The sequence below is a fragment of the Streptomyces sp. NPDC017993 genome (genome assembly GCF_044328065.1).
Lineage (GTDB): Bacteria > Actinomycetota > Actinomycetes > Streptomycetales > Streptomycetaceae > Streptomyces.
In genome coordinates, this window is the sequence record NZ_JBIRGO010000014.1 from 1 (window position 1) to 227188 (window position 227188).

The following is a 227188-nucleotide window of genomic DNA, read 5'->3' on the forward strand; positions in this document are numbered from 1 at the left end:
GGCGCCCTGCCCGGCCCCGAGGCCGCCGCCGAGCTCACCCGCCGCACCGAGGAACTCAACGCGCTGACCACCTCCGCCTTCCGCCGCAGCGCCGACGAGCTGGAGCGGATGCGGCTGCAGGGCACCCCGGACGAGGGCCGTGCCGCGGCCGTGGCCGATGCCGTCACCGCTTGGGAGGACGCCTACTGGGCCTCCTTCCCGCAGTGGGAGCACCGCATCATCACCACCGCCCGGCCGGCGATCTTCACCTGCTTCAACCAGGCCGACGTCCTGATCAGTGACGTCTCCAGCGTCGTGTCGGACTACCTCAGCAGCGAAAAGCCCTACGCCGTGGCCAACACCACCGGCATGAGCGAGGACGACTTCCGCGCGCACTTCCCCACCGTCCGCGCGGCCACCATCCTCAGCCCCGAAGCCGACGGCGTCACCGACCTCCTCGACGCCGTCCGCCACCCCGACAACGACACCCTCGCCCCCGCCCGGGCCGCACTCAAAACCCACCTCCTGGGCCCCTCCGACCCACCCTCCCCCGTCCGCTTCAACCAAGCCGCCCTCGACCTCGCCGCCCAAGCCGACGAACGCCGCACCCGCATGGAAACCCGCCTCAACGGCATCCCCGGACAACGCTCCCAGGACACGCACGAAACCCTGACGCGAACGCCGTAGAGATCGAGGTCCCCGCAGCAAGCGGGGGCTGCTCCGAGTCGTCCTGCCCCGGAGGCGGCCTGCCCCGAGCTGCGCTGTTCCTGCCGCGCTGTTCAGGGGTGCATCCGCGCGCCCTTGAGGACCTTGTCCACCGCATTGCGCGGCCCGTGGACGGCCATGCCCACCAGATCGAGTTGGTCCTTGCCCACGGCTTCCACCGCCGCCCGGTTGTCCCGGTCATTGCCCGTGCCGAAGAGATCCGACGTGAACACGGCGCACTGCAGTGAGCGGGAGAGCGCCCGGCTGTGCGAGGTGGTGATCGTCTCCTTCGCTCCCTCGAAGATCAGTACGGGCTGGCGGAACATCGGCAGGTACGAGGTGCCGTCGGCGTCCCGGTACGGCTCGCCGATGACCTCGGGTGCCGCCGTGCCGAGCCCGCTGACCAGGAAGGAGGTCACGTTCAGTCGCTGCCAGGACGCAAGGTCGTCGCGCAGCAGAACGGCGATCTTGGAGTCGAAGCGCACTGGGGCGTTCGCCTCCTCTGTACCGGTGCCGGTCTTCACATCTGCTCCGGCGTCAGCTTCGGCTTCGTTCTCGGTTCTCATGCTTCGAGACTGCGCGATGCACCTCTGCCGCGTCTTGTACGTTCTTTGCGTGAAGCCCCGGCAGGAGATCTCCGCCTGGCGCCCGGAGGTCGCGGGTGTCGTGGAGGTGTTCCACGCCCGTTTCACCGAGCACGCGTACCCCATGCACGTCCACGACGCGTGGACCCTGCTGATCGTGGACGACGGTGCGGTCCGCTACGACCTGGACCGGCACGAGCGCGCCACACCGAACGACACCGTGAGCCTGCTCCCGCCGCATGTCCCGCACAACGGCTCACCTGCCACTCCGGGCGGCTTCCGCAAGCGTGTCGTCTACCTCGACATGACGCAGCTGGAGGAGCGCTTCATCGGGCCGTCGGTGGACAGCCCGGACATCATCGACCCCCTCCTTCGCAGACGCGTCGGGCAACTGCACACGGCCCTCGCGCACCAGGGCGACGAATTCGAGTCGGAGAGCCGCCTGGCCCTGATCGGTGAGCGACTGCGCGAGCATCTGCGCCCCGGGCCGGCCGTCGGCAGCGCGGTGCCCGACCGGGGCATCGCCCACAGCCTGCGGGGTCTCCTCGACGAACGGCTGAGGGAAGGCGTCGCCCTGGACGAGGCCGCACACCTGCTCCACGCCCACCCCGCGCATCTCGTACGCGCCTTCAGCGGTGTCTTCGGTATCGCCCCGCACCAGTACGTCGTATCCCGCCGCGTCGACCTGGCTCGCCGTCTGCTGCTCGACGGACAGCCGCCGCGCGAGGTGGCGACCGCCGCGGGCTTCTACGACCAGTCCCATCTCAACCGGCATTTCAAGCGGGTTGTGGGCACCACCCCGGGCCGGTACACCTCGCGCGGTACATCGCGCTGACCACGCGGCTGTTCTGTGGGACACCCACCGTCTTCGGTTCGGTGAACGGCCTTCGGTTCACCGAACCGGCCTCGACCCACCGCAAAGAGGAAAGCGCCCGATCGCTGGCGACGGGGGATGCACCAGCGATCGGGCTCCGAGCAAGGCTAACAAGGTTGCTGATGCAAAACGAGTCAACTGCCTTATTGCGGCGGGAAGTTGTGACCGGGATCACGCTCTCGACGGGGCCGCCGAGGGCGGCGACGGCGAGCTGCGGGCGCTGCTGAGCGTGTCCTGGTTCGCGTCCCGGCTCCGTTCTCCGAGGCCGACCGGCTAATCGTCGCACGGAGGTGCGTACGAGAGGCGGGGCAGATACTCGTGCCATTTCTCCGGCGTCAGAACGCCCCGAGTGGCCGAGCAGATGCGGCGAATCGCCTCCTCGGTGTCCAGGCTCCACAGCCGGACGCTGTCTGCTCCGCTCGACACTCCGAGCATGTGGCTCTTGGGGCTGAACGACAGGAAATTCCCTGTCTTGGCGTTGGGGCTCATCGATTGACCGATGGGTGTGGCACCGGAGGGCCGGGTGACGTCCCAGAGCCGCACCATGTCGTCGTTGCCGCCGCTCGCCAGGGTGCGGCCGTCCTGGCTGAAGGTCAGCGACACGATCGCCTCGGTGTGGCCCGTGAGGGTGGAGAGCCGGGTCGTCCTGAGGGGGTCGGTGACATTCCAGAGCCGGACCGTGTTGTCGTCGCTGCCGCTGGCCAAGGTATGGCCGTCCGGGCTGTAGACGAGCATGTTGACCGGCCCCAGGTGCCCCTTGAGAGGCGCGCCGAGGCGGGTGACGTGACGCGGATCGGCCACTTTCCAGAGGCGGACGGTGCCGTCGGCGCTGCCGCTGGCGAGAGTTCGGCGGTCCGGGCTGAAGATGAGGGAGTTGACGTAGCCCTTGTGGCCGGTGAGCGGCGCGCCGAGCCGGCGAAGGTGGGACGGGTCGCCGACGTTCCACAGCTGGATGGTGCGGTCGTCGTAGGCGGTTGCCAGGGTCTTCCCGTCCGGGCTGAACGCCAGTGCGTCGGGGCCCGCGTATCGCGTCTTCAGCGCGACGGGCGGTCCGAAGGGAACAGGCCGGGTCGGGTTCGTGACGTTCCACAGCTGCACCGCGCGGCTTCCCGTCAGCACCGCGAGGGTGCGGCCGTCGGGGGAGAACGTCAGCGACCGCGCGTCCCCTTCCCCGGGCGTGAACGGTTTGCCCAGCAACACGGGCCGGTGGGAAGCCTTCACGTTCCACAACCGAACCTTCTCGTCGCGCGCGGCCGTGGCGAGCACCCGCCCGTCCGGACGGAACGCTCCGATGCGGCCGATCATGTCCGATGCCGGGATCGACCACAGGCGGACCTTGCTGTCGCCGCTCCCGGTGGCGAGGGTCCGCCCGTCGGGGCTGAAGCCCACGGCGTACATCTCGCCGCTGCTGCCGGCGAGAGGCTCGCCGACCTGTGAGGGGTAGGCCGGATTGCGGACGTTCCACATGCTCGCCGTGCTGTCCGCGCTGCCGGCGGCGAGCATCGTCCCGTCGGGGCTGAAGGCCACCGACCACACGGGACCGGTGTGGCCGGTGAGCGGCCCGCCGAGCGGTGCCGCGTGACGTGGGGTGGCGACGTTCCAGAGCCGGATGGTGTCGTCGGCGCTGCCGCTGGCGAGGGTGTGGCCGTCGGGGCTGAAGGCGACCGAGTGCACTGTGCTCTTGTGGCCGGTCAGCGTTGTGTCGATCGGCGTCGGATGACGTGGATCGGCCGTGCCCCACAGCCTGATCGTGCCGTCATCGGACCCGGCCGCCAGTGTTCGTCCGTCGGGGCTGAAGGCCACGGAGCGCACGGCGGCGGTATGCCCGGGAAGGACACCGAGCGCCCGCGGCCGGCCCGGGTCGTCCACGTTCCACAGGCGGACCTTGTGATCTTCGCCGGCGGAGGCCAGAGTGCGACCGTCCGGGCTGAAGGCGAGCAGGTAGACCGTGCCGTCGTGGCTGGTCAAGGGCGCGCCGATCGGGTGCGGGTGGTTCGGGTCCCGTACGTCCCACATCCGGATCGTGCCGTCGTCCGAAGCGCTGGCGAGGGTGCGTCCGTCCGGGCTGAAGACCGCGGTGCTCACCCAGCTCCTGTGGCCGGTGAGGGGCTTGCCCAGGGGCTTCGGGCGAGCCGGGTCCGCTACGTCCCACAGCCGAACGGTGCGGTCGTAGCTCGCGGTGGCCAGGACGCGTCCGCTCGGGCTGAAGGAGGTGAGGTAGACGGCGCCGGTGTGGCCGAGGAGCGGCGTGGCCAGCGGGGCGTTCACCGTGGAGATCAAGCGGTTGTTCGTGCCCTCGTCGTCCGGTCGCAGGCGGTGTGCCACCAGATCGAGCTGAGCGGACAGCGACGGATCCGTGTACTGGACGCGGTCGGCTTCGGCGAGCACCTGCTCGAACACCGCGTCGTCCCGCTGCTGCCACGCGACCACCGCGGAACCGGCCGCCAGGAGCGCCAGGGCGGCCAGCGCCGCCACCGCGCCACGCCTGACCCGGACGCTGCGCTTGCGCAGCTTGACCGAAGCGGCCAGGAATTGCACCGCGCCGCGGGTCAGGAAGGTGTCGTCGGCAGACGCTGCCCAGCTGCGGGCCTGTTCCAGCCGCGAACCCCGGTAGAGCAGTGACGTGTCACGGTTGGAGTCCTCCCAGGCCCTGCCGTCCTCCTCCAGCCGCTGGCGCAGCAGGTTGCCGTTCCGGTCCTCGTCGATCCAGTCGCGCAGGCGTGGCCAGGCGTGCAGCAGCGCCTCGTGGGTGATCTCCACAGCGTCCGCGTCGAGTGTCACCAATCGAGCGTGAACCAGCGCTTCGAGGGATTCCTCCGTCTTGTTGGGGTCCCTCGACTCCTCCGCCAGTTGGCGTCGCGTCCCCCGCCTACGGGTGGCATGGGTGTCCTCGCCCAGCCGCACGAGCCTGAGGAGGAGCAACCGCGCGGCCGTGCGTGCTGCCGGGTCGAGGCCGGTCCAGGCCCGCTCCGCGGTCGCCGCCACCGCTCCCTGGATGCCGCCTGCCGCGCGGTAGCCGGCCAGCGTCAGCCGTCCCGCCTTCCGCCGCTGCCAGGTGGCGAGCAGGGCGTGGGAGAGCAGCGGCAGCACCCCCGAGTCGTGGGCCCCGCCGGGGCCGTCGGCGCTCACCTCCCGGACGATCAGCTCCGCCAGCCCCGGTTCGAGTTCCAGACCGACGGCCTTGGCCGGGCCGGTCACCGCTTCGCGCAGTTCCGCGGTGGTCAGCGGCCCGAGCACCATGTGGCGGTGTTGCAGCGCGTCGGCCAGTTCGGGATAGACCAGGCATTGCTCGTAGAAGTCGGCGCGTATGCCGAGGATGACGAGCACCGGGGCCGGATCACCCGAGGATGGGGGTCCCTCCTGCTCGAACGCAGTCGAGAGCTTGGGGGCCGGCGTGCACGCGGCGTGGAGGAGCTGGAGGAAAGTGCGCCGGTTCGTCTCGTCGGAGCAGAGCGTGAATGCCTCCTCGAACTGGTCCACGACGATGACCGGACGGGAGGGGGAGGGCGTCTCGCGTCGCGCCCACGCCGTGACGGCCTCCCGCACCGCGTGCGCGAATTGCGGAGTGCCGGGCTCCGTCGCCGCGGTTTTCTGATCGGCGAAGAGGACGGGTGCGAGGTCGGGGATCCGGCGGGTCAGCTCCTGGAGAGGATCGCCTCCCGGCACGAGCTGCACCACCTCCCGCTCCTGACCGTCCTCGTCGCCCAGTGCGCCGTTCTGCAATGCGGGCACCAAGCCGGCGTTCAGCAGGGAGGATTTTCCTGCCCCCGAGGCGCCCACGAGCATGACCAGGCCGCCGGTCTCCTCCACTGCGCGGAGCTGGGCGACGAGAGCATCCCTGCAACGCTCGCGGCCGAAGAACCACCGGGCGTCCTGGTGGCGATACGAAGCGAGCCCACGGTAGGGGCACACACCGGAGACGGCCGACGCCTCGGCCTCGGGGCGCTCCTCCTCTTCCGCGGAGGTCGCGGCACGTCCGCCGACCGGGTCGGCGACCGCGCGCTCCCACAGGCGCTGCCACTGGGGCAGGTCGTACAGGCCCGGGGAGACCGGGGCGGGCCGCGCGCGTCGCGCCTGGGGGATCAGAATGTGCAGCACCGCTGCCAGGGCGGCGAACTGGGCCGGTACATTCTTGGCCCGTCGCCAGTCGCTGATCCGCTGCACGGACACCCGCACGGGCCGTCCTCGTTCGTCGACCCGCTGAAGCCGGACGACCGCCTCGGCCACCTTTTTGAGGGGAGGGTTGCCGGCCTCCCTGTACAGCAGTGCGAGACGTTCCGCGAAGGCTGTGCGTGCCCCTGAGTCGGAACTCAAGGTGTCCACCCCTTACTTCCCCCGCACCTGGACATCCGGACCGGAAAACTCACCCTATCTGGCTGACCTGCGGTTAAGCCGTTCTCTCGATGCCGGAACCTCCTCTACGGGGGCCTTGGCTGGCAGGATCACGACGCAACAGCGCATCAACCGAGGCATCGTCCGGACAGGCCACCAGCTCAGTGCTCGGATTGGCCAGTCATGACGCAGCACTTTCTCGGCCAACTTCCGTCGCCGTGACGAGACGGCGGCGACGGTCCCGTCGCCTGAGCCAGAAGCCCCGTGGAGCCGGCCCATCCGGACCGTTACCGCGGCGACCGATGATTCAGTCCCCGATCCGCGCCGGTGCGGTGCGGATCGACACAGACCGCGCCGTTCGGTACCGGTCCCCACGAGGGGAGGGACCGGTACCGATGGCGCGGAGCGGGGAGCCTGCGGGCCGGCACGTGGCCGTCCCGCGGAGGACCTGCGGAGCGACGAGGCATCTGCAAACGAGCCCGCACCGGCACTCTCCGGCCCGCCGTCATGCGTGGGTGTCGCGCTGCTCGCCACGAGCCGGCGGAAGCAGCAGATCTCGCTCAGGGTGCCGCTCACCGCGCACGCCGCCCTGGACGCCGAGGTCTCGTCTGGCGGCTTCGTGGAAGGCGTTGATCGAGGCGAAGACCGCACGATTGCGTCCGCGCCACTCATCCAGTGTTCCGGTCACCTTGCCGGTGGCGTGCCAGTCGACCTCCGCCGCCACCGCGTTCAGCTCGTGAGCTGCCTCGACCACATGGTCCCCGCCGAGGAGCATGATCCGCTCGAACGCCCGCCCTCGCAGTCGCCCGGCTTCCGCGACCTCGGCCAGCAGTTCGGCCTCGGGCTTGTCGCTCGACCGGAGCCCCTCCCTGCTCTCGTAGAGCTGGACGGCCAGGAAGATGCACGCCCGCAGCCGGTCCACATAGGACTCGTAGGCGCTTAGCTTTGCGTCGTCCCACCGCGTTTGCAGCTGGTAGCGGTTGCGACTGCGCTCCATCACGTAATTCGCCCCGAACGACGTCAGCGCACCCAGCAACACGGCTGCGATCGTCACGAGCTGCTCGGTGGTACCCAAGCCGTTCCCCCAGACAACTGAACTCATCCTGATGTCCCGGGAAGCTTAGGAGTCCCCTTCGCCTCCGGGCACCTCCCGGCCGGGACGGAGCGCGATGTCGGCCGGCTTCGTACGCCCCCCGCTCGGATCAGCAGGCATGGCCCCGTACCGGTCCGACGCCCGACGGCCGCTGTGGCGAACGCCTTGCCCCCTCAACGCGCGCTCTGTACCGTCAAAGAATCTGACGGATCGTCAGATCTGTCCGCAGGTGAATCCGTGGAGAGGCCCCCATGACTGGCGAGACGAACGGCACGACCGAGATCCCCCGGGTCATCAGCGTGGACGACCACGTGATCGAGCCGGCACACCTCTTCGAGACGTGGCTACCGGCGAAATTCCGGGACCGGGGCCCCCAACCGCTGACGGCCGGCATCGGCGAACTGGCCTACGTGGGCGGCAAGTACAAGTTCACGACGGACCCGGAGGGCCAGCAGACGGACTGGTGGCAGTACGAGGGCGACCTCTTCCCGTACAAGCGCATCATCGCCGCCGTCGGCTTTTCACGAGACGAGATGACCCTCGACGGGATCACCCGCGAGCAGATGCGTCGTGGCTGCTGGGACCCCAAGGCGCGCCTCGCGGACATGGACGTCAACCACGTCGAGGCATCGCTCTGCTTCCCGACGTTCCCCCGGTTCTGCGGCCAGACGTTCGCCGAGGCGCGCGACAAGGAGGTGGGCCTGGCCTGCGTGCGCGCGTACAACGACTGGATGGTGGAGGAGTGGTGCGGCGACAGCGGCGGGCGGCTCATCCCGCTCTGCCTCATCCCCCTCTGGGATGTGGACCTGGCGGTTAAGGAGATCCGGCGGAACGCGGCGCGCGGGGTGCGTGCCGTGACGTTCAGCGAGATCCCCACGTATCTCGGCCTACCGTCCATCCACAGCGGCTACTGGGACCCCTTCTTCGCGGAGTGTGAGGCCACCGGAACGGTGGTCTGCATGCACATCGGGTCCAGTTCGCAGATGCCGGCCGCGTCCCCCGACGCCCCGCCGGCCGTCCAGGCGTCGCTGAGCTTCAACAACGCCATGGCCTCGATGATGGACTTCCTCTTCAGCGGCGTGCTGGTGAAATTCCCGCGCCTCAAGCTCGCGTACGCCGAAGGCCAGATGGGGTGGATCCCCTACGCCCTGGAGCGCGCGGACGACGTCTGGGAGGAGCACCGCGCCTGGGGCGGGGTGCGCGACCTGATCCCGGAGCCCCCGTCGACGTACTACTACCGGCAGATCTTCTGCTGCTTCTTCCGGGACAAGCACGGCGTGGACGCCATCGATGTGGTCGGTGTCGACAACGCGACCTTCGAGACCGACTACCCGCACGTCGATTCCACCTGGCCGCACACCAAGAAGGTCGCGGCGGAACACGTCGCCGGCCTCTCCCCGGAGGTGACGTACAAGCTGCTGCGCGGCAACGCGATCCGCATGCTCGATCTGGACTTCGACAAGGCACGCTGACGTCGAGGGCCGTACCGCCCGATGTCGGTACGGCCCTTCTGCGGGCGCCTGCGCGCGCCCTCGCGGCCCCTGGGGCCTACTGCGCGATTTCGTACGAGGTTCCGATCGATCACCCGTAGGCTGGAGGCGGGGCGACATCGGTTCGACGTCCGGGAGCTGCCGTGTCCAACGCCGCCAGGGAGATCGCCCTCGATCTCACCCGTTGGTATGTCCGTTACGGCCCCGGGGCCGTCGGCAAGGCAGCGGTCGTCGAGAACTTCCTCAACGCCGGCCTGCGAGACCACCCTCGGTTACGCCGGGCCCGGACCCGGTTCGGCGCGACGTTCCTGACGGACACGCAGGACCTGATCCAGCGCTACCTCTACGAGTTCGGTGTCTGGGAGCCGCATCTGACGCACTGGCTGGAGCAACGGCTCAAGCCCGGGGATGTGTTCATCGATGTCGGGGCGAACATCGGGTACTACAGCGTGCTGGCGTCGAAGCTCGTCGGCACGGCCGGCGGGGTGGTTGCCATCGAGGCGTCGTCGCCCTTCCACCGGCGGCTGACCACGCACGCGCGCATGAACGACTGCACCAACGTCCGTGCCGTACGCGCTGCCGTCTCGGACCGGGAGAGGAAGGTCAGGTTCGTCCTGGCCAGCTCACGCAACATGGGTGCCAACAGTCTCGTCCCGTACGACGGAGCGGCGGAATCCACGTTCGAGACGGTCGCTCTGCCCTTGCCGGAAGTCGTCACGGCGGAGGAGATCGCCCGTGCGCGCGTGATCAAAATCGACGTGGAAGGCGCGGAGGGGGCCGTCCTCCGGGGCCTGGCCCCGATGATCGGTCGACTCCGGCCGGATGCGGAGCTGGCCGTCGAGGTCACCCCGCAGAGGATGCGGGAGCTGGGCGACTCCGTCGATGAGCTGCTGGAGACGCTCAAGTCGCACGGCTTCCACACCTACCGGCTGCCCAACGATTACACGGCCCGCAACTACCCCGCCTCCCGAACCGGGGCGGCTCAGGTGGCAGCTCGCTGCCGGCAGCCCATCGTCGAGGAGAGCGAACTCATCTTTTCCCGTACGGACGCGGAGACCCTCCCCTGAGGTGAATCCCCAAGGGGCGGGCCCGCCTCCACGGGACCGACCGGGCCCGCGGGACCTACGCTCCGCCGAAGAGCCGGCCTTCCAGCGAAGCCAAGATCCGCGCACGAGCCGCGATCACCGAGAACCGCGCCTCCCGCTCGACCTCGTCCGCATGCGCCGGCTGGCTGGTCACCTGTCCCGGCCACTTCCGGTAGAGCAGCCCGGTCTCGGCCGAGAACCAGCCGCGGCTGACCGCGCCCAGGGCCAGGAGGAGGCCGGTGTCCTCGGAAGCCGGCAGGGCCATCCAGCCGCCGAGGGCCAGGAGCAGGTCACGGCGTACGCAGAGCGTGGCCGGGTGGACCTGGGCGCGGTAGTTGTGGTCCTGCCAGTGCTGGAGGACGGCGCCGCGTTCGATCGGGCCCTGGGGCGGGTCCTGGTTGAAGCCGACGGTGGAACCGTCAGGCAGGTAGTCCAGGACGCGGGACGTCGCCCACCCGACCGCCGGATCGTCCGTCAGGGCCGCGATGTCCCGGGCGAGCGCACCGGGCGTCAGCATGTCGTCCGCGTCGAGCACCTTGACGTACTCACCCTCGGCCCGTGAGAGGCCGATCGTGCGCGCCATCGCCGCGCGGCCCTGGCGGCCCTGGCCGAAGCTGATCCGCGGATCATCAGGCACGTGCGGCGAGACCTCTTCCGTCTCGCCGTCCTCCTGGATGACCCACTGCCAGTCCCAGCCGGCCGGCAACTCCTGCTGCAGGAGCGACTTGTAGGCGTCCGCGAGGTAGGGCGCGGACGGTGGATGGACGGCCGTCATCACGGTGATGAGGTTCGTCATCGTCACCACCTGGCCAACGGGGTCGTGAAGACGAGTTCGGTGCGGTCACCTGGGATCACCAGGTCCGATACCTCCACCACCCGTCCGGTGGTTCCGACGGAGAGCTTTCGGAGTTGGATCACGGAGACGCCCTTCTGGAGTCCGAGTTCCTCGGCCTCCTCTGCGGTGGGAGGCCGGGCCGTTATGCGCTCGACGATGCGGTCCAACTCGATGCCCACCGTGAGCAGCTGGCTCTGTGTGCCGCCCGGCCAGGGCTCCTTGCTCGCGTCGAGGAGATCCGGGTTGGGCGCGATCACGTCGTGGACCAGATGCGACGTGATGAGGTTGAACGGCGCGCCCTCGTCACGGTGGAAGGTGCGGTAGCTGCGCCGGAGCAGCGCCGTGCCCACGGCCACGGCGAAGGCCGCTGCCAGGCCCTCGTCGGCCTTCGCCGTGCGATATTCGGCCCTGAAGGCGAGGTCGGAGGGGGTCAGCCCGGTGTCGTGCTCGGTGGATCCGGTCTTCAGGCGCTCGGTCACCACGAGGCGCGCACGGTCCTTCTCCCACTGATGGCGCTCGTTCGAGCGCTCCACCCGCTGCCGCTGCTCGCGGACGAAGTTGCCGACACCGTGCCGTTTGTCGATGAGCCCCTCGGCGAGCAGCTCGGCGAGCGCGTCGCGCATCGTCGGCACGCTGGTCCTGTACTGCTGCGCGAGAGCCGTCTCAGCCGGCAGGCGCTCGCCCGGCTTCAGACGGCCTGCGCGGATGGCCTGGCGCAGCGCGTCAGCGATCCGCTCGTACTTCTTGGCCATGCGGTGCTCACCGTCCCCTGCTCGTCGGACGGCTTCAGCATAAGTCCTCAAGAGGAGTTTACGACATCGGGCGCCACGACAGGCGAAGCTGTCACGCCGCGGGAGCGGCCTGCCCTCGTCGGCGTGCGGCGCCGAGGGGCGAAGAGCCGCATGGGTGGCGTGGTCAGCCAATAGCTGTGTCGGCGGTGCCCAATGGCACCGCCGACACAGCCTGCTTTCCCTTTTATGCCTGCCTTTTACTCGCCGCCCGCCAGGAAGGGGCGGCGGCTCGCAGGGATCGGAAACCCTGACGCGTGACGCCAAGGAAGTTACCGCTCCGCACCTTCTTGAGTGCCCTTGCCGCGACCGCCCGGCACCTTGTTGATGCCGAAGGCATACATTCCTGCAAGGGCGAACGTCGCCAGATACTGAGCCCAAGTAACGTCATCGAGTGCCCTGTTCACTGCGATGAGCAGGCCGGCCCAGAGAAGAGTGAATACGATCTTGGCCATCAGAATTTCCTAAGCCCTTAGGCGAGCGAGGCGAGGCAGCCGGTGGCGCCGGCGACGACGGTCTTGCTCGCGATGTCCTTGGCCACGTCCTTGCTGACGTACCGGCCGACGATCAGCGCTCCGGCCCCACCGATTGCCCCCTTGATCAGACAGTTCTTCACCATCTTGAGCATCTTGGTGTTGTGCATCAGGTAGGCGCAGTCGTCCTTGCTCTTGGACATGGTGCACATCGAACGAGCTTCTTCGATGGGGTTCACCATGGGCGACTCGGCAGTGGGTCGCGTGCTCGAATCAGCGTTCGCCACGCCGGCGCCGCTGCCGAGAACGATGCCTCCCAGCATGACGGCGGACATCGCACCCGAGACAATGCGCTTCATTGAATTTTCCCCCAATTCAACTCTTTATTCAGGGCGGTATTGGTCAGATACCGCAGCGGTATGGGTCAGATACCGCGCCCCTTTGACGTCCACAAACGTACTAGGTGGTAGTCGTCATGTGAACCCGAGTTGAGCGGACTTTGAGCTTGGCGTTCCGTGAAACGCGCGCGTGGTAGCCAATGTTGGCGTTTCGGTTGACTGATATCTCAATGTCCGACATCAATAGGCGTCGGTAGGCCGTGAATCGGGGAGTGGCGCTACCAACTCCCTGTGCAATGCGCATAGTTCACTTGGGCGCAGAGCGCCGGCGGGCGCGTGGGTCATCCTGCCGCCATGGCCGGCAGACACAGCAAGGGCCTGACCCTCGATGAGGATCAGGCCCTTGACCTGGATGCCGAGGCGGTTTGGCTTGGTACGCCGTTGTTGTAGCGCAGTTGGACGCTCACCCTGACCGCGAGAAGCCAGGGCTCAGGTGTACTGAACTCCCATGACGATCGCGACGAGAATCGCGATGAGGGCCAGGCGCACCGTAGCCGGCGCAAGCTCTTGAGGGTTCCCGATGACGCACAGGGTGAGCGTTGCGGGCAGGGGCCCCAGCGCTGACACCTCCTGATCCAAGAGGCGAGCGGCTGCCGCGCGCACGCGGCCCTCCGGAGCGGACCCGCCAGGGGTAACGTGGTGCTGGTTCATCTTGTCTCCAGACGCGATGGAACAGAGCCCCCTGTTGCAGCAGGGGGTTTCTTCGTGACTTCAGCTTGGAGCCATCGCGGCTTCCGCGAAGTCAACAAAATGCTGACGTCGCTCAGGCACAGTGCTGCTATGAATGCGACGTCTTACGAAGAGCGCATGCGAAACCTGCTTGTTGCTCGCTCCGCAGCCGCGTTGCGCCTGGCCTCCACCTTCGGGGGTCTCGCTGAACCCACGACCGAGGCCGCCAACAGCCCCCGTCTCTGGCCTTCGATCAGGGGTGAGATTGCGTCCTTGGAACGGCTGAACTGCGCGGTACACAGGCAAGGGGGCGTGTCCTGGGACGCTCTTGCCAGCTTCTACGGCGTCTCGAAGCAGTCCGTGCACCGCCGGCTGTCCAAAGACGTGGACAGCCACATCGAGTACGCGCAGAGGTATATCGAGCTGTATGAGGCGGACGTGCACAGTGGGATCCGTTACTTACGCGTTGCAGCGAACATCACCGCCGACCAAGTTCTGGTGGGAGCGGACCGGCAGGCACGCATCTGGAGCCAACGGCGACGGGTGCCGACTTGGTGGTGGCGCGACAATTCCTGAATGTGCCCGAGCGCAGTTGGCATCTGTGAGGACCGGATCGTAGAAGTTGCCTCCGGCGGGCCTGCTGCCCCCTGTGGGCGGGGCGATAAGGGGGCGGGAGGTCCACGGCGCCGGGGCGAACGCCCAGGAGTGCCCGCGTGAGCTACGCCACAGCTTCGGCTCGCCGCTGTCGGTCAGTGGTGTCCGCTCGAAGGGGTCTCGCTCCTGGTCGGGCACTCCGGGACGGCGGTCACCGAGGAGGTCTGCCCGAAGCAGGTCCGGCCCGTGATCCAGGCAGGGCCGGGCACCATGGGCGGCACCTTCAAGGTGAATCCGAAGCGATAGGCCCGCAGTTAGTCACTCACAACGCAGGAGAGCCACCTACTGAAACCAGTAGGTGGCTCTGACCTGTGTTCCTTCAGTCGGGGTGGCGGGATTTGAACCCACGACCTCTTCGTCCCGAACGAAGCGCGCTGCCAAGCTGCGCTACACCCCGAAGCAACGAGCTCTACTTTAGCGGACTGATCCCCGTAGGCGAAATCCGGTTTCGGTGGAGCCGCGGAGACGGCCTGACCTGGTCGATCGCGATGGTGATCAGTGGCAGGAGGCAGGCGGTCAGGGCGATGGCGAGGGCGTGGGGCGGCGGGCTGGGGAGGAAGGTGAAGGCGAGGTACAGGAGCGGGTAGGCCGACCACTGCCAGGCGTAGGAGCGGCGGAAGCCGCCGGGTGCGGTCAGCAGGAGCCAGTCGGCGAGGGCGGCGAGCGGGGTGACCGTGTGCAGGAGTGGGCCCGCGATGGAGAGGGCGCCGGCTGGTCCGGTGGGGGCTCCGGGGAGGGCGAAGCCGCCGGTGTCGCCGGACGGGGCCGCGTGGACAAGCAGGGCGGCGAGGGTGATGAAGAAGAGGGCTGCCCCCGTGAGGAGTGGGTGCGCGGGGCGGCGTCCGGTCCAGGCCCGGTGGGAGGACCAGATGAAGACGAGCGCCACGGCGATGTTCGCCTGCACTGTGAAGTTGCCCAGGAGCAGGGGGAGATCAGGCGTGAGGTCGGCCTCTGTGGCGAGTCCGGTGAGGGCGGCCGTGGCGATCAAGGCGCGGACGGCGGCGGCGAGGGGGCGTCGGACGGCGGGGGCGACGGCTGTTGCCGGGGTGCGGTCGGCTGCGCGGGCGGCGCCCGTCGCGTGGCGCGTGGACTGCGAGGTCCGGGTGGGGTCGGACATTTCTCCACGGTAGAGGCCAGGGCTGCGTGGAGAGGGGTGGCGGGGCGGGTGGATCGGGCGCTGGTCGGGAACGTTTCCGGCCCGCCGCAGCGCTCCGTAAGCCTTGGGCCAGCGGTTCGTGGGTGCGGGCCGCCCGCCGTTCCCGAGGGCCCCGGGCGGTCGGGTTTGGTTTCGCGATGACGTGGGCTACCCGGGCACCAGGCCGGAGCCGACGGGGCGGCCCCGGCCTGAGCCGGAGCCGCTCGGCCTCAGAAGTCGATCTCCGTCTCCGTACAGCCGCCGCGGAATCGCCCTGCCTACGCCTTCGCCGTCAGCGTCAGGAGGGTCGCCTCCGGGGGGCAGGCGAAGCGGACCGGGGTGTACCGGTTGGTGCCGCAGCCCGCGGAGACGTGGAGATAGGAGGTGTTGCCGCCCGCGGTGTGGGTGGAGAGGCCCTTGACGCGGTTGGTGTCGATGTCGCAGTTGGTGACCAGCGCGCCGTAGAAGGGAATGCAGAGCTGGCCACCGTGGGTGTGGCCGGCCAGGACCAGGGGATAGCCGTCGGCGGTGAAGGCGTCCAGGGAGCGCAGATACGGGGCGTGTACGACGGCCAGCGAGAGGTCGGCGCCGGATTCCGGGCCGCCGGCCACCTCGGCGTAGCGGTCGCGCTTGATGTGCGGGTCGTCCAGGCCGGTCAGGGCGATCTCGAAGCCCTCCAGCTTGAGGCGGCCGCGGGTGTTGGACAGGCCGACCCAACCGGCCGTGTCGAACGCGTCGCGCAGCTCTTCCCAGGGGTTGTGGACGACGCCGACGGCCGGTGCGTTGCCGTTGAGGCCGTGTCGCCCCTGGACCTTCTCGATCAGATAGCGGGCGGGGTTGCGCAGCTTCGGGCCGTAGTAGTCGTTGGACCCGAAGACGTATGCGCCGGGGAACTCCATCAGCGGGCCGAGGGCGTCCAGCGCCTCGGGGACGCCCTCGGGGTCGGAGAGGTTGTCGCCCGTGTTGATGACGAAGTCGGGACGGAGTCCGGCGAGTGACTGCAGCCAGCGCTGCTTCTTGCGCTGGCCGCGGACCATGTGGATGTCGGAGACCTGCAGGACGCGCAACGGACGCATGCCACGGGGCAGTACGGGCACCGTGACGCGCCGGAGGCGGAAGGATCGGACTTCGAAGCCGGCGGCGTAGGCCACGCCGGCGGCGCCGACTGCGGTCAGGGACAGGGGTACTCCGTATCGCGCGCGCATGAACCCCATGGTCGCAGAGTGGCGCGGAAAGACGCAGCGGGAGGACCGGGGAAGGAGAGGGGGAAGGGGAGGGGGAGACGGGCCCGGGGAAGCCGAGGGGCGGGTGGGCCTTGCGGTGGCCGGGCGCCAGGGGGTGCGGTCGTGAACGCGAGGCGCCGGTCACATGCGGCCGGCGACCGACGGCAGACGGCGGAAGGCGACAGGGGGTGCCAGACCATGGGCCGCGGGGAAAAGTCGCGCCGATCGGCGCTGGGTACGGGCATACTCGTCGTCATGACCACGCTCAAGTCCAAGCTGCACGACGACCTCACCCTCGCGATCAAGGCGCGGGACGAGCTGCGTTCCTCCACCCTTCGCCTCACGCTGACCGCGATCCAGAAGGAGGAGGTCGCGGGGACCGAGGCGCGCGAGCTGTCCGACAGCGATGTCGAGAAGATCATCGCGCGCGAGGCGAAGAAGCGCCGCGAGGCCGCCGAGGCGTTCGACAAGGGCGGCCGCAGCGAATCGGCGGAGCGTGAGCGCGCCGAGGGCGAGCTGCTGGCGGACTATCTGCCCAAGCAGCTGACCGATGAGGAGCTGGAGGGCCTGGTCGCGGCCGCCGTGGCTGAGGCCAAGGGTGCCGGGGCCGAGGGGCCGCGGGCGATGGGCGCCGTCATGAAGATCGTGAACCCGCAGGTGGCGGGCCGTGCCGAGGGCGGCCGGGTGGCTGCGGTGGTGAAGAAGCTGCTCGCCGGCTGACGTCGCGGGCAGGCAGCCCGATCAACGGACTACAGAAGGGGCGCCCCCCTGGGAGGGCGCCCCTTCTGCGTGCCGTCACGGCGTGCGCGCTGTCATCGCCTGCGTGCCGTCACGGCCCGTGAACCGTCATCGTCGGCAACGCGCTGGTCACCAGCGACCGTTACCGCCGCCCAGAATGTCGGGGAAGTCGGGAAGGTGCCAGCCGTCACCCGGCTTGTTGTCGCCCCCGTTGCCGGGCTTGTGCCTGCCCTTGCCGTCCTCGCCGGCCGGGGGCTTGCCCTTGTCCTTGTGCGGGTCCTCTATCGGGACGGTGGGCAGGGAGGGTGCGGGGCGGCCGGTCAGGGCGCCGGACATCGCGTCGCGCCAGATGGGCCCCGGAGTGTCGGCGCCGTAGACCTTGTCGTGGTAGGCGCCGCCGATGGAGATGTCGAACATCTTGCGCTTGTGCTGCGGGTCCCCCACCCAGACCGCGCCCGCCGCGTTCGGGGTGTAGCCGACGAACCAGGCGGCGTAGCGGCTGTCGCTGGTGCCGGTCTTGCCGGCGCTGTCCCGGCCGCGGAGACCGGCCTCCTTACCGGTGCCGTCCTCGACGACGCCCTTGAGGAGGGCGTTGATCGTCTTTGCGGTCTTCTGCGACATCGCACGGCGGCAGCTGCTCCGCGGGACGTTCATCTTCTTGCCCTGCGGGTCGGTGATCGACTGGATCGCGACGGGGGAGCAGTACTCGCCGCCGTTGGCGAAGGCCGCGTAGCCCCCGGCCATCGTCAGCGGCGACATCTCCTGCACGCCGAGCGTCATCGAGGGGACCTCTTGCAGCTTCTTGCCGTCCGCCCGCTCGATGCCCATGCTCTGCGCCATCTTGACCGCGGGGCAGATGCCGATGTCGCTGATCAGCTGGACGAAGTAGGTGTTGACCGACTTAGCGGTCGCCTCCTTCATGCCGTACGGACCGACCTCTTTCTCGTTCTCGTTCTGGGTCGTCTCCGTGCCCTGCCACGGGCCCTTGCAGGTCTGCACCGGGCTCGGGTACCGCATGCGGTAGGGCGAGGAGTACTCCTGTTGCGGGCTCTTGCCCCGCTCCAGCGCGGCCGCCGCGATCACCGGCTTGAAGGTCGAGCCGGGCTGATAGCCGGCGCCGCCGCCCATGCTGTGGTCCACCGAGAGGTTGATCTGGGTCTGGTTCTCGCCGAAGCCGTAGGGGCGGGACTGGCCCATGCCGAGGATCTTGCCCGTCCCCGGTTCGACGATGGTCGCCGCGCTGGCCACCGGGTCGTCCTTGTAGACGTGATCGCTTATCGACGCCTGGATCGACTTCTGCGTCTGCGCGTCCATGGTGGTGCGGATCGTCATGCCGCCCTGGTTCCAGAGCCGGGAGCGGACCTTCCGGGTCTTGCCGAACGTCTTGTCGTTGAGGAACACCTCGCGGACGTAGTCGCAGAAGAAGCCCGCGCCGTGGGTGGCGGTGATGCAGCCGTTCTCGGGGCGGCTGACCGACAGCTGGATCGGCTTCTTGGACGCCTCGTCGGCCTGGGCCTGGGTGATGTCCTTGAGGTCGGCCATCCGCTGCAGGACGGTGTTGCGCCGAAGGGTCGCTTCCTTGGGGTCGTTGACCGGGTCGTAGCGGCTCGGCGACTGGACGATGCCGGCCAGCAGGGCCGCCTGCTCCAGCTTCAGGTCCTTGGCGGACGTGCTGAAGTAGCGCTGGGCGGCGGCCTCGACGCCGTACGCCTGCTGCCCGAAGAAGGTGATGTTCAGGTAGTTCTGAAGGATCTTGCGCTTGCCGAGTTCCTTCTCCACCTGGATCGCGTACTTGAGTTCCTTGACCTTCCGGCCGATCGTCTGCTGGGTGGCCTGCGCGACCTTGTTGGGGTCGTCACCTGCCTCCTCGATGAAGACGTTCTTCACGTACTGCTGGGTCAGCGTCGAGGCGCCTTCGGAGACGCCGCCCGCGCGGGCGTTCTTGTTGAGCGCGCGCAGGATGCCCTTCAGGTCGACCGCGCCGTGCTCGTAGAAGCGCGCGTCCTCGATCGCGACGATCGCCTGCCGGATGTACGGCGACATGTCCTTGAGGCCGACGACCGTGCGGTCGCGGGAGTAGACCTTCGCGATCTCGCCGCCGTCGGCGTCGAGGATCGTGGTCCGCTGGCTGAGCGGCGGTGTCTTGAGGTTTGCCGGGATGTCGTCGAAACCCTCGACCGAACCCTTAGCCACCAGGCCGAGCGCTCCGGCTGCGGGCAGCGCGAGGCCCGCGAGCACGGCTCCGGCGAGGACGCTGACACCGAGGAACTTGGCGGCCCGCTGGGTCTTGGTCAGACCCCCGCCGTCGCGCTTCTTAGCCATGAGGGCACCCTACGTTCTCAATCGCCGGACAGGGGCGCACCTGTTCGCTTAGCCTGTTCACACCTGCCGAAGCGGATGGTTACGCGCCAGTTCGTCAAGCCCCTCTCCCCCGGGGATCGCGCCTCGACCTACCCGCCGGCACCGCCGGAAAGCCCGCGTGACCAGGTGAACTGCCCCGCTTGCGGGGATAGTCACGTATGCCCTTCGGTCACTCCGTTGGGTGATCTGCCGCATACGCATAGTCCGTTCGGGCCATTCAAGATTGGGCCCGAAGGGGGTGTTGCGCCCTGCCTGCCTTCCGTAACGTCCTCAACTGGCAACGGTGAATATGCCGCTTGCCGCCGTGGGGGAGCCTCGATTCGGGAGAGGACGGCGCCAGCATGAGCTGGGTAACCGACTGGAGTGCACAGGCAGCCTGCCGCACTACCGATCCGGATGAATTGTTCGTGCAAGGGGCGGCGCAGAACCGCGCCAAGGCGGTGTGCACCGGATGTCCGGTACGCACGGAGTGCCTGGCCGATGCCCTGGACAACCGGGTGGAGTTCGGCGTGTGGGGCGGAATGACCGAACGCGAGCGGAGGGCGCTGCTGCGCCGTCGCCCGACCGTGACGTCATGGCGTCGCCTGTTGGAGACAGCGCGTACGGAATATGAGCACAGCACGGGCACGCTGCCCTTGGACTGTGAGGAAGAGGTCTTCGACGAGTTCGCCGCGGTCGGCTAGCGGGCCGGGCGGAACTTCAGCTTCCGCCTATTGCGTGGTCAGGCCGTCGAGGGCTGATGTCTGAGCGGTGCGCCGGGTTTCGAGGGTGCGCGGTTCAGGCGGTGACGGGCAGGTACCGTGCCGGGATTGGCCGGTCGCGCCGTCAACGACTTCGGCGCGCCCGCGGGTTGGGGCTGCCTGCGGGCCGGGGGTACGCATGGGCCGGGTGCCGTGAGTGCGTCATGGGCCATGTCGTGCGTCATGCCATCGCGTCTCGCCCTCGGAGGGGCAGGGCGAGACCACTGGTGAGGCGGTGGCGCGGCGCACGTGTGCCGGCTGGATGCCGAGCCGTTTGTGCGGGCAGGGCGAGCCGTGATTCCGGCGTGGCCGGGGACTGTCCGGGGCCCGGTGTGCCGGCCTGCCGGAGTTCGACCGTCAGCTGTCGGTGTCGCTGTCGGCGGGGCCGAGCGCCAGGCGGTCGCCGATCGCGCGCAGCCCCGCGAGGTCATGGACGTCGCCCGGCAGCGCGGCGACCTCCGTCACCGGGACCTCGGGGTGGAGCGTGGTGAAGCGGTCCCGCGTGCGTCGTTCGCGCGCGAGGACCTGCATGCGTTCGGCGTGCAGTCGGAGCAGCCCGGCAGCGAGGTGTGCCGCCGAGGCGGAGGTGCGTGTCGTAGGGCGCGCCGCGGCACCGGGGGAGTGGTCACCGGCGGCACGTGATCCAGCATTCCCGCCGTCGAGATCCACAATGCCGGTCGGTTCAAGATTTTCCGCGCCGTCGGCGCCGTCGGTGTCATCCGGGCCGCCACCGCCGTCGGAGTAGCCCCTGGGGGCCGTCTCGGTCTCATGCTGATCGTCGGGCGCCGCGCCGCGATCGGTGTCCGCGCCGGTGTCCTCGGCGGTGTGGTCGGTCAGGGTCTCGACGGCCGCCAGCGCCCGCTCCGCGCTCAGCTGCGCGGCGCCGCTGCCGTGCACACGATTGAGGACCAGGCCGGCCAATGGCATCTGCTCAGCGGCCAGCCGCTCGACGAAGTACGCCGCCTCGCGCAGCGCGTCCCGCTCGGGGGCGGCCACCACGAGAAATGCTGTGCCGGGTGCCTGAAGCAGCCGGTAGGTGGCGTCGGCGCGGGTGCGGAAGCCGCCGAACATGGTGTCCATCGCGGCCACGAACGTCTGCACGTCGCGCAGCAGTTGGCCGCCCATCAGCTTGCTGAGGGTGCCCGTCATCATCGACATGCCGACATTCAGGAACTTCATGCCGGCGCGTCCGCCGACCTTCGCCGGCGCCATCAGGACCCGGATGAACTTGCCGTCGAGGAACGAGCCGAGACGCTTGGGCGCGTCGAGGAAGTCCAGCGCGGAACGGCTGGGCGGGGTGTCGACGATGATCAGGTCCCACTCGTCGGTCGCGCGCAGCTGGCCGAGCTTCTCCATGGCCATGTACTCCTGCGTGCCCGCGAAGCCGGCCGACAGGGACTCGTAGAAAGGATTCTCCAGGATCGCGCGGGCCCGGTCGGCGTCCGCATGCCCTTCGACGATCTCGTCGAAGGTGCGCTTCATGTCCAGCATCATCGCGTGCAGTTCGCCGCCCGCCGCCTCGTCGACGCCCTTGACCTGCCGGGGGACGTTGTCGAGCTCGGAGATGCCCATCGACTGCGCCAGCCGCCGGGCCGGGTCGATGGTCAGCACGACGACCTTGCGGCCGCGCTCGGCGGCGCGGACGCCCAGTGCCGCGGCGGTCGTGGTCTTTCCCACGCCGCCGGAGCCGCAGCACACCACGATGCGGGTGCGCGGGTCGTCGATCAGCGCGTCGACCCCGAGCCACGGGGTCGAGGCGTCCAGCGTGGTGTCCTCCGACGTCATATGGGCCCCTGTTTCCGCAGGTCTCTCGCCAGGCGGTAGAGCCCGGCGAGGTCCACTCCCTCAGGGAGCAGCTCCAACTCGTAGGTGGGCAGCCCGATGCCGGTCAGTTCGGCATGCTCGGCGCGCTCCAGATCGACCCGCTCGGCGTGTTCGCGGGCCTGCTCCAGCAGGGGGTCGATCAGCCGGTCCGCCAGGCCGCCGCGGCGGGCGCCGCCCAGGCCGGCCTGGGAGAGCGCCTTGGCGATGCCCGTACGGGCCCCGCGGGTGGCGATGTCGAGGTCGTCGGTGTCCAGCACGGCGGGACGGACCATGTTGATGACGATGCCGCCCACGGGCAGGCCGGCGGCGCGCAGTTCCGCGACGCCGTCCGCGGTCTCCTGGACCGGCATCTCCTCCAGGAGGGTGACCAGATGCACCGCCGTCTCGGGCGACTTCAGGACCCGCATCACGGCCTGCGCCTGATTGTGGATCGGGCCGATCTTCGCCAGCCCGGCCACCTCGTCGTTGACGTTCAGGAAGCGGGTGATGCGGCCGGTCGGCGGGGCGTCCATCACGATCGCGTCGTAGACGAACTTCCCGCTCTTGTCCTTGCGGCGGACCGCCTCGCACGCCTTACCGGTCAGCAGGACGTCCCGCAGGCCAGGTGCGATGGTCGTGGCGAAGTCGATGGCGCCGAGTTTCTTCAGCGCCCGGCCCGCACTGCCGAGCTTGTAGAACATCTGGAGGTAGTCCAGGAGGGCGCGCTCGGCGTCGATGGCCAGGGCGTGCACCTCGCCGCCACCCGGGGCCACGGCGATCTTGCGTTCCTCGTAGGGAAGCGCTTCGGTTTCGAACAGTTGGGCAATGCCCTGACGGCCCTCGACCTCGACCAGGAGGGTACGGCGTCCCTCGGTGGCCAGGGCGAGGGCGAGGGCAGCGGCGACCGTGGTCTTGCCGGTGCCGCCCTTGCCGCTGACGACATGGAGCCTGCTCACGTCAAGGAGCCTAACCAGTCCGCGTCCGGAGTACGCACGGGACGGGCCTGTGATGCCCCTGGGATCTGTGCGCGATGTCCTCGGGGGCGCGCAGGGGATGTGCCCTAGGGGCCCTGACGCCGCCTCTGGTGGACGCCGTCCGGGGCGGGTGCGCGCGGCTGTGGTGGGCGCCGTCCACCGCGGCTGTGGACAGGCATTACGCTCGGCCCATGACCAAGTGGGAATACGCAACCGTGCCGCTGCTCGTTCACGCGACGAAGCAGATCCTGGACACCTGGGGCGAGGACGGCTGGGAGCTCGTCCAGGTCGTGCCGGGTCCGAACAACCCCGAGCAGCTGGTGGCCTACCTGAAGCGGGAGAAGCAGGCGTGAGCGCGGTCGAGGACAAGATCGCCGAGCTGGGCCTGAAGCTGCCCCAGGTGGTGCCTCCGCTGGCCGCCTACCAGCCCGCGGTGCGCTCCGGCGGATATGTCTTCACCTCCGGCCAGCTGCCGATGGTGGACGGCGCGCTGCCGGCCACCGGCAAGGTCGGTGCCGAGGTCAGCGCCGAGCAGGCCAAGGAACTCGCCGCGACCTGCGCGCTCAACGCGCTGGCCGCAGTGAAGTCGGTGATCGGCGACCTGGACAAGATCCAGCGGGTCGTGAAGGTCGTCGGATTCGTGGCCTCCGCGCCGGACTTCACCGGCCAGCCCGGCGTCCTCAACGGCGCCAGCGAGCTGCTCGGCGAGATCCTGGGCGACAAGGGCGTGCACGCCCGGTCCGCGGTGGGCGTGGCGGTCCTGCCGATCGACGCGCCGGTCGAGGTCGAGATCCAGGTCGAGGTCGCGGAGTAGCGCACTCGTCCGCAGCCGGTTTCGCGCGCGGCGGAGGGGCCCGGGGCGTTCGCGCCCTTCCGGGGCCCCTCGCCCCGCGACGCAGTCCGGTACCGGAGGGCCCCTCGAACATCCACGCGTGAGCGCATAGCATCCGGCCATGTCGTCGACGACCAATGGCCAGTGGTATCCGCCGGAGTGGCCGGCCCGTATCCGGGCGCTCGCGAACGGCGAGCTGACCCCGGTCGCGCCCCGGCGGGCCGCGACCGTCCTGCTGTTGCGGGACGCGCCCCTCGGTTCCGCCGGTTCCTCCGGGCCGGATGTCCACATGCTGCGCAGACGCACCTCCATGGCCTTCGCGGGCGGCGCGTACGCCTACCCGGGTGGCTCCGTCGACCCGCGTGACGAGGCGCCGGTCGCCTGGGCGGGCCCGTCGCGGACCCAGTGGGCCGTACGGATGGGCGTCGACCCGGCGACCGCGCAGGCCATCGTCTGCGCCGCGGTGCGCGAGACCTTCGAAGAGGCCGGCGTGCTGCTCGCCGGGACCTCGGCCGACACGGTCGTCGAGGACACCACGGGCGAGGACTGGGAGGCGGACCGTGCGGCACTGGTCGCGCACGAGCTGTCCTTCGCCGAGTTCCTGGGCCGGCGCGGTCTGCTGCTGCGCTCCGACCTGCTCGGCGCCTGGGCCCGCTGGATCACCCCGGAGTTCGAACCGCGCCGGTACGACACCTGGTTCTTCGTCGCCGCGCTGCCCGCGGGCCAGCGCACCCGCAATGCCTCGTCGGAGGCGGACCGGACGGTGTGGATCCGCCCGGCGGAGGCCGCCGCCGGCTACGACCGGGGCGAGCTGCTGATGATGCCGCCCACCATCGCGACGCTGCGCGGCCTCCAGTCCTACGGCACCGCCGGCGAGGCGCTGGGCGCCGCGGAGGCCCAGGATCTGACCCCGGTCCTGGCCCGCGCGGAATTGGTGGACGGCGAGATCCTCCTGAGCTGGCCGGGCCATGACGAGTTCACCAAGCACCTCACGCCGAAGGACGACGGTGCACGACCCGGCGCCTCCGACGGCCCCCCGGACACCCCCAGCCCCTCGGGAGGGACCCCCGTATGACCGAAGCAGCGGCTCTCCCCGGGCAGCCCCGAGGCGGCGTCATCCAGGGTCAGGCCACCGCACGCGCCCACTGCGTGCTGGCCCCCAACGCGTCGCCGATGACCCTGGACGGCACCAATACCTGGATCGTCGCCGAGCCGGACTCCGACCTCGCGGTCGTCATCGACCCGGGGCCGCTCGACGAGGGGCATCTCCAGGCCGTCGTCGACACCGTCGAGCGGGCCGGGAAGCGCATCGCCCTGACCCTCCTGACGCATGGCCACCCGGACCACGCCGAGGGCGCCGGACGCTTCGCCGAACTGACGCGTACGGCCGTGCGTGCCCTGGATCCGGCGCTGCGTCTAGGCGGTGAAGGGCTAGAAGCGGGCGATGTGATCACCACCGGCGGCCTGGAGCTGCGGGTGGTGCCGACCCCGGGCCACACCGCGGACTCCCTGTCCTTCCACCTCCCCGCCGATGGCGCGGTACTCACGGGCGACACGATCCTGGGCCGTGGCACCACCGTGGTCGCGCACCCGGACGGCCGGCTGGGCGACTATCTGGACACGCTGCGCCGGCTGCGGTCCCTCACGGTCGACGACGGCGTGTCGACGGTACTTCCGGGCCACGGACCGGTGCTGAACGACGCCCAAGGAGCGGTGGAGTTCTACCTGGCGCACCGGGCCAACCGGCTCGCGCAGGTCGAGACGGCCGTCGAGTCGGGCCATCGCACGCCGGCCGAGGTCGTCGCCAGCGTCTATGCCGACGTCGACCGCTCCCTGTGGCCGGCCGCCGAGCTATCGGTGCGGGCACAGCTCGACTACCTGGGCGAACACGGGCTGATCTGACAGAAGAGGCCGGATCCGGCCGCGCCGGCAGCCGTCGCCCGTCACGGCTCCTGGGGCGGGGCCTTCGGGCCGTGGACGGCCAGGTACTCATCCGCCAGCCAGGGGGCGAGGCAGTTGAGCAGGTCGTCGAGCAGCTCGGGGTCGGCGCCGGGCTTGCGCGCCGCGCGTGCCGCCGCGCGCATGTGGGCGGCGTGCGCCGGATAGTAGTGGCTGAATACCTCGGCGGACTCGGTGAGATCGCTGGTCCAGCCGCCCCAGCGTGGCATGACCAGCGTGAACCCCGTCCGTACGAGCTTGCGTGCCACCACCCGGGTCAACCGGGTGCGCTCGGCGTCGGTGCGGGCCGCGGCGGCCTTCTCCTGAAGGCCGGGCAGCCGCTCGGAGAGGTCGCCGTTGGTCTCCCGGGCCAGCAGCGAGGTGGGGCGGTAGCGGGGCAGCCCCGATGTGACGTCTTCACCCATGAGTGGCGTGCACAGGCAGGCGGCGAACCACCCGAGGTCGTACCGTTCCGGCTCGCTCAGCAGCTGCTCGACGCCGCACAGCAGGATCCCCGCGCCGTCGATCTGCGGGAAGGCGGCGTCCAGCTCCGCCTCGACGGCACGGGCGTCGGCGTGGTCGGCCGCGGTGGGTCCGGTGCTCAGGGCAAGCAGTACGTCGAGGTCGGAGCGACCAGGGACGGCTGTGCCGCGCGGGACGCTGCCGTACAGGTACGCGCAGGTGAGGCGGGAAGGGCCGAAGCGTTCGGCCAGCCGGTCGCGCAGGGCCGCGACGACGGGCGCGAAGGGGGCGGACACGCGGTCCAGGGACCCTTCGCGGAGGAAGTAGCCCTCCCGGTCCAGTCCGGTGCCGCTGTCGCGCACGCCGTGCACGCCGTCGCTCACCCGACAGTGCACGCGCTCAGCCGTGCCGTCCTGCCCGGTGTCACTCATGCCGCCACTATGGCGAGCGGGCCTTCCCGCCCGCGACTGCTTTCCTGCGGTCTCTCGCCGCCTCTCCGGGGCTTCCCGGCTCCTGCGGGTCCCCGCGTGCGCGGTGACCGGGAGACAGGGGCACGGGGATCTACGAGGGCGGGGAGCTGGAAACGCACGAAGGACCCCGCCGGGAGCGGGGTCCTTCCGAGGTGTGTGCCGACGCGCGCCGGCGGACGTCCGGATCAGCGCGAGCGCTTGGCCAGCCGCTCGACATCCAGCAGGATCACGGCGCGGGCCTCCAGACGCAGCCAGCCGCGGCCGGCGAAGTCCGCGAGTGCCTTGTTGACCGTCTCGCGAGAGGCGCCCACCAGCTGGGCCAGCTCCTCCTGCGTCAGGTCGTGCACGACGTGGATGCCTTCCTCGGACTGCACGCCGAAGCGGCGCGACAGGTCCAGCAGAGCGCGCGCCACGCGGCCCGGGACGTCCGAGAAGACCAGGTCGGACATCTGGTCGTTGGTCTTGCGCAGGCGGCGTGCGACTGCGCGCAGCAGGGCCGTGGCCACCTCGGGGCGGGCGTTCAGCCAGGGCTGAAGGTCGCCGTGGCCGAGGCCGAGGAGCTTGACCTCGGTGAGGGCGGAGGCGGTGGCCGTGCGCGGGCCCGGGTCGAAGAGCGAGAGCTCACCGATGAGCTCTCCGGGGCCGAGGACGGCGAGCATGTTCTCCCGGCCGTCCGGGGAAGTGCGGTGCAGCTTCACCTTGCCCTCGGTGACCACGTACAGGCGGTCGCCGGGGTCCCCTTCGTGGAACAGGGCGTCGCCGCGGGCGAGCGTGACCTCTCCCATTGAGGCGCGCAAGTCGGCCGCCTGCTCGTCATCGAGCGCCGCGAAGAGCGGTGCGCGCCGCAGAACGTCGTCCACGAGATCTCTCCTTGTCGACATGCTCCGGGGGACTGTGGGTCCCCATCATGCCGGAATGCAAAACAGTGCGATCAATCACAAGTTTGCCGGACCCATGGCCCGAGCCATACGGCAGGGGGCCGATTGGGGTCAGGAATCACAGTGATCGGGTCGGTTGTCAGTGGGTGGCCTTAGTCTGGCCGAGTGTCCAATACGCCGGTGGGAGCACAGGACTGGGGGCTGAGTGAGTGAGCGCAGGGCCCGATTCCGCTGTGGGCGAACAGCCATCCAGTAGTGCCTCGAATTCGGATAAAGGTAACAAATCGTCCTCCAGGGTGAGGACCGCCCGGACGGCGACGGCGGGACAGTCCGGCGCGTCGCGAGCGGCAGCGCAGGACGTGATCGTCAAGGACGCTACCCCGAAGATCTCCGCGAGGGGCATCTCGGAGGGTGAGAACTCGGTACGCAAGAGCTCGGCAGGGAAGAAGGCCGCCGTGAAGGAAACCCCCGCGAAGCCGGCGGCGGCCGCGCAGGCCGCCGCGGATCAGGCCGCCCCGAAGCGCGCCGCAGCAAAGAAGAAGACGGTCGCCAAGAAGGCCGTGACCACCAAGGACGCGGCGACGAAGAAGGCAGCCGTGGCCCGGGCACCCGCACAGAAGGCCGCCACGAAGACGGCGGAGAAGGCCGCAGTGAAGAAGGCCGCAGTGAAGAAGACCGCCCCGAAGCAGGCCACCACCACGGAGACCCCGGCGAAGCAGGCGCCCGCGAAGGCGGCCGCCAAGAAGCCCGCGGCGACGGCGACAGCTGCGAAGAAGGCCGCCGCCGGGAAGAAGGCGACTCCCGCAAAGGCCGCCGCGAAGAAGGCCGCCGCCTCGGCCGGGAGTGCCGCCGCGCCCGCCAGGAAGGCCCCGGCGGGCAAGCCGGAGTCCCGGGTGGCCATGGTCCGCCGGGCCCGCCGGATGAACCGCGAGCTGGCCGATCTGTATCCGTACGCCCATCCGGAGCTGGACTTCACCAACCCCTTCGAGCTGCTGGTCGCGACGGTGCTGTCCGCGCAGACCACCGACCTGCGGGTCAACCAGACCACCCCCGGCCTCTTCGCCGTCTGCCCGACGCCCGAGGACATGGCGGCGATGGACCCGGAGCGGCTGGAGGAGCTGATCCGGCCCACCGGTTTCTTCCGCGCCAAGACCAAGTCGCTGATCGGCCTGTCGACCGCGCTGCGCGACCGCTTCGGCGGCGAGGTGCCGGGCCGGCTGGAGGATCTCGTCACGCTCCCGGGCGTCGGCCGCAAGACCGCCAATGTGGTGCTGGGCAACGCCTTCGGCGTCCCCGGCATCACCGTCGACACGCACTTCGGCCGCCTGGTGCGCCGCTTCGGCTGGACCACCCAGGAGGACCCCGAGAAGGTCGAGGCGGAGGTGGCCGAGATCTTCCCCAAGAGCGAGTGGACGATGCTCTCCCACCGCGTCGTCTTCCACGGCCGCCGCGTCTGCCACTCCCGCAAGCCCGCCTGCGGCGCCTGCGGCATCGCCCCCCTCTGCCCCTCGTACGGCGAGGGCGAGACGGACCCGGAGAAGGCGAAGAAGCTGTTGAAGTACGAGCTGGGCGGCCGCCCGGGGCAGCGGCTGAAGCCGCCGGCGGACTATCCGGGGCAGCCCGCGCCCCCGATGGCGGCCCCATGACGGCTGCGGCGCCGCGGGCAGGAGTGCCCCCGAGGGGAACCAACCATCGAAGCCAGGGCCTGAGGGGGCGCGGATGACGAGAGCACGGGAGCAGTACGGCGAGGACACCGGCACCCGCGAGGCGTCGTCCGGCCGGGACGTTCCGGTCACGGCCGACGGGCTGCCCGAGTGGCTGGCGCCGGTGGCCCGCGCGGCAGGCACCATCGAGCCGCGCCAGCTCAGCCGCTTCCTGCCGCCCGAGAGCGGCGGTCGGCAGTCGGCGGTGCTGATCCTCTTCGGCCACGGACCGCGCGGCCCGGAGCTGCTGCTGATGGAGCGCGCCGGCACCCTGCGCTCGCATGCCGGCCAGCCCTCCTTCCCCGGAGGCGCGCTCGACCCGGAGGACGGTGATCCCGAGGGGCGCGGCCCGGTGCGTGCGGCACTGCGGGAGGCCCAGGAGGAGACCGGCCTCGACCCGTCCGGCGTCCAGGTCTTCGGTGTGCTGCCGCGGCTCTACATCCCCGTCAGCGGCTTCGTGGTGACACCCGTCCTGGGGTGGTGGCGGGAGCCGAGTCCGGTCGGCGCAGTCGATCAGGCCGAGACCGCCCGGGTGTTCACGGTGCCCGTGGCGGATCTCACGGACCCCGGTCACCGCGTGACGTCACGTCACCCCAGTGGCCACATCGGCCCCGCGTTTCTTGTCGAGAATGCGCTGGTATGGGGGTTTACGGCCGGGGTGATCGACCGAATCCTGCATTACGCCGGCTGGGAGATTCCGTGGGACCGTGACAAGCAGGTCCCGCTCGACTGGCGCTCGTGAGACGGTGTCCGGCGTGAACGTCCTGGACATCTTGCTGCTGGTCGCGGCCGTGTGGTTCGCGATCATCGGCTATCGGCAAGGCTTTGTCGTCGGCATCCTGTCCGTGATCGGCTTCCTCGGAGGCGGTCTGATCGCGGTCTATCTGCTGCCCGTGATCTGGAACGAGATCACCGACGACGCGACACCCGGCACCTTCGCGGCCATCGCGGCGGTTGCTGTCGTGATCGTGTGCGCATCCGTGGGCCAGGCGCTCACCACCCATCTGGGTAACAAGCTGCGCCGCTACATCACCTGGTCACCGGCGCGTGCGCTGGACGCCACCGGCGGCGCGCTGGTCAACGTCCTGGCGATGCTGCTGGTCGCCTGGTTGATCGGATCGGCCCTGGCCGGCACCTCCTTGCCGACGCTCGGCAAGGAGGTCCGTAACTCCAAGGTGCTGCTCGGCGTGTCCCGGGTGATGCCTCCGGAGGCCAACAGCTGGTTCGCGGACTTCTCCTCGGTCCTGACGCAGAACGGCTTCCCCCAGGTCTTCACGCCGTTCGCCAACGAGCCGATCACCTCCGTGCCCGCGCCCGACCCCCGGCTGGCCAGCAGCCCGGTGGCCGAGCAGGCCAAGCGCAGCATCGTCAAGGTCGTCGGGACGGCGCCCGGGTGCGGCAAGGTGCTCGAAGGCAGCGGCTTCGTCTTCGGACGGCACCGCGTGATGACCAACGCCCATGTGGTCGGAGGCGTCGACGAGCCCACCGTGCAGGTCGGTGGCGAGGGCCGTCGCTACGACGCCACGGTCGTGCTCTACGACTGGCAGCGCGACATCGCGGTGCTGGACGTCCCGTCGCTGAATGCCCCGGCACTCCGGTTCGCCCCGGCCGACGCGGACAGCGGCAACAACGCCATCGTCGCCGGGTTCCCGGAGAACGGCGGCTACGACGTCCGCGCGGCCCGTATCCGCGGCCGTATCCAGGCCAACGGCCCGGACATCTACCACCGCGGCACGGTCGGCCGCGACGTCTACTCCCTCTACGCCACGGTCCGCCAAGGCAACTCCGGCGGCCCGCTGCTCACACCGCGCGGCGAGGTCTACGGCGTCGTCTTCGCGAAGTCGCTGGACGACTCCCGCACCGGCTATGCGCTGACCGCCGACGAGGTCCGAGAGGACATCACCAAGGGGCGTACGGCCCAGCGGCAGGTCGACAGCCAGGGCTGCGCGATCTGAGGTGGGTCAGGGCGCAGGCGCGGGGACGTAAGGTTCCCCGCGCTGTGCGCCGGAGGAAGGAGACCTGCGCCGCGCGGCTCAGCCGCGGGGATGGCGCAGGCGCGCGCTCACCCAGCGCGCTCTGCGGCGCAGGATGAGGGGAATGCCCATCGGGTGGGCGGGATCGGGGGAGTCGGCGGACCTGAGGTCCGGCGTGCCCCTCTCCCGAGTGCCCACTGCAGCGGCACTGCTGCGGCGGTTGCGTGCCACGTCACGGTAGTCGTGCGTCCAGCCCATACACACGACTCTGCCCTTGCCTCAAGGTCCGTAATCGCTCCGGCAGCCGCCAATTGGCCTATGCGCCGGGCAATTGGCTGTTCGTCAGACGAACGTTCGCACCGATCGGCCGAACGGCCCTGCCGCCCAGGGCCGGGCGGTCACCCCGCGCTGGGCTCCGCCGTGCCTCAGCGGTCCGGCTCGGGGTCCTTCAGCCAGTTGATCAGCTCGGTCGAGAACGCCACCGGGTCCTCCTCGTGCGGGAAGTGGCCCAGGCCGTCGAACAGCCGCCAGCGGTAGGGGGCCTCGACGTACTGCCCGGAGCCGGCGGCACTGCGGGTGCGCATCACCGGGTCGAGCGATCCGTGCAGATGCAGCGTCGGGACCCGTACCGGCTTCTTCATCCGCCGGTTGAACTGGATGCCGTCCGGACGGGCCATCGACCGCACCATCCAGCGGTACGGCTCGATCGAGCAGTGCGCCGTGGAGGGAATGCTCATCGCCCGCTGGTAGATGTCGACCGCGTCGTCGTCCGGCATCCGGGGCCCGGACCAGTCGCGGATCATCCGGCCGACCAGCGCCGCGTCGTCGGCGGTCAGCCGGCGCTCGGGCAGCCAGGGGCGCTGGAAGTTCCAGATGTGCGAACTCTGCGTGCTCTGCTTGACGTCGGCGAGCATCGCGGAGCGCCAGCGCCGTGGATGCGGCATCGAGGACACCGCGAGCCGGCGCACCAGCTTGGGCCGCATCACCGCAGCCGTCCACGCGAGGTAGCCGCCCAGGTCGTGGCCGACGAGTGCGGCGTCCGGCTCGCCCAGGGACCGGATGACCCCGGTGATGTCGAGGGCGAGGTTCGCCGGGTCGTAGCCGCGGGGCGTGCGGTCGCTGCCGCCGACGCCCCGCAGGTCCATCGCGACCGCGCGGAAGCCCGCGTCGGCGAGTGCGGGGAGTTGGTGTCGCCAGGTCCACCAGAACTGCGGGAAGCCGTGCAGCAGCAGCACCAGGGGGCCGTCGCCCATCTCGGCGATGTGGAAGCGCGCGCCGTTCGCCGCGACGTCGCGGTGCGACCAGGGGCCGTCGAGCCGGGCGACCGAGGTGGTGCTGTCGGGGGCAGTCATACCGATGAGCGTGTCACAGACTCCAGGACCGGGTGCTCCACGGGCGCCGGACGCGGGTGCGGCTTGGCCTTCTGCAGCACGGCCGCCGTTTCCTTGGCCGAGGTGATGGACTTCTCCGGCTTCTTGATCTTCTTGAGCTTGGCCATCGCGATGAGGACCAACAGCCCGGCGACCACCAGGAAGGCACCACCCACGATCAGGAAGGACCAGGCGAGCCCGAGGCCGAGGTTGTGGATGCCGTAGGCAGCGGCGAAACTCAGCACCGGCAGCGCGAACAGCGCCAGTACCCCGGCCACTCCGAACGCGGCACCGCCGATGCCCGCGCGCTTGGCGTCCTGCCGCAGCTCTGCCTTGGCCAGCGCGATCTCGTCGTGGACCAGTGCGGACATCTCGGCGGTGGCCGTGGCCACCAGCTGCCCGAGGCTGCGGTCCCCGTCGTCGGCAGTGCTCATCGCCGTCTCCCTCATCTCGTCACCGGAAAAATCAAGCCTCTCAGATCATGCCGGACCATCGTCCCCGGTGCGTGCGTCGGCGGCCACTTCGGCAAGGCGCCGGTGTTCCGCGGCCTTCGCTTCGTGGATCGCGGCCATCCGCAAGTGGTACTCGGGCTTGTCCTGTTCATAGATGTCGGGGATGCCGTCCTGGTCCTCGTCGCGCTCCTCTTCCTCCCACAGGCTCCGGTACTTGTTGTTACGGAGCTTGAGGAGGATGCCCGCGTAGACCGCGGCCAGGAGTGAGCCGATCAGCACCGATGCCTTGATCTCATCGGCCAGTGTCAGGTCCTCGGTGAAGGCGAGTTCGCCGATGAGCAGCGAGACGGTGAAGCCGATGCCGGCCAGCGAGGCCACCGCGAAGACATCCGGCCACTTCAGGTCCGGATTGAGCTCCGCCTTGGTGAAGCGGGCGGTGACCCACGTACCGCCGAAGATGCCGAACGCCTTGCCGACTATCAGGCCGAGGACGACGCCGAGCGTCTCCGGCCGGGTGAAGACCTCGTGGACCGCTCCGCCGGAGATGGACACGCCCGCGGAGAAGAGGGCGAAGAGCGGCACGGCGAAGCCGGCCGAGAGGGGGCGGACGAGGTGTTCGATGTGCTCGCCGGGGGAGTGCTCCTCGCCGTCGCGGCGGGTGCAGCGCAGCATCAGGCCCATGGCGACGCCCGCGATCGTGGCGTGCACCCCGCTGTTCTCCATCAGGGCCCAGATGACCAGCGCGAGCGGGAGGTAGATGTACCAGCCGCGGACGCCCTTGCGCAGCAGCAGATAGAAGACCCCGAGGCCGACGAAGGCGAAGCCGAGGGCCAGGAAGTTGATCTGCGAGGTGAAGAAGACCGCGATGATCAGGATCGCGAAGAGGTCGTCGACGACCGCGAGGGTGAGCAGGAAGGCGCGCAGGGCGGACGGCAGGGACGTGCCGATGACGGCGAGCACGGCGAGCGCGAAGGCGATGTCGGTGGCGGTGGGGACCGCCCAGCCTTCCATCGAGCCGCCGCCGATGGCGTTGACGACGACGTAGACGAGCGCGGGCATCGCCATGCCGCAGATCGCGGCGATCACCGGGAGGGCGGCGGCCTTGGGGTCCCGCAGTTCACCGGCGACCAGTTCGCGTTTGAGTTCGATGCCTGCGACGAAGAAGAAGACAGCGAGCAGGCCGTTGGCGGCCCAGTGCTGGATGGAGAGGTCCAGGCCCAGCGAGGCGGGGCCTAGGTGGAAGTCGCGGACGGATTCGTAGCTGCCGCTCAGGGTGTTGGCCCAGACGAGAGCCACCACGGAAGCGGCGAGGAGGAGGACGCCGCCGACGGTCTCGGCGCGCAGAGTGTCCGCGATAAAGTTCCGCTCGGGCAGCGGCATGCGTCCGAGGAAGGTGGAACGACGGTTCTGGGGGGCGCTCACGCGGTGACCTCCGGCCATTTCGGCAGCTGTGTACGGCTGTTGCAGTTGCCGACCAGACTTCCCGGCGCACCCAGAGTTCTTAGCGTGTCATTGACGCGGTTCCTACCCTACCCGGCGCGGGCGAGCGGCGATCTGACAATAAGGAGTTTACGGGCATTTTGGGCGCCCGGTCGGCGGCGCGCCACGCCGTCGGAGCGTCAGCCCGGGCGCGTCGGGCGCGCGCCGCAAGCCGGTCCTCTCCGGAACGAACGGCTGGGGCACACCCGCCGGGAACGGCGGAGGGGCACCGCCCGAAATGGCCGGTGCCCCCCCGCTCGTGCGGTCGATCGCTCAGTCCTCGCTGGCCGCGCTCGGCAGCTTCGTCTGGATCAGATCCATGACGGACGAGTCGGTGAGCGTGCTGACGTCACCGAGGTCGCGGTTCTCGGCCACGTCGCGCAGCAGGCGCCGCATGATCTTGCCGGAGCGAGTCTTGGGCAGCTCCGCCACGGGCAGGATCCGCTTGGGCTTGGCGATCGGGCCGAGCTGCTGCGCGACATGCGCCCGCAGTTCGTCCACGAGGCCCTCGTCCTCGTCGGTGGCGCCGCCGCGCAGGATGACGAAGGCGCAGATGGCCTGGGTGGTCTGCGGGTCCGTCGCGCCGACGACCGCCGCCTCGGCCACCTTCGGGTGCGAGACCAGCGCCGACTCCACCTCGGTGGTGGAGATGTTGTGGCCGGACACCAGCATGACGTCGTCCACCCGGCCGAGCAGCCAGATGTCGCCGTCGGTGTCCTTCTTTGCGCCGTCACCGGCGAAGTACTTGCCCTCGAAGCGGGACCAGTAGGTGTCGAGGTAGCGCTGGTCGTCGCCCCAGATGGTGCGGAGCATGGCGGGCCACGGCTCGGTCAGCACGAGATAGCCGCCGGCGCCGTCAGGCACCTCGTTGGCCGCGTCGTCGACGACGGTCGCGGCGATACCGGGCAGCGGCAGCTGGGCGGAGCCCGGCTTGGTGGCCGTAACGCCCGGCAGCGGGCTGAGCATCATCCCGCCGGTCTCGGTCTGCCACCAGGTGTCGACGATCGGCGTGGTGCCCGCCCCGATGTGCTTGCGGTACCACATCCATGCCTCGGGGTTGATGGGCTCGCCCACCGATCCCAGGACACGCAGCGAGGACAGGTCGAACTTCGCGGGGATGTCGTCGCCCCACTTCATGCAGGCGCGGATCGCGGTCGGCGCGGTGTAGAGGATCGTGACGCCGTACTTCTGCACGATCTCCCACCAGCGGCCCTGGTGCGGGGTGTCGGGCGTGCCTTCGTAGAGCACTTCGGTCGCGCCGTTGGAGAGCGGGCCGTAGGTGATGTACGAGTGGCCGGTCACCCAGCCGACGTCGGCGGTGCACCAGAAGACATCGGTCTCCGGCTTGAGGTCGAAGACGGCGTGGTGGGTGTACGACACCTGGGTGAGGTAGCCGCCGGTGGTGTGCAGGATGCCCTTGGGCTTACCCGTCGTCCCGGAGGTGTAGAGGATGAACAGCGGGTGCTCGGCGTCGAACGCCTCGGGCGTGTGCTGGTCGCTCTGCCGGTCGACGATCTCGTGCCACCACACGTCCCGGCCCTCGGTCCAGGCGACATCCTCCTGGCCGGTGCGGCGCACGACGAGCACGCTGCGGACGTTCTCCGTACCGGGCTTGGTCAGCGCGTCGTCCACCGCGGGCTTGAGGGCGGACGGCTTGCCGCGGCGGTAGCCGCCGTCGGCGGTGATCACGACGCGGGCGTCGGCGTCGTTGATGCGGGTCGCCAGGGCGTCCGCGGAGAAGCCGCCGAAGACCACGGAGTGCGGGGCGCCCAGGCGGGCGCATGCCAGCATGGCGATGACCGCCTCCGGGATCATCGGCAGGTAGATGGCGACCCGGTCGCCGGCCCGCACCCCCAGCTCGATCAACGCGTTGGCTGCCTTGGAGACCTCACGCTGCAGTTCGGCGTAGGTGATCGCGCGGGTGTCGCCAGGCTCGCCCTCGAAGTGGAGGGCGACCCGGTCGCCCAGGCCGTTCTCCACATGACGGTCCACGCAGTTGTAGGCGACGTTGAGCTTGCCGTCGGCGAACCACTTCGCGAAGGGCGCGTTGGACCAGTCGAGCGTCTGGGTGGGGGTGGTCTCCCAGGACAGGCGTTTGGCTTGTTCCGCCCAGAAGCCGAGGCGGTCCGACGCGGCCTGTTCGTACGCGGCTGCCGTGACGTTGGCGTTCGCGGCCAGTTCGGCAGGCGGTGTGAACCGCCGTTCCTCCTTGAGCAGGTTGGCCAGGCTTTCGTTGCTCACGACATCTCCCATTCCCAGGGCGTCCGATGTGTCCCAGGCCATAGCTCATCAGCCCGTGGCCACCCCTGACAAGGCCCGCCGGGGTAAATTGGTGTAGACCTGTCGTTTCCTCCTCTCTTCACGGGCGCTTTCCCAGGTCAGACCGTGACCGGAGCCGCTTCGGCACGCACCGCGCAGAATCGCCCGCTGGCTTCGTCCAGGACGTATGCCTGGGCCTCGGCGACGTGGAAATACATGCCGTGCAGAGCGAGCGAGCCCTCGGCTACCCGGCGGGCCACGCAGGGGTGCGCCATCAGGTGGTCGAGCTGCTGCATGACGTTGACCAGTGCCAGCCGCTCCTGATCGTCAGCCACCGGCCGCTCGGAGAGCGCCACTTCGCCCCTGCCGAGCCGCCCGATCCGCTCCATGCGCGCCAGACTCGGCCGGCCGTGCCGCAGCCAACGGGTGAGCAGGGTCGCGTCGTCGGACTGCGAACCGCCCGGCGCATCGGCTGCCGTGGAGGTGAGCAGCGCTGCCATGGCGCCGCATCCGGAATGGCCGCAGACCGTGATGGAGCCGACCTTGAGCACGTCGACGGCGTACTCGATCGCCGCCCCCACGGAGTCGCAGGAGCTGTCCGAGCCGGGCGGCGGCATCAGGTTGCCGACATTGCGGACGGTGAACAGGTCCCCCGGGCCACTTGATGTGATCATGCTCGTGACCAGCCGGGAGTCCGCGCAGGTCAGAAAGAGCTGAGTGGGTCGCTGGCCCTCGCGCGCCAGCCGGGCCAGCTCCTCGCGCACCAGGGGAGCGGTGTGACGCTGGAACGCGCTCACGCCGCCCATCAGCTGGCTGCCACTGGACTCCGGTACGGATTCGCGGGCCGGGACCGGGCGGGTGCAGTGGTGATTGCGCCATGGCGTCCACGGCCGGCAGGCATGCGCACTGGCGGGCTCGGCGATCGGCCGGCCGGAGCGGCCGCCGAGGGTCACCCAGCCGCCGTGCGCCTGATGGGCGGTGGACCAGGTCTGCAGCGCTTCGTAGGCGGCGTGGTCCATGAACGAGCCGCACAGCTCGACCACGACATTGGCCTGCGGGGGCACCAGGGCGAGTGTCCGGGTCAGCCGCGGCACTGCCAGGAACGTCAACTGGCCGGTGACGCGTACCCGGTGACTGTCGGGCTCCTCGGTCACCGTGATGCGGGTGTGCGTCAGCCGCCGAAGTGCGAGGAAGACCGCGACGGCGATGCCCGTCGCCACGCCCTGCAACACGCCGAGGACGACCACCGCGCCCAAGGTGGCGGCGTACACCGGAAATTCGCGGTGCCGCTGCACATGCCGGATGTGCGCGAAGCTCACCATCCGGATGCCGACGACCATGACCAGCGCGGCGAGCGCGGCCAGCGGGATCTGCTCCAGGGCCCCGGCCAGCAGACCCGCACACACCAGCACCCACACGCCGTGCAGCACGGTGGCCCGGCGGCTGACCGCACCGGCCTTCACATTGGCCGAGCCGCGCATCGCGCCCCCGGAGATCGGAAAGCCCCCCAGCAGTCCGGACAGGGCATTGGACACGCCCTGACCGGCCAGTTCGCGGTTGAGGTGCGCCCGCCCCGCGGGAGCGCCCGGCTGCTCGGCCGCGAGTCGGTCCACCGCCACGGCGGACAGCAACGACTCCATGCTGGCGACGAGGGTGACGGTCAGCACCGCGGCGGCGATGGCCGGGATGGAAGCGTCCGGCAGCGCGGGCAGCTCGGGCATCTGCCAGGACGGCAGATCGACCCTGGGAACGGCCAGCCCCGCGCTGGCGGCTGTCGCGGCGAGGACCGCGGCCAGCGGGGCGGGCACGATCCGCGCCCAGCGGCCGGCGCGGCCCGGCAGCCGGCCCCAGCCCACCAGTACGGTGACGGTGATGGCGCCGATCAGCAGCGCGGCGACATGCGGATGCTCCAGCTGGCCGGGCAGCGCGGCGGCGTTTTCGAGCGCCGAGCTGTCGGGGCTGCCGCCGAGCACCACGTGGAGCTGTCCGATCGCGATCGTGACGCCGATGCCGGCCAGCATGCCGTGCACGATCGCCGGGCTGATGGCCAGCGCCGCGCGCGCTACGCGGGCCGCCCCGAGGGCGAGTTGCGCGAGGCCCGCGAGGACGGTGATCGCGCAGGTGGCGCGCCAGCCGTAGCGCTGGACGAGGTCGGCGGTGACCACCAGCAGGCCGGTGGCCGCGCCGCTGATCTGGAGCGGCGCGCCGCCGAGAAGTCCGGCGACGATGCCGCCGACGACCGCGGCCACCAGGCCGGCCTGGGGCGGTGCGCCGGTGGCGAGGGCGATGCCGAGTGACAGGGGGACGGCCAGCAGAAAGACGACGATCGAGGCGGAGAGGTCCCGGCGGGCCGCCGTGCGGCGGGCCCCCTTCTCGTGGGGTTCGGGCCGTGGCTTTCGGGGGGACTCGGGGGGCAGCTCCGAGTGGTGCGACATGTGCTGCGGCTGCGGCCGCGACTTCTCGATCTGGAACATTCCCGTCTCCTCCGGGGCGACGCGGTCGCGCGGGGCGCGATCGTGGGCGGCGGTGTACTGCGGCGGGACGCGAGCTGACCGGGTGGGTCGTCGCGGTGCGTGATGGTCTGGTGACTCTCAAGCTTCGGTAAATGAATCGTAATGCTACGTAAAGCCCCAGAGAAGTCTTTTCGGGCATACGAGCCAGTCGTTCCACCTATCGGGTGAATATGATGACTAACGGCTTGTCGTTTTAATCCCTCTTCTTGGTGTATGCGATCTTGTGGGCAGTTTTTCCGATTTATTCCTCGGAAGGTGCGCACAGCGCCAGGAATGAGGTGGCTGATGGCAGCCGCATCAAAAGTCACGGCGGGGCTCGCGGCGGCGGTGGCGATGGCTGCCGTCGCCGGCTGCTCCGCCTCGTTGCAGAGCGGGTCGCCGCCGAACACGGAGAAGGGGCGCGCGGCGCTCAAGGGGCAGACGATCAGACTCATCGGAGACGGCTCCACGGCCTACACCGGCGCGCAGCCGAACCAGCCCAAATCCAAGCGACTCAAGCGGGGACAACGGCCACCGCAGTTCGTGGTGTTCTCCTGGGACGGAGCAGGCGAGGACAACCAGAGGCTGTTCTCCCACTTCCGTGCCGTCGGCAAGAAGTACGACGCGACCATGACGTTCTTCCTCAGCGGCGTGTACATGCTCCCCGGCTCCGCCAAGGAGCTGTACAACCCGCCCAAGCACAGCGCCGGGGCCTCTGACATCGGCTTCAACGACGTCAACGGGATCAAGGCCACCGTGGCGCAGATGCGCGGCGCCTGGCTGGAAGGTCACGAGATCGGCACCCACTTCAACGGCCACTTCTGCGGCTCCAACGGCGGCGTCGGCACCTGGTCGCCGGAGGAGTGGAAGAGCGAGATCCAGCAAGCCGAGACGTTCGTGAAGAGCTGGAAGACCAACGCGCAGCTCAAGGGTGAGGAGCCGCTGCCGTTCGACTACTCCAAGGAGCTGGTCGGCGGCCGTGCGCCGTGCCTGGAAGGCCAGCGCAATCTCCTTCCCGCCGCGAAGGAGATGGGCTTCCGCTACGACGCGAGTTCGGTGGGCGGCCGGCAGACCTGGCCCCAGCAGATCGACGGCATCTGGGACTTCCCGCTCCAGCAGGTCCCTGTTCCGGGCCGCAACTTCGAGACCCTGTCCATGGACTACAACTTCCTGGCCAACCAGTCCGGGACCACCAAGGGCGACCCCGCGATGCACGCCGCCTGGGGCACTCAGATGCGGGACGGCCTGGTGAGCGCCTTTCAGCGCGCCTACCAGGGGAACCGGGCGCCGCTGTTCATCGGCAACCACTTCGAGTCCTGGAACGGCGGCACCTACATGAAGGCCGTCGAGGACACCATCAAGACGGTCTGCCCCCGAAGGGGCGTCCGGTGCGTCAGCTTCAAGCAGCTGACCGACTGGCTGGACGCGCAGGACCCGAAGGTGCTCGACAAGCTGCGCGCCCTGCCCGTGGGCCAGGCCCCGAAGGGAGACTGGTCGGGGTACCTGACCGACTCGCCCTCCTCTTCGGCACCGTCCCGACCGGCGGGGCCGTCGCTGCCCGCGCGGTCGGCCGTGCCGGCGGAGCCGGCCCATGCGGAGGTCAGGCAGGCTGAGGAGTAACCGCACCCTCGGAGAGCACGAAGGCGGGGTCGACCTGGGCTGCCAGGTCGGCCCCCGTCTTTGCGTTGCCCCAGCTCTCCGCGTTCTTCAGATGGAAGTGGACCATCTGCCGGGTGTAGCGCTCCCAGTCGCGGTGTGCGTACGCCGCGTCGGCCGTGGCGTGGAGCGTCCCGAGGGCCCGCCTGTTGTGCTCCTCCAGCTGCGTGAAGTGTGCGGGCCGGCCCTTCTCCATCGCCCGCACCCAGTCGGAGTGGCCGACGGTCACCAGCAGGTCGTCGCCCACTTCCGAGTGCAGGTAGGCGAGGTCGTCGGCGCCCTGGATCTTGTTGCCGACGACCTTCAGCGGAACGCCGAAGTCTCTGGCGTACTCCTTGTACTGGCGGTAGACGGCGATGCCCTTACGCGTCGGCTCGGCGACCAGGAAGGTCATGTCGAAGCGGGTGAACATCCCGGAGGCGAAGGAGTCCGAGCCCGCCGTCATGTCCACGACGACGTACTCCTCGCGGCCGTCCACGAGGTGGTTCAGGCACAGCTCGACCGCCCCCACCTTGGAGTGATAGCAGGCCACCCCGAGATCCGATTCGGTGAACGGGCCTGTCGCCATCAGACGTACGGAGGTCTCGTCGAGCCGCACGGACCTGGCGCAGGCGTCGAAGACGGGGTTCTCCTCGCACACCCGGAGCAGCTGCGAGCCCTCACCGGGCGGCGTGGTCTTGATCATCGTCTCGGCGGAGGCGATCCGGGGGTTGCTGCCGCGCAGGTAGTCCTTGATCAAGGGGAGATGGGCGCCCATCGCGGGGAGTGCGGCCGCCTCTGACTCGTCAAGACCGAGGGCCGGGCCGAGGTGCTGGTTGATGTCGGCGTCCACTGCGATGACCGGGTGTCCGGCCGCGGCGAGATGACGGATGAACAGGGAGGACAGGGTGGTCTTGCCGCTGCCGCCCTTGCCTACGAAAGCGATCTTCATGTTCACCAAGGGTAATCGTAGTATCGCTTTGAGTGAGAGGTTTGCGTGAAGAAGACCACTCCTTCGAGGGGTGTGGCCCCGTGGTGCGTAGGGTCGTACCCATGGCAGCAAACCCGCGGGGGACGACCCCCGAACCCCCGGCCGCGAGCGCCGATCCGCTCGCCACCCTCGCGTCACTCCCGGGCGTGGCGGATGCCGTGGACTCCGTGCGCAAGGGCGTCGACCGGGTCTACGGGCACCGGATCATGCGGCGCCGCAGCAGCGAGGTCACCTCGGAGGCCGCCCTGCGTGGAGCGCGTGCTTCCGCCGCGCTCTCCGGGGCGGACTGGGAGCTCGAAGAGGTCAGGCGGCGCACCGACTTCGGAGTCGACGGCGAGCCGCGGACGGTCGGCGCGGCGCTGCGGTTGACCGCCGAGGCTGGGCAGTTGTTGAGCGTGTGGCGGCAGTCGCCGCTGCGGGTGCTCGCGCGGCTCCACTTGGTGGCCGCCGGTGGCGGCGCGTCGGACGACGCCGTGGGGCGGCCGCGGCTGGCCGGAGAGCCTGTGGCCGAGGAACAACTGGTGGAGCTGACGCTGCCGGAGGCCGACGAGGTCGCCGGCCGGTTGGACGGTCTGGCGCGGATGCTGCTCGCGGGCAGCGAGGCGCCTGCCCTGGTGACGGCCGCGGTGGTGCACGGCGAGCTGCTGGCGCTGCGGCCATTCGGTTCGCACAACGGGCTGGTCGCGCGGGCCGCGGAGCGGATCGTGCTGGTCGGCAGCGGACTGGACCCCAAGTCGATCTGCCCGGCGGAGGTCGGGCACGCCGAGCAGGGGCGGGCCGACTACGCCGCCGCGCTGGAGGCTTACGCCTCGGGTACTCCGGAAGGGGTCGCGGCGTGGATCGCGCACTGCGGGCGCGCGGTCGAGCTGGGCTCCCGGGAGAGCACCGCGGTGTGCGAGGCGCTGCAGCGCGGCGCCGCATAGGTGAGGGAATAGGCGCAGTTCAGGGCCGGTTGCGGCAGCCCGGTCGCGGAAGGCTTTCGCCGGGCGTGTCGCCCGGCCTCCGTCCGAGTGGCCCTGAACAGGGTTGCGGCGGTACCCGTTGCTGGTGGGTACCGCCGCTGGCATGTCCGCCGGGTTACCATGCGTGCTCGGATTTTGCCGATCAGGTCGGAATCTTCGTCCGGTTACCTGGTGCGGCTGGCCCGTAATCGACGGGTCGGCGTCGCGTGGGTGCCTGGCATTCATGCATCGGTCCGTGGGGCCTTGATGCGTTAAAGGTAGTCCTCTCGGATGTCCTTGGTCTCGCGGGCCGTTAATTCCTTTGTACTACTGATACGGGGGAAGCGGAACCCTGTGTCGCAGATCTTTACTCTGCGCGTCAAATGCGTTGAATACGGGCCAGGCTTTCCCGCGCCGTCCGTCGCCTGGTCGAGTACCAGACCAGTCCCGCCGTTGCCGCGGCCGCGGTCAGTGCGGCAGCGGCGAGAACCGGCCGCGAGGGCATCGACAGCGACGGCAGTCGTTGCTTGAGCGGAACGGGGCGGGTGAAGGAGAGAACCGGCCAGCCTCGGGCGGCCGCCTCGCGGCGCAGCGCCCGGTCCGGGTTGACCGCGTAGGGGTGGCCGACCGCCTCGAGCATCGGGACGTCTGTCGCGGAGTCGCTGTACGCGTAGCAGCGGTCCAGGTCGTACCCCTCGGACGCGGCCAGTTCGCGGACTGCCTGGGCTTTGGTCGGCCCGTAGGCGTAGTACTCCACCTCTCCGGTGAAGCGGCCGTCCCCGCCGACGACCATGCGCGTGGCCACCACCCGGTCCGCGCCGAGGAGTTCACCGATCGGCTCGACGACTTCGGCACCGGAAGTGGAAACGATCACGACATCGCGGCCGGCGGCGTGGTGTTCCTCGATGAGAGCGGCCGCCTCGTCGTAAATGATCGGGTCGATCAGATCATGCAGGGTCTCGGCGACGATTTCCTTGACCTGGGCGACATCCCATCCACGGCAGAGGGCGGACAGATACTCACGCATACGCTCCATCTGGCCGTGATCGGCGCCGCCCACGAGGAACACGAACTGCGTGTATGCGGTACGCAGAGCAGCCCGCCGATTGATCAGGCCGCCTTGGTAGAACGACTTGCTGAAGGTCAGCGTGCTCGACTTTGCAATGACGGTCTTGTCCAAGTCGAAGAACGCGGCAGTACGGGGAGTCGAGTGAGGCACGGAGTGGTTTTCCACGGGGCGAGCATATGCGCCCACCATTCGGCGTAAGGTGCGGCGCGTGGGTTTGCCTGAGAAGGCCCTCGGGTACACCATGGAAGTCACGGATCGTTCGCGACCGTGCTAACCCGGTCCGGCTCCTCCCCCCCCGAGTCGGCCGTGGGGACGACCCCCGCTCTCCCCCCCGGCGGGGGTCGTCGCATGTCCGGACGCATTTTGAGCCTTCGGGCACGGCTCCGCCTCCCCTTCTCCGCCTTGTGGCGCCGGCGCTGACGCCGACCTTCCATCGTCACTCATAGTAGTCATTTCGCTGCTCTGTGGAAGCCTCTCTGCGGTCGAAACTGCCGTTCCCACCGAATAGGTGACGGAGTTATTCACAGGCGCGGAGTTGTCCACAGATTTGGGTCAAGATCCGCGGGATTTTCCCGATCGCTGCACCGTAAAAACCCCGCGGAACTTCGCGGGGATGTGAGTTCTGTAGCGATAGGGGAACGCAGCGTGTCCGGAACCTTGGCGTCCGATCAATCGGTTCACGTCGGCGAAGAGCGGAGGGGGCCGCTCCTCATCACCGAGGACGAACAACTCCTCGACGATCTCCTGCGGCTGTGCGCGGCGGCCGGTGCGCTGCCCGAGGCGGTCCACGGCCCGCCGGACCGCAAAGGCGACTGGGAATCAGCGCCGCTGGTCATCGTCGGCGAAGACTGCGCGCCCCGCCTGCGGGACGCGGGCAGGCGGCCGGGGGTCCTCTTGGTCGGCAGGGACGCGGACGACTCGGCTGTCTGGCGGCTGGCCGTCGCCATCGGTGCGGAACGCGTCCTGACCCTCCCGGACGGCGAGCGCTGGCTGGTGGACCGGATCGCCGACGCGGTCGAGGATGTCGGCGATCCGGCCGTGACGGTCGGAGTGATCGGCGGCCGCGGTGGGGCCGGTGCGAGTTCCGTGGCCTGCGCGCTGGCCGTCACGGCCGCCCGTTCGGGGCGGCGCACCGTGCTCGTGGACGGCGATCCCCTGGGTGGCGGGCTCGATGTCCTGTTGGGGGGTGAGAAGGAGAAGGGCCTGCGCTGGCCGGCCTTCTGCGAATCGCGCGGCCGGGTGGCGTGCGGGGCCCTGGAGGAATCGCTGCCGCGACTGCACTCCCTGCGGGTGCTCAGCTGGGACCGTGGAGCCGAGGTCACGATCCCTCCCGCGGCCATACGAGCGGTCATGGCAGCGGCCCGCCGCCGTGGCGGAGTTGTGGTGGTGGACCTGCCCCGCCGGGTGGACGAAGCGGCGGCGGCGGTGCTCGCCCAGATCGATGTAGGACTTCTGCTCGTCCCCATGGAGTTGCGAGCGGTCGCGGCGGCCAAGCGTGTGATAGCCGGTGCGCAGCGGATGGTGCGTGATCTGCGCGTGGTGGCGTGCGGCGGCCCGGATCCGCACATGGGCCTTGACCCGGAGGAGACCGCCCGGCTCTTGGAGCTGCCGCTTGCGGGCGAAGTGGCTTGGGAGAAGGGCCTGTTGGACGGACTGTCCCGCGGCGTTCCCCCGGGATCGAACGTGCGCGGGCCTCTGGCGCGGTTCTGTGCGGGCTTCTGGGGCCGGGCGCTGGCTGAGGGCGATGGGGCGGGTCCGGCTTCTGCGAGGAAGGCGGCCTGGGGCGGGACGGGGTTCGGCGACGTAAGGGGAGGTGTGCCGGGGTGAGGCTGGGGAGTGGGCCGGGCGTGGCGCGGTGGTGGAGGGGCGCGACGGCTATCGACGCGCCGTCGCCCGGAAGCCGGGCCAGGGCGGCGAGGGCTGGTGCGCGGATCGGGAGTGTCGCTGCCGGGACGGACGCTGCTTGTGGGGCCGGATGTTCGGGCCGTACCGACGGGGTTCGGGGTGGTGGCTTCGAGTGGGCTCCGCGGTGGTGGTGGCGGGACGGCTTCCGTTGCGTCGCCGGGTGGTGGGCCGGTGCGAGGCAGGGGACGGCCCCGTGGCCGCGGACACGCAGCGCAGAACCGAGGTCAGGAGGAAGGCAGGGGCCGGGAACGGGGAGCTTGCCGGGCTGGTGGGGGCAGCTGCCGCCGCGCGGCGGAGGAATGGCCTTCCCAGCGGCCTGGGCTGGTGGTCGTGCGTGAGCCGGGAACTGCTGGACGTCGTGCGCAGCAGGCTGGCTGAGGCCGGGGCGGAGCCCACACCCGCTCGGGTGGCGGTGGCGCTGCGGGCGGAGGGACGACTCCTCGGGGACGCCGAGGTGCTGAGCGTGGTGGCCGCGTTGCGGTCCGAGATGGTGGGCAGCGGTCCGCTGGAACCGCTGCTGGCCGCGCCGGATGTGACGGACGTACTCGTCACCGCGCCGGACGAGGTCTGGGTGGATCGGGGCGGCGGCCTGGAGCGCACGGACGTCCGCTTCCGCGACGCGGCGGAGGTGCGCAGGCTCGCCCAGCGGCTCGCGGCGGTGGCCGGCCGGCGGCTGGACGACGCCCGGCCGTGGGTGGATGCCAGATTGCCGGACGGCACGCGGCTGCACGCCGTACTCCCACCGGTCGCGGTCGCCGGCACCTGTCTGTCCTTACGGGTGCTCAGACCACGCGCCTTCGGGCTCGCGGAACTGGTCGCGGCCGGCACGGTGCCGCCCGGCGGGGACCGGTTGCTCAGGGCGGTCCTGGCTGCCCGGCTGTCATTCCTGATCAGCGGGGGTACGGGCTCAGGGAAGACCACGCTGCTCAGCACCCTGCTGGGGCTGGTCAGCCCCGCCGAACGGATCGTGCTGGCCGAGGACTCGGCGGAACTGCGTCCGGACCACCCCCATGTGGTGCGGCTGGAGACGCGGCCGGCGAATCAGGAGGGTGCCGGCCGCGTGACGCTCCGGGACCTCGTCCGGCAGGCGCTGCGCATGCGACCGGACAGGCTGGTGGTGGGCGAGGTGCGCGGCGCCGAGGTCACGCACCTCCTGGCGGCTCTCAACACGGGCCACGAGGGCGGCTGCGGCACCGTGCATGCCAATGCCGCATGTGACGTCCCCGCCCGCCTGGAGGCGCTCGGCTCGACCGCGGGGCTGGATCGCGCCGCGCTGCACAGCCAGCTCGCGGCCGCCCTCTCGGTCGTACTGCACCTGGTACGCGACCGGCACGGCCGACGGCGTATCGCCCAGGTGCATGTCCTGGAGCGGGATCGCAACGGCTTCGTGGTGACAGTGCCCGCGGCGGTATGGGCCGCGGACGGCTTCCAAGAGGCGCGTGGATGGGGGCGGTTGATGCGGTTGTGTGAGCGAGGAGGAGGCGAGCTCTGAGCTTGGAGGAAGGGAGCCGGGCACCGGTGGACCGGTGGACCAGTGGGCCCTTGGGACTTCTGCGCTGACGGGTTCGCCGGGCGCTGGGAGGGGTGGACCGGCCGGGCCTTTGGCGCCGGGCGCGGTGAGGGGCGAGTGAGGACGAACGGGGTGGGGGCGTGGTGTTGGGGTCGGTGGCGTCGAGCATCGGGCTGTCGGTGCCGGCCGGGATGGCAGTCATCTGTGCCGGGGCCGCGGGCTGGTTGGCCTGTGGTGGGTGGGACGACACGGGACGACGGGCTCGGGCGTTGCTCGCTGGTGGCTCGGACGGGGTGGTAAGTGAGGCGGGTGGTGCGAGTGGTGCAAGAGGCGGGGCGTCGAGGCTCTCGGCAGTGGTGCGAGAGATGGCCGGGGAACGGGACTGGGGCCTCAGGTCGGGCGCTGCGGTGCGGAGATGGCTCGCAGGGCGTGTGGTGGAGGCGCCGGGCTCAGCGCGGCGGCTGCGACTGGGGCGGAGGGTGGCCGTGGGCCGGGAGGCGTGGTGCCTTCCGGCGGGGATCGGCCTCGGCGTGCTGGGCAAGTCGGTGCTGCCCGCAGTGGCCTCGGTGGTGGCGGCGTTCCTTATCCGCCGTTGGCTGACCGCTCGCGACATGGAGCGCGCACGTGACCGGCGGGCGGCCGAGGTGATCAGCCTGTGCGCGACGGTGGCCGGCGAGTTGCGGACAGGACGCCAGCCTGCTCAGGCGCTGCTCGCGGTCCGGGCTCCCTGCCTGGGCGCAGCGGGCTCGGTGGTTCTGGCGGCAGCGCGTTACGGCGGTGACGTGCCTCAGGCGCTGCGAGACGCTGCGCGGCTGCCCGGAGCCGACGGTCTGACGGGCGTTGCCGCGTGCTGGCAGGTCGCGGTGGAGGGCGGCGCCGGACTGGCTGCAGGGCTGGAACGCATCGCGGACGGGCTCCGATCACAACGCGTGCAACGTGACGAGCTGCGTGCCCAGTTGGCGGGCCCACGCGCAACGGCCTTGATGCTCGCACTGTTGCCGGTCTGCGGACTCCTGATGGGCAGTGCACTCGGCGCGGACCCGTTGCGGGTGCTGCTGCACACCCCTGTCGGCTGGGGGTGCCTGGTGATCGGCGGGCTGCTGGAGTGGGTCGGCGTGGCGTGGACGGCACGCATCGTCGCCGATGCGATGCCGCCGATACCGCGTGCCGCCGAGGTACGCATCAATGCCGGCACCGGAAGTGATCGGCTGCGAGGAGAGGCGAAGGCGGGGTGGAGGCTGTGAGCGAGGAAGTTGTCCACAGGGTGGGGATGGTGATTGCGGCCATCGGAGGCGTGCTGTGCGCGGTGGCCATGGCACGCGGGGTATGCCGGCGACGGGCCGTGCGGAAGCGGGCGTCGGTTGTCTTCGGGGGGCGTCCGGACCGGTGTGACCCCGGGCGGAGCGGCGGCGCCCGGAGGCTGTGGCACCGGATCGCACGGGCCGGGCATCGGGATACGGGGCGTCGTGGCGCGAAGGGCGGCGGTCGTCGAGGTCGTGGGCTGACGGAGTGGGTGGGACCGCTCGGCGCGGGCGGGTTCATGGTCATCCTCGTGGGAGGGGCACCCGGATTGTTGATGGGCATCGCCGTCGGCTTCGGGGCTCGCAGCTGGCTCGCGCGTCAACGTGTCGGGCAGAGTGCGCGGTTGGCGAAGGCCCGCGTGGAAGAGGACCTTGCACCGGTCGGCGATCTTCTGGCCGCGTGTCTCGCGGCGGGCGCAGGACCGCGGGAGGCCGCCGAGGCGGTGGGGCGCTCGCTCGACGGGCCGGTTGCCGTGCGGCTGCGTCACGTGGCGGCGGAGCTGAGGCTCGGCGGCGAACCGGCCACCGTATGGGGACGGTTGGCAGACCTCCCCGGGGCCGAGACGTTGGCGCGCTGCATGGAGCGTGCCGGGATATCCGGGGTGCCGGCCGTCGAGGCGGTGTCGCGCATTGCCGCGGAGCTCCGGGCGGAACGGGGCAGGGCGGCGGCCCAGCGAGCGCGCCGGGCCGGTGTGCTGGTCACTTTGCCGCTCTCGGCGTGTTTCCTGCCGGCGTTTCTGACGCTCGGAGTGGCACCGGTGCTGATCGGTCTGGCCGGCGGGCTCTTGGGACGTAACTGATCTGTTGGTGAGGCCGATTTCAAGGGGGTTGGAGATGTTTCGACGGTGGCGCGCGGAGTTGCGCGCGGCGGGCAAGGACCGGGGAATGGCAACGGCGGAGTACGCCGTGGGAACCCTTGCGGCATGCGCCTTCGCGGCGGTGCTCTACAAGGTCGTGACGAGCGAAGCGGTGCAGGCGATGCTGCGGTCGGTGATCCAGAGGGCCGTCGATGTCCAGTTCTGAGGGCAGGGCGACGGCTGGGGAGCGCAGGACGCGCGGGGAGCAAGGTCAAGGTGAGGGGGCGTGCGGTGTTTTAGGGCCTGCGCGGATGGTTGAGCCGCTGGGGGCACGCGGGTGGCTTGGGGCGCGTGGTCCGGCCGCTACCCGTGAACTCTTGTCGGCCAGTCAGAGGGCCGGGGGAGCGGGTGTGGCCTGTGGAGCGGCGGACACGGGGAGGGCCAAGGCCCTGGGCGTCGCCAGGGCGGCTTCCTCTGGTAGATCCAGTTCCCCGCGCATCGGAGGGCCCGCCGGCACTCCCGTCGGCAAACCGCGGCGACCTGGCACACCCGGAGGAGCAGCGGGCCCGACCGTCGGCTGGGCTTGCGACGGCAGTGCCGGGGCCAACGTCGGCAGCGCCGCCGATATAGGCGCCGGGGCGGCCAGAGACTCGGACGTCGGCGGCGCTGCCGATGCCGAAGGACCTGCCGTACGTCATGCGGCCTTCGCCAGTAGGGCGCCGGGTCCCCGGCGGAAGGGGAGAGCTGCGTCCGCGGGCGGGAGTTGGAGGGGGCCGGGCGGCGTGAGGCGACGTAGGGCCCGATGCAGGCGGGGCTGGGCGGACGCCGCCGCGTCCTGCAGGGGGCGGCCTGCCAGAGGCGCCGGCCATGGCGCCAGGCGGGCGCCTCGTGACGCCGGATTCGTGACAGCGGAAACGGCCCTGGTGATGCCGGTGCTGGTGGCTGTCGCGGGGGCTCTGATCTGGGGCCTCATGGCGGTCTGTGCCCGCATCGAGTGCGTCGACGCGGCGCGGGCCGGGGCGAGAGCGGCTGCGCGTTCCGAAGCCCGGGGGGCCGTGCTCAAGGCGGCACGCGACGCGGCGCCACGCGGAGCGCGGGTCGGCCTGGCCAGGGAGGGCGACCTGGTGCGCGTACGGGTCGTGGCGGATCTGCCGGGGATGGGACGTCTCGCGGTGAAGGTCGAGGGGGAGGCGGTGGCTCTTGCGGAGGAGACGGTGGGGCGATGAGGGCTCGGCGACGGTATGGACGGTCTTCGCTGCGGCGGCGTTGTGTGCGGTTTTCACGGCGTTGATCGGGCTGGGGCAGGCCGTCACGGCCCGGCACCGGGCCGGCGGCGCGGCGGACCTGGCGGCGTTGGCAGCGGCGGATCGCGCCATGGAGGGCCGGGCCGTGGCCTGCGCGGCAGCCCGCCGGGTGGCAGCGGCCCAGCACAGCCGCCTCGTGCGCTGCTCTGTGGCTGCCGCGATCGCCGACGTATCAGCCGAGGCAGGAAGTCACCCCTTCACGTCCCGGGTACGGGCCCGAGCGGGGCCGCCGCTCGCCCCGTCGCCCCGCCCCGGGGCGGAAGGGCGTCCCTGAGGATGTGGCCGGGGCGGAAGCTGGGCCGGTGGGCCGCGGCTCCCAACACCGAGGTCAGGACCCCACCTGGGCCCCAGTTGCGGCCCCAGCTGGGCACCCGGCTCAGCGGCCCTCCCCTCTGGGCCCACACCTCAGCTTCAGCCCGCCCCTCCAGCAGCCCCAGCAGCCCCAGGGCGCACGATCGCCCCCGCCGCGCCCCTACGCCCTAAGCCCCTAAGCTCCTACGCCCCGGGAGCGTCCCCCGGCTCCTTCGGCGCCTCCGCATCGTCCGGCGCCTTGGGTGCCTCCGCAGCTCCTCGAAGCAGTTCGCCGAGGAGCCGGATCGCCCCTCGCTTGTGGAGGGGGTCGTTGCCGTTGCCGCACTTGGGGGACTGGATGCAGGAGGGGCATCCGGCGTCGCATTCGCAGGAGGCGATCGCCTGGCGGGTGGCGGTCAGCCAGTCGGCGGCCGTGTGGAAGGCGCGTTCGGCGAAGCCGGCGCCGCCCGGGTGGCCGTCGTAGACGAAGACGGTCGGAAGGAGAGTGTCCGGGTGCAGGGGGACGGAGACGCCGCCGATGTCCCAGCGGTCACAGGTGGCGAAGAGCGGCAGCATGCCGATGGAGGCGTGCTCGGCGGCGTGCAGGGCGCCGCCCAACTGCTCCGGGTTGACCCGGGCGGCGTCGAGTTGGTCCTCGGTGACCGTCCACCACACCGCCCGGGTGCGCAGCGTCCGCGGGGGCAGGTCCAGCTTGGTCTCGCCCAGGACCTCGCCGGTGATCAGCTTGCGGCGAAGGAAGGAGACGACCTGATTGGTGACCTCGACGGAGCCGAAACACAGCCGGGCGTCTCCCCAGGGGATCTCGGTGTCGGTTTCGAGGATGGAGATGGCGGTGGTGTCGCGCGCGGTCGTCGAATAGGGCGGGTTGGCCTCCTCGACGAGGGCGACATCGTCCTCCAGGTCGAGGTGCTTGACGACGTACGTACGGCCCTGGTGGAGGTGGACGGCGCCGTCGTGGACGGTGGTGTGCGCCGCGCCGGCGTCCACGGTGCCCAGCAGCCGCCCGGTACCGGCTTCGACGATCTGCACCGGCGAGCCGCCCTGACCGCGGATGTCGGCCAGGTCGGCGGCCCGCTCGCGGCGGGTCCAGTGCCAGGCCCTGGCGCGCCGGCGCAGCAGGCCGGCGGCCTCCAGCTGCGGCATCAGCCCGGCGGTCGCGGGCCCGAAGAGCGGGAAGTCGGCTTCGGTGAGCGGGATTTCCGCCGCCGCCGCGCACAGGTGCGGTGCGAGCACGTAGGGGTTGTCCGGGTCCAGGACGGTGGATTCGACGGGCTGGTCGAAGAGCGCCTCGGGGTGGTGAACGAGAAAGGTGTCCAGCGGGTCGTCACGGGCCACCAGGATGGCGAGCGCCCCCTGCCCGGAGCGGCCCGCCCGCCCGGCCTGCTGCCACAGCGAGGCGCGGGTTCCGGGGTAGCCGGCGATGACCACGGCGTCGAGGCCGGAGACGTCCACGCCCAGTTCGAGTGCTGTGGTGGCGGCCAGGCCGAGGAGATCACCGTTGTGCAACGCGCGTTCGAGGGCGCGCCGCTCCTCGGGCAGGTAGCCGCCGCGGTAGGCGGCGACCCGGGCCGGCAGCGAACGGTCCACCTCCGCGAGCCGTTCCTGCGAGATCAGGGCGATCAGTTCCGCACCGCGACGGGAGCGTACGAAGGCGACAGTGCGGACGCCCTGGACGGCGAGGTCGGTGAGAAGGTCCGCGGTCTCCGCGGTGGCGGTGCGGCGGACAGGCGCGCCCTGTTCGCCGTGCAGCTCGGTCAGCGGAGGCTCCCACAGCGCGAAGACCAACTCGCCGCGCGGCGAGGTGTCCTCCGTGATTTCCACCACGGGCAGGCCGGTGAGCCGGGTGGCCGCCTCGGCCGGTTCCGCTGCGGTGGCGGAGGCGAGAAGGAAGACCGGGTCGGAGCCGTAGCGGGCGCAGATTCGGCGCAGCCGGCGGATGACCTGCGCGACGTGGGAGCCGAAGACGCCGCGGTAGGAATGGCATTCGTCGATGACGACGTAGCGCAGCGCCCGCAGGAAGGACGACCAGCGGTGGTGGGCCGGAAGGATGCCGCGGTGCAGCATGTCGGGGTTGGTCAGCACGTAGTTGCCGTACTGGCGGACCCATTCGCGTTCCTCGACGGGGGTGTCGCCGTCGTAGACCGCCGGTCGGATGGCCGAGCCGAGCGGAGCCGCGATATCCCGGACGGCGCGCCTCTGGTCGGCGGCCAGCGCCTTGGTGGGGGCGAGGTACAGGGCGGTGGCGCCGCGCCCGTTCGGCGCTTCGGAGCCGTCCAGGAGCGTCGAGAGGACCGGCGCGAGGTAGGCCAGGGACTTGCCCGAGGCGGTGCCGGTGGCGACGACGACCGACTCGCCGCGCAGTGCGTGTTCGGATGTCCGTGCCTGGTGAGCCCACGGACGCTCGATTCCGGCCGAATGAATGGCGGCGATCACTTCCGGCCGGATCTGTTCGGGCCAGTCGGCATGGCTGCCGATGCGCGGGGGCAAGTGCTCCGTATGAGTGATGCGTTCAGCGCGGGTCGCTCCCCGGGCGAGACGGTCGAGAATCATGCCCGGGGTGGGTCTCGTGCCCGCATCCGGCGGGAGTCGATTGGAGGCCATCGGCACCGAGTGTGTCACCGGAGTGACGGACAATGCTCACAAGGCGTCGTGCGCGCCTGCTGGTAAGTGATTGAATGCCATCGCGGCTGCCGATCCGCCCCCACCATGGTGGGGAGGCCCCAGGGGGGCGACCGCTCGATAGCAAGGTGCTGGAGGATCCGTGGACCTGTCCCTGTCGACCCGGACCGTTGGCGACCGTACGGTCGTCGAGGTCGGTGGCGAGATTGATGTATACACCGCGCCCAAGCTGCGTGAGCAGCTGGTCGAGCTTGTGAACGACGGAAGCTACCACCTCGTGGTGGACATGGAACGTGTCGACTTCCTCGACTCCACTGGGCTCGGCGTTCTGGTCGGTGGACTGAAGCGTGTGCGTGCCCATGAGGGCTCGCTGCGCCTGGTCTGCAACCAGGAGCGCATTCTCAAGATCTTCCGTATTACCGGTCTGACCAAGGTGTTCCCGATTCACACCTCGGTCGACGAAGCCGTCGCAGCCACTGACTGACGACTTCGCGGTACCCCGCGCCGCTCGGCGCGGGGATGGAAGTAGTGGGGGGTTCCGGACGTAGCGGTCCGGCCCCCTGCGTTGCACGCCCGCATATCGAGGGGGATGGCATGGCCACCGTCGAACTACGCTTCAGCGCCCTTCCCGAGCACGTCCGGACCGCTCGTCTGGTCGCGGCTGCCGTGGCGAGGCGGGCCGGTGTGGACGAGGCCGTGCTCGACGAGGTGCGCCTCGCCGTCGGTGAGGCGTGCAGCCGGGCTGTGGGGCTGCACTCCAGCAACGACATCGGCGATCCCGTGTGGGTTCTGTTGATCGAGGACGAGAAGAAGTTCTCGATCGAGGTGGGCGACGGCGTGCCCGGCGGCTCCGGCGCGGCCGGAGCGGGCGGGGACGGCGCCGACTATGAGGGCGCCGGCGAGAGCGATGCCGAAGGCGAGGACGAGATGGGCCTCGCGGTCATCAGCGGCCTGGTCGACGACGTCGAGGTCACCTCCGGTGAAAGCGGCGGAGTGATCCGGATGAGCTGGCCCACGGCGGCGGCCCCCGCGCTGCCCTAGCTCCCGCGGGAGCGGATCCGGTTACGGGCCTCGGCCGGCCGCGGGCCCCGGTTCTTGGGCCGCCGTACGCCACGGCAGGCGGCCCCGCGACGAACGACCATGCCCCGTAAGCCGCGGCCCCGTACCTTCGCCCAGGGGCCCAGCCGGCCCCCTCAGCCCTCCCGTCGGCGATGACAGCAGCCCTTAGATCCGGCAACCCTTAACGCCGGCAACCCGTAATGCCGCAGGCAACCCTCAATGCCGACGCCCCTGTCCTCCCCGCGCTGACCACGCACGCGCCGAGCGGAGACGGGCCGTTCGCCGATTTCATGGGCCGGATGGCTCACCGGCCGCCGTGCCACGACGGCCAGTGAGCCATCCGGCCGAGCCCACGCGCAGTCCTCCCCTCGCCCCAGGCGGCACGCCTCGCAGCCCGGCAGCCCGGCAGCCCGGCAGCCCGGCAGCGCGTCCCCCGGCACCCAGCACCCAGCACCCAGCACCCGGCAGCCGGCACCCAGCACCGGGCACCCGGCACCGGAGCTCCAGGGCGATCCCCACGTTCCGATCAGGACTCGATCTGACGCGTGCTCAGCATCTGCCGGGAGCCCCGCTTGCGAGCCGGTCACCCGTTCGGCGGTAGCGGGCCGGACCAGTTCTCCGGGGCGCCGCGCCGGGCAGCGGAGCGTTCGGTTCCTCGTGTGACGGCTTTGAGCAGCGACGATCAGTAGGACATGGAGATCATCAGTCCGTGGTCAGCGCATTTGCTGCTTTCCGTCGTCCGGGCGAATTCTGCGGCCGTCATCCTTTTGATCTTCCCGGCTGCGGGCGAATTCCCTTTGACGCGTACTGTTTTGATCTCGTGCAGCTCCCTACAATCCGTCCACATCTTGCTCAGGACGCCTGAGCGTGCTTCCGCGCGCCCATGTGCCAAACGTCAAGGAGGACGAATGGCGGGGCCTTATACCCCTCAGTTGCTCGACACCCCCTCTCTTCTGGCCGGACCGTCGCTGACGTCGGGCAACCGCACACTGGTCGTGGTGATCGCCGTCGTCGCCCTGGCGGCACTGGCCGTCGCGGCCGTGCTGTTGCGCCAAGTGCTCGCGTACGGCGAGGGAACCGACAGTATGAAGAAGATCGCTGCGGCGGTGCAGGAAGGCGCAAATGCCTACCTGACGCGGCAGTTGCGGACTCTCGGCGTATTCGCCGTCCTGGTGTTCTTCCTGCTCATGCTGCTGCCCGCGGACGATTGGACGCAGCGCGCGGGTCGCAGTGTCTTTTTCTTGATCGGCGCCGGATTCTCGGCGGGCACCGGCTATATCGGCATGTGGCTCGCCGTGCGCAGCAATGTGCGCGTGGCGGCGGCGGCCCGGGAGGCCACGCCGGCCGAGGGCGATACCGGGAAAAGGGATCTCACCGCCGTCTCGCACACGGCGATGAAGATCGCTTTTCGCACCGGCGGCGTCGTCGGCATGTTCACGGTGGGGCTCGGCCTGCTGGGCGCCTCGTGCGTGGTGCTCGTCTACGCGGTCGACGCGCCCAAGGTGCTGGAGGGCTTCGGTCTCGGCGCCGCGCTGATCGCGATGTTCATGAGGGTCGGCGGCGGCATCTTCACCAAGGCCGCGGACGTCGGCGCCGACCTCGTCGGCAAGGTCGAACAGGGCATCCCCGAGGACGACCCGCGCAATGCCGCGACCATCGCGGACAACGTGGGCGACAACGTCGGCGACTGTGCCGGTATGGCCGCGGACCTCTTCGAGTCGTACGCCGTGACGCTGGTCGCCGCGCTGATTCTGGGCACGGCGGCCTTCGGTGACGCCGGTCTGGCCTTCCCGCTGCTGGTTCCGGCGATCGGCGTGCTCACGGCGATGATCGGCATCTTCGTCGTGGCGCCCCGGCGCTCCGACCGCAGCGGAATGACCGCCATCAACCGCGGCTTCTTCATCTCGGCGGCCATCTCGCTGGTCCTGGTGGCCATCGCGGTGTACGTCTACCTGCCGTCCAGCTACGCGGACCTGTCCGGCGTCACCGACACGGAGATCCTGGACCACAGCGGGGATCCGCGGATCCTCGCCGTGGTGGCGGTCGCCATCGGCATCGTGCTTGCCGCGCTGATCCAGCAGCTGACCGGCTACTTCACCGAGACCAGCCGGCGGCCCGTCCAGGACATCGGAAAGACCTCGCTGACCGGCCCGGCCACCGTCGTCCTGTCCGGCATCTCGATCGGTCTGGAGTCGGCGGTCTACTCGGCTGTGCTGATCGCCCTGGCCGTCTACGGGGCGTTCCTGCTGGGCGGCGCGTCCATCATGCTGGCGCTGTTCGCGGTGGCGCTGGCCGGAACCGGTCTGCTCACCACCGTTGGCGTGATCGTGGCGATGGACACCTTCGGTCCGGTCTCCGACAACGCCCAGGGCATCGCAGAGATGTCCGGCGATGTCACCGGTGACGGCGCCCAGGTCCTCACCGACCTGGACGCGGTCGGCAACACCACCAAGGCCATCACCAAGGGCATCGCCATCGCGACGGCGGTGCTGGCGGCCGCGGCGCTGTTCGGCTCGTACCGCGACGCGATCGCGACGGCCGTGAAGGAGGTGGGCGACGCCGCGACCGGGATGGGGCTGAGCCTGGACATCTCACAGCCCAACAACCTGGTCGGGCTGATCCTCGGCGCCTCGGTCGTCTTCCTCTTCTCGGGGCTGGCGATCAACGCGGTGTCGCGGTCGGCGGGTGCGGTGGTCTTCGAGGTCCGCCGGCAGTTCCGGGAGCGTCCCGGGATCATGGACTACTCCGAGCAGCCGGAGTACGGGCGCGTCGTCGACATCTGCACCAAGGACGCGCTGCGCGAGCTCACGACCCCGGGTCTGCTCGCCGTGCTCACCCCGATCGCGGTCGGCTTCTCGCTCGGTGTCGGGGCGCTCGCCTCGTTCCTGGCGGGCGCGATCGGCGCCGGCACCCTGATGGCGGTCTTCCTCGCCAACTCCGGTGGCGCGTGGGACAACGCCAAGAAGCTGGTCGAGGACGGCCACCACGGCGGCAAGGGCAGCGAGGCGCACGCCGCGACGGTCATCGGCGACACGGTGGGCGACCCGTTCAAGGACACCGCGGGGCCGGCCATCAACCCGCTGCTGAAGGTGATGAACCTGGTGGCGCTGCTGATCGCCCCGGCCGTGGTCAAGTTCAGCTACGGCGAGGACAAGAGCGTCGGCGTACGGGTCGTGGTCTCGGTGCTCGCGATCGGGGTCATCGTCGGTGCGGTGTACGTCTCCAAGCGGCGCGGAATCGCCATGGGTGACGAAGACAACTCCGACGCCGCCGACAAGGCGACCAAGTCGGCGGAGACGGCCGTGGCGTCCTAGTCGAGGAACGCTCACGAACCGCTCAACGGGCGGGTGGACGGCGCATTTTGCGGGCGCCGGCCACCCGCCTTCGTCGTGCTCGGGTGGCCCTGTACTCCTTGGTGCAAATGGCTGCAATGAGGGGCGGGCGGGCTGCCCGACCCATGGCCCAGGCCCTTTCGGCGTGTATGTTCCGGGGCCGAGAGCCATGGAAGGGACCAATCCGGTGAACAAGAAGCTTGTGGCTGCACTGTCCGGCGGTGCGGCACTGGTGCTCGCGCTGACCGGCTGCAGCGACGACAGCAACAAAGAGCTCGACGACTGGGCAAAGTCGTTCTGCGACCCTGCGCAGGCCCAGTTCAAGCAGATCCAGGATGCCAACGGCGCCATGCAGACGGCCGATGACGGCAACACGGACTCCAAGAAGGTCCAGCAGACGGACTCAGCGGCCTTCCAGAAGATCTCCGACGCCTACGCCTCGCTGGCCAAGTCCCTCGAGAAGGCGGGACCCCCGCCCAGCGAGGGGGGCGAACAGGCCCAGAAGAACGCGGTCAACGAACTCAACTCTCTCTCCAAGGGATACGCGGACCTCAAGAAGCAGGTCGACTCCCTGAACACCTCGGACAAGCTCAAGTTCGCGGACGGCCTGCGGAGCCTCTCCAACGGCATCAACAAGCTCAACCAGCAGAGCGAGGAAGCCTTCAAGAACCTCGAAGCCGGCGACGTCGGCAAGTCGATGGCCAACCAGGAGGGCTGCCAGAACCAGGCCGCCACAGGTAACCCGTCCGCCTCGTCGTCCAAGGGGTCGTAACGGAAGGGGCAGTCCCCAGCTGACGCACGGCCCGGCCGCCACGCCCGAGAGGGCCGTGGCACCGGGCCGTCGCGGATTGTCAGCGGTTGGGCTGACAATGGGGGTGTGAGTACGCACCTCCCCACCGCAGATGCCCAGGACCCCGAGAGCAGCGCCCGCACCGCCCGGCTGCGCGAGGCGCTGCTGGCCGCCGCCTTCACGGCCGACGGTCTGCTCGACCTGCTCGGCGCGCCCGCCTACGCCGCGCTGGCCCGCAGTGAGACCGTCCCCGCGCTGCGTCGGACGCGCGGCGACGGGCCACTGGAGACCCTGGTGCGGCTGTTTCTGTTGCAGCGTCCGGTGGAGCTGCGCCGCGCCCGGGCCGCGCTCCCCGTGGACGACTGCCTCGCCGACGGCTGGCTGCTGCAGGACGGCGACGAGGTGCGCGCAGCCGTCGACGTCCGCCCCTACGGCGGCCCCGAGGGCCAGGACTGGTGGATCGTCTCCGACCTCGGCTGTGCGGTCGGCGGTGCGGGCGGCATCCAGGGCGCCGGCGGGGTGGACCGCTCGCAGCTGGTGCTCGGGGTGGGCGGTGCGTCGACGACCCTCGCCGGCATCACGGTGCGCAAGCCCGTCGCCAAGGCGCTCGACCTCGGCACCGGCTCCGGCATCCAGGCGCTGCACGCCGCGCAGCACGCCACCGGCGTCACGGCCACCGACCTCAACCCCCGTGCCCTGCGCATCGCCGCGCTGACGCTTGCGCTCTCCGGGGCGCAACCGGCCGACCTGCGGGAGGGCTCGCTGTTCGAGCCGGTCGACGGGGAGAAGTTCGACCTGATCGTGTCCAACCCGCCCTTCGTCATCTCGCCCGGCGCCCGGCTCACCTACCGGGACGGCGGGATGGGCGGTGACGACCTCTGCCGCACCCTGGTCCAGCAGTCGGCGGCGTATCTGAACGACGGCGGCTACTGCCAGCTGCTCGCCAACTGGCAGCACGTCGAGGGCGAGGACTGGCACGACCGGCTGCGGTCGTGGGTGCCGAGCGGCTGCGACGCGTGGATCGTGCAGCGCGAGGTGCAGGACGTCACCCAGTACGCCGAGCTGTGGCTGCGGGACGGCGGCGACCACCGCGCCGCGGACGACGCCTACGCCGCGCGGTACGGCGCCTGGCTCGACGAATTCGAGGCGCGCAAGACCAAGGCCGTCGGCTTCGGCTGGATCACGCTGCGCAAATCCGGTTCGGACACCCCGTCCGTCACGGTCGAGGAATGGCCGCATCCGGTCGAACAGCCGCTGGGAGAGCGCGTCGTGGGGCATTTCGACCGCCAGGACTTCCTGCGGTCGACGGATGACGCGGCGCTCCTGGCCGGGCACTTCCGGCTCGCCGGCGAAGTGGTGCAGGAGCAGGTCGGCCTGCCCGGGGCGGAGGACCCCGAGCATGTGGTGCTGCGTCAGAACCGCGGTATGCGGCGGGCGACCAAGGTGGACACCGTCGGCGCGGGCTTCGCCGGGGTGTGTGACGGCTCGCTGCCGGCCGGCCGGATCCTGGACGCCATCGCCCAACTCGTCGGCGAGGACCCGGTCCTGCTGCGGGACCGTACGCCGGAGGCGATCCGGATGCTGGTCGAGCAGGGGTTCCTGGAGCCGGTGGACCAGACGGGCTGAGGGGCCGTACGGGGGACGTTCACCCGGCGTTGGCCCGGACGCCGTCCAGGGGTGCCACGCTGCCCGCATGGAGAGTGGACCCGAAGCCTTCGCCGGTGCGGCCTTCGCCCTGTTCGGCGCGGCACTGCTGCTGTGGACGGGCGTCAGCGCACGCATCGGCTCACCGGTCGCCGAGGGCGTCAGCCGGCCGGTGGGCGCCGTGATCGCGGTGCTGTTCGGCGCGCTGTTCACGGCCACGGGATGCTGGCTGCTGCTGTCGCTGTAGGGGCGCAGGGCGGAAGGCGGGCGGCGACGGGCGAGGGGCCCTGGGCGCGTCCGGTCCGAGGCCGTGGCGGTTCACTTCCGGCCAGTTCTCACCCGAGTGGCCTGCATACGAGGGCACGGAGGAACCTTCGTGCGGCATCAGCCGTGTTCCTCACTGAAGGCCACAACATGCCCATCAGTGAGGATCTCCGTATGAACCGTGCACTGCGCTACGTCGCCGTCGGCGCGATCACCCTCTCCCTGCTCGGGGGAGGGGTGGCCGTCGCCTTCGCCGCACCCGCCGACCTCCACTCGCCGACGCCGATCACCGCCACCGCGCCCGCCGCCGCCTCGCTGACGGCCAAGGCGAGCGCGACCACGGTCAACGCCTGGCAGGAGTTCCGGATCTCCGGCATCGCCAAGGGCATCGCCGCCGGCTCGAAGGTCACGGTGCAGCAGAAGCAGGGCGCCAAGTGGGTCGCCCTGCCGGCGCAGACCCCGGTCAACGCCACCGGTGCGTACGCGGTGCGCGTGAAGCTCGGCCTCAAGGGCGTCAACCAGCTGCGTATCGCCGGCGGCAATGCCGTCTCACCGGTGGTTTCGGTCACCGTCCGCTGACGACCGGCCTGGCCGGGCGGCGGGCTGTCCCCTGGGGTGGCCCACCGCCCGGCCGGGACCTGCTCGCCCGGGGCGCCCGGGACCTGCTCGCCCGGGGCGTCGCGATACGAGCGAGCACCCGGGCGGGCAGGGCGCCGCGGCTCCCGGTGCCGTCAGCCGACGAGGTTGCGGGCGACCATCCACACCGCGGCGACGCCCAGCACCGCCGCGTTGCCACGGGCGGTCAGCCGTGGCCGGAACTGCCTCCCGCGGAGCCCGGCGCCGAGCCATCGGACGAGGACATAACCGGCGGCCGGCACGCCGAGGGCGAGCACCACGGCGTTGTCGTGGAAGGCCGCCAGGACATCGCCGTGCATCAGGTCGTAGGCCATGCGGGTGCCGCCGCACGCCGGGCACAGCAGCCCCGTCGCCCATTTGAAGGGGCAGGGGAGCAGCAGCTGCCCGGGTTGGTGCGGATTGGTGTGCCAGAGATAGACGGCGCCCAGCGCGCCGACGCCGAGCGCGACCGACGCGCGGCGCAGGGTGCGCGTCCGGATCGTCGCGGCGCTGGGCCCCACCGGCTCGGCGGGGCCCAGGGGGCCGCCGGGGCTCATGGGATCGCTGGGACTCACACGCTCAATGACCTGGCGTAGTTGACCTGATTGAGCACGAACATGACCTGCTCACGCGACTGCACGGGGATCATCGTGGAGTGGTGACGGCCACCGCTGTTCACCGTCACCTGCACGAACCCGGTCGTGACGCGCTCCTTCATCAGCAGGAAGAGCAGCCCGAGCAGACAGAAGAGGAAGAAGACGATGGCGAGTACGACCGCGTGCGCCGGAATCTTCTCCTCGGTCCGCGACATGTCGGTCGCCGTCCATATGGCGCCCTTGAGCGGCATCGGACCGGCCGGCGTCATGATCGTGTCGCCCGTCACCGCGATGTCGCCGAGGGACAGCGACATCCCCATGGCGCCCCCTGCGGGCTGCTGACCGGAGAAGTCGCCCGGGCCCGGCTGCGGCGCGGCGTTCGGCGGAAAGCCGGGCGCGGGCGGCTGCGGCGCGCCGCCCGGGTAGCCGTAGCCGGGTTGCGGCTGCGGGGCGGCCTGTGGGTAGCCGTATCCGGGCTCTCCGGGGACGCCGCCCTGCGGGTAGCCGTAACCGGCGTCGGCGGGCTGACCACCCGGCGGCTTGGTGTACGGATTCTGGTCGGGCTGTTCCTGCGGCGGGCCGGGGTACTGGTTCGCCATGAGTGATCTGACCCCCGAGAGTGCGTGATGACGGCAGTCCTCGGCTCCAGAGATGAGCCGTGCCGCGACCATCCTGCCAGCCGCCTTCCGGGCGATACCAAGGCAACGGCAGGATCCGGCGCAGCCTTGTGACAGTCGGTGCGCCCGCGGTGACCCCGGCGCCGGCGGCCGGTCGTGGTGGGCACCGTCACTGTGAGAGATCACCGACAGGCCGGGGAAGGGGGCGCACGCGGGCGGGCAGGCGGCCGCCGGTCCGGCGACGGAAGATCGCCAAGGGCCCGCGCCGAGCGCTCAGCGCGGTCCGGGCGGCATGAAGGCATGTAGTCGGGTTACCGTTCGAGTGGCGTTGCGGGGTTTTTCCGTTTGACACGGGGGCGGGAGGTACCGTCACACTCCGCAGCGTCAAGCGTCACCGCAGTGCGCCCCGGGCGTCCGGCCCGGGGGTACCCACAAGCGTCGACCGGAGAGAAGAGCGAAGTTGTCCCCGACCAGCGAGACCGCAAGCGGCGGCCGCCGCCGACTCGTCATCGTCGAGTCGCCTGCCAAGGCGAAGACGATCAAGGGCTATCTCGGCCCGGGCTACGTGGTCGAGGCCAGCGTCGGGCACATCCGCGACCTTCCCAACGGCGCGGCAGAGGTCCCGGCGAAGTACAAGGGCGAGCCGTGGGCCCGCCTCGGGGTGAACGTCGACTCCGAGTTCCAGCCGATCTACGTCGTCAACAGCGATAAGAAGGACCAGGTCAAGAAGCTCAAGGAGCTGCTTGCCGAGTCCGACGAACTCTTCCTCGCCACAGATGAGGACCGCGAGGGCGAAGCCATCGCGTGGCACCTCCAGGAGATCCTCAAGCCCAAGGTCCCGGTCCACCGGATGGTCTTCCACGAGATCACCAAGGACGCGATCCGCGAGGCCGTCGAGAATCCGCGCGAGCTGAACCAGAAGCTGGTCGACGCCCAGGAGACCCGCCGTATCCTCGACCGCCTCTACGGCTACGAGGTCTCGCCGGTCCTGTGGAAGAAGGTCATGCCCCGGCTGTCGGCCGGCCGGGTGCAGTCCGTCGCGACCCGCCTCGTCGTCGAGCGGGAGCGCGAGCGCATCGCCTTCCGCTCCGCCGAGTACTGGGACCTCACCGGTACCTTCGCGACCGGCCGCGCGGGCGACACCAGCGACCCGTCCACGCTCAACGCCCGGCTGAGCACCGTCGACGGCCGCCGTGTCGCGCAGGGCCGCGACTTCGGCTCCAACGGGCAGCTCAAGAACGACGTGCTCCATCTGGACGAGGCGAACGCCCGCGCGCTTGCCACCGCCCTGGAGAACACCGACTTCGCGGTGCGCTCGGTCGAGTCCAAGCCCTACCGCCGCTCGCCGTACGCGCCGTTCCGTACGACGACGCTCCAGCAGGAGGCCAGCCGCAAGCTGGGCTTCGGCGCGAAGTCCACGATGCAGGTGGCGCAGAAGCTGTACGAGAACGGCTTCATCACCTATATGCGTACGGATTCCACCACGCTCTCGGACACCGCGGTCGCCGCGGCGCGGGCGCAGGTCACGCAGCTCTACGGCAGCGACTACCTGCCGGACAAGCCGCGTACGTACGCCGGCAAGGTGAAGAACGCGCAGGAGGCGCACGAGGCGATCCGCCCCTCCGGCGACCGCTTCCGCACCCCGGCCGAGACCGGTCTGAGCGGCGACCAGTTCCGTCTGTACGAGCTGATCTGGAAGCGGACCGTCGCCTCCCAGATGAAGGACGCGACCGGTAACTCCGTCACCGTCAAGATCGCCGGCCGCGCCGAGGGCGGCCAGTGGGCCGGCCGGGACGTCGAATTCAGCGCGTCCGGCAAGACCATCACCTTCCACGGCTTCATGAAGGCCTACGTGGAAGGCGCCGACGACCCGAACGCCGAGCTGGACGACCGCGAGCGGCGGCTGCCGCAGGTCGCCGAGGGCGACGCGCTCTCCGCGCAGGAGATCACCGCCGACGGGCACGCCACCAAGCCCCCGGCCCGTTACACCGAGGCCACGCTCGTCAAGGAGCTGGAAGAGCGCGAGATCGGCCGCCCGTCGACGTACGCGTCGATCATCGGCACGATCCTCGACCGCGGCTATGTCTTCAAGAAGGGCACCGCGCTCGTCCCGTCGTTCCTGTCGTTCGCCGTGGTCAACCTGCTGGAGAAGCACTTCGGCCGGCTCGTCGACTACGACTTCACCGCCAAGATGGAGGACGACCTCGACCGCATCGCGCGGGGCGAGGCGCAGTCCGTGCCGTGGCTGCGGCGCTTCTACTTCGGCACCGGCGGCGAGGACACCGTCGCGGCCGGCGCCGCCGATGCCGGCAACGGCGACGGCGACCACCTCGGCGGGCTGAAGGAACTGGTCACCGACCTGGGCGCGATCGACGCCCGGGAGATCTCCTCCTTCGCGGTCAGCGACGACGTCAAGCTGCGCGTCGGCCGCTACGGCCCGTACGTCGAGCGCGGCGAGAAGGACTCCGAAGGCCACCAGCGCGCCGACGTCCCCGACGACCTCGCGCCGGACGAGCTGACCGCGGAGTACGCGGAGGAGCTGCTGGCGAAGCCGAGCGGCGACTTCGAGCTGGGCATGGACCCGGAGAGCGGCCACCAGATCGTGGCGAAGGACGGCCGCTACGGCCCCTACGTCACCGAGATCCTGCCCGAGGGCACCCCGAAGACCGGGAAGAACGCGGTCAAGCCGCGGACCGCCTCGCTCTTCAAGTCGATGTCCCTGGACACCGTCACCCTGGCGGACGCGCTCAAGCTGATGTCGCTGCCCCGGGTCGTGGGCAAGGACCCCGAGGGCGTGGAGATCACCGCGCAGAACGGCCGCTACGGCCCGTACCTCAAGAAGGGCACCGACTCGCGCTCCCTGGAGACCGAGGAGCAGCTCTTCAACATCACCGTCGACGAGGCGCTGGCGATCTACGCGCAGCCCAAGCAGCGCGGGCGGGCCGCCGCCAAGCCGCCGCTGAAGGAGCTGGGCACCGACCCGGTCAGCGGGAAGCCGGTGGTGGTCAAGGACGGCCGCTTCGGCGCGTACGTCACCGACGGCGAGACCAACGCCACGCTGCGGCGGGACGACGAGGTCGAGACGATCACCGCGGAGCGCGGGTACGAACTGCTCGCGGAGAAGCGCGCCAAGGGGCCGGCGAAGAAGACCGCCAAGAAGGCGCCGGCCAAGAAGGCCGCGGCGAAGAAGACCACGGCCAAGAAGACCACCGCGAAGAAGACGACCGCGGCGAAGAAGACCACGGCCAAGAAGACGACCACCAAGAAGGCCACCGCCAAGACGGCGGCGGCGAAGAAGACGGCGGCCGCCGAGGACTGAGCCGCGCCGCCGTCGCCGGCCTCGTCGGCGGCAACGGTGCGGGACAAGGGCGGGCAAGGCGGACAGTGTTCCGTCGGGCCCGCCCGTTTGTTCGGGTGGGCCCCCGGGGGTGCGCGCCCTCCCGATAGGCTGGCCAGATGACGCGTGCCGAGCAGCCAACGGTCGTGACCCCCACTTCTGGCGCCCTAGCCGCGGATTCCCGCGAGCGCGCCGTGCGAGCCCTGCTCCGCTTCCCCCCACTGAAGCGGCTCTGGAGCGCCCAGTTTGTCGGGGGCATCGGCGATGCCCTGTCCATGCTTGTCCTGGTACTGCTCGCCCTTCAGGCGGCGCTGTACCAACCGCTGGGAGCCGAGGCCGCCTTCGGTGGTGGCTATCGGGGCGCAGCCCTCGCGGTCACGGTGGTCTTCGCGGCCCGGATGCTGGCGACGCTCCTCTTCGGGGCCGTCCTCCTGGGCCCGCTCTCCGCGCTCACGGCGCCGTCCGGGCCGCTGGACCGGCGCTGGACCATGATCGCCGCGGACGGTGTCCGGCTGGCGCTGTTGGTCGTCGCGCCCCTGTGGATCGACTGGACCCCGGGCGACGCGCTGGCCTGGTTGCTGGTCACGGTCTTCGTGGTCGGCGTCGCCGAACGCTTCTGGACGGTCGCACGCGAGAGCGCGGCGCCCGGACTGCTGCCCACGCCGCCCCCTGAGGGCGCCGCCGTGCGACCGCTGCCGGACAACATGGACGCGCTGCGCCGGCTGTCCCTGCGCACCAGCTTCGTGTCCCTGCCCATCGCGGCCGCCGCGCTGGTCGTCGTCACTCTGGTCGGGAAGCTGCTGGGCCTCGGCATCGACTGGTTCGACGCCCACCAGGCCGCCCTCGGGTCGTACGTCTCGGCCGGCCTGTTCGCCGCCTCGGTGTCGATCCTCTACTTCATCGAATTCCCCGGTGTGCAGACACCGCGCCCGCGCTCCCCTCTGGAGGGCCTGCGCCGGCCGAGGATCGACAAGACCGTCGACAAGGGCCGCACGGGCGCGATCCCGCTGCTGGTCCTCGCCTGCGCCGCGGTGGCCGCCGCGATCGCCGCGGCCGTCTCGCTAGCCGTCCTGCACGCCTACGACCTGACCGGCGGGCCTGTCAGCTTCGCGCTGCTGGTGCTCGCCCTGACCGGCGGAACGGTCGCCGGGATCCGTGGCGCCCACAAGGTGCTGCCCGCGCTCTCCCGGCGCCGGCTGCTGGCCATGGCGGTCGCCGTCACCGGCCTCGCGCTGCTGACCATGGGGCTCGTCCCGGACCGGACGACGGTGCTGCTGCTCGCGCTGCTGGCCGGAGTCGGCGCCGGTATCGCGGCCAACACCGGCCACATCCTGCTGGAGCAGGAGGCCGAGGAGGCCCGTGGCGCCCGCATCACCGCCCATCTGCACGCGGTCGTACGGCTCGCCGTCGCGCTGGCCGCTGTCGTCGCGCCGCTGCTCGCCGCCATCATCGGGCCGCACCGCATCGGCAGTGAGACCTTCGGGTTCGTGCACGGAGGCGCCGCCTTCACCCTGATGCTGGTCGGCGCCCTGCTGCTGCCGGTCGCCGCCTGGGTGCTGGGCAAGACCGACGACCGGCAGGGCGTGACGCTGCGTCGCGATCTGCGGGAGGCGCTGCGCGGCGGCGACCCGAACCAGGCGCCCGCCGCCACCGGCTTCTTCATCGCCCTGGAGGGCGGCGACGGCGCCGGGAAGTCCACCCAGGTCGAGGCGCTCGCGGAATGGATCCGCAACAAGGGCCACGAGGTCGTGGTGACCCGCGAGCCGGGCGCCACCGCCATCGGCAAGCGACTGCGCTCGATCATCCTGGACGTCTCGACGTCCGGTCTGTCCGACCGGGCGGAGGCGCTGATGTTCGCCGCCGACCGTGCCGAGCACGTCGACAGCGTCATCCGGCCCGCCCTGGAGCGCGGCGCGATCGTCATCACCGACCGCTACATCGACTCCTCGGTCGCCTACCAGGGCGCCGGGCGCAACCTCGCGCCCACGGAGATCGCCCGGATCTCGCGCTGGGCGACCGACGGCCTCGTCCCGCATCTGACGGTGCTGCTGGACGTCTCGCCGGAGACCGCACGGGAACGCTTCACCGAGGCACCGGACCGGATGGAGTCCGAGCCCGCCGAGTTCCACGAGCGGGTACGGGCCGGCTTCCTGACCCTTGCCGCCGCCGACCCCGCGCGCTATCTGGTCGTGGACGCCGGGCAGGAGCCGGAGGCCGTCACGACCGCCGTACGGCACCGTCTCGACCAGGTGCTGCCGCTGTCCGAGAACGAACTCACGGCACAGGCCGAGGCCCGTAAGGCCGCCGAGGAGGAAGCCCGCCGCAGGGCCGAGGAAGAGGCCGCGCGCAAGGCGGAGGAAGAGCGGCAGGAGCGCGAGCGCCAGGAGCAACTCGCCAGGCTGCGGGCCGAGGACGAGGAGCGCCGGCGCCGCGAGCTGGAGGAGGCCAAGGCACGGGAGGCCGCCCGCCAGGCCGAGGAGGCACGGCTGCGCGCCGAGGAGGCCCGGGAGGCTGCGGAGGCGGAGCGCCGGCGGCGCGAGGCCGAGGAGCAGGCCCGCCAGGCCGAACAGGCGCGGCTGCGGAAGCAGGCCGAGGAAGAGGCGCGCCTGCGCCGGGAGGCCGAGGAACGCCGCCTGGAGAAGCAGCGCAAGGCGGAGGCGGCGCTCCTGCGCGCCGAGCAGGCCCGGGTGGCCGCGGCCGAGGCCGCCGCCGCTGCGGAAGCCGAGGCGGCTGCTGAAGCGGCTGCCGAGGCCGAGGCGGCCGATGCGCCCACCACGGAGACGCCGATCCCGGATCTGCACAAGCGGACGGACCGGACGGACGGCGGCGAGGGGCACTCGGGCGGTACGCCCACCAGCTTCGCCGCGGACTCCGGCAACGACAACGAGCGGACGGAGTCGCTGCCCCGCCCCGAGGCGCCCGGCACGGCGGACGACACCACCGTGCTGCCGCCGGTCCGCGACACCCGCGGCGCCGGCCCGGCCGCCGACGAGACCGCTGTCCTCCCGCAGCCCGGCGCCGCTCCGGACGCCGAGGAGACCAGCGTGCTGCCGCCCGTACGGGGCGGTGGCGAGGAGCACGGCTACGGACGCGGCCACGCACAGGGGACGCACCAGGAGCCGCAGCACGCCGACCCGGCGGACCGGGTGCCGTCGTGGATGTTCCGGGCGGACGACACCCACGACGCAGCGGGGCGGCAGCAGACCGGCGCTGCCGAGTCGGGCGTGGAGCGGACCCGTGAACTCCCGCAGATCGACCCGGCCACGGGCCGCCCTGTGGAGCAGCCGCAGCGCGGCCGCCGCCGCCCCGAGTGGGCGGAGGAGACCCCGTTGGACGACCTGCCCACGCTCGCCGACGAACTCCTCGGCCCGCGGGGCGACGAGGACGCGGACGGCGGTGCGGGCGGCGACGACCCGCGGCGCGGTCGCGGCGGGCGACGCGGCTAGCGAACGCCCCGTGACACCACCGGCCGTGGCCGCAGCGGAAATGCTGCGGCCACGGCCTTTCGGGTTGTCGGCAGGGCACGGCGGGGCCGCGGACCGGCGCCCGGGATTCGTTTGTCAGTGGGTTGCACCAGAATGGGTCGCACGCGGAGCACCGCGAGGCGTTCGGGCAGGCCGGCGGGCACGGCCGGCCCTCGTGGGCAGCGGCGTGACGCGGCGCACGACGTACAGCACGCACCACGCGCAGGACATGCCGTACGCCATACGGGCGGCATGGAGCGACACGGACAGGACGGCGGCAGCGATGGCGGTATGGGACGACGTGGTCGGGCAGGACCAGGTGACCGATCGGCTTGCCGCGGCCGCGCGCGACGCCGACGCCATCGTGTCCACCGACAGCGCGGCGGCCGCCGCACCGCGCGGTACCCAGGCGCCGGACGAGCCATCGGGCGCGTCGCAGATGACCCACGCCTGGCTGTTCACGGGGCCACCCGGATCCGGCAGGTCCACCGCCGCCCGCGCCTTCGCCGCCGCGCTGCAGTGCGTCAGCCCGGACCGCGCGCTCGGCGGGGCCCCCGGCTGCGGCTTCTGCGACGGCTGCCACACCGCCCTGGTCGGCACCCATGCCGATGTCGAGATCGTCCGGACGGACCTGCTGTCCATCGGCGTCAAGGAAACCCGTGATCTGGTCCGCCGCTCCTCCCTCTCCCCGGCCGGCGGCCGCTGGCAGGTGATCGTCCTGGAGGACGCCGACCGCCTCACCGAGGGCGCGGGCAACGTCCTCCTCAAGGCCATCGAGGAGCCCGCTCCCCGTACGGTCTGGCTGCTGTGCGCTCCCTCCATCGAGGACGTCCTGCCCACCATCCGCTCCCGCTGCCGCCTGCTGACCCTGCGCACCCCGCCGGTCAGCGCGGTCGCCGACGTCCTGGTCCGCCGGGACGGCATCCCGCCGGAGGCCGCCGCCCTCGCCGCGCGCGCCACCCAGGGGCACATCGGCCGGGCCCGCCGGCTCGCCACGGACGAACGTGCCCGTAGCCGCCGCGCTGCGGTGCTCAAGCTGCCCCTCCGCATCGACGACATCGGCGGCTGCCTCAAGGCCGCCCAGGAGCTGATCGACGCCGCGGGGGAGGACGCCAAGCAGGTCGCCGAGGAGGTCGACACCAAGGAGACCGAGGAGCTGCGCGCCGCGCTCGGCGCCGCCTCCGGGACGGGCGGCCGGATGCCGCGCGGCACGGCAGGTGTCATGAAGGAGCTCCAGGACAAGCAGAAGCGCCGCTCCACCCGCACCCAGCGCGACAGCCTCGACCTGGCCCTGATCGACCTCACCGGCTTCTACCGCGATGTGCTCGCTCTCCAGATGGGCGCCTCCGTGCCGCTCGCCAACGGCGAGGTCCGCGACAGCATCCAGCGCGTCGCCGGCAGCTCGACCCCGGAGTGCACGCTGCGCCGGATAGAAGCCGTGATCGCCTGCCGCGGTGCCCTGGATCGCAACGTGGCGCCGCTGCTCGCGGTCGAAGCGATGACCGCCGCCCTTCGCGCCGGCTGACCGTCCTTCCCGGCCGGCCCGCTCCGCCGCATATCCTCCAACGCCTCTCCATCGCCTCCCTGTCGCCATCTCCGATGCCATCGCCGCCGAAGCCGAACCAGGTACCGAGACCGAGGGACCGCCCATGGCCACCAGCCGCCCGCTCTGCACCATCGCCGCCGTCCTCGCGGCGACCGCCCTGCTGATCTCCGGCTGCTCGTCGGGGAGTTCCTCCGACACGGAAGCGTCGCCCGGCCGCGGGTCGGAGGCCGGTGCGGGCCGATCCGGCGGCGCGTCCGGCACTCTCGCGCCCCTCCCCACCGCCACCCCGGCCGGCCTCCGCCCGTACTACGACCAGAAGCTGAGCTGGCACGAATGCGGCGTCTCCGGCTTCGAGTGCGCCACGATGAAGGTGCCCTTGGACTACGGCGCGCCCAGCGCGGACACCGACCTCAAGGTCGCGGTGGCCCGTAAGAAGGCCACCGGCCCGGGGAAGCGCATCGGCTCACTGATGGTGAACCCCGGCGGCCCCGGCGGCTCGGCGATCGACTACCTCCAGCAGTACGCACCCCAGCCCGCGGCGGTCCGCGCGCGCTACGACATGGTGGCGATGGACCCGCGCGGCGTGGCCCGCAGCGAACCCGTCGAGTGCCTGTCCGACAAGCAGATGGACAGCTACACCCAGACCGACCAGACCCCCGATTCGCAGGCCGAGGTCGGCAAGCTCACCCGCGCCTACCGCGACTTCGCCAAGGGCTGCCAATCCCGCTCCGGCAAGGTGCTCGGGCATGTCTCCACCGTCGAGGTGGCCCGCGACACGGACGTGCTGCGCGCGATCCTCGGCGACAAGAAGCTCAACTACGTCGGCGCCTCCTACGGCACCTTCCTCGGGGCGACGTACGCCGGTCTCTTCCCCTCCCGGTCCGGCCGCCTCGTCCTCGACGGCGCGATGAACCCTGCGCTGGACGCCCGCACCAACAACGCCGACCAGACCGCCGGCTTCAACACGGCCTTCACCGCGTTCGCCAAGGACTGCGTGAAACGGAGCGACTGCCCGCTCGGCACCAAGAGCGCCGAGGACGCCGGCAAGCAGCTCTCCGCCCTCTTCAAGGAGCTGGACGCGCATCCGGTCGAAACCGGCGAGGCCCGCCCGCTCACCGAGTCCCTCGCCACGACCGGCGTGATCGCCGCGATGTACGACGAAGGGGCCTGGCCCGTCCTGCGCGAATACCTCGCCCAGGCCAAGGGCGGCGACGGCCGCGGCCTGCTCATGCTGTCCGACAGCTACTACGAGCGCGATCAGGACGGCACCTACGCCAACCAGATGTACGCCAACGCCGCCGTGAACTGCCTCGACCTGCCGCCGGCCTTCACCACGACCCAGCAGGCCCGTGCGGCCATCCCCACCTTCCGCAAGACCTCCCCGGTCTTCGGAGACAACTTCGCCTGGGCCGCCCTGAACTGCACCTACTGGCCGGTCAAGGCCACCGGCAAGCCCCACCGCATCGAGGCCAAGGGCGCCGACCCGATCGTCGTCGTCGGCACCACCCGCGACCCGGCCACCCCGTACGCCTGGGCCGAGGGCCTGGCCGACCAGCTGGCCAGCGCCACCCTCCTGACCTACGACGGCGACGGCCATACCGCCTACGGCCGCGGCAGCGACTGCATCGACACCGCGATCAACACCTACCTCCTCGAAGGCACCGCCCCACCCAAGAACAAGCACTGCAAGTGACCCGCACCACACCCACCCGCCGCAGGCCCCGCCCACCCCTGACCAGCCCTTAAACCGGTGTCAAAGCACCCCCTGCCGATGTGTAGACTAGGCCGCGCACCACGCCGCCTTAGCTCAGTTGGCCAGAGCAACGCACTCGTAATGCGTAGGTCTCGGGTTCGAATCCCGAAGGCGGCTCTGTGGAAGCCTCAGGACTCACTCGCCGTGACCTGGGGCTTTTGCTTTTACCGGATGCGGCGACGTAGCCGGGTCCGGGCCGCGCGGCGGTCTTCAGTCTCAGTTCTAGTCTCAGTTTCGGGTGTGGGCTCGGGGCGAGGCAGGAACGCGTCCCCCATCCGACGCATCGCATCCTTCGAGAGGTGCGATCGCCCCTTCACGTAGCGACGCGTCTGGCTGATCTGCGTGTGCCGAAGAATCTCCATGATGGTCGGCATGTCCACGCCCAGCTCGTTCAGGATCGTGCCCGCCGTGTGGCGGCTCCCGTCGTAGAGGCGGCGGTCGTCGATCCCGGCTTCAGTGAGCAGCCCCTTGAACTCCTCGTAGTCGGCGCGAGGGTCGAGGGGGCGTCCGTCCGGCCGCGAGAACAGCACGTGGTGTTCCTCCCACAGCTCCCCGGCGGTGGCACGCATCTCCCCCTGTTGCGCCTTGTGGGCGCGCAGGAACGGGATAAAGACGGGCGGGACCGGGACGGCGTTCCGGCTCTTCTTGGTCTTGGGCCGGGTGAAGGTGAGGGTGAGTCCGCCCTCCTTGCGCTGCGAGCATGTGCTCGCGTGCTTGCGCACGTCTTGGGACAGGGCTTCGGGCAGCCCCGCTTGTAGTTCCGATGCGTGGTGCAGTCGGGAGGGCACGGCTCGAAGCGGTGGAGGCGGGCGCCGCAGGAGTTGCCAATCCGGGCGGAACAATTCCGCGTCCGGGTCGACGTACGGCCACCGCAGCCCGAGCGCCTCTCGCCGCGGAGCCAGACTCATGCCGGACGGCTCGCTTCAGCACAACACGCTCGGCGACCCCGAAGCTGGCCTGCTCGCCCGAGGCGACCTGAATGCCTCTTGGACAACCACTCACCCACCCCAGGTTCACCCCGCGACGCTCTGCGTCGAGAAGGACTGATCGCGGAAGCAGGCGGATGGATGGCCCTCGCCGCGTCCGAGGGCACCGCCCTCCTGATGGCCCTCGATGTAATGGCTAACGGCTGGTTCATCGGTGAGACCGGTCTCCAGTACCGCAAACACCAGGGACAGACGACCGCACACCCTGACCATCGCTCGGGTGCGGAGTGGGAAGCCCGGATGGCAGCGATCCGCAAGCATGCGGAAGTCCTTGCACGGCGGCACCTCATCACCTGAGAGCCAGGCCCCCTGCTCAGGAACCTGACTCCAGTGGCCGAAGAGGGGGTCTGGACGCCCGAAGAAACTCGGTGAGCCTTGGGATGCCTCTGAGACGCACGGACTCAGAAACCCCGGCTGGCCCGAGGCTTCTGATGCAGACCAATCTCCTGGCAGAGGTAGAGCAGATCGCTCGGGGCAAATAGCACGCCCCGACGGCTTCGAGGTGCGTCGTCACTGCGCGGCTCGCACGCTGGATGCCTGACACCAACCCGACGGAACTCCTTACCGCGCGGTGTCTGCGGTCCTGTGCTTCTCTGGGAGGGCCGAAGCCAGTGCCACGGCCGCATGCCTTTATCGATAGGCCCATGACCTGCCAGCCGGTACTCCGTCGGGCACTCCGTTGCTATGCCGCAGTCAACTCGGTCATTGCATAACCGAGTTGACGCCCGCACATGAACAGGAGCCTCGTGATGACCCAACCGACCCAAGCGTGCAACTTCACCGTCAGCCGCCCGACGCTCAAACGTGGTTCGTCGGGGGAGGCGGTCAAGCAGGCGCAGTGCTACCTCAATCTGTCGATGCGGGGGGACCGGCTGCTCGAGGACGGATCATTCGGTCCGGCCACCGATGCCGCGACCAAGAGATTCCAGAAGTGCGCCGCGATCACGGTCGACGGCGTTATCGGCGCGCAGACCTGGTCTTTCCTTACCTTCTGGGCCAACTCGCCTGACTGTGTCTGCTGAAGCGTCTACGCGCCCTGAAAGCGTGAGCAGACGGCGGCGGTTGAGCTGCGACCGCCGCCGAGGCTCACGTCAGGCCGCCATCGGTGCCGATTTGGCGACGATCAGTCGGCGCTCGATCTGGTTTCGTCCGCCAGGGTTTCGACGATCAGTTCCTGCCCGACTTCGATGTGGTTCCTGTCGGGAATGCCGTTCCACTCAACGAGCTGGTCGACCGTCGTCGTAAAACTGGCAGCTATGGCGGTGAGTGTGTCACCGGACTTGACCGTGTAGTACGTGTGTGCCGTGTTTGTCGTCATATCTCCACGCTAGTCCGGATGGATGGACTTCGCTCGGGAGCGCGTCGTTCAGGCAATCCAGGGCCCGCCACACCAGGAGCATTGAGGGCCCGGTAGCCGGGCTCCGAATGGTTACGCGCCAATGCTGAGGCACTGTCACCGCGACACGAATCGTGTAGAGCAATGGCGATGCCGGCGATGCCCCCTGACGGCGCTGGAGGTTCTGGGCCGTGGTCACGGTGACCCTACGCGCGCACGATCTTCGGCCGTTTCGTGCGTGGCCGGCGGGCAGGACCCGCCCCCTTCGTCCGGCTCGCCCTCCTGGCGGTCATCTCACGCTCTGGGCCATAGACAGCGTGCGCGTGACCTGGGGCCTTTGCTTTTACCGGATGCGGCGCCGGGAGCGCGCCGCCTTGCTGCCCATGGTGCGCCGCGGGGATCTCCGTGATCGTGGGCATGTCCACGATGGCACCATCCAAGGTCCCGGTTTCCGTCACGATGCCCTCGCCCTGGCCCTCGTCGCGCGCGTCGATGCCGTACTCCTCCGCCCACGGATCCTGGCGGCAGGCGACCCCCGGCCAGCCGGAAATGGTGGCACCGCGCGCGGACCCTCCGCTACGGTATTGGGCATCCGTAATCGACACAGAGGAAGTGACGAGTAGCAAAGACGAACCACGAAGGACCGTGATCAGCACATGTGCTGGCGTCTGATCAACGGTTGAGAGGGCCGGAAAGGCCGGAGTCGGACGAGATCCGACCACCCCATCTCCGCTGCTGATGACAGGCAGCGTTCTTCATCGACTTCGTTTGCGTACTCCCACTTCGAGCGGTGCCCCTCTCACGGCATTGCTCCGCGATTACGAGGATTCTCATGGCTTCCCCTTCAGCCGAGCCTGCCATCGGCGCCCCCACCACATCGGCTTCGTCGGCCAGGACCAATGCGCTGGTCCTCACCCTCATGGTGGCGGTCTTTCTCTCCCTGCTCGACTCCCAGATCGTCGCCACCGCACTGCCCCGCGTCGTCGGTGACCTGGGTGGACTCGACGAGTTCGGCTGGGTCACCACGGGCTATCTCATCGGAGGCAGTGCAGCCGTCCCGGTCTACGGCAAGCTCGGTGATCTGTTCGGACGCAAGCGCGTCTTCGTGGCCTCGATCGCCGTCTTCCTCGTCGGATCGGTGCTCTGCGGCCTCGCCCGGACGATGAGTCAGCTCATCGCCTTTCGTGTGATCCAGGGAGTGGGCAGCGGCGGCCTGTTCATCTGTGTCCTCGTCCTCATCGGTGAGATGTTCTCCCCACGTGAGGGCGCGCGCTATTACGGCTGGTTCTCCCTCACGTTCGGCGCCGCCGCGCTCGCCGGTCCCACCCTCGGCGGTGTGCTGACCGAACTCGCCGGCTGGCGCTGGGTGTTCTTCGTCAACCTGCCCCTCGGCGCCGTGGTGCTGGTCATCGTCGCCTCGATGCTGCGCCTTCCCGCCCAGGCCAGGAAGAAGGCCGACATCGACTACGCCGGCGTCTTCCTCCTCGTCGTCGCGATCGTCGGCCTGAACCTCCTCACCGGCTGGGCAGGCGTCAAGTACCCCTGGAACTCGCCGGTCATCCTCGGCCTTGCCGTCGGATCGGTCCTCGCGGTGGCGCTGTTCGTCCTGTCGCAGCGCCGCGCGGTGGACCCCGTCATCCCGCTGCGGCTCTTCGCCGACCAGACCTTCACCCTCGTCGTCATCCTCGGCTTCATCGCCGGCTTCGTCGGCCTGGGCCTGATCAACTACCTCGTCCTGTGGCTGCAGAACGTCCTCGGCCTCGATGCGCAGAAGTCCGGCTACATCCTCACCGCCATGATGCTCGGCGTCGTGGTGACCTCGTGGGTCAGCGCCAAGGTCATCGGGCGCACCGCCTCCTACCGCTGGTTCCCGGTGCTCAGCATGGTGGTGTTCGCCGTCGCCGCCGCGCTGTTCTCCACGGCCGGACCCGAGACGGGCGTCGCCCTCGCGATCGTCTACGTCCTGCTCTTCGGGATCGCCGGCGGTCTCAACTCCCAGGCACTGAGCCTCGCCGCCCGCAACACCGCGAGCATGCAGGACATCGGATCCGTGCAGGGCACCGCCACCCTCATGCGGCAACTGGGCACCGGGCTCGGTGTCTCGTTCTTCGCCGCTTTGATGAACGCGCGTCTGGGCAACGGACTCAAGGGGCGCCTCGGCGGCGAATCCGGCGTCCACCTCGACAAGGACGGCTCGCTCGCGCCCGAGGTGCTCGGCCGCCTCTCCGAGCCCGTCCGCCGCGAAGTCGCGGAGATCTACGCGGACTCGCTCCGTCCCGTCTTCCACGCGGTGATCCCGATCGTCCTCGCCGGATTGGTGGCGGCGCTCTTCCTCAAGGACGTCAAGCTCTCCGGCGGTCACGGTCACGGTCATGGCGATGCCGAGCCGGAGCAGCTCGGGGACGACGCCCTCGGCGAGGCGTCCTCCGCCGCTCGTAGCGAATCCTGACGCATCCCTTTCACCCAGCGGACTTCCCGGCACGACGTCCGCCGTGCCGCCCATCCCAAGGAGATCCACGCATGATTCTGGTAACCGGCGCCACCGGCAATGTCGGCAGCGAACTCGTCGCCCGGCTCGCCGCCGACGGCGTACCCGTGCGGGCCATGACCCGTTCGCCCGAGAAGGCCGAGTTCCCCGCCGGCGCCGAGGCGATCGCCGGCGACTTCGACAAGCCCGAGACGTTGCCCGCGGCCCTGGCCGGCGTCGACCGCGTCTTCGTCGTCCCGCCGGGCTACGGCCCCGAGGGCCCGGTCCAGGAACGCACCCTCGTCGCCGCTGCCCGCGAGGCCGGCGTCAAGCACCTGGTCAAGCTCTCCACCAGCGGCGTCGGCTTCGGCGCCACCGACCCGCTGACCTCCGGCCACCGCCAGGGCGAGCAGGTCGTCCAGGAGTCCGGTCTGGAGTGGACCATCCTGCGCCCCGGCACGTTCATGGTCTACCTCTACGGCTACGCCGGCACGATCGGCAAGGAGCGGACCATGTACGTGACCGAGGGCGACCCGGTCTCCGCCATGATCCATCCGCGTGACATCGCCTCCGTCGCCGCCAAGGTCCTCACCACCTCCGGTCACGGGGGCCGGGCCTACACCCTCACCGGTGGCGAGGCTCTCAGCCCGCAGCGCCAGGGCGAGATCGTCGGCGAGGCCCTGGGCCAAGCGGTCGAGGTCGTCGAGCGCAGCAAGGCAGCGACGCAGGCGGAGTTCGACCGGCTGGGTTGGGGCGGGCCCCGCCTGGAGGCCCTGCTGGAGCTCAAGCGCCAGTCGGTCGCGTGGGATGGGGAGATCTCCGATGCCGTCGAGAAGATCACTGGAAGGCCGCCGCTGACCCTGCGCAATTGGGTCGAGGAGAACATTCACATCTTCGGCTGAGCCGACCCGCACACCGCGTGGGTCGGCTCGGGGCCCGGAGCCGTTGGCTGCCGCTTGCGTTCGCCGCGCCCAAGCGTCCCGAGGGCTCCGGGCGGCCCCCATCGCCACTCCACGCGCGGAGACCGTGGAGTGGAACGCGAAATTCTTACTGAGGGGTAGGCCCGCCCGGGGCGCTTGTTATACGGTCCGTCTAACAAGAGGGGGCGGGTGGTTGGCCTCTCAGTGATCCACCGGAGGTGTCGATCATGGCGGTCACGAAGACGCCTGCGCTGACCTGCAGGGTTACTGCGGATGAGGATGTTCCGCCACGTCTGTACGCGTCACCCGTGAGTCCCTGTACGCCCTGACCGTGGCCTGACGTCGCCCTGCGTCGTGGTGCTCGGCCGGCGTCGATCCGGTCGGGCGGGCACGAAAACCTGACGGCCGCGGCCACGGGCCGAGCACCTCCCGGGCAGTGGCCGCCGGGCGCCCCAACGCACCCCACCTAACACACCCCCACGCAACAGCGCGCTGCATCAGAGCACCAGCAAGAGCACACCGCAACAGCGAACAGGATCACCCCACTCGATTCGAGGAGCCGCATCATGGCAAGCAGCCCCGTTCGGCCGGAGACGCAGGACCGGCTTCACGAGCACGTCGTAGCCCAGCGGTTGCTCGACTCGGCCGCGACGCTGTCGTACGACCCGGCCACGGAGGTGGACTGGGAGACGCCGCTGGACAAGAATTTCCACGGTGCGAGCCCGGAGTGGAGCACGCTCTACGGCACGGCGTACTGGGGTGAGCTGACCGAGGCGCAGCGCAAGGAGTTGACGCGGCACGAGGCCGCGTCGGTGGCCAGCACCGGCATCTGGTTCGAGATGATCCTGCAGCAGATGGTGCTGCGTGACATCTACGCGAAGGATCCGACCGACGCCGAGTTCCAGTGGGCGCTCACGGAGGTCGCCGAGGAGTGCCGGCACTCGATCATGTTCGCCCGGGGTGCCCAGAAGCTCGGCGCGCCGGCCTACCGGCCGCACCGGTTCGCGATCGAACTCGGCCGTGCGTTCAAGACAGTTGCGTTCGGCGAGGCCGCGTACGCGGCGATCCTGGTCGCCGAGGAAGTCCTCGACGTCATGCAGCGCGACTGGATGCGTGACGACCGGGTGGTGCCCTTCGTCCGCACCATCAACAACATTCATGTCGTCGAGGAGTCCCGGCACATGAAGTTCGCCCGGGACGAGACGCTCAAGCGGCTCAAGAAGGTGGGCTGGGTACGCCGCCAGATCCACGCCTTCGTGATCGCGATCGCGTCCTACGTCATCGTCACCAGCATGGTGAACAGGGGCGTCTACGCCAACGCCGGGCTCGACAGGAAGCGCGCCCTCGGCGAGGCGCGGGCCAACGAGCACCACAAGTCGATGATGCGGTCGAGCTGTTCGGGCCTGATGGACTTCCTGGCCTCGGCCCGCCTGCTGACCAAGCCCGCGCTGATCTTCTACAAGCGCGCGAACCTGATCTGAGCCGAGGCCATGACCTACGCCATCACCCAGACCTGCTGCAGCGACGCCACCTGCGTCGCCGTATGCCCGGTGAACTGCATCCACCCGACGCCGCAGGAGCGGGCGTTCGGCAGTACGGAGATGCTGTACATCGACCCGAAGACCTGCATCGACTGCGGTGCCTGCGCGGACGCCTGCCCGGTGGACGCGATCTTCCCGGTCGACAGTCTGTTCGGCGCGCAGAAGGAGTACGCCGGGATCAACGCGGCGTATTTCGACGACGAGGATCCCGAGCCGGTCGACGACAGCCCGAACTTCCACGCCTGGGGCGAGCCGGCTTTCGAGCGCAGCCTGCCGTCCGACTTCGCGCCGATCAGGGTCGCGGTGGTCGGTACCGGCCCGGCCGGCATGTACGCGGCCGAGGACCTGCTGCTGCACACCAACGCCGAGGTCACGCTGGTCGACCGGCTGCCGGTGGCGGGCGGTCTCGTACGGTACGGCGTGGCGCCGGATCACCCGGCGACCAAGAAGGTCGGCGACACCTTCGCGCGGTTCCACACACATCCCCGGGTGCGTATGCACCTGGGGCTCGAAGTGGGCCGGGACATCACCACGGAGGAGCTTTCCGCGCATCACGACGCGGTCATCTACGCCGTGGGTGCCTCCGCCGACCGCCGCCTCGGCATACCGGGCGAGGACCGGTCCGGCAGCATCTCGGCGACCACGTTCGTCTCCTGGTACAACGCCCACCCGGAGGTCGCGCCGGACACGATCGACCTGTCCGCGGAGCGGGTGGTCGTGGTCGGCAACGGCAATGTCGCCCTCGATGTCGCCCGCATCCTGGTCTCGGACCCGGAGGCCCTGGCCGGCACCGACATCGCCGACCACGCGCTGGCGGCCCTGCGCGCGAGCAAGGTGCGCGAGGTGGTGTTGCTCGGCAGGCGCGGTCCCGAGGACGCGGCGTACACCAGGTCCGAGCTGCTCGCACTCAAGCACCTGGCCGGCGTGCAGCTGGTCGTGGACGACCACGACCCGCGGATCGGCGTCACCATCGACGCGGCCGGGCCGAAGGACAAAGCCGCGGTCCTGCAGGGTGTGACGCGCGCCGAGGCGGACTGTTCGGTCGCGCCGGCGCCGGGTCGACGCATCGTGCTCCGCTTCCATTCCACGCCTGTGGAGGTGCTCGGCGGGGGATCCGTGAGTGCCGTACGCATCACGGGGGCCTCGGGGGAGGTGGAGGTGCCGGCCGGGCTGCTGCTGCGGGCGATCGGATATCGCGGCGCGCCGGTCGCCGGGCTGCCGTTCGACGAGGCCACGGGCACCGTTCCGCACGAGCGGGGCCGCGTGTCGGGCCGCCCGGGGACGTACGTCGTGGGCTGGATCAAACGCGGCCCCTCGGGCGGCATCGGTGCCAACCGCACCTGCGCCGCGGAGACGGTCGGCACGTTGCTCGACGACGCCGTCGCGGGCTCGCTGCCCGCGCCGACGGGCGCGGCGAACGCGTTCCGCCGGCTCGCGCGGCGCCGCAACCGCCATGTCGTCGACGCCCGTGGCCTGGCCGCGATCAACCGGGCCGAGGTGGCCCGAGGACGCAGCGACGGCCGCCCCCGGGTCAAACTGGCCACGGTCCGTCAGCTGGTGTCGACGGCGAGAGGCAACCGCTGGCGGGTGCCGCGCTGAGCCGAAAGGGTGGGCGGTCCCGGCCGGACGTTCACTTGAGGCCGCTGAGCATGACCCCGCGGATGTAGTGCTTCTGCAGCAGCAGGAAGAGCATCAGGATCGGCAGGATGCTCAGTACGAGCCCGGCCATCATGACCGGCACCATGCGATCGGGGTCGAGGTAGCTCTGCAGCATCTGGATGCCGACGGGCAGCGTCATCAGCTGTGGGTTCGCGGTGGAGACCAGGAGCGCCCAGATGTATTCGTTCCAGGCGTTGACGAAGGTGAGCAGGGCGAGGGTGACCGCGACCGGTTTGGTCTGCGGGGCGACGATCCGCCACCACACGGCGAATTCCCCGGCGCCGTCGATCCGTGCCGCCTCCAGCATCTCGTCCGGAATGGAGATCATGAACTGCCGCATCAGGAAGATCCCGAATCCGGAGACCAGAAAGGGCATGACGAGTGCGGCGAGGCTGACGGTGAGGCCCGCGCCACCGCGGCCGAGGACATCGTTCCCGCCGGCTCCCGGCCAGTGCACCAGGATCAGGAAGTGCGGGATGAAGAAGATGAACGGCGGGAACATCATCGTCGACAGGACCAGCCGGAAGATCAGCTCACGACCCGGAAAGCGCAGCTTGGCCAGGGCGTATCCGGCGAGTGAGGAGGTCATGAGGATGGAGCCGGTGATCAGCGCGGTGGCGATGACGCTGTTGCGGAACAGCAGCGGCAGGTTCAATTGCCGCATGGCGGCCTGATAGTTCGAGAATTCGAAGGCTTCGGGGAGGAATCGGTAGGGCAGTCTGCCGTATTCTCCCGGGCCTTTGAACGAGGTCAGCAGCATGTCCAGGAACGGCACGATGGTCAGGACGGCGCCGACGGCCACCAGCGTGTAGGACGCCCAGGGGAAGCGCACGCGGCTCGTGGCCCGCGCCGTTCGCGGGCTCACGCGTCCGCCCCTTTCCGGCGGAACAGCCACAGTTGCGCCACGGTGCTGACCGCGATCACCAGGAACAGGACGAAGGCCGCGGCCCCGGCCAGTCCCCAGTCGCCGTACTGGAATGCCTGCTGGTACATCTCCAGGGCCGCGACGTTGGTGGCGTCCCCCGGCCCGCCGTCGCCGGTCATGACGTTGATCAGGGCGAACGACTGCAATCCGGTGATGAATTGGGTGATGCACACGAACAGCAGGGAGGGACGGAGCAGCGGCAGCGTGATCCGCCGGAAGAGCGTGAACTTGTCCGCGCCGTCCAGCTCCGCGGCCTCGTAATAGACCTCGGGAATCGACTTCAGGCCCGCGGTGAGAATGAGGATCGCGGTGCCGATGGACGCCCATGCCTGGACCACGACGACGGACGGCAGCGCCGTGTCGGGGTCCTGGAGAAAGGCGAAGGACGGCATGCCGAGGCCGTTGAGTACGCCGTTGATCAGTCCGCCGGGTTCGTACATGTACTTCCAGACGTTTCCGACGGCGACCACGGTCGTCACGATCGGCAGGAAATACAGGGTGCGCCACAGCCCTTGGAAGCGCAGGTTGTTGATGCAGTTGGCGACCACGAGTGAGCCGGAGAGGGCGATCGTCACGGTGCCGATCGCGTACAGCAGGGTGTTGGTCAGGATGGGCGTCAGGAAGGTCGAGCCGCGGGCGAAGAGGTCGGTGAAGTTGTCCAGGCCGACGGGGTCGATGTCGGTGAGGTCGAACCCGGCCCACCGCGACTGCGAGAGCAGGACGGCGAACAGCAGCGGCAGGGCGAGGAAGACCATGAAGAACAGCAGGGTGGGGGTCAGGAAAAGGTAGGCGACGACGGTCTGCCGCCGCCGTGCCGCCTGGACCGGACCGCCTTCGGCGGAAGCCATACGGCATCACCTCTCTGGAGCATCGGTGTTCGCGGGTGGTGTGGTGGTCGGTTCCGGGCGGCGGTGACGGTCCCCTCAGCCGGGCCGGGAAAGCTCCTGGTCGACCTGCCGGGAGGTGATCCGCAGGGCCTCGTCGACGGACCGGTGGCCCGTCCAGACCGCCTCGATGTTCTTCCGCAGCAGCGATTTCGCCTTCTGCGCGCGGGGGCCGTTCGGCTCCGGGACGGCGTAGTGCAGCGCGTCCAGGAACGGCCCGAGGTTCGGGTCGCTGCCGCTGCCCTTCCCCAGCAGGGCCTGCATGTCGTCGGCACGGCCGGTCATCGAGCCCACCGACACCTGGAGCGCGCTCATCCGGGTCACCGCGACCCGCTTGGTCGTGCCGCTGCCGGCCCGGGTGGGCACCGTGCCGGTGTTGAGCCAGCGCAGGAATTCCCAGGCTTCGTCCGGGTGCCTGCTCCGGGCGTTCACGCCGAGCAGGAAGCCGGTGGCGAGGGTGCCGCGGGCGGCCGGGGTGAGGCCCGGTACCGGGGCCGTCCCGATGTCGCGGTAGCCCTCGCCCATCACGCTGCGCAGGCTGCCCGTCCACCAGCCCCCGTTGATCGCCATCGCCACCTGCCCGGAGGGGAACGCCTTGAAGAGCGCGATGGCGGAGTCGCTTGCCCGGCGGGCGATCAGCCGCCGCTCCAGGTCGAGCACGTCCCGCCCGACCGCGGAGCCGATGGCGGCCCGTCGGCCGTCCGGGGTGAGGAAGGTGCCCCCGCGGGCGGCCAGCAGCGCCAGCGTCTGCCCCACGACCGTCGAATCGTCGGCCCGGGACAGCCCGTAGCCCTGCACCAGGGTGTTGCCGTGGCGGTCCCGCCGGGCCGTGCGGTACGCCATCTCCTCAAGCTCCCGCACGGTGCGCGGCGGCCCGTGCAGACCGGCCTTCCGCAGCAGGCGCTTGTTGTAGTAGAGCGCGTACGTCTGCACCTCTGTGGGGTAGCCGTAGACCGTGCCGTTCACGGAGGACGCCGTGACGGCCGCGGGGGAGAACTCCTGGCGGATCTGCCGCGCGGCGTCCGCAGGCGCCGGCCGCAGTACCCGTGCCTGCGCCAACTGCCCCGTCCACAGGCAGTACGGATGGAGGATGTCGGCTCCCTGGCCCGCGGCCTGACGGACCATGTACGTGGTCAGCAGGTCGGTGAATTTGACCGCGGTGGTCCGTACCTTCACCCGGTCGTGCGTGGCGTTCCACGCGTCGACGGCGCCTTGCAGGGCCGACTTCAGCGGATCGCTCGCGTAGTGCGACAGGACGGTCAGCACGATCGGATCGCCGGATCGGCCGCGCGCGGCACGCCCGAATCCGCCGCCGGCGCCGGACGCGTCGTCGTCCGACGCACCGCAACCGGCCGCGGCCAGCAGCCCGCCCGCGGCGCCCACGGCGAACGCCCGGCGCCTCATCGCGCCGCCCGCCGTGCCCCGCCGGTCGTCCGGGGCCCCGTCCTGGTCGCGGGGTGCCTCATGGGTCTCATGTGGTCTCACGCCTCATCACCTCGAACGTGCGCGTCGTGCGGAATCCGGCCGCGCGGTAGAGGTGGCCCGCGGGAGTCTGCTCGCCGGTCCACAGAAACCACGCCCCGTGGGCGCCGTGCGCCCGCATCCGCTCCAGCGTCCGGTGCAGCAGTACCTTGCCCAGTCCCGTACCGCGCTGCTCCGGCCGTACGCCGAACGGCCCGAACCGCTCGGCCAGCGCGTCGTACGCGCCGTGCATGGCCCAGCCCGCCACCTGGCCGCCGGGCTCGCGCGCGATGACCACGTGATCCAGCGGCGTGCCGGTGGACAGGCACCGGCGGATCGTGCGCGCCCAGTCCGGGTTGAACTCGGTGGCCGCCAGACGGACCAGGTCCACCAGGTCGTCGTCGGACGGCGTGCCGAAGCGGTAGCCCTGCGCCACCAGACCCTCCTCGTGCCGCCGCACCTCCTCCGGGACGGAGTAGCCGACCAGGGTGCGGTCCATGGCGGCCGCCTCGTAGCGGACCCGGAAGCCGAGGCTCTCCAGGAGGCCGGCGGCCTGCGGGTACGTCTCGCGGTCCAGGCCGGGCAGCACGTAATGGGGGGCGTACGCGGCGAAGTCGACGCGGCGGCGGCCGTGTCCGTGCAGCCAGTCGAGGGCGTCGGTGAGCAGCCGGCGGCCGACGCCGTGGCGTCGCACGGACGGGTCCACGAAGAAGAAGGGGAGCCAGCCCTGGTCCGGCTCCAGGTCGGTGCCCGCCATCGGGACGAGGCGGCGGACGGCGTAGGCCGCGCCCACCACCCGCCCGTCAAGGACGGCGACCCGCAGCCCCTCCGGGTCGAAATTGGGGTCGAGCAGCACCTGGGCGCGGAAGCGGGCCGCGGTGATCGGATCGCCCGGGGCGCTGCGGCACCAGGCGGCCAGCAGCGAGGGTCCGTCACCGGGGCGGAAGGGGCGTACGGAAGGACGGACCATCGGCTCTCCTGGCATGGCCGTGCGTCACCGGCGAAGGGGCGACCGGTCCTCGCCGGTGACGCAGCGATAGCGACAATTTACCGACAGTGTCCGCCCGTGCGCGGTCGCGACGCCCGGACACGGCGCACTCGGATGGGCGGCACTCACCGCCGTCGCCGTCCGGCCTCGCTGACCTGCGAAGACGCGGCAAACGAGGCGCGCGGTGCGGAGTTGGGCGGGGCGTGTCCGCGTGGCGGGGGCGGCTGGATGGAGGCATCGTGAGCGGACAAGCGCATTCCTGGACGGGAAGGGCCTGAGGGGACGTACGGGACGCAGGCCCTCGCGTCTGCGGAGGAGCGACCAGGAGGCCGCCGCATGGTTCGAGGGTCGATGCGGTTCGCCGCCGCGGGGGTCGCGTTCCTCGTCGCCGCCGCGGTGCCCTCCTCGGCCGTCGCGGCGGCCGAGGACGGCGCGTTCGCCGGCGTGATGAGCGGTGAGGGATACCGTCCGGCGGTGGGGGCGCCCCGAATGATCGCGCACCGCGGCGCGTCCCGGTACGCGCCGGAGAACACCCTCGCCGCGGTCGACGCGGCGCATGAACGCAAACTCCTCTGGGTCGAGAACGACGTGCAGCGCACCAAGGACGGCGAACTGGTCGTGATGCACGACGCCACGCTGGCGCGGACCACGAACGCCGAAAAGGTGTTCCCCCGCCGGGCACCCTGGCGGGTGGCGGACTTCACGGCCGCGGAGGTCGCCCGGCTGGACGCGGGAAGCTGGTTCGGGAAGCGGTTCACGGGGGAGCGGGTGCCGACGCTTACGGCTTTTTTGCGCCGGATGGATCACAACCGGCAGCGGTTGTTGCTGGAACTGAAAGCGCCCCGCCGGTACCCGGGAATGGAGGCCCAGGTCGTCCGTGAACTGCGGCGGGCCGGGTGGCTCGATCGGGCGCATGTGAGAAACCGGCTGGTCGTCCAGAGCTTCTGCGTGCGCTGCGTGGAAACCGTGCACAGGCTGGCGCCGCAGGTCCGTACCGGGATTCTGGGCGCGCCCGCAGTGGACCGCCTGCGTCGCTACGCGCGGTTCGCCGACCAGATCAACCCCCCGCTGTCCCAGGTGAGTTCGCGCTGGATCGCGGCCGTGCACCGGCTGCGGGGACCACACGGCAGGCCGTTGGAGGTCTACGCCTGGGCCGTCGGGAACGGCGCCGGCACGCGGTTGGCGTTGGGGCGCGGTATCGAAGGACTTATTGTCTAGATCTCGCGGGTCACCTGTTTCGGACAGGCATATTGACCCGTACTTCGTTTCCGGGACGCGCTGCGTGAAGGATGTGTGTGCGCCACACGGGTGGCGTGTGGGCTCCGCCGGGCGGGGATTTACGGGATTCCCGTGGCGGGGCTAAGGTGCCTGAGATGTTCGACGCCGCCACACTCCCCGTAGAAGAACTAAGACGCAGGATTTGGCTTTTGGGTTCCGTTTTGAGGCCCGGTGCGGGCCCGCGTTCAGCTCCTCCCCTGGGTTCGTTCCGGGAGGGCCCTTGAAGAACGACTTTCCGGCGTACGGCGAGCGGCGGGTGCCCCTTCCCCCGCCGCGGCAAGTACCGCATGACGCATTGAATCCTTCGGGCGCGATGCCTGGCGCGCAGCAGTCGGCAGCACCGTCCGGAGCGACCGCGACGGCCACGATGACCGCGGTGCCCGCAGGCGTCACCACGACCAACCGGCCGCCGGCGCAGGCGAACCGGGGCGCCGCGTCCCATGCCAAGCCCAAGGGCCACGGCCGGGGACGCGCCAAGGCGCCCGCGGGGACCGATGCCAAGGCGAAGCCGCGCGACGCGTTCTTCGACAACGCGAAGTACCTGGCCATCGTGCTGGTGGCGATGGGGCACAGCTGGGAGCCGCTGCGCGACGGCAGCCGGTCGGCGGCGGCGCTCTACATCACCGTCTACGCCTTCCATATGCCGGCGTTCATCATCATCTCCGGTTATTTCTCGCGCAGTTTCGATATGCGCAAGGACCGGTTGCAGCGTCTGGTCACCGGCGTCGCCGTCCCGTACGTCCTCTTCGAGGTGGCCTACACGCTCTTCAAGAGGTGGGCGGACGACGATCCGGGCTATCCCATCAGTCTCACCGACCCCTGGTATCTCACGTGGTTCCTGCTGGCGCTGTTCGTCTGGCGGCTGACCACCCCGCTGTGGAAGATCGTGCGCTGGCCGGTTCCGCTGGCCCTGGCCATCGCGGTACTCGCCTCGGTGTCACCCGACATCGGTGACGACATGGATCTCCAGCGCACCCTGCAGTTCCTGCCGTTCTTCGTGATCGGCCTGTGCCTGCGGCCGGAGCACTTCAAGCTGGTCCGCCGCCGGAAGGCGCGGATCGTGGCGGTGCCGGTCTTCGCCCTCGCCCTGCTCTTCGCGTACTGGGCTGCGCCGCGCATGAACGCCGCGTGGTTCTACCACCGCGACAGCGCGCAGGAGCTGGCGGCTCCGTGGTGGAGCGGCGCGGTGATGACCCTCGCCATGTTCGGCTGCTCCCTGGTGCTGGTGGCCTGCTTCTTCGCCTGGATCCCGGGCCGCACGATGTGGTGCACGGCGCTCGGCGCGGGCACCCTCTACGGCTATCTGCTGCACGGCTTCCTCGCCAAGGGCTCCCGCTTCTGGGACTGGTACGACAACCCATGGATGCACACGCCCTGGGGCGCGGTCCTGCTGACGCTGATCGCCGGCACCGTGATCACCGTGTTGTGCACACCACCGGTACAGCGCGCCTTCCGGTTCGCGATGGAACCCAAGATGACCTGGGCGTTCAAGAAGGACCCGGTCGGGGCGGCACGCGGCCGGAACTGAGTGTCACGGGCGTGTGAGCGAGCGTTCGAGCGGTGCCAGGGGCACTCGCGCCACCGGGAAGCCGGTGGGCGGGTGCCCTTGGTCTTTCGTGCGTCGTGCGTCGGCGTCTTCGTCCGTCGCGCGGCCTCAGCGGACGACGGCGATGCCTTCGAGTTCGACCAGTGCCGTCTCGTCCCACAGCCGCGTCGCACCGATGACGGCCATGGCCGGATACTCACCGCCGACCAGGCGCTTCCACACCCGGCCGATGTCCGCCGCGTGCCGGCGGTAGTCGGCGATGTCCACGGCGAAGACGGTGAGTTTGGCGAGGTCGGAGGGGCCGGCGCCGGAGGCGGCCGCCACCTCCAGGAGGTTGCTCAGCGCCCGCTCGAACTGCTCGACGATGCCGGCGCCGACGATCCGGCCGGATCCGTCGAGGGCCGTCTGACCGGCGAGGAAGACCATGGTGCCGGAGGCGGCACGCACGGCGTGGCTGAACCCCGTCGGGGGCGCCAGGTGCGGCGGGTTGACACGCTCCAGCCCGGAGCGCGAGCCCGGGGGAGCGCTGGGGATGGTGCCGGGCCGGGAGCCCTCGGGGTCGGCGTGGGTCTCGGGCCCGTTCTGACCGGCAGGATTGCCGCCGGTACCGCCCGCACTGCCCGCACCGTTCTGCGTGCTCATGGCCGATGAGTCCCCTCTGCCGCCAACTCGTATCGCACTCCGAGGGATTCAAGCGCGTTCTGATCCTTCCGGGGAAGCAGTTCGCCGGAGATGACGCGATCGAAGTCCGCCGACGGCGCCGGTTCCGGGAGCGACGGGCGGCCCGACGCGGAGCGACCGGCGGCCGAGCGTGGCTGGTCCGCGAACAGCGCCGCGTGCCGGGCAGCGGCCCTGGAAGCCCGTTTGACCAGCACCTTTTCCTGGGACAGGGGAGAGCAGCGGGCGTCGCCGGCCACGGAGACGGCCGCCGCGCCGCCGCGCACGACCCGCTCCCGGCTCTCACGCCCCCGGCTCTGACACCCCCGGCTCTGACGCACCCAGCCTTCGCGCTCCCGGACTGTCCCGATCGCGGTCACCTTCGCTGACGCCCTGCCGTGCTCCACACCCAGCCCTCCGTCCCGCTTCCGCTACTCCACGTCCTGCTCAGCCGCTGCCGGGTACAGCGCCGTACGCAACTGCCCCGTCCAGTGCGCCGTCATCTCCTTCGCCACCCGGGTGTCGGGGGCGTACAGCTCGAAGCCGTGCCAGGCGCCCGGCACATTGCGGACCGTGACGGCGACGCCCGCGTCCATCAGGCGCCGGGCGTAGGCCAGCCCGGCATCGCGCAGTGGATCGAGGTCGCAGACCAGGACGTAGGCCGGCGGCAGGCCCGACAGATCGGCGGCCCGGGACGGCGCGGCGTACGCGTCCGCCTTGACGCCCTCGGGAAGGTAGTGCTCCCACACCGCCTGAACGCTCCTCGGGTTCGCCACCCGAGGGTCGGGCCGGGGGCCCGCAGCCGATTCCTGCGCGGATTCCGCCCCCGGCTGCTCCGTCACCGCCTCCGCGCCCACGCGGTCGTCCAGGTCGGGGACGCACAGCGACTGATAGGCGAGGGCAGGGCCGCCGCGGTCGCGGGACATCAGGGCGACGGCCGCGCTGAGGCCGCCGCCCGCGGACTTCCCGGTGAGGGCGATCCGTGCGGGGTCGATACCGAGTGCGTCCGCCCGCCGCGCGGTCCATTCGAGGGCGAGGTAGCAGTCCTCCACGCCGGCCGGGTAGCGGTGCTCGGGCGCGAGCCGGTACTCCACCGCGATGGTGACGGCGGGAAGTTGACGACAGAGCGCGATGGCCGCACGGTCCTGACCCGGCAGGGAACGCCCGATCGCGTACCCACCGCCGTGGAGGTGCAGCACGGCGGGCAGGGCCTCCCCCGGGGAGGGAGCCGCCTTCGGCCGGTACACCTCGACCGTCAGCGCGCTGCCGTCCGCCCGCGGAATGTCGAACCGCTCGCTGCGCACTCCGGTGCGGTCGGCCGGATGCGCGGAGAGCATCGCTCTGAACGCCTCGCGGGTCCCTTCGATGTCCTCGTACGGGTCGGCGGACGGTGGCAACGCCTCGAAAGTCTCGGCGAGTTCGGGATGCACCTGCCGTGCGGGCCGGTTGGTCATGCGAGTCCCCTCCTGGTCGTCAGGGGTGTCGGCGTGGCGCCGGCGTGGTGCCGGTCGCGCGTGAAGTGCCGCTTCCACAGCATCACCGCCACCGTCCCCGTCGGTGTGCACCTACCCCCGCCTCGCACGCACACCGCCCCCTCACCGGGCATCTCCTGTGTCGCGCGCCACGCGGGCCCCTTTGCGAGCTGCCACCCGACGCACCTCCCCGGCACCGGACGCCCGGCATCGGTGCCGCATGCTCGGCATCGGACGCCCCAGCAGTTGCTGCGGAAAGCACCGGTGCGCCCCACCCGCCCTCACTTCGCCTCCGCATAGCAGCCCACCACCGCCGTCGTGAACGGGAACCGGACCGGTGTTTCCCCGAAGGCGATCCGGCCCGCCGCCGCGGCCGCCGCCGCGATCGCCTCGGACACCGTCTGCGCCTCCTCCTCGGGGCAGTGCACGATCACCTCGTCGTGCTGGAAGAAGACCAGCTCGGCACGGAGACCGGACTCGGACAGCGAGCGCCGCAGCGCCGCCAGCACCAGCAGTGCCCAGTCCGCCGCGCTGCCCTGGACGACGAAGTTACGGGTGAAGCGCCCCCTGGCCCGGGCCGCCGAACTGCTGCCGTAGCCGGCCGGCGGGTCCTCCTCCTGCGGCAGCCCCGCCTCGTCGGGCGCCGCCACGGACGCCGGCGGGCAGGTGCGCCCCAGCCAGGTGCGCACCAGCCGGCCCTCTTCCCCCGCCCGCGCCGCGTCGTCGACGTAGGCCACCGCGGCCGGATAGCGGCGGCGCAGGTCGGCCATGTGCTTGAGGGCGTCGCCCGAGGTCTGGCCGTAGATGGCGCCGAGCAGGGCGAGCTTGGCCTGGGCGCGGTCGCCGCCGAAGGCACGGGCCGCCAGATCCGCGTAGAGATCCTCGCCGCTGCCCGCGACGTCCATCAGGCCGCGGTCACGGGAGACGGCCGCCAGCACCCGCGGCTCCATCTGGTCGGCGTCCGCGACCACCAGACGCCACCCCGGGTCGGCGAGCACGGCCTGCCGGATCACCTTCGGGATCTGCAGCGCGCCGCCCCCGTTCGTCGTCCAGCGGCCGGAGACCGTGCCGCCGGGGAGGTACTCGGGGCGGAACCGGCCGTCGTGCACCCACTGCTGGAGCCACGCCCACCCATGGGCGGTGTGCAGGCGGTAGAGCGTCTTGTACTCCAGCAGCGGTGCCACCGCAGGGTGGTCGATCTGCTGCAGTGCCCATTTACGGGTCGAGGTGAGGGGAATACCGGCGCCGGCGAAGGCCCTGATGATGTCGTTCGGCAGATCGGGACGCACCCGCGCGCCCGGCCCGAAGGCGCTGGACACCTTCTCCGCGAGTTCCGCCATCCGCCGTGGCTCCAGCCCGCCCGGATAGCGCTCACCCAGCAGCCCGTCCAGCAGCTTGCGGTGCACATCCGCCCGCCACGGCACCCCGGCCCGGTTCATCTCCGCGGCGACCAGCATGCCCGCGGACTCCGAGGCCAGGAGCAGCCGCATCCGCTCGGGGTGCTCCGTCCCGTCCGTGCGGGCCTGCTGCCCGGCGTACACCTCCAGGAGCGCCGTGAGTTCGTCCGTGCCCGGCGGCAGCGGCACCGGACCGGGCGCGAACAACGACGGCTGGGTCTCGGCGGCCCGCGCGGGAGCGTCCTGCGGTACGGGCAGACGGTGCAGCCGCGCCCAGGCGGCGGCCAGCGACCGCGGCTGGCCCGACTGTCCTTCCTCGTGTCCGATCAGCAGCGCCTCGGCGGCCTCGACGTCGTAGCAGCGCTCGACGCGCACCCCCGAAGCCAGCAGCCGCCGGTAGACCTCAGCCGTGGACCGCCACACCCACCGCTCGACCTCGGGGCGCGCCCGGACGGCCTCGGCGAGCGAGGGCTCCTCCACCACCGGCCCGGCGGGCCGGCCGTCCGGGGCGAGTGGGCAGAGACGCGCACCCCCGTCGCCCGTCTCCGCCACCGCCCATCTCATGTCCCTGAGTCTTCCACCGGGGTCTGACAATGCCGCTGACCAGCACATTCGACACGCCTCGCGGCTGCTTGCGCCCGACCGGACGTCCAACCAACGTCCAACCAACGTCCAACCGACGTCACTCCGACGTCACTCCGTGCGTACGGCGAGCGACCGCTCGCGCCCCGTACAGCGGGCCAGATGCGCGGCCTCCGTCTCCAGCCCGGCCCGCGGCACCTCGCCGTGCTCGGCGAACAACGTCACCGCGACACTCTCCTCGGTGAACTCCCACACGCCGGCCACCCGGCCCTCGTGCACCACCACCGGCGAGATCCAGCCCGCCGTCCGGCTCACCGCCGTGCGGCGCCCGGCCGCGATCAGCCGGGTGTCGGCCGTGCCGGGCCCCAGGACGTACTGATCGAAGCCGGCCAACAGCCGTACCTCCCGTGACGGCTTCGCCCGCGCCAGCGCCGCGGCGTCCTCGCTCCGCACGAACGCACCACCCACGCCGTCGACCTCGACCTGCGTCAGCCGGTCCCCGAGCGACGCGAACCATCCGCGCAGCGCGGCCTTACGGGTCGCGCCGCGCAGCAACCAGGCGTCGAACGTCAACGGATCGGCCGGGCCGTGTGCCCCGAGATAGGAGCTGATCACTGCTGCCGCCGCCTCCTCCACGTCCGGCACGCCACGCCACCCCGGGACCCACGACGATGGCGACGTGAAGGTCACCTTCTGTCCCTGGGGCGGCCCTTGACACAGCCTCCCGGTCCACGCCAGCGGCTTCAGGACGGCGCTCCACCCGGAGGTCAGCTGCTCTCCGAGCTCCTCCAGGCCACGACGGGCCGCCACCGCGTCGGTCAGCTCCTGACGGGTCAGCACCCGGCCGTCCAGGATGTCGTCCACGGCCTCGCCGAGCGCCTCCATCGTCCGGGGGCTCACCCCGAATGCCTTCTGCCAGGACGCCTTCTCCCAGGTCCGCGCGGCCCCCAACAGCGCGAGATACGCCGCCACCTCGTCGGCCGGCAGCACATGCAGGGTGCCGCGCATGGCCCAGGTCTTGACGACGGAACGCGCGTCCAGAGCACGCCGCACCGCGTCGGCGGACGGACTCTTCCGCCGTGTCCCTACGGCCAGTTCGGCCGCCGAGGCGATCTGCGCCTGCACACCGGCCAGCTGTCCCACGAGCCGCTCGGCCGAGGCGGACGTACGCGGCGCCAGGCTCTGCTGCCGCAGCCGCCAGGCCAGCACCTGTGCATGAGTCACCTTCAGGACATCCTTCATGGCGTCATTGCACAGCACCCCGCTGACACACGAGGCGAGCTCTCCGCGCGTACTCATGAGAGCGGCGTGGGACGGGTGGACCCCGGGGTCATGGCGAAGGCCCCATTTGCCCCTTCCAGCACTTGAGGAGCATGTTCACCCGAATGCGCCCGCTACCTCCTCCTGGTTCGAGCGTTGGGCAGCTCGTCGCTCCAAGCGGCACGTACAGACCCTGAAGCTGCTCAGTGAAGAGGTTCGCCGTGAAGTTTGTCTCCAAGGCCGTCGTCATGTCCGCCGTCGCGGGCATCGCTGTCGTGGGCGGGGCGGGCATCGCCGGCGCCACCACCGGCAAAAGCGGTGCCAGCGCGGTGGGCGGTGCTTCGCACTCCCCTGGTGTGATCTCCGGCAACGTCGTCCAGGTCCCGATCTCGGTGCCGGTCAACGTCTGCGGCAACACCGCCAACCTCGTCGGGGCCCTCAACCCGGCGTTCGGCAACAAGTGCACCAACCGCTGATCCTCCTTCAGCGATCGGGGCTGTCCGCTGTCCGGTAGCCCCCGAGGCCGGTACGGGTTCTCCGTACCGGCCTTTGCTGTGCCCGCGACCGGTCGTGGGCACAGCTGCCACGGCCCCTCGGTACAGGGCTCGCTGAATCAGAGACGTCCCGCGGCTCTCGGCCCCCGGCGTCCGCAACCGCTGATCCAGCCGTGAGCAGTCGGCCATCGGCGACCGGGCCCGGAACATGGGTTCTCTCCTCCCGACCGCTCCGGACGTCGTGGCGCCCGCCAGGAACCCCACCGACGAAATTCCGCGTTTCCCCATTCGGGGTGAATTCGTATTCGGCAGAGCCGCCGTCCGTTCGAGCAGAAGCGGCTATCCCGCGTCGGATGCGCGCGAGAAATCTCCCGGAGATGGCCTTGCGTCATTCGGGTGATCCTTCAGAAAGTCCGCCCCGCAATAGTTTCGCGAGCGAGGGGGCATCGTTACCAATCATGGCAGCGGAGTTACGGGCGGGGCAGTCTCGACGCCCGTGCGACACGACGGTCGTGCTCGCTACAGACCCGCTGACAGGAAGGGCTGAAAGTGAAGTACGCAAAGGTTGCTGCGGTCGCTGCCGGTACGCTCATGGCGGTTGGTGCCGCTGCTCCGGCGATGGCCGACTCGGGCGCCAAGGCGACTGCGAAGAAGTCGCCCGGCGTCATCTCCGGCAACGTCGTCCAGGTGCCGGTCCACGTGCCCGTCAACGTCTGCGGCAACACCGTTAACGTCCTCGCGCTGCTGAACCCCGCGTTCGGCAACAAGTGCGTCAACGACTGACTCACCACCAGCTGAGTCAAGTCCTTCTGATCGGCCGCGGTGCACAGGTTGTGCGCCGCGGCCGGTCGGCGTTCCGGCGGTACCGCGGGGGCGCGAATTCCGGAAGCTGGTGGGTGGCGCGGCCAGGAACCGGGCGCGGCGGAGTTTCCCTGCGGGGCCGTCCTCGTTAGTCAGAGGGAATGCGGTGATCCGAGCAGCGATGTGAATGCTCATGCGGATCTGGTGTCGCGGATCCCTCAAGCACCGCCTGGGAAGGGACAGTTGAAGTGAAGTACGCGAAGTCTGCCGCGATTGTTGTCGGTTCGGTCATGGCGCTGGGAGCGGCCGCACCCTCCTTCGCCGCGGGCCCGGCCCGCCCCGCCGGCGCGACCGGCTCGAAGATGAGCCTCAACGGCGGGCTGACGGACGCGCTGAACAGCAAGGAGCTCGACGGCCACCAGATCGTGCCGCTGGTCGAGACCGTCAAGGGGGCCGCCGACAAGAGCAAGTCCGACCCCAAGCGGCTTCTTGGTGGCGCCACGGGGGCCACCAAGAAGTCTCCGCTGCTCGGCGGAGTGCAGATCGGGAAGTAATTCCTGGCGCGTGCTCTCCTGCCGGACGGCGGATCTCGAAGCCGTCCGGCAGTGAGGCGACCGACTTCGTGTCAACTTCGCCTTCTCTGCGTGCGGTTGCTCGACGCGGTCACGGCGCCTCGTCCGTCGACGGCAACAGCACAGGCAACCGCTGAGCGGTTGTTCAAGGCCCGGGGCGCCCAGCCCTCCTTCTTCTGGGCGGTCCGGGTCTTTGTCGTTCGCATATGCAGGGAATCGGCGTGCCGCCCTGAGTGAACGGGGGCCGCCCGCTCGCACGCGGCATTGTTATTCGGTCGTGACTCTTGTACGCGGAATCGGTCGTTATCAGTGTGTGTGGAGGGATGCATGCCAATGCCCCAGCGAAATCGATGGGGCGCCGGGGCGTTGGCATGCAGGCCATGAGCGAGAGTAGGGGCCCGCGACGCTGTCGACCGAAATCGCGGGCCCCTGCGGCGTGCCGGTCGGCAACTGGCCGGGTGTTCGGTATGGCGCTCCGGCATTTGCCAACCAAATATGCGGATTCACAATTATTGCCTGAAGTCTTCCGTTGCCTTCGACTGTCTCCGCGCCTTTCGTGCTGCTCCTCTCTATTACGGGAAGAGAGCGCAAGAGGGGCGTCCTTGATATGAGTGCCGTCCGCTCGTCCCAGTCGTGTTGCCATCTGTCCGGTGACGAGGAAAGGCGTGGCGACGGTTGGCGTTGTGCGAATAGGGCTCCCGGGTCGGGAGGTATTCCGGGGCGGGAGGCATTCCTTGAAGAGCTGTGCGTGACGGTGGCTTTGGCGGGCGCGGCTGTAAGCGGCGTCGCTGCTCGGGATTGCTCGCCGGCGGCCGCTCAGCGGCGATGGCCACCGGCGGCGACCGCGGCACCGAGTCGGTCAGCGGGAACGGCGCGAAGTCCGTCCACGGCAACTCGTCGCAGGCCAGGGCGAGGAGGGCTTGGCGGCCGGCCGAGCGGGTCCGGCGGGCCGCTCGGCCTGGGCCACCCGGTCGGAGGCGCCCGTCGGCATCGCCGGACGACTCGACCGCGTACCGCCGCGCCCCTGCCGCCGGGGGGCTGCGGCTGGAAGCCGACCGGCGGGGCGTCTGGCGGATCGTGTGGATCAACGCGCGAAATCCGTGTGCGGCACGGGAAGGATCGTTCTTTCGCTCATTGGTGGTACCTGTCTCTCCGGGGGTTTGAATTCGGCCGGAATGTATCGCCCGGACGATGCGAGCCCCGGCGCTCCCGGCGGACCGCGGACCGGCGCCTTTGGCGCGCCGATCCGACGCACCGAGCGGTGCGGGGCGCGAGCGCTGGGGCCGGCGGTACCCATGGGGGGTCTCCCGAAGGGCCGGCCGCGGCCGCCGGCGCTCGGTGGCACCTCCTGAGGCTGAAGCTCGCAGTGGCGTCGAGCGGCGCCCCGGGAGCAGGGGAGGGCTGTCGCCCGGGGCCCCGACGCGTGGGCTCTGGCAGACTTGATAAAGCCGCAAAGGTGATGAATCGGGGAGGTGTGGGCGATGCGCGTAGCGCTGGCGCAGACGGACTGTGTGCTGGGCGAAGTGGCGGAGAACCTCGACGTGGCCCGCGACCAGATCGAGCAGGCCGCGGCGCAGGGTGCCGACCTCGTCGTCTTCCCCGAACTCAGCCTGCACGGCTACCACTTGGGCGTGCTCGAACGGGACATCTCGATCGAGGTCCGCGATCCGCGGCTGCTGGAACTGGGCATTCTCGGCCCCGACGTGGTGGTCGGCTTCCACGAGTACACCAGTCTCCGCGCGTACAACACCGCGGGGCACTACTCGGACGGGGCGCTGCTGCACGCGCACCGCAAGCTCTACCTCCCCAACTACCTGGCGTGGGAGGAGCGCAAGCACGTCAGTCCCGGGCAGTCGTTGCGGGCGTACGACCTCAGCAAGTCGGCGAGCGGGGGCCGGGGTGCGACGCTGGTGTGCAATGACGCGTGGCAGCCGGTGCTGCCGTGGCTGGCGGTGCAGGACGGCGCCGAGGTGCTGTTCGTGCCGACGAACAGTGCGGCGAGTCTGGACCCGGAGGCGATGGATACCGGGCTCTACTGGGACACGCTGCTGTCCTACACGGCGCGGATGCTGCAGTGCTGGGTGGTCTTCGTGAACCGGGTCGGCAACGAGCACGGCGCGGCCTTCTGGGGCGGCTCGCGGGTGGTGGATCCGCGGGGCGCGGTGGTGGCGCAGGCGCCGAAGTGGGAGCCTGCCCTGGTCACCGTCGACATCGATCTCGCGGAGGCGCGGCGGCAGCGCCGGGCCGTGCCGCTGGTGGCCGAGGCGCGGCTGGGGCTGATCGACCGGGAGGTACGCCGGCTGATCGACGAGGGCGGCGACCACTAGGGCGTGTCCGCGAGGGCTCGTCGCCCGCCCGTAGGGCGCGGGCGAGGCGGGAGATCGGGCGTGCCCCAGCGGCTGTCGCGGGCCGGAGGTCCGGCGTCAGTGCCGGGCGGAAGTCTCCGGGCGCGGTTCCGTGGCCGGCTTGGCGGTGGCTTCCCGGTCGGCGGGTGCGTCCGCAGGTCCGTCGTCCTGGAGGGCCTTGGCCTCGGACTTGAGGATGCGCATCGAGCGGCCGAGGCCGCGTGCCATGTCGGGCAGTTTCTTCGAGCCGAAGAGCAGCACGAAGGCCAGGATGATCAGGACCAGGTGCCAGGGTTCGAAGGCGTTCCGGAGCATCGCGGGCTCGCTTTCGTCGGGGGCCTCAGGGCGTTCTGTCCAGTATCACCCGAACGGTCCCGCCGCCTGAGCCGGGGGGTGGGCCGGCTCAGGCGGTTGCTGGGCGGCCCTACCAGCTGGACTTTCGTACGCCGGGCAGGTAGCCCGCGTGGGCCTGCTCGCGCAGGCGTACGCGGGAGAGGCCGAAGGCGCGGAAGTAGCCGCGCGGACGGCCGTCGACGCTGTCGCGGTTGCGGACCCGGGTGGGGCTGGCGTCCCGGGGCTGTCGAGCCAGCTCGCGCCCGGCGGCGTCGCGCTCCTCCTGCGGGGTCTGCGGATCGCGGATGACGGCCTTCAGGAGGGCGCGCCGGGCCGCGTAGCGCGCGACGGTCGCCCGCCGCTTCTCGTTCTTGGCGATCTTGCTCTGCTTGGCCATCAGACCTTCTCCCCTCGTGCCCGGATGCGGGCGACGGCCGCCTCGATCCCGATCGTGTCCACGGTCTTGATGCCCTTGGCGCTCAGCGTCAGCCGGATGCGCCGGCCTTCGCTCTCCAGCCAGTAGCGCTTGCGCTGGATGTTCGGGTCGAACCGGCGCGAGGTGCGGCGGTGCGAGTGGGAAACGGTGTTGCCGAAGCCGGGCTTGCGTCCGGTCAGCTGGCAGTGGGCGGACAAGGTGCGGTCCCTTCGGTCGTGGCCCTCGACGGAGCGCTATTGAAAATGGAAACCATTTCCGTATACTAACCACATGGCCCGCAACGAACTACGCCCGGTCGTCAAGCTCCGGTCCACCGCCGGCACCGGCCACACGTACGTCACCCGCAAGAACCGCCGTAACGACCCCGACCGCCTCGTGCTGCGCAAGTACGACCCCGTCGTCGGTCGGCACGTGACCTTCCGAGAGGAGCGCTGAGCACCGTGAAGCCTGGAATCCACCCCGCGTACGAGCCCGTCGTCTTCCGCGACCGGGCCGCCGACTTCGCCTTTCTGACCCGCTCGACCGCCACCAGTGACAAGTCGATCGAATGGGAGGACGGCCTGACCTACCCCGTCATCGACGTCGAGATCTCCTCGGCGAGCCACCCCTTCTACACCGGCACCGCCCGGGTGCTGGACACCGCGGGACGCGTCGAGCGGTTCGAGCGCCGCTACGGCAATCGCGAGGCCCGCTGATGGACCGGCTCAACGTCGTGCTGGTGGGCGGCCTGCACGCGGAGGCGCGGCAGGCCGTCGTCGAGCGGCTGCTGCGTACCGTCCCCGGCAGTGTCGCCCTCCACCACGACCTCGCCTCGGCCGCCGCCGGCACCGTCCGGCGCACGGTCCGCGACGGCGGCGGCGCCCTCGACACCGGCGAGGCGCCGCTGGTCAACGACTGTGCCTGCTGCGCGCTGCGCGAGGACCTGGTGCCCGAGTTGGAGCGGCTGGCCGCCGGCCGCACCTGTCGGCTGGCGATCGTGGAGCTGTGGGACTCCGTCGAGCCCAAGGCGATGGCGGAGGTGGTCACGGCCTGCGGCAGCGAGAACCTGGCCCTGACCGGAGTGATCACCGCCGTCGACCCCGCGCTGCTGCTGCCCTACCTCGGCTGCGGCGACGACCTCGCGGAGGCGGGACTCGCCGCCGCGGCCTCCGATCAGCGCACCGTCGCGGACACCTGGGCCCGCCAGCTGGAGTACGCGCCGGTGCTGGCGCTCGCCCCGGGGGAGGAGGAGGCCGAACCCGCCGATCTGGCGCTGCTCGCGCAACTGCACCCCATGGCACACCAGGTCCCCGTGGAATCGGGCGAGTTGGCGGCCGCCGCGATGGCCGGCTTCGATGTCGAGGCGGCCGCGGCGCGTCAGCACCCCGCCTGCGCGCTGCTGCCGCAGGATGCCGATGCGGAGGGCGTCGCCACGCTCGTCTGGCACCACACCCGGCCCTTCCACCCCGAGCGGCTCTACGGGGCGCTGGAGGACCTCGCCTGTGCGGCCGCGCGCAGCCGGGGCCGCTTCTGGCTGGCCGACCGCCCGGACACGCTGCTGTCCTGGGACGCCGCCGGCGGTGCGCTGTGCGTGGAGAACGCCGGGCCCTGGCTGGCTGCGCTGCCGGACGCCGCCTGGGAGATGGTCCCACCGATGCGGCGGGCCGCCGCCGCGCTGGACTGGCACCCCGAGCACGGCGACCGCGCCCAGCATCTGGTCTTCACCTCGCCCGGACTGGACCGTGAGGGGCTCGCGTCCCTCCTGCGGTCCTGTGTGCTCACCGACGCCGAGTACGCGGGCGGACCGCAGGCGTGGAAGAGCCTGCCACCCGTCTTCGACGCGCTCCTCGATCCCGTTTCGTAGGCCGGCCGCGTCCCGCAGGGGGCGGCCCGCCGAGGCGCGCCCCGTCAGCAACGACCGGCCTCGCCCGTACCCATCTCGCCCGTACCCCTAAGGAAGACCCCGTCATGACCCGTCGGCACGATCCCCGCCGGACGCCCGCGCCCCGCCCCAATCCGCTCGATGCGGCAGGGATCACCTACATCGATTACAAGGACACCACGCTGCTGCGGAAGTTCCTCTCCGACCGGGGCAAGATCCGCAGTCGCCGGATCACCCGCGTCACGGCCCAGCAGCAGCGGCAGTTGGCCCGTGCCATCAAGAACGCGAGGGAGATGGCGCTGCTGCCGTATGCCTCCCGGTGAGGGGCGGGGATGTCGAACAGGGCCGGGCCCGATGTGGAACCCGAAGGCCGCGGCGGCCGTCTCATGGTCGTCGGTGCGGCCGCGGTCCTGAGGGCCCGGCCCGCCCCTTTGGCGTCAGGGGTGGACGGCGGCCGAGCGAGGGGCCGGTATGCGACGAGCTGTGATCGTTTCGGCACCGCCTGTCGTGCACGTGCATCTGCGCATGCATCTGCATATGAACGCAGCTATGATCCCGGGCAGTTGCCATCTGTTATCCCCGGGAGACCTCTGTGCCTCACGCACACAACGGCATGGCCGCAACGGATCTCCGTGACGTGGCCTGGCAGAAGAGCCGGCACAGCAACTCGCAGGGCTCGTGCGTGGAGTTCGCGAAGCTGCCCGGGGGCGAGATAGCGGTGCGCAACTCCCGCTTCCCGGACGGACCTGCGCTGGTCTACACGCCGGCCGAGATCGAGTCGATGCTCCTCGGCGTCAAGGACGGGGAGTTCGACCACCTCGTGGCCGACTAGGGCGCGAAGGGCGGCCGGGGCGCCTTCGCCGCACCCGCGTGCGCGCATGCGGACGGCCGGGCCCGCCGCCCTGTGGGCGGGCGAAACCCGGTGGGGCAGAAGCCGGCTAAGGCAGCCGGAAGAGGGCCCACACGATCTTGCCGGGCGCGGGGCCGGCAAGTGGCTGCCAGCCCCAGCTGTCGCTGAAGGCCTCCACGAGATACAGCCCGCGCCCCGACTCGGCGGCCTCGTCGGCCTCGCCGGTGACCGGGGAGCAGTCGCTGGGGTCCCGGACCGCGCAGATCAGCCTGGAGGACCAGCGCATCAGGTGGAGGCGGGCCGGCGGGGTGTCGTCGGCGCGTTCCGGAGCGGCGAGAATCGCGTGCCGCAAGGCGTTGGTGACGAGTTCGGAGACCACCAGGGCGACTCCGTCGAAGAGTTCGTCCAGCTCCCAGCCCTGCAGGGTGTCGCGGGTGAACTTCCGTGCACCGCCGACCGATTCGTACCGCGGCGGGAGCGTGCAGGACGCGGATCCGGAGACGGCCAAGGGGTCGACGGGAGGAAGGCCCTGCCATAACGGCTCGAGCATGGTCAAAACCTTGGTCCCCATGCGAGGCACTCCTGGCGTTCGCGGACGTCATGACCCTGGCCGGTCAGCCGGATCTGGCGGATCTTTCACGAGCGTGCATGCGTGCGACGCCCATGGTTCCCAATGGGCACGACAGATGCAAGGGCAGATGCACGTGCACGTGCCGTGATTGCGCCAGGACGGGCGGATTCGCGGCCAATTCTTCTTGCGGCTTTCTGTGGAGAGCTTGCGGGGGCCTCACATATCAGTAACCGGATGAGCACTCAACGAAGCGTGAACGTGGCAGACTGCGGCGCGTTGTTGGACGGGTGTGGTCACAGGAGGGTCCGAGAGGTGTCCGCTAACGAGTCGAGCGGGTCGGTGGTACGGCGCATCCTGCTCGGATCACAGCTTCGGCGGCTGCGTGAATCCCGTGGCATAACCAGGGAAGCGGCCGGCTACTCGATCCGCGCGTCGGAGTCGAAGATCAGCCGCATGGAGCTGGGCAGGGTGAGCTTCAAGGCGCGGGACGTCGAGGATCTGCTCACACTGTACGGAGTCGGTGACCAGCAGGAACGGGAGGCGCTCCTCTCCCTCGCGCGCGAGGCCAACGTCACGGGCTGGTGGCACAGTTACACCGATGTCCTCCCCGGCTGGTTCCAGACCTATGTCGGCCTGGAAGGCGCCACTTCCGCCATCCGCAACTATGAAGTGCAGTTCGTGCACGGCCTGTTGCAGACCGAGGGCTACGCCCACGCCGTGGTCAGACGCGGCATGCCGGACGCCACGAACGCCGACGTGGAGCGCCGGGTCGCGCTGCGTCTGGAGCGTCAGAAGCTGCTGCTGGCGGAGCGCCCGCCGCAGTTCCACTGTGTGCTGGACGAGGCCGCACTGCGCCGTCCGTACGGGGAACGCGAGGTCATGCGCGACCAGCTGCGGCATCTGATCGAGGTGTCCGAGCGGCCGAATGTGCGCCTTCAGGTCATGCCGTTCAGCTACGGCGGGCACGCGGCCGAGAGTGGCGCCTTCACCATGCTGGGCTTCCCGGAGACGGGCCTGCCGGACGTCGTCTATCTGGAGCAGCTGACCAGCGCGCTGTATGTGGACAAGCCCGAAGAGGTGGCGTTGTACGCGCGGGCGATGGACCGCCTCCAGGAGGAGGGGCCGAATCCGGCCGAGACCCGGGACCTCTTGCGTGGTCTACTCCAACTGATGTGACGCGCGAGTAGGATGACAAGCCATCAGGAGTCAGCACCCCCCAATGCGGCGCCCTGCGCGCCCTGTTCTCCAGATCGGGATGGCATGTCCTACTTCGACGAGTTGGCGTATCAGTTCATCGACGGCGAGTGGCGATCCGGCAGCGGCTCGTGGGACATCGTCGACTTCAACCCGTACAACGGCGAGAAGCTGACGTCGATACCCGTCGCCACCGTCGAGGAGATAGACCAGGCCTACCGCGCCGCCGAGCGCGCGCAGCGCGAGTGGGGTGCGGTCAACCCCTACAGCCGGCGGCTCGTCTTCGAGCGTGCACTGCGGATCATCGACGACCGCGAGGCGGAACTGGGTGAGGCGATCGCCGCGGAGGTCGGCGGGACGCGCGCCAAGGTGGGCTTCGAACTGCATCTCGCCAGGGAGTTCCTGCGGGAGGCGATCCAGCTGGCGCTGCGCGCCGAGGGTCGCATCCTGCCGTCGCCGGTGGATGGCAAGGAGAACCGCCTCTACCGTCTGCCGGTCGGGGTCGTCGGTGTCATCAGCCCCTTCAACTTCCCGTTCCTGCTGTCGTTGAAGTCCGTCGCGCCCGCCATCGCGCTCGGTAACGCCGTGGTCCTCAAGCCGCATCAGAACACCCCGATCTGCGGCGGTGGGCTGGTCGCCAAGATCTTCGAGGAGGCCGGGCTGCCGCCGGGCGTCCTCAATGTCGTGGTCACCGACATCGCCGAGATCGGCGACGCGCTGATCGAGCACCCGGTGCCCAAGACGATCTCCTTCACCGGGTCGGAGAAGGTCGGCCGGCATGTCGCGACCGTCGCCGCCTCGCACTTCAAGCACACGGTGCTGGAGCTGGGCGGGAACAGCGCGCTCGTCGTGCTGGACGATGCCGACATCGACTACGCCGTGGACGCCGCCGTCTTCAGCCGCTTCGTGCACCAGGGGCAGGTCTGCATGGCCGCGAACCGGGTGCTCGTGGACCGCGCGGTGGAGCGGGAGTTCACCGAAAAGTTCGTCGCCAAGGTCGCGTCCTTGAAGGTCGGCGACCCGGCCGACCCGCAGACCCACATCGGCCCGCTGATCAACGAAGGCCAGGCCGAGGCCATCTCCTCGCTCGTGGACAGGGCGCTCGCCGAGGGGGCCAGCGCGCTCCTTCACGGCGAGACCCGGGGCACGCTCGTCGCGCCGAGCGTGTTGAGCGGGCTGGCGGAGGACTCCTCGATCCTCACGCAGGAGATCTTCGGCCCGGTGGTGCTGCTGATTCCCTTCGACGGTGACGACGAGGCGGTACGGATCACCAACGCCACGCCGTACGGACTCAGCGGCGCGGTGCACACCGGTGACATCGAGCGCGGGGTGCGGTTCGCCAAGCGCATCGAGACCGGGATGATCCATATCAACGACGGCACGGTGCACGACGAGCCGATCGTGCCGTTCGGCGGCGAGAAGAGCTCCGGGGTCGGGCGGCTGAACGGCGACGCCATGGTGGAGGCCTTCACCACCACCAAGTGGATCTCGATTCAGCACGGGCGGTCGACCTTCCCGTTCTGAGATTCTCAGGATCAGCCTGCCGCGCGGCCCTTGAGGACAGGATCTGACCGCAAGGGCTCGTACGTTGAGTGGTGTCGGAAGGCGGGGGCGCAGAGCCGGTCCGCCCGGGGATGTCACGAAAGGTGGATCTCAATGCCCACTCACGTTCTTGCAGAGGCCCATGGCGACGAGCGCGGCGCGCTCCTGGCTTTCCTGGAGGCGCAGCGCGGCGGCCTGCGGCGCGCGGTGCTCGGTCTGACCGACGAGCAGGCGAGGCAGCGGCCCAGCGCCAGTGAGCTGACGCTCGCGGGTCTCCTCAAGCACGTCGCGGAGACCGAGCAGGGCTGGGTGGAGACCGCGCAGGAGCTGCCGCACTCCATCGCGCGGACCGAGGAGACCTGGCACCTGAGCTTCGCGCTGGAGGACGGCGAGACGCTGCAGAGCGTGCTGGAGTTCTGGGAGGCGGTCGCGCGGCGGACCGAGAAGTTCGTCCGCTCCGTGCCGAGCCTGAACGACACCTTCCCGCTCCCGTCGGCGCCCTGGTACCCGCCGGAGGCGCAGCAGTCGATGCGCTGGCTCGTCCTGCACCTGATCGAGGAGACGGCCCGGCACGCCGGGCACGCTGACATCCTCCGCGAGTCCCTGGACGGCGAGACCGCTTTCGTCCTGGTCGCTGAGGAGCAGAAGGCGCGGCAGGGCGGGCAGGGATAGCGCGCTTCCCCGGCGCCGCGGGGCCGCCTTCCGCGTGACCCCGCGGGGCTTCCGCCGGCCGAAGGCCCGGATGCCGGCGAAGTTAGTCAAAATTGAATAGCCTCACCCGTCTAGGCTGACGGCACCGGCCGCACACGGGTGCGGCAGCGCGTGTGAGGGGTTGAGGGGACGATGTCGGCGATCCGGCTGTTGGTACTCGGTGCCGTGCGGCAGCACGGGCGGGCGCACGGCTACCAGGTGCGCAACGACCTGGAGTACTGGGGCGCCGACGAATGGTCCAACGCCAAGCCGGGCTCGATCTACCACGCGCTCAAGCAGCTGGCGAAGCACGGGCTGCTGCTCGCGCACGACACCGCGCCGAGCACCGCGGGAGGCCCGCCGCGCACCGAGTACGAGGTGACCGCGGCGGGCGAGACCGAGTTCTTCACGCTGCTGCGCGCGGCGCTCTCCCAGCACGATCAGAAGGTCGATGTGCTCAGCGCGGGCATCGGCTTCCTCGTCGACCTGCCGCGGGCCGAGGCGGTGGCGCTGCTCGGGGAGCGGGTGCGGGCGCTGGAGGAGTGGCGGGGCACGGTCACCGAGTACTACACGCCCGAGGAGGGGCCGGGACAGCTCGGCCACATCGGCGAGATCATGGACATGTGGGTGCACTCCGCGGACAGCGGAGCCGCGTGGACGCGTGGCCTGATCGAGCGGATCGAGGGCGGGGCGTATGTCTTCGCGGGCGAGGGGGAGCCGTTCGTCGGCGTGCTCCCGGACGGCGTGGCGAACCCGTACGCGACGAAGGCGCCCGGCCGGTCGGGCGGCGAGCGGACCTGCGAGGAGCAGACCGGCGGCGAGGAGCGGGGCGCCGAGCCCGGTGAGCGGGCGCGGTGAGCGCCGGCGGGGCGCAGGGCCGGTTGGCCGGGCGCTGAGAGCCGGGCTGCGCGGGCTCGCTTGCGAGGGAGTCCGTATTGCTCCGCGCACCGGTACGGGTGGGGGCGGCGGCCGTCAGTGGTGGAAGGCGGTGGCCACGTTCGCCGGACGCTCCAACGGCCCGGTCTGGCGCCGGAGTTCGGTCAGCAGTTCCTCCAGGTCCTTGAGGAACATGTCGGCGAGGTCGTGGGAGAAGCCGTTGCGGCAGACGACCCGCAGCACGGACAGGTCCTCGCGGTGCGGCGGGAAGGTGTAGGCGGGAATCAGCCAGCCCCGCTCCTTCATCCGCCGGGACACGTCGAAGACGTCGTAGGCGGTGACGTCGTCGGCGGTGGTGAAGGCGAAGACCGGCAGCTGGTCGCCGTGGGTGAGCAGCCGGAAGTCCCCCAGGGCGCCGATCCGCTCCGCCATGGACCGGGCCACGTCCCGGGTCACCTGCTGTACGGCACGGAAGCCGGCCCGGCCCAGCCGCAGGAACGTGTAGTACTGGGCGGCGACCTGGGCGCCCGGGCGGGAGAAGTTGAGCGCGAAGGTCGGCATGTCGCCGCCCAGGTAGTTGACGCGGAAGACCAGTTCCTCGGGCAGCGACTCCTGGTCGCGCCACAGGGCCCAGCCGACGCCCGGGTAGACCAGGCCGTACTTGTGGCCCGAGGTGTTGATGGAGGCGACCCGCGGCAGCCGGAAGTCCCACTCCAGATCCGGGTCGAGGAACGGCGCGATCATGGCGCCGGACGCGCCGTCCACATGGACCGGGATGTCCCAGCCGCGGTGTTCCTGGATCTCGTCCAGGGCGGCGCAGATCTCGGCCACCGGCTCGTAGGATCCGTCGAAGGTCGAGCCGAGGATCGCCACCACGCCGATGGTGTTCTCGTCGCACAGCTCGGCGGCGGATGCCGCGTCGAGGTGGAAGCGATCGCCGTCCATCGGGACCAGGCGTGCCTCGACCTCCCAGAAGTTGCAGAACTTCTCCCAGCAGACCTGGACGTTGGTGCCCATCACGAGGTTCGGCCGGGCGGTGGGATAGCGGTCCTGGTTGCGTCGCATCCAGCGTCGTTTGAGCGCCATCCCCGCGAGCATGCACGCCTCGCTCGAGCCGGTCGTCGAGCAGCCGACGGCCTTCGCCGGGTCGGGTGCGTGCCACAGGTCGGCGAGCATCGCCACGCACCGGTTCTCCAGCTCCGCGGTGCGTGGGTACTCGTCCTTGTCGATCATGTTCTTGTCCCGGCACTCGGCCATCAGGACGCCCGCCTGCGGCTCCATCCAGGTGGTGACGAACGTCGCCAGGTTGAGCCGGGAGTTGCCGTCGAGCATCAGCTCGTCGTGCACGAACTGATAGGCGGTGTGCGGGGAGACCGGTCCGTCGGGCAGCTTGTGCCACGGGGGTGCCTCGGTCATGCCGGAGACCGGATCGGCCTCGCCGTAGAAGGGATTGACCGGGCGTCCGGTGGCCGGCCGGCCGGTGCCGGAACCGCCTTTGTGGAGCGTCATCTGGCCGCCTGTTCCTCAGCCGGCCTGCGCGAGGCCGGATTTGATGGCTTTGGTGAACTTCACCACGCGGGCCGCCTGGATCCGGGCAGCGGTGCGCGCGTCGTCGTCGACCGGGGTGTCGGGGCCGCCGGTGTGCGAGGTGCCGTACGGATTGCCGTCGGTGTACTTCGCCGGGTCGGTGTAGCCGGGCGTGACGAGGATGCCGCCGAAGTGGTGGATGGTCTGGTAGAGCGCCAGCAGTGTGGACTCCTGGCCGCCGTGCGGGGTGGCGCTCGCGGTGAAGCCGCTGTAGACCTTGTCGGCCAGTTGGCCGTGTCGCCAGAGGCCGCCCAGGGTGTCGAGGAACTGCTTGAGCTGAGCGGTCACATTGCCGAAGCGGGTCGGCGATCCGAAGATCACGGCGTCCGCCCAGAGCATGTCCTCCGGGGTGGCCTCCATGATGTCGGCGGTCGCGGTGGCGTTCGCCGCCCAGGCCGGATAGGCGTCGATGACGGTCTGGGGAGCGAGTTCCGCGGTCCTGCGCAGCCGTACGTCGGCGCCCGCGTGCTCGGCGGCGTCGGCGATGAGCCGGGCGAGCTCGGCCACGGTGCCCGTCGACGAGTAGTAGATGACGGCGACGTTCACGTCATGCACGGGCATCGGCACACCTCCTGAATCCCGACGATAAGGGGACAAAGAGGGTGGAGCCTCCAGAGGGCGGCCGGGGGAAGGCAAACGGGCGGGGAGGGCCCGTGGGGGCCACTTCCCCGCCCGTAGGCGACCGCCGGGGCCGGGCTCAGCCCGGTCCGGCCATCGACAGCTTCGCCGCGAAGCCGAGGAACGCCGCCCCGGCGCCCGCCGACAGGCCGGCCGACAGACGCCGGCGGCGCCGGAAGGTCGCGGCCAGGAACGTCCCGCTGAAGATCAGGATCGACAGGTACGTGAGGCTGAACAGCTGCGCCCAGGCGCCCAGCGCCAGGAACGACAGCACCGGGTGCGCGTAGGACGGGTCCACGAACTGCACGAAGAAGGAGATGAAGAAGAGGATCGCCTTCGGGTTGAGCAGCGAGACCACCAGCGCCCTGCGGTAGGGCCGCTCGACTGCCTCCTTCGCCCCCGCGGGCCGCTCGGCGCCCTCGTCGCCACGGGCCGCCCGGCGAGCCTCGCGGCCGCGCCACAGGGACCAGGCGCCGCGCAGCATGCCGACCGCCAGCCAGGTCAGATAACCCGCACCGGCAAACTTCACGATCGCGAAGAGCACCGGGCTGGTCTGCAGCAGCGACGCCACCCCGCCCGCGGAGAGCGTCATGAGCACGGTGTCACCGCACAGCACCCCCGCCGCCGCCCGGTACGCCACGCGCGGACCGCGCCGCGCCGCCACCGAGACGACGTACAGCGAGTTCGGCCCCGGCAGCAGAATGATCAGCGCGAGCCCCACCAGATAGGTGGACAGATCCGTTATTCCCAGCATGCGCGGCAGGATGTCATCCCGGGCCCGCCCCCTTCACCCGGCTTTCAGCATCCGGACTTGCACCTCACGTGACGTGAGGACACATCGTGGCGTGCGTACCGGAAAAGGAGCGGAAGTGAGCTATTCGGTAGGGCAGGTCGCCGGGTTCTCCGGCGTCACGGTGCGCACCCTGCACCATTACGACGAGATCGGGCTACTGGTGCCGGGCGCGCGCAACCACGCAGGTCACCGGCGCTACGCCGACGCCGATCTGGACCGGCTGCAGCAGATCCTGTTCTACCGGGAGCTGGGCTTTCCGCTCGACGAGGTCGCGGCACTTGTGGACGACCCCGATGCGGATCCGCAGGAGCACCTGCGGCGTCAGCACGAGCTGCTGAGCGCCCGGATCGGCAGACTCCAGGAGATGGCCGCCGCCGTCGAACGCGCGATGGAGGCACGAAGGATGAAGGTTCGGCTCACACCCGAGGAGAAGTTCGAGGTCTTCGGTGACTTCGACCCCGACCAGTACGCGGAGGAGGCCGAGCGCCGCTGGGGCGAAACCGACGCCTACAAGGAGTCGCGGCGCCGGACGGCCGCCTACACCAAGGAGGACTGGCAGCGGCTGACGGCGGAACTCGACGCCGTCCACCGCCGCATGGCGGACCTGCTCGACCAGGGCGTGGCGGCGGATTCCGAGGCGGCGACGGACGTCGCGGAGGAGCACCGGCAGGTCATCTGCGGCGCCTATTACGACTGCACGTACGAGATCCACACCGGGCTCGGCGAGATGTATGTCGCGGACGAGCGGTTCACGGCCACCTACGAGGCGATCAGGACGGGCCTGGCCCGCTACCTGCGCGACGCGATTCTGGCCAACGCCGTGCGCCGGGTGTGATCCGGTACGGGCCGGGTGCGCCCCGGCCCGTACCGCGGCGCCGCGGCTCAGCTCTTGGGGGCGATCACCACGGCCGTGCCGTAGGCGCACACTTCCGTGCCGACGTCGGCCGCCTCGGTGACGTCGAAGCGGAACATCAGCACCGCGTTCGCACCACGCGAGCGGGCCTGCTCGATGAGCCGGTCCATCGCCTGGTTGCGGGTCTCCACCAGCGTCTTGGTCAGGCCCTTCAACTCTCCGCCGATCATCGACTTCAGGCCCGCGCCGATCTGGCTGCCGACGTGCCGGGAGCGCACCGTCAGGCCGAAGACCTCACCGATCACCCGCTGGACCGCGTAGCCGGGGACATCGTTCGTGGTGACCACCAGGACGTCGGACTGTGACTGTCCGCCGCCGTAGTCCTCGATGCTCATGGCGCGCACCTCCTTGGCGCCAGGATCACCCGGACCGGCGGGCCCGGCCAGCGGCCGGCGGCGAGCGGGTGGCGGCGCGTGGGCGGCGGGCCGCCCGAGTGGCGTACGACACCCCGGCGTGCCACGGAGCGCGGGAGGCCGACTGGAACCAAGGGGCGTCGCCCGGCGTTGATAGCTTTGGGCCGCACCCTGCGCCTGCACCCGTCGCACCGCACGATCCGGCGCCCTCGACCCAGGAGCCTTCACCCCGTGAATACTCTCGCGCTCGGCCCCCAGTGGCTGGACCCGGACTACCTGATCGCGACGTTCGGCCTGATCGGCGTCCTGGTCATCGTCTTCGCGGAGTCCGGCCTGCTGATCGGTTTCTTCCTGCCGGGCGACTCGCTGCTGTTCACCACCGGCCTGCTGGTGACGACGAACAAGCTGGACAAGCCGCTGTGGCTGGTGTGCGCCCTGATCGTGCTGGCCGCGGTCCTGGGCGACCAGGCGGGCTATCTCTTCGGCCGCAAGGTGGGCCCGTCGCTCTTCACCCGCCCGGACTCCAAGCTCTTCAAGCAGGAGAACGTCGAGAAGGCGCACGAGTTCTTCGAGAAGCACGGCCCGAAGTCGCTGATCCTGGCCCGCTTCGTACCGATCGTGCGGACGTTCACGCCGATCATCGCGGGCGTGAGCCGGATGAACTACCGCTCCTTCATCACCTTCAACGTCATCGGCGGCACCCTGTGGGGTGCCGGTGTGACGCTGCTCGGCGCGTCCCTGGGCAACATCGAGTTCGTCCACAAGAACATCGAAGCCATCCTGATCCTGATCGTGCTGGTCTCCGTGGTGCCGATCGCCATCGAGTACCTCCGGGCGCGCGGCAAGTCCAAGAAGGACGCCGCGGCGGGCGAGGCCGGCCCGGCGGACCCGGTTGCCGACCGGCCGCAGGGCGGCGCCGACGGCCGGCGCGGGCGGCACGCCAAGCGCTGACGCCCTCGCGGGGGCCGCACGGCGTGTGTGCGGTAGGGCGCGGCAGGCGGTGGGCCCCTGAGGCCCCGCTCCCGGGGATCGCCTCCCGACTCCGACGCCTCTACCGACCACCCACGCCCCCACCGACTAACGGCTCCCTGCCTGCCGGCCCCTGCACACCGGCTTCCTGCCGCACCGGCTCGGTGCCCGTTCCCTGGGGACAGCCTGTCCCGCCTGCCCCGGGTTCCCCCGCTTCCCGCCTGCCCGGGGCCTGCGTCTCACCCCCACACCCCCGTTTCCTTCGCCCCGGCTCCCGCCGTGTGTCACGCACTCCTCTCCCGGGCACACGACGGACCGTGTCATCGGCGTTCCGTGCCCGCCTCGGGCGGCGGAACGCCGCACCGGAAACGCACGCCCCGAACAAGCGCGGCATTCGGTCATCAGGCATCGTGTCCTTGACGGTCGGCAGGAGGCGTACGAGGAGCGAGGAGACGTGGCGTCGGATCCACAGCGCGGCAAGCGCGGCACCAACGGCACGAACGACCAGACATCCCCCAGCAACGGCTCTAAGAGCGCGAAGAACGGCAGCAGCGCCATCAGCAACACCGGTAAGCCCGGCGAGGGTTCCTCGGACCCGGCCGGCACCCCTGAGGAACACAAGCCCTCGTCGGACGAGGCGCACAGCGCCTTCACCCCGCCGCTGGGCGTGCCGTATCCCCCCGTGCCCGAGGAAGAGCACCCCACCTCCGAATTCGCGCTGCCCGAGGGGCTGCGCCCGGAGACGCCGACCGAGCAGGAGGGTTCGGCGTTCACGCCCCCCGCGGGCACCACGGGCCAGACCCCGGTGCCCAGCCCTTCCGGCTCGACCACCGCGGGCTTCGCCTTCACCCCGCCGCACGGCATCCCGATCGTCAGCCTCACCAAGGAAGTCCCCTGGCAGGATCGGATGCGCACGATGCTCCGGATGCCGATCGGTGAGCGGCCGGTCCCCGAGCGGGTCGAGCGCACCGACGAGTCGGGGCCCGCCGTACCGCGCGTGCTCGACCTCACCCTGCGTATCGGCGAGATCCTGCTGGCCGGCGGTGAGGGCGCCGAGGACGTCGAGGCCGCGATGTTCGGTGTCGCGCACGCCTACGGGCTGGAGCGGGTGGAGCCGACCGTCACCTTCACGCTGCTCTCGATCTCCTACCAGCCGTCGCTGGTCGACGACCCGGTCACGGCCAGCAGGACCGTCCGGCGCCGCGGCGTCGACTACAACCGGCTGTCCGCGGTGTTCCGGCTCGTCGACGACATCACCTCCGAGGGCATCACCCTCGAAGAGGCCTACCGCGGTCTCGCCGAGATCCGCCGTAACCGCCACCCCTACCCGAGCTGGGGGCTGACGCTCGCCTCCGGACTGCTCTCCGGCGGCGCGAGCATGCTGGTCGGCGGCGGGCTGCTGGTCTTCATCGCGGCGGCGGTGGGCTCGATGCTGGGCGACCGCCTCGCCTGGCTCGCGTCCGGCCGCGGGCTGCCGGAGTTCTACCAGTTCGTCGTCGCGGCGATGCCGCCGGCCGCGATGGGCGTCGCCTTCGGCCTGCTGCACGCCAATGTGCAGGCGTCCGCGGTGATCACCGGTGGGCTGTTCGCGCTGATTCCGGGGCGGGCGCTGGTCGCCGGCGTCCAGGACGGCCTGACCGGCTACTACATCACCGCGGCCGCCCGTCTGCTGGAGGTCGGCTACCTCATCGTCGGCATCGTCGTCGGCGTGCTCAGCGTGCTCTACATCGGACTCCAGCTGAATCCCGGCCTGCAGCGGCTCAACCCGGAGCAGGCGCTGGCGGAGTACAACGAGCCGCTGGTGCAGATCGGTGCCTCGATGCTGCTGGCGCTGGCGTTCTGCGTGCTGCTCCAGCAGGAACGTCACACCGTGGCCTTCGCGACCTTGAACGGCGGGGTCGCCTGGGTCGTCTACGGCGCCCTCGACAACGTCGCCGGGCTCAACGCGGTGCCCGCCACCGCCATCGCGGCCGGTCTTGTCGGCCTCTTCGGCCAGCTGCTCTCCCGCTACCGCTACGCCTCGGCGCTGCCCTACGTCACCGCGGCCATCGGCCCGCTGCTGCCCGGTAGTTCCACGTACTTCGGCCTGCTCAACTTCGCCCAGGGCAACCTGCTCGACGGCATCTCGTCGCTGATCAAGGCGGTCTCGCTGGCGCTCGCCATCGCCGTCGGGGTCAACCTCGGAAGCGAGGTCGCACGGCTGTTCCTGCGGGCTCCCGGTGTCGAACTGGTGGCGGGCGGCCGACGCGCCGCGAAGCGCACCCGAGGGTTCTAGAGGCCGCTCTCCGCACCGGGCACCCGCCCGGCCCAGCGGGCGCGACACGCGAACGGGCGGCACCCCCAAGTGGGTGCCGCCCGTTCGCGTACGAAAATCGTAGTGCGCCTGCGCGGGGAACTCAGCGCGCGGCGATCACTGCGGAGCGCCGCGGAACCGCTGGGTCAGTGCGCGCCGCCCTGCGCCTCGAGGCGCTTGTACGAGGCCTCGATCTCGGCCTCGGCCTCGGTGCGGCCGACCCAGTTCGCGCCCTCGACGGACTTGCCGGGCTCCAGGTCCTTGTAGACCTCGAAGAAGTGCTGGATCTCCAGGCGGTCGAACTCCGACACGTGGTGGATGTCCCGAAGGTGCTCCACACGCGGGTCGGACGCCGGCACGCACAGCAGCTTGTCGTCGCCGCCGGCCTCGTCCGTCATCCGGAACATGCCGATGGCGCGGCACTTGATGAGGCAGCCGGGGAAAGTCGGCTCGTCCAGGATGACCAGGGCGTCCAGCGGGTCGCCGTCCTCGCCCAGGGTGTTCTCGACAAAGCCGTAGTCGGCCGGGTAACTGGTCGAGGTGAAGAGTCGACGGTCCAGGCGGATCCGACCGGTCTCGTGGTCCACCTCGTACTTGTTCCGCGAACCCTTCGGGATCTCGATGGTGACGTCGAACTCCACGGGTGGCTCCTCCATGATCAACACATACGTCTGGTGATTAAGTGTCCCCCACGCAGGTGTGTGGTGGCGAAAGGGGCTGGTCCGAGGTGCCGGAGACCAGAACATGGCAGGTCAGATGGCAATCGGCGCAGCAATCCGCGCGGGCGGCGGGGCGGTCGGCGCGGGCGGCGTCGGACGCCGCGCTGCATGCGTGGCGGTCCGCACCGGGCACTACGAGGCAGACCTGGCGGCTGACAGCGGTGTCCGCCGCCACCGGGCTGACGGTCGCGGTCGTCGCGGTGGCGACGACCGGTCCGTGGGACTCGGGTCAGCGTACGGCCGAGCGGGCCCGAGCGGCCGCGGAAGCGGGCACAGGTGGTGAGCATCACGGCAGCCCAGGCAGCCCAGGCAGCCCGGGCAGCCCGGGGAACGCCGGGCCCGCGCCCAGCGCACCGCCCGTGCTGCCCGCGCTCGGCGGGCCGGGGCACGGTGCCTCCGGCCGCGGCGCCGCCCCCGTCCCCACCGGACCCGGCCTCGCCGACGCCCTCGCGCCGCTGCTCAAGGACCCCGCGCTCGGCCCCCTGCGCACCGCCTCCGTCGTGGACGTCGCGGCGGGGCGCGAGGTCTTCGGCGCCAAGCAGAACGAGGCCACCACCCCCGCCTCGACGGTCAAGCTCGCCACCGCCGTCGCCGCCCTGTCCGTCCTCGGCGCGGACCACCGCATCGACACCGAGGTCGTACGCGACGGCGAGGACCGCGTCGTCCTGGTCGGTGGTGGCGACCCGACCCTCACCGCCCGCGCGACGGAGCCGGGAGCCGGGGAGCGGCCCGCGAGCCTGCGTGTCCTGGCTGACAAGGCCGCCCGCGCCCTGAAGAAGAGCCGGACCACCAAGATCACGCTCGGGTACGACGCCTCGGCGTACTCGGGACCGTCCCAGCACCCCATCGGCGCGAACGAGAACATCGCTCCGGTCACCGCCCTGATGGCCGACGAGGCCCGGCTCGACGACAGCGAGCACGGCACCGCACCGCGCGACGCGGACCCGGCGGGGGCGGCCGCCCGCGCCTTCGCCGGACTGCTGCGCGAGCGCGGGATCGATGTCGACGGGGAGCCCGACGGGGCCAAGGCCCCCAAGAAGGCCGACCGGATCGCCAGGGTCCGCTCCTTGCCGCTCTCCGCCCTCGTCGAGCGGATGCTCACCTACAGCGACAACGACATCGCCGAGGGACTGGCCCGGCAGACAGCCCTCGCCACCAAAAAGCCCGCCAGCTTCGCCGGCGCCGGCGAAGCCGTCCACAAGGCCCTCGCGGCGCAGCGGCTGCCGCTGGACGGCGCCGTCTTCGACGACGGCAGCGGTCTGGACCGCGACGACCGGGTCTCCGCGGCCCTGCTCTCGCAACTCCTGCTGCGCGCCTCCGCACCGGAGCACCCCAGCCTGCGCCCGGTCGTCACCGGCCTGCCGGTGGCCGCCTTCACGGGCACGCTCAGGGGCCGTTACGCCGACGAGACGGCGGGCGCGGGCGCGGTGCGTGCCAAGACGGGCACGCTCACCGGCGTGAACACGCTGGCCGGCAGTGTCGTCGACGCCGATGGCAGGCTGCTGGTCTTCGCCTTCATGACGAGCGGCACCACCGACGCCCAGGGCGCCCAACGGGCCCTCGACAGACTCGCCTCGGCGGTGGCGAACTGCGGGTGCCGCTAGGGCGTGTCCGCGACGCCGGTTTGTACGCGGACCGTGCGCGATCCGCCTGGTCGGCTACCCCCGAGCGGAGCGCCCACGTACCGTGAACTCATGACGAGCATCGGTGGTGCGGAGATGGTCGACTGGAATCTCGCGGTTGCGACCGCGACCCGGTTTGTACGGCCGGGTCCAGAGGTGAGCCGGGACGAGGCGCGGGCGATCGTCGCCGAGCTGCGCAAGCACGCCAAGTCCTCCGAGGAACACGTCCGCGCGTTCACGCGGATGGCGCAGCCCGGCACGGAGGGCGAGGCGCCGCATGACACACCGGTCCTCGTCGTGGACCGGCCCGGCTGGATCAAGGCCAATGTCGCCGGCTTCCGGGCCGTCCTCAAGCCGTTGCTGGCCAAGATGGAGGACCGTCGCTCGTCGACCCCCGGCGGCGCCGTGCTCGGCGCGGTCGGCGGCAAGGTGACCGGCGTCGAACTGGGCATGCTGCTGTCGTTCCTGTCCTCCCGGGTCCTGGGCCAGTACGAGACGTTCGCCCCCGCCTCGCGGGACCTGCCCGCCGCGGCCCAGGGCGGCCGCCTGCTCCTCGTCGCGCCGAACGTCGTGCACGTCGAGCGTGAACTGGAGGTCGACCCGCACGACTTCCGGCTGTGGGTGTGCCTCCACGAGGAGACCCACCGCACCCAGTTCACCGCCGTCCCGTGGCTGCGTGACCACATCGAGGGCGAGATCCAGTCGTTCCTCGGCGAGACCGACATCGACCCCGGCACCCTCCTGGAGCGGCTGCGCGAAGCCGCCCAGTCGCTGGCCGGTGCGAAGCCGGAGGGGGAGGAGGGCGAAGAGGGCGGCCGCTCGCTCGTCGACATCGTCCAGACGCCCGCCCAGCGCGAGATCCTCGGCCGTCTCACCGCCGTGATGTCGCTGCTCGAAGGCCATGCCGACTTCGTGATGGACGGCGTCGGCCCCGATGTCGTGCCGTCCGTCGCCGAGATCCGCGAGAAGTTCCAGAAGCGCCGTGCCAGCGGCGCGGGCCGGCTTGACCAGGCCCTGCGCAAGCTGCTCGGTCTGGACGCCAAGCTGCGCCAGTACCGCGACGGCGAGCGGTTCGTCAGCGCCGTCGTCGACGAGGTCGGCATGGACGGCTTCAACCGTGTCTGGACGTCGCCGAACACCCTCCCCACCAAACAGGAGATCGCCAAACCGGCGGACTGGGTCGCGCGGGTGCACCGCAAGGCGGACTAGGCACCGTAGGCGAGCGGCGTGTGCTGGGCACGCCGCTCGGCAGAAGCGCGCCCCTTCTATCACCCGTCTGAGGGACCGTGACCCATGGATAGGCGTGCAATGCTCGGGGAACTGCTCGCCTCTGTCACCATCTAGGCACTCTGTGTGACGATTTCCCGTCCACGGCCCGAGGCTCCCCAGCTGAACGATTGGAAACGGACATGGGTCCCCATCCAGCGGTCGCCGCGATACGCCTGGCGGTCCGCCGCGTACTCCACGACGTACTGAACCATCACTGCGCGCAGGACCGGCACGACTCCCCGCTCGTGCTCGTCGCCTGTTCCGGCGGCGCCGACTCCATGGCGCTCGCCTCCGCCCTCGCCTTCGAGGCCCCGAAGCTGGGCGTACGCGCCGGGGGCGTCACCATCGACCACGGCCTCCAGGAAGGCTCCGAACTCCGTGCGGCCGAGGTCGCGCTGCGACTGCGGGCGCTGCGGCTGGACCCGGTCGAGACCGTCGCCGTGCGGGTGGGCCGGGAAGGCGGACCGGAAGCCGCGGCCCGCGACGCCCGCTACGCCGCCCTCGACGCCGCGGCCGAACGGCTCGGCGCCGCCGCGGTCCTGCTCGGCCACACCCGCGACGACCAGGCGGAGACCGTGCTGCTCGGTCTCGCTCGCGGGTCCGGCACCCGCTCGCTCTCCGGTATGGCCGCGACCGCCGGACGGGACGGCCGCTACCGCCGCCCCTTCCTGGACGTGGACCGCCAGACCGCCCGTAAGGCATGTCTCATCCAGGCCCTGCCCGTCTGGGACGACCCGCACAACACCGACCCCGCCTACACCCGCTCGCGCCTGCGCCACGAAGGGCTGCCCGCGCTGGAGAAAGCGCTCGGCAAAGGGGTCGTCGAGGCGCTCGCCCGGACCGCCCAGCTCTCTCGTGACGACGCCGACGCCCTGGACGCCTGGGCCGCCGACGCCGAGGGCAACGTGCTCGACGACAGCGGCTCCCTGGATGTCGCCGCCCTCTTCGCGCTGCCCCCCGCGGTACGCCGTCGAGTGCTGCGAAGGGCCGCCATCAGCGCGGGCGCACCAGCAGGTTCACTCTTCGCCCGCCACATCGAAGAAGTCGACCGGCTGATCACCGCCTGGCGGGGACAGGGAGCCATCAACCTCCCCGGGCGAGTAGGTGTGCGACGGCAGGGTGGCAGACTGGTCATTCGGCAGGGCTGAGTCGCGGGACACCGAGGCGCCGCCCCGCTTCATGAGTCTCACGACTGACATGAACACCGAACTGAGCGAGAGTGGCACGGGTGGACGACAAGGACATGGGCTCCGACCTTCAGTCGGTACTCATCACCAAAGAAGAGATCGACGCGAAGCTGGGCGAGCTGGCCGCGAAGATCGACGCGGAGTACGCGGGCAAGGACCTGCTCATCGTCGGCGTCCTGAAGGGCGCCGTGATGGTGATGGCGGATCTGGCGCGCGCGCTGTCCACCCCCGTCACGATGGACTGGATGGCCGTGTCCTCCTACGGCGCGGGCACCCAGTCCTCCGGCGTGGTCCGCATCCTCAAGGACCTCGACACCGACATCAAGGGCAAGCACGTCCTGATCGTCGAGGACATCATCGACTCGGGCCTGACCCTGTCGTGGCTGCTGTCCAACCTCGGCTCGCGCGAGCCGGCCTCCCTGGAGGTCTGCACCCTGCTGCGCAAGCCGGAAGCGGCCAAGGTCGCCATCGACGTGAAGTGGATCGGCTTCGACATCCCCAACGAGTTCGTCGTCGGCTACGGCCTGGACTTCGCGGAGAAGTACCGCAATCTGCCGTTCGTCGGCACCCTCGCGCCGCACGTCTACGGCGGCTGAGGAAGCACCACCCGCTCGCCGGCCGCCGTGGCCGGACGAGGGCCCGGACCGACCACTGACGCCGGGCGGGAACCCCCTGGGGTTTCCCGCCGTTGGAGCAGGGGAAGGCGGGATTGTTAACCGTGGGCGGCGTCGTCGGGTGACAATGCTGGGGTACCGTCCGAAGGCAGTCCTTTTTCGGGCCAGTAATACACCGTACGCACGACCAGCTCTCCACAGGGCTGTTGTGCCTCACTGTGGCAGGAGGGACGGGGCCTCAGCGGCTCCGTATGGATGGACGTGAAGCGATACTTCCGTGGGCCGGTCATGTGGATCGTGCTGGCCGTCCTCGCCGTGGTCGTGTTGATGCAGGTCGTCGGCTCGTCCGGCGGCTACAAGACGGTGGACACCGGTCAGGTCGTCAAGGCGATCGCTGACAACAAGGTGAAATCCGCCGAGCTGACGACCGGTGACGAGAACAAGATCAAGGTCGAGTTGTCGGGCGACAACAAGATCGATGGTTCCAACAAGATCCAGGCGAGCTACATCGGCGACCAAGGCGTCGATCTGGCGAAGAACCTGCAAGCCAAATACCAGACCGACGAGATCAAGGACGGGTACACCGTCTCCCCGTCGAAGCAGAACCCGTTCGTCGGTGTGCTGCTGTCGCTGCTCCCCTTCGTGCTCATCGTGGTCGTCTTCCTGTTCCTGATGAATCAGATGCAGGGCGGCGGCTCCCGGGTGATGCAGTTCGGGAAGTCGAAGGCGAAGCTGATCACCAAGGACACCCCCAAGACGACGTTCACCGACGTCGCGGGGGCCGACGAAGCGGTCGAGGAACTCCACGAGATCAAGGAGTTCCTCCAGGAGCCGGCGAAGTTCCAGGCCGTCGGCGCCAAGATCCCCAAGGGCGTGCTGCTGTACGGCCCGCCCGGAACGGGTAAGACGCTGCTCGCCCGCGCCGTCGCCGGTGAGGCCGGCGTCCCGTTCTACTCGATCTCCGGTTCCGACTTCGTCGAGATGTTCGTCGGTGTCGGTGCCTCCCGCGTGCGTGACCTCTTCGAGCAGGCCAAGGCGAACGCCCCGGCCATCGTCTTCGTCGACGAGATCGACGCCGTCGGCCGGCACCGCGGTGCCGGTCTCGGTGGTGGCCACGACGAGCGTGAGCAGACCCTCAACCAGCTCCTGGTCGAGATGGACGGCTTCGACGTGAAGGGCGGCGTGATCCTCATCGCCGCCACGAACCGTCCGGACATTCTCGACCCGGCGCTGCTGCGCCCCGGCCGTTTCGACCGGCAGATCGCCGTCGACCGCCCGGACATGCAGGGCCGTCTGGAGATCCTCAAGGTTCACCAGAAGGGCAAGCCGGTCGCGCAGGACGTCGACCTCACGGCCGTCGCCAAGCGCACCCCCGGCTTCACCGGTGCCGACCTGTCCAACGTCCTCAACGAAGCCGCTCTGCTGACGGCTCGTAGCGACGCGAAGCTGATCAACAATCACTTCCTGGACGAGGCGATCGACCGTGTCGTGGCCGGACCGCAGAAGCGGACCCGGATCATGTCCGAGAAGGAGAAGAAGATCACCGCGTACCACGAGGGCGGACACGCCCTGGTCGCGGCGGCTTCACCGAACTCCGACCCGGTGCACAAGATCACGATCTTGTCCCGTGGCCGGGCCCTGGGCTACACCATGGTCCTGCCCGACGAGGACAAGTACTCCACCACCCGCAACGAGATGCTCGACCAGCTGGCATACATGCTGGGCGGGCGCGCCGCGGAGGAGCTGGTCTTCCACGACCCGACCACGGGCGCTGCGAACGACATCGAGAAGGCCACCGCAACGGCCCGCGCGATGGTCACGCAGTACGGCATGACGGAGCGGCTCGGCGCGATCAAGTTCGGCACCGACAACTCCGAGCCCTTCCTGGGCCGCGAGATGGGTCACCAGCGCGACTACTCGGAAGAGGTCGCCGCGCTGGTCGATGAGGAGGTCAAGGCCCTCATCGAGACCGCGCACAACGAGGCGTGGGAGATCCTGGTCGAGAACCGCGATGTCCTCGACAACCTCGTGCTGACGCTCCTGGAGAAGGAGACCCTGGGCAAGGAAGAGATCGCCGAGGTCTTCAAGCACATCGTGAAGCGCCCGGCCCGCCCGGCGTGGACCGGCTCCTCGCGTCGTACGCCGTCGACCCGGCCGCCGGTGCTGTCGCCCAAGGAGCTGGCGCCTGCCAATGGCTCCGTGACGACCGCCACCGTCTCCACGGAGAAGAAGACGGAAGCCCCCGAGGAACCTCGCTCGGAGAGCTGATCCCGGGGTTCTTACCGGCCCCGGAATGAATGCCGCGCCCCCCAGGTTTTAGCCTGGGGGGCGCGGCATTCCGCGATTCGTGCGGGCGCAGAAGGAACGAGGCACCACATGACGGACCCTGTGACGCTGGCCGGCGACGGCACCATCGGCGTATTCGACGAGAAGCGCGCCGAGAACGCCGTGCGCGAGCTGCTCCTCGCCGTCGGTGAGGACCCGGACCGAGAAGGGCTGCAGGAGACGCCGGCCCGTGTGGCGAGGGCGTACAAGGAGATCTTCGCGGGCCTCTGGCAGGAGCCGAAGGACGTCCTGACCACGACGTTCGACATAGGCCACGACGAAATGGTGCTGGTCAGGGACATCGAGGTGTACTCCACCTGCGAGCACCACCTGGTCCCCTTCCACGGCGTCGCGCACGTCGGCTACATCCCGTCCACCGACGGAAAGATCACCGGCCTGTCCAAGCTCGCCCGCCTGGTGGATGTCTACGCGCGCCGCCCGCAGGTCCAGGAGCGGCTCACCACACAGATCGCCGACTCCCTGATGCAGATCCTGGAGCCGCGCGGCGTGATCGTCGTCATCGAGTGCGAGCACATGTGCATGTCGATGCGCGGTATCCGCAAGCCCGGCGCCAAGACCCTGACCTCGGCCGTCCGCGGGCAGCTGCGGGACGCCGCGACCCGCTCCGAGGCGATGAGCCTGATCATCGGCCGCTGAGCGACGGCGCCGCACCGGCCCAGGGGGCGGTGCGGCGGAGTGCGGCGAGGGCCGGATACGGCGTGCGGGGCTTCCGCGCGCCGTTTTTGCTGTGAGAGGGCGCGCTGCATCGCTGTGACACGCTGCGCGGCCCCGGGCGCACTGACGCCCTTCGGGGCTGCCGCGTACGCCCTCGGGAGGCGCCGCGTCAGACCTTGAGGTGGTCGCCGAGCCAGTCCATGGCGGCGGGGATCTCACGGCGCCAGGTGTTGAAGTTGTGGCCGCCGCTGTCCAGGATGATCGACGCGACGCGCGAGGGCGTCTTCGTCTGCTCGATGAACCTCAGCGTGTGGCGGTAGTTCGGCTCGCCCTGCTTGCTGCTCGTGACCAGGAGGTTCACCGGCGGAGCAGGCAGGTGCTGCTGGCGCCACAGGAGGTTGTTCTCGCGCTCCAGCTGCCGGTCCCCGCCGAAGAGGTCGCCGGTGGTCGCGTCGAGCGGCGCGCGGTAGTTGGCGGAGAGGCCGACGGCCGTGGAGTACGCGTCGGGGTGGCGCATGGTCATCTTCAGCGCGCAGTAGCCGCCGGTGGAGTCACCGATGATGCCCCAGCTCTTGGCCTCGGCACCTATGCGGTAGTGCGTGGAGATGTCCTTGCGCAGGTCCTGGGTGAAGAACGTCTCGGTCTGCGGGCCACGGGGTATGTCCATGCACTCCGTGTCGCGGGGCGGTGCGACGGTCGGGCGCATCATCACCAGCACGGTCGGCTGCGTCTTGCGCTGCTTGACGAGGTCGTGCTGCGCCTGTGGGAAGTGCAGCTTCTTGTAGAGGGCCTCGGCGGTGCCCGGGTAGCCGGTGAGGACCACGGCCGCGGGGAACTTCCGGTGCGCGTACTTCGCCTGGAAGTACTGCGGCGGAAGGTAGACATACGCGGGGCTGTTGATCTTTGACGTCTCGCCGCGGACCAGGACCTTGTCGATCCGCCCGCCGACCGAGGGCTTGGAGCCGCCGGCGACGCTGACGCGCTGGGAGCCCAGCATCTTCAGCTTGGTGCCGTTCGGACCGGTCTCATAGTTGTGGACCACGCCGGGCGCCTGCTCCTGGCCGAAGAGGTCGGCCCAGGAGGCGTAGAAGCCGAAGGAATGGTTGGCGAAAAGACCGATCGAGGCGAAAAGGGAGATCTGGGTGGCCAGCAGCAGACCGATTCGGCCCAGAACGGCGCGCCAGTTTCCCTTGGACAGGCGTGGCCAGAGCCAAATGGTGAGGATGAACAGTGCCACTGCGATGACGACGGCAAGAAGCAGCACTTTCTTGCTGGTGAGACCCATGTGGTGCTTTCTTCCGGGCGGCCGGTCCATCCGTGCCGCTAAGGGAACCCCGAGCCCTGAAACGCCGTCATACAGGGCGCAAAAAGTCCAGATGTTGCGACAAGGCTCGCATGTTCTCTCGACCGGGGCGACGGGAAAGTGATGTCTGACAGGCAAGATGACGAAAAGCCGGAGCGGGTTGCGTGGCGAACGCCACGCCGGCTCCGTGGTCCGCGCCCCGAATCGGTGCCGCGGTGCGTCGGGACGGCCGGCGTGGTCGTCGGCCTGCTGAACCTCGCGGCCGGGGTCTTCCCACGATTCCGGCACAGTCGCATGCATGCGATGGCCGAGGTGCTGCCGGGCGCCGTGAGCCCGCTGGCGGCTGCCGCGTCGATCGTCGTCGGCATTCTGCTGCTCCTGCTGGCCCATGGGCTGAAGCGGCGCAAGCGGCGCGCGTGGGTGGCTGCGGTGGCGCTGCTGCCCGTGGGTATCGCCGCTCAACTCGTCTATCGCCACTCCGTTCTCGGGGCGGCGCTCTCGCTTGCCCTGCTGGTGTTCCTGGTGTGGCACCGGCGCGAATTCGCCGCGCTCCCGGACCCCCGCAGCCGCTGGAAGGCGGCGGCCAATCTCGTCGTCCTCGGCGGTGTGAGCTTCGCCATCGGCATGGTCGTCGTCAGCTCCCACCCCCACAAGACCATCGGCTCGCCGTCCTTCTGGGACCGGGCGCAGCACGTGCTGTGGGGCCTGTTCGGCTTCGAGGGCCCGGTCGCCTACACCCAACGGGTCGACTACACCGTCGGCTACTCCCTCGGCGCGCTCGGCCTGCTGACCGTCGCCACCACCGCGTACCTCGCCTTCCGGCCCGAGCACCCGGCGGCGCGGCTGACCGATGACGACGAGCGGCGGCTGCGGGAGCTGCTCGACAAGCACGGCGGCCGGGATTCGCTCGGCTATTTCGCGCTCCGCCGCGACAAGGGCGTGGTCTTCTCGCCGACCGGCAAGGCCGCCGTCTGCTACCGGGTGATCTCCGGTGTGATGCTGGCCAGCGGAGATCCGATCGGTGACGTCGAGGCCTGGCCGGGCGCCATCGAGCGGTTCATGGAGGAGGCCCGGGCGCACTCCTGGACGCCGGCGGTGACCGGTTGCAGCGAGACCGGCGGCCAGGTGTGGACCCGGGAGACCGGTATGGACGCGCTGGAGCTCGGCGACGAGGCGATCGTGGATGTCGCCGATTTCACACTGTCCGGCCGGGCGATGCGCAACGTACGGCAGATGGTCAAGCGCATCGAACGCAACGGGTACGTGACCCGGGTGCGGCGGGTGCGCGATCTGGAGCCGGCGGAGCTGGAGCGGATCCAGGCGGCGGCGAACGCCTGGCGGGACACCGACACCGAACGCGGCTTCTCCATGGCGCTGGGCCGGATCGACGCCGTGGACGACGGCGACGCGGTGATCGCGACGGCGCATCGTGCGCCCGCCGAGGGCGAGGACGCCGGGCCCTACGGGGACTTGAAGGCGATGCAGCACTTCGTGCCGTGGGGGGACACCGGCATCTCCCTGGAGCTGATGCGCCGCGACCGCAGTGCCGATCCAGGCATGAACGAACTGCTGATCGTGGCCGCTCTGCAGGCGGCCCCGGACCTGAGCGTCAAACAGGTGTCGCTGAACTTCGCGGTGTTCCGCTCCTCGCTGGAGCGCGGTGAGAAGCTCGGCGCGGGACCGGTCCTCCGGGTCTGGCGCGGCATGTTGATCTTTCTGTCCCGCTGGTACCAGATCGAGTCGCTGTACAAGTTCAACGACAAGTTCCGGCCACGCTGGGAGCCCCGCTTCGTGGTCTTCCGCAACAGCCGCGACATCCCGCGGATCGGCCTGGCCGCGCTGCAGGCCGAGGGCTATCTGGAGCTGAGCCTGCCGCGCGTCCTGCGCCGCAGGCGCCCCGCCGAACTCCGGCCGTGCGCGCACGCCCCGGCACCCGTCGCGCCCAGTGCGACAGTGATCGAGAAGGCCGCCTGAGGGCCGGGGGAGGGGCGTCGTACGGGCGCCGGAAGTCCGGGGCGGCGCCTGCCGGCCAAGGGCCCGTCCGGCCCCCGGGGCGGACTGCCGTGGCCCGGACCACCCCCTCGGCCGTCGTCCGGCGTGGAGGCGCCTCGCCGCTGCAGGTGGCCGCAATCCGGCCAGTCGGAACACGGCCTAGGCTGGTGCCATGAGTACCTTGCGTGGCCGGGTGGCCGGACTGCCGGACTGGGACCGCTGCGCGGTGATGGGCGTTGTGAACGTCACGCCTGATTCGTTCTCGGACGGCGGTCAGTGGTTCGACACCGAGTTGGCCGTCAAGCACGGGCTCGACCTCGTGGCCCAGGGGGCCGACGTGGTGGACGTGGGCGGTGAGTCGACCCGCCCGGGGGCCGCACGCGTGGACGAGGCCGAGGAGCTGCGCCGGGTCGTCCCGGTCGTACGTGAGCTGGCCGCGGCCGGTGTCGTGGTCTCCGTCGACACGATGCGCGCGTCGGTCGCCGAGCGGGCCGTGGAGGCCGGGGCGCGGCTGGTCAACGACGTGAGCGCGGGCAACGCGGACCCGGCGATGGTGCCGATGGTGGCCGCGTCCCACGTGCCGTTCGTCGTGATGCACTGGCGCGGGCAGTCCGTCGACATGAACGACCGCGCCGTCTACGCCGACGTGGTCGCGGAGGTCGTCGACGAGCTCGGGCAGAGCATGGAGCGGGCCGTGTCCGGCGGCGTCGACCCGGCGCGGATCGTCATCGACCCGGGACTCGGTTTCGCCAAGGGCGCCGCGCACGACCTGGCGCTGGTCGCGCAGCTGGCGCGGCTGCGGGCGCTGGGCAGGCCGTTGCTGGTGGCCGCATCGAGGAAACGCTTCCTGGGCAGGGTGCTGGCAGGGCACGAGGGAGCCGCCCCGCCGCCGGCCCGCGAGCGGGACGCCGCGACGGCTGCGGTGTCGGCGATGGTGGCACGAGAGGGGGCCTGGGCGGTGCGGGTGCACGAGGTCAGGGCGAGCGCGGATGCGGTGCGGGTGGCGCGCGCCGTGGAAGAGGCGGCCGGTACGGCCGATATGAGTGATTCACGCGCAACAGGCGATATGAGCAGTACGGCAGAAACGAACGATATGACGGCGAACCCGACGGGAACGGTGTGAGCGGCTTGGGCCCACGGACGGACATCGAGCTGGTCGAGCAGGCGAACACGACCCTGTACGAGACCATCGAGCAAGGCGATCACGAGGCGCTGTCCGGGCTGTGGCTGGATGGTGAGGTGAGCGTCGTCCACCCGGGGTGGCCGGTGTTGCGCGGGCGCGGTGAGGTGCTCCGCTCGTACGCCCTGATCATGGCGAACACCGAGTACATCCAGTTCTTCCTCACGGATGTGGAGATCGATGTCGTCGGCGACACGGCGCTGGTGACCTGCACTGAGAACATCCTCAGTGGCGGACCCGCCGAGGACGACGGCTCGGTGGGGCCGCTCATCGGCCAGCTGGTCGTGGCGACCAATGTCTTCCGGCGTACGGAGGACGGCTGGCGGGTGTGGTCGCACCACGGCTCGCCGGTGCTGGCGGACCGCGATGACGAGGAAGACGGCGACGACGACGAGGACGGCGACGACGACGGCCCGGTAGGCGGAGGGGCGCCCGGCGGGGTCTGAGCGTGGGCGGGCCGCGCGAGCGCGCGTGGCCCGCCGGTCCCGCGCGGGCGGCCCGAGGCGTGCTCCCGTGGGCGGAGCCGCCGGGCGCGAAGCCGGCGCGGGACGTCACCGGCGGACGTCCCGGTAGCCGTCCCGGCGGACGTCAGCGGCGGGCGTCAGCGGGGTGGCCGAGGCGCACCCGTTCGAGCCAAGTGCGGCAGGGGTAGGGGTGGGGAGCGGGGGCAGGGGTAAGAGGCCGCGCGGATGACTTCCCCGGTCGGCTAGCAGTAGTACGGGGGCTTGTCCATAGCCCCCGTGGGGGAGCACTGTCGGTGCTCGCAGGTAGATTCGACGACAGGGCGGTGTTGCCGGAGCAGTCCGGCGCGCGCGCCGGAATCCGATCAGCAGTGGCGCCAGGGGTGCCAGTGAACCAGTGGGAGTGATTCGCGTGGATCGTGTCGCGCTGCGCGGGCTTAAGGCCCGAGGGCACCACGGGGTTTTTCCCCGGGAGCGCGAGGAAGGCCAGACCTTCATCGTGGACCTCGTGCTGAGCCTGGACACCCGGCCGGCAGCGGCGACCGATGATCTCGCGAAGACCGTGCACTACGGCGTTGTGGCCGAGGAGGTGGTGGCCGTCGTCGAGGGGGAGCCGGTCGACCTCATCGAGACCCTCGCCGAGCGGATCGCCGCGCAGTGCCTGAAGAACGAGGGCGTGCAGGAGGTGGAGGTGGTGGTGCACAAGCCGGATGCCCCGATCACCGTGCCCTTCGACGACGTGACCATCACCATCACCCGGAGCCGAGTATGAACACCAGCAGTGACCCGACCGTACAGCCGGTGCCCGCCTCCGTGGTGGAGCGAGTGGACGCCGCGGATGTGACGCTCTCCAATCCCAAACGCGCCGTGATCTCGCTCGGCAGCAATCTCGGCAACCGCCTGGAGACGCTGCAGGGTGCCGTCGACGCCCTGGAGGACACCCCCGGTCTGCGGGTCAAGGCGGTCTCCCCGGTCTACGAGACCGAGCCGTGGGGCGTCGAGGCTGGCTCGCAGCCCTCCTATTTCAACGCCGTGGTGCTGATCAAGACGACGCTGCCGCCGTCCTCGCTCCTGGAGCGCGGGCACGCGATCGAGGAAGCCTTCGAGCGGGTGCGCGACGAGCGGTGGGGGCCGCGCACGATCGACGTCGACATCCTGGCCTATCAGGACGTGGTGTCCGACGACCCGCAGCTGACGCTGCCGCACCCGCGGGCCCATGAGCGCGCGTTCGTGCTCGTGCCCTGGTACGACATCGACCCGGAGGCCGAGGTTCCCGGGCGCGGCGTGGTCGCCGAGCTGCTGTCGGCGGTCGGTCGTGAGGGTGTGACGCCGCGCGCCGACCTGGAACTGCGGCTGCCGGAGTAGTCGTTAGGGTGGCGGGCCGTTCGCCTGCGGTGTGATGCGTAGGGATAGGTCCCGTATGGCATGGATGCCTACGAACCGGGCCGGTGCGGCATGGATACGTACGGAACGGACAGGGCAGCCATGAGAACAGTGGCCCAGGACGGCAGGACAGCCATGACGGTGCGAGGGGCGATCGCTCGGTGAAGCAGCTACACATCAAGGTGCTGGTCGGGCTGTTTCTGGTGGCCGGGGTGCTCGCCTGGGCGGGCGCCCGGCTGTGGGACTCCCTGGGCACCCTGCCGGGCGTGCCGGTGGCGGCCCCGATCGTGCTGGCGTTGATCGCCGCCGTGCTGGCCGCCACCGCCTTCTCCATGCGGTCGAGGCTGCGCGCGCAGCGCGAGCGCAGGCCGGGGGCGAAGGGCGTGGATCCGCTGGTGGCGGCCCGCGCGGTGGTCTTCGGGCAGGCGAGCGCCCTGGTGGCGTCGCTGGTGGCCGGGCTGTACGGCGGCGTCGGCGTCTTTCTGCTGACTTCGGGCATCGAGGTCGAGCCCCGTCGTGACCAGGCGATCTATGCCGGTCTCTCGGTGCTCGCCGGAGCCGCGGTGGTCGCCGCCGCGATCTTCCTGGAGCGGGTCTGCAAGCTGCCGGACGACGAGGACGACGCGGGCGCGACGGCGGCGTAGCCGGGCGGCCGGCGCGGGGGCAGGGCGGTGGGCCGGCGCCCCTTCCGTGCCCTTCCGCGCCCTGCGGTGCTGTCGTCGCGCGGCCGGCTCTCCGTCAGCGTCCGGGGACCGTGTCGAGCGACACTTCCCCGCGCGGGATGTTCGCCGCGTCCGCGGTGGTGGAGCGGCGTAGTGCGGCGTGCAGCCGGGCCGGGGTGAGGACGCCGAGGAAGCCCTCACTGTCGTCGAGTACGGCCACCCAGCCGGCGTCATGCTGCAGCAGCGTGCTGAATGCCTGCTTGAGCGGGGCACCGAGCGGCAGCCAGGCGTCCATCCGCCGGGCGAACTCGCGGACGGTGGCGGCCTGCGGAGCATGCTTCGTGACGATGTGTGCCGCATCGGGTCTACTTTCACCGGTATCGGGGTCGGTGTCGCCGCCCGTCCCTTGCAGTGTGGCCGCGGAGACCCAGCCGTGGAGTGACTCGTCCGCGTCGAGGACGACGGCCCAGGGCGCGCCGTCGGAGGACAGCCGGGCGGCCGCGTCGCCCGCGGGGTCGTCGAGGTGGACGACCGGGGGCAGTTCGAGGTCGCCGCGTTCGACGGGGGTGACCGAGAGCCGTTTCAGGCCGCGGTCCGCGCCGACGAAGGCCGCGGTGTACGGGGTCGCGGGGGCACCCAGCACCGCCGCGGGCGTGTCGAACTGCTCGATGCGGCCGGCGCCGTAGACGGCGATGCGGTCGCCCAGGCGGACCGCTTCCTCGATGTCGTGGGTGACGAAGAGGACCGTCTTGTGCAGCGTGGACTGGAGCCGCAGGAACTCGTTCTGGAGGTGCTCGCGCACGACGGGGTCGACCGCGCCGAACGGTTCGTCCATCAGCAGCACGGGCGGGTCGGCGGCCAGCGCGCGGGCGACACCGACGCGCTGGCGCTGCCCGCCGGAGAGCTGGTCGGGGTAGCGATCGCCGTACCTCGAGGGGTCGAGGCCGACCAGGTCGAGGAGTTCGGCGGCGCGGGCGCGGGCCTTGTCGCGGCGCCGGCCCAGGAGGTGCGGAACCGTGGCGGTGTTGTCCAGCACGGTCTTGTGGGGGAACAGCCCGACCTGCTGGATGACGTATCCGATGCGGCGGCGCAGGGCGACGGGGTCGAGGGTGGATATGTCCTCGCCGTCGAGGTGGATGCTGCCGCTAGTGGGCTCGATGAGCCGGTTCACCATTTTCATGGTCGTGGTCTTGCCACAGCCCGAAGGACCGACGAGCGTGACCAGTTCACCCTTCGCGACCTCGAAGGAGAGGTCGTCGACGGCTGTGGTGCCGTCGGCGTAGCTCTTGGTGACGTGCTCGAAGCGGATCATGGTTCCCCATTGTGGACGGGCCGTCGTGAACGCGGTGTTGCGCGTGGATTGCGGGCTGGGTCGATTGTCAGTGGTGGGGGTTAGGGTCGCAGAGAGTTACCGAAATTGGTGAGCGACCGGGGCGGGGGAGGTGAGGGCGGTGAGCGCACGGACGGGCGTGCCGGAAGCGGCGCAGGCGGTGACGGACGGGGCGGCTGCGGCGCAGGCGCAGGCCGGCGGGCCGGTGTCGGGGCCCGGCTGTCTGCAGGCCAATGACTGGATCTGCGCCGAGTATGTCCGCACCCGCGGGACGGAGTTGGTCGACGCGACCGTCCAGCACATCGGCATCATGGCGGTGTCCGTCGTGATCGGGCTGCTGATCGCCTTTCCGCTGGCGCTGATCGCCCGGCGGTGGCGGGGCGCGGCGGGGGCGGTCCTCGGGCTGACGACGGTGCTCTACACCGTGCCGTCGCTGGCGATGTTCGCGCTGCTGACGCCGCTCTTCGGGGTCTCGGCCTCGGTGGTGGTCACGGGCCTGGTGATGTATTCGCTGACCATCCTGGTGCGCAACATCCTCGCCGGCCTGGAGGCGGTGCCCACGGACGTGCGGGAGGCGGCCCGGGGGATGGGGTACGGCACCGCGCGGCTGCTGTTCGAGGTGGAACTCCCGCTCGCACTGCCCGCGTTGGTGGCGGGTCTGCGGATCGCGACGGTCTCGACGGTGGCGATGACGACCATCGGTTCGGTGGTCGGCTACGGCGGCCTGGGAAATCTGATAGCCAGCGGCATGGAGGGCTTCTTCAAGGCCGAGGTGCTCACGGCGTCCGTGCTGTGTGTGCTGCTGGCTCTGACGGCCGACCTGCTGCTGATGGGACTTCAGCGGTTGCTGACGCCCTGGACGCGGGTCAGGTCGCGGCCAGGGGCCCGGGCGCGACGCGGGGGACGCACGGCGAAGGTGGTGGCCTGAGCGATGGACGCGATCACGGGTGCGTGGCAGTGGTTGACGACCGCCGCCAACTGGGCCGGTGAGAAGGGGGTGTGGCACCGCCTCGGCGAACATGTCCAGCTGAGCGCGTTGTGCCTGATCATCTCCTGCCTGATAGCCCTGCCCCTGGCGCTCTGGCTGGGGCACCTGGGCAAGGGCGGAGCGCTGGCCGTCAACATCTCCAACGTGGGCCGCGCGGTTCCCACCTTCGCGGTGCTGGTGCTCCTGACGCTCAGCCCGCTGGGGACGCAGGGGGACTTGCCGACGATCATCGCCCTGGTGCTGTTCGCGGTGCCGCCGCTGCTGACCAACGCCTATCTGGGCATGCGGGAAGCGGACCGCGATGTGGTCGAGGCGGCGCGTGGGATGGGCATGTCGGGGCCTCAACTCCTGCTGCGCGTCGAGATACCTCTCGCCTATCCACTGATCATGACCGGGGTGCGGTCGGCGACGGTCCAGGTCGTGGCGACCGCGACGCTGGCCGCGCTGGCCGGCGGCGGCGGGCTGGGACGGATCATCACCGCGGGCTTCGGTAACTACGACACCGCGCAGGTGGTTGCCGGCGCGTTGCTGGTGGCCGTTCTCGCGCTCGCTGTGGAGGGTCTCCTCGTCCTGGTGGACCGGCTGTTCGACCCGATGCGGGGGCGGCGCCGGCGCCGCCGTACGGCGAAGGGCGAGTCACCGGGGGAGGGCCGGGCAAACGCGCCCGTGGCGCGGGCGGAGGCCGCGAATGGAACCGGAGTGGGTGCCTCCGGGGCCGGTGCCTCCGGGGCGGAGGAATCCGGGGCGGAAGTTTCCGGGGCCGGCGGGTCAGGGCGCGATGACAAGGCGGTCGCGTTAAGGAAACAGACCTGACGCGGCGCCGTCGCTCTTGCCAAGCTTCCTGGCGGGCCACGGGCCGGGACCACGGCTCCCGGACTGACGTAGCCCGCGCGTCACCACGGCCGAGCCCCTCACGCACGAGCGCCACGTACAGAGCCCCTCACGTACCGAGATTCACGCGCGCCTGGCCCCCGGGCACATGGCACCTGCACTTGCACCGGCATCCATATCCATATCGGGACCGGGATCGGGATCGGCAACGAGTCGGTGCTCGGGCCTCGGGCGGCGCGGCGGCACTTCCGCCCACACCAGCACGTGACCCATCCGAACGAACTGATTGGTGAATTCCATGAGCAGCAAGACGCGCGCGGTGCGCACCGCGCTTGTCGCCGGGACAGTCATCGCGCTGGCGGCCGGGCTGGCCGCGTGCGGTGGCCAGAGCCTGGAGGCCAAGGGCGGCGGCGAGAACAAGGGAGGCGGGAAGGGCGAGATCGTCATCGGCTCGGCCGGTTTCACCGAGTCGAAGGTGCTCGCGGAGATCTATTCCAGGGTCCTCGACAACGCCGGTTACGAAGCGCGCGTGCAGACGCTCGCCAATCGGGAGCTGTATGAACCGGCCCTGGAGAAGGGGCAGATCGATGTCGTCCCGGAATATGCCTCCACTCTCGCCGAATTTCTCAATGCCAAGAAGAACGGCGCCAAGGCGAAGCCCGTGGCCTCCAGCGACATCGACAAGACGGTGACGGCGCTCAAGAAGCTGGCGGAACCGCGCGGTCTGAAGGTGCTCGCGGTGGGGGAGGCGACGGACCAGAACGCCTTCGCGGTCACCAAGGAATTCGCCGCCGAGCACAAGCTGAAGACGCTCACCGATCTGGGCAGGTCGAAGCAGAAGATCAGGCTCGCGTCCGGTGAGGAGTGCGAGACGCGGGTGTTCTGCAAGCCGGGCCTGGAGAAGACGTACGGCATCGACATCACGGCCATCGATCCCAAGGGCGTCGGCACCCCGCCGGCGAAGCAGGCGGTCAAGGACGGTACCGACCAACTGGTGCTCACCACCACCACGGACGCCACGCTCGACAGCTTCGGCCTGGTGCTTCTGGAGGACGACAAGAACCTGCAGAACGCCGACAACGTGCTGCCGGTGGTGAATGCCAAGAGCGCCGGGGACAAGGAGATCGAGGCGGCCCTCGCCAAGCTCACGAGTACGCTCACAACCCAGGACTTGATCAACTTGAACCGCAAGGTCGATGCCGAGCGCCTCAAGCCGGCGGATGTCGCGCGGACATATCTGGAGTCCAAGGGGCTGCTGAAGAAGTAACCACCGAGAAACGGATTGGCGGGCGGGGCCCCATAGGTCCCGCACGCACGGTAAGTTTCTGGCCATGCCACGAGGACGCCACCGCCATTCACCACCCCTCCACCGGCTGCTTCCTCCGTCGACGGTCGCCGGTGCGTCGATCGCCTGCGCCGCGAGCACGTGGCTCGTCGGCGACGACCTGGTGCAACGGGTGCTCGCCGCCGGTGCCGCGGGCGCCGCGATCACCGGTGCGGTTCTTCTGCGCGCCTGGGACCGTAAGGCCGGTAAGCGGGTCGCCGAACTCACCCGCGCGCGGGTGCGCGACGAGTGGCGGACCGAGGAACGGATAGCCGAGCTCGAAACGGATATCGAGGAGTCCCGCGAGATCCGTACCGCGCTGGATACCAAACTGCGAGCCAAGCGCGCCGAATTGGCCCGGCTGCGCAGTGAGCACGCCGAACTGCTGCGCCGCTACGCCACCGCGGAGACCGAGCGGGCCACCGCGCTGGAAGGCCGCCGGCTCCTGGCGATCGAGGCCGCCACCCCGGCCAGGGCGGCGCTGCCGGCCGCCGGAGGTCACCGCCTGGCGCTGCACGAGCCCGCCGCGAACTCGACCGCGAATTCGACCGCGACCGCTGACCGCCGCCCGGCGAAGGGCAGCTCGGCCGGGGATGCGTCGGCGGGTGGCGCACCGGCTGATGGGACTTCGGCTGACGGGGTTTCGGGCGGACGGGCCTCGGCGGGCACGGCCTCTCAGCGGGGCGCACGCCCGACGACCGGCGGTCCGGCTTCGGCCACCGCCACGTACGCGCAGGCGGCTCAGGCCCTGCGGCAGCTGGCGCGTAACGCCGCGAAGCAGCGCGAGACCGCGCGGAACGCGGTACGCGCGCCGCGGGACGGTTCCCAGGGGAGCCAGGCCGCGCGCGAAGAGCAGGGCAGCCAGGACGGGGACAAGCACCGGGGGAATGCCGAGGCGGCCGCCGCACCGAGTGAGGGCGGTGCGCGCCACGCCCGCAGGGCCGCCTTTGACGCCGCACCCGCGCTGCATCCGGTCCCGGCCGCCGCCGCAGCCATCGCGCCTTACCGCCCCACCGCGTCCCGTGCGCTGGGCGGCTTCGACTTCTTCGGCACGGTGGCCGCTGGGGAGCCACGGCAGCTGACGTCCCCGCTGGAGGACGATCTGGCGGACGTCGTCGGCGACGAGGCCCTCGCCGAGCATTCGGCGCGTGTTGCTCAGGCCCGCGCCCACGCGGCGGCGGAAACCGCCGCCCAGGAGCGTACGGAGACGCGCCCCGCAGCGCCCCGCCGGGAAGCCACGGCGAGCGGCGCCGTAGCGAATGGCGCCGTCGAGCAGGGCGCTGTTGCTGGTGGTGCTGCTGCGAACGGTGCTGCGGCTGCCGGTGGGGCAGGCGACAGCGAGGCAGGCGACGGTGAGTTGGGCGACAACAGGCGGGTCGATGGCGTCGGAGCTGTCATCGACCTGACTGCGCACGACGAGACCGAGCAGTTCGACGTCGCCGAGCTGCGCAGCGCGATCTCCTAGACGCCGGGGGCGGCGGCCGGGGTCGGGCCGGGGGCGGGTGAGCGGCGCGGTTGTTGCGCTTCTGCGGCCGCCGGAAGGCCGTTGGCCCCGGGGCCGCGCTGCCGTCGACGTTCCGGGCGGCCGTCCACGTACACGGTCGCTGTCGACGTACGGGGTAGCCGTACGCCCTGCCGTAGACGTGCGGGACGGGGCGGCGACCGGCGGTGCTGACCGCCTGCCGGTGGACTTGCGGCGCTGACCGCCTGCCGGTTGACCAAAGGCATACGGCGAAGACCCTTCTCGGGTCGCACGGAAGGCTGCCGTTCCGCGGCAAGGATTTAAGGCACGTTTTCGCTTGGACAGGGACCCCGTGCCTCAGATTCCGTTCGCCCGTGCCGTTTTCCGCCCCGCCGCCGTGGCCGCTGTGGCGATAGCCGCCGGTGTCGCGCTCACCGGCTGTTCAGGTTCGCTGAACCCCCTCGACGACCACGAGGAGCGCTCGGAGTACGGCTCCGGCGCGGCGGCGAAGAAGGACCGTGCGTCCATGCCGAGCTGGCTGCCGGACGACGCCAAGGACATCAGATACGTGCTCTCCACGACCGGTGACGACCGGCTGATCGCGGCCACTTTCAAGGACGGCAGGCTGCCCGACGGCTGCACCACAGGCAAGGGCGAGGGCCCCGGTCAGGGCAAGGGTGAGGGTAAGGCTGGGGCTGAGGACGATCCGGCGAAGCCGCAGGGCAAGCCGAAGTTGAAGGCGGATTGGTTCCCCAAGGACCTTCGCGCGAAGGCCGACACCCGCTGCGGCACCTGGTCCGGGGCCATGGCCGAGGGCACGTTCTACGCCTGGCAGGACGACGATGTCGTGCAGGGCTGGTTGAAGGAGTGATGCTGCTGCGCCGGCGGCAGGCCCTGTGCGCCGATCGCCCTGGCTCGGCTGCCCTGCGGGTGGCAGTCATCGGTCGCTTGTCGCGGGCGAGAGTCGTGTCGTGGGGTGTGGCCATCCCGTTAGTGGCTCCGGTGGCTCCGGTGGCTCCGGTGGCTCCGGTGGCGCGTGCCGCTCTTCGTCCGGGGCGGCGGGAAGCGTGCCGGTGACGAGGTTCTTCGTGGGCCGGCGCGGGCGCGCCTATGGAGCTGTCGGTAGGGCGAAAAGTTATCCACAGGGTGTGGATGGAGAAACCCCGCGACCCCACCCACGTCCTCGGCCGCGCACCCGTGTGAGGGGAATCCCGTCGCCAGGCCCTCGACCTGGACTGGAGCTGGGCCTCGACCTGGAGCTGGAACTGGAGACGCTACGGCTTTCGGCTGTCCTGGACGGCCTCACACGCCCCACGCAGCCGCCGCAGTCCCCTCCACCTCCGGAGCGGCTCGCACCGGAGCTGCGGAGCGCCCACACGCGTCCCGGCGCAGCGAGGGGCAGCGAGGGGCAGCGCAGGCAGGCGCTGAGACGCCGGCGCTCGTCCGCCGCCCTTGCGGCCTGCTGCGGCCTACTTGTCGATGTCGCCGACGACGAAGAACAGCGAGCCGAGGATGGCGACCATGTCGGCGACGAGCGTGCCCGGCAGCAGTTCCGTCAGCGCCTGAATGTTGTTGAAGGACGCCGAGCGCAGCTTGAGGCGGTACGGGGTCTTCTCGCCCTTGGAGACGAGGTAGTAGCCGTTGATGCCGAGGGGGTTCTCGGTCCACGCGTACGTCGCGCCCTCCGGCGCCTTCAGGACCTTCGGCAGCCGCTGGTTGATCGGCCCCGGGGGCAGGTCCGCGATGCGGTCCAGGCAGGCGTCGGCGAGATCGAGGGCGTTGTGGCTCTGGTCCAGCAGGCACTCGAACCGCGCCAGGCAGTCGCCTTCCTCGCGGGTGACGACCTTGAGCGTGGAGGCCAGCTCGCCGTACGCGAGGTACGGCTCGTCGCGCCGCAGGTCGAAGTCGACGCCGGACGCGCGGGCGATGGGCCCGGAGACGCCGTAGGCGTGCACCGCCTCGCGCGAGAGCACACCGATGCCTCGGGTGCGGCCGCGGAAGATCTCGTTGCCGAGGACCAGGTTGTCGAAGACGTCCATGCGGGAGCGGACATCGGCGATGGCGTGCCGGGCGCGGCCCAGCCAGCCGGCCGGCAGGTCCTCCTTGAGGCCGCCGACCCGGTTGAACATGTAGTGCATGCGGCCGCCGGAGATCTCCTCCATGACGGTCTGCAGCTCCTCCCGTTCGCGGAAGGCGTGGAAGACGGGGGTGATACCGCCCAGTTCGAGCGGGTACGAGCCGAGGAACATGAGGTGGTTGAGGACGCGGTTCAGCTCGGCGAGGAGCGTCCGGGTCCACACGGCACGCTCGGGGACCTCCATGCCCAGCATCCGCTCGACGCCCATCACCACGCCCAGCTCGTTGGAGAAGGCCGAGAGCCAGTCGTGACGGTTGGCGAGCATGATGATCTGCCGGTAGTCGCGCGCCTCGAAGAGTTTCTCGGCGCCGCGGTGCATATAGCCGATCACCGGCTCCGCATGCTCGATGCGCTCGCCGTCCAGGACGAGGCGCAGCCGCAGCACACCGTGCGTGGAGGGGTGCTGCGGGCCGATGTTCAGCACCATGTCGGTGCTCTCCGCCGCGCCGCCGATGCCGACCGTCGTCTCCGTCATGGGGACAGTCTCGCAGTTCGCTGCGGGCGAGTGGATAAGGGCCGGGTGGAGAGGGCTGAGGGGAAGGCACCGTCTCACGGCAGGCGTCTGGACTCCGCTCACGGCTGTACGCCCCCTGAGGGCTGATCCCTGGCAGGCGCGCGGTGGCCCTTCGCTCGTTCAGCGCCCGCAGCCCGCAGCCCGCAGCCCGCAGCCCGCAGCCCGCAGCCCGCAGCCCGCAGCCCGCAGCCCGGCGGGCCGGCTGGGGCCAGGCCGCCCGGCGGTCGCCGCGTTACGCCGTGAGCAGTCCCGCACACGTCCCGCCCACCGGTTCCAGGAGCCAGCCGAAGGCGCCCAGACCTGCCGGATCGGTCAGTTCCGCCGCCGCGCCGGCCGCGCCGAGGGCCCGTACGTACGCGGCCGGGTCCGTGGAGGCGAGGGTGAGGGGCGGGCGTCGGCCGTCCACGCCGAGGGCGTGCAGTGCCTCGCGCTGGGTCAGCAGCTCGGCTGCCGGCCCGGCGCAGGCGTCCAGTGCGACATGCGCCGTGATGTCGCAGCTGCCGTCCGGGACCGGCGTCACCTCGCGGCCTTCCCGGAAGCCGGTCAGTGTGCCGAAGAGCGGACGGTCGGACCGTTCGTGTGCGTAATCGACGGCGACGGCCAGTCCGGAGCGCAGGGTGCGAACTGCCCGCGCCCATGCCGCGTCGCGAGGCCGGCCGATCTCGGCCCGCAGCCCGGGGGAGCGGGCAGGGTCGGACGCGGCGCCCGGGATCAGGGGCGGTGTCCACCAGCGGCTCAGCCACTGCGCGTCCGGGCCGTCGACGGGCTCGCCCAGCCGCTCCGTGCCGTCGGCGCGGACCAGCACCCGCCGCGGCACACCGTCGGCGTCCGTCTCAACGACGTCCACCGGCACGTTGTCCAGCCACTCGTTCGCGAACAGCAGGCCCGTGAGTGAGCCGGGGGCGGGCAACTCGGCCCGCCATTCGATACGTACGTCCAGGTCGGCGGGGCGCGCGGCGCGCTCGACGGCGCAGGGGCGGACCCGAGCGCTCACCGCGTCGGGCAGCGCGCCGAGCACACCCGTCAGCAGCTCCCCACGGCCCGCGCCGACGTCGACCAGGGCCAGCTCGTCCGGGCGGCCCAAGGCGTCGTCGACGCGGCAGAGGAGCTGGGCTACGGCGTCGGCGTAACGAGGGGAGGCGTGCACGGAGGTGCGGAAGTGATCGGCGGGGCCGCGGCCGCCAGGGCGGGTATAGAAACCGTCCGGGCCGTACAGCGCCCGCTCCGTCGCACCCAGCCAGCCGCACCACTCGTTCGTCACGGGCCCCACGGTACGGGCGAGCGGACCGCGTATCCGGAACCGGCCCCCGGGCCCTCCCCGGAGAGGAAGGCACGGGCACCGATCGACGGTGAGTCCCCTGGGCCGGGCCCGCGCCTGCTCCCTCCGGACAGGCCCCGATACGCAGATTCGGCGTATCCCGTCTCCACCTTGGGGAGTAGTCCCGGCGTGCAGGATCGCTCCAGCGGTTGACCCGTACACCTATCCGGCCTGCCTACGCTGGGTTACGTGCAGCGCCTCTACGCTTTTCTTCGCAGGCACCCGACAGGAGTGGACTCCTTCTGGGCTGTCCTCCTCCTCGGGTTCAACTGCCTGTGGATCTTCTCCGACCTCGGCGGTGCGGAACAGATCTACGGCGCGGTCTGCACCGTCGGCCTGTGCCTGGTCATCGCGCTGCGCCGCAGGGCACCGGAGAAGATGCTGCTGCTGACGACCGCCATCGGCATCGGGCAGTTGATCTTCGGCATCGATACGAACCCCGCCGATTTCGCGATGCTCGTGATCATCTACACCGTCGCCTCCGGCACCTCCGCCACCCGTTGGGCCTCCCGCTTCGCCCTCGCCGGTGCGCTCACCGGGCCCGCGCTGTCCCTCTGGCGCTTCGGGAACGCCCCCGTGGACAGGTCCCTCTGGGAAGCCGGGGCCTTCACCGCGCTGCTGACCGTGCCGTTCGTCCTCGCGTGGGTGCTGGGCGACTCCATCCGCACCCGCCGCGCCTACTGGGCGCAACTGGAGGAGAAGGCGGCCCGGTTGGAGAAGGAGCGGGAGGCACAGTCGCGGATCGCGGTCGCGGCGGAGCGGGCCCGGATCGCCCGCGAGCTGCACGACGTCGTCGCGCACAACGTGTCGGTGATGGTGGTGCAGGCGGACGGTGCCGCCTATGTCCTCGACGCCGCACCCGACCAGGCCCGGCAGGCGCTGGAGACGATTTCCGGTACGGGGCGGCAGGCACTGGCCGAGATGCGCCGGCTGCTCGGGGTGCTGCGCACCGGGGAGCAGTCCGAGGGCGGCGAATACGTGCCGCAGCCGGGCGTCGAGCAGCTCTCCGATCTCATCGAGCAGGTGCGGGGCGCCGGCCTGCCGGTCGATTTCCGGGTGGAGGGCGAGCCGCAGCCGTTGCCAAGCAGCGTCGAACTGACCGCGTACCGCATCGTGCAGGAAGCGCTCACCAACACCCGCAAGCACGGCGGCCCGGACGTCGGCGCGACGGTCCGCCTCGCCTACAAGGACGACGATCTCGATCTACTGGTCGAGGACGACGGGCGGGGCGCGCAGCACGAGCTCTACGAAGAGGGCGGCGCCGACGGCCTGGGCCACGGCCTGATCGGAATGCGCGAGCGCGTCGGCATGGTCGGCGGCAGCCTGAACGCGGGGCCCCGGCCGGGTGGCGGCTTCCGGATCAGCGCTGTACTGCCGCTGAAGCCGACGCGGTGAAGCCGACGCGGGGAGGGCGGAGGCAGTGAGGGTGCAGCGGGGAGAGGGGACGCGGTGAGCGTGGTCGCTTGAGTGCCCGCCGCCCGCCGCCCGCCGCCCGCCGCCCGCCGCCCGCCGCCCGCCGCCCGCCGCCCGCCGCCCGCCGCCTCCGCCCCTCGCCCGTTCCGCCCGCTCCGTACGCTGTAGCCACACTCCGAAGGGACCCCCGCCATGACCATCCGTGTGATGCTCGTCGACGATCAGGCGCTGCTGCGCACCGGCTTCCGGATGGTGCTGGCCGCGCAGCCCGACATGGAGGTCGTCGCCGAGGCGGGCGACGGGGTGCAGGCTCTGGAGGTGCTGCGCTCCGCCGAGGTCGACGTGATCCTCATGGACGTGCGGATGCCGCATCTGGACGGAGTGGAGACGACCCGTCGGATCTGCGAGGCCGGGCGCAAGGAGGACGCGCCGAAGGTCCTGATCCTGACCACCTTCGACCTGGACGAGTACGCCTTCTCCGCGCTGAAGGCCGGGGCCAGCGGTTTCATGCTCAAGGATGTGCCGCCGAGTGAACTGCTCGCCGCGATCCGGGCGGTGCACAGCGGCGATGCCGTGGTCGCGCCGTCCACCACGCGCCGCCTGCTGGACCGCTTCACGCCGATGCTGCCCGCGACGTCCGCCGAGCCGGTGCGCCCCGAACTCGGCCGGCTGACCGACCGTGAGCGGGAGGTGCTGCTGCTGGTCGCGCAGGGGCTGTCGAACGGTGAGATCGCGGCGAAGCTGGTGCTGTCCGAGGCCACGGTCAAGACCCATGTGGGCCGCATCCTCACCAAGTTGAGCCTGCGGGACCGCGTCCAGGCCGTGGTGCTCGCCTACGAGACGGGCCTGGTGCGGGCCGGGAGCGCGGGCGGGTAAGGGCAGCAGAGGGGGCACGGGCGGGCCGGGAGCCGCCCCACCTCAGCGCAGCACGCCCTCCAGGAAGTCGCTGCCCAGCCGGGCCACCACCTGGAGGTCCAGCTGGTGGAGCACATACCGTCCCCGTCGCCGGGTCTGGATGAGGCCCGACTTCTTCAGGATCGCGATGTGCCGGGAGACCTCCGGGGCGGTGATCCCGAAGGCCGTCGCCAGCTCCCCCGTCGTGTGCGGCCCCCGCGACAGCGACCGGCACAGTTGCATCCGCATGGGATGCCCCAGCGCCTCCAGCCGCTGCTGTACGAGTTCCAGCGCGGCCGGGGCCGGCAACTCAGGGCTGGCGACCGGGTATTGCAGTACCGGGCGCCACCCGGGTGCGTGGCTGACGATCAGGTGTGGCCAGCCGAACGAGGTCGGCAGGAAGGTGATTCCGGGGTCCGCGGGGTTCGCGAAGGCCGTGGTGCGTCCTCCCGCGAGCTTGTCGACCAGAATGTGGACCCCGCCGCTCCCGTCCTGGGCCTCCTCCAGGGCCAGCGCCGCCGACGCCGCGGACAGCGTCTCGGCCAGGCCCTTGTGGCGCAGCAGTTCGGTCTTGTGTCGTGCGTCGGCAGCCAGTTGGATGCCCACCCGCCGCCAGATGTCCCCGAAAAACGCCTCCTCGCAGTCCTCCAGCAGCCTGCGGAGCCACACCCGCATGCCGTCCGGGTCGGTGAGCATCCGGTCGGTGAACGCCGCCTGTCGCGGCCCCCGTGCGGCGGCCATCTCCCGTACCTTCGCCCGCTCGCCCGCGTCGACCAGGGGAGAAGGCGTGGCGCGGGTGTAACTCGCGGAGCAGGTGATCTCGAACGCGGCGGCCACGAAGCGTTCGTCGTCGATCGTGTCCATCGCGTCGAGTTCCTGGGCCAGGGTCGCTCCGGGGCGGGCCGGGACCAGCAGGTCGGAGCGGGTGGACCGCCACAGGAAGTCCGCCTCGCACAGCCGGTCGGCGAGGTCGGTCTTCAGCGACGCGGTGGTCGCGGTGACCCAGCCGTGCAGCCCGGGGTGGTGCCCCGGCTCGGACAGCGCGTGCAGCGCGGCGCCCAGCTCCCCCAAGGGAGAAGGGGCGAAGACGATGCGCTCAGGCGGCAGCCCGGTGATGTCGATGACGTTGGCCATGTGCTCATCATGCGCGAGGCCGCGACCTGCACGGTTATCGATTGACGGCTCTCGTCAATCGACGCGCCCCGGATCGCGCGGCCGCCCCAGAGTGAGGGACATGAACGCCAGCCAGCAGCACATGCTCGATGCCTACCGCGCCGCCCGACGAGGCGAGGAGGCGCCGATCCTCCCCGGAGCCGGAACCGTCCACGCTGTCCGTGACATCCGCGAGTGGCGCCGCTTCCGAAACGTGGTCACCGACCCTGCGGACCGGCTTCCGGCCCGCACCCGCCGCGCGCTCCGCGCCGCGGCTGCGGCTGCGGCCCGCCTGCTGACCGGCCGGGCCGCCGACCTGCCCCACGGCGGCCCGGTCACCTCGGGAGCACCGGCCGTGGCCGGTTCACCGTTGTCCGCCCACGCGCAGGAGGAAGTCGGAGAGAGCGGTGCGCACGTCTTGGGCCGTCCAGTGCGCTGCGGATGACGCGACCGTCACCTCCGTCATCGCCACACCGGGCGGACCCGCCTCGAACCACTTCCGGAACAGCGTCGTCCGTGTCTCCTCCGCCTGCCGGAGCCCGGCCTCGTTGAGTATCCCGGCCGGATGCGGCAGCCATATCTGGAACTGGTGGGTGTGCGGGACTTCGGGGTACACCCGGAACCACGGCACACCGGCCTCGCCCAGACCGTCGCGCAGGGCCCCTGCCACGACTTTCGCGTGCGCGACGTACTCCGGCAGCCGGGGCAGTTCGCGCTCCAGCCCGGCGAGCGCGGCCAGCGCTGCCGGCCACTGCTGGAACAGCTGCCCGCCGTACCGGTGCCGCCAGGCCCGGGCCTCCTCGACGAAGTCCTCCGAGCCGGCCAGGGCGGCACCGGAGATGCCGTCCAGCGACTTGTAGTAGGAGACATAGACGCTGTCCGCCTGCGCGGCGATCTCCGGGAGGGCGCGACCGAAGTGCGCTGTGCACTCCCACAGGCGGGCGCCGTCGAAGTGCACCACCGCGTCACGGTCGCGAGCCGCCTGCACCACCCCGGTCAGCTCCGCCCACTCCGGAAGCACGAATCCCGCGTCGCGCAGCGGCAGTTCGAGGGCCAGGGTGCCGAACGGCTCCTGGAGGTCGTACACCTCCGCAGCGGTCGGCAGTCGTGGCTCGCTCGTCGGATGCACCATGCGCAACCCGCCTACCACCGCGTATGCGTCGCGTTCGTGGACCTCCATGTGGGACATGGAGTGTCCGGCGACGGTGGTGCTGCCCGTCCGCCCCGCCCAGCAGCGCAGCGCCACCTGCTGAGCCATCGTGCCGGTCGGGAAGAAGGCGGCGTCCTCGGTGCCCAGGGCTTCGGCGGTCCTGCGCTCCAGCTCACCGACCACGCCGTCGTCGTTGCCGTAGACATCGGTCCAGTCGTCCAGGTCGTATGCGGCGGGAGCCTCGGCCACCAGGCGGCTGAGCCGCTCGCGGACCGTCTCGCCCGTCGGGCCGTCCGCCAGCACCCGCTCCGAGCCGTGCCAGGCCGCAAGGAGCCGCCCCCGCTCGGTTGAGCCGCCGCTCCGGCCCGCGGTTCCCGAACGGCCCGCGACTCCCGTCCCCGCGCCGTCGACCCGCCCGTCCACCTCCGCGCCGTGCGCGTCCGGCTGACGGATCCCGGCTCCGCCCCCGGATCCTGCCCCGGCCCCTCCGCCGTGCCCTTGCTGCCGCGTCCCACCGCTCTCGTCCATGGCCCCCACCTGCTGTTCCGTTCGCGCCGTCGCATCGAGCATGGCGCACCCCCGCACGCCTCCGCGACCCCTGTGGACAACTGCCGGACGAGACCCCCGTCTCACCCTCCGTACAGCTCTGAAGTACGCCGGAAACACTCGCGTAGCATGGCCACGAATCGTCCGGTACCCCCCGCGGACTGGAACGGAAGGCCATCGCCGCGTGAATGCAATCCCACCCACCGAGGCCCAGGACCGCCCCGCCCGGCTCTCCGTCGGAGTCGTCGGCGCCGGCCGCGTCGGTCCCGCCCTCGCCGCGTCGCTGCAGCTCGCAGGGCACCACCCGGTCGCCGTGTCCGGGGTCTCCGACGCCTCCGTACGGCGCGCCGCGGCCCTGCTGCCCGACGTCCCCCTGGTCAGCCCCGCCGAGGTCCTCGCCCGCGCGGACCTCGTGCTGCTGACCGTCCCCGACGACGCCCTTCCCGGCCTGGTGAGCGGCCTCGCCGAGACCGGCGCGGTCCGGCCGGGCCAGCTGCTGGTGCACACATCGGGCCGGTTCGGCACCGCGGTCCTCGACCCGGCCACCCGCGCCGGTGCGCTGCCGCTCGCCCTGCACCCGGCCATGACGTTCACCGGCAGCACGGTCGACGTCCAGCGGCTGGCCGGCTGCTCGTTCGGCGTGACCTCGCCCGTCGAGCTGCGGATGGCTGCCGAGGCCCTGGTCATCGAGATGGGCGGCGAGCCCGAGTGGATCGCGGAATCGGCCCGTCCGCTCTACCACGCGGCCCTCGCCATCGGCGCGAACCACCTGGTCACGCTGGTCGCCCAGTCCATGGAGCTGCTGAGCCTGGCGGGTGTGGCGGCCCCGGACCGGATGCTCGGCCCGCTGCTCGGCGCGGCCCTGGACAACGCCCTGCGCTCCGGTGACGCCGCCCTGACCGGGCCGGTCGCGCGCGGTGACGCCGGCACCGTCGCCGCGCACGTCGCGGAGCTGCGCGTGCATGCGCCGCAGAGCGTCGCCGGATACCTCGCCATGGCCCGTATGACGGCCGACCGTGCGATGGACCATGGTCTGCTCAAGCCGGAGCTGGCCCAGGATCTGCTGGAGGTGCTCGCCGAGGGCGGCCGGGGCTCCGGCGCCCAGGAGCCCAGCCCCGACACGTCCGCGTCCGGCGAGAGCCCGGGCACGACCGAGCCGCCCGGCGCCGGCGAGGACCCGGGTGCCCCTGGCACCTCCGGTTCGGACGAAGGCCCCGGGTCCCCGGGCCACGACCCCGAGGGAGACGACCGATGACCGCCGCCCGCCAGGGCACCGGCGCCCCCGCAGGCTCGGCTCCGGAGCAGCGTCCCCAGCTCGTGCACACCGCCGCCGCACTCCGCGAGCTGCCGCGCCGCAGCGGCCGGCGCGGCGTCGTGATGACGATGGGTGCCCTGCACGAGGGACACGCCACCTTGATCCGCGCCGCCCGCGACCGCGTCGGGGCGGACGGCCAGGTCGTCGTGACGGTCTTCGTCAACCCGCTGCAGTTCGGCGCGGGCGAGGACCTCGACCGCTACCCGCGCACCCTGGACGCCGATGTCGTACTGGCCGGTCGGGCGGGCGCCGACGTGGTCTTCGCGCCGTCCGTCGACGAGGTCTATCCGGGCGGCGAACCGCAGATCCGGATCACCGCAGGCCCCATGGGCACCCCGCTGGAGGGCGCCAGCCGCCCCGGGCACTTCGACGGCGTGCTGACGGTCGTCGCCAAGCTGCTGCACCTCTCCGCCCCGGACGTCGCCTTCTACGGGCAGAAGGACGCTCAGCAGCTCGCGGTGATCACGCGCATGGCTGCCGACCTCAACTTCCCCGTCGAGATCGTCGGCGTCCCCACGGTCCGCGAGGACGACGGCCTGGCCCTGTCCAGCCGCAACCGCTACCTCTCCGCCCCTGAAAGGTGCACCGCGCTCGCGCTGTCCGCCGCGCTCTTCGCGGCCCGCGACCGGCTCGCCGCCGAGGAGGCGCTGCGCGCCCGCGCCGCCCTCGCAGGTCATCCCGCACCGGACCGGTCCGCGGCGCTGGCGGCGCTCGGTGAGGACCGGGCCGCCGCCGACGCGCACGCCGTCGCGTACGCCGCGTCCGGCCCGCCGCACGGCCCGTCCGTCGCGCTGGCCGCGGCCCGCGCGGTCCTGGAGGACGCGGCCCACCTCGACCCGCCGCTGGTTGCGGACTACGTGGCCCTGGTCGACCCGTCCGACTTCACCGACGTCGCGGAGGGCTACGAGGGCGAGGCGGTGCTCGCGATCGCCGCCAAGGTCGGCACCACCCGCCTCATCGACAACATCCGCCTCACCTTCGGCACCGCCACCCCGGAGAAAGACCCGGAGCAGGCCCTGGAGCAGGCCCCGGGCACGGACCCGGCGCACCGCCGCACACCCGGGACCGGCGCACCCGCCGCGTCCCCGACCACCTCACCAGGCCCCCTCGGAGCGACCCGATGACCGCCACCGGAACAGGCACCGGCCCCGGCACCCCCGGCATACGCCTCAATGCCCCCGCCCCCGGGTGGTCCATCGCCGCGGATGTCGTCGTCGTGGGCTCCGGAGTGGCGGGTCTGACCGCCGCGCTGCGCTGTGCCGCCGCCGGCCGGCGGACCGTCGTCGTCACCAAGGCCCGCCTGGACGACGGCTCCACCCGCTGGGCCCAGGGCGGCATCGCCGCGGCGCTCGGCGACGGCGACACCCCCGAGCAGCACCTTGCCGACACCCTCGTCGCCGGCGCCGGCCTGTGCGACGAGGAAGCCGTCCGTGCCCTGGTCACCGAGGGGCCCGACGCCGTCCACCGGCTGATCACCACCGGCGCCCGCTTCGACACCTCGCCCGGCACCGATGAGATAGCGCTGACCCGTGAGGGCGGCCACCACCGCCGCCGTATCGCGCACGCCGGCGGCGACGCCACCGGCGCCGAGATCTCCCGCGCGCTCGTCGAGGCCGTCCGCGCCGCCGGGCTGCGCACCATCGAGAACGCGCTCGTGCTGGACCTGCTCACCGACGCCGAGGGCCGCACGTCCGGCGTGACCCTGCACGTCATGGGGGAGGGGCAGCACGACGGCGTGGGCGCGGTGCACGCCCCGGCGGTCGTCCTGGCCACCGGCGGCATGGGGCAGGTGTTCTCCGCGACCACCAACCCGGCCGTCTCCACCGGCGACGGGGTGGCGCTGGCGCTCCGGGCCGGCGCCGAGGTGTCCGACCTCGAATTCGTCCAATTCCACCCCACGGTCCTGTATTTGGGGCCGGACGCCGAGGGCCAGCAGCCGCTCATCTCCGAGGCGGTGCGCGGCGAGGGCGCCCACCTCGTCGACGCCGACGGCACCCGCTTCATGGTCGGTCAGCACGAACTCGCCGAGCTGGCGCCGCGCGACATCGTCGCCAAGGCCATCATGCGCCGGGCGCACGAACAGGGCGCCGAGCACATGTACTTGGACGCCCGCCACTTCGGCGCCGCGATGTGGGAGAGCCGCTTCCCGACCATCCTCGCCGCCTGCCGCAGCCACGGCATCGACCCCGTCACCGAGCCCATACCGGTCGCCCCCGCCGCCCACTACGCCTCCGGCGGCGTCCGCACCGACCTGTACGGCCGTACGACGGTGCCCGGCCTCTACGCCTGCGGCGAGGTGGCCTGCACCGGCGTGCACGGCGCCAACCGCCTCGCCTCCAACTCCCTTCTGGAGGGCCTGGTCTTCGCCGAGCGGATCGCCGCGGACATCGCCGCGGGCCCGGCCGTGCCCGCGCCGGCGTCCGCCCCCGCCCCGGAGCCCGCCACGCTGCGGCTCCTCGCGCCGGAGACCCGTACGGCAGTGCAGCGGATCATGACGGCGGGCGCCGGCGTGCTGCGCAGCGCCGAGAGCCTCGCGCGGGCCGCGGAAGCGCTCGACCGCGTCCACCGTGCGGCGGCCGGGGCGGCGCGGGGGGCGGACGGCGACTCCGGTAAGCCGCCCACGCCCGGCGTCGAGGCATGGGAGGCCACCAACCTGCTGTGCGTGGCCCGGGTACTGGTCGCCGCCGCGCAGCGCCGGGAGGAGACCCGCGGCTGCCATTGGCGCGAGGACCACCCCGACCGGGACGATGTCTCCTGGCGCCGCCACTTCCGCATCACCCTCGACGCGGAACGCGCGCTGACGATCCGTACGACGGACACCGCGGGCTTCCCGGCGACCCTCGCCCGGCAACCGCTCCTCACCACCCCTCAGCCCACCACCTCCCCCGATACGGAGCCCACCCCGTGAGCAGCACCCCCGACGACCTCCCCCTCCTCCAGATCGGCGGGCCGGCGAACAGCGCTCCCACCGGCGGCGGCTGCGGCGACGCCTGCGGCTGCGGCGGCGGCGCCGACGACGGCGCCTACGAGCTGGACCCGCTCACCTGCGGCCTCGACCCGGACCTGGCCGCCCTCCTGGTGGACGCCGGTCTCGACCCCGTCCAGGTCGAGGACATCGCCCATCTCGCCGTCGAGGAGGACCTCGACCAGGGAGTGGACGTCACGACCGTGGCGACCGTCCCCGAGGACGCGGTGGCCACCGGCGACTTCACCGCCCGTGAGGCCGGTACGGTCGCCGGGCTGCGGATCGCCGAGGCGGTCCTGTCCATCGTCTGCACCGCCGAGTTCGCGGTGGAGCGGCACGTCGAGGACGGCGACCGGGTGCAGGCCGGCACCCGCCTGCTGAGCGTCACCACCCGCACCCGCGATCTGCTCACCGCCGAGCGCAGTGCGCTGAACCTCCTGTGCCGGCTGTCGGGCATCGCGACCGCCACCCGGGCCTGGGCGGACACCCTCGAAGGCACCGGGGCCAAGGTCCGTGACACCCGCAAGACCACCCCGGGGCTGCGTGCCCTGGAGAAGTTCGCGGTGCGCTGCGGCGGCGGCGTCAACCACCGGATGTCGCTGTCGGACGCGGCGCTGATCAAGGACAACCACGTTGTCGCGGCGGGCGGCGTCGCCGCTGCGTTCACGGCCGTACGGTCGGAATTCCCCGGTCTGCCCATCGAGGTGGAGGTCGACCGCCTCGACCAGATCCCGACCATCCTCGCCGCGGGCGCCGACTTGATCCTGCTGGACAACTTCACCCCCGAGGAGACCCGGGAGGCGGTGGCCCTCGTCGAGGGCCGCGCGATCCTGGAGTCGTCGGGCCGGCTGAACCTGGACAACGCCCGGGCGTACGCCGAGACCGGTGTCGACTACCTCGCGGTGGGCGCGCTCACCCACTCCGCCCGGATCCTCGACATCGGCCTCGACCTGCGCGAGGGCGAAGACGACCTGCTCGAGGATGCCTGACCGCCATGCTGCTGACCATTGACGTGGGTAACACCCACACCGTTCTGGGCCTCTTCGACGGTGAGGAGATCGTCGAGCACTGGCGGATCTCCACCGACGCCCGGCGCACCGCCGACGAACTCGCGGTGCTGCTCCAGGGCTTGATGGGCATGCACCCGCTGCTCGGCGAGGAGCTGGGCGACGGCATCGAGGGCATCGCCATCTGCTCCACGGTGCCCTCCGTGCTGCACGAGCTGCGCGAGGTCACCCGCCGTTACTACGGCGACGTCCCCGCGGTCCTGGTGGAGCCGGGCGTCAAGACGGGCGTGCCGATCCTCATGGACAACCCCAAGGAGGTCGGCGCCGACCGGATCATCAACGCGCTGGCGGCGGTCGAGCTGTTCGGCGGGCCCGCGGTGGTCGTCGACTTCGGTACGGCCACCACGTTCGACGCGGTCAGTGCCCGCGGCGAGTACGTCGGCGGGGTGATCGCGCCGGGCATCGAGATCTCGGTGGACGCCCTGGGGGTCAAGGGCGCGCAGCTGCGCAAGATCGAACTGGCCCGGCCTCGCAGCGTCATCGGCAAGAACACCGTCGAGGCGATGCAGTCCGGCATCCTCTACGGCTTCGCCGGCCAGGTCGACGGCGTGGTGCAGCGGATGGCCCGGGAGCTGGCCGAGGACCCCGACGAGGTGACGGTCATCGCCACCGGCGGTCTGGCGCCGATGGTGCTGGGCGAGTCCTCGGTGATCGACGAGCACGAGCCGTGGCTCACCCTCATCGGCCTGCGACTGGTCTACGAACGGAACATCGCCCGGTCGTGACCGGCAGGTCCGGCACGTCCGGCACGTCCCTCACGGGCGCTGCGGCGCGGCTCGCGGCCGCGCCACAGCGCACGAATTAAGCGGCATTTGTCCGAAACGGTCGTAAAGTCGCGGCATGCCTATGCCCTACGGATCCCGCGGCGGCATGGCGTTCGGTGCCGATGAGTTGCGTGTGCTCCGTCGCGCCCTCGCCCATGTCCTGCAGTCGACGTCCCCCTCCGCCCCGCTCGGCGCGTTCGCCCCGGACCGGACGGAGGACATCCAGGAATACCTCCGGCTGGCCGAGGCGGTGGACGAGGCGGTCCGCGAAGGCGGCCGGCTGCGCGCCTTCCTGCTCGCCGATCTCGCCCGCTACCGCGAAGCCCTGCCGGGCTCCGTCGCCGGCTATCTCGCTCAGCTCAAGGAGGTCCTGGCGACCGGCTATGTCCCCGGCCCCGACGACCTCGCCGCCCTGCGCGCCCTGAGCGCCCGGCGCACCGGCGCGGTGGAGGGTGAGCGCCGCACCGCGCTGCTGCGCCACTGCGAGCGGCTGGCCGAGCACTCGGTACGCGTCCGGCTGCGTGCGCTGCCCGGCGGCCGGTCCGCCGACGAGCCGGAGAAGCGCCCCGACGACGAGCCCGAGCCGCGCCCCGCGCCGAAGCCGCAGTCGCAGCCCCCGAAGCCGGAGCGCCCCATCCCCACTCCGGGAGAGGTCTTCCCGCCCCGCCGCAAGCCCGCCCCGCCCCCCGAGACCCGCACCGCCTGAGCGCTGCGTACCCTGGAAACCTCACGTCTCAAGGAGGCCCACGCCATGGATTACGTCGCAGCGCTGCTTCCGCCCGTGGTGATGGCGGTGGCCTTCACCGGGCTGATCGTCACGATCGTCAAGAGCCAGGGTGGCGCGAACAAGTCCAAGGAAGACGCCGCAGTGGACGCCGCGCTCAACCGCTCCGACGCCGCCCACCAGGGCCCCACGGCGCACGGCGCCTGACGCCCCGCCGGTTTTCCGGCGGCCTGCGCGCACTGTACGGCCCGGGATTGATCGTCCCGGGTCGTACATCCTTTTTCCTGCACAACGCAGCGAGATCAACCGTCATTCGCGACATTTCCCACTATTCTTCTTGTGTGCCGAGACGCTTGGGTGATCTGGAAGACGCGGTGATGACGCGGGTCTGGGAGTGGAACCGCCCGGTCACCGTTCGAGAAGTCCTGGAAGATCTCCAGAAGGAACGGTCGATCGCGTACACGACGGTCATGACCGTATTGGACAACCTCCATCAGAAGGGCTGGGTGCGCCGCGAAGCGGAAGGCCGCGCCTATCGCTATGAGGCGGTCTCGACCCGCGCCGCCTACTCCGCCGCACTCATGAACGAAGCATGGTCCGCAAGTGACAACCCGGCGGCCGCTCTCGTGGCCTTCTTCGGCATGATGTCGCCGGAACAACGACATGCCCTGCGTGATGCCGTACGCATGGTGCAGGTCGATGAACCACCCGAAGCGGCAGAAGTGGTGGCACCCGTTCAAGCCGCGGCGCCGGAAGCCGCGGAAGAGCCGGAAGAAGACCCGCCGGTTGAAGGCGATGAACCCGAAGCGGGCGACGCGAGCAAGGGGCGATAGCGTCCCCGCATGCCTCCGCATTCAAAAGGCCTCACCGTCCGCCGCGCCAGGACCAGCGATGTACCCGCCGTACGCGGCCTCATCGACTCCTACTCCCGGGGCGGGATCCTGCTCGACAAAGCCACCGTCACCCTTTACGAGGACATCCAGGAGTTCTGGGTCGCCGAGCGGGACGAAGATGCCGCCGTGGTCGGCTGCGGAGCACTCCATGTGATGTGGGAAGACCTGGCAGAGGTGCGCACTCTTGCCGTGGACCCGCAGCTGAAGGGTTCCGGCGTGGGGCACCAAGTCCTCGACAAGCTGCTGAGCACCGCGCGATGGCTCGGAGTACGCAGAATTTTCTGTCTCACCTTCGAAGTCGACTTCTTCGTCAAGCACGGCTTCGTGGAGATCGGCGAGACTCCCGTTGACGGCGATGTCTACAGCGAGCTGCTGCGTTCCTATGACGAGGGCGTTGCCGAGTTCCTCGGTCTCGAACGAGTGAAGCCGAACACCCTGGGTAACAGTCGGATGCTTCTGCACCTGTGATCAGTGTTCTATGTCCGAATCGCTCCCCTATCTCATGGCTACGGAAGGATGCGTTCCCCGGTCTGCGGGCAACTGAACCCTACCCAAGGGTTTGTGTTTTTCCAGGAAAAGCGGTTTGCTTTCCGTCGTAATCCACATTCGATGAAAGGGAAACCCGGTGGCACAGAAGGTTCAGGTTCTTCTTGTCGACGACCTCGACGGCGGCGAAGCCGACGAGACCGTCACGTTCTCTCTCGACGGCAAGTCCTACGAGATCGACCTCACCACCGCCAACGCTGCCAAGCTGCGCGAGTCGCTCGCCGACTTCGTCAAGGCCGGTCGCCGTACCGGTGGTCGTGCTTCCTCGGGACGTGGCAAGGCGCGTGCTGCCTCCGGGACTCAGGACACCGCCAAGGTGCGCGCCTGGGCGAAGGAGAACGGCTACAACGTCAATGACCGTGGCCGTGTCCCCGCCGACATTCGCGAGGCATACGAGAAGGCCAACGGCTGATCGCCACACGCGCGATCCGATTGGGCTTTACGAGCACGCAGCAACCGGGCCCGGTGGCATTCCGTCGCCGCCGCGCTCACGAGTCGTACGAGGTCGGGGGCGCCCCCAACGTCCCCGATTCCTGCCCCGAACCCCGTGGTGGGCAGGGAATTGCCGGCCTCGCAGCCTGGCTCGGGAGGTCGCAGCCATCCCGCGGCCTCCCGCGTGCCGAATCCGCACGATGACGGACCGGCCGTCCGTAACGCAGGTGTGGGGAGCGAAGGAGCGGGGATCCGGTCTCCGGCCCCTCGTGCCGTGAGATCCGGCACGAGGTCGCCCCACTCCAGCCATTCCAGGATTCCCGGGAGTTCCTCCGCGCCACCCGCCGCGATGAGGATGAGCAATTTCGGCCGATCAGCATGGCGTTTCCCGTCGTGTCCGCAGTGCGCGCACCAACCGCCGCATTCCGCGCGGCGGGCGCCGTGCGGGCCGCGGGCGCCGCGCGGATCCCGAAGGAGCGCCACCGGGCCCGTGTGCGGCAGCCTGCGCAGCACGGCGGTGCCCGCCTCGGCCGGCAGCTCCAGGACGTCGAAGCGCAGCCCCGTGAGCAGCTCCACCGGCTCGGTGCCGGTGGTCGGCCAGCCCAGCTCCTCCTCGTACCACCGGCGTACGGCGGAGAGAGGGCTGCGGGGTCGCGGAAGCGCGCGGGCCATGCTCGGTGCAACTGCCGAATACCGGGGAAGTTACGCTGGGTTGACAGTTGAATACGTACCGTGCTGATGGAGAGGGGTGTGGCGGCGCATTCAGTGGCGCGCGGTTGTTCGCCCGTAGCGGATGGAACGGCCCCGCGCCGCATGGAGTGTCAGTGGCGGCGGGTAAGACATTCCCAGTGGGAAGAAACGGTGTGACCGCGTGCAATGCGCCGGGCCCGCGCTGATGGCGGGCGGTCGACGGGCGTGTCGACAAAGGGCGCGTTCGCCACGGGCGTAGTGGCGGAGGGCGTATATGCCTGGCCTGCGGGAACATCGTCTCGCACCATCGGGTTGGAGCAGATGTCGGCTGTTCGGGGCAGGAGGCCAAGGACGGGTGTCGGCAGTTGGAATGAGCTGTCCCGCCCTGCGGGACTAGCATGCGGAAGGACAGGGAGGGGACCGACCCCTAACTGCCTGACCGCTCTGAGGAGCGATTAACGATGTTCGAGAGGTTCACCGACCGCGCGCGGCGGGTTGTCGTCCTGGCTCAGGAAGAAGCCCGGATGCTCAACCACAACTACATCGGCACCGAGCACATTCTCCTGGGCCTGATCCATGAGGGTGAGGGTGTCGCCGCTAAGGCCCTGGAGAGCCTCGGGATTTCGCTCGAGGCGGTCCGCCAGCAGGTGGAGGAGATCATCGGGCAGGGCCAGCAGGCTCCGTCCGGGCACATCCCCTTCACCCCCCGTGCCAAGAAGGTCCTGGAGCTTTCGCTCCGCGAGGCCCTCCAGCTCGGCCACAACTACATCGGTACGGAGCACATCCTGCTCGGCCTGATCCGCGAGGGCGAGGGCGTCGCCGCCCAGGTCCTCGTGAAGCTGGGCGCCGATCTCAACCGGGTGCGGCAGCAGGTCATCCAGCTGCTCTCCGGCTACCAGGGCAAGGAAGCCGCCACCGCAGGCGGCCCGGCCGAGGGCACGCCCTCGACCTCGCTCGTCCTGGACCAGTTCGGCCGCAACCTCACCCAGGCCGCTCGTGAAACCAAGCTCGACCCGGTCATCGGGCGCGAGAAGGAGATCGAGCGGGTCATGCAGGTGCTGTCCCGCCGTACCAAGAACAACCCGGTCCTCATCGGCGAGCCCGGCGTCGGCAAGACGGCGGTCGTCGAGGGCCTGGCGCAGGCCATCGTCAAGGGCGAGGTGCCCGAGACCCTCAAGGACAAGCACCTCTACACCCTCGACCTCGGTGCGCTGGTCGCCGGCTCCCGCTACCGCGGTGACTTCGAGGAGCGCCTGAAGAAGGTGCTCAAGGAGATCCGCACCCGCGGCGACATCATCCTGTTCATCGACGAGCTCCACACCCTGGTGGGTGCGGGTGCCGCCGAGGGCGCGATCGACGCCGCGAGCATCCTCAAGCCCATGCTGGCGCGAGGCGAGCTGCAGACCATCGGTGCCACCACGCTCGACGAGTACCGCAAGCACCTGGAGAAGGACGCGGCCCTCGAGCGCCGCTTCCAGCCGATCCAGGTCGCGGAGCCGTCGCTGCCGCACACCATCGAGATCCTCAAGGGCCTGCGGGACCGCTACGAGGCGCACCACCGCGTCTCCATCACGGACTCCGCCCTGGTCGCCGCCGCCACCCTGGCCGACCGCTACATCTCCGACCGCTTCCTGCCGGACAAGGCGATCGACCTGATCGACGAGGCCGGCTCCCGGATGCGGATCCGCCGGATGACCGCGCCGCCGGACCTGCGCGAGTTCGACGAGAAGATCGCCGACGTGCGCCGGGAGAAGGAGTCCGCGATCGATTCGCAGGACTTCGAGATGGCCGCGGGCCTGCGCGACAAGGAGAAGCAGCTCCTGGCCGCGAAGGCGAAGCGGGAGAAGGAGTGGAAGGCCGGCGACATGGATGTCGTCGCCGAGGTGGACGAGGAGCTGATCGCCGAGGTTCTGGCGACGGCCACCGGCATCCCGGTCTTCAAGCTCACCGAGGAGGAGTCCTCGCGTCTGCTGCGGATGGAAGACGAGCTGCACAAGCGCGTCATCGGCCAGAAGGACGCCATCAAGGCGCTCTCCCAGGCCATCCGCCGTACGCGTGCCGGCCTGAAGGACCCCAAGCGTCCCGGTGGCTCGTTCATCTTCGCCGGCCCGTCCGGTGTCGGTAAGACCGAGCTGTCCAAGACGCTGGCGGAGTTCCTCTTCGGCGACGAGGACGCGCTGATCTCCCTCGACATGTCGGAGTTCAGCGAGAAGCACACGGTCTCCCGGCTGTTCGGTTCGCCTCCCGGCTACGTCGGCTACGAAGAGGGCGGCCAGCTCACCGAGAAGGTGCGCCGCAAGCCGTTCTCCGTCGTGCTCTTCGACGAGGTCGAGAAGGCCCACCCGGACATCTTCAACTCGCTGCTGCAGATCCTGGAGGACGGTCGCCTGACCGACTCCCAGGGCCGGGTCGTGGACTTCAAGAACACGGTCATCATCATGACGACCAACCTCGGCACCCGGGACATCTCCAAGGGCTTCAACCTGGGCTTCGCGGCGCAGGGCGACAGCAAGTCCTCCTACGAGCGGATGAAGAACAAGGTCAACGAAGAGCTCAAGCAGCACTTCCGCCCCGAGTTCCTCAACCGTGTCGACGACACCGTCGTCTTCCACCAGCTGACCGAGGAAGACATCATCCAGATCGTCGACCTCATGATCGCCAAGGTGGACGAGCGGCTCAAGGACCGGGACATGGGTCTGGAGCTCAGCTCCGAGGCCAAGTCGCTGCTGGCCAAGCGCGGGTACGACCCGGTGCTCGGCGCCCGGCCGCTGCGCCGGACGATCCAGCGCGAGATCGAGGACGCCCTCTCGGAGAAGATCCTCTTCAGCGAGCTGCGTCCGGGCCACATCGTGGTCGTCGATGTCGAGGGTGAGGGTGAGACCGCCAAGTTCACCTTCCGCGGCGAGGAGAAGTCGGCTCTGCCGGACGCCCCGCCGATCGAGTCCGCGGCCGGCGGCTCGGGCCCGAACCTGAGCAAGGACGCATAACCCGCGTCCGCACCGCACGACAGAAGCTGCCCCGGAACCGTTCCGTACGGTTCCGGGGCAGTTCTGTGTGGCGGGAGGGGTGACGGGGCTGCCGGGCAGGCGAATGCCGCGGTGCGCTACAGCTGGATGACGCGGATGCCGTCGGGGACGCCGGTCACCGGGCGGATCCGGTTGCCGATCATGAGGATGTCCAGCTGGGGGAAGGCGGACAGCCATTCCATGGACACACCGAGGTCGTAGCCGAGCCACAGCCGGGTCAGCCCGTCGGCCGGTGCGATGGCCTCGATGAGCTGGTCGGGGGTGAAGGCCCCGGCGATCCGCAGGTGCGGACGGCCGCCCAGACGGCGCAGCGCGTGCAGTTCCTCCAGGTCGGAGACCGGGAAGTACAACTCGGCCGGCTCCAGGTGGGCGATGATCTCGCGGGCGTAGCGGGCGGTGTCGTAGCGCCGCCAGGCCCCCGCGAGCTGCGCCCGGATGTCGTGGTGGGCCCGGTCGCGCAGCCCGGTCAGGTAGTCGATGGCCATGTCGTCGGCGATGGAGGTCGCGGTGATGGCGAGGAGGTGGGCCTCGTCGTCCGGGACGCCGGTGGGGTCGGGGAGCATTTCCAGCACGATCGGCCCGATCCAGCCGAGGGCGCGGGCGGCGGACGGTGTGCTGGGGCGCACCATGTCGCGGGTGAAGCGCTGGACACGGGCGCGTACCGCGGGGTCCAGCTCGGTGGCGTGCTCCAGGCAGGCGGCGGCCAGCAGCTTGCGGTGCCGGGCCTCGGCGGCGCGTACCCCGGGGTGCGGGGCGAGCAGGCCGTCCAGGAGGGCCGCGCACTCGTCCGGGCGGGAGAGCGCCACGGCCATCCGGATGACGTCCTCCCAGTCGTCGTGGTGGGCGTGCTTCAGGAGCAGCCCGAAGTCGTGCCGCTGCACCGTGGCGCGGGCGGAGAGATAGTCCTGGAAGGTGCGGTGCACGAAATCGACGGTGCCGGGGGTGGGCTCGCGCAGCAGCCCGGTGCGGTTGAGGAGGTGGCGGAAGACGTCTTCGGGGCCGCCCTGGCGGGCCGCGTCCGGGATGGCGGGCAGGTGCTCCGCGAGTGTCTCGATCGCGACGTCCTTGTCCATCTCGGAGCGGCCGTTGAGCAGCATCCACTGGGCCAGCTTCTGCAGCAGCTGGATCTTGGGCTGGCGGGTCAGGTCGACGCCGTCCGTGGCGACCATGGCGCGCTCCCGGTCCCGGCGCTCCAGCAGCATCGACAGTGCGGCGTCGTAGAGCTCCTTGCGGCCGTTGGGGAGGTAGCCGCGTCGGTCGCGGTGAAGGGCGCACAGCAGACCGCACATCAGCGGGTTGGTGGCCAGCCGGCCGAGGTCGCGGGTGATGCGGACGGCGTTGAGCAGGGTGTGCTCGTACTGGCCGAGGCGGTCGAGGTCGGCGGGGTTCTCCTGGGCGGCGGCGCGGTGCCAGCGCTGGATGAACGCGGCGATGTCCTCGCGGCTCATCGGCGCCAGGGCCAGTTCGGTGAAGCCCTCGGCGGCGAGCCAGTTGTCCCGTACGGCGGAGGGTCGGGAGGTGACGATCCAGACGTTGCCGGGGTAGCGCGTGGTCCAGTCGCGCAGCTTGCGGCGCACCTCCTCGCGGCCGCTCTCCGGGGCCTCGTCGATGCCGTCGATCAGCAGCAGGGCGCGGCCCGCGGACAGTACGCGCTCGGCCCAGCCGGGGGGCTGGGAAGCGGCGTGCCGGTAGCCGACGGCGGTCAGGAACGACGCGGGGGAGGGGAAGCCGTCGCGGGCGAAGCGGCGTACCGGCAGCAGGAACGGGATCCGGCCGCGGAGGGCGGACAGCGCCTCGGGCAGCTCGTCGCGGGCGGTGGCGACCGTCAGCCACTGGAGCAGGGTCGTCTTACCGGAGCCGGCGACGCCGCGGACCATGACCTGGCTGCGGCCGGAGAGCGCCTGCTCGGCGGGGACCGGTGGCTCGTCCTGGCCGGCGGCGTCCCCGGGGGTGCCGCCGGCGGGTGGCGGGCCCCCGCCGGCGTCGTCGAGGGCGCCGGGCTCGCACTGAAGCCCCAGGTAGGCGGTGTCCAGGGGCCAGCTGTCGGGGGAGTGGGCGAGGTCGATGCCGAAGATCGTGAGGTGGTTGTGGAGGACGGCGGTGTCGTGGGCGTAGCGCTCCTCGAAGGCGGCGTCCTCGGTGGAGCGGGACGGCGGCGGCAGGGTGGCGAGGGCCCCGTGGCCGTGGAGCAGCTCGGTGAGGGTGCGGCTCTGCTCGGTGAGGGTGCGGGCGACGAACGCCGAGCGCCGGGTGAAGAAGTGCAGGATGTGCAGGGCCGCGGTGTCCAGGAGCAGCCCGTGGAGCCGGACGCCGCGCTCGGTGAGCCGCTCGGTGACGCCTGGAACCGTCTCGCGCAGCTGGCGGGCGAACGCTGCGGGCAGCAGCCGGGCGGCCTGGAGGTCGTCCATGTCGATCTCATCCAGTGCCCGCAGGGTGCGGGCGAGGGCGTGGGTGACGGGACGGTCCTCTTCGGGGCCGATGAGGCGCTCGCCGGGCCCGTCCCCCTCCAGTGCCCGCTCGACGAGGACCGCGGCGATGTGATCCAGGTCCCGCTCGGTCAGGGTGCGCTTCTCACCGGAGAAGGAGACCAGGCGGGAGATGCGTACGGGGCGGTCGACGAGGTCGGCTGCGGGGCCGTCGTCTGCGAAGAGCTTGCGGATCAGCGGATCGATGACATGCGGCGTGAGGCGGGCGGCGACGGTCGTGGGATCCATGCGTTCCCCGTAACTGCTTTTCAGGACACGGTCGTTGAGGGTTCAGCCTAGGCGAGGGCGCGGCCGGCGGGCAGGTGCGGAAGGTGCCGGGCAGGCGCCCGGGGGCGGTGTGTGCGGCGGCCAGGGGCCCGGGGTCGGTCGGGCGGGCGGCCCTTGCCCTTGCCGGGGTGGGCGTCGGTGCGGGCGTGGAGGCGCATGCGAGCGCCGGGGGGCGTGAGGGGCGGGGCCGTCAGGAGGGCCGGCCGCGCACAGCGGACCGTCCGGCGGCGAGCCCGGGCTCCGATGGCCCCATTTCCGACCAATTTGGACATTTCTCGGCCTTTTGAGTTACCCGCATCACAAAGGATTCCGCCTTTCGGTAACCCACGTCACAAAGGCCCCCGACCTTCCGGTTACCCACGTCACAAAGGCCTTAGGTCCCGAAACGGACCCCCGAAAGGCCCGCGAAAAGGCATTGGATCTTAGGTATTCGTGACTTGCCGCACAGCCGATTTAGGCCCTACTAAAGGAATTAGCAGAATGCGGCGTCGGGCGGAAGGGGGTTCTGTGCCCCTGGCGCGCAAGGGCGGAGTGCGGGTTGCGTCCGAGCGGGGAGGGCCCCTGGGGCGTATGGGTAAATGCCCAGTTCAATAGGGGTATGGGGGGTGGCCGCGAGGCTTCGGTATGCCCGATTTTGGGTGTTTGGTACCGGGTTCGCGGTGGTGTCGGCGTGGGCCTATTTCCCGGCCCTTCGGTACGGCATTGCTTAGTAGAAAGGCCCCTTGGCGGGGCGGCGCCGACGGGTTACCAAGGAATGGCTATCCCGGTCCGCAGCCGGAAGTTCATTTCTCATCGGAGGTAAACCCGCATGTCGAAGTTCGCCACGCTCTTTAACGCCAAGAAGTCCGCTCTGCGCAATCGCAGCGTCGTTGTGGCCGCCGGTGTCGGCGTCACGGTCGCGCTCGGCGCCGGTGTGGCCACCGCGGCCGACGGGGGCCTGATGAACCTCACCTCGGGTGTCGGTTCGGCCGTCACCGCGCAGGCCGACGCACAGGCGAAGGCGGCCGTCGAGGCCAAGCAGGCCGCGGCGAAGGCCAAGGCCGCCGCCGCGAAGAAGGCCAACGGCTGGGTCAAGCCGGTCGACAAGTACACGCTGGGCTCGACCTTCGGTCTGGCCGGCAACATGTGGTCGAGCAAGCACAGCGGCCAGGACTTCGTCGTGCCCAGCGGCACCGCGGTCAAGGCCGTTCACAAGGGCACCGTCGTCAAGGCCGGCCCCAACGGTGGCGGCGACGGTCCCGCGTACGGCAACGCCATTGTGATCAAGCACGACGGCGGTACGTACACCCAGTACGCCCACCTGTCATCGATCAAGGTCCAGGTGGGGCAGCAGGTCGGTACCGGTCAGGAGATCGGTCTGTCCGGCAGCACCGGTAACTCTTCCGGCCCCCACCTGCACTTCGAGGTCCGCACCGGTCCTGACTACGGGACGGGCGTTGAGCCGACCGGATTCCTGCGGGCTCACGGCGACTCTGTCTGAGCTGAGTCCGGCCGGGCTGGCCGGCGGCTCGGCGGGTTGGCCGCCGTGACCAGTTCTGTGGCGACCTCGAGGAGTGCATTGCGCTTCTCCTCGGGGTCGCCTTCCACGTTCTGCATCGCGAACATGCCCGCGTGCAGGGAGAACAGTGCCGTGATGCAGCGCACCTGATCCGTGAGCTCCGACTCCGGCTCCTTGAGCAGGTCGAAGAGCGAGAGCATCCGCTGCTTGAAGGTCTCGCCGATGCTGAGGTCGCGGACGGCGGCCTGGTTCTCCTGCATGAAGCGGAAGAGGGGCTCGCCCGCCCGCAGCGACTCGCTGTAGCGGCGGATCACTTCCTGCTTCGTCTCCAGGGTGCGCGGCTGCCCCTCGGCCCAGGTGATCAGCTCGTCGATCGGCCTGACCAGGTCCTGGAACAGGCTGATGATGATGTCTTCCTTGGTCTTGAAGTGGTAGTAGAGCGCCGCCTTGGTGACGTCGAGCTGCTCGGCGATCTCCCGCAGCGAGGTCTTGTCGTAGCCGTGTTCGGAGAACAGCTCCAGAGCGACGTCCTGGATGCGCTGGCGGGTGTTGCCCCTGCGCGCCTGCGGTGTGCCCATGGTGCTCTCCTGCGTTCTCGTTGCCGGTCCGGCGCGGCCGCACATTAACTTACTTGACGACCGGCTAGTTGAGGCTTACCTTCATCACTGTACTGAACTAGCCGGGCGGCAAGTAAGTGGGAGTGATGGGGGATGTCGCAAAGAGAAGCGACGCCAGCGGGGGAAGAGCAGAAACAGGCACCGAGTTCGGGGAAGCAGCCTGCCAGCGTGCGGGTGGTGCTCTTCGCGCTGATGATCGCGATGCTGCTCGCCATGTTGGACAACATGATCGTCGGCACCGCGATGCCGACCATCGTCGGTGAGCTGGGCGGTCTGGAGCACCTGTCGTGGGTGGTCACCGCATATACGCTCGCCACCGCCGCGTCGACCCCGATCTGGGGCAAGCTCGGCGACATGTACGGCCGCAAGGGCGTCTTCCTGACATCCATCGTGCTCTTCCTGATCGGCTCGGTGCTGTCCGGAATGGCCCAGGACATGGGTCAGCTGATCGGTTTCCGCGCGGTCCAGGGCCTGGGCGCGGGCGGTCTGATGGTCGGCGTGATGGCGATCATCGGCGATCTGATTCCGCCGCGGGAGCGCGGTAAGTACCAGGGCATGATGGCCGGTGTGATGGCCGTCGCGATGATCGGCGGGCCGCTGGTCGGCGGCACCATCACCGACCACCTGGGCTGGCGCTGGAGCTTCTACATCAATCTCCCGCTCGGGGCGATCGCGCTGGTCATGGTGACCGCGGTGCTGCATCTGCCGAAGAAGCGGGCGCAGGCCCGGATCGACTACGTCGGCGCCGCACTGCTCACCGTCGGGATCACCTCCCTGGTGCTGATCACCACCTGGGGCGGCACCGAGTACGACTGGCTCTCGACCCAGATCGTCGGGCTCGGCATCCTCGGCGTGGTCGCGCTGCTCCTCTTCGTCCTGGTGGAGCGCAAGGTCAGCGAGCCGGTGCTGCCGCTGCACATCTTCCGCAACGGCAACTTCTCGCTCGTCACCCTCATCGGTTTCCTCGTCGGCTTCGTGATGTTCGGGTCGATGACGTTCCTGCCGCTGTTCCAGCAGACCGTGCAGGGCGCCTCGGCCACCAACTCCGGCCTGCTGCTGCTCCCGATGCTGCTCGCGATGATGGTCGTGTCGCTGTTCGCCGGCCGGGTCACCACCCAGTCCGGCAAGTACAAGATCTTCGTCGTGGTCGGCGGCGGCCTGATCACCGTCGGCCTGGCGCTGCTGTCGCTGATGGACACCGACACCACGCGCTTCACCTCGGGCGCCTACATGGCGGTGCTCGGCGCCGGTATGGGCTTCCTGATGCAGACCACGATGCTGATCGCGCAGAACAGCGTCGAGATGAAGGACATGGGCGTCGGATCCTCCTCCGCGACCCTCTTCCGTACGATCGGCGGCTCCTTCGGCGTCGCGATCTTCGGCGCGATCTTCACCAACCAGGTGCAGTCCGCGATGACCGAGCGGATCGGCCGGGCCGGCGAGAAGGCGACCGGCGGCGGGGCCCAGATGGACCCCAAGGGCCTGGCCCAGCTGCCGCCCATGGTCAAGGACGCCTACCTGCACGCGGTCGCCACCGGCACCCACCATGTCTTCCTGTGGGGCGCGGCCGTCAGCGTCATCGGCTTCGCCGCGGCCTGGTTCCTCAAGGAGGTGCCGCTGCGCGGCGGCCCGGCCACTCCGGCCGAGAGTTCGGAGGACGGCACCGCTGAGGTGGACCGTCCGGCGGTGGCGGAGTCCGTCTGATCCCGGATCCCCAGTGATGGTCGAGCGGCCCCCGGCGTACGCGCCGGGGGCCGCTCGCGTTGCGGCGCAAGGGGTGCGCGGTGCCGTGCACACGTGTCCCGCCGAGGAAGCGCGGTGGTCGCAGTCCTGCCTACGGTGAACGGGCACAAGTGCACATGGCAGAAGTCCGCACGCAGCCCGGGACCGCACGGGCGGGACACCGTGAGGAGCAGACCATGATCAAGGGAATCGCCATCAGCACCATCTGGGTGCTCGACCAGCACCGGGCCAAGGAGTTCTACACCGAGAAGCTCGGCATGGAGGTCCGTACGGACCTGCGGATGGGCGGTGCGGGCGGCCTGCGCCGGCTCACGGTCGGTGCCAAGAGCCAGCCGGAGGTCGAACTGACGCTGATGGTGCCGGGGCCGCCCGGCATGGACCCGGAGTCCGCCGCGGCCCTCAAGCAGCTGGTCGGCAAGGGAATGCTGGGCGCGGGCGTGCTGGCCACCGACGACGTGTACGGCGAGTACACCGCGCTCAAGGCCAAGGGCGTGGAGTTCTTCCAGGAGCCGCAGGAGCGGCCGTACGGCACCGAGGCGCTCTTCCGTGACGACTCCGGCAACCGGATCTCGTTGGTGCAGCGGCGCGAGCAGCTCGACCTGGACCGGGGCTGGGTCGACTGCGTCGACGAGCAGTGGACCGAGACCGAGGGCTGACGCGCCGGGCCGGCCCCGCGCTCAGCGGTCGGGGAGGTGGAGGACGGGGAAGCTGCCGGTGTCCGTCGGCGCGTTCTCCGGCAGCCACAGCACGGAGACGGCGCCCGTCGAGCCGTCGGTGACCGCGTCGGCGTTGCGGAAGGTCAGCCGCGCGCCGAGCACCCGCGCCTGGCCGGCCGCGATCGTCAGGCCCAGGCCGTGGCCCCGCCCGGCCCGGTCGCTGCTGCCGGTCCGAAAGCGGCTCGGCCCTTCCCGCAACAGCGCCTCGGGGAAGCCAGGCCCGTGGTCGCGGACCCGCAGCACCCGGCCCTCGACGGTGACCTCGATCGGTGGTTTGCCGTGCCGGGCGGCGTTGGCGATGAGGTTGCCCAGGATGCGCTCCAGGCGGCGCGGGTCGGTGGTGACCTCCGCGTCCCGTACGACATCGATCTGGATGTCCGGGTCGAGGGCGCGGACCCGGCGGGTGACGAACTCGCCGAGCGCGACTCCCTGGAGCTCCGCACGCTCGGCGTAACCGTCCAGCCGGGCCACTTCCAGCACGTCCTCGACGAGCGTGCGCAGTGCCTGCGCCCGGTCGCGCACCAGCTCGGAGGGGCGGCCGGGGGGCAGCAGTTCGGCGGCGGTCAGCAGGCCGGTGACCGGGGTGCGCAGTTCGTGGGCGATGTCCGCGGTGACCCGGCGCTCCGCCTCGATGCGCTGCTGGAGGGCGTCGGACATGGCGTCCACCGCCCACGCCAGGTCGTCGGTCTCGTCCCGTACCCGGCCGCCGACCTCGTCGCGGATGCGGACCGAGGTGTCGCCGTCGGCGAGCTTCCCGGCCGCGGCGGCCGCCTTGCGCAGCCGCTGGGAGAGCCGGCCGCCGACCAGCACACCCAGCGCGCAGCCGCCGACCACGACCGCGGTGGAGCCGACGAGCAGCGCGCTGTCGAGGTCGTCCAGTACGGCGAACCGGTCGGGGAAGCTGTCGTGCATCGAGAGCACCCGGCCGTTGCTGAGCGGTGCCGCGGCCCAAACCTCGGGGGCGGTCAGCCCGGTGTCCTGGAGGTAGGTGGCGCGGGTGTCCTTGGCGACCTCGTCGCGCAGCTCCTGGGGCAGGGCCGGGTCGTCGATCTTCGCGCCGAACTGCAGCCGGTTGGTCGATTCGAAGATCTTCTCAGTGAAGTTGAGCCGCTCGACCTGCACATCGCGGCTGTTGTTGAGCATGGAGACCCGGGCGGCGTTGTGCACGACAAGGCTCAGCGCGATCGCGACCAGCGCTCCGACGAGCGCGATCGCGGCGCTGAGCTTCCATCTCAGACCCGTCCGCAGGGCCAGCCTGACCACCGCGGGGCTCAGCCTCTCAGCTTGTATCCGAAGCCGCGGACCGTCTCGATCCGGTCCTGGCCGATCTTTCCGCGCAGCCGCTGGACATGGACGTCCACGACCCGGGTGTCCCCGCCCCAGCCGTAGTCCCACACCCGCTCCAGCAGCCGGTCGCGCGAGAGGACCGTACCGGGCGCGTCGGAGAATTCCAGCAGGAGGCGCATCTCGGTGGGCGTCAGCGCGACGTTCTCGCCGCCTTTGCGGACCTCCATGCCCTCGGTGTCCACCTCCAGGTCGCCGAAGCGCAGGACGGCCTCGGCGGGCGCCGCGCCCGCGGAGGCCGCGCGGTCCGCGCCGCCGGCGTGCCCGAAGCGGCGCAGTACCGCGCGGATCCGGGCGACCAGCACCGCGCCGTCGAACGGCTTGGTGACGTAGTCGTCGGCGCCGGCCTCCAGGCCGAGCACCACGTCGATGGAGTCGGCGCGGGCCGACAGCATGATCACGGGAACCGTGGACTCGTCACGGATGCGCCGGCACAGGCTGACGCCGTCGAGCCCCGGCACCATCACGTCGAGCAGCGCGATGTCGGGGCGGTCGGCGCGGAACGCCTCCAGGCCGGCGAGGCCGTCGGGCATCGCCGTGACGACGAAGCCGTCCCGCTCCAGCGCGAGTTGGGTGGCTTCGCGGATGACGTCGTCGTCCTCGACGAAGAGCACATGGGTGTCGGCCATGCGGTTGTCTCAACCCTCCCGTTCGGTGCCGTCCGCCGGCTCGCTGCCGTCGCCGGTGGTCTTGCTGTAGTCGGTGTGGTGCTCGGTGTTCTCGGTGAAGCGGCCACCCGCCCACCGGTAGGTCATCACATCCTCACCGGAAGGACAGCACACCTTGTCATCCGTGTCATAGGTCTGCAGCGAGACCTCCAGGTAGCCGTTGTTGGCCCCGGCGGACACCGACGGCTGCTCGTTGGCGTACACATTGTCGAAGCCGCTGCGCGCGCCGCTGTCCCTGCGGTAGACGTACGCGCCGATGCCGACCGAGTCCGCGCAGGTCATGACGTTGACGATGATGTCCTGTGACCTGCTGCCGGTCAGTGACGCGTGGGACACCTCGACCGGGTACTCGTCGGCCGCGCAGGGCTCGGCGAGGGACTTCTTCACATCGGCGCCGACCTTCGGGTCGGCCTTCACCAGCGCGACCGCGTCGACCTTCTTGTACTGGGCGCTGGTGGTCGGCGCGGGCGATGCGGACACCGCTCCTTTGGGCGCGGGCGTGCTGCTCGCCGTCCCCTCGGCACGGACGCCCTCGCCTCCCGGATTGCATCCGGCCAGCAAAAGGCCGACGGCGGCCACCCCCGCCGTGGCCGCGCCGCCCTTGGTCAACCCGCTTCTGGTCAACCTGTTCCTGGTCAATCCGCTCCTGCTCACCGTGCTGCTCGCACAGCTGCCGATTTCCGCCGCTGTTCCTCTGGTGATTGTCGCGCGCCGGGCTGTGAGCCGGGAGGCGCCCGGTAGCCGGTGCCGTAAGCCGCCGCTCAGGCCGCGCACCGATCCCTCTCCTGCTCGCCGCGCTCCAGCATCCGCGCGTCGATGTCGCGGTTCTCCAGCTCCTGACGCAGCCGCGCCAGCGCGCGGTGCAGGGTGCTCTTGACCGTGCCCGTGGACATGCCGAGCGCCGCCGCGGTCTCCTCGGTGCTCATCTGCTCCCAGTGTCGCAGGACGACCACACTGCGCTGCTTGGGAGCCAGCACGCCGAGGATGTCCATCAGCAGGGCGCGGTCGGCACGCTGCTCGGTGCCGTCGTCGACGCTGGCGTCCGGAAGCTGCTCGGTGGGTACTTCCTCCAGCTTACGGGCCCGCCACCACTCGGTCCGGGTGTTGATCATGACGCGGCGGAGGTAGGCGTCCGCCAGTGACTTGTCCGCTATACCGTCCCAGCGCCCGTACGTGCGGACCAGGGCCGTCTGCAGCAGGTCCTGGGCGTCGACCGGGTCGGGTACCAGTCGTCGCGCGCTGCGCAGCAGGGCCTCCTGCCGCGTACGTACGTATTCCTCGAAGTCCAGTACCTTGCCGCCGCTGGTCGCCATTCCGACGCCTCCGATCCGCTTGCGTTCCCCACGTTGACCGCGCTGGTGGTCATCTCCAGCACGAGGAAGACGCTACGGAGGGGGTGTTGCGGCGTAATGTGCGTCGGCCCCACAGCGAGTGCACGGAAAACACTCGGTTGTGTAACAGCCCGCCGGGGGTCATACCTCGGACGGACACCGGGCCTTGGCGGGTCATACTCCGGAGGGACAAGGCGCCCCGCCGGAAGGGCTACGGGCCTGGTGGCGGCCGCAATCGGGGCCGGCCGGGGTCTCGCCGGAGCTCTCCGCCCGGCGGCTGATCCGGCATCAGCGCGCCCGAGCCCCGCGACCGGCCCGGAGCGGAGGGGCGGACGGCCGGAGGGCGGCGTGCCTGATGTGGCGCGCCGCCCCGGCGGTCGCGTCAGGTCAGCGGCAGTCGGTAACGGCCGCCGGCCAGCGGCTCCACGAGGCCGTCCGAGACCAGCCCGTCCAGCGCACGGGCCCGCTGCACCGGCTCGTCCCACACCGAGTCCAGCACGACCTGCGGCACCGGAGTGACGGCCTCGCGCAGGACGGCCAGCAGCTTGCCGCGGACCTGCCGGTCGGTGCCGGCGTATGTCTGCACGCGGCGCGGCGGGCCCTCGTGCACCGGGGACCCGGCCAGCTTCCAGGCGCACTGCGAGGCGATCGGGCAGCGAACGCACTCCGGTCCGCGGGCCGTGCACACCAGCGCGCCCAGCTCCATCGTGGCCGCCGCCCAGCGCGCCGCGAGGGTCTCGTCCTCGGGCAGCAGCGCGCGGGCGAGCTTGCGTTCGGCGGCGGTGGTGGCGTTCGGCGGGTACTGGCGGCCGACGACGGCGCGGGCGAAGACCCGGCGCACGTTGGTGTCCAGCACCGCGTGCCGCTGCCCGTAGGCGAACGACGCGACGGCCGCGGCGGTGTACTCGCCGACGCCGGGCAGTGCCAGCAACTGGCCGTGCTCGCGCGGTACGTCACCGCCGTGGCGCTCCTGTATGGCGGACGCGGCGGCGTGCAGGCGCAGCGCGCGGCGCGGGTAGCCGAGCCGGCCCCAGGCGCGCACGGCCTCGCCCGGCGCCTCGGCGGCCAGGTCGGCGGGGCGCGGCCAGCGGGCCAGCCACTGCTCGTACACCGGCAGCACTCTGCTGACCGGCGTCTGCTGGAGCATGAACTCGCTGACCATCACGCCCCAGGCGCCGGCCTCGGGGCGGCGCCAGGGCAGATCGCGGGCATGGTCGTCGAACCAGTCGGTGACCGGGCCGTGCAGTCCGGTCCCGTCGGCGGCCTCCGCGGCGGATGTGGCGGAGGAGGCGATCTCGGCGGCGGCGGTCGTGGCAGTGGGGAGGGCAGGCGTCGAAGTCATGGCACCACCGATCCTGGCACGAGGAAGAGCGACCGGGAAACGTACCGGGCCCGCACCGCCGTACGCCCACCCGCTCGCAGCACGGCCGGGTACGTACGGGTGGCTGCTACCGGCGGTACGCGGCGGCCCCGGGCGGCCTACGGCGTCGTGCCCCTGACCTGCGGGCGGGCCGCGGCGGGCGGCCGCCGCGGCCGGGCGCGGCGGCGGAACACCGGAAAGAGCGGGTGTTCGCCACGCGCCCACGGCGTGGCGCGGCCCGCGGCGCGCCGGATGCGGCCCGTTCGGAGGCCGGTCGGCACGCCGGGAGAGGCGTGTCGACACCCGGACACTCGCGCCCGGGGCGGGCCGGTGCGTGTGCGGCGACGGTGACGGGTGAGGATGCCTGGATGACTGGGATGAACTGCCCGGACGGGATCCGGCGGGCGCTGGCCGCGCACTCGACGATGACGCTCGCTTACACGGACGGTGACGGGCCGCAGGCGTGCGCGGTGCTGTACGCGAGCGATGCGGAGGCGCCGGGCGCGGCGGACGGGCCCGCGCTGTACTTCGTCACGGCGACCACGACCCGGCACGGCCGGGCGCTCGCGCGGCCCGGTGCGCGGGCGGCGTTCACCGCGCAGCGCGACGGCCAGGAGTGGAGCGGGCTGACCGGGCTGCAGGGCCGCGGCGACTGCCGGCCGCTGACCGAGGCGGAGCGGGCGGCCGGCTGGCGGCTCTACATCGAGCGCTTCCCGTTCGTCGCGACGGACGAGCGGCTCCGCGGAGCGCTGGAGCGCACCACGCTGTGGGAGCTGCGGCCCGACTGGCTGCGGTTGATCGACAACGGCCGGGGCTTCGGTCACAAGGAGGAGTGGCACCGGGGGGCCGTTTCGTAGGCCACTTTGCCCGGCGCCGCCCGGCGGCCGGGAGCCGCGAACGTACGAATGTGTTCCGGCCGCCTCGGTCCTGAGCCGTCGCGAAGCGGTCGGAACGGGTCCGACCAGGGCGGATCGGACCGGAGAGAGCGTCAGATGTGCGCCACTGAGGAGGGTCCGGAGGGGCCGGGACCGCTCTCCGGGCTGATCATGGGAAAAGTTGCCGCTTCGTACGGCGGGTACTGGACGGTGTGGCGGCGGATCTCTCGTACAGTTTCCGCGTGGGATCACTGCGCAATCCGATCGGGCCGCTTCCCTCCTCCATCTACTGGCGGCGGAGGGCCGTTGCGCTGGCCATCGTCGTCCTGCTCGCCCTCCTGGTGGTGTGGGTCGTCAGCTGGGGCGGCGACAGCGCGAGTGACAACCAGGGCAAGGGATCGCAGCGCCCGGGGCCCGCGACCTCCATCACCCCTGGCCCCTCCTCCACCGGCCCGGCGATCAGTCAGAAGCCCGGCGGGCGCGACGAGTCGGGTCACGGCGGCGGGGAGTCCGGTTCCGGTTCCGGCTCCGCCGGTGCGGGTGGCGGTTCGGTTTCGGGCGGCGGCAGCGGTGGCAGTGGCGGCTCGGGTGGCTCGGGCGCGGGCGGCTCCGGTGGTGCCGGCGCTCATCTGCCGATCGGCGAGGGATCGGGCGGCGTCGCCGTACCGGCCGGCTCGTCCGTCCCCAACTGCACCAACGGCAAGGTCACTTTGGCCCTGCGCAGCGTGAAGAACTCCTACGCGCCGGGCGAGAAGCCGAAGTTCGAGGTGACGGTCAAGAACTCCGCCGGCTCGGCCTGCAAGGTGGATCTCGGCCGGAAGGCCGCGGTGCTCACCATCACCGACACCGCGGACGACGACCGGGTGTGGGTGTCCGCGGACTGCCCCGAGGGCAGTGGTTCCGCGCTGCTGAAGGTGCCGGCCAAGGGCTCCACGAAGCGCGTCGTCGAATGGGACCGCCGGGCGAGCGCCCCGCAGTGCGCGACGCCGAGCGCCGCCGCCGTGCCGGCCGGCACGTATCTGATCGAGGCCAAGGTCCCCGGGCTGTCCACCGCCCGTACCTCCTTCGTTCTCGCCAAGGACTGACCCGGGCGCGTCGCTGAGGGCCGCGGCACTCCGTCGCCAACGACCCCGCCACGCCGCGGAGTTGCTCTGACCGCCCCCACCTCCGAGCCTCTGACCTGCGCGGACGGCCCTGTCCGCTGTAGGCGATTCCGCTGACAGCGTGGAGGCGTGGTCCGGGGTGCGGCGGTGGGGCAGTGTCACCGGCATGAAGCTACTGATGCTGGGTGGTACCGAGTTCGTGGGCAGGGCGATCGCCGAGGCGGCGTTGGCGCGCGGGTGGCAGGTGAGCGTGTTCCACCGCGGTCATCACGCACCGCCTGCGGGCGTGACGGCCCTGCACGGCGACCGTGCGGACGCCGAGGGCCTCAAGGCCCTGCGGGAAGGCGAGTGGGACGCCGTCGTCGACACCTGGAGCGGCGCCCCGGCGGCCGTACGGGACGCGGCGCGGCTGCTGGCAGGCCGGGTCCGGACCTACGCCTACGTCTCCAGCCGGTCGGTGTACGCCTACCCCGCACCGGCCGGGCTCGACGAGGAGGGCCCGGTGGTGGTGGCGTCACCCGACGCCACCGACGCCGACGACTACGCGCAGGCCAAGCGAGGCGGCGAGCTGGCCGCGGTCGACGTGTTCGGGGACCGGGCGCTGCTGGTCAGGGCGGGCCTGATCCTCGGCCCCTACGAGAACATCGGACGGCTGCCGTGGTGGCTGGACCGGATGGCCCGCGGCGGCACCGTCCTCGCGCCGGGGCCGCGCGAGCTGCCCCTGCAGTACATCGACGCCCGCGACCTGGCGCAGTGGACGCTGGACGCGGTGCAGGGCGGCCTCGGTGGCGCGTACAACCTGGTGAGCGAGCCGGGGCACGCCACCATGGGGGAGCTGCTGGAGAGCTGCGTGCGGGCCACCGGCTCGGATGCCGCGCTGCGCTGGACGGCGCCGCAGGACGTGCTCGCCGCCGGCATCGAGCCCTGGTCGGAGCTGCCCGCCTGGCTGCCGCCGGGCGAGCTCCACGACACCATGTACGGCGCCGATGTCTCCAAGGCCGTTGCCGACGGCCTGCGTTGCCGTCCCGTCGGCGAGACGGTCGCCGATACCTGGACCTGGCTGCGGAGCATCGGCGGAGTGGCGCCGCAGCGCCCGGACCGCCCGGTGGTCGGCCTCGCACCGGAGAAGGAGGCGGCGGCGCTGCGTGGCATGACGAGCTGACGTGAGCGGCCCGCGCGGTGTGCACCGCGCGGGCCGCAGAAACGTTCGTGGCGAAGGCGCCGCCGCTAGACGTACCGCTCCAGGATCGACGACTCCGCGAGCCGGGACAGACCCTCGCGGACCGAACGGGCGCGGGCCTCGCCGACGCCGTCCACCGCCTGCAGGTCGTCGACACTCGCGGCGAGCAGCTTCTGCAGGCCGCCGAAGTGGTCGACGAGGCGGTCGATGACCGTGCCGGGCAGCCGCGGGACCTTCGCCAGCAGGCGGAAGCCGCGCGGCGAGACCGCGGAGTCCAGCGTCTCGGGAGAGCCGCTGTAGCCCAACGCGCGGGCCACGGTGGGGAGTTCGAGCAGCTCGGTGTGGCTGAGCGCGTCCAGCTCGGCGAGCGCCTCGACGACCGTGCGCGAGCGCTTGGCGGTCGGCTCGGGGACGTAGTCGCGGACGACCAGTTCGCGCTCGGGCTCCACCCCGGCGATCAGCTCGTCGAGCTGGAGGGTGAGCAGTCGGCCGTCCGTGCCGAGTTCGACGACGTATTCGGCGATCTCGGTGGCGATCCGGCGGACCATCTCCAGGCGCTGGGCGACCGCGGAGACATCGCGGACCGTCACCAGGTCCTCGATCTCCAGGGCGGAGAGGGTGCCGGCGACCTCGTCCAGGCGCAGCTTGTAGCGCTCCAGGGTCGCCAGCGCCTGGTTCGCCCGGGAGAGGATCGCGGCCGACTCCTCCAGGACGCGGCGCTCGCCGTCGACGTACAGCGCGATCAGCCGCATGGACTGGCTGACCGAGACGACGGGGAAGCCGGCCTGGATCGAGACGCGCTGGGCCGTGCGGTGGCGGGTGCCGGTCTCCTCGGTGGGGATGGAGGCGTCCGGGACCAGCTGCACCCCGGCCCGCATGATCTTGGTGATGTCCTTGTCGATCACCAGCGCGCCGTCGAGCTTGCACAGCTCGCGCAGCCGGGTCGCGGTGAACTCCACATCCAGCACGAAGCCGCCGGTACACATGGACTCGACGGTCTTGTCGAAGCCCAGCACGATCAGGCCGCCCGTGTTGCCGCGGAGGATGCGCTCCAGGCCGTCACGCAGGGGCGTACCGGGCGCGACGGCGCTCAGCGAGGCACGCATCAGGCCCTCGGTGTCCCCCGACCTTCGGTAGGGCGGAACCCAACCAGACCTGCCACCAGGGGACGATGCCCGGTCGTTGGCTGCCACTGCACTCCTCCGTCGCACGGTCTGTCGGTCCGCAGGCCGCCCGGCCGGTGCCGCGGTGACGTACGTACCAGCGGAGCGTACGTGGCCGACGGCAAGACTGCGGTGGCGGGCGAGACCAGGGCAAAGTCTACCGGCGCTGCTCCTCTTCCTGTGGGGCCTCCCGTCGCACCCGCTTGGGGAGCACGCTCAGCGCCTGCCCGACGTCGGCCACCTCCAGCACCCGCATGCCGTCGGGGATCTTGCCGGGGTCGGACGGGACCAGGGCGTGCGTGAAGCCGAGCCGGGCCGCCTCGGACAGTCTGCGCTGTACGCCGGTGACCCGCCTGACCTCGCCGGCGAGCCCCACCTCGCCGATGGCGACCAGGTTCTTCGGCAGTGGGGTGTCGCTCGCCGCGCTGGCCAGCGCCAGTGCCACGGCGAGGTCCGCGGCCGGCTCCGTCAGCTTCACGCCGCCGACCGTCGCGCTGTAGATGTCGCGCTTGCCCAGCGCGCTGATCCGGCCGCGCTGCTCCAGGACGGCCAGCATCATCGAGACCCGGGAGGTCTCCAGCCCGGAGGTGGTGCGCCGCGGGGAGGGGATCTGGGAGTCGACGGTCAGTGCCTGGACCTCGGCGACCAGCGGGCGGCGGCCTTCGAGAGTGACCGTCAGACACGTGCCGGGCACCGGCTCGGCACGGCGGGTCAGGAAGAGACCCGAGGGGTCGGCGAGGCCGGTGATGCCCTCGTCGTGCAGCTCGAAGCAGCCGACCTCGTCGGTGGTGCCGTAGCGGTTCTTGACGCCGCGCACCAGGCGCAGCCGGGCATGCCGGTCGCCCTCGAAGCTCAGGACCACATCGACGAGATGCTCCAGCAGGCGGGGTCCTGCGATGGCGCCGTCCTTGGTGACGTGGCCGACCAGGAGGGTGGACATCGCGCGGTCCTTGGACGCGCGGATCAGCGCGCCGGCGACCTCGCGGACCTGGGCCATACCGCCCGGAGCCCCCTCGATCTCGGGGGAGGCGACGGTCTGCACCGAGTCCAGGATCAGCAGCGACGGCTTGACGGTGTCCAGGTGGCCCAGCACGGCGGACAGATCGGTCTCGGCCGCCAGATAGAGGTGGTCGTCGATGGCGCCGATGCGGTCGGCGCGCAGCCGCACCTGGCTCGCGGACTCCTCCCCGGTGACGTACAGCGTGCGGTGGTCGCCGGAGGCGGCCTTGGCGGCGACGTCGAGCAGGAGGGTGGACTTGCCGACGCCCGGCTCCCCGGCGACCAGCGCCACCGCGCCGGGCACCAGACCGCCGCCCAGCACCCGGTCCAGCTCCGGCACACCGGTCGAGCGGGCGGTGGCCTGCCGACCGTCGACCTGGCCGATCGGCAGCGCGGCGGTGGTGACCCGGCCGGGCGCGGTGGTGCGCACCGCGGGGGCGCCGCCAAACTCCTCGACCGTGCCCCACGCCTGGCATTCTGGGCAGCGGCCGAGCCACTTCGCGGTGGTCCAGCCGCACTCGGTGCAGCGGTAGGAGGGGCGCTCCTTGGCCGACGTTTTACGGGTTGCCATGGAGTCACCGTAGTCGCGGGGTAGGACAACGCCCGCACCCGAGCTGTCGCGGAGGAGCGCGGGCACCTGAGCCGTCCCTCCGCCGTCCTCCGTCGCGGGTTGCGCCGACCGAGCGGCGCACGCCGAGCGCATTCAGCGGCGGATGGGGCGCTTCGTGTCCCCTTTTGAGGGAGATGGTCACCCGTAAGGGTTAATAGCGTCCAAGAGAAGAGTGAGCGGCTGCATCATCCGCCTACCGTCGCCGGGTGATGAGCAGCAGGCCCGAGCACCCCAGGCACACCACCGGCGCACACCGGTCGCGCAGCGGCGCGCCCCGCCGGAGCCGGCCGCAGCACTCCGAGCGGCCCGGCCCGCCCGATCCGGCGCAGCACTCCGAGCGGCGCGAGCGGTCCGCCCACCAGGACCGCGCCGACCGCCACGACAGCCAGGGCGGCCCCGAGGGGCAGGAACGCTCGGGGCATTCGGAGCGCTACGACCCGCATCTGGACGGGCTGTTCACGTACTGCCTGTCGGTCCTGTGCCAGCACGACGCGGCCACCGCCGTGCTCGGCGAGGTGCTGGCGCTCGCCGAGCGGCACCACGGCAAGCGGCCCTCCGAGGCAGCCCTCTACCGACCCTGGCTCTACGCCCTGGCCCGCTGGGGCTGTTTGCGCCGGCTCGCCGAGCACACCGGACCGGGCGCCGTCCCCGACGCTGCCTCCGACACCGACCGTCAGCGTGAACTCGCGGTCCTGGCCTGGCCGGAGGCGGCCGGGACCACCCCGGAGCAGCGGGAGGCGCTGGAGCTCTCGGTGCGCCACCGCCTGTCGGCCGAAGAGGTCGCGGCGGTGCTCGGCGCCGAGCCGGTCGCCACCCGCGCCCTGCTCGCCGCCGCGTCCTGCGAGGTCGAGCGGACCCGCGCCGCGCTGGCCGTCGTCGAGTTCGGCCGGTGCCCCGACGTCGCGCGGCTGGCCGGTGACACCCAGATGTTGCTGGGTGCGGCACTCCGCCGTGAGCTGGTGCGCCATGTCGACGACTGCGCCGAGTGCCGGCGGATGGCCGAGCGGACGACCGCGGCCGGGCCCTGGCCGGGCACCGCGCCCGCGGTTCAGGGCGCGTTGCCGCTGGTCACCGCCCCGCGGGAGGCGGTGCTCGGCGCGCTGACGGCGGCGCTGGGCTCCCGCTCCGGCCGTGCCGAGGGCGTGGCGGGTGCGGGCGCCTCGGCAGGCGCGGGCCGCGCGGGCCGCGGTGGCGGAGCAAACGGTTCTCCTAGGTATGACCGCAGCGGTTTCCCGGTCCTTCCCACGGACCGGGCCGCCCGCCGCCGACGGCTGCGCAGCCGGGCGCTGACCACCACCGTCGTCGCGACGGTGCTCGCGGCGCCGGTGCTGGCGCTGTGGGCGGCCTATCGCAGCGCCCCCATGACGGGCGAGACGGACGGCTCGCCCGCCGTGACGGCCAACGAATCGGACAGCGCCGCGCTGGACGGCCGTCCGTACGAGAACGCGGGCAACGCCCGGACGACCCCAGAGCCCGGCTTCTCGGCCGGTGCGGGCACCCCCGATGTGTCGGTCGAGGTGATCAGCGTGGACGGCACGCCGTTGCGGCCCGGCGAGCCGACGGGCGCGCGGACGGGCCCGGGGCGGCTGACCGTCAGTGCGCAGCCGAGCGGCCACACCACCGTCATCACGCTGAGCGCCTCGGGAGGCGAGCCGGTGCGCTGGCGGGCGACGTCCGGTGCCGCCTGGCTGCAGATGAGCCATACGGCGGGGGAGCTGCTGCCGGGGGAGTCCACCACGATCACGGTCTATGTCGACCACGACCGGGAGCCCGCGGGCCACTGGCGGGCCAAGATCACCATCGGTCCCGGCGCCAGCGCCGTCACGCTGGAGGGCTACGGCGCGACCGGTCCTGCCCCCGGCCCGAGCCACCCTCGGCCCACGGACCCGACGCCGCCGACCTCGGACCCGACGCCGACGCCGACCGACCCCACGCCGACCCCGACGGACCCGACATCCCCGCCCACCGAACCGACCCCGACCGGGACGACCCCGACGTCGTCACCGTCCGACACGACCGGTTCCCCGACGAGCTGATACGCAGCGGGGCCGCCGGGAGATACCCGACGGCCCCGGTGCGGGCACGCTGCCGCCCGCTGCGGCGTGAGCGCTACTTCCGCGGCGGATCAGCCGGATGCGGCGCCATCGGCAGCGTCGCCGCCAGCCGCTCCTCGCAGAGCTGCGCGAGTTTGGCGTACCCCTTCTTGCCCATCAGCTCGGTGAGCTCCGGCTTGTACGACACGTACACCGGGTCGCCCGCGCCGTGCGCGGAGGTCGCCGAGGTGCACCACCAGTGCAGGTCATGGCCGCCGGCGCCCCAGCCGCGGCGGTCGTACTCGCCGATCGTGACCTGGAGGATCTGGGTGTCGTCCGGCCGGTCGATCCAGTCGTAGGTACGTCGGACCGGCAGCTGCCAGCAGACGTCCGGCTTGGTCTCCAGGGGCTCCTTGCCCTCGCGCAGCGCGAGGATGTGCAGCGAGCAGCCGGCGCCGGCCGGGAAACCGGGGCGGTTCTGGAAGATGCACGAGCCCTCCCAGCGCCGGGTCTGCCGTTCGCCGTCCTCGTCCTCCTGCACCCAGCCGGACGCGGTGCCGACATCGTGGAACTCCCACAGGTCCGGCGTGAGACGGGCCACGTTCTCGGCCACCCGCTTCTCGTCGTCCTCGTCGGAGAAGTGCGCGCCGAGCGTGCAGCAGCCGTCGTCCGCGCGACCGGCCTGGATGCCCTGGCAGCCGCTGCCGAAGATGCACGTCCAGCGGGAGGTCAGCCAGGTCAGGTCGCAGCGGAAGAGCTGCTCGTCGTCGGCCGGGTCGGGGAAGGTGACCCAGGCGCGGGCGAAGTCGAGGCCGACCTCGTCGGCCGGAGCCCCGTGCGCGGGCTGCGCTCCCTTGTCCCCGGGAGTGCGCCGCTTCGCGTCCTTCTTCAGGGATTTCTCCTGCTTCGCCTTTTTCGTCTTAGCCACCACTCCAGCCTACGACCTGGGTGCCGGTGGCTCGTCCACGTCATCCCCGGGGAGCGCCGGCGACCGAGGGTGGAGGGGTGGCCGACCACCGGTCACCGCCCCGGCAGTAGGTTTCCCGTATGAGACTCGGTGTCCTCGATGTGGGTTCGAATACGGTCCATCTCCTGGTGGTGGACGCGCACCCGGGCGCGCGCCCGCTGCCCGCCTATTCGCACAAGGTGGAGCTGCGCCTCGCCGAACTCCTCGACGAGGGCGGCGCGATCAGCGACGGCGGGGTGGAGCGGCTGGTGCACACCCTCCGCGACGCGATGCAGGTGGCCGAGGACAAGGGCGTCGAGGACGTCCTGCCGTTCGCCACCTCCGCGGTGCGTGAGGCGCCCAACAGCGAGGAGGTGCTGCGCCGCCTCGCGCTGGAGACCGGCGTCGAGCTGCGGGTGCTCTCCGGCGAGGACGAGGCGCGGCTCACCTTCCTCGCGGCCCGCCGCTGGCTCGGCTGGTCCGCCGGCCGGCTGCTGGTGCTGGACATCGGCGGCGGCTCACTGGAGATCGCCTACGGCCTCGACGAGGAGCCCGACGCGGCGGCCTCACTGCCGCTCGGCGCGGGCCGGCTGACCGGCAGCGACCTGCCGGGCGATCCCCCCGGCAGCGACGACGTACGGGCGCTGCGCCGCCGCATCCGGGCCGAGATCGCCCGCGTCGTGAGTGATTTCACCCGCTACGGAACGCCCGATCATGTCGTCGGGACCTCCAAGACCTTCAAGCAGCTCGCCCGGATCGCGGGCGCGGCGCGCTCGGCCGAGGGGCTGTACGTCCAGCGCGAGCTGTCCCGCAAGACGCTGGAGGAGTGGGTGCCGAAGCTGGCCGGGATGTCCGCGCTGGAGCGGTCCGAGCTGCCCGGGGTGTCCGAGGGCCGCTCCCGCCAGTTGCTCGCCGGGGCGCTGGTCGCCGAGGCGGCGATGGACCTGTTCGGGGTCGAGACGCTGGACATCTGCCCGTGGGCGCTGCGCGAGGGCGTCATCCTGCGGCGGCTCGACCACCTGCCCACGACATGAGCCGCGGACTGCCGGCATGAGCCGGCACCAGGGCGTGTCCCGCTGACGTAAGACACGTCACACTCCGCACGCCCCAGGAGGGCGCGTCACACCCGTAAGTCCCCGTCTCACCGCCCTCCGGGCTCACATGGAGCGGTGGGGATGCCGCCAGGCGCGGAAGCCGGTCGTCCGGACCTCCCTCCATGGGCCCGGTCTCGGCCCGTACGCTGTCCCTCGTGACAGAGCCAGTGGTGCGCATCCCCGATGCGAAGGTCGCCCTGTCCACGGCCTCGGTCTATCCGGAGTCGACGGCGACGGCCTTCGAGATCGCCGCGCGCCTGGGCTACGACGGCGTCGAGGTCATGGTGTGGACCGATCCGGTCAGCCAGGACATCGACGCGCTGCGCCGGCTCTCGGACTACCACGGTGTGCCGGTGCTGGCCGTGCACGCACCGTGCCTGCTGATCACCCAGCGGGTGTGGTCCTCCGACCCGTGGGTCAAGCTCCAGCGGGCGCGCAACGCCGCGGAGAAGCTGGGCGCCTCGACGGTCGTGGTGCACCCGCCGTTTCGTTGGCAGCGCGGTTACGCACGGGAATTCGTGCGCGGCGTGTGGCGGATGGAACACGAGACGGACGTGAAGTTCGCCGTCGAGAACATGTACCCGTGGCGCTACCGGGACCGCGAGATGCTGGCGTACGCGCCGGACTGGGACCCGACCAACGACGACTACCGGCACTTCACCGTCGACCTGTCGCACACCGCCACGGCCCGCAACGACGCCCTGGACATGGTGGCGCGGATGGGCGACCGGCTGGCGCACGTCCACCTCGCCGACGGCAACGGCTCCGCCAAGGACGAGCACCTGGTGCCCGGACGCGGCAGCCAGCCCTGCGCCGATCTGCTGGAGCGGCTGGCAGCCACCGGCTTCGCCGGGCATGTGGTCGTCGAGGTCAACACCCGCCGGGCGATGTCCGCCGCCGAACGCGAGGCCGACCTCGCCGAGGCACTCGCCTTCACCCGCCTCCATCTCGCCTCGCCGACCTGGGTTCCGGGCTCGTGAGAGGTGGGCGGGGCGCGGACGCGTCGGACGCCGCCTCGCCCGGTGAGGAGCCGGCTGCCGCACCGGCCGCCCGCAGGCGGGGCCGCCCGGCCCGCGCCGGGGCCGACGCCGGTCCGGGGGCGCGTGAGCGGATCCTCGCCGCGGCCCGCACCGAGTTCGCCGCGCGGGGCTACGACAAGACCTCGGTGCGCGGCATCGCCAAGGCGGCCGGGGTGGACGCGGCGCTGGTGCACCACTACTTCGGCACCAAGGAGCAGGTCTTCGAGGCGGCCATCGAGCTGACCTTCGCCCCGGCGCTGACCATGCCGGAGGCCATCGCCGGCGGCGGCGCCGACGTGGGCGAGCGGATGGCCCGCTTCATGTTCGCCGTCTGGGAGAACCCCGTCAGCCGGCAGCCGCTGCTGGCGATCATGCGCTCGGCGCTCACCAACGACACCGCCGCCACGGTCCTGCGGGGGCTCATCGAGCGCCGGCTGCTGCAGCGGGTGGCCGGTGAGCTCCAGGTGGCCGACCCGAAGTTCCGCGTGCAGATGGCCGCCGGGCACCTCATCGGGATCGCCATGCTGCGCTACGTGATCAAGATGGAGCCGGTCGCCTCCGCGGAGGTGGAGGAGATCATCGCGATGGTCGCGCCGACGCTGCAGAGGTATCTGACCCAGCCGTGAACCGGGCCCGCCGCGGCCGGGGCCCCGCCCGTGGTGTCCGCACTGCGGGCAGTTGTCTCACATGGCGGAGGGGGCGTCCGGATCTTGGATCAGGGGCGTAATCTCGAAGCCCAGCTGATATGTGCGCCGCACGTATCGCGACCGGCGACGTACGAACCCCGAGGGAGTGACCATCGTGCCCGAGCTGAGGTCCCGCACTGTTACCCATGGCCGCAACATGGCCGGCGCCCGAGCCCTTATGCAGGCTTCCGGCGTAGCGCGCGAGGACTTCGGTAAGCCGATCATCGCCGTCGCCAACAGCTTCACCGAGTTCGTGCCTGGCCACACCCACCTCCAGCCGGTGGGACGGATCGTCTCGGAGGCGATCCACGCCGCGGGCGGCATCGCACGCGAGTTCAACACCATCGCGGTCGACGACGGCATCGCCATGGGCCACGGCGGCATGCTCTACAGCCTGCCCTCGCGCGACCTGATCGCCGACTCCGTCGAGTACATGGTCGAGGCGCACTGCGCCGACGCGCTGATCTGCATCTCCAACTGCGACAAGATCACGCCGGGCATGCTGATGGCCGCGATGCGGCTCAACATCCCCACGGTCTTCGTCTCCGGCGGCCCGATGGAGTCCGGCAAGGCGACGCTGGTGGACGGCACCGTCCGCACCCTCGACCTGGTCGACGCGATCTCGGACGCGGTCAACGACAAGATCTCGGACGAGGACATCCTCCGCATCGAGGAGAACGCCTGCCCGACCTGCGGTTCCTGCTCGGGCATGTTCACCGCGAACTCGATGAACTGCCTGGCCGAGGCCATCGGCCTCGCCCTCCCCGGTAACGGCTCCGTGCTGGCCACCCACACCGCCCGCAAGGCGCTGTACGAGAACGCCGGCCGCACGGTCGTCGAGATCACCAAGCGGCACTACGACCAGGACGACCACACCGTCCTGCCGCGCAACGTCGGCAGCCGCGCCGCTTTCGAGAACGCCATGGCCCTGGACATCGCCATGGGCGGCTCGACCAACACGATCCTGCACCTGCTCGCCGCGGCGCAGGAGGCCGGCCTCAGCTTCGACCTGGACGACATCAACGCCGTCTCCCGCCGGGTGCCCTGCCTGGCGAAGGTCGCGCCGAACGTCGCGCCCGGCGGCACGTACTACATGGAGGACATCCACCGGGCGGGCGGCATCCCCGCCATCCTCGGCGAGCTCTACCGCGGCGGCCTGCTGAACGAGGACGTGCACACGGTCCACAGCGCCTCGATGGAGGAATGGCTCAAGACCTGGGACGTGCGGGGCGGCTCCCCGTCCGACGAGGCCGTCGAGCTGTGGCACGCGGCCCCCGGCTGCAAGCGCTCCGCGACCGCCTTCTCGCAGTCCGAGCGCTGGGCGAGCCTGGACACCGACGCCGAGGGCGGCTGCATCCGCGACATGGCGAACGCCTACTCCGTCGACGGCGGCCTGGCGGTCCTCAAGGGCAACATCGCCGAGGACGGCTGCGTCGTGAAGACCGCGGGCGTGGACGAGTCCATCTGGACGTTCGAGGGCCCGGCCGTGGTCTGCGAGTCGCAGGAGGAGGCCGTCGACAAGATCCTCAAGAAGCAGGTCAAGGAGGGCGACGTCGTCGTCATCCGCTACGAGGGCCCCAAGGGCGGCCCCGGCATGCAGGAGATGCTCTACCCGACGTCCTTCCTCAAGGGCCGCGGCCTGGGCAAGGCCTGCGCGCTGGTCACCGACGGGCGCTTCTCCGGCGGCACGTCCGGCCTGTCCATCGGCCACGCATCCCCCGAGGCGGCGGCCGGCGGCACCATCGCCCTCGTCGAGGACGGCGACCGCATCCGCATCGACATCCCCAACCGCGGCATCGAACTCCTCGTGGACGACGCGACGCTGGCGGCCCGCCGCGAGGCCCTCGGCGGCGTCTACGCCCCCAAGCAGCGCGAGCGCAAGGTCTCGCAGGCGCTGCGCGCGTACGCGGCGATGGCCACCAGCGCCGACAAGGGCGCGGTGCGCGACGTGAGCAAGCTCGGCTGAGTGCCCCTCGGGGCATGACGGAACGTCCCGGCCCCGTCCCGCTGTTGTCAGCGGGGCGGGGCCGACGTCGTTCGAGGCCCGGTTATTCGTCCCTGTGCGCGACCGGACAGGAATGAACAACCGCAACGTTGCGGAATGTCGGTCAGCCCATGTCGCCGCTGAGCCAGGCGAGCAGTCCGGCCGTTGCGGGAGTGCCCAGCACGAGGAGGGCGCAGGCGGCGTAGGACTGCCCCATGCGCATCGTGTGTTTGGCGCGCAGGGCGAGCCAGGCGGCCACCCACGGGAGGAGCACGGGCGCGAGAGCGGCGAGGTGCCACTCCTGGTGGTGGACGGCGAGGGCGATCAGCAGCGGCGGGAGGAGCAGGGCGCCCAGGGTGAGGTAGAGGATCTTGTTGAGGATCCGCTCGCTCGTGGCTGCGCCCGCGTCATAGAGCGGCCCCATGGCCCTCTCCTCCCTGTCGTGACCCGATGCCTGCCGTGAACCCGGCAGGTCACACCGCGCGATGGTGGTAGCCGCCGCCGATCACCGGGGCGATTCGGCCGGGCTGCCTGCGAGGGCGTCAGGCGTCGGCCAGTGCCTTGTGCTTCACGGCGGTGATGAAGGAGGTCCAGGAGGCCGCCTCGAAGATGAGGGCGGGGCCGTGGGGATCTTTGGAGTCCCGGACGGGGATGAGGGCGGGGTGGTTGTCGGCTACCTCGATGCAGGCGCCGCCGTCGGGGTTGCTGTAGCTGGACTTGCGCCATGCGGCGGCGGTTAGGAAGTCGTCGGAGACCTCGATGCACTGGCCGCCGTCCGGGTTGCTGTACGTGCTCTTGCGCCAGGTGACGGTGCTCAAGTCGATGGATCGCACGGCACTTCCTCCAACATCCGCATGACGAACTTCCGCGACTCGGCCGGGCTCAATGCCAGGTCACGCACCGCATCGTACGCGCGTTGCAGACGCTCAACGGGGCTTGTTTCCTCGATGAGTTCGCCACGGTGGGCATTTTCGGTATAGGCGACGGTGCGACCATCCGGCAGGCGCAGGAACATCACATCGGTACTTACCAGCGCGTGTGGTCCAGAGTCATGAGGGAGCACATGGAGCGTGAGATTCGTACGTTCAGCTGTCTCGACCAGGCTCTCAAGTTGCCTTCGCCACTGCTCGCCGTCCGTCAGTGAAGTCCGCAGCACGGCCTCGGACAGGATGGTGCGGAACGGCGGCGCGTCGTCGCCCGCCAGCAGTTCGCGTCGACCTATGCGCGCCTCAACCTGTCGTGTCAGCTCTTCGCCTTTGGCGCCGCCTGCGGCGAGCACGGCGTGTGCGTACCCCTCCGTCTGAAGCATCCCGGGAAGAATGCTCACCCCGTAGTGCCACAGGCTCAACGCTTCCGCTTCCAGCGTCATATAGCGGCGATACCGCTCCTTGAACTGCGTAGGATCCCCCGCCGCCAACTCCCAAAGGGCCAGCAGCAATCCCGGTGTCCCGTAGTGCTGGTCGAGCGCCTGGACGACCTCCGGGCTGCCCAGTGTCTGGCCGCTCTCCATCTTGCCGAACAGGGAGGAGTCCCAGCCCAGTACCTCGCCGAGCTGCCGCAGGCTGTCCCCTCTCTGCGCCCGCAGTAATCGCAGCTCCTCCGCGAACCGTTGGCGTGGCTCCTGACTGCGACCGGTGACCGCTCGCCTCGGCGGCATGGTGCCCTCCTCCGTGGAAGGTGTGGAACTAACGGGCCGGGGCGTGGAATTACGGCCCGTCACGGGCGATTTCACCCGCCGTCGGCTGCATCCTCGTAATGCCCGGACCACTCAGCGTAGTCGTGGCCCGGTGCCTCGGACAGAGAAACGAAATGACGGGAGCGGCAGCATGACGAGGGAACACGCAGAGGCCGAGGCGGCACGCGACGAGTTGGCGGCCGCGCTCCAGCGGGTGGACGTGGTGCTGCCGTCACTGTGCGTCGATCCGATGTCCTACAGCTACGAGCAGCCCAGCCCCCTCATCGAGTTGGGGCGCTGCAACCTCGCGACGGCCCACCAGCTCATCGCCGCGCTCAAGAAGGCGGCGTCCCGGTGATCGCGCGCCTGGTGCGGCTCCTCGCGCACCTCTTACCGGCGTACGGAAAGCACCGTGCCGCCGCCGCGCCGGAGCCGTCGCCCGCACCGGCTCTCCGCCGCCCTCGCGCCCCGTTGCCGCGCCACAAGAGCCCCTACGCCCGTGACGCCGTCGAAGACCGCCCCCTCATGGACACGTCCAGCCCCGTACGCCCCTACCTGCTCAGCCGTCATCGCAGGTGGCGGGAGAGCCAGGACAGCCCGGAGCGAGCGGCGCAGGCGGAACGCCGGTGGATGCTCGACATGGCGCTGCGCGGTATCGACGTGGGGCCGGTCGTGATCCACGGCGTGCGTCTCCGTGGTGCGGGCACCGGCGGCCGCGTGTCCCGCCCGGCGGCGGCCTGAGATGGCCGTCCGGGAATCCACGTACCTCTCCCCGGCCTGCCACGTCGGCACGCATGCGAAGTGCGACAAAGGCATCGCAGTGGCCGACACGGTCCCGGGTGTCCGGCGCGAGCCCTGCGTCTGCCGCTGCCACCAGGGCGGTGGGCCCGGCCTTCACCAGCCCGCCGGGTCCTTGGTCGCCGTCGCGAAGACCGTGCCGTCGGGCGAGGCCGCGTAGATCCGGCCGCGCGGCGCGTCGACCAGCGGCACGGGCAGTGTCTCCAGGAACCCGTGGTGCCGGCCGGTCGACAGCCGGGGCGGGGTCTGGCCGAGCATGGCGCCCTTGGTGGTGTCGACGGCCATCAGCCGCCCGTCCGCGGCGGAGAAGTACAGCCGGTCGCCGTTCACCACCGGCGCGGAGCCCCGGCTGACCGACGTCTCCACATCCCACCTGCGTTCCCCGACGGCCTGGAGTGCCCCGCCCTCGGCCAGCAGATAAGCCGTCTCGCCGTGCACCACGGCGCTCACGCCGTCGAGCGGCGCGTTGAGCTTGAGGCGCCGGGTGTGCCCGGTCTTCGGGTCGTAGCGGACGACGGCGGTGGTGCTGAAGGTGAACGTCGGGTCGGTGGCGGTCAGATAGAGGTCCCCGGAGGCGCCGACCCCGGCCGGCATGAGGGAGCCGGGCAGCCGCTTCTGCCAGCGGAGCCTGCCGTCGGCCGGATCGATGGCGGTGAGCTGGGTGCTCCCGCCGTCGGGGCCGGGCTCGGCGGCGAAGGCGGTGTGCGGGTCGCCGAACGTGGCGAAGGCCGCCAGCCCGTGGTCGGGGAACTTCTTGCGCCACCGCTGCCGGTGCGTGGCGCTGTCGAGCGCGGTGACCGTGCCGTCCCCGGCGGTCAGCAGCACCCGGTCCCCGATGACCAGTGCCCCGCCCTCGTACCCCGAGACGTCCTTGCTCCAGCGCGTCGCGCCCCTGCCCTCGGCCGACGGGTCGAGGGCCTCCAGCCGCTTGCCGTCGGGGGTGAAGACGTACAGCAGCCCGCCGGACAGCACCGGGGCGCTCGGCGGCATATCGGTCTTGGCGTGGGAGTCCGCCGTACGGCGCCACGCCAGGCGGCCGGTGTCCGGGGTGAGCCGGGTGGCCCGTACGCCGGACTGCGCGCAGAAGACCGCGCCGGTGTCGGCGGAGGAGCGGCCGGAGCCGCCCGCCGGGGGCATCGTGCAGAACGGCATCTCGGCGCGGTAGCCCTCGGGGCGTTCGATGAGGGCGGTGCGCCACGGGTGGAAGGCGGCGCGGTCGGCGCGTGGCGGGTGGGTCTGGAGCGCGGGGTCCTGGCCGGGCGCGTCGTCGGACAGGGCTTGGAAGCCCGCGAAGGCGGCGGCCCCGGCCACGACGAGTGCCACCGCGGCGCGGACCGCTCGGCGGCGGAGCGGGTGGGGGCGGCCGGGACGTCCGGCATCGGGGTGGCCTGCGGTGCCCGCGGGCCCGGTGGGAGCGACGGGCCCGGCGGGAGGGGCGCCCTCGGGCCCGAGGGCTTCCGGGCGGCGGGCGTCCGGCGGGGCCGTGCCGGCTCCCGCGTCGTCGACCGCGTCATCGGCCGGGCGCGCGGCGCCGGGGACCGGCCCGGCGAGCGGCGTTCCGGCAGTCCCGGAAGGCGGTGCCGGGACGCCGTCCACGGGGCCCGCCACCGGCATACGGGCACGGACGTGTGTGGCATCGGCCCGTTGCGGCGCGGACTCGGCGCGTACCGGCCGTCGTTGACCCGGTATCCGGGCGGCCCCCTCGACCGCTCCGTCCGTGCCCGCGGGCTCCCCGCCCGCCGCTGGTCCGCCCGACTCGCCCTCGCCAGGACCGCTCGCCGCGCCGCCCCGCGCACGCGCGTGCAGCTCGTCAAGCAACTCCGCGTGCAGCCGGTCGTGCACCTCGGTGGGCGTATCGGAGTGCAGCCGTGCCATCAGGGCGTCCGGCGTGGGCCGGTCCTCGGGATGCTTCGCCAGACAGCCCTCGATGAGCGGCGCCAGCTCCGGCGGCACGCCCGTCAGGTCCGCCTCGTCGTGCACCACCTGATACGCGACGATGTACGGGCTCTCGGAGTCGAACGGCCCGCTTCCGGTGGCGGCGTGCACCAGCACCGAACCCAGCGCGAAGACGTCGGCCGCAGGACCCACCTCGCGCGGGCGCTGGAACTGCTCGGGGGCCATGAACGGCGGCGTCCCGATCAACTTGCCGGTCTCGGTCCGCATCTCGCTGTCGGACGGCCGCGAGATGCCGAAGTCGATGACTTTCGGCCCATCGGCGGCCAGCAGTACGTTTCCCGGCTTCAGATCGCGGTGTACGACCCCGGCGCGGTGGATGTCGCGCAGCGCCTCCGCCAGCCCCGAGGCCAGCCGGCGTACCTCGGCGGGCGCCAGGGGACCATTCCGTTTCACATGATCCGAGAGCGTCGGGCCGGGAATGTGCAGGGTCGCCATCCAGGGCCGCGCGGCGTCCGGATCGGCGTCCACCACCGGCGCGGTGAAGGCCCCGCTGACCCGCCGGGCAGCCGCCACCTCCTGCCGGAACCGGCCCCGGAACTCCGGGTCCTGGGCGAATTCGGCGTGGATGACCTTGACCGCGAGCAGCAGTCCGGAGGACGAGCGCGCCAAATGGACCACGCCCATGCCGCCGGAGCCCAGGCGCGCCTCCAGGCGGTACTGCCCGGCGTATTCCGGACGCTCCGCTTCCGGGCCGCCCCCGGAATCGCGCAGCGACGGCATCCTTCCACCCCCGTGTCAGTCCCCATGCCATTCGGTCGCAGGTGCGACGCGCGGAGCCTAGTCGATGGTGCGTACGACATGAATGAGGCTTGCTAGCGTGCGAGTTGCGGGGCCTTGGACGCCGCGCGCCGAGCGCCTGGCGACAACAGGGGCGCCGGCATCACGCAACGGGGGAGCAGGACATGAGCACACAGGACGTTCAGGGCTACCTGGAACCGGCCGCCACCGGGGTGGCCGACGACGACATCGCGCCGGCCACCCTGGCGACGGCCGCCCGCCGTACCTACGCCACCGCGCCGGGCTACCGCGTCAACATCCGCAAGGAACCCAGCACCGACTCCCTGGTCGTCGGACACCTCGATGGCGGATCCCGCGTCGAGATCCGCTGCCAGCGGCACGGCGAGCGGGTCAGTGGCCCGTACGGCACCTCCGACATCTGGGACAACATCGGCCCCGGCCGGTACCTCTCCGACACCTACGTCGACACCGGTAGTGACGGCTTCGTCGCGGGGCCCTGCACCGGCTGAGCCACCGGGCCGCCGGGGATAATCGATGCCATGAGCGACGAGCAGACCATCACCGGCGGCCCCGAGCGGCCCGGTCCCGAGCCGGAGGAGATCCGGTTCTTCGGCACCACCTGGGTCGAGCACGACGGCGGCTACGGCCTGCGCCGGGCCGGCGTCGCGGCCGGTTCGCTGGCGCTCGCCGCGGCCGGCGCGGTCGTGCTGCGCTTCGCCTTCCAGGGCCTGGCGATCGCCGACGTCGGTGGCTTCGTCGGCATCCTGGTCGTCGCCGGCTTCGCCGTCTGCAGCGCTCTCGCCTTCCGGCGCACCTGGGACGGCTTCACCCGCCGCCCCGACCCGTCCGCCGCGAGCACGGCCGACAAGTCGTCGCAGGGCCTGCAGCTGATCGGCTTCATCGGCTCGCTCCTCGCCTACTTCTGCCGCAGCCTCGTCGAGGCACCCGGCGAGAAGCTGCACCGCGCCGAATACGCCGCGGCCCGGGAGCGCCATGAGCGCCGCCGAGGTGCCCGCACCGGCAACCCGGCGGCACGGAAGGCCAAGGCCACGGGGAAGAAGCGCCGGTAGCCGGCGGCGGGGGCATACCCGCTCAGTACGGCCCGATGAAGCCCGCTGTGACGTCGGCCAGCTTGGGGATCACCCGGCGCTCCGCGCCCACCAGGTCCAGGCAGGCCGCCGCGATGCGGTCCGCGTTGGGGTGGAACGCCTCCTCCAGAGGGTGGGACACCGGGGCCGGGCAGTCCGGCGGCGTCACCCGGCGGACCGGCTGCCGCAGGTCGCCCAGGGCCCGCTCGGCCACGACCGCGGCCACCTCCGCCGCGAAGCCGTAGCTGCTCCAGCTGGTGTCGGCGACCACCAGGCGTCCCGTCCGGGCCACCGAGGCGCAGATCAGGTCGGTGTCCAGCGGCCGGATGCTGCGGACGTCGACCACCTCCACGCTGACGCCCTGACCGGCGAGCAGGTCCGCCGCGCGCTGAGCCTCGTGCACCATCAGCGAGGCGGCCACGACCGTGACGTCGGTGCCGTGGCGGGCGATCCTGCCCCGGCCGAAGGGGACCGGCACGGCCTCCTCGGGGACCTCGCCGGTGACCTGGTACAGGCCGCGGTTCTCCATCAGCACCACCGGGGTCTGCGACCGCAGCGCCTGGACGAGCAGGCCCTTGGCGTCCGCCGGTGAGGCGGGCGCGGCCACATACAGGCCGGGGAAGTGTCCGAAGACCGCGTGCAGGCTCTGTGAGTGGGTCGCGCCCTGGCCCCAGCCCCGGCCGACGACGCCCCGGGTGACGACCGGCACACCGCCCTGATTGCCGTACATGTAGCGCCACTTGGCCGCCAGGTTGATGAGTGCGTCCATCGCCAGGAACATGAAATCGGCGCGGGAGTGGACCATCAGCGGCCGGCGCCCCATCGCGGCGGCGCCGACGGCGATACCGGCACAGGCGTTCTCGGAGTTCGGCAGGTCCCACACCCGGGACGGCCCGAAGCGCTCGAACGCGGCGCGGGTGGTCCCGTAGATGCCCGTGGGGTCGTCCACGCCCTCGCCCGCGACGAAGACCCGGGGGTCGTCGGCCATGCACTGGACGGTGGCCTCGCTGATCGCCTGCCAGTAGGTGAGTGTGCGTGTGGTCACTGGTTCCTCCCGCTGTGCGCGGCGGTCGGCCGCGGTTCGTAGGCGCCGTCGAGCAGATCCGCGACGTCGGGGAAGGCGGCGGCCCGTGCGCGGTCGACGGCCTGCCGCGTCTCGGTGCGGAACTCCGCCGTCCACCGGTCGATCCGGTCGTCGATGGCCGGATCGGACTCCCGCAGGGCGTCGGCCGCGCCACGGATGGGGCAGCGGCCGATCCAGGAGTCCACCTCGGCCCGGGGGCGGTAGCCGCCCGCCTCGTCGTGGTCCCACCCCGGCCCGACGTGCTCACGCCAGCGATAGGTGACCAGCTCCAGAAAGTACGGGCCGTGCCCGGAGCGGCAGTGGGCCAGCGCCTCCTCGGCCGCCCGGTGGACGGCCAGGACGTCATTGCCGTCCACGAGCCGGGCAGGCATGCCGTAGCCGCGTGCCCGTTCCCGGATGGCGTGGCCCGCGGGCTGCCGGGCGGCGAGCGGTGAGGCGATGGAGTAGCCGTTGTTCTCGCAGACGAACACCACCGGCAGCCGGTGCAGTTGGGCGAAGTTCAGCGCCTCGTGGAAGGTGCCCTCCTCCGACGCGCCGTCCCCGAAGAACGTCAGCGCCACCCGCGGTGACCGCTCCATCGCGAACGCCCAGGCCGCGCCGACGGCGACCGGGATCATCTCGCCGAGGATGGCCGCCGAACCGCCGAAGCCGGCCGCGGTGTCCACCAGGTGCACCGAGCCGCCCCGGCCGGCGGCGCAGCCGGTGCGTTTGCCGTACAGCTCGGCGACCATCGCGTCCAGGTCGCCTCCCTTGGCCAGGTAGGGCGCGTGCGAGCGGTGGCCGGCGTAGACGACATCGGTGCGGTGGGCCGCCGCGCACACGCCGACCGAGGTGGCCTCCTGGCCTATGGAGAAGTGGACGGGGGTGCGCATCTCCTGCTCGTCGCGGTACAGGTCCGCCAGCGTCTCTTCGACACCGCGGATGCGCACCATGTCGCGTACCAGCCGGTGCTGGAGCGGGGGCGTCATCGGGATTCCTTTCGGGTAGCGGAGCGGGGCGCGGTGGGGCGCGGGGTCACGGCGTCCGCCAACCGGGACGGGGCCGGGCGGCCCAGGCGTCGGCGGCGGGCGCCGCTTCGCCGGCCCGGGGCCACATCGGGTGCGGGGGGCGTGCCGGGTCCGGTTCCTCGACGGACGCCCGGGTCAGCGACATCAGGGCGACGGTGAGCACCGCCACCTCCTCCGGCGTCGGATTGCCCCGCACCACGCGCAGGGCCGGGGTCTGCGGTCCGCTCACTGGGGCTGGTTCCCGTGCTTGCGGCTGGGCAGCGCGGTGTACTTCGAGCGCAGCATGCGCAGCGCGCCGATGAGCCGGGAGCGGGTCTCGGCCGGGTGGATGACGTCGTCGACCAGCCCGTGCTCGGCGGCGTAGTACGGGTGCATCAGCTTGTCCTGGTACTCGTCGATGAGCTGGGACCGGGTGCGCTCGGGGTCGTCGGATGCGGCGATCTCCCGCCGGAAGATGACGTTCGCCGCGCCTTCCGCGCCCATCACGGCGATCTCGTTGGTCGGCCAGGCCAGGGTCAGATCCGCGCCGATGGACTGCGAGTCCATGACGATGTACGCGCCGCCGTACGCCTTGCGCAGCACCACCGAGATCCGGGGCACGGTGGCGTTGCAGTACGCGTACAGCAGCTTGGCGCCGTGCCGGATGACGCCGCCGTGCTCCTGGTCCACCCCGGGGAGGAACCCGGGGACGTCCACGAGGGTCACCAGCGGGATGTTGAAGGCGTCGCAGAACTGGACGAAGCGGGCGGCCTTCTCGGAGGAGGGGATGTCCAGCACACCGGCCAGGGCGCTCGGCTGGTTCGCGACGACCCCGACGACCTGTCCGCCCATCCGGGTCAGCGCGCAGATCACATTGCCCGCCCACTGCTGATGGACCTCGAAGTACTCGCCGTCGTCGGCGATCTCGGTGAGGACGGCGCGCATGTCGTAGGCGCGGCCGCGCTCGGCCGGCACGAGGTCCACCAGCGACTCGGTGCGCCGGTCCACGGGATCGTCCACGGCGGCGGCGGGCGGCAGTTCGCGGTTGTTGGCGGGCAGCAGCGACAGCAGGTACCGCACCTCCGCGAGGCAGGTCTCCTCGTCGTCGTAGGCGAACTGCGCGACACCGGAGACGCTGGTGTGCACATCCGCGCCGCCCAGTTCGTTGTGGCTGACCGCCTCGCCGGTGACGGCCTGCACCACGTCCGGGCCCGTGATGAACATCTGCGAGGTGTCGCGCACCATGAACACGAAGTCGGTGAGCGCAGGTGAGTAGGCGGCGCCGCCCGCGCAGGGGCCGGTGATCACGCTGATCTGCGGGATGACACCGGAGTTGCGGACGTTGCGCTGGAAGATGCCGCCGTAGCCCGCCAGCGCCGTGACGCCTTCCTGGATGCGGGCGCCCGCGCCGTCGCACAGGCCGACGATCGGGGCGCCGGCCGCGGCGGCCATGTCCATGATCTTGTGGATCTTGGTGGCGTGCGCCTCGCCGAGGGCCCCGCCGAAGATGCGGAAGTCGTGGGCGTAGACGAAGACCTCCCGGCCGTCGACCAGGCCCCAGCCGGTGATGACACCGTCCGAGTGCGGGCGCCTGGCCTCCATGCCGAATCCCGTCGCCCGGTGCCGGCGCAACCCCTCGACCTCGGTGAAGGAGTCCTTGTCGAAGAGCAGTTCCACGCGTTCGCGGGCGGTCAGCTTGCCCTTGGCGTGCTGTGCCTCGGTGGCCTTCGCGCCGGGACCGGCGAGCACCTGCTCCTGGAGGCGCACCAGATCGGCGATGCGGTCGGCGGTGGAGCGTACCGGCTTCTCGCCGGTGGGATAGGGGGCGTGGGAGGCGGGCGCGGGCGGACGCGGTGCGGGAGTCGGGTGGCCGGCCGCTCCGTCGCCGTCGGCATCTCGCCCGGGCGCCGGGCGCCCTCCCAGGTGTGTCCCGGGGGTGTCGTTGATGACGGTCATGTGCGTCCTTCCACTGCGTGGGTGGTGAGTGGCGTCAGGCGCCGCCGGTCCGCTCGGCGGATCCCGTCGAGCAGTTCCGCCCGCCGGAGCACGGCGTCGGCGGCAGGGGTGCCGGTGCGGCAGGCCGCGACGAAGTCCGTCACGGCGAGGATGACTTGGTCGGCAGGCGCGAGGCGGATCTCCTCGCTTCGCCCGTCGCGCTCCAGCCGGACCGCGGGGTGGTGATCTGCCGGAAGGGTGAAGGCCCGTTCCACCCGTATCCGCCCTCGGGATCCCCACAGTTCGTAGGCCGAGCGGTAGCTGTGGTCCATGCCGAAGGTCAGCTGCGCGCTCAGCCCGTCGTCGGTGTGCAGCAGGGCGGCGCCGGAGGTCTCCACGGCGCCACGGTGCGGGTCGTCACCGTGGCGCAGGACCGCGCCGGTCACGGTCAGGCGGTCGCCGAGGAAGTGAACGGCGGCTCCGACCGGGTAGATCCCGATGTCCAGCAGGGCGCCGCCGCCCAGCTCGGGGGCGTAGCGGATGTCGTCGGCCGGCAGCGGGGGAACGGCGAACGAGGCGCTGAACGCCCGCAGTTCACCGATCGCCCCGTCCCTGACCAGCTGACGCACCGCGGCGTGCTGGGGATGGTGGACGAACATGACGTTCTCCCGCAGCACCAGGCCGCGGCTCTCGGCCAGGGCGAGCAGCCGCCGGGTGGTGGCCGGGTCCTCGCTGAGCGGTTTCTCCGCCAGGACGTGCTTGCCGGCCAGCAGCGCCGCTTCGACCCACGGCGCGTGCAGGGAGACCGGCAGCGGTACGTACACCGCGTCGACGTCCGGCCTGGCCAGCAGCGCCGCGTAGCCGGTGACGGGGTGACAGCCGTGACGGGCGGCCAGTTCGGCGGCCCGTCCGGCGTTGCGGGCGGCGACCGCCGTGACCACCGCCCCGGGCACGGCGTCGAAGGCCGGCAGCATCCGGCGCCTGGCGATCTCGGCGCACCCCAGTACGCCGATGCGCAGCGGGGGGTTCGGCGCTTTCGCCCGCTCAGCCATGGCTTCCGGACTCCCGCGCGTCCAGGCAGGCCATCAGGGTGCGTGCCTGGACGTTGACGCAGTGGCCCTGCTGGTTGAGCTGGGCGAGCTGGCCCGGTGTCATCCAGCGGTAGCCGTCCGGCGGGGTGAGCACGGCGGCTTCGGGGGAGTCGTCGACGTCGATGACCAGATAGCGGCTCACCGCGTCGAGGAAGCGTCCGCCCTCCTCGGAGTGCAGTGCCTCGTACCGGATGTGCGACGCCGGTGCGTGCAGTGCCAGGTCCAGGAACGGGGGCCGTTGCGCGGTGGGCAGTTCGGCGTAGTTCCGCGGGGTGTACATCACCGTCGGGGCGATCTCCACCGACTCGCGCAGCCCGCCTTCCAGCCGGGCGGGCGCCAGCAGATGCGGCACCCCCTCGATCCGGCGGGTCAAGAAGGCCACCAGACCTCGCCCGCGCGGCCGGATCAGCGGCTGGGTCCAGCTGGTGACCTCGCGGCTGCGTGCCTGGACGGACGTGGCGACAACGTCGAAGTAGTGGCCCTCCGCGTGGTGGATGGCCGCCTCCTTGCGGACCCAGTCCGGGAGCCCGGCCAGCGGTACCGGGTCGGCCCGCACATGGTGGCGGGCGCGGGCGGCGGTGAGCCAGGTGCGCAGTTCGGCGTCGGTGTGCAGGGCTGCCGCGCCATCGTCGTCCGCGCGCGGCAGGCAGGAGAGCACCGTGCGCGAGTCCATGTTGACGAGCAGGTCCTGGCGCAGCAGTGCGGTGAGCTGGCCGAGGGTGAGCCAGCAGAAGTCGTCGTGCGGCGGGACGTCCTCATGCGTCTCCACGATCATGTTGCGGTTGTGCTTGCGCCAGAACCACGAGCCGTGTTCGGACTGGAGCACATCGGCCAGCACCCGCCCGCGCCCACCGGTGAAGAACTCCAGGTAGCGCACGTCCGCGCCCCGGTGCACCTTCGTGTAGTTGCTGCGGGTGGCCTGCACCGTGGGGGAGAGCTGGAGGAGATTGGGGTTGCCCGGCTCCATCTTGGCCTGCATCAGGAAGTGCAGCACCCCGTCGAACTCCTTGACGAGGATGCCGAGAATGCCGATCTCCGGCTGTCGGATGACGGGCTGGTGCCACAGCCGCGCGCCGTCGTCCACGTTGACCCGCAGCCCCTCCACGCTGAAGAACCGGCCCGTGTGGTGCACCAGGTTGCCGGTGCCCGGGTCGGTGGACCAGCCCTCCAAGTCGTCGAAGGCGATGGGGGTGACGCGGAAGGGATGCGCCAGCCGGCGCCCGGCGAACCAGTCGTCGAACTGCCCGAGCCCGAGATGGACGCCCTCGGTCGTGGCCGCGGAACGGGCGATGCGCGCGGCCTGGCGGGCGTCCCTGCGCGGCCGCAGCACGGCGGGCGCCGAGAGCGTGGATGACATGCGGGAGACTCCTTGGGTGCGTACGGAACGGTGGCCCCGTGGCCGGCGGAGTGGGACGACGGGGCGGGCGGGGGTGGCGGGGAGCGGCCGTGACGGTGGTCAGCGGCCGCCGGCCACCGTCAAGGACTCGCCGGTGATGTTCCGGTTGGCCCCTGAGCACAGGAAGGCGACCGCCTGGGCGATCTCCTCGGGTTCGCTGAGGCGCCCGGTCGGGGTCGCCGCGATCTCGCGGGCGCGGACCGGCTCCGGCAGGCCCCTGAGCATCCGTTCGGTGGCGGTCAGTCCGGGACAGACCACATTGACCAGCAGTCCGTCGCCCCCCAGGTCCCACATCAGACTGCGGGCGAGGCCGTGCAGCCCGGCCTTGGCCGCCCCGTAGAACTCCTGCCCACGGTTGCCGCCGAGCGCGTTGTGGGAGGAGATCAGCGCGATCCGGCCCCAGCCGCGGCGGCGCATGCCCGGTACGGCGTGCTGCACGGTGCGGATCACGGGAGCGAGGTTGCCGTCCACGACGGGCAGCCACTCGTCCTCCGGCACGCTCTCGAACGGAGTGCCCGGCTTCCGGCGCACCCCCCACCGCACCGCGTTGGCGACCAGCACGTCCAGCGCGCCCCAGCGCTCCTCCACCGCCGCCACCACGCGGGCGGGCGAGGCAGGGTCGTCGAGGGCGTAGGGGACGGGGAAGGCGCGGTCGCCGTTCTCGCCGCCCAGTTCCCGGGCCAGTTCCTCCGCGGCGGCCCGGTCGGTGCGGTAGGAGACCGCGACCTTCGCGCCCTCGGCGGAGAACGCGCGGGCCACGGCCCGTCCGATACCGCTGGTGGCGCCGGTGACCAGGACGGTACGCCCGTTCAGGCCGAGATCCATGTCCGCTCCTTTTGCTGGCTGCGGGTGAGAGGGGAGAAGGGGGGTGGAGAGGCGGGAGGCGGGCCGGGACAGCGCGGCCGGCGGGGCGGGAGGTGCCTCATCCGCGCGCCCCCACGAACTCCTTCACCGAGGAGATGACGTAGTCGAGCATCTCGTCGGTCAGTGCCGGATAGACCCCGATCCAGAAGGTGTGCTCAGTGATCAGGTCGCTGTTGGTGAGGTCGCCGACGACCCGGTGCGGCTGGTGGACGTAGGCCGGCTGGCGGGTGAGGTTGCCGGCGAACAGCCGCCGGGTGCCGATCTTGCGACCCTCCAGGAAGTCGACCAACTCGGCACGGGTGAACGGGCTGCCGGGGCGCACGGTGAGCACGAACCCGAACCAGCTCGGGTCACTGTCCCGGGTCGGCTCCGGCAGGATCAGGTGCGGCAGGCCGGCCAGGCCCTCGCGCAGCCGGCGCCAGTTGCGACGGCGGGCGGCGGTGAACTCGTCCAGCTTGCCCAGCTGGGTCAGTCCCAGAGCGGCCTGGAGGTCGGTCGCCTTCAGGTTGTAGCCGATATGGGAGAAAATGTACTTGTGGTCGTACCCGTGGGGCAGGTCGCCCAGCTGATAGTCGAAGCGCTTGAAGCAGGTGTTGTTCTTGCCCGGCTCGCACCAGCAGTCCCGCCCCCAGTCGCGCAGCGACTCCACCACACGGGCGAGCTTGAGGTTCGAGGTCAGCACACAGCCGCCCTCGCCCATCGTCAGGTGGTGGGCGGGATAGAAGCTGACGGTGCTCAGATCGCCGAAGGTGCCGGTGTTGCGGCCCCGGTAGGTGGTGCCGACCGCGTCGCAATTGTCCTCGACGAAGAACAGGTCGTGATCCTGGGCGAGTTGGGCCACCTCCTCGACCTCGAAGGGGTTGCCCAGCGCGTGCGCGATCATGATGGCCCGGGTCTTGGGGCCGATGGCCGCGGCGACCCGTTCCGCGGTGGTGTTGTAGGTGCCCAGTTCGACATCGATGAAGACCGGCACCAGTCCGTTCTGCACGATGGGATTGACGGTCGTGGGGAAGCCGGCCGCCACCGTGATCACTTCGTCGCCCGGCGCGAGCCGGCGCTCGCCGAGGGTGGGGGAGGTCAGTGCGGTCAGCGCCAGCAGATTCGCGGAGGAACCGGAATTCGTCAGGTGCGCCTTGCGCAGCCCCAGCCGGCGGGCGAACCGCGACTCGAACATCCGTGAGCTGGGCCCTGCCGCGATCCGCATGTCCAGCGCCGCCTCCACCAGCGCGGCCCGGTCGTCCGCGTCGAGGGTCGCGCCGGACGGCCAGATCTCCGTCACGCCCGGCACGAAGGGCATCTCGTCCGCCACCTGCTTGTGGTACCTGCGGACCTCGTCCAGGATGAACGCCTTCTCGTCGGGCATCCCCGGTTCTCCTTCACGGTCGACTCGGCCCCTCGGGGCACCCGTTCCGTACGGCTGGCGGGCGTATGTCTACGTACGGCTCACACCCTGCGGGAGCGGCCTAGAAGGGAACTTGACGCCGGATGGACCGTGGCGCCGTGGGCGGTGCCACCGGCCCCGTACCGGCACTCCGTACCGGCACCCCGGGGCGCTGCCTCTCGCGCGTCCAGCGCGCCTTGAGCGGACCGCCCTACCGTGCGCGCGGTGGACATCCAACAGACGGCGGTAGCCGACGCCTACCGGATCACGCCTCGGCTGCTGTCCGACTCCCGGGGCACCTTCCACGAGTCGTTCCGCCACGACCAACTGGCCCGCGAGACGGGGCACTTCTTCGTTCCCCGGCAGGTCAACTACTCCTCGTCCCGGCGCGGTACCCTGCGCGGCCTGCACGGGGTGCTGCTGCCGCCGGGCCAGGCCAAGTTCGTCTCCTGCGTCCGGGGCTCGGTGCTGGACGTCGTCGCCGACGTGCGGCCGGGCTCGCCGACCTACGGCGCGCACACCGCGTCGGTGCTGGACGCGGACGGCGGCGCGGGCGTCTTTGTCGCCGAGGGGCTGGTGCACGGCTTCGTGGCCCTCACCGACGATGCGTGTGTGAGCTATCTGTGCTCCACGGAATTCGTCCCCGGCACCCAGATCGACATCTGCCCGTTCGACCCTGACCTCGCCCTGCCCTGGCATCTGGGCCTCACCGGCGAGCCGCTGCTCTCCGACAAGGACGCCCGCGCCCCCGCCCTGTCCGCCGTAGCCGACCAGGGTCTCCTGGCCACGTACGAGGAATGCCGGTCCCGGTACGCCGAGAACCGGCGGGAGGGAGTCCGGCGGGAGCGCAGCTAGGGCAGCCGCGCGGGGGCGATGGCACCCGTATCACCGCCCGGCGCCGTCCCTGCCGGTGACCGCTACGAGTTGGTCGGGAGTGCCTGGAGGGCGGGGACGGACGCGGCGGGGGTGGGCAGGGTGTGGATCTCGTCCTGGAGGCGGCGGGCCGCCGCGCGGAAGGTGCCGGCCGGGGCGTCGAGCATGGCGCGGGCGGTGTCGGTGAGAGGGGTGTGGCCGTGGGCGTTCAGGGATGCCGCTGCCTGGGAGAGGTGGCGGGCGGCGCCGACGGCGGCGAGGCGGGAGGCGGTCAGCAGCTGCTCGGGGCGGGGCGGGACGATCAGCTGGGGCACGCCCGAGGCTGCGGCCGACATGCCGGTGGCGCCGTTCCCCTGATGAATGATCAGGGAGCAGGCGGGCAGCCACAGGTGGAGCTCCGAGAAGGGGATGAGCTGGACACCCGGGGGCGGGTCGGGCAGTGCCGCCCGCTGCCCGGCGGTGAGCGCCAGGACGGTGGCCACGCCGTCAGCGGCCAGGGCGCGGGTGGTGGCCAGCAGCGGGCCGGCCGGCGGGGCGTCGGGCTCCCAGGCCACCAGGGCGCGGGGCGTGCCGGACCCGTTGCCGGCGCCGGGCGCGGGAGCGGTGAATGCCGTGAGGTCCGGCTCCCCCGCACCGTGGTACGGAAGGTGGCGGACGGACAGCCGGCGCACTGTGGAGGGCATCCGCAGGCTGGGCGGGCAGGGGTCGATCCACACGTCAGGGGTACGTGTGGGGTCGGCGCCGTACCGGTCGCACAGGCGGCGGTAGTCGGGCAGGGGAGCGCCGTGCGGGCCGCCGTGTTCGAGCTGGAGGACCGCCGGCCCGCCCCACTGGTGGTGGGCCAGTGGGACGCCCAGGACGTCCGCCGTGACGCCGCCGGCGTAGGTCGAGGCGTCACTGACGACGAGCTCGGGGCGCCACCGGCGGGCGAACGGCAGCAGGCCGGGCAGCATGCCTTCGGCGATGCCCACCTGACGCGCCACCAGCTTGGCCAGGACGCGGCGCTGCCCGGAGCCGAGGGCGGCAGTTCGCAGGGGCCAGTTGATCGGCCAACCGGGCTCACTGCCGGGGGAGTTCGGGCCGTTCGTTACGGACGGGGCGGGTAGCGGGGGCACCTCGCCCACCGGGACGGGGGTCAGCCCCGCCGCGGCGACCGCGCCGGCTCCGGCGGGCGGCACGGCGACCAGCACCTCGTGCCCGGCGGCCCGGCAGGCCCAGGCCAGCGGCACCATCGGGTGGAGATGGGAAGGCGCGGACCAGGTCGAGAAGAGGATGCGCACGGTTCTCCTTGAGGGGACGGCCGGGCGTGCGGTGCACGGACACCTGGAGGGCGGAGGGCGCGAGGGGGAGTCGTCAGACCCGGTGACCGGTGCCGGTGGCGAGGTCGTCCGCCGCCCGGGCGTCCAGCCACTCCAGGAGCCGGTGGCGTGCGCCATCGGGAGCGGCGGGGTCGTCGCCGAGAGTGTCCGGCCGGACCACCGCCAGTTGTTCGGCCGTCACCCGGACCCCGTCGGCCGCCGAACGCAGCCGCCACACGCGGCGGTGCAGCGCGAACTCCGGTGCCGGATCGAGGTGTTTGAGGACGAGGGTGTGCGGGGCGCGGGTGATGCGCACCGAGCGTGCCGGGGAGCTGGAGCCATCCGGGCGGGCGGTCTCGGCGGTGGTGAACTCGGCGCTCTCAGCCGCGTCCGGGGCGGTGTCTCCCAGGGCCCGCGCCAGTCGCGCGTAGACCTCCGGCAGGGTTCCGGGGACCACGGCGCTGCGCTCGGCACGCAGGACCGAACGGGCCTTCGCCGCCCGCTCCTCGACCGCTTCCTTCAGCGTCCGCATCTGCAGGGCGCCGTGCCGGTCCAGCTCCTCGCGGGTGTCGGCGGGGTCCCCGTCGCAGGTGAACCAGTGGTGGGACTCGACCCGGCAGCGGCCGTCCCCCTCGGGGAGGAAGAGCCATTCGCCGCCCAGGCGCCGGATTGCGCCCACCGTGCCCTCCTGCTCGAACTCCATGCGCAGCTCGGCGTCGTGCACCCGGCGCCGGGACTGCCAGATGCGCAGCCCGCCCTCGGGGCCCGGGCGCACCGCCCAGAACCTCGACAGGTCTTCGATGCCGTGGCGTTCGACGACCTCGGTGTGGGTGATCCACGGGTAGAGCAGGGGCCAGTTCAGCACGTCGGTGAGCGTGCGGTGGACGACGTCGGCGGGGGCGTCGACCGTGATGGCGGCTCGGGTGCGGTGGACCTCGGAGGGTGCCGTCGTGGCGGTGTCCGCGGTGGTCGCTGTGGTCACTGCTGCTCCTCACAAGGGGGCGGTCGGTGGCGGATGGTGCGGTGGTGCGTGGGTCAGGCCGCTGCCCGGCTCTCCAGGTAGCCGACCAGCTCGGCGGGGGCGGGCATGGCCTGAATCTCGGCCTGGATGGCGCGGGCCCGTTCGGTGTGGCCCGGGTCTTCGAGCACCGCGGTGACGGCGGCGGCCAGCGCGCCCGGCTCGGCCTGGCGGCTCCGGTCGAGGTTGATGCCCGCCCCGGAGTCCGCCATCAGATCGCCCCACAGCCACTGGGTGTTGTCGTCGGTCTCGGGCACCACGATCTGCGGTATCCCGTGGGCCAGGCCGGTCATGCCGCTGCCCGCGCCGCCGTGGTGGACCAGTGCCCGGCACCCCTGGAGCAGGACGCCCAGTGGCACCCAGCCGGTGGGCCGGACATTGTCCGGGAGCGGGCGACCGCCGGTGTCGAGATCCTTGACGGCCAGCAGCACCTCGGCGTCCAGACCCGCGAGTTCGTCGAGGAGTTGCGGCTGACGGTCGTTGAAGTTGGTGGTGGTGATGCCGCCGGTGACGCAGACGCGCGGCCGGCCGGAGGTGCGCAGCAGCCAGTCGGGAACTTCCCCGGGGCCGTTGTAGGGGGTGTAGCGCACCGGAACGCGGGGGACCCGCGAGGGCCGACGGAGTGCGGGCGGGCACGGGTCGATCCAGGTGTCGGTACCGATCCGCGGCTCCAGCCCGAAGCGCTGGAACATCCGCAGGTAGGCGGGCGGTACCTCCTTCTCGTCGAGGAAGTACAGCCCCACCGGCTGGCACCAGCTGAAGCCGACCGCGGGCACCCCCGCGGCGGCGGCGCCGACCAGCCCGGCCACCGCACCGATGTCGTAGACGACCAGGTCGGGTCGCCAGGCGCGGGCGAAGGCCACGACGTCGTCGGCGAGCGAGTCGGCCAGCCCGATGAGCTGGCTGCCCCAGCTGAGCCGGCGCTCCTCGGGCCAGTCGAGCGGGCCCATGGGCCAGTCGTCGGGGAGCCGTTCGGGACGTTCGGCGGCGTCGGGGATACGCCAGCCGGCGAACGCGTCCCCGGCGTCACGCCGGCCGACGGGGACCGCGACCAGACCGGCGGCCTTGACCCGGTCCACAGACTGCGGACGGGCCGCGATCCGTACCTCGTGGCCGGCGAGCTGGGTGGCCCAGGCCAGGGGGACGGCCCAGGGGACATGACTTGCCCCGTGGGCGACGAACAACACGCGCATCGAGTCTCACCTGCTTGGGAAGGGTCGGGTGGCCGGGGTGAACAGCTCAGCCGCGCGGGCGGCCCGGCATGGCCAGGGCCGGCAGCAGGGTGAGCGCGCTGATACCGAACGCCCACCAGAAGGCTGTGCCGAACGCGTCGGCGGCGTCGGACGCGGCGAGCTGCTGCTGAAGGACGATGACCAGCGTCGCGGTGCCCAGCGACCCGCCGATGCGATGCACCACGTTGTTGATCCCGGCGGCCTGCGGCAGCTGATCCCGGTCGACGCTCTGGAACACGGCCGTCACCATCGGGTTCATGGCCGCCCCGAGGCCGGCGCCGCGTACGAACAGGCCGAGTGTCAGCAGGAGTTCATTCGGCTCCGTGCCGACCTGGGTGTAGGCGAGGGTGCCGAGCATCGACAGCACGATGCCGGTGAGGATGACCGGCCGCAGACCCAGCCGTGCGGTCAGCTTCCCGGCGAAGAACATGGCCACGGCGATACCGAGGTCCTGCGGGATGAGCAGCAGACCGGCATGCAGTGCGTCCTGGCCGCGCGCCTGCTGGTAGTACAGCGGCAGCATGAACATGGAGCTGAACAGCGCCGCGCCCACCAGGAAGGAGGTGACGATGGCGTTGCTGAAGGCCCGCCGGGCGAACAGCCGCAGATCCAGTACGGGGGTGATCTTCGGCCGCAGGGCGTGCACCACGAACGCGAGGAGCAGCAGCGCGCCCACCGCGATCGGGGCGTGGACCGAGACATCGGCGAAGGTATGGCCGTTGCCGGTCTCGGCGAAGCCGTAGATCACCGCGGCCAGGCCCGGCGAGACCAGCGCGATCCCGAGGACATCGAGTTTCTGGCCGCCCTCCGGCGCGGACCTGGGCAGCACGCGGGCGGCCAGGATCAGGGTGAGGGCGCCGAGCGGCACGTTGATGTAGAAGATCCAGGGCCAGCTGAGCAGGCCGATGAGGACGCCGCCGATCACCGGGCCGAGGGCGGGCGCGAAGGTCAGCGGGATGATCAGCAGGCTCATCACCCGGCCGATCCGCTGCGGGCCGGCGGCCTGCGCGATCATCGACTGGCCGATGGGCTGGATGAGTCCGCCGCCCAGCCCCTGGAGCACCCGGAAGACGATCAGTGAGGGCGCCGACCAGGCCAGCCCGCACAGGGCAGACCCGACGACGAAGCAGACGACCGACACCATCCAGGTCTGCTTGGCGCCGAAGCGGTTGGTGGCCCAGCCGCTGACCGGCGCGACCAGCGCGAACGCCAGCAGGTATCCGGTGCTGACCCACTGCACGGTGGCCAGTGAGCTGTGGAAGTCGGCGCGGATGGCCTCGATGCCCACGTTGACGACGGTGGCGTCCAGGACGGCGAGGATCGTGCCGAGCACCAGGACGGCGCCGAGCTTGAGCACGGCGGGTTCGAGACGATCGGGCGGTGCCGCCGCCTTCGCGGGGGCGGTTGTGGACATGTGCGTCTTCCTCGGTCGGGTGGAGCCGGGCCGGAACGGGGGGAGGCCGGACGACGCCGGCCGGAAGGAGATGCCGCGACCCGCCGGGGGAAACGGGCCGCGGCGGTCAGGGGCGCGCGCGATCTCGTACGGAACGCGGGCGCGCGGGCTGCGCCGCGGGGCGGTGCCGCAAGGTCAGGGGACGAGCACGATGCGGCCGAGCTGAGTCCGCTCCTCCATGATCTGGTGGGCCTTGGCGGCCTCTTCCAGGGGGAGCCGGGTGTGCACCTCCGGACGTACCTTGCCGCTGAGCACCATCGCGCAGACCTCCTCGACGATCGCGTCGAAGTTGTCGACCTGGCCGTCCATGACGCCCATGGAGAAGTGCGTCAGGTACTTGCCCGCGATGTCCTCCAGAGAGACGCTCGGCAGGTCGAGACCGCCGCCCGCCGAGCCGTAGAAGACCAGCCGGCCGAAGGGCTTGAGCAGGGCGATGCTCTTGTGGGTGATGTCCGCGCCGACGCTGTCCAGGACGATGTCCACGCCCTTGCCGCCGGTGGCCGCCCGGACCTCGTCCTCCCAGCCGTCGTGGCTGTAGTCGATGGCGACGTCCGCGCCCAGATCCTTGACGAACGCGAGCTTCGCCGGGTCCTTGGCGGTGGCGATGACCGTGCCCGCGCCGAGCGCCTTGAGCATCTGGACGACGAGGTGGCCGATGGCCCCCGCGGCGGCGTGCACCAGCACACTCTCGCCGGGCTTGAGGAACGCCGCCTGGATGACCTCAAGTCCGACCTGCGCCGGGGAGCTGAGCATGGTGGCCTGGGCCGCGTCCATCTCCGTGGGCACCCGGACCAGGTCCTTGACGCGGGCGAGCGAGAACTCGGCGAAGGCGTCCTGGAAGATGACGCTGGCCACCCGCTCGCCGACCTCGAAACCGTGTACACCGGGGCCGAGGGCGTCGATGAAGCCGACCGCGTCGCCACCGGGACAGGCCGGAAGCCGCAGCCGCTCGCCGTAGTAGAAGTCCCCGGCCCGCTCCTGGATGCCGGCGAAGTTGACGCCGATGGCCTCGGCGCGGACACGGACCTGCCCGGGGCCCGGCTCGGGTTTCGCCACCTCGTCGACCTGCAATACCTCCGGCGTGCCGTGCTGGTGGTAGCGGACGATGCGCATGGTTCTCTCTTTCTCTAGCTCCGTCGGACCGCGGGTGTCGGCGGGTCGAGCGCCCGTCATCCCCAACGGCGTCGGGGGACCGCCGGGTCCGGACCGGACCTCAGCCTCGCGGCCGGCGCTAGAGCGGGCACCGAGCCGGACTGGACCCGCCCGGTCACCTCACCCGGCCCGCCGCGCCGCGCCGTCGGCCGCCGGGGCGGGGTCGGGGGTGATCCCGGCGAACAGGTCGTCCTCGGGGAAGGCGGTGTCCACCTGGCTGCGGGCGAGGTGATAGTCCTCGGTGGGCCAGGCGCGCTGCTCGATCTGAAGCGGGCAGGACCGCTCGGGGCCGTCGGGGTTGACCTGCGTCGTGTGTGCCAGCAGCGCCTTCAGACGGGTGGGGAACCATTCGGCGCACTCCACCTGTGTGGTGATCTCCCACTTCTCCTCCACGTCCGCCAGCTCCTTGAGCACCTCGCCGTGCGGCGAGTCGAGTCCGGCCGCGGTCATCGCCTCGTAGATGGCGCGGAAGTAGGCCTTGCTGAAAGCGAGGGTGTAGTAGAGCTTCAGCGGCTGCCAGGGCTCGCCTGTTCCGGGGTAGCGCTCCGGGTCGCCGGCCGCGGCGAATGCCTCCGCCGAGACCTGGTGGGTCTTGATGTGGTCCGGGTGCGGGTAGCCGCCGTTCTCGTCGTAGGTCACCACGACGTGCGGCCGGAAGGTACGGATGGCCTCGACGAGCGGCCGGGACGCGGTCTCCAGCGGCTCCAGGGCGAAGCACCCCGCGGGCAACTCCTCGCCGTCCTTGGGCAGTCCGGAGTCGACGAAGCCGAGGAAGCTCTGCCGGACGCCCAGGATCTCGCGGGCCCGGTCCATTTCCTCGCGGCGCAGCCGGGGCAGGTCGGCCCATACCTCGGGGCGGTCCATGGCCGGGTTGAGCACGTCGCCGCGCTCGCCCCCGGTCATGGTGCACACCAGCACCTCGGCGCCCTCGTCGACATAGCGGGCCAGCGTCGCCGCGCCCTTGCTCGACTCGTCGTCCGGGTGCGCGTGCACGGCCATCAGGCGCAGACCGGACCGGAGCGGGGCGGTGGACTTGGTCATGTGGATCACTCCTGTGGTGCGGGTGTGAGGGGGGACGTGAGGGGCGGTTACGGGGCGGGGCAGGGGTGGGGGCCGGATCGGGCCGGGAGGCGGATTCCGGTCCCGTGACGGTCAGTTGGCCGCTCCGGCCTTGCCGGGCGCGTACCTCGGATACATCGCGGCGGGGATCAGGGTCAGCGCGCTGAAGGCGAGTGCCCACCAGAAGGTGTGCGCGTACGCCGATTGGGCACTGCCGCCGTCGGCGGCCGCGGAACTCAGCGCGTTCTGCAGGATGACGGCGAGGACGGCGGTGCCGACCGAGCCACCGATGCGGTTGAGGACGGTACGGGCGCTGGTCGCCGCGGGGGCCTGGCTGCGGTCCACGGAGGTGTAGGTGGCCGCGACATTCGGCGGTACGACCGCGCCGAGGCCGACGCCGCGCAGGAACAGGGCGAGGGCCAGCAGGTATGCGGGTGGTGTGTGGTCGGCCACGACGAAGGGGACGGTGCCCACGATCGTGAGCGCGATCCCGACCAGGACGACGTGCCGCGGGCCGTGGCGGTCGGTGAGCTTGCCCGCCTTCGGCGTGATCAGCGCGCTGCCCAGCGCCTGCGGGGCGAGCAGCAGTCCGGCGTGCAGCGGGTTCATCCCCTGTACCTGCATGAAGTACAGGGGCAGCAGCATCATGGACGAGTACAGGGCGGCTCCGAGAAGGAAGGTGTTCACCCCGGCCAGGGCGAACCCGCGGCCCGCGAAGAGCCGCAGGTCGAGCAGTGGCGTACGGGTGGTGCGCAGTGCGTGCGCGACGTAGCCGACGAGCAGTACGAAGCCGGCGATCAGCGCGGTCAGCTGCACCGGATCCGCGCCCCGGTGGCCGACCTCGGCGAGTCCGTAGACCAGTGCCGCCAGCCCTGGGGGCAGCAGCATCAGGCCCAGACCGTCGGGGCGGACGGCGGTGTCCCGGTCGGCGCTGTCGGCGGGGACGATGCGGGCCGCCAGCACCAGCGCGACCACGCCGATGGGGATGTTGACCAGGAACAGCCAGCGCCAGTCGGCCCATTGGAGCAGTACGCCGCCCAGGACCGGACCGAGGATCGGCGCGAGGGAGACCGGCACGGTGATGATGCCGACCAGCCTGCCGATCCGCCGGGGCCCGGCGTGCCTGGCCACCAGCGCCTGGCCGACGGGCTGCATCAGCCCGCCGCCGACGCCCTGGAGCAGCCGGAAGGCGATCAGCGAACCGCCGGACCAGGCCAGCCCGCTCAGGGCGGAGGCCACGACGAACAGGGCCACGGCGGCCAGCCAGACGCGTTTGCCGCCGAAGCGCTTGTGCAGCCAGCCGGAGAGCGGGGCGACAAAGGCGACGGTGAGCAGGTAACCGGTGCTGACCCACTGCATGGTGGTCACCGACTCGCCGAGGCTCCGGGCCATCGGGCCGATGCCGACATTGACGATGGTGGCATCGAGCTGGGCGAGGGCGGCACCGAGGATCAGGACTCCGCCGAGCCGGAGCAGGGCCGGGTCCAGCCGTTCCTCCTCGTCGGTGCGTGCGGCGGTTTCGGCGGCGACCGGTGGCTTCACAAGACCTCCCTGTGTGGGTCGGCGGGGCTGACGAGAAAAAATTAGGTCGGACACGAATTTATGTCAAATGTAATTTTAGAGCTGACCAAAAATCGCGGTAGGATGGCACTCCACCGCACGCCGCAGAAGGAGCCAGGGACGCATGGGACGAGAAGCCGTCAGCAGGAGACCGGAGCCGGCCGATGAAGGTGGTCTGCGCGGCCGCAAGAAGCGCGAGACCCGTGACCGGCTGGCCCATGTCGCGACCCTGATGTTCATCGAGCGGGGCTTCGAGAGCGTCACCATCGCGGAGATCGCCGACGCCGCCGGTGTCTCGAAAATGACGGTCAGCAACTACTTCCCCCTCAAGGAAGACCTCGTCTTCGACGCCTACGAAGGCGTTGTCGACAGCCTCGCCCGCGTCGTGCGCGAGCGCCGTCCCGGTGAATCGGTCCTGCACGCCCTGCGCCGCTCCTTCTCGGCGTCCCTGAACGAGCAGCACCCGCTGAACGGCCGCTGCACCCCCGGCTTCGCCCGGCTGGTGTACGACAGTCCACGGCTGCGGGCGCGCGAGCGGGAGATCGACGAGCAGCGCGAGGCGGCCCTCGCCGACGCCCTCGCCGCGGCATCCGGGGCTCGCCCCGACGATCCCGCACCCGGCTTGAACGCCGCTCAACTCGCCGCCGTGCACCGTGTGCTGGTCCGCAGCGTGCGCGAGCTGATCCGCGCCGGCACCCGCGAGGAAGCCGTCCGCGCCCACGCCGCGCAGCTCGCCACTGCCGCCTTCGACTCCCTGGAGCCGGTGCTCGGCGACCACTGCATACGCGCGGACGAGCCCTCCGCGTAGGCGGCCCCGGGCGCACGGCCAGGGATGTCCGCCCGCTCCCGCAGGTCCGGATCGAGCGGGAATCCACCGGCACTTGCCACGCTGCCCGCCTGGAACGCACCACCGGGAGCGCGCGGCGAGCACGCCGGGCGGGCCCGGACGCAGCCAGGAAAGGAGAGGGCGTTGTCCGCCTCGACGCTGCCCGGCACCCCGCCGGCCTCCCCGGCACCCGCCACGGGGAACAACCTGACCGGATTCACCATCACCCACGACCTCATCCGCCGGGTCATCCCGGAGCTGGGCCGGCGGCTGGCCAACGGGGCCGCCGCAGGAGCCCTTGACGCGGCAGCCGTGACCCGGCTGACGACCTGGTGGGAGATGTTCACCGCCATCCTCGACGGCCACCACAACAGCGAGGACTCCCATGTCTGGCCGGTCGTGCTGGCCACCGACCCCGCGCTCCACACGGTGTCCGGGACCCTTGAGGAACAGCACACCTCCCTCGACGGGCACCTGGCCGGTATTGACGCGGGGCTGCGCGAACTACGGGAGCAGGGCGGTGCGCGCGAGCCCGCCCTGTCCGCGCTGCTCGCCCGCATCGCGGAGTTCTCCGCGATGATGTACGACCATCTGCGCCTGGAAGAGGTCACGATGGTGCCGGTGCTGCGTGACCGTGTGCCCGCGGAGGCGTACGCGGGCATGCTCGCCGCGCTGGCCGCCGGACACGACCCGGCCGACTTCGTCCCCACCATGCCGCTGCTGCTGGAGCAGGCGCCCCAGGAGGCACGGGAGTTCATGCTCGGCGGGATGCCCGCCGCGCTGCGTACCCGCTACGAGCAGGAGTGGGAGCCGGCCTACCGCGAGCTGGCCGACTCGCTCCCGCCCGCCTGACGGGCCGCGCCCGTGTGGTTCCTCCTTCGACTGCTGGTCCTGCGGACCTTCGGGCCGCTGCGGGAAATCCGGAGCGGCGACACCTCCCCGCCCTACGACGAAACGGTTTGACTGGTATGAGGCTTCTGGTGATCGGCGGAACGGTCTTCCTGGGCAAGGCGTTCGTGGCCGATGCCCTCTCCCGCGGATGGCAGGTGACCACCTTCCACCGCGGCCGTTCCGGCACGGACCTGCCCGGCGTGCAGGTCGTCAACGGCGACCGGGAGAGCGCGGCGGACCTGGCACGGCTGGCCGGGCACGGCCCCTGGGACGCGGTGGTCGACGTCTGCGGCTACGCCCCCGGCACGGTCGGCGCGGCCGCGCGCGCCCTGAGCGGCCGTGCCGACGCCTACCTGTACATCTCCAGCATCAACGCCCTCGCGCCCTGGCCCGCGGCGCCGGTCGACGAGTCCTCGCCGCTGCACCCCTGCGACCCTGACGCCGGGCCCCAGGACGCGGGCTACCCGCAGCTGAAGGCGGGCTGCGAGCGGGTCATCGAACGCGACTTCGGCGGCCGCTCGCTGATCCTGCGCCCCGGCGTGGTCATCGGCCCCGGCGACCGCATGCGACGGGTGACCTACTGGCTGCGCCGGGCGTCTCAAGGCGGGCGGATGCTGACCGGTGGCGCCCCCGAACGCACCCTGCAGCTCATCGACGCCCGCGACATCGCCGCCTTCGGGCTGGACCGGCTCCAGCTCGAAGGTTCCGGCGCGTATCTGACGACCGGTACGCCCGACAACGTCACCTGGGGCGAGCTGCTGGGCGAGTGTGTCCGGCTGACCGGCGCCGGCGCCGAACCGGTGTGGGCGGACGACGCCTTCCTCGCCGAGCAGGGCATCCCGCCCTTCACCACCCTGCCGTTCTGGGCTCCGCCGATGCCACAGCTGGCCGCTGTCTGGGGCTTCAGCTCGGAGAAGGCGATCGCCGACGGTCTGCGATGCCGGCCGGTGCTGGAGTCCGTACGGGACACGTGGGAGTGGATGAAGACTCCCACCGGTACGGCCGAGGCCTTCGCCGAGTACCGCTACCCCGACCAGACACTGGACCGGGAACGGGAATCCCGCATCCTGTCCGCCTGGAACGCGCGCACCTGACCCGTCCGCCGGGGAAGCCGTCGGGCAAACGCGCCGGGGCGCGGAGCACACAGCGTGCTCCGCGCCCCGGCGCGTTGTCGAGGTGGGCGCGCGGCCCGGCCCCCGGCGCGGGCGCCGAGGGCCGGAGTCGTTCAGCGCCCGGCGGGGGACAGCGGACGTCGCAGCAGTCCGTCGACGGCGTCGCGCAGTTCACCGGCGGACGACGGGCCCCAGGTGGTGGCCCGCCAGAGGAGGAAGCCGTCCGGGCGGACCAGGACCGCACCGCCTCGGGTGACGCCGTGCGCCCGGGGCCAGCCGTCCGTCGGATCCGTGAGATCGGAGCCGACCCGTAGGACGACCAGGCCGGGCAGCGAAGCCGGCGCCTCCTCCGCTGCCGCCTCTGCTTCCGCGTCGGCTACGGCCGGGCCCAGGACAAGGGTGAAGGCGAGACCGTACAGGTCGAGGGTGGAACAGGGACGGCCGGCCCGTTCGACGGGAACGTGCGGGGCACGGCTTCCGGGCAGACCGGGCAGACCGGGCAGACCGGGCGTCAGGGCGTCCTCGGCCGCCCTGACGTCGAGGGCATCCGAGTCGCCGGTGGAGTAAGGGAGTTCACCGACGAGCGGGCGGCGCACCGGGGCCGGCGGATACCGATAGCCGGTGCCGAGGGCGATGCGATGGACGCGGGCGGCGACGTCTCCCGCGCCTCCGCCCGCCCGCTTCTCGTGGAGGCGGGTGGACAGCGCACAGGTCAGCTCGGCCACCGGGCGGCGCTCCGCCTCGTAGGTGTCAAGCAGCGCCTCGTCGGCCCGGCCGTCCAGGACGGCGGCCAGCTTCCAGGCAAGGTTGTGCGCGTCCTGGACGCCGGTGTTGGCGCCCAGCCCGCCGGACGGCGGCATGACGTGCACGGCGTCGCCGACCAGCAGGATCCGGTCCCGCCGGTACTCCTCGGCGACCCAGGACGCCAACTCCCAGGTGTGCACCGCCCGTTCGCCGCCGGGGACGGCGGGCAGCAGCCGTACCGGGAGGTCCGCCTCGCCCACCGCCGCGCGTACCGCGTCCAGGCAGCGCGATGCGGTGAAGTCCAGCGGGCTCTCACCCCGTTCGGGGTGGTAGGGAACCATCAGGACCCACCGGTCCGCGGCATCGAGCCTGGCCAGCAGGGTGCCGGGCACCGGGTGGCTGAGGTAGGCCAGGCCGACGGGCCGGTCACGCAGCGCGGCGGACAGATCGGCCTCGAAGGCGATGTTGACCACCTGCGCCGGCCGGCTGCCGCGGGTGGCGATGCCCAGTGCCTGGCGGATGGGGGAGCGGTGTCCGTCGGCGGCGACGAGGTATCGGGCGCGCACAGTGGTGCGCCGGCCGCTGCCACGGTCGGTGAGTGTCGCGGTGACTCCGTCGGCGTCCTGCCGGACCTCGCCCACCTCGGTGTGGAACCGGACCTCGGCACCCAGCTCCACCGCTCGCGCGCGGACCAGTGGTTCGACGGTGCTCTGCTCGATCAGCGCGGGCGGGCAGGGGCTGATCCCGGCCACGGACTCGCCGGGCGGGCGCCGGTCGCGATGGTCCTCGGGCCCGCTCAGAGTGGCCGCCCGCACCGCGTCGGTGGCGTGCAGGAAGACCGACGGCGGGGCGTCGCGTACCGGCTTCTCCAGTCCGTGGCCGCGGTAGACCTCCATCGTGCGGGGACTGAGCACCCGGGCCTTGGCCAGCATCGACGGCCCGGGGTGCCGCTCCGCGACCATGACCGGGACGCCGTGGGCGCGCAGGAAGACCGCCGCCGACAGGCCGACGATGCCACCACCCACCACCAGGACCGGGACGTTCTCCTCGCTCATCGTCTTCCTTTCGCTGCCGAATGCTGCCTGGCCGGACGCAGGGGACCGGGCGGCCAGGGTGACCGCCCGTCATGGGGCGCCGCTCGAACGGGGCCGGAGCCGGGCCCGGTCGAACGGGGTCGAGCCCAGGTGCGGGCTGCTCGCCACGGGCCCGCCCGCGCGCGGCCGTGACGCCGCTCCGGTGAGACTCGAGCGGTCCGCGACAGGCTGGCGCTGCGGCCCCGGTGGGGCTCGGCACGGACCCCGTGAGCCAGGCGGAGTCCGACGGCCTGCGGGCCGGACCGGAAAGCAGTGACGACGCGCAGACGGGTGGAGACATGGAGACAGCCAACGCCACGGCACACCGAGACACGACCGGCGATCCGGGCACCACGCCGGCGGGCAACGGGCGGGGCGGCGGGCCGCTGACGCTGCTGACGCTGGGACTGCTGCTGGAGCGGCCGATGACGGTGCAGGAGCTGGTGGACACGGCCCGGGAGCGGGCCGCGGACAGCCCGGTCGGCGCACGCACACCGACCGAGCGGGAATTCGCCTCGGCCACCGTCGAGTTGCGCCATGCGGCCCTCACCAGCGGGCATCCGACACCCGGCGGGGACGCGCACGCGCTGACCGCGCGCGGCCGGGCCGACTTCGCCCACCGCGTCCGCGCCCTCCTCGCCACCGCCGACGAGCCGCAGCCGCCGTTCCACACGGCCGTCGGCTATCTGGGGGCGATGGAGCGGGAGGCCGCGGTGGCCGGATTGCGCGCCCGCGTGGTGGCGCTGCGTGAACGGGCGGCACGCATCGATGCCACACTTGCCGGCGGCTCCGGCATCCCGCGGCTGTTCCTGATCGAGAACGAGTACGCACGACACATGTGCGGGGCCGAACTGAACTGGGTGGACGGGATCCTGGAGGAGATCGGCAGTGGAGCACTTACCTGGCCGGCCGTCGAGATCACCGAGGACGGCTGGCGGTGGGACGAGGGCGCGGCCCCCGTCCCGGCGCCCTGAGCCTTCCGGTCCCGCAGCGGGCCGGGGGCGCGGTGATACGGCCGCCCGACGCCCTCGGCCCGCTGCGGCAGCCCGCCGCCCCCGGCGCGTCGGCCGGCTGCCCGGGAGCGCGAGGCGGCTCCCTTCTCCCTCAAGTGCCAGTCAGGTGCGGCTGCCTAGCGTCGGAGCCATGACTGAACTCTCACTCCAGGGCAGGACCGCGCTCGTCACCGGCGCCAGCCGCGGTATCGGTGCCGCCATCGCCGCCGAACTCGGCCGCCGCGGTGCCGCGGTCGCCGTCAACTACCTCAGCTCCGAGGCGGAGGCCCAGAAGGTCATCGCCGGTATCGAGGAGGAGGGCGGCCGCGCCATCGCCGCCCGCGCCGACATCTCCGACGCCGAGAGCACCCACGCCATGGTGGCCGACGTCGAGCGGGAACTGGGCCCCATCGACATCCTCGTCCTCAACTCCAGCGGCTACCGCGACGTGCTGCGCGGACCGGCCCTCAACCACCCCGTCGAGGCACTGGTCGACAAGATGGCCACCCAGGCACGGGCCACGCTCGGTCCCGCCTACGCGGTACTGCCCGGCATGGTCGAGCGCGAGCGGGGCAACGTCGTCCTCATCTCCGACAGCTTCTCCCGCCAGGCGGCGGCCGGCGCCATCGGCCACGCGGTCGCCAAGGCTCCGATGGAGGCGGCGATGAAGCACCTGGCGATCGAGCTGGGGCCGAAGAACATCCGGCTGAACACCGTCATCCCGGGCGCGACCCGCAGCGAGAACCTGATGAAGAAGTGGAACACCAAGGACGAGTGGGGCCGCACCCTCGCGTCGGTCGTCGAGCAGACGCCGCTGCGCCGGGTCGGCGAGCCGGAGGACGTGGCGCGCGCCGTCGCAGTCCTGGCCGGCGACGAACTCTCCTACGTCACCGGTGCGTTCCTGCCCGTCAGCGGCGGCCACCTCATCATCTGACGTCGCCCCGGCGCCCGTCCCTCTCCCACCGAAGAATCCTGACCCCGTGCCGCTCGTCCGTCGCCCGCACCGTCGCGGGACGGACGGGCGGCACAGGCCGTGTCGGCACCCCTGACGACACCCGACCGCCGCGCCGCGGCCGCGCGCCGCGATGTGGACCCAATCGAATCGAGGAACTCCCCTGTGAATAACGTGACTTCGACGGAGAAGGCCGGCCCGCGGCCCGGCTGGACCGTCGCGGTGGTGGCGTGCGCCGCCCAGTTCATGGTGGTGCTGGACACCACGATCGTGAACGTCGCCCTGCCGACCATGCGGACGGACCTGGACATGGGGACGGCCGGGCAGCAGTGGGTGGTGAACGCCTACCTGCTGACGTTCGCCGGCTTCCTGATGCTGGGCGGCAGGACCGCCGACCTCTTCGGCCGCCGACGGATGTTCACCATCGGCCTGGCCCTCTTCACCCTCGCCAGCCTCGCCGGCGGCCTGGCCGGCAACGAGGCCCTGCTGATCGCCGCCCGCGCCGTCCAGGGACTGGGCGCCGCCTTCCTCGCCCCGGCCCCCCTGGCCCTGATCAACTCCGGCTACCCGGACGTACGGTCCAAGACCCGGGCGCTGGCCGCCTGGAGCGCCACCGCCACCGCGGCCGGCAGCTGCGGCATCCTGCTCGGCGGGGTGCTGACCGACGCGCTCGGCTGGCGCTGGGTGCTGTTCGTCAATGTGCCCATCGGCGTGGTGCTGTGCGTGGTCGCGCTGCGCGCGCTGCCGGCCCGGCCCGGCGAGGGCCGCGGCCGGTCGCTGGACATCCCCGGCGCGATCCTGGTTACGGCAGCGCTCGCCTGTGCCTCCTACGGGCTGTCCGAGCTGGAGCACCGCCCCTTCCTCGCCCCGACCACCGGGGGGACCCTGGCCGTGGCCGTCGTGCTGCTCGTCGCGTTCGTCGTGGTCGAGGCGCGCAGCCCGCAGCCGCTGATGCCCCTGCGCATCTACCGCAGCCGGTCGCTGGTGCTGGGCAACGTCGCCGCGCTGGCCATCGGGGCCGTCACCACGTCGGTGATGTTCTTCGTGACCCTCTACCTCCAGCGGGTGCTCGGCTACTCGGCGCTGCGGGCCGGTCTGGCCATGCTGCCGCTGACGCTGGCCATCGCGGTCTCCTCGCTGCTGGTGCGCCGGCTGGTGCAGGCGATGGGGCCGCGCGTCCCGCTGGTCCTGGGCTGGCTGCTCACCGCCGGCGGTCTGGTCTGGCAGTCCCGCTTCGACGCCGACGGCACCTTCCTGACCGACGTGCTCGGCCCCGGCATTCTCCTGGGGTTGGGCCTCGGCGCGGTGGTGCTGCCGATGACCATGGCGGCGACCGCCGACGCCCCTGCCCGGGACGCCGGTCTTGCCTCCGCCGTGATGAACACCGCGCGCCAGATGGGCGGCGGTCTGGGCATGGCCGCACTCAACGCCGTGGCGGGAGCCGTCATCGGCGCCACGACCGCCAACGCGGTGGGCACCACCCGTGGGTACGCCGCCGCGCTGCTCGGCGGTGCGGCACTCGCGCTGGTCGCCGGGACGCTGTCCCTGTTCATGCCGGAACCGGCGGCGGGCGCCCCCGCCGCCGCACCGGCCCCGGCGCGTACGGAGCCGGTGGAAGCGGACGAGCCCGCCCGCTGACGTCGGGCAGTCGCCCGCACCCCGACGCCCGGCACCCCGATGCCCCGCACCCCGATGCCCCGCGGCAGAACGCCGCGGGGCATCTCGTGTTCACGCCTGGCGGGGCCGGCGCAGCATCCGGCTCAGCGTCAGGTCCGGGTCGCGGACCACGGAGTCGGCCAGCACCTCGTCGACGGCAACCAGCAGGTCCGGCTCCAGCGCCACGTCCAGCGCCTTCAGGTTCCCGGCGATCTGTGCGGGGGAGGAGGCGCCGATGACGGCGGAGGTGACGGTGGGGTGGTGCAGGGTCCAGGCGAGCGCCAGCTGCGGGAGTGTCAGCCCGGCTTCGGCGGCCAGTGGCCGGAGCCGCTGGACGCGCTCCAGCGTGTCGTCCTGGAGGAACTTCCAGCGGCGCAGGGAGTTGTCGCCGCCCTTGGCGGCCACCGCGCGCGAGCCCTCGGGCAGCGCCGCGCCCGGCCGGTACTTGCCGCTGAGCACACCGCCGGCCAGTGGAGACCAGACGACCTGCCCGATGCCCAGTGGCTCACAGGCGGGGATCACCTCGCGCTCGATGACCCGCCACAGCATGTTGTACTGCGGCTGGTTGGACACCAGGGGCACGCCCATCTCCCGGGCCAGCCGGGCCCCTTCGGCAAGTTCGTCCGCGGCCCACTCCGAAACCCCGACTGCGCGCACCTTGCCGGCGGCCACCGCCTCGGCGAAGCCCCGCATGGTCTCCTCCAGCGGCGTGGCGTCGTCGTACAGATGGGCCTGGTACAGGTCGAGGTAGTCGGTGCCCAGCCGTTTCAGGGAGGCGTCCAGGCAGCTGCGGATGCGTTCGGGGGCCAGACCGCCGGCGCCGCCGCCCGCGCCGCGGCCGACCTTGGTGCAGATCACCACCCGGTCGCGGGGGACCGTCGAGAGCGCAGCTCCCAGCACCTCCTCCGCGCGCCCGTCGGAGTAGACGTCGGCGGTGTCGAAGGTGGTGATCCCGGCCTCCAGGGCGGCCCGGACACACGCGACGGCCGAGTCGTCGGCCAGTTGGTTCCCGGCGGTCAGGGAGTTGCCGAAGGCCACCCGGCTCACCACCGGGCCGGCCTCACCGAGCCGTCGGCAGTCCACGGTCCACCTCCGTCATCGGCTCCGGTGACACTGTCTTCTCCGCGGTCGGGTGTGCCGCGGCGACCGCCGGCGGGGCATCGCGCAGTGCGTCGCCGGTCCCCTCACCGCGGTCCGGCCGCACCCCCAACCCTTCCAGCGCCCGCCGTGGTGTGTCCGCGGCGCCGCCGACGGCCGCGGCATAGCCGTCGGGCCGCACCAGCAGCCAGCCACCGGGGGAGAGCCCCAGATCGGCGCGGAGGTGGCCGCCGGGATCGGCCAGTGGGAGGGGACCGGCGTCCGTCGGGTCGTCGGTGACCGCGCGGACACGGACGACACCGTCGTAGGCCCTGGCCAGCTCGCACAGCTCCGTACGGCGGGCATCGGCGGGGGCGGTCAGCAGGATCCACTCGGGGCGGCGCAGCTCGGTGGTGAACTCCCGCCAGCCGGCCGACGCGGTGTGCCGCGGTCCGGTGACCCGGGCCGCCCGGCCGCCCGGCCGCAGCGCTCCGGGGATCGCCCCGGCGGCGTCGCCGTTCCCGTCGCCCGGTGTCAGCGGCCCGTCGGCGTACGTCAGATCCAGTGCCGACATGCCGCCCATGATCTTGCGCTCGATACGGGATTTGAGCGGCGGCACCGCCTTCACCACGGAGAACATGGCGCGCAGCACGGTGGCCATCGTCCGGCTGCGCAGCCGGACCAGCAGCGTCGCCATCCGGGTGGATTTCAGCAGGGCGGCCCCCACCGGCACCCGCTCGGCGCCGTAGGTGTCCAGCAGGTTGTCGGCGGCGGTGCCACGCAGCACCGACGCCAGCTTCCAGGCGAGGTTGTAGGCGTCCTGCACACCCGTGTTCATGCCCTGCCCGGAGGCGGGACTGTGGACATGGGCGGCGTCGCCGGCCAGCAGGCAGCGGCCCTCGCGCATGGCGGGAATCATGCGCTGCTGGATCGTGAACACCGATACCCAGCTGGGGGGTTCGACACGTGCGTCCCGGCCGGTACCGATAGTGATCTTGTGCTGGAAACGCCGGGCGACCGCCTCGTCGTCGCCCCCGTACGAGACGTCGGCGGTGTCCAGCAGGCGCCACTTGCCCGGCTCGGGGAACGGCACCATCATCACGGTGCCGGCAGGGGTGCGCATCCAGTGGATGCTGTCGCGCGGCAGATCGCAGTCGACGAGCGCGTCCGCGATCAGCCAGGTCTCACTGCTCTCACCCACCAGCTTCAGGCCCAGGGCCTTGCGTACGGTGCTGTGCCCGCCGTCGCAGCCCACCAGCCAGGCCGCCTCGACCGTCTCGGTACGCCCGTCGGCGTGTGCCAACTCGCAGGTCACGCCGTCGCCCCGGTCCTCGAACGAGGTCAGGCGCACGCCCCACTCGACCGCCACGCCCCGGCGTGCGGCGGCGCCTCGCAGTGCCGCCTCGGTGATGACCTGGTCGACCATCAGCGTGAAGGGGAAGCGGGTGGGCAGCCGGCTGTAATCGGTGTCGAAGCGGATGAGGCGGCGGCCGTTCTGGTGCAGCGTGAAGTGCTCCACCTGACGGCCGTGCGGCAGTACGTCGTCCAGCACGCCCATCTGGTCGTAGGTCTCCAAGGTGCGGGCGTGGGTGGCCAGCGCCCTGCTGGTGGTGGCAGGCCCCTCGGCGGCGTCCACCAGCCGCACCCGCACGCCGTGGCGGGCCAGTTCATGGGCGGCCGTCAGGCCGACCGGCCCGGCGCCCACCACCAGCACCAGCGGCCCGCCGGCCATCGGGTGTGCCTCGTCGGTCATCGGTTCTCCTCCTTGGTGCGCTTCCACCAGCCCGGGTTGTCGCGGTACCAGGCGGCGGTCCGGGCAAGGCCGGTCTCGAAATCGGTCCGCGGGGCGTAGCCCAACTCCTCGCGGATCTTGGTGTCGTCGACGCAGTAGCGGCGGTCGTGGCCCTTGCGGTCGGCGACCAGCCGCACCATGCCGGGGTCGGCGCCGCACAGCTTCAGCAGCCGCGTGGTGATCTCCCGGTTGCTCAGGCCGGTGCCGCCGGCGACGTTGTAGACCTCGCCGGCCCGGCCGTCGGTGAGGACCAGCTGGAGGGCCCGGCAGTGGTCGTCGACGTGCAGCCACTCGCGGATGTTGGCGCCATCGCCGTACAGCGGGACGGGGCGGCCCTCGGTCAGCTCGGTGACGAACTTCGGAATCAGCTTCTCCGGGTGCTGATAGGGCCCGTAGTTGTTGGAACAGCGGGTGATCGACACGTTCAGCCCGTGGGTGACCCAGTAGGAGCGGGCGATCAGGTCCGAGGACGCCTTCGACGCCGCGTACGGCGAGTTGGGCAGCAGCGGGCTGAGCTCGGTCCACGCCCCCTCGTCGATGGAGCCGTACACCTCGTCGGTGGAGACGTGCACCACCCGTGGCACCCCGCTGCGCAAGCACGCCTCCAGCAGGGTCTGGGTGCCACCGACGTTGGTGCGGACGAACTCGGCCGCCGAACGCAGCGAGCGGTCCACATGCGACTCGGCCGCGAAGTGCAGCACCGCGTCGTGACCGGGCAGCAGCTCCAGCAGCATCGGCAGGTCGCAGATGTCGCCCTGGACCCACGTCAGGCGCGGGTGTGCGGCGGGCAGGTTGTCGCGGTTGCCGGCGTACGTCAGCTTGTCGACGACGGTGACCTCGGCGTCCTCGTAGCCCGGGTAGCCGCCGTCCAGCAGGGTGCGCACATAGTGCGAACCGATGAAGCCGGCACCGCCGGTGACCAGAATTCTCATGCCGCCACCTCCACCTGGGTGTGGTCGCCGACGACCAGACGGTGGTGCAGCACCCCGCCGTCGGCCGAGGAAACGGCCGCGGACCGGCCGATGAGGGAGCCGCGCAGCGAGGGCACCTTGGATACCGAGGCGCCGTCCAGCACGATGGAGTGGTCGACGCGGGTGTCCGTCAGCCGGCAGTCACGGCCGATGGAGGTGTAGGGCCCGACCTCGCTGTGGGCCACCACGCTGCCGGCGCCGACGATGGCGGGGCCCACGATCCGCGAACACACCACGCTCGCACCGGGCTCCACCACCACCTGGCCGATCAGCACGCTCTCGGCGTCCACCTGCCCGGCAACGTCCCGCCGCACCGCGGTCAGCAGTTCACGGTTGCAGTCCAGGACGTCCTCGACGCGGCCGGTGTCCTTCCAGTAGCCGGTGTACTCCCGGGCGCGTACCGTCGCGCCGTCGGTGACCAGCTGCTGGATGGCGTCGGTGATCTCCAGCTCGCCGCGGGCGCTGGGTTCGATCTTCGCGATGGCCCGGTGGATGGCCGGGGTGAAGAAGTAGACGCCGGTCAGCGCCAGATCGGTACGCGGCCGCTCGGGCTTCTCCACCAGGCGGGTCACCCGGCCGTCCGGGTCCACCTCGGCCACGCCGAAGGCCCGCGGATCGGGGACCTTGTGCACGACCACCTGGGCCTGCGGCCGCAGCCTGCGGAACTCCTCGGCCGCGTCGGCCACTCCCTGGGGCAGCATGTTGTCGCCCAGATACATCACGAAGTCGTCGTCGCCGAGGAAGTCCCTGGCGAGGCTCACGCAGTGCGCGAGGCCCAGTGGCTGCTCCTGAGGGATGTAGGTGATGCGCAGCCCCAGCCGGGAGCCGTCGCCCAGCAGGGCGGAGATCTCCGGGGCGCGGTCGCCGACGATGACGCCGACGTCGTCGACGCCCAGGGCGCGAATGTTCTCCAGTACGTGCTCCACCACGGGCCGGTTGGCGACCGGCATGAGCTGTTTGGGCATGGAGTAACTGAAGGGACGCAGGCGGGTGCCCGATCCCCCGCACAACACCAGAGCCTTCACCGACTCCTCCTCTCCTGGCTGGGGTGGTGCTGTCCGGACGGGACGAAGCACTCTTCGGAGATGCGGACCGCGGGGTTTCCGTAGGCGATGCGGTCGAGCACTCTGCGGTAGACCGGGGTGCGCTTCAGCAGTCCGGCCAGCTTGGGCCGGACGCGGGTGGCGAAGGCGCCCTGCGAGAGCGTCGCTTTGCTCTGCAGCATCTGGAGACGCATCACCCGTTCGATGTCGGGCGCCCGCTTTTCCTCGAAGGCGGACAGGAAGCCGGCGCCGGCGTCGCCCGCGCGCAGCGAGGCGACCAGCAGCGGATGCAGCACCACCGCGTCCTGGACGGCCAGGTTGATGCCCTGGGCGCCGATGGGGCTGTGCGTGTGGGCGGCGTCCCCGATGAGCACCAGCCCGTCGCGGGCCCACCGCTCCGCCCGGCCGGAGAAGACATCCAGCAGGGACAGGTCACGGGGCGAGCGAATCTGCTCGTGGATCAGGTCGGCGTACGGCGGTACGGCGCGCGCCAGTTGCTCCTTGATGTGGTCGAGTCCCTGGGCGGCGATCTCCCGGTAGCCCTGGTGCGGCAGCGTCCAGCCGATCTGCACCCGGTCGGGCCAGGAGTCGTAGACCAGGACGGGGCTGCCGCCGGCCCGGAAGACCCGTACGTCGCGCGGGGCGGGGTCGTCGGCGGCGCGTTCCCGCGCGGTCAGTTTGAACCACAGGACGTCCAGGTCGAACCGGTCGCTGCGACCGGCCTCGATACCGGCCAGCCGGCGGATCTTGGAGAACCGGCCGTCCGCGCCGACCACGCAGTGCGCCCGCACCCGGACCGCGCCACCGGGGCCGTCCGCGACCACTCCGGTGACCGCGCCCTGCGGTGTGCCGCCGGCATGCAGCAGCTGCCGGGCGCGGCGGCCGTCGAGGTAGCGGAAGCCCTCGAACTTCTCGCAGTGCAGCAGCAGTTCGTCCAGGACATGGGCCTGGGGGATGCTGAGCAGGTAGTTGTGCGGGGCGGGCAGCCCCCGGTAGTCGATGTCCAGGAGTACGCGGTCCCGCTCGACCAGCCGGAAGCGGGTGTGTTCGTGGGCGCCCCGGGCGCGGGCGCCTGCCAGGACGCCGAGGCGCTCCAGCAGGGCCAGCGCGCCGGGCTGCAGGATCTCGCCGCGGAACTCGCGCTGGTGGGCGCGCGCCCGCTCGACCACCGCGACGCGCACCCCCGACTTCAGCAGCAGCAGTGCCAGGACCAGTCCGGCCGGTCCGGCTCCCACCACGCAGATGTCGGTCTCGACGTCCTCGGCCGGGCCGGTCGTGTGCCTCTCTTCTGTGTCCACCTTCTGGTTCCTCTCCCCCTAGCCGCGCAGGGCCAGGCCGCCGTCGGCGGTGACCACCTGGCCGTGGATCCAGCCGGCCTCCGCGGTGCACAGCAGCGCCACCGTGTCGGCGACGTCCTCGGGTGTGGTGAGCCGGCCGGCCGGGGTGCGGGCCGCCAGTGTGGCGGCGACCTCCGGCTGCGGGGTGTCCGGCCCCTTGTCGATCTTCGCGGTGGCGACCGCGTTGACCGCGATGCCCCGCCCGGCCAGCTCCACGGCCAGGTAGCGCACCAGGCTCTCCAGCGCCGCCTTGGCCACGCCCGCGCCCACGTAGCGCGGGATCACCGAGCGGGCACCGCTGCTGGAGACGGCCACCACCCGGCCGGGGCCGCCCGCCATCAGTTCCGCGAGGGCGGGCGCGCCGTGCAGCAGCGGGTCCAGGGCGGCCGCGATGTCGGCATGCACCGTTTGCGCGGTGGCGCCCACGGCGGGGGCCGGCGTCCAGGACGCCGCGTTGTGCACGAACACGTCCAGCCGCCCGAACCGTTCGCCGGCTGCCGCCAGCAGCCCTGCAAGTTCCGCAGGCCGGGTCACGTCGGCCCGGTGGGCCACTGCCTCACCCGGCAGTCCGGCCAGCTGCTCGACGGCGGCCTTCGCGGCCTCGTCGGAGTGCGCGTAGTTGACCAGGACGCGGCAGCCCTCGGCGCACAGTTTGCGGGCGATGGCCAGCCCCACCCCGCGCGTCGCGCCGGTGATCACCGCCGACTTCCCGGCCAGACCCAGGTCAGGCACGGTCGGCCACCCCGGTCAGGGCGGCCGCGCGATTGCCGGCGACGGGGGTGGCGGTCAGTACCTGCGGAGTGGCGAGCGCGATCAGGGCGGCGTACTCCGGCGTGGCCTCGGCCGTCTTCCGGCCCTGCTCGTCGCGCCAGGCGATGGCGGCGGTGTAACCACCGGGCCGCTTCAGGGCCTTGGCGAGATCGCAGTGGACGAACCCGTCGACACCGGCCGCGGCCTGGGCGTAGGCGCGGTACGCGTCCTCGAACGCCGAGCCGGCGCCGATCTCCTGGGCACCGCCCACGGTGAAGCGCTCGATCACGACGAGAGAGGGCTCCCCGGCCTCCGGGCCGTCGACCCGCACCACGCCCAGCGACGGGTCCGCCTCGACATCGACGACCTGGTGGAACTCCTTGGCGTGCGCCTGGAAGGTCTCGGTGGCCAGCACCTGCTGGAAGTCCTCCGGGCGCCCCCACCAGCCGAAGTTCACATAGACCTCGGGCGTTTCGGTGGCCCGGACCGCCTGGTGGGCGCGGAAGCCCTCCTGCCGGCGCATCCACCGGACGTGATCGAGGAAGCGCCGTTCGAAGGCGTCGGCGTCCTGGGGGTTCTTGAGGGTGAAGGTGTTGATGACGGTGAACTGCGGGGCCGGCATGGTGAACCGCCTCTCTTGGTGGGTGGCCTGTCAGGTCGTTCTTGGATGCGTGGGGAAGGGGATCCAGGTGCCTAGACCCCGTCGCCCAGGAGGGCGATCAGCTGCTCGCGCAGCACGCGGCGTTGGATCTTCCCGTTGCCCGAGCGGGGAATGGACCCCACCGCCCGCGCCTGCTGGATGTGTTCGTAGTACGGCAGCTGAGCGTTGACGTCCGCCAGGACCGAGGCAAGGGTGCGGTCGGCCGTATCCGGGTCCGCGCCGGCGGCTGCGAGGACGACCAGTGCGCCGGCCACCGCGCCGCGGAAGGCGTCCGGCAGGTCGACGACCACCGCCTCTTGCACCCGCGGGTCGCGTGCTGCCACGCGCTCCACCTCGGAGGGGGAGACCAGAAAGTTGTCGCACTTGAAGACGTCCTTCAGCCGGTCCACGAGGAACAGCCGCCCGTCCGCATCGATCCGGCCGACATCGCCGGTGGACAGCCAGCCGTCCGGTTCCAGGCCGGTGCCGTCCGGACCGCCGAGGTAGCCCGTCATCAGCTGCGGGCCGTGGAGCTGCACCTCGCCGACGGAACCGGGCGGCAGTTCGGCGCGGGTGCCGAGGTCCACCACCCGGCAGCGGGTTCCGGGCACCGGACGGCCGACCGACCCGTGCACCGGGTCGGCAGGGTCGTCGCTGTGGGTGAGCGGCGAGGTCTCGGCCAGCCCGTAGCCCTGGATGACCGGAATCCCGAACCGCTCGGTGAGCCGGGCGGCTGCCCGCGGGGGCAGCGCCGAGCCACCTGAGGCGATCGTCCGCACGGTGCGCAGCGCCGGCCCGTCCAGGGCCGGGTCGGCGGCCAGCCGCGCCAGCCGGACCGGCAGGCTGTACAGGTGGGTGGCGCCGTGCTCGTTGGCGGCGGCCACCGCGTCGGCGGCCTCGGGGCCGGTGCACAGCACCTGGGTGGCCGTGGCACGGACCGCCGAGTTCAGATGCATCGGGTGGAACGTGGGCAGATGGTTGACCGTCACCGAGGTCCCGTCCAGCCGGTGTGCGGTGGCGATCTGCTCGGCGTTGACGGTCAGGTTGCGGTGGCTGAGCCGTACGGCCTTGGGCCGCCCGGTCGTGCCGCTGGTGAACTGCACACAGGCGTCCCGCTCCTTTCGCGCGGAGCCCGCCGCCGGCAGCGACGCCGCCGGACCGGCGTCCCCGTCCCCGGACTCCCCGGACTGCTCGCCCTGCTCGATCAGGTCGCGCAGGGTGGGGAGTCCGTCGCGGGTGCCGCCGCCGATCAGCACCACCCGGGTGAGCTGCGGCAACCGGTCGCGGACCGCCGCCAGGCGCTCGTACAGCCCCGCGTCCACAAGAGCGAGCCGTGCCCCGCAGAGGGTGAGCACATGCAGCAGGTCCTCCTCGCGCAGCAGCGGGTTGACCACGGCGGCGAGGTGCCCGGCACGTGCCGTCGCGTAGTAGGCGACGGCGAAGTCCGGGTGCAGGACCGAGGCGACGGCCACGGTCGCCCCCGCCTCGGGAAGCAGACCGCGCATCGCCCCTGCCGCCGCGGTGACACGGTCGTCCAACTCGACGTATGTCAGGTGCTGTTCACCATGGATCAAGGCGGTCCGGGCCGGTGCCGCGGCGGCGGCCCGGGTGACCAGGCCGTCCAGCTGCTCCGGCAGATCCGGAAGGTACGCCGGCTCCGTCGCGACCCCCGCTTCGGCGACGGTCTCACCCACGGCGGCCCTCCGCGAAGTCACGGGCGTGCCGGAGGGTGGTCGTGCTGTTCGTGCTGAGTGCCTGGTGGATGTAGGCACGCGCGTCGGCGACGGTCTTGCCCGTACCGAGGATCTTCTCGACGGCGGACGCCTTGATGATGACGGTGTGCCGGGAGGTGACCTCCACGCCCGTGCCCGCCGGCACGAGGGTCCAGCGGCCGGTGTGCGCGGTCATCAGCCCCGGCACGGTGGTCTGCTTGTAGACGATGCGGTCCTCGCCGAAGACGACGCGGACGGATTCGGTGGTGTGCACCGAGCCGTCGGCGGTCCGGGTGTCCATGGCCATGACCTGTACACCGGGCTCGTCCTCGGTCAGCTCCATACGGGCCACGTGCGGCAGCCGCTCGGGCCACAGGTCGGCGCGGTTGAGGAAGTCGAAGACGTCCGCGCCCGATCCCTCGACGTGCACGGTGTCGTCGAAGGTGAACATCAGCTCGTCGAGTGCGTCGGCCTGCTCGGCGATGTCCTTGATGCCGGCCAGCTCCGCCTCGCTGTTGCGGTCCAGCGCGGTGTTGACCCACTCCACTCCGGCCGCGTCATTGTCGACGACGGTGAAGTCGTGGTGCAGCTCCAGCAGCGAGGTCCGCTCGTCGACCGGGGTGACCACCCACGTACCGCCCATCGAGGCGATGGGGGCCCGCGAGACCTCCTGGCGGAAGGTCACGGTCAGCTTCCCCGGAACCAGCTCACGCCGGGAGATCCAGTTCTTGACCTCGCCGTTGGCGGTGGCCCAGATCCGGATGCGCTCGAAGCCCTCGCCCTGCTCCAGGTGCTCGACGTGCACATTGGGGGCGAAGAACTGCGGCCAGCGGGTGACGTCGGCGACGATCCCGTACACCACCTCGGCGGGCGCCGCGATCTGGGTGCTGTGCAGGGTCTGGTGCTTGTCGGATACGAGCACGGGGGGTCCTTCCTCGTTGAGATGGGGGGCGGGTCAGTAGTTGCCCAGGCCGCCGCAGACGTTGAGGGCCTGCGCCGTGATGGAGGCGGCGGTGTCGGTGACCAGATAGCCGACCAGGCCCGCCACCTCCTCGGGGGTGGAGTAGCGGCCGAGCGGAATCTTGGCCTCGAAGCGCTCCTGGATGTCCTCGACGGTGGTGTCCCAGGCGGCGGCGTAGCCCTGCCGCACCCGCTGGGCCATCGGCGTCTCGACGTAGCCGGGGCAGACCGCGTTGACGGTGATGCCGGTCGGTGCCAGCTCCTTGCCGAGCGCCTTGCTGAAACCGATCACGCCGTGCTTGGAAGCCGAGTACGGAGCGGCGAGGACGACGCCCTGCTTGCCGCCGGTGGAGGCGATGTTGATGACCCGTCCCCAGCCGCGCTCGCGGAGCCCGCCCTGCCGCAGCACCTCGCGGGTGGTCAGAAAGACGCTGTTGAGGTTGGTGTCGATCACGTCGTACCAGAGCTCGTCGTCGATCTCGGCGGTGACGCCACCGCCGTTGCGGCCCGCGTTGTTCACCAGGACGTCGACCCCGCCGTACGTCTCGACGGCGGCCGCGACCAGCGCCCGTACCGACTCCGGCTTGCGGACGTCGGCGACGGTGCCGGAGACCTCCGCGCCCTGCGCGCGCAGCTCCTTGACGGTCAGCTCCACCGTCTCCTGGCTGCGGGCACAGAGGAACACCGCGAAGCCTCGTTCCGCCAGATCCTTGACCACCGACAGGCCGATACCGCTGGTACCGCCGGTGACCAGCGCCACTCGCTGCGCCTTGTGCACCATTTCGCGTGCTCCCTTCGTCGTTGATGCCGAGAACGGCCAGAACGGCCAGAACGGCCGAGAAAGAGCGTGCCGGGGCACCCTCGACCCGAGGTGGAGCGACGGACGAGGGCGGTGACTCCAGCGGGTTTCGAGGGGGTCGCGAGCCTGCGGACGAAGACTCGGGGCGCCAAGTCCACGAGGAAGGGACCAACATGACCAGCACGGCAACCGCCCCGGCCGCCACGACCGCGGAACTGTACGCCGAGGTCCAGCAGTTCTACGCGCGCCAGATGCAGCTGCTGGACGAGGGCCGGGCCGAGGAATGGGCGCGCACCTTCACCGAGGACGGCGTCTTCGCCGCCAACGCCCACCCCGAGCCGGCCGCGGGCCGCGACGTCATCGCGGCGGCCGCCCGCAGGGCGACCGACGAGTACGCCGCCAAGGGAGTGCAGCGCCGGCACTGGCTCGGCATGGTCAACATCGAGCCGCGCGGAGCGGACGAGATCCAGGTGGTCTGCTACGCGCTCGTCATCGAGACGCCGCGCGGCGGCCAGGCCGCGCTCCGGGTCAGCACCC

General features: G+C 71.1%; 200 protein-coding genes, 2 tRNA genes and 2 pseudogenes (1 of these 204 cut by a window edge). 112 read left to right on the plus strand and 92 right to left on the minus strand.

All coding sequences use genetic code 11. The annotated features are described in order from the left end of the window. A pseudogene (locus ACH4FH_RS24735) lies at nt 1–666 on the plus strand (hypothetical protein); the annotation flags it as partial. Nucleotides 667–758: 92 nt separating this feature from the next. On the opposite strand, the gene ACH4FH_RS24740 reads toward ACH4FH_RS24735, so the two are convergent. Next, on the minus strand, nt 759–1250 hold the full coding sequence (locus ACH4FH_RS24740; RefSeq protein ID WP_398558070.1) for a DUF2000 family protein: 492 nt from the start codon (nt 1248–1250) through the stop codon (nt 759–761). 16 nt (nt 1251–1266) lie between these two features. Between ACH4FH_RS24740 and ACH4FH_RS24745 the strand changes: the two genes are divergently transcribed. After that, nucleotides 1267–2103, plus strand: coding sequence for a helix-turn-helix domain-containing protein (locus ACH4FH_RS24745; protein WP_398558272.1), 837 nt, complete (start codon nt 1267–1269; stop codon nt 2101–2103). 312 nt (nt 2104–2415) lie between these two features. Here the strand turns inward: ACH4FH_RS24745 and ACH4FH_RS24750 are convergent, their stop codons facing one another. Further along, a complete protein-coding gene (locus ACH4FH_RS24750; protein WP_398558071.1) occupies nt 2416–6465 on the minus strand; it encodes an AAA family ATPase in 4050 nt (1349 codons plus the stop codon). Between the two features lie 514 nt (nt 6466–6979). Then, nucleotides 6980–7528 (minus strand): hypothetical protein, encoded by a 549-nt coding sequence (locus tag ACH4FH_RS24755; RefSeq protein ID WP_398558072.1) that lies wholly within the window; start codon nt 7526–7528, stop codon nt 6980–6982. A 290-nt stretch (nt 7529–7818) separates the two neighbouring features. Here ACH4FH_RS24755 and ACH4FH_RS24760 point away from each other — a divergent pair, with 290 nt between their 5' ends. Both ACH4FH_RS24760 and ACH4FH_RS24765 read left to right on the plus strand, forming a co-directional pair. Continuing rightward, complete coding sequence (locus ACH4FH_RS24760; protein WP_398558073.1) at nt 7819–9039, plus strand: amidohydrolase family protein; 1221 nt, start codon at nt 7819–7821, stop codon at nt 9037–9039. Nucleotides 9040–9200: 161 nt separating this feature from the next. Next, nucleotides 9201–10124: an FkbM family methyltransferase gene (locus tag ACH4FH_RS24765; protein WP_398558074.1), complete on the plus strand. Its 924-nt coding sequence runs from the start codon at nt 9201–9203 to the stop codon at nt 10122–10124. Between the two features lie 55 nt (nt 10125–10179). Here the strand turns inward: ACH4FH_RS24765 and ACH4FH_RS24770 are convergent, their stop codons facing one another. The 4 genes from ACH4FH_RS24770 to ACH4FH_RS24785 all read right to left on the minus strand — a co-directional run bounded on the left by ACH4FH_RS24770 (nt 10180) and on the right by ACH4FH_RS24785 (nt 12597). Next, complete coding sequence (locus tag ACH4FH_RS24770; protein ID WP_398558075.1) at nt 10180–10938, minus strand: glycosyltransferase family 2 protein; 759 nt, start codon at nt 10936–10938, stop codon at nt 10180–10182. Nucleotides 10939–10940: 2 nt separating this feature from the next. Beyond that, on the minus strand, nt 10941–11729 hold the full coding sequence (locus tag ACH4FH_RS24775) for a GntR family transcriptional regulator (protein ID WP_398558076.1): 789 nt from the start codon (nt 11727–11729) through the stop codon (nt 10941–10943). 308 nt (nt 11730–12037) lie between these two features. After that, the gene (locus ACH4FH_RS24780) at nt 12038–12220 is read right to left on the minus strand and encodes a hypothetical protein (protein ID WP_398558077.1); all 183 of its coding nucleotides are present in this window, start codon (nt 12218–12220) and stop codon (nt 12038–12040) included. Between the two features lie 17 nt (nt 12221–12237). Continuing rightward, complete coding sequence (locus ACH4FH_RS24785) at nt 12238–12597, minus strand: hypothetical protein (protein WP_398558078.1); 360 nt, start codon at nt 12595–12597, stop codon at nt 12238–12240. A 744-nt stretch (nt 12598–13341) separates the two neighbouring features. Between ACH4FH_RS24785 and ACH4FH_RS24790 the strand changes: the two genes are divergently transcribed. Beyond that, entirely contained in the window at nt 13342–13881 is a 540-nt protein-coding gene (locus tag ACH4FH_RS24790; RefSeq protein ID WP_398558079.1) for a hypothetical protein, read from the plus strand. Between the two features lie 401 nt (nt 13882–14282). Here the strand turns inward: ACH4FH_RS24790 and ACH4FH_RS24795 are convergent. The 3 genes from ACH4FH_RS24795 to ACH4FH_RS24805 form a co-directional block, all read right to left on the minus strand. After that, nucleotides 14283–14356 (minus strand) — tRNA-Pro (locus ACH4FH_RS24795). 12 nt (nt 14357–14368) lie between these two features. After that, the gene (locus tag ACH4FH_RS24800) at nt 14369–15076 is read right to left on the minus strand and encodes an integral membrane regulator (RefSeq protein ID WP_398558080.1); all 708 of its coding nucleotides are present in this window, start codon (nt 15074–15076) and stop codon (nt 14369–14371) included. A gap of 296 nt (nt 15077–15372) precedes the next feature. Continuing rightward, on the minus strand, nt 15373–16299 hold the full coding sequence (locus ACH4FH_RS24805; RefSeq protein WP_398558081.1) for a metallophosphoesterase: 927 nt from the start codon (nt 16297–16299) through the stop codon (nt 15373–15375). Between the two features lie 273 nt (nt 16300–16572). Between ACH4FH_RS24805 and ACH4FH_RS24810 the strand changes: the two genes are divergently transcribed. Further along, nucleotides 16573–17037 carry a GatB/YqeY domain-containing protein gene (locus ACH4FH_RS24810; protein ID WP_398558082.1) on the plus strand — a complete coding sequence of 155 codons (465 nt, stop codon included), beginning with the start codon at nt 16573–16575 and terminating at the stop codon, nt 17035–17037. Nucleotides 17038–17184: 147 nt separating this feature from the next. Here ACH4FH_RS24810 and ACH4FH_RS24815 read toward each other — a convergent pair whose 3' ends face one another. Further along, nucleotides 17185–19377 (minus strand): transglycosylase domain-containing protein, encoded by a 2193-nt coding sequence (locus ACH4FH_RS24815; RefSeq protein WP_398558083.1) that lies wholly within the window; start codon nt 19375–19377, stop codon nt 17185–17187. Between the two features lie 380 nt (nt 19378–19757). On the opposite strand from ACH4FH_RS24815, the gene ACH4FH_RS24820 reads away from it, so the two are divergent. Further along, nucleotides 19758–20099 (plus strand): WhiB family transcriptional regulator, encoded by a 342-nt coding sequence (locus tag ACH4FH_RS24820; protein WP_398558084.1) that lies wholly within the window; start codon nt 19758–19760, stop codon nt 20097–20099. A 414-nt stretch (nt 20100–20513) separates the two neighbouring features. On the opposite strand, the gene ACH4FH_RS24825 is transcribed toward ACH4FH_RS24820, so the two are convergent. Both ACH4FH_RS24825 and ACH4FH_RS24830 read right to left on the minus strand, forming a co-directional pair. Beyond that, complete coding sequence (locus ACH4FH_RS24825; RefSeq protein WP_398558085.1) at nt 20514–21941, minus strand: ArsA family ATPase; 1428 nt, start codon at nt 21939–21941, stop codon at nt 20514–20516. Next, complete coding sequence (locus tag ACH4FH_RS24830) at nt 21938–22915, minus strand: ArsA family ATPase (protein ID WP_398558086.1); 978 nt, start codon at nt 22913–22915, stop codon at nt 21938–21940. The genes ACH4FH_RS24825 and ACH4FH_RS24830 overlap by 4 nt, the downstream gene beginning before the upstream one ends. Before the next feature lie 209 nt (nt 22916–23124). Here ACH4FH_RS24830 and ACH4FH_RS24835 point away from each other — a divergent pair, with 209 nt between their 5' ends. The 4 genes from ACH4FH_RS24835 to ACH4FH_RS24850 all read left to right on the plus strand — a co-directional run bounded on the left by ACH4FH_RS24835 (nt 23125) and on the right by ACH4FH_RS24850 (nt 25667). Next, complete coding sequence (locus ACH4FH_RS24835; protein ID WP_003975360.1) at nt 23125–23286, plus strand: DUF4177 domain-containing protein; 162 nt, start codon at nt 23125–23127, stop codon at nt 23284–23286. Beyond that, nucleotides 23283–23747 (plus strand): RidA family protein, encoded by a 465-nt coding sequence (locus ACH4FH_RS24840; protein ID WP_398558087.1) that lies wholly within the window; start codon nt 23283–23285, stop codon nt 23745–23747. The genes ACH4FH_RS24835 and ACH4FH_RS24840 overlap by 4 nt, the downstream gene beginning before the upstream one ends. Before the next feature lie 139 nt (nt 23748–23886). Further along, nucleotides 23887–24840, plus strand: a complete 954-nt coding sequence (locus tag ACH4FH_RS24845) for an NUDIX hydrolase (RefSeq protein ID WP_398558088.1) — start codon at nt 23887–23889, stop codon at nt 24838–24840. Further along, entirely contained in the window at nt 24837–25667 is an 831-nt protein-coding gene (locus ACH4FH_RS24850) for an MBL fold metallo-hydrolase (protein ID WP_398558089.1), read from the plus strand. The genes ACH4FH_RS24845 and ACH4FH_RS24850 overlap by 4 nt, the downstream gene beginning before the upstream one ends. A gap of 41 nt (nt 25668–25708) precedes the next feature. Here the strand turns inward: ACH4FH_RS24850 and ACH4FH_RS24855 are convergent, their stop codons facing one another. Then, complete coding sequence (locus tag ACH4FH_RS24855; protein ID WP_398558090.1) at nt 25709–26596, minus strand: nucleotidyltransferase; 888 nt, start codon at nt 26594–26596, stop codon at nt 25709–25711. Between the two features lie 224 nt (nt 26597–26820). Continuing rightward, nucleotides 26821–27495: a Crp/Fnr family transcriptional regulator gene (locus ACH4FH_RS24860; RefSeq protein WP_393896552.1), complete on the minus strand. Its 675-nt coding sequence runs from the start codon at nt 27493–27495 to the stop codon at nt 26821–26823. Nucleotides 27496–28178: 683 nt separating this feature from the next. On the opposite strand from ACH4FH_RS24860, the gene nth reads away from it, so the two are divergent. The 3 genes from nth to ACH4FH_RS24875 all read left to right on the plus strand — a co-directional run bounded on the left by nth (nt 28179) and on the right by ACH4FH_RS24875 (nt 31171). Beyond that, the gene (gene nth, locus ACH4FH_RS24865; RefSeq protein WP_398558273.1) at nt 28179–29159 is read left to right on the plus strand and encodes an endonuclease III; all 981 of its coding nucleotides are present in this window, start codon (nt 28179–28181) and stop codon (nt 29157–29159) included. A 73-nt stretch (nt 29160–29232) separates the two neighbouring features. Further along, entirely contained in the window at nt 29233–29958 is a 726-nt protein-coding gene (locus ACH4FH_RS24870) for an NUDIX hydrolase (RefSeq protein ID WP_398558091.1), read from the plus strand. 13 nt (nt 29959–29971) lie between these two features. Next, nucleotides 29972–31171, plus strand: a complete 1200-nt coding sequence (locus ACH4FH_RS24875; RefSeq protein WP_398558092.1) for a MarP family serine protease — start codon at nt 29972–29974, stop codon at nt 31169–31171. A 78-nt stretch (nt 31172–31249) separates the two neighbouring features. Here ACH4FH_RS24875 and ACH4FH_RS24880 read toward each other — a convergent pair whose 3' ends face one another. The 6 genes from ACH4FH_RS24880 to ACH4FH_RS24905 all read right to left on the minus strand — a co-directional run bounded on the left by ACH4FH_RS24880 (nt 31250) and on the right by ACH4FH_RS24905 (nt 39223). Next, nucleotides 31250–31447, minus strand: a complete 198-nt coding sequence (locus tag ACH4FH_RS24880) for a hypothetical protein (protein WP_393896548.1) — start codon at nt 31445–31447, stop codon at nt 31250–31252. Between the two features lie 167 nt (nt 31448–31614). Next, nucleotides 31615–32541, minus strand: coding sequence for an alpha/beta fold hydrolase (locus ACH4FH_RS24885; RefSeq protein ID WP_398558093.1), 927 nt, complete (start codon nt 32539–32541; stop codon nt 31615–31617). Continuing rightward, the gene (locus ACH4FH_RS24890) at nt 32538–32993 is read right to left on the minus strand and encodes a phage holin family protein (protein WP_398558094.1); all 456 of its coding nucleotides are present in this window, start codon (nt 32991–32993) and stop codon (nt 32538–32540) included. The genes ACH4FH_RS24885 and ACH4FH_RS24890 overlap by 4 nt, the downstream gene beginning before the upstream one ends. Nucleotides 32994–33038: 45 nt before the next feature. Further along, complete coding sequence (gene nhaA / locus ACH4FH_RS24895) at nt 33039–34433, minus strand: Na+/H+ antiporter NhaA (RefSeq protein ID WP_398558096.1); 1395 nt, start codon at nt 34431–34433, stop codon at nt 33039–33041. 330 nt (nt 34434–34763) lie between these two features. Then, complete coding sequence (gene acs, locus ACH4FH_RS24900) at nt 34764–36731, minus strand: acetate--CoA ligase (RefSeq protein ID WP_398558097.1); 1968 nt, start codon at nt 36729–36731, stop codon at nt 34764–34766. A gap of 137 nt (nt 36732–36868) precedes the next feature. Next, a complete protein-coding gene (locus ACH4FH_RS24905; RefSeq protein WP_398558098.1) occupies nt 36869–39223 on the minus strand; it encodes a SulP family inorganic anion transporter in 2355 nt (784 codons plus the stop codon). 324 nt (nt 39224–39547) lie between these two features. On the opposite strand from ACH4FH_RS24905, the gene ACH4FH_RS24910 reads away from it, so the two are divergent. Beyond that, a complete protein-coding gene (locus tag ACH4FH_RS24910) occupies nt 39548–40861 on the plus strand; it encodes a hypothetical protein (protein ID WP_398558099.1) in 1314 nt (437 codons plus the stop codon). Here the strand turns inward: ACH4FH_RS24910 and ACH4FH_RS24915 are convergent. After that, nucleotides 40842–41828 (minus strand): ATP-binding protein, encoded by a 987-nt coding sequence (locus tag ACH4FH_RS24915; RefSeq protein ID WP_398558100.1) that lies wholly within the window; start codon nt 41826–41828, stop codon nt 40842–40844. The genes ACH4FH_RS24910 and ACH4FH_RS24915 overlap by 20 nt on opposite strands. A gap of 101 nt (nt 41829–41929) precedes the next feature. On the opposite strand from ACH4FH_RS24915, the gene ACH4FH_RS24920 reads away from it, so the two are divergent. After that, nucleotides 41930–42790: an oxidoreductase gene (locus ACH4FH_RS24920; RefSeq protein ID WP_398558101.1), complete on the plus strand. Its 861-nt coding sequence runs from the start codon at nt 41930–41932 to the stop codon at nt 42788–42790. 397 nt (nt 42791–43187) lie between these two features. Here ACH4FH_RS24920 and ACH4FH_RS24925 read toward each other — a convergent pair whose 3' ends face one another. Beyond that, on the minus strand, nt 43188–44066 hold the full coding sequence (locus ACH4FH_RS24925; RefSeq protein ID WP_398558102.1) for an HAD-IB family hydrolase: 879 nt from the start codon (nt 44064–44066) through the stop codon (nt 43188–43190). Nucleotides 44067–44522: 456 nt separating this feature from the next. On the opposite strand from ACH4FH_RS24925, the gene ssd reads away from it, so the two are divergent. The 7 genes from ssd (at nt 44523) to ACH4FH_RS24960 (ending at nt 50968) form a co-directional block, all read left to right on the plus strand. After that, nucleotides 44523–45704, plus strand: a complete 1182-nt coding sequence (gene ssd, locus ACH4FH_RS24930; protein ID WP_398558103.1) for a septum site-determining protein Ssd — start codon at nt 44523–44525, stop codon at nt 45702–45704. 412 nt (nt 45705–46116) lie between these two features. Further along, nucleotides 46117–47274: a TadA family conjugal transfer-associated ATPase gene (locus ACH4FH_RS24935; RefSeq protein WP_398558104.1), complete on the plus strand. Its 1158-nt coding sequence runs from the start codon at nt 46117–46119 to the stop codon at nt 47272–47274. Between the two features lie 503 nt (nt 47275–47777). After that, a complete protein-coding gene (locus ACH4FH_RS24940; RefSeq protein WP_398558105.1) occupies nt 47778–48536 on the plus strand; it encodes a type II secretion system F family protein in 759 nt (252 codons plus the stop codon). A 269-nt stretch (nt 48537–48805) separates the two neighbouring features. Beyond that, nucleotides 48806–49393, plus strand: coding sequence for a type II secretion system F family protein (locus tag ACH4FH_RS24945; protein WP_398558106.1), 588 nt, complete (start codon nt 48806–48808; stop codon nt 49391–49393). Between the two features lie 34 nt (nt 49394–49427). Then, nucleotides 49428–49616, plus strand: coding sequence for a DUF4244 domain-containing protein (locus ACH4FH_RS24950; RefSeq protein ID WP_398558107.1), 189 nt, complete (start codon nt 49428–49430; stop codon nt 49614–49616). Between the two features lie 676 nt (nt 49617–50292). Then, nucleotides 50293–50616: a TadE family type IV pilus minor pilin gene (locus tag ACH4FH_RS24955; RefSeq protein WP_398558108.1), complete on the plus strand. Its 324-nt coding sequence runs from the start codon at nt 50293–50295 to the stop codon at nt 50614–50616. Between the two features lie 40 nt (nt 50617–50656). Then, nucleotides 50657–50968 carry an Rv3654c family TadE-like protein gene (locus tag ACH4FH_RS24960; protein WP_398558274.1) on the plus strand — a complete coding sequence of 104 codons (312 nt, stop codon included), beginning with the start codon at nt 50657–50659 and terminating at the stop codon, nt 50966–50968. Nucleotides 50969–51189: 221 nt separating this feature from the next. On the opposite strand, the gene ACH4FH_RS24965 is transcribed toward ACH4FH_RS24960, so the two are convergent. Then, complete coding sequence (locus ACH4FH_RS24965; RefSeq protein WP_398558109.1) at nt 51190–53607, minus strand: DEAD/DEAH box helicase; 2418 nt, start codon at nt 53605–53607, stop codon at nt 51190–51192. 160 nt (nt 53608–53767) lie between these two features. Between ACH4FH_RS24965 and bldG the strand changes: the two genes are divergently transcribed. The 7 genes from bldG (at nt 53768) to ACH4FH_RS25000 (ending at nt 61293) form a co-directional block, all read left to right on the plus strand. Continuing rightward, the gene (gene bldG, locus ACH4FH_RS24970; RefSeq protein ID WP_004571875.1) at nt 53768–54109 is read left to right on the plus strand and encodes an anti-sigma factor antagonist BldG; all 342 of its coding nucleotides are present in this window, start codon (nt 53768–53770) and stop codon (nt 54107–54109) included. 110 nt (nt 54110–54219) lie between these two features. Then, nucleotides 54220–54666, plus strand: a complete 447-nt coding sequence (locus ACH4FH_RS24975) for an ATP-binding protein (protein ID WP_398558110.1) — start codon at nt 54220–54222, stop codon at nt 54664–54666. A gap of 926 nt (nt 54667–55592) precedes the next feature. Further along, nucleotides 55593–57998 carry a sodium-translocating pyrophosphatase gene (locus ACH4FH_RS24980; protein ID WP_398558111.1) on the plus strand — a complete coding sequence of 802 codons (2406 nt, stop codon included), beginning with the start codon at nt 55593–55595 and terminating at the stop codon, nt 57996–57998. Nucleotides 57999–58203: 205 nt separating this feature from the next. Next, nucleotides 58204–58788 (plus strand): small secreted protein, encoded by a 585-nt coding sequence (locus ACH4FH_RS24985; RefSeq protein ID WP_398558112.1) that lies wholly within the window; start codon nt 58204–58206, stop codon nt 58786–58788. 105 nt (nt 58789–58893) lie between these two features. Further along, nucleotides 58894–60432, plus strand: a complete 1539-nt coding sequence (locus ACH4FH_RS24990; protein WP_398558113.1) for a methyltransferase — start codon at nt 58894–58896, stop codon at nt 60430–60432. A gap of 67 nt (nt 60433–60499) precedes the next feature. Continuing rightward, complete coding sequence (locus tag ACH4FH_RS24995; RefSeq protein WP_398558114.1) at nt 60500–60697, plus strand: hypothetical protein; 198 nt, start codon at nt 60500–60502, stop codon at nt 60695–60697. A gap of 191 nt (nt 60698–60888) precedes the next feature. Beyond that, on the plus strand, nt 60889–61293 hold the full coding sequence (locus ACH4FH_RS25000) for a hypothetical protein (protein ID WP_398558115.1): 405 nt from the start codon (nt 60889–60891) through the stop codon (nt 61291–61293). Nucleotides 61294–61445: 152 nt separating this feature from the next. On the opposite strand, the gene ACH4FH_RS25005 is transcribed toward ACH4FH_RS25000, so the two are convergent. Further along, a complete protein-coding gene (locus tag ACH4FH_RS25005) occupies nt 61446–61886 on the minus strand; it encodes a DUF2752 domain-containing protein (RefSeq protein ID WP_398558275.1) in 441 nt (146 codons plus the stop codon). A 14-nt stretch (nt 61887–61900) separates the two neighbouring features. Beyond that, nucleotides 61901–62524: a hypothetical protein gene (locus tag ACH4FH_RS25010; protein ID WP_398558116.1), complete on the minus strand. Its 624-nt coding sequence runs from the start codon at nt 62522–62524 to the stop codon at nt 61901–61903. Nucleotides 62525–63002: 478 nt separating this feature from the next. On the opposite strand from ACH4FH_RS25010, the gene topA reads away from it, so the two are divergent. From topA to ACH4FH_RS25035, 5 genes are all read left to right on the plus strand, one after another. Then, nucleotides 63003–65861 (plus strand): type I DNA topoisomerase, encoded by a 2859-nt coding sequence (topA, locus tag ACH4FH_RS25015; protein ID WP_398558117.1) that lies wholly within the window; start codon nt 63003–63005, stop codon nt 65859–65861. 137 nt (nt 65862–65998) lie between these two features. Continuing rightward, nucleotides 65999–69325 carry a dTMP kinase gene (gene tmk, locus ACH4FH_RS25020; protein ID WP_398558118.1) on the plus strand — a complete coding sequence of 1109 codons (3327 nt, stop codon included), beginning with the start codon at nt 65999–66001 and terminating at the stop codon, nt 69323–69325. Nucleotides 69326–69626: 301 nt separating this feature from the next. Continuing rightward, a complete protein-coding gene (locus ACH4FH_RS25025; RefSeq protein ID WP_398558276.1) occupies nt 69627–70868 on the plus strand; it encodes a DNA polymerase III subunit delta' in 1242 nt (413 codons plus the stop codon). Nucleotides 70869–70992: 124 nt separating this feature from the next. Continuing rightward, a complete protein-coding gene (locus ACH4FH_RS25030) occupies nt 70993–72582 on the plus strand; it encodes an alpha/beta hydrolase (protein WP_398558119.1) in 1590 nt (529 codons plus the stop codon). 103 nt (nt 72583–72685) lie between these two features. Further along, nucleotides 72686–72759: transfer RNA gene (locus ACH4FH_RS25035), tRNA-Thr, on the plus strand. Nucleotides 72760–72806: 47 nt separating this feature from the next. On the opposite strand, the pseudogene ACH4FH_RS25040 reads toward ACH4FH_RS25035, so the two are convergent. Beyond that, nucleotides 72807–73529 (minus strand): annotated as a pseudogene (locus ACH4FH_RS25040) (tyrosine-type recombinase/integrase); the annotation flags it as partial. A 180-nt stretch (nt 73530–73709) separates the two neighbouring features. Between ACH4FH_RS25040 and ACH4FH_RS25045 the strand changes: the two are divergent. Both ACH4FH_RS25045 and ACH4FH_RS25050 read left to right on the plus strand, forming a co-directional pair. Next, a complete protein-coding gene (locus tag ACH4FH_RS25045; RefSeq protein WP_398558120.1) occupies nt 73710–73925 on the plus strand; it encodes a hypothetical protein in 216 nt (71 codons plus the stop codon). 452 nt (nt 73926–74377) lie between these two features. Then, entirely contained in the window at nt 74378–74650 is a 273-nt protein-coding gene (locus ACH4FH_RS25050; RefSeq protein ID WP_398558121.1) for a peptidoglycan-binding protein, read from the plus strand. A 101-nt stretch (nt 74651–74751) separates the two neighbouring features. Here ACH4FH_RS25050 and ACH4FH_RS25055 read toward each other — a convergent pair whose 3' ends face one another. Next, on the minus strand, nt 74752–74946 hold the full coding sequence (locus tag ACH4FH_RS25055) for a LysM peptidoglycan-binding domain-containing protein (protein ID WP_398558122.1): 195 nt from the start codon (nt 74944–74946) through the stop codon (nt 74752–74754). A gap of 850 nt (nt 74947–75796) precedes the next feature. On the opposite strand from ACH4FH_RS25055, the gene ACH4FH_RS25060 reads away from it, so the two are divergent. The 4 genes from ACH4FH_RS25060 (at nt 75797) to ACH4FH_RS25075 (ending at nt 81491) form a co-directional block, all read left to right on the plus strand. Next, a complete protein-coding gene (locus ACH4FH_RS25060; RefSeq protein WP_398558123.1) occupies nt 75797–77413 on the plus strand; it encodes an MDR family MFS transporter in 1617 nt (538 codons plus the stop codon). Nucleotides 77414–77484: 71 nt separating this feature from the next. Beyond that, nucleotides 77485–78333 carry an SDR family oxidoreductase gene (locus ACH4FH_RS25065; protein ID WP_398558124.1) on the plus strand — a complete coding sequence of 283 codons (849 nt, stop codon included), beginning with the start codon at nt 77485–77487 and terminating at the stop codon, nt 78331–78333. Nucleotides 78334–78917: 584 nt separating this feature from the next. Continuing rightward, nucleotides 78918–79832: a diiron oxygenase gene (locus tag ACH4FH_RS25070; protein ID WP_398558125.1), complete on the plus strand. Its 915-nt coding sequence runs from the start codon at nt 78918–78920 to the stop codon at nt 79830–79832. A gap of 9 nt (nt 79833–79841) precedes the next feature. After that, a complete protein-coding gene (locus ACH4FH_RS25075) occupies nt 79842–81491 on the plus strand; it encodes an FAD-dependent oxidoreductase (RefSeq protein WP_398558126.1) in 1650 nt (549 codons plus the stop codon). Between the two features lie 31 nt (nt 81492–81522). On the opposite strand, the gene ACH4FH_RS25080 is transcribed toward ACH4FH_RS25075, so the two are convergent. From ACH4FH_RS25080 to ACH4FH_RS25095, 4 genes are all read right to left on the minus strand, one after another. Continuing rightward, nucleotides 81523–82416, minus strand: coding sequence for a carbohydrate ABC transporter permease (locus tag ACH4FH_RS25080; protein WP_398558127.1), 894 nt, complete (start codon nt 82414–82416; stop codon nt 81523–81525). Continuing rightward, nucleotides 82413–83324 (minus strand): carbohydrate ABC transporter permease, encoded by a 912-nt coding sequence (locus ACH4FH_RS25085; RefSeq protein WP_398558128.1) that lies wholly within the window; start codon nt 83322–83324, stop codon nt 82413–82415. Before ACH4FH_RS25085 ends, ACH4FH_RS25080 begins: the two co-directional genes overlap by 4 nt. Nucleotides 83325–83399: 75 nt before the next feature. Next, on the minus strand, nt 83400–84845 hold the full coding sequence (locus tag ACH4FH_RS25090) for an extracellular solute-binding protein (RefSeq protein WP_398558129.1): 1446 nt from the start codon (nt 84843–84845) through the stop codon (nt 83400–83402). Further along, a complete protein-coding gene (locus ACH4FH_RS25095) occupies nt 84832–85791 on the minus strand; it encodes a GNAT family N-acetyltransferase (RefSeq protein ID WP_398558130.1) in 960 nt (319 codons plus the stop codon). The genes ACH4FH_RS25090 and ACH4FH_RS25095 overlap by 14 nt, the downstream gene beginning before the upstream one ends. A gap of 354 nt (nt 85792–86145) precedes the next feature. Between ACH4FH_RS25095 and ACH4FH_RS25100 the strand changes: the two genes are divergently transcribed. Both ACH4FH_RS25100 and ACH4FH_RS25105 read left to right on the plus strand, forming a co-directional pair. After that, complete coding sequence (locus ACH4FH_RS25100) at nt 86146–87027, plus strand: glycerophosphodiester phosphodiesterase (RefSeq protein ID WP_398558131.1); 882 nt, start codon at nt 86146–86148, stop codon at nt 87025–87027. Nucleotides 87028–87400: 373 nt separating this feature from the next. Next, the gene (locus ACH4FH_RS25105; protein ID WP_398558132.1) at nt 87401–88615 is read left to right on the plus strand and encodes an acyltransferase family protein; all 1215 of its coding nucleotides are present in this window, start codon (nt 87401–87403) and stop codon (nt 88613–88615) included. 126 nt (nt 88616–88741) lie between these two features. Here ACH4FH_RS25105 and ACH4FH_RS25110 read toward each other — a convergent pair whose 3' ends face one another. From ACH4FH_RS25110 to ACH4FH_RS25125, 4 genes are all read right to left on the minus strand, one after another. Next, nucleotides 88742–89167 (minus strand): RidA family protein, encoded by a 426-nt coding sequence (locus tag ACH4FH_RS25110; protein WP_398558277.1) that lies wholly within the window; start codon nt 89165–89167, stop codon nt 88742–88744. A gap of 554 nt (nt 89168–89721) precedes the next feature. Beyond that, nucleotides 89722–90744: an alpha/beta hydrolase gene (locus tag ACH4FH_RS25115; RefSeq protein ID WP_398558133.1), complete on the minus strand. Its 1023-nt coding sequence runs from the start codon at nt 90742–90744 to the stop codon at nt 89722–89724. Between the two features lie 299 nt (nt 90745–91043). Beyond that, a complete protein-coding gene (locus ACH4FH_RS25120; protein WP_398558134.1) occupies nt 91044–92723 on the minus strand; it encodes a bifunctional 3'-5' exonuclease/DNA polymerase in 1680 nt (559 codons plus the stop codon). A 129-nt stretch (nt 92724–92852) separates the two neighbouring features. Then, on the minus strand, nt 92853–93965 hold the full coding sequence (locus ACH4FH_RS25125; protein WP_398558135.1) for a winged helix DNA-binding domain-containing protein: 1113 nt from the start codon (nt 93963–93965) through the stop codon (nt 92853–92855). A gap of 257 nt (nt 93966–94222) precedes the next feature. Between ACH4FH_RS25125 and ACH4FH_RS25130 the strand changes: the two genes are divergently transcribed. The 4 genes from ACH4FH_RS25130 (at nt 94223) to ACH4FH_RS25145 (ending at nt 98195) form a co-directional block, all read left to right on the plus strand. After that, nucleotides 94223–94477 (plus strand): chaplin, encoded by a 255-nt coding sequence (locus ACH4FH_RS25130; RefSeq protein WP_398558136.1) that lies wholly within the window; start codon nt 94223–94225, stop codon nt 94475–94477. Between the two features lie 567 nt (nt 94478–95044). After that, nucleotides 95045–95278: a chaplin gene (locus ACH4FH_RS25135; protein WP_398558137.1), complete on the plus strand. Its 234-nt coding sequence runs from the start codon at nt 95045–95047 to the stop codon at nt 95276–95278. Between the two features lie 266 nt (nt 95279–95544). Beyond that, nucleotides 95545–95850 (plus strand): hypothetical protein, encoded by a 306-nt coding sequence (locus ACH4FH_RS25140; protein ID WP_398558138.1) that lies wholly within the window; start codon nt 95545–95547, stop codon nt 95848–95850. Nucleotides 95851–97349: 1499 nt separating this feature from the next. Next, nucleotides 97350–98195 carry a nitrilase-related carbon-nitrogen hydrolase gene (locus ACH4FH_RS25145; RefSeq protein ID WP_398558139.1) on the plus strand — a complete coding sequence of 282 codons (846 nt, stop codon included), beginning with the start codon at nt 97350–97352 and terminating at the stop codon, nt 98193–98195. Nucleotides 98196–98291: 96 nt separating this feature from the next. On the opposite strand, the gene tatA is transcribed toward ACH4FH_RS25145, so the two are convergent. The 3 genes from tatA to rpmB all read right to left on the minus strand — a co-directional run bounded on the left by tatA (nt 98292) and on the right by rpmB (nt 99179). Next, nucleotides 98292–98528: a Sec-independent protein translocase subunit TatA gene (gene tatA, locus ACH4FH_RS25150; RefSeq protein WP_398558140.1), complete on the minus strand. Its 237-nt coding sequence runs from the start codon at nt 98526–98528 to the stop codon at nt 98292–98294. Between the two features lie 109 nt (nt 98529–98637). Beyond that, nucleotides 98638–98943 carry a 30S ribosomal protein S14 gene (rpsN, locus tag ACH4FH_RS25155; RefSeq protein ID WP_398558141.1) on the minus strand — a complete coding sequence of 102 codons (306 nt, stop codon included), beginning with the start codon at nt 98941–98943 and terminating at the stop codon, nt 98638–98640. Next, nucleotides 98943–99179: a 50S ribosomal protein L28 gene (gene rpmB, locus ACH4FH_RS25160; protein WP_398558142.1), complete on the minus strand. Its 237-nt coding sequence runs from the start codon at nt 99177–99179 to the stop codon at nt 98943–98945. Before rpmB ends, rpsN begins: the two co-directional genes overlap by 1 nt. A 73-nt stretch (nt 99180–99252) precedes the next feature. Between rpmB and rpmG the strand changes: the two genes are divergently transcribed. The 5 genes from rpmG (at nt 99253) to ACH4FH_RS25185 (ending at nt 101675) form a co-directional block, all read left to right on the plus strand. Then, nucleotides 99253–99417 carry a 50S ribosomal protein L33 gene (gene rpmG / locus ACH4FH_RS25165; protein WP_398558143.1) on the plus strand — a complete coding sequence of 55 codons (165 nt, stop codon included), beginning with the start codon at nt 99253–99255 and terminating at the stop codon, nt 99415–99417. A 5-nt stretch (nt 99418–99422) separates the two neighbouring features. After that, complete coding sequence (locus tag ACH4FH_RS25170; RefSeq protein WP_398558144.1) at nt 99423–99677, plus strand: type B 50S ribosomal protein L31; 255 nt, start codon at nt 99423–99425, stop codon at nt 99675–99677. Continuing rightward, nucleotides 99677–100825 (plus strand): CobW family GTP-binding protein, encoded by a 1149-nt coding sequence (locus tag ACH4FH_RS25175; RefSeq protein WP_398558145.1) that lies wholly within the window; start codon nt 99677–99679, stop codon nt 100823–100825. Before ACH4FH_RS25170 ends, ACH4FH_RS25175 begins: the two co-directional genes overlap by 1 nt. Before the next feature lie 104 nt (nt 100826–100929). Then, the gene (gene rpsR / locus ACH4FH_RS25180) at nt 100930–101166 is read left to right on the plus strand and encodes a 30S ribosomal protein S18 (RefSeq protein WP_398558146.1); all 237 of its coding nucleotides are present in this window, start codon (nt 100930–100932) and stop codon (nt 101164–101166) included. Between the two features lie 269 nt (nt 101167–101435). Next, nucleotides 101436–101675, plus strand: coding sequence for a DUF397 domain-containing protein (locus tag ACH4FH_RS25185; protein ID WP_398558147.1), 240 nt, complete (start codon nt 101436–101438; stop codon nt 101673–101675). Between the two features lie 106 nt (nt 101676–101781). On the opposite strand, the gene ACH4FH_RS25190 is transcribed toward ACH4FH_RS25185, so the two are convergent. Beyond that, the gene (locus tag ACH4FH_RS25190) at nt 101782–102264 is read right to left on the minus strand and encodes an ATP-binding protein (RefSeq protein WP_398558148.1); all 483 of its coding nucleotides are present in this window, start codon (nt 102262–102264) and stop codon (nt 101782–101784) included. A 312-nt stretch (nt 102265–102576) separates the two neighbouring features. Here ACH4FH_RS25190 and ACH4FH_RS25195 point away from each other — a divergent pair, with 312 nt between their 5' ends. The 4 genes from ACH4FH_RS25195 to ACH4FH_RS25210 all read left to right on the plus strand — a co-directional run bounded on the left by ACH4FH_RS25195 (nt 102577) and on the right by ACH4FH_RS25210 (nt 106548). Next, a complete protein-coding gene (locus ACH4FH_RS25195; protein ID WP_398558149.1) occupies nt 102577–103440 on the plus strand; it encodes a helix-turn-helix domain-containing protein in 864 nt (287 codons plus the stop codon). A gap of 84 nt (nt 103441–103524) precedes the next feature. Beyond that, nucleotides 103525–104982, plus strand: a complete 1458-nt coding sequence (locus ACH4FH_RS25200; protein ID WP_398558150.1) for an aldehyde dehydrogenase family protein — start codon at nt 103525–103527, stop codon at nt 104980–104982. A 132-nt stretch (nt 104983–105114) separates the two neighbouring features. Beyond that, entirely contained in the window at nt 105115–105672 is a 558-nt protein-coding gene (locus ACH4FH_RS25205) for a DinB family protein (protein ID WP_398558151.1), read from the plus strand. Nucleotides 105673–105843: 171 nt separating this feature from the next. Next, the gene (locus tag ACH4FH_RS25210) at nt 105844–106548 is read left to right on the plus strand and encodes a PadR family transcriptional regulator (RefSeq protein WP_398558152.1); all 705 of its coding nucleotides are present in this window, start codon (nt 105844–105846) and stop codon (nt 106546–106548) included. Nucleotides 106549–106662: 114 nt separating this feature from the next. Here ACH4FH_RS25210 and ACH4FH_RS25215 read toward each other — a convergent pair whose 3' ends face one another. From ACH4FH_RS25215 to leuE, 3 genes are all read right to left on the minus strand, one after another. Beyond that, on the minus strand, nt 106663–108075 hold the full coding sequence (locus ACH4FH_RS25215; RefSeq protein ID WP_398558153.1) for a glutamate decarboxylase: 1413 nt from the start codon (nt 108073–108075) through the stop codon (nt 106663–106665). 15 nt (nt 108076–108090) lie between these two features. Continuing rightward, nucleotides 108091–108714, minus strand: a complete 624-nt coding sequence (gene wrbA, locus ACH4FH_RS25220; RefSeq protein ID WP_398558154.1) for an NAD(P)H:quinone oxidoreductase — start codon at nt 108712–108714, stop codon at nt 108091–108093. Between the two features lie 136 nt (nt 108715–108850). Further along, nucleotides 108851–109525 carry a leucine efflux protein LeuE gene (leuE, locus tag ACH4FH_RS25225; protein ID WP_398558155.1) on the minus strand — a complete coding sequence of 225 codons (675 nt, stop codon included), beginning with the start codon at nt 109523–109525 and terminating at the stop codon, nt 108851–108853. 115 nt (nt 109526–109640) lie between these two features. Here leuE and ACH4FH_RS25230 point away from each other — a divergent pair, with 115 nt between their 5' ends. Then, on the plus strand, nt 109641–110399 hold the full coding sequence (locus tag ACH4FH_RS25230; protein ID WP_398558156.1) for a MerR family transcriptional regulator: 759 nt from the start codon (nt 109641–109643) through the stop codon (nt 110397–110399). Between the two features lie 47 nt (nt 110400–110446). Here ACH4FH_RS25230 and ACH4FH_RS25235 read toward each other — a convergent pair whose 3' ends face one another. Next, complete coding sequence (locus ACH4FH_RS25235) at nt 110447–110812, minus strand: YbjQ family protein (protein ID WP_398558157.1); 366 nt, start codon at nt 110810–110812, stop codon at nt 110447–110449. A gap of 249 nt (nt 110813–111061) precedes the next feature. Here ACH4FH_RS25235 and ACH4FH_RS25240 point away from each other — a divergent pair, with 249 nt between their 5' ends. Together ACH4FH_RS25240 and ACH4FH_RS25245 are read left to right on the plus strand one after the other, a co-directional pair. After that, a complete protein-coding gene (locus tag ACH4FH_RS25240; protein ID WP_398558158.1) occupies nt 111062–111781 on the plus strand; it encodes a DedA family protein in 720 nt (239 codons plus the stop codon). Nucleotides 111782–112355: 574 nt separating this feature from the next. Then, nucleotides 112356–114074, plus strand: coding sequence for a threonine/serine exporter family protein (locus tag ACH4FH_RS25245; protein WP_398558278.1), 1719 nt, complete (start codon nt 112356–112358; stop codon nt 114072–114074). Between the two features lie 164 nt (nt 114075–114238). Here ACH4FH_RS25245 and ACH4FH_RS25250 read toward each other — a convergent pair whose 3' ends face one another. After that, nucleotides 114239–114733: an inorganic diphosphatase gene (locus ACH4FH_RS25250; RefSeq protein WP_108151010.1), complete on the minus strand. Its 495-nt coding sequence runs from the start codon at nt 114731–114733 to the stop codon at nt 114239–114241. Between the two features lie 86 nt (nt 114734–114819). On the opposite strand from ACH4FH_RS25250, the gene dacB reads away from it, so the two are divergent. From dacB to folE, 6 genes are all read left to right on the plus strand, one after another. After that, complete coding sequence (dacB, locus tag ACH4FH_RS25255; protein WP_398558159.1) at nt 114820–116415, plus strand: D-alanyl-D-alanine carboxypeptidase/D-alanyl-D-alanine-endopeptidase; 1596 nt, start codon at nt 114820–114822, stop codon at nt 116413–116415. A 90-nt stretch (nt 116416–116505) separates the two neighbouring features. Then, nucleotides 116506–117642: a zinc-dependent metalloprotease gene (locus ACH4FH_RS25260; protein ID WP_398558160.1), complete on the plus strand. Its 1137-nt coding sequence runs from the start codon at nt 116506–116508 to the stop codon at nt 117640–117642. A 200-nt stretch (nt 117643–117842) separates the two neighbouring features. Then, nucleotides 117843–118850, plus strand: coding sequence for a tRNA lysidine(34) synthetase TilS (gene tilS / locus ACH4FH_RS25265; protein WP_398558161.1), 1008 nt, complete (start codon nt 117843–117845; stop codon nt 118848–118850). A 95-nt stretch (nt 118851–118945) separates the two neighbouring features. Continuing rightward, the gene (gene hpt / locus ACH4FH_RS25270; RefSeq protein ID WP_393896572.1) at nt 118946–119485 is read left to right on the plus strand and encodes a hypoxanthine phosphoribosyltransferase; all 540 of its coding nucleotides are present in this window, start codon (nt 118946–118948) and stop codon (nt 119483–119485) included. A gap of 273 nt (nt 119486–119758) precedes the next feature. Further along, the gene (gene ftsH / locus ACH4FH_RS25275; RefSeq protein ID WP_398558162.1) at nt 119759–121771 is read left to right on the plus strand and encodes an ATP-dependent zinc metalloprotease FtsH; all 2013 of its coding nucleotides are present in this window, start codon (nt 119759–119761) and stop codon (nt 121769–121771) included. 108 nt (nt 121772–121879) lie between these two features. Further along, the gene (gene folE / locus ACH4FH_RS25280; RefSeq protein WP_398558163.1) at nt 121880–122485 is read left to right on the plus strand and encodes a GTP cyclohydrolase I FolE; all 606 of its coding nucleotides are present in this window, start codon (nt 121880–121882) and stop codon (nt 122483–122485) included. A gap of 187 nt (nt 122486–122672) precedes the next feature. On the opposite strand, the gene ACH4FH_RS25285 is transcribed toward folE, so the two are convergent. Next, nucleotides 122673–123788 (minus strand): alpha/beta hydrolase, encoded by a 1116-nt coding sequence (locus ACH4FH_RS25285; protein ID WP_398558164.1) that lies wholly within the window; start codon nt 123786–123788, stop codon nt 122673–122675. 141 nt (nt 123789–123929) lie between these two features. On the opposite strand from ACH4FH_RS25285, the gene ACH4FH_RS25290 reads away from it, so the two are divergent. The 6 genes from ACH4FH_RS25290 (at nt 123930) to ACH4FH_RS25315 (ending at nt 129466) form a co-directional block, all read left to right on the plus strand. Continuing rightward, entirely contained in the window at nt 123930–125780 is a 1851-nt protein-coding gene (locus ACH4FH_RS25290; RefSeq protein ID WP_398558165.1) for a phosphatidylglycerol lysyltransferase domain-containing protein, read from the plus strand. A gap of 190 nt (nt 125781–125970) precedes the next feature. Continuing rightward, nucleotides 125971–126921 carry a dihydropteroate synthase gene (gene folP / locus ACH4FH_RS25295; protein ID WP_398558166.1) on the plus strand — a complete coding sequence of 317 codons (951 nt, stop codon included), beginning with the start codon at nt 125971–125973 and terminating at the stop codon, nt 126919–126921. A gap of 5 nt (nt 126922–126926) precedes the next feature. Next, nucleotides 126927–127424: a nuclear transport factor 2 family protein gene (locus ACH4FH_RS25300; RefSeq protein ID WP_398558167.1), complete on the plus strand. Its 498-nt coding sequence runs from the start codon at nt 126927–126929 to the stop codon at nt 127422–127424. 427 nt (nt 127425–127851) lie between these two features. Then, entirely contained in the window at nt 127852–128211 is a 360-nt protein-coding gene (gene folB, locus ACH4FH_RS25305) for a dihydroneopterin aldolase (RefSeq protein ID WP_398558168.1), read from the plus strand. Then, complete coding sequence (gene folK / locus ACH4FH_RS25310; RefSeq protein WP_398558169.1) at nt 128208–128804, plus strand: 2-amino-4-hydroxy-6-hydroxymethyldihydropteridine diphosphokinase; 597 nt, start codon at nt 128208–128210, stop codon at nt 128802–128804. The genes folB and folK overlap by 4 nt, the downstream gene beginning before the upstream one ends. Before the next feature lie 179 nt (nt 128805–128983). Continuing rightward, complete coding sequence (locus ACH4FH_RS25315) at nt 128984–129466, plus strand: DUF3180 domain-containing protein (RefSeq protein WP_398558170.1); 483 nt, start codon at nt 128984–128986, stop codon at nt 129464–129466. Between the two features lie 94 nt (nt 129467–129560). Here the strand turns inward: ACH4FH_RS25315 and ACH4FH_RS25320 are convergent, their stop codons facing one another. Continuing rightward, nucleotides 129561–130796 (minus strand): ABC transporter ATP-binding protein, encoded by a 1236-nt coding sequence (locus ACH4FH_RS25320; RefSeq protein WP_398558171.1) that lies wholly within the window; start codon nt 130794–130796, stop codon nt 129561–129563. A 223-nt stretch (nt 130797–131019) separates the two neighbouring features. On the opposite strand from ACH4FH_RS25320, the gene ACH4FH_RS25325 reads away from it, so the two are divergent. The 5 genes from ACH4FH_RS25325 (at nt 131020) to ACH4FH_RS25345 (ending at nt 136290) form a co-directional block, all read left to right on the plus strand. Beyond that, nucleotides 131020–131742, plus strand: coding sequence for an ABC transporter permease (locus tag ACH4FH_RS25325; RefSeq protein WP_398558279.1), 723 nt, complete (start codon nt 131020–131022; stop codon nt 131740–131742). Between the two features lie 3 nt (nt 131743–131745). After that, on the plus strand, nt 131746–132615 hold the full coding sequence (locus tag ACH4FH_RS25330) for an ABC transporter permease (protein WP_398558172.1): 870 nt from the start codon (nt 131746–131748) through the stop codon (nt 132613–132615). Nucleotides 132616–132931: 316 nt separating this feature from the next. Beyond that, on the plus strand, nt 132932–133900 hold the full coding sequence (locus tag ACH4FH_RS25335) for an ABC transporter substrate-binding protein (protein WP_398558173.1): 969 nt from the start codon (nt 132932–132934) through the stop codon (nt 133898–133900). Nucleotides 133901–133964: 64 nt separating this feature from the next. Beyond that, complete coding sequence (locus tag ACH4FH_RS25340) at nt 133965–135422, plus strand: hypothetical protein (RefSeq protein ID WP_398558174.1); 1458 nt, start codon at nt 133965–133967, stop codon at nt 135420–135422. 349 nt (nt 135423–135771) lie between these two features. Further along, the gene (locus ACH4FH_RS25345; protein ID WP_398558175.1) at nt 135772–136290 is read left to right on the plus strand and encodes a hypothetical protein; all 519 of its coding nucleotides are present in this window, start codon (nt 135772–135774) and stop codon (nt 136288–136290) included. A 598-nt stretch (nt 136291–136888) separates the two neighbouring features. On the opposite strand, the gene ACH4FH_RS25350 is transcribed toward ACH4FH_RS25345, so the two are convergent. Then, entirely contained in the window at nt 136889–138031 is a 1143-nt protein-coding gene (locus ACH4FH_RS25350) for an NADH-quinone oxidoreductase subunit D (RefSeq protein WP_398558176.1), read from the minus strand. Nucleotides 138032–138302: 271 nt separating this feature from the next. Then, nucleotides 138303–139331 (minus strand): SAM-dependent methyltransferase, encoded by a 1029-nt coding sequence (locus ACH4FH_RS25355; RefSeq protein WP_398558177.1) that lies wholly within the window; start codon nt 139329–139331, stop codon nt 138303–138305. A gap of 246 nt (nt 139332–139577) precedes the next feature. Between ACH4FH_RS25355 and ACH4FH_RS25360 the strand changes: the two genes are divergently transcribed. Further along, complete coding sequence (locus tag ACH4FH_RS25360; protein ID WP_398558178.1) at nt 139578–140783, plus strand: sensor histidine kinase; 1206 nt, start codon at nt 139578–139580, stop codon at nt 140781–140783. A 210-nt stretch (nt 140784–140993) separates the two neighbouring features. Continuing rightward, on the plus strand, nt 140994–141677 hold the full coding sequence (locus ACH4FH_RS25365) for a response regulator (RefSeq protein WP_398558179.1): 684 nt from the start codon (nt 140994–140996) through the stop codon (nt 141675–141677). 42 nt (nt 141678–141719) lie between these two features. Here the strand turns inward: ACH4FH_RS25365 and ACH4FH_RS25370 are convergent, their stop codons facing one another. Together ACH4FH_RS25370 and ACH4FH_RS25375 are read right to left on the minus strand one after the other, a co-directional pair. Next, nucleotides 141720–142829 carry a DUF5937 family protein gene (locus ACH4FH_RS25370; RefSeq protein ID WP_398558180.1) on the minus strand — a complete coding sequence of 370 codons (1110 nt, stop codon included), beginning with the start codon at nt 142827–142829 and terminating at the stop codon, nt 141720–141722. A gap of 382 nt (nt 142830–143211) precedes the next feature. Continuing rightward, entirely contained in the window at nt 143212–144525 is a 1314-nt protein-coding gene (locus ACH4FH_RS25375; RefSeq protein WP_398558181.1) for a threonine aldolase family protein, read from the minus strand. Nucleotides 144526–144727: 202 nt separating this feature from the next. Here ACH4FH_RS25375 and ACH4FH_RS25380 point away from each other — a divergent pair, with 202 nt between their 5' ends. The 10 genes from ACH4FH_RS25380 (at nt 144728) to ACH4FH_RS25425 (ending at nt 153229) form a co-directional block, all read left to right on the plus strand. Then, nucleotides 144728–145798, plus strand: a complete 1071-nt coding sequence (locus ACH4FH_RS25380; RefSeq protein WP_398558182.1) for a Rossmann-like and DUF2520 domain-containing protein — start codon at nt 144728–144730, stop codon at nt 145796–145798. Continuing rightward, on the plus strand, nt 145795–146982 hold the full coding sequence (gene panC / locus ACH4FH_RS25385; RefSeq protein ID WP_398558183.1) for a pantoate--beta-alanine ligase: 1188 nt from the start codon (nt 145795–145797) through the stop codon (nt 146980–146982). Before ACH4FH_RS25380 ends, panC begins: the two co-directional genes overlap by 4 nt. Next, on the plus strand, nt 146979–148766 hold the full coding sequence (locus ACH4FH_RS25390) for an L-aspartate oxidase (protein ID WP_398558184.1): 1788 nt from the start codon (nt 146979–146981) through the stop codon (nt 148764–148766). Before panC ends, ACH4FH_RS25390 begins: the two co-directional genes overlap by 4 nt. Next, nucleotides 148763–149812 carry a carboxylating nicotinate-nucleotide diphosphorylase gene (nadC, locus tag ACH4FH_RS25395; protein ID WP_398558185.1) on the plus strand — a complete coding sequence of 350 codons (1050 nt, stop codon included), beginning with the start codon at nt 148763–148765 and terminating at the stop codon, nt 149810–149812. Before ACH4FH_RS25390 ends, nadC begins: the two co-directional genes overlap by 4 nt. A gap of 5 nt (nt 149813–149817) precedes the next feature. Beyond that, complete coding sequence (locus ACH4FH_RS25400; RefSeq protein ID WP_393896457.1) at nt 149818–150615, plus strand: type III pantothenate kinase; 798 nt, start codon at nt 149818–149820, stop codon at nt 150613–150615. 115 nt (nt 150616–150730) lie between these two features. After that, nucleotides 150731–151360 carry a hypothetical protein gene (locus tag ACH4FH_RS25405; RefSeq protein ID WP_398558186.1) on the plus strand — a complete coding sequence of 210 codons (630 nt, stop codon included), beginning with the start codon at nt 150731–150733 and terminating at the stop codon, nt 151358–151360. A 45-nt stretch (nt 151361–151405) separates the two neighbouring features. After that, nucleotides 151406–151585, plus strand: a complete 180-nt coding sequence (locus tag ACH4FH_RS25410; protein ID WP_393896455.1) for a hypothetical protein — start codon at nt 151406–151408, stop codon at nt 151583–151585. A gap of 170 nt (nt 151586–151755) precedes the next feature. Then, nucleotides 151756–152211 (plus strand): BlaI/MecI/CopY family transcriptional regulator, encoded by a 456-nt coding sequence (locus tag ACH4FH_RS25415; protein WP_398558280.1) that lies wholly within the window; start codon nt 151756–151758, stop codon nt 152209–152211. A 9-nt stretch (nt 152212–152220) separates the two neighbouring features. Beyond that, the gene (locus ACH4FH_RS25420; RefSeq protein ID WP_398558187.1) at nt 152221–152739 is read left to right on the plus strand and encodes an amino-acid N-acetyltransferase; all 519 of its coding nucleotides are present in this window, start codon (nt 152221–152223) and stop codon (nt 152737–152739) included. Between the two features lie 157 nt (nt 152740–152896). Beyond that, nucleotides 152897–153229 (plus strand): Lsr2 family protein, encoded by a 333-nt coding sequence (locus tag ACH4FH_RS25425; RefSeq protein WP_398558188.1) that lies wholly within the window; start codon nt 152897–152899, stop codon nt 153227–153229. On the opposite strand, the gene ACH4FH_RS25430 is transcribed toward ACH4FH_RS25425, so the two are convergent. Beyond that, nucleotides 153160–153921: an SCO3374 family protein gene (locus ACH4FH_RS25430; RefSeq protein WP_398558189.1), complete on the minus strand. Its 762-nt coding sequence runs from the start codon at nt 153919–153921 to the stop codon at nt 153160–153162. The two genes, ACH4FH_RS25425 and ACH4FH_RS25430, sit on opposite strands and share 70 nt — an antisense overlap. A 479-nt stretch (nt 153922–154400) precedes the next feature. Between ACH4FH_RS25430 and ACH4FH_RS25435 the strand changes: the two genes are divergently transcribed. Next, nucleotides 154401–156926 carry an ATP-dependent Clp protease ATP-binding subunit gene (locus ACH4FH_RS25435; protein ID WP_398558190.1) on the plus strand — a complete coding sequence of 842 codons (2526 nt, stop codon included), beginning with the start codon at nt 154401–154403 and terminating at the stop codon, nt 156924–156926. 116 nt (nt 156927–157042) lie between these two features. Here ACH4FH_RS25435 and ACH4FH_RS25440 read toward each other — a convergent pair whose 3' ends face one another. After that, entirely contained in the window at nt 157043–159679 is a 2637-nt protein-coding gene (locus ACH4FH_RS25440) for an NACHT domain-containing protein (RefSeq protein WP_398558191.1), read from the minus strand. An 847-nt stretch (nt 159680–160526) separates the two neighbouring features. On the opposite strand from ACH4FH_RS25440, the gene ACH4FH_RS25445 reads away from it, so the two are divergent. Beyond that, complete coding sequence (locus ACH4FH_RS25445; RefSeq protein ID WP_393896450.1) at nt 160527–161198, plus strand: M23 family metallopeptidase; 672 nt, start codon at nt 160527–160529, stop codon at nt 161196–161198. Here ACH4FH_RS25445 and ACH4FH_RS25450 read toward each other — a convergent pair. Beyond that, the gene (locus ACH4FH_RS25450) at nt 161180–161794 is read right to left on the minus strand and encodes a TetR/AcrR family transcriptional regulator (protein WP_398558192.1); all 615 of its coding nucleotides are present in this window, start codon (nt 161792–161794) and stop codon (nt 161180–161182) included. The two genes, ACH4FH_RS25445 and ACH4FH_RS25450, sit on opposite strands and share 19 nt — an antisense overlap. 132 nt (nt 161795–161926) lie before the next feature. Between ACH4FH_RS25450 and ACH4FH_RS25455 the strand changes: the two genes are divergently transcribed. Both ACH4FH_RS25455 and ACH4FH_RS25460 read left to right on the plus strand, forming a co-directional pair. After that, entirely contained in the window at nt 161927–163537 is a 1611-nt protein-coding gene (locus ACH4FH_RS25455; protein ID WP_398558193.1) for an MDR family MFS transporter, read from the plus strand. Nucleotides 163538–163752: 215 nt separating this feature from the next. Then, nucleotides 163753–164232, plus strand: a complete 480-nt coding sequence (locus ACH4FH_RS25460) for a VOC family protein (RefSeq protein ID WP_398558194.1) — start codon at nt 163753–163755, stop codon at nt 164230–164232. Nucleotides 164233–164253: 21 nt separating this feature from the next. On the opposite strand, the gene cseC is transcribed toward ACH4FH_RS25460, so the two are convergent. The 5 genes from cseC to ACH4FH_RS25485 all read right to left on the minus strand — a co-directional run bounded on the left by cseC (nt 164254) and on the right by ACH4FH_RS25485 (nt 168977). Then, on the minus strand, nt 164254–165555 hold the full coding sequence (gene cseC, locus ACH4FH_RS25465) for a two-component system sensor histidine kinase CseC (protein WP_398558195.1): 1302 nt from the start codon (nt 165553–165555) through the stop codon (nt 164254–164256). 8 nt (nt 165556–165563) lie between these two features. Continuing rightward, entirely contained in the window at nt 165564–166265 is a 702-nt protein-coding gene (cseB, locus tag ACH4FH_RS25470) for a two-component system response regulator CseB (RefSeq protein WP_398558196.1), read from the minus strand. A gap of 9 nt (nt 166266–166274) precedes the next feature. Next, nucleotides 166275–166784 carry a hypothetical protein gene (locus ACH4FH_RS25475; protein WP_398558197.1) on the minus strand — a complete coding sequence of 170 codons (510 nt, stop codon included), beginning with the start codon at nt 166782–166784 and terminating at the stop codon, nt 166275–166277. A 281-nt stretch (nt 166785–167065) separates the two neighbouring features. Further along, nucleotides 167066–167617 (minus strand): SigE family RNA polymerase sigma factor, encoded by a 552-nt coding sequence (locus ACH4FH_RS25480; protein ID WP_393896442.1) that lies wholly within the window; start codon nt 167615–167617, stop codon nt 167066–167068. 400 nt (nt 167618–168017) lie between these two features. Continuing rightward, nucleotides 168018–168977 carry an A/G-specific adenine glycosylase gene (locus tag ACH4FH_RS25485; RefSeq protein WP_398558198.1) on the minus strand — a complete coding sequence of 320 codons (960 nt, stop codon included), beginning with the start codon at nt 168975–168977 and terminating at the stop codon, nt 168018–168020. A 386-nt stretch (nt 168978–169363) separates the two neighbouring features. Here ACH4FH_RS25485 and ACH4FH_RS25490 point away from each other — a divergent pair, with 386 nt between their 5' ends. From ACH4FH_RS25490 to ACH4FH_RS25500, 3 genes are all read left to right on the plus strand, one after another. Beyond that, a complete protein-coding gene (locus ACH4FH_RS25490) occupies nt 169364–169852 on the plus strand; it encodes a pyridoxamine 5'-phosphate oxidase (RefSeq protein WP_398558199.1) in 489 nt (162 codons plus the stop codon). A gap of 260 nt (nt 169853–170112) precedes the next feature. Beyond that, nucleotides 170113–170955 (plus strand): hypothetical protein, encoded by an 843-nt coding sequence (locus ACH4FH_RS25495; protein WP_398558200.1) that lies wholly within the window; start codon nt 170113–170115, stop codon nt 170953–170955. A 184-nt stretch (nt 170956–171139) separates the two neighbouring features. After that, nucleotides 171140–172135 carry an NAD-dependent epimerase/dehydratase family protein gene (locus ACH4FH_RS25500; RefSeq protein ID WP_398558201.1) on the plus strand — a complete coding sequence of 332 codons (996 nt, stop codon included), beginning with the start codon at nt 171140–171142 and terminating at the stop codon, nt 172133–172135. Nucleotides 172136–172200: 65 nt separating this feature from the next. Here ACH4FH_RS25500 and disA read toward each other — a convergent pair whose 3' ends face one another. Both disA and radA read right to left on the minus strand, forming a co-directional pair. Further along, nucleotides 172201–173346, minus strand: coding sequence for a DNA integrity scanning diadenylate cyclase DisA (gene disA, locus ACH4FH_RS25505; protein WP_393896437.1), 1146 nt, complete (start codon nt 173344–173346; stop codon nt 172201–172203). A gap of 127 nt (nt 173347–173473) precedes the next feature. Next, nucleotides 173474–174886 (minus strand): DNA repair protein RadA, encoded by a 1413-nt coding sequence (radA, locus tag ACH4FH_RS25510; RefSeq protein WP_398558202.1) that lies wholly within the window; start codon nt 174884–174886, stop codon nt 173474–173476. Between the two features lie 248 nt (nt 174887–175134). Here radA and ACH4FH_RS25515 point away from each other — a divergent pair, with 248 nt between their 5' ends. Then, entirely contained in the window at nt 175135–176961 is a 1827-nt protein-coding gene (locus ACH4FH_RS25515; protein ID WP_398558203.1) for a sigma-70 family RNA polymerase sigma factor, read from the plus strand. Between the two features lie 73 nt (nt 176962–177034). On the opposite strand, the gene ACH4FH_RS25520 is transcribed toward ACH4FH_RS25515, so the two are convergent. Beyond that, nucleotides 177035–177886, minus strand: coding sequence for a hypothetical protein (locus tag ACH4FH_RS25520; protein WP_398558204.1), 852 nt, complete (start codon nt 177884–177886; stop codon nt 177035–177037). Between the two features lie 119 nt (nt 177887–178005). Between ACH4FH_RS25520 and ACH4FH_RS25525 the strand changes: the two genes are divergently transcribed. From ACH4FH_RS25525 to ilvD, 4 genes are all read left to right on the plus strand, one after another. Continuing rightward, on the plus strand, nt 178006–178938 hold the full coding sequence (locus tag ACH4FH_RS25525; protein ID WP_398558205.1) for a Ppx/GppA family phosphatase: 933 nt from the start codon (nt 178006–178008) through the stop codon (nt 178936–178938). A 182-nt stretch (nt 178939–179120) separates the two neighbouring features. Then, nucleotides 179121–179978: a sugar phosphate isomerase/epimerase family protein gene (locus tag ACH4FH_RS25530; RefSeq protein ID WP_398558206.1), complete on the plus strand. Its 858-nt coding sequence runs from the start codon at nt 179121–179123 to the stop codon at nt 179976–179978. Continuing rightward, on the plus strand, nt 179975–180643 hold the full coding sequence (locus tag ACH4FH_RS25535; protein WP_398558207.1) for a TetR family transcriptional regulator: 669 nt from the start codon (nt 179975–179977) through the stop codon (nt 180641–180643). Before ACH4FH_RS25530 ends, ACH4FH_RS25535 begins: the two co-directional genes overlap by 4 nt. Before the next feature lie 175 nt (nt 180644–180818). Further along, the gene (gene ilvD, locus ACH4FH_RS25540; RefSeq protein ID WP_398558208.1) at nt 180819–182669 is read left to right on the plus strand and encodes a dihydroxy-acid dehydratase; all 1851 of its coding nucleotides are present in this window, start codon (nt 180819–180821) and stop codon (nt 182667–182669) included. A 142-nt stretch (nt 182670–182811) separates the two neighbouring features. Here the strand turns inward: ilvD and ACH4FH_RS25545 are convergent, their stop codons facing one another. The 3 genes from ACH4FH_RS25545 to ACH4FH_RS25555 form a co-directional block, all read right to left on the minus strand. Then, on the minus strand, nt 182812–183111 hold the full coding sequence (locus ACH4FH_RS25545) for a hypothetical protein (RefSeq protein WP_398558209.1): 300 nt from the start codon (nt 183109–183111) through the stop codon (nt 182812–182814). 118 nt (nt 183112–183229) lie between these two features. Beyond that, nucleotides 183230–183520 (minus strand): DUF397 domain-containing protein, encoded by a 291-nt coding sequence (locus tag ACH4FH_RS25550; protein WP_398558210.1) that lies wholly within the window; start codon nt 183518–183520, stop codon nt 183230–183232. After that, complete coding sequence (locus tag ACH4FH_RS25555; RefSeq protein ID WP_398558211.1) at nt 183502–184344, minus strand: helix-turn-helix domain-containing protein; 843 nt, start codon at nt 184342–184344, stop codon at nt 183502–183504. The genes ACH4FH_RS25550 and ACH4FH_RS25555 overlap by 19 nt, the downstream gene beginning before the upstream one ends. 169 nt (nt 184345–184513) lie before the next feature. Here ACH4FH_RS25555 and ACH4FH_RS25560 point away from each other — a divergent pair, with 169 nt between their 5' ends. Next, nucleotides 184514–184720 (plus strand): hypothetical protein, encoded by a 207-nt coding sequence (locus ACH4FH_RS25560; protein WP_398558212.1) that lies wholly within the window; start codon nt 184514–184516, stop codon nt 184718–184720. Further along, on the plus strand, nt 184717–185103 hold the full coding sequence (locus tag ACH4FH_RS25565) for a hypothetical protein (protein WP_398558213.1): 387 nt from the start codon (nt 184717–184719) through the stop codon (nt 185101–185103). The genes ACH4FH_RS25560 and ACH4FH_RS25565 overlap by 4 nt, the downstream gene beginning before the upstream one ends. 153 nt (nt 185104–185256) lie before the next feature. Here ACH4FH_RS25565 and ACH4FH_RS25570 read toward each other — a convergent pair whose 3' ends face one another. Beyond that, entirely contained in the window at nt 185257–187836 is a 2580-nt protein-coding gene (locus ACH4FH_RS25570) for a PQQ-binding-like beta-propeller repeat protein (protein WP_398558214.1), read from the minus strand. 182 nt (nt 187837–188018) lie between these two features. Between ACH4FH_RS25570 and ACH4FH_RS25575 the strand changes: the two genes are divergently transcribed. Together ACH4FH_RS25575 and ACH4FH_RS25580 are read left to right on the plus strand one after the other, a co-directional pair. After that, nucleotides 188019–188363: a hypothetical protein gene (locus ACH4FH_RS25575; RefSeq protein WP_398558215.1), complete on the plus strand. Its 345-nt coding sequence runs from the start codon at nt 188019–188021 to the stop codon at nt 188361–188363. A 30-nt stretch (nt 188364–188393) separates the two neighbouring features. After that, on the plus strand, nt 188394–188924 hold the full coding sequence (locus ACH4FH_RS25580) for a hypothetical protein (RefSeq protein ID WP_398558216.1): 531 nt from the start codon (nt 188394–188396) through the stop codon (nt 188922–188924). A 22-nt stretch (nt 188925–188946) separates the two neighbouring features. On the opposite strand, the gene ACH4FH_RS25585 is transcribed toward ACH4FH_RS25580, so the two are convergent. The 8 genes from ACH4FH_RS25585 to rfbH all read right to left on the minus strand — a co-directional run bounded on the left by ACH4FH_RS25585 (nt 188947) and on the right by rfbH (nt 197661). Then, nucleotides 188947–189987, minus strand: coding sequence for an alpha-ketoacid dehydrogenase subunit beta (locus ACH4FH_RS25585; protein ID WP_398558217.1), 1041 nt, complete (start codon nt 189985–189987; stop codon nt 188947–188949). Next, entirely contained in the window at nt 189984–190994 is a 1011-nt protein-coding gene (locus tag ACH4FH_RS25590) for a thiamine pyrophosphate-dependent dehydrogenase E1 component subunit alpha (RefSeq protein ID WP_398558218.1), read from the minus strand. Before ACH4FH_RS25590 ends, ACH4FH_RS25585 begins: the two co-directional genes overlap by 4 nt. 46 nt (nt 190995–191040) lie before the next feature. Continuing rightward, complete coding sequence (locus ACH4FH_RS25595; RefSeq protein ID WP_398558219.1) at nt 191041–191262, minus strand: acyl-CoA carboxylase subunit epsilon; 222 nt, start codon at nt 191260–191262, stop codon at nt 191041–191043. After that, nucleotides 191259–192968 (minus strand): acyl-CoA carboxylase subunit beta, encoded by a 1710-nt coding sequence (locus tag ACH4FH_RS25600; RefSeq protein ID WP_398558220.1) that lies wholly within the window; start codon nt 192966–192968, stop codon nt 191259–191261. Before ACH4FH_RS25600 ends, ACH4FH_RS25595 begins: the two co-directional genes overlap by 4 nt. Next, entirely contained in the window at nt 192965–193999 is a 1035-nt protein-coding gene (locus tag ACH4FH_RS25605) for a Gfo/Idh/MocA family protein (RefSeq protein ID WP_398558221.1), read from the minus strand. Before ACH4FH_RS25605 ends, ACH4FH_RS25600 begins: the two co-directional genes overlap by 4 nt. Further along, nucleotides 193992–195395, minus strand: a complete 1404-nt coding sequence (locus tag ACH4FH_RS25610) for an NDP-hexose 2,3-dehydratase family protein (RefSeq protein WP_398558222.1) — start codon at nt 195393–195395, stop codon at nt 193992–193994. Before ACH4FH_RS25610 ends, ACH4FH_RS25605 begins: the two co-directional genes overlap by 8 nt. A gap of 99 nt (nt 195396–195494) precedes the next feature. Next, on the minus strand, nt 195495–196259 hold the full coding sequence (locus ACH4FH_RS25615) for an SDR family NAD(P)-dependent oxidoreductase (protein ID WP_398558223.1): 765 nt from the start codon (nt 196257–196259) through the stop codon (nt 195495–195497). A 97-nt stretch (nt 196260–196356) separates the two neighbouring features. Continuing rightward, a complete protein-coding gene (gene rfbH, locus ACH4FH_RS25620) occupies nt 196357–197661 on the minus strand; it encodes a lipopolysaccharide biosynthesis protein RfbH (protein WP_398558224.1) in 1305 nt (434 codons plus the stop codon). 243 nt (nt 197662–197904) lie between these two features. On the opposite strand from rfbH, the gene ACH4FH_RS25625 reads away from it, so the two are divergent. Next, on the plus strand, nt 197905–198534 hold the full coding sequence (locus ACH4FH_RS25625; protein WP_398558225.1) for a dTDP-4-dehydrorhamnose 3,5-epimerase family protein: 630 nt from the start codon (nt 197905–197907) through the stop codon (nt 198532–198534). Between the two features lie 62 nt (nt 198535–198596). Here ACH4FH_RS25625 and ACH4FH_RS25630 read toward each other — a convergent pair whose 3' ends face one another. From ACH4FH_RS25630 to ACH4FH_RS25660, 7 genes are all read right to left on the minus strand, one after another. Beyond that, nucleotides 198597–199832, minus strand: coding sequence for a nucleotide disphospho-sugar-binding domain-containing protein (locus tag ACH4FH_RS25630; protein WP_398558226.1), 1236 nt, complete (start codon nt 199830–199832; stop codon nt 198597–198599). A 73-nt stretch (nt 199833–199905) separates the two neighbouring features. Next, nucleotides 199906–200832, minus strand: coding sequence for an SRPBCC family protein (locus tag ACH4FH_RS25635; RefSeq protein ID WP_398558227.1), 927 nt, complete (start codon nt 200830–200832; stop codon nt 199906–199908). A gap of 53 nt (nt 200833–200885) precedes the next feature. Next, on the minus strand, nt 200886–202061 hold the full coding sequence (locus ACH4FH_RS25640; protein WP_398558228.1) for a nucleotide disphospho-sugar-binding domain-containing protein: 1176 nt from the start codon (nt 202059–202061) through the stop codon (nt 200886–200888). Between the two features lie 46 nt (nt 202062–202107). After that, the gene (locus ACH4FH_RS25645) at nt 202108–203514 is read right to left on the minus strand and encodes a DHA2 family efflux MFS transporter permease subunit (RefSeq protein ID WP_398558229.1); all 1407 of its coding nucleotides are present in this window, start codon (nt 203512–203514) and stop codon (nt 202108–202110) included. 174 nt (nt 203515–203688) lie between these two features. Continuing rightward, a complete protein-coding gene (locus tag ACH4FH_RS25650; RefSeq protein WP_398558230.1) occupies nt 203689–204666 on the minus strand; it encodes a zinc-binding alcohol dehydrogenase family protein in 978 nt (325 codons plus the stop codon). A gap of 159 nt (nt 204667–204825) precedes the next feature. Then, nucleotides 204826–205746, minus strand: coding sequence for a mycothiol conjugate amidase Mca (mca, locus tag ACH4FH_RS25655; protein WP_398558231.1), 921 nt, complete (start codon nt 205744–205746; stop codon nt 204826–204828). Between the two features lie 111 nt (nt 205747–205857). Then, nucleotides 205858–207306: an MDR family MFS transporter gene (locus tag ACH4FH_RS25660; RefSeq protein ID WP_398558232.1), complete on the minus strand. Its 1449-nt coding sequence runs from the start codon at nt 207304–207306 to the stop codon at nt 205858–205860. Between the two features lie 142 nt (nt 207307–207448). On the opposite strand from ACH4FH_RS25660, the gene ACH4FH_RS25665 reads away from it, so the two are divergent. The 3 genes from ACH4FH_RS25665 to ACH4FH_RS25675 all read left to right on the plus strand — a co-directional run bounded on the left by ACH4FH_RS25665 (nt 207449) and on the right by ACH4FH_RS25675 (nt 210135). Then, nucleotides 207449–208132: a TetR/AcrR family transcriptional regulator gene (locus tag ACH4FH_RS25665; protein WP_398558233.1), complete on the plus strand. Its 684-nt coding sequence runs from the start codon at nt 207449–207451 to the stop codon at nt 208130–208132. A gap of 162 nt (nt 208133–208294) precedes the next feature. Then, nucleotides 208295–209002, plus strand: a complete 708-nt coding sequence (locus ACH4FH_RS25670) for a hemerythrin domain-containing protein (RefSeq protein ID WP_398558234.1) — start codon at nt 208295–208297, stop codon at nt 209000–209002. Nucleotides 209003–209118: 116 nt separating this feature from the next. Next, nucleotides 209119–210135 carry an NAD-dependent epimerase gene (locus tag ACH4FH_RS25675; RefSeq protein WP_398558235.1) on the plus strand — a complete coding sequence of 339 codons (1017 nt, stop codon included), beginning with the start codon at nt 209119–209121 and terminating at the stop codon, nt 210133–210135. Between the two features lie 131 nt (nt 210136–210266). Here ACH4FH_RS25675 and ACH4FH_RS25680 read toward each other — a convergent pair whose 3' ends face one another. Continuing rightward, nucleotides 210267–211952: an FAD-dependent monooxygenase gene (locus tag ACH4FH_RS25680; RefSeq protein ID WP_398558236.1), complete on the minus strand. Its 1686-nt coding sequence runs from the start codon at nt 211950–211952 to the stop codon at nt 210267–210269. A 317-nt stretch (nt 211953–212269) separates the two neighbouring features. Here ACH4FH_RS25680 and ACH4FH_RS25685 point away from each other — a divergent pair, with 317 nt between their 5' ends. The 3 genes from ACH4FH_RS25685 to ACH4FH_RS25695 all read left to right on the plus strand — a co-directional run bounded on the left by ACH4FH_RS25685 (nt 212270) and on the right by ACH4FH_RS25695 (nt 215552). Beyond that, the gene (locus tag ACH4FH_RS25685; RefSeq protein ID WP_398558237.1) at nt 212270–212944 is read left to right on the plus strand and encodes a hypothetical protein; all 675 of its coding nucleotides are present in this window, start codon (nt 212270–212272) and stop codon (nt 212942–212944) included. Between the two features lie 169 nt (nt 212945–213113). Further along, nucleotides 213114–213896, plus strand: coding sequence for an SDR family NAD(P)-dependent oxidoreductase (locus tag ACH4FH_RS25690; protein ID WP_398558238.1), 783 nt, complete (start codon nt 213114–213116; stop codon nt 213894–213896). A gap of 183 nt (nt 213897–214079) precedes the next feature. Next, nucleotides 214080–215552 (plus strand): MFS transporter, encoded by a 1473-nt coding sequence (locus ACH4FH_RS25695; protein WP_398558239.1) that lies wholly within the window; start codon nt 214080–214082, stop codon nt 215550–215552. Between the two features lie 90 nt (nt 215553–215642). On the opposite strand, the gene ACH4FH_RS25700 is transcribed toward ACH4FH_RS25695, so the two are convergent. From ACH4FH_RS25700 to ACH4FH_RS25745, 10 genes are all read right to left on the minus strand, one after another. Beyond that, nucleotides 215643–216653 carry an aldo/keto reductase gene (locus ACH4FH_RS25700; RefSeq protein ID WP_398558240.1) on the minus strand — a complete coding sequence of 337 codons (1011 nt, stop codon included), beginning with the start codon at nt 216651–216653 and terminating at the stop codon, nt 215643–215645. Then, the gene (locus tag ACH4FH_RS25705; protein ID WP_398558241.1) at nt 216631–218400 is read right to left on the minus strand and encodes an FAD-dependent oxidoreductase; all 1770 of its coding nucleotides are present in this window, start codon (nt 218398–218400) and stop codon (nt 216631–216633) included. Before ACH4FH_RS25705 ends, ACH4FH_RS25700 begins: the two co-directional genes overlap by 23 nt. Next, entirely contained in the window at nt 218397–219371 is a 975-nt protein-coding gene (rfbB, locus tag ACH4FH_RS25710; RefSeq protein ID WP_398558242.1) for a dTDP-glucose 4,6-dehydratase, read from the minus strand. The genes ACH4FH_RS25705 and rfbB overlap by 4 nt, the downstream gene beginning before the upstream one ends. Continuing rightward, nucleotides 219368–220435 carry a glucose-1-phosphate thymidylyltransferase gene (locus ACH4FH_RS25715; RefSeq protein WP_398558243.1) on the minus strand — a complete coding sequence of 356 codons (1068 nt, stop codon included), beginning with the start codon at nt 220433–220435 and terminating at the stop codon, nt 219368–219370. Before ACH4FH_RS25715 ends, rfbB begins: the two co-directional genes overlap by 4 nt. Continuing rightward, entirely contained in the window at nt 220432–221751 is a 1320-nt protein-coding gene (locus tag ACH4FH_RS25720) for an FAD-dependent monooxygenase (RefSeq protein ID WP_398558244.1), read from the minus strand. Before ACH4FH_RS25720 ends, ACH4FH_RS25715 begins: the two co-directional genes overlap by 4 nt. An 18-nt stretch (nt 221752–221769) precedes the next feature. Continuing rightward, on the minus strand, nt 221770–222522 hold the full coding sequence (locus ACH4FH_RS25725; RefSeq protein WP_398558245.1) for an SDR family oxidoreductase: 753 nt from the start codon (nt 222520–222522) through the stop codon (nt 221770–221772). After that, complete coding sequence (locus ACH4FH_RS25730) at nt 222515–223162, minus strand: antibiotic biosynthesis monooxygenase family protein (protein WP_398558246.1); 648 nt, start codon at nt 223160–223162, stop codon at nt 222515–222517. Before ACH4FH_RS25730 ends, ACH4FH_RS25725 begins: the two co-directional genes overlap by 8 nt. A gap of 71 nt (nt 223163–223233) precedes the next feature. Next, on the minus strand, nt 223234–224874 hold the full coding sequence (locus ACH4FH_RS25735; protein WP_398558247.1) for a class I adenylate-forming enzyme family protein: 1641 nt from the start codon (nt 224872–224874) through the stop codon (nt 223234–223236). Next, a complete protein-coding gene (locus ACH4FH_RS25740; RefSeq protein ID WP_398558248.1) occupies nt 224867–225814 on the minus strand; it encodes an aromatase/cyclase in 948 nt (315 codons plus the stop codon). Before ACH4FH_RS25740 ends, ACH4FH_RS25735 begins: the two co-directional genes overlap by 8 nt. Nucleotides 225815–225847: 33 nt before the next feature. Further along, nucleotides 225848–226633: an SDR family NAD(P)-dependent oxidoreductase gene (locus tag ACH4FH_RS25745; protein WP_398558249.1), complete on the minus strand. Its 786-nt coding sequence runs from the start codon at nt 226631–226633 to the stop codon at nt 225848–225850. A 191-nt stretch (nt 226634–226824) separates the two neighbouring features. Here ACH4FH_RS25745 and ACH4FH_RS25750 point away from each other — a divergent pair, with 191 nt between their 5' ends. Next, a protein-coding gene (locus tag ACH4FH_RS25750; protein WP_398558250.1) for a nuclear transport factor 2 family protein crosses the window boundary here: on the plus strand, nt 226825–227188 show its 5' portion. The gene runs 80 nt beyond the window's last position; only the first 364 of its 444 coding nucleotides appear in the window; its start codon is at nt 226825–226827; its stop codon lies beyond the right edge, outside the window.

What these genes read in the sequence shown, in the direction of transcription:
- ACH4FH_RS24740 (WP_398558070.1), bottom strand. Translation starts at nt 1,250, where the DNA reads ATGAGAACCGAGAACGAAGCCGAAGCTGACGCCGGAGCAGATGTGAAG.
- ACH4FH_RS24745 (WP_398558272.1), top strand. Translation starts at nt 1,267, where the DNA reads ATGCACCTCTGCCGCGTCTTGTACGTTCTTTGCGTGAAGCCCCGGCAG.
- ACH4FH_RS24760 (WP_398558073.1), top strand. Translation starts at nt 7,819, where the DNA reads ATGACTGGCGAGACGAACGGCACGACCGAGATCCCCCGGGTCATCAGC.
- ACH4FH_RS24770 (WP_398558075.1), bottom strand. Translation starts at nt 10,938, where the DNA reads ATGACGAACCTCATCACCGTGATGACGGCCGTCCATCCACCGTCCGCG.
- ACH4FH_RS24775 (WP_398558076.1), bottom strand. Translation starts at nt 11,729, where the DNA reads ATGGCCAAGAAGTACGAGCGGATCGCTGACGCGCTGCGCCAGGCCATC.
- ACH4FH_RS24780 (WP_398558077.1), bottom strand. Translation starts at nt 12,220, where the DNA reads ATGGCCAAGATCGTATTCACTCTTCTCTGGGCCGGCCTGCTCATCGCA.
- ACH4FH_RS24785 (WP_398558078.1), bottom strand. Translation starts at nt 12,597, where the DNA reads ATGAAGCGCATTGTCTCGGGTGCGATGTCCGCCGTCATGCTGGGAGGC.
- ACH4FH_RS24800 (WP_398558080.1), bottom strand. Translation starts at nt 15,076, where the DNA reads ATGTCCGACCCCACCCGGACCTCGCAGTCCACGCGCCACGCGACGGGC.
- ACH4FH_RS24805 (WP_398558081.1), bottom strand. Translation starts at nt 16,299, where the DNA reads ATGCGCGCGCGATACGGAGTACCCCTGTCCCTGACCGCAGTCGGCGCC.
- ACH4FH_RS24810 (WP_398558082.1), top strand. Translation starts at nt 16,573, where the DNA reads ATGACCACGCTCAAGTCCAAGCTGCACGACGACCTCACCCTCGCGATC.
- ACH4FH_RS24815 (WP_398558083.1), bottom strand. Translation starts at nt 19,377, where the DNA reads ATGGCTAAGAAGCGCGACGGCGGGGGTCTGACCAAGACCCAGCGGGCC.
- ACH4FH_RS24820 (WP_398558084.1), top strand. Translation starts at nt 19,758, where the DNA reads ATGAGCTGGGTAACCGACTGGAGTGCACAGGCAGCCTGCCGCACTACC.
- ACH4FH_RS24825 (WP_398558085.1), bottom strand. Translation starts at nt 21,941, where the DNA reads ATGACGTCGGAGGACACCACGCTGGACGCCTCGACCCCGTGGCTCGGG.
- ACH4FH_RS24835 (WP_003975360.1), top strand. Translation starts at nt 23,125, where the DNA reads ATGACCAAGTGGGAATACGCAACCGTGCCGCTGCTCGTTCACGCGACG.
- ACH4FH_RS24845 (WP_398558088.1), top strand. Translation starts at nt 23,887, where the DNA reads ATGTCGTCGACGACCAATGGCCAGTGGTATCCGCCGGAGTGGCCGGCC.
- ACH4FH_RS24850 (WP_398558089.1), top strand. Translation starts at nt 24,837, where the DNA reads ATGACCGAAGCAGCGGCTCTCCCCGGGCAGCCCCGAGGCGGCGTCATC.
- ACH4FH_RS24855 (WP_398558090.1), bottom strand. Translation starts at nt 26,596, where the DNA reads ATGAGTGACACCGGGCAGGACGGCACGGCTGAGCGCGTGCACTGTCGG.
- ACH4FH_RS24870 (WP_398558091.1), top strand. Translation starts at nt 29,233, where the DNA reads ATGACGAGAGCACGGGAGCAGTACGGCGAGGACACCGGCACCCGCGAG.
- ACH4FH_RS24880 (WP_393896548.1), bottom strand. Translation starts at nt 31,447, where the DNA reads ATGGGCTGGACGCACGACTACCGTGACGTGGCACGCAACCGCCGCAGC.
- ACH4FH_RS24885 (WP_398558093.1), bottom strand. Translation starts at nt 32,541, where the DNA reads ATGACTGCCCCCGACAGCACCACCTCGGTCGCCCGGCTCGACGGCCCC.
- ACH4FH_RS24890 (WP_398558094.1), bottom strand. Translation starts at nt 32,993, where the DNA reads ATGAGCACTGCCGACGACGGGGACCGCAGCCTCGGGCAGCTGGTGGCC.
- ACH4FH_RS24905 (WP_398558098.1), bottom strand. Translation starts at nt 39,223, where the DNA reads ATGTTCCAGATCGAGAAGTCGCGGCCGCAGCCGCAGCACATGTCGCAC.
- ACH4FH_RS24910 (WP_398558099.1), top strand. Translation starts at nt 39,548, where the DNA reads ATGGCAGCCGCATCAAAAGTCACGGCGGGGCTCGCGGCGGCGGTGGCG.
- ACH4FH_RS24915 (WP_398558100.1), bottom strand. Translation starts at nt 41,828, where the DNA reads ATGAAGATCGCTTTCGTAGGCAAGGGCGGCAGCGGCAAGACCACCCTG.
- ACH4FH_RS24920 (WP_398558101.1), top strand. Translation starts at nt 41,930, where the DNA reads ATGGCAGCAAACCCGCGGGGGACGACCCCCGAACCCCCGGCCGCGAGC.
- ACH4FH_RS24925 (WP_398558102.1), bottom strand. Translation starts at nt 44,066, where the DNA reads ATGGTGGGCGCATATGCTCGCCCCGTGGAAAACCACTCCGTGCCTCAC.
- ACH4FH_RS24950 (WP_398558107.1), top strand. Translation starts at nt 49,428, where the DNA reads ATGTTTCGACGGTGGCGCGCGGAGTTGCGCGCGGCGGGCAAGGACCGG.
- ACH4FH_RS24965 (WP_398558109.1), bottom strand. Translation starts at nt 53,607, where the DNA reads ATGGCCTCCAATCGACTCCCGCCGGATGCGGGCACGAGACCCACCCCG.
- ACH4FH_RS24975 (WP_398558110.1), top strand. Translation starts at nt 54,220, where the DNA reads ATGGCCACCGTCGAACTACGCTTCAGCGCCCTTCCCGAGCACGTCCGG.
- ACH4FH_RS24980 (WP_398558111.1), top strand. Translation starts at nt 55,593, where the DNA reads ATGGCGGGGCCTTATACCCCTCAGTTGCTCGACACCCCCTCTCTTCTG.
- ACH4FH_RS24995 (WP_398558114.1), top strand. Translation starts at nt 60,500, where the DNA reads ATGGAGAGTGGACCCGAAGCCTTCGCCGGTGCGGCCTTCGCCCTGTTC.
- ACH4FH_RS25000 (WP_398558115.1), top strand. Translation starts at nt 60,889, where the DNA reads ATGAACCGTGCACTGCGCTACGTCGCCGTCGGCGCGATCACCCTCTCC.
- ACH4FH_RS25005 (WP_398558275.1), bottom strand. Translation starts at nt 61,886, where the DNA reads ATGAGCCCCGGCGGCCCCCTGGGCCCCGCCGAGCCGGTGGGGCCCAGC.
- ACH4FH_RS25010 (WP_398558116.1), bottom strand. Translation starts at nt 62,524, where the DNA reads ATGGCGAACCAGTACCCCGGCCCGCCGCAGGAACAGCCCGACCAGAAT.
- tmk (WP_398558118.1), top strand. Translation starts at nt 65,999, where the DNA reads ATGACGCGTGCCGAGCAGCCAACGGTCGTGACCCCCACTTCTGGCGCC.
- ACH4FH_RS25025 (WP_398558276.1), top strand. Translation starts at nt 69,627, where the DNA reads ATGGCGGTATGGGACGACGTGGTCGGGCAGGACCAGGTGACCGATCGG.
- ACH4FH_RS25030 (WP_398558119.1), top strand. Translation starts at nt 70,993, where the DNA reads ATGGCCACCAGCCGCCCGCTCTGCACCATCGCCGCCGTCCTCGCGGCG.
- ACH4FH_RS25045 (WP_398558120.1), top strand. Translation starts at nt 73,710, where the DNA reads ATGGCCCTCGCCGCGTCCGAGGGCACCGCCCTCCTGATGGCCCTCGAT.
- ACH4FH_RS25050 (WP_398558121.1), top strand. Translation starts at nt 74,378, where the DNA reads ATGACCCAACCGACCCAAGCGTGCAACTTCACCGTCAGCCGCCCGACG.
- ACH4FH_RS25055 (WP_398558122.1), bottom strand. Translation starts at nt 74,946, where the DNA reads ATGACGACAAACACGGCACACACGTACTACACGGTCAAGTCCGGTGAC.
- ACH4FH_RS25060 (WP_398558123.1), top strand. Translation starts at nt 75,797, where the DNA reads ATGGCTTCCCCTTCAGCCGAGCCTGCCATCGGCGCCCCCACCACATCG.
- ACH4FH_RS25065 (WP_398558124.1), top strand. Translation starts at nt 77,485, where the DNA reads ATGATTCTGGTAACCGGCGCCACCGGCAATGTCGGCAGCGAACTCGTC.
- ACH4FH_RS25070 (WP_398558125.1), top strand. Translation starts at nt 78,918, where the DNA reads ATGGCAAGCAGCCCCGTTCGGCCGGAGACGCAGGACCGGCTTCACGAG.
- ACH4FH_RS25075 (WP_398558126.1), top strand. Translation starts at nt 79,842, where the DNA reads ATGACCTACGCCATCACCCAGACCTGCTGCAGCGACGCCACCTGCGTC.
- ACH4FH_RS25085 (WP_398558128.1), bottom strand. Translation starts at nt 83,324, where the DNA reads ATGGCTTCCGCCGAAGGCGGTCCGGTCCAGGCGGCACGGCGGCGGCAG.
- ACH4FH_RS25095 (WP_398558130.1), bottom strand. Translation starts at nt 85,791, where the DNA reads ATGGTCCGTCCTTCCGTACGCCCCTTCCGCCCCGGTGACGGACCCTCG.
- ACH4FH_RS25100 (WP_398558131.1), top strand. Translation starts at nt 86,146, where the DNA reads ATGGTTCGAGGGTCGATGCGGTTCGCCGCCGCGGGGGTCGCGTTCCTC.
- ACH4FH_RS25105 (WP_398558132.1), top strand. Translation starts at nt 87,401, where the DNA reads ATGCCTGGCGCGCAGCAGTCGGCAGCACCGTCCGGAGCGACCGCGACG.
- ACH4FH_RS25115 (WP_398558133.1), bottom strand. Translation starts at nt 90,744, where the DNA reads ATGACCAACCGGCCCGCACGGCAGGTGCATCCCGAACTCGCCGAGACT.
- ACH4FH_RS25120 (WP_398558134.1), bottom strand. Translation starts at nt 92,723, where the DNA reads ATGAGATGGGCGGTGGCGGAGACGGGCGACGGGGGTGCGCGTCTCTGC.
- ACH4FH_RS25145 (WP_398558139.1), top strand. Translation starts at nt 97,350, where the DNA reads ATGCGCGTAGCGCTGGCGCAGACGGACTGTGTGCTGGGCGAAGTGGCG.
- tatA (WP_398558140.1), bottom strand. Translation starts at nt 98,528, where the DNA reads ATGCTCCGGAACGCCTTCGAACCCTGGCACCTGGTCCTGATCATCCTG.
- rpsN (WP_398558141.1), bottom strand. Translation starts at nt 98,943, where the DNA reads ATGGCCAAGCAGAGCAAGATCGCCAAGAACGAGAAGCGGCGGGCGACC.
- rpmG (WP_398558143.1), top strand. Translation starts at nt 99,253, where the DNA reads ATGGCCCGCAACGAACTACGCCCGGTCGTCAAGCTCCGGTCCACCGCC.
- ACH4FH_RS25175 (WP_398558145.1), top strand. Translation starts at nt 99,677, where the DNA reads ATGGACCGGCTCAACGTCGTGCTGGTGGGCGGCCTGCACGCGGAGGCG.
- rpsR (WP_398558146.1), top strand. Translation starts at nt 100,930, where the DNA reads ATGACCCGTCGGCACGATCCCCGCCGGACGCCCGCGCCCCGCCCCAAT.
- ACH4FH_RS25190 (WP_398558148.1), bottom strand. Translation starts at nt 102,264, where the DNA reads ATGGGGACCAAGGTTTTGACCATGCTCGAGCCGTTATGGCAGGGCCTT.
- ACH4FH_RS25200 (WP_398558150.1), top strand. Translation starts at nt 103,525, where the DNA reads ATGTCCTACTTCGACGAGTTGGCGTATCAGTTCATCGACGGCGAGTGG.
- ACH4FH_RS25205 (WP_398558151.1), top strand. Translation starts at nt 105,115, where the DNA reads ATGCCCACTCACGTTCTTGCAGAGGCCCATGGCGACGAGCGCGGCGCG.
- ACH4FH_RS25210 (WP_398558152.1), top strand. Translation starts at nt 105,844, where the DNA reads ATGTCGGCGATCCGGCTGTTGGTACTCGGTGCCGTGCGGCAGCACGGG.
- ACH4FH_RS25215 (WP_398558153.1), bottom strand. Translation starts at nt 108,075, where the DNA reads ATGACGCTCCACAAAGGCGGTTCCGGCACCGGCCGGCCGGCCACCGGA.
- wrbA (WP_398558154.1), bottom strand. Translation starts at nt 108,714, where the DNA reads ATGCCCGTGCATGACGTGAACGTCGCCGTCATCTACTACTCGTCGACG.
- leuE (WP_398558155.1), bottom strand. Translation starts at nt 109,525, where the DNA reads ATGCTGGGAATAACGGATCTGTCCACCTATCTGGTGGGGCTCGCGCTG.
- ACH4FH_RS25235 (WP_398558157.1), bottom strand. Translation starts at nt 110,812, where the DNA reads ATGAGCATCGAGGACTACGGCGGCGGACAGTCACAGTCCGACGTCCTG.
- ACH4FH_RS25260 (WP_398558160.1), top strand. Translation starts at nt 116,506, where the DNA reads ATGACGAGCATCGGTGGTGCGGAGATGGTCGACTGGAATCTCGCGGTT.
- tilS (WP_398558161.1), top strand. Translation starts at nt 117,843, where the DNA reads ATGGGTCCCCATCCAGCGGTCGCCGCGATACGCCTGGCGGTCCGCCGC.
- hpt (WP_393896572.1), top strand. Translation starts at nt 118,946, where the DNA reads ATGGGCTCCGACCTTCAGTCGGTACTCATCACCAAAGAAGAGATCGAC.
- ftsH (WP_398558162.1), top strand. Translation starts at nt 119,759, where the DNA reads ATGGACGTGAAGCGATACTTCCGTGGGCCGGTCATGTGGATCGTGCTG.
- folE (WP_398558163.1), top strand. Translation starts at nt 121,880, where the DNA reads ATGACGGACCCTGTGACGCTGGCCGGCGACGGCACCATCGGCGTATTC.
- ACH4FH_RS25285 (WP_398558164.1), bottom strand. Translation starts at nt 123,788, where the DNA reads ATGGGTCTCACCAGCAAGAAAGTGCTGCTTCTTGCCGTCGTCATCGCA.
- ACH4FH_RS25290 (WP_398558165.1), top strand. Translation starts at nt 123,930, where the DNA reads ATGTCTGACAGGCAAGATGACGAAAAGCCGGAGCGGGTTGCGTGGCGA.
- folP (WP_398558166.1), top strand. Translation starts at nt 125,971, where the DNA reads ATGAGTACCTTGCGTGGCCGGGTGGCCGGACTGCCGGACTGGGACCGC.
- folK (WP_398558169.1), top strand. Translation starts at nt 128,208, where the DNA reads ATGAACACCAGCAGTGACCCGACCGTACAGCCGGTGCCCGCCTCCGTG.
- ACH4FH_RS25320 (WP_398558171.1), bottom strand. Translation starts at nt 130,796, where the DNA reads ATGATCCGCTTCGAGCACGTCACCAAGAGCTACGCCGACGGCACCACA.
- ACH4FH_RS25330 (WP_398558172.1), top strand. Translation starts at nt 131,746, where the DNA reads ATGGACGCGATCACGGGTGCGTGGCAGTGGTTGACGACCGCCGCCAAC.
- ACH4FH_RS25335 (WP_398558173.1), top strand. Translation starts at nt 132,932, where the DNA reads ATGAGCAGCAAGACGCGCGCGGTGCGCACCGCGCTTGTCGCCGGGACA.
- ACH4FH_RS25340 (WP_398558174.1), top strand. Translation starts at nt 133,965, where the DNA reads ATGCCACGAGGACGCCACCGCCATTCACCACCCCTCCACCGGCTGCTT.
- ACH4FH_RS25350 (WP_398558176.1), bottom strand. Translation starts at nt 138,031, where the DNA reads ATGACGGAGACGACGGTCGGCATCGGCGGCGCGGCGGAGAGCACCGAC.
- ACH4FH_RS25365 (WP_398558179.1), top strand. Translation starts at nt 140,994, where the DNA reads ATGACCATCCGTGTGATGCTCGTCGACGATCAGGCGCTGCTGCGCACC.
- ACH4FH_RS25370 (WP_398558180.1), bottom strand. Translation starts at nt 142,829, where the DNA reads ATGGCCAACGTCATCGACATCACCGGGCTGCCGCCTGAGCGCATCGTC.
- ACH4FH_RS25375 (WP_398558181.1), bottom strand. Translation starts at nt 144,525, where the DNA reads ATGGACGAGAGCGGTGGGACGCGGCAGCAAGGGCACGGCGGAGGGGCC.
- panC (WP_398558183.1), top strand. Translation starts at nt 145,795, where the DNA reads ATGACCGCCGCCCGCCAGGGCACCGGCGCCCCCGCAGGCTCGGCTCCG.
- ACH4FH_RS25390 (WP_398558184.1), top strand. Translation starts at nt 146,979, where the DNA reads ATGACCGCCACCGGAACAGGCACCGGCCCCGGCACCCCCGGCATACGC.
- ACH4FH_RS25400 (WP_393896457.1), top strand. Translation starts at nt 149,818, where the DNA reads ATGCTGCTGACCATTGACGTGGGTAACACCCACACCGTTCTGGGCCTC.
- ACH4FH_RS25405 (WP_398558186.1), top strand. Translation starts at nt 150,731, where the DNA reads ATGCCTATGCCCTACGGATCCCGCGGCGGCATGGCGTTCGGTGCCGAT.
- ACH4FH_RS25410 (WP_393896455.1), top strand. Translation starts at nt 151,406, where the DNA reads ATGGATTACGTCGCAGCGCTGCTTCCGCCCGTGGTGATGGCGGTGGCC.
- ACH4FH_RS25415 (WP_398558280.1), top strand. Translation starts at nt 151,756, where the DNA reads ATGACGCGGGTCTGGGAGTGGAACCGCCCGGTCACCGTTCGAGAAGTC.
- ACH4FH_RS25420 (WP_398558187.1), top strand. Translation starts at nt 152,221, where the DNA reads ATGCCTCCGCATTCAAAAGGCCTCACCGTCCGCCGCGCCAGGACCAGC.
- ACH4FH_RS25430 (WP_398558189.1), bottom strand. Translation starts at nt 153,921, where the DNA reads ATGGCCCGCGCGCTTCCGCGACCCCGCAGCCCTCTCTCCGCCGTACGC.
- ACH4FH_RS25435 (WP_398558190.1), top strand. Translation starts at nt 154,401, where the DNA reads ATGTTCGAGAGGTTCACCGACCGCGCGCGGCGGGTTGTCGTCCTGGCT.
- ACH4FH_RS25440 (WP_398558191.1), bottom strand. Translation starts at nt 159,679, where the DNA reads ATGGATCCCACGACCGTCGCCGCCCGCCTCACGCCGCATGTCATCGAT.
- ACH4FH_RS25445 (WP_393896450.1), top strand. Translation starts at nt 160,527, where the DNA reads ATGTCGAAGTTCGCCACGCTCTTTAACGCCAAGAAGTCCGCTCTGCGC.
- ACH4FH_RS25450 (WP_398558192.1), bottom strand. Translation starts at nt 161,794, where the DNA reads ATGGGCACACCGCAGGCGCGCAGGGGCAACACCCGCCAGCGCATCCAG.
- ACH4FH_RS25455 (WP_398558193.1), top strand. Translation starts at nt 161,927, where the DNA reads ATGTCGCAAAGAGAAGCGACGCCAGCGGGGGAAGAGCAGAAACAGGCA.
- ACH4FH_RS25460 (WP_398558194.1), top strand. Translation starts at nt 163,753, where the DNA reads ATGATCAAGGGAATCGCCATCAGCACCATCTGGGTGCTCGACCAGCAC.
- cseB (WP_398558196.1), bottom strand. Translation starts at nt 166,265, where the DNA reads ATGGCCGACACCCATGTGCTCTTCGTCGAGGACGACGACGTCATCCGC.
- ACH4FH_RS25480 (WP_393896442.1), bottom strand. Translation starts at nt 167,617, where the DNA reads ATGGCGACCAGCGGCGGCAAGGTACTGGACTTCGAGGAATACGTACGT.
- ACH4FH_RS25485 (WP_398558198.1), bottom strand. Translation starts at nt 168,977, where the DNA reads ATGACTTCGACGCCTGCCCTCCCCACTGCCACGACCGCCGCCGCCGAG.
- ACH4FH_RS25490 (WP_398558199.1), top strand. Translation starts at nt 169,364, where the DNA reads ATGACTGGGATGAACTGCCCGGACGGGATCCGGCGGGCGCTGGCCGCG.
- ACH4FH_RS25500 (WP_398558201.1), top strand. Translation starts at nt 171,140, where the DNA reads ATGAAGCTACTGATGCTGGGTGGTACCGAGTTCGTGGGCAGGGCGATC.
- radA (WP_398558202.1), bottom strand. Translation starts at nt 174,886, where the DNA reads ATGGCAACCCGTAAAACGTCGGCCAAGGAGCGCCCCTCCTACCGCTGC.
- ACH4FH_RS25515 (WP_398558203.1), top strand. Translation starts at nt 175,135, where the DNA reads ATGAGCAGCAGGCCCGAGCACCCCAGGCACACCACCGGCGCACACCGG.
- ACH4FH_RS25525 (WP_398558205.1), top strand. Translation starts at nt 178,006, where the DNA reads ATGAGACTCGGTGTCCTCGATGTGGGTTCGAATACGGTCCATCTCCTG.
- ACH4FH_RS25530 (WP_398558206.1), top strand. Translation starts at nt 179,121, where the DNA reads ATGGGCCCGGTCTCGGCCCGTACGCTGTCCCTCGTGACAGAGCCAGTG.
- ACH4FH_RS25545 (WP_398558209.1), bottom strand. Translation starts at nt 183,111, where the DNA reads ATGGGGCCGCTCTATGACGCGGGCGCAGCCACGAGCGAGCGGATCCTC.
- ACH4FH_RS25555 (WP_398558211.1), bottom strand. Translation starts at nt 184,344, where the DNA reads ATGCCGCCGAGGCGAGCGGTCACCGGTCGCAGTCAGGAGCCACGCCAA.
- ACH4FH_RS25560 (WP_398558212.1), top strand. Translation starts at nt 184,514, where the DNA reads ATGACGAGGGAACACGCAGAGGCCGAGGCGGCACGCGACGAGTTGGCG.
- ACH4FH_RS25570 (WP_398558214.1), bottom strand. Translation starts at nt 187,836, where the DNA reads ATGCCGTCGCTGCGCGATTCCGGGGGCGGCCCGGAAGCGGAGCGTCCG.
- ACH4FH_RS25575 (WP_398558215.1), top strand. Translation starts at nt 188,019, where the DNA reads ATGAGCACACAGGACGTTCAGGGCTACCTGGAACCGGCCGCCACCGGG.
- ACH4FH_RS25580 (WP_398558216.1), top strand. Translation starts at nt 188,394, where the DNA reads ATGAGCGACGAGCAGACCATCACCGGCGGCCCCGAGCGGCCCGGTCCC.
- ACH4FH_RS25590 (WP_398558218.1), bottom strand. Translation starts at nt 190,994, where the DNA reads ATGACGCCCCCGCTCCAGCACCGGCTGGTACGCGACATGGTGCGCATC.
- ACH4FH_RS25600 (WP_398558220.1), bottom strand. Translation starts at nt 192,968, where the DNA reads ATGACCGTCATCAACGACACCCCCGGGACACACCTGGGAGGGCGCCCG.
- ACH4FH_RS25605 (WP_398558221.1), bottom strand. Translation starts at nt 193,999, where the DNA reads ATGGCTGAGCGGGCGAAAGCGCCGAACCCCCCGCTGCGCATCGGCGTA.
- ACH4FH_RS25610 (WP_398558222.1), bottom strand. Translation starts at nt 195,395, where the DNA reads ATGTCATCCACGCTCTCGGCGCCCGCCGTGCTGCGGCCGCGCAGGGAC.
- ACH4FH_RS25615 (WP_398558223.1), bottom strand. Translation starts at nt 196,259, where the DNA reads ATGGATCTCGGCCTGAACGGGCGTACCGTCCTGGTCACCGGCGCCACC.
- rfbH (WP_398558224.1), bottom strand. Translation starts at nt 197,661, where the DNA reads ATGCCCGACGAGAAGGCGTTCATCCTGGACGAGGTCCGCAGGTACCAC.
- ACH4FH_RS25640 (WP_398558228.1), bottom strand. Translation starts at nt 202,061, where the DNA reads ATGCGCGTGTTGTTCGTCGCCCACGGGGCAAGTCATGTCCCCTGGGCC.
- ACH4FH_RS25645 (WP_398558229.1), bottom strand. Translation starts at nt 203,514, where the DNA reads ATGTCCACAACCGCCCCCGCGAAGGCGGCGGCACCGCCCGATCGTCTC.
- ACH4FH_RS25650 (WP_398558230.1), bottom strand. Translation starts at nt 204,666, where the DNA reads ATGCGCATCGTCCGCTACCACCAGCACGGCACGCCGGAGGTATTGCAG.
- mca (WP_398558231.1), bottom strand. Translation starts at nt 205,746, where the DNA reads ATGACCAAGTCCACCGCCCCGCTCCGGTCCGGTCTGCGCCTGATGGCC.
- ACH4FH_RS25665 (WP_398558233.1), top strand. Translation starts at nt 207,449, where the DNA reads ATGGGACGAGAAGCCGTCAGCAGGAGACCGGAGCCGGCCGATGAAGGT.
- ACH4FH_RS25675 (WP_398558235.1), top strand. Translation starts at nt 209,119, where the DNA reads ATGAGGCTTCTGGTGATCGGCGGAACGGTCTTCCTGGGCAAGGCGTTC.
- ACH4FH_RS25680 (WP_398558236.1), bottom strand. Translation starts at nt 211,952, where the DNA reads ATGAGCGAGGAGAACGTCCCGGTCCTGGTGGTGGGTGGTGGCATCGTC.
- ACH4FH_RS25685 (WP_398558237.1), top strand. Translation starts at nt 212,270, where the DNA reads ATGGAGACAGCCAACGCCACGGCACACCGAGACACGACCGGCGATCCG.
- ACH4FH_RS25690 (WP_398558238.1), top strand. Translation starts at nt 213,114, where the DNA reads ATGACTGAACTCTCACTCCAGGGCAGGACCGCGCTCGTCACCGGCGCC.
- ACH4FH_RS25705 (WP_398558241.1), bottom strand. Translation starts at nt 218,400, where the DNA reads ATGACCGACGAGGCACACCCGATGGCCGGCGGGCCGCTGGTGCTGGTG.
- rfbB (WP_398558242.1), bottom strand. Translation starts at nt 219,371, where the DNA reads ATGAGAATTCTGGTCACCGGCGGTGCCGGCTTCATCGGTTCGCACTAT.
- ACH4FH_RS25730 (WP_398558246.1), bottom strand. Translation starts at nt 223,162, where the DNA reads ATGCCGGCCCCGCAGTTCACCGTCATCAACACCTTCACCCTCAAGAAC.
- ACH4FH_RS25745 (WP_398558249.1), bottom strand. Translation starts at nt 226,633, where the DNA reads ATGGTGCACAAGGCGCAGCGAGTGGCGCTGGTCACCGGCGGTACCAGC.